Here is a 230686-nt window from a genome sequence, read left to right on the forward strand (position 1 = left end):
CCGCTGCCCGCCGACCCTGGCCTGGTCCTGACCCTCTACAGCGTCGAACCCGGCAGCCCGTCCGCCGACGCCATGACGCTGCTCGCCAACTGGGCGGCCACCAACCTCGCCGCCACAGCTGCAGCCGACCAGCCGACACACAGCACCAGCGAATAGCGGTGCAGCGACTCCTTCTGTCGAAGTGACGCACATGCCGGCCAATCGGCAAACCTGCAGAAACGCGGCGACTCAGGAGTCGCACCACGTCACTCATGGTCTGTGCGGGGTGACTATTGTAAGGAAACATTTACGCAGCGTCCCTGGCAAAACACCAGCTGAAGACACTTTTTGCTCTGTAAAATGCAGTCTGAGCACCTTGGCCAAGGATTTCGTGCAGGTTCGGGCGGAATATGCCGTGGCGAGCCGGCCCAGGCGGCACTCGGGCGGGCACCGCGGTAACAGCACAGCTGGTGTCGCGAAGTTGATCTTGTGCGGACGCTGATACTGATCGGGACAGCCCTCGGACTCGGCGCGGGCCTGGTGTGTACCAGCCTGTTCGCCTGGTGGTTGTCGTACCCGGTGCGGTTCACCACGGGGTATGTCGGTGAACCATCCGCTTCCGGGCGTATGGAATCGGTGGACCCCATCCCGTTCCTGATCGCCGGCCTGATTGTCAGTGCGGGCCTCGGCGCGGCCGCCGGATACGCAGCCGCCCACCGCGGCTGGCGGCTGATACGACACGCCGCTCGACGGCATCGACCGCATCCTGCTCGATCAGCTCTCGCGCGATGCCCGCACGCCCAACACTGCGCTCGCAGCGCTGGCCGGTATCGCGCCGTCGACCTGCCTGGGACGGGTGCGGGCGCTCGTGGAACGCGGGGTGATCCGCGGGGTCCATGCCGACATCGACCCCATCGCGCTTGGCCGCGACCTGCAGGCCATGATCGCGGTCCGAGTGCAGGCGAACGGGAGGAAGCATCTGGGAAGGATCGGGTGGTGCCGTGCAGCCATCCGTGAACGATGGCGGTGTCGGGTGCTTCGGCAAGGTATGCAACGAGTTTCGTGCCGAGGAGTGCTCTCAGCTTGGTGATGAGGGTGCGCGCTGCCGTGTCGGATCCGGGGTTGGTGTTGACACGTTCGCATCTCCTCGGTCCTCTCCCGGGTGTGCTTTTCAGCTGGTCGCGGAAGTCGTGCGGGGATGGTCGGACTGGCAACGCGGCGTCCCGGGCTGCAGACGGACGTCGGCATCAGCTACAAGAGCGTCAACGACGCGCTGCGCCGGTTGATGAAGGCATACCCGCTCGCCGCGGTATCCGGAGTGGGACGAGTGCCGTTTCGCGCAGGCACTGCTCGATGCCTCGTTGTGGTGTTTCCCGCCGACCGGTGCCGGCGTCCTGGATTCGACCGACATCTCGACGTGGGGGCGGGTGCGGCACCGCAAACCGGTCGTCGACGCCGACCCCCGACTCGCCTCCGCCACCCGATCATCCGCTCGCCCCACTGGATCCGAACCATCCGCATGCCCGCCGCCGCGGCCATCACCTCCCGGATGCCCCGGTCGGCGCGGACGGCCGCGACATCTACACGATCGACATTGACGCCCGGATGGGATGGCGTAGTCCGGAGCTCGAGGAACGATGTTCTTCTGCGGGTCCGATCTCCATGTCGTCACCGATGTTGTGTCGGCGCCCGGCCAACTACCGGTGGTGCACGTCGCGCGGTCGATGAACCTTTCGCCGGCTGGGTCGAACAAGGGATTCAGCGGCATGCCCGCTGTTGAGGCGCTCGGCGACCGCATCGGCAAGCCGCGCCATCTCATCGCCGACCGCGCCTACAACTTCGTCACCGACGACAAGTTCGCGATCCCGGTCTGGCGGCTGGGCTACACCACCATCTACGACCTGCACCCGAACCAGCGCGGGACGCACCCGGGACGCGACGGTACACACACGATATGGATCGACGGCACCCTGTACTCGGCGAGCCTGCCGGCGGGACTCGAGGATCTCGACCCGATCGACGTCGACATGAAGGACGAGGTCCGTGCCCGAACCGAGCGACGTCACCAGGCGCGCCAGGCCTACGCCTTCGTCCCGCACGGGGCCCGCCAACCTGACGGGGCGCGCCGCTACCGCGGGCCCGCCGTCCCACCGGCGCGGGTCCGCTGCCCGAACAACCCGACCTCGATGCGCGCACCGCACAGCGTGCCGACGACCTCCTGCACACCCGGCACGGAATGCGGGTGCGGGCGCACCCTCACCCTCAACGACACGGACTACCCGGATATGCGGATGCCGTTCCAGCACGGCACCCTCGCCTGGGAAGCGTCCTGTCACCGCAGGGTCGGCATCGAGAGCGTCTTCGACCGACCTGAAGCAGAACCGGATGACAATGCATCGTGGGTTCTTCCGCGGCTTCGGAATCCGTCGCTACACCCTGCTCGCGGGGTTCGCCCTCGCTGCGTTGAACCTGCTGATCCTGCACGACGCGGCCGCCCGCCCGCGGAACGCTCGACTGTTGGGGCCGGTTCCTCGGGGAACCGGAACCCGAGCGCACACCGCGCCGGCGGCCTCGCATCAATCGAGCCACCACGTGTCACACGGAGTTGTCGCCTGCCACCCGTCCCGGCAGATAGCTACCCCGCCCGGCAACGGAATCCACGGATCCCGGTAGCCGACCTCGCCTGTCCGTCGAAAATGACCCACTATCAGGCACGGTTCGCCAGAAACACGGCTCCCACCGCGCCGAACGGGTCGCACACCGACCGAAGAAGCGGGCGTAACCGCGTCGAAAGCGCAGAAATAAGGGTCCGAATCCGATCCCGGGCCTAATAGGTGAACCCAACACGGCCTATTGGGTGAACACCCCACGGAGCCGATGACGGGAATCGAACCCGCGTATTCAGCTTGGGAAGCTGATGTTCTGCCATTGAACTACATCGGCGCGCACGATATTGGGCGCCCGTAGGCAGGCCCAACACCCTGCGGCGGAAACATTATCAGATGGTGATCCGGACTACCCGAGCACACTCGCGGTGTGTCATACGAGAGGTTTGCCGGCCTTCATTCGGCGTCGCAGATCGAACATGAGCACGTTGTACGGGAACTCCCGGATGCGGACGGGGATGCGCCTGCTGATGGCGCCGATGGTGCGGAGGGTCCGGTCGAAGCGCTTCTGATCCTTGTCGGTCCATGTCAGGTGCATTTCGTCGCGGAACTGCTGGGGCAGGAAGCCGTTGGTGAAGAACATGTTGAGCCGGCCGAACAGGCGGGAGACGATGGCGGGCAGGAATTCGAGGCGTGCGATGGAGAGGACGTGTTCGCGGATGGTGTCGTCGATCGACACCTTGTCGAGGGCCTTGTTCCAGTACTCGTCGAACGCGATGCGGTCTTCGGGCCACATCTCCGGGGGCACCTGAAGGGTGGTGCCGAACGTGGCGCCTTCCTTGTAGAAGAACTCGGCGGCTGCGGGGGAGAGGTCGCCGTGCAGGGCGCGGTTGACGTCCTCGAATCCGCGGTAGATGCAGGCGGCCACCCATAGCTGCAGTTCGGGATCGAATGCGTTGTACTGCACGGGGCTGTCGGGGGTGGAGCGCACCTTGGCGTGGGCGCGGTTGACGCCCTTGCGGAACGCCGCCTTCTCCTCGTCGGTGCCGCGGGCCGCCACCACGAGGTAGGTCAGCGTGGTGCGGGTCCGTTTGATCGGATGCCTGAACAGCTGGCCGCTCTCGACCTTGCTCTCGTATACGCCGTACCCGACCCCGGGGTGGGCGAGCTGCATGATGATGTTCGCGGCGCCTGCCAGTAGTCCGGCGCCGTCCATGACCTGATCGAGACGGTCCGGTACTTCGAGTGACGTCGACATTTTTGTTCCCTCTCCCCACCACGGATTCGCTATCTGAACACGACCGTACTCACATATATGTTCGCCGTCCAGAGTCCGGTGGAAAGATGGTGCGCATGGCTACCGCACCGGTGAACGCGAACGTCGGACACTCGACGGGCGACGGTGGACGCGTCTACGGCGGCCAGGAGCGCGATCAGCGCACATCGGAACGGCGTGGCCAGCTCATCGAGGCCGGACTCGACCTGCTGGGCAGCGCGGACGGCGACCACGCCCTGACCGTGCGCGGAGTCTGCAAGCAGGCCGGACTCGCCAGCCGCTACTTCTACGAGAGCTTCACCGACCGCGACGCGCTCACCGTCGCCGTCTACGACCACGTCGTGGACCGGATCGCCACCAGCACCCTGGACGCCGTGTCGAACGCCGGGCCGGGTGAACGCGACATCGTGCGCGCCGGCGTCCGCAACATCGTGCGGGAGGTCGCCGAGGATCCGCGTCAGGGCCGTCTCATGTTCTCGGTGGCGCAGTCGAGCGCGGTGCTGGCGCAGCGCCGCCTCGACAGTTCGCGGCTGTTCGCGGGCCTGGTCACGAAGCAGACGGTCGGGTACTACGAGGTGGCCGAGAGCCCGCGCCTCGACTTGGCCGCGCACTTCATGGTCGGCGGCCTGGCGCAGACCCTGACGGCGTGGTTGAACGGCACGGTGACCCTCCCCGAGGAGGAACTCGTGGACACCTGCACCGAACTGCTGCTCTCGATGGCCATCCACACCCGTTAACCTCTACCTGTGCTTCTCTCCGATCGCGATCTCCGTGCCGAAATTTCCGCTGGACGTCTGGGCATCGACCCGTTCGACGATTCGATGGTCCAGCCCTCGAGCGTGGATGTGCGCCTCGACAGCCTGTTCCGGGTGTTCAACAACACCCGGTACACGCACATCGACCCAGCTCAGCGGCAGGACGAGCTGACGACGCTGGTCGAGCCGGCCGAGGGGGAGCCGTTCGTCCTGCACCCGGGTGAGTTCGTTCTCGGCTCCACGCTGGAGGTGTGTTCGCTGCCCGACGACCTGGCGGGACGCCTCGAGGGCAAGTCCTCGCTCGGCCGCCTCGGACTGTTGACGCACTCCACGGCCGGGTTCATCGACCCCGGCTTCAACGGGCACATCACGCTGGAACTCTCCAACGTCGCGAACCTGCCCATCACCCTGTGGCCGGGCATGAAGATCGGCCAGCTGTGCCTGCTGCGGCTGTCGAGCGCGGCGGAACACCCGTACGGCAGCTCCGCCGTCGGCTCCAAGTACCAGGGCCAGCGCGGCCCGACGCCGTCGAAGGCCTACCTCAACTTCGCGCAGAGCTGAGCCCCGCGACCCGACGAAAATATTGCAAACCGAGTGGTCCGCTACTCGTGTGTATTGCGGCGGGTGAGAGAAGACTGGGATTCGAAGCCGCCCTCTCCTGGGCGTTCGATCCCGGAGGCCGCCATGAAAGACGTAGTCGTGTTGTTGCCCGGCATCGGCGGGTCGGTCCTCGCCCGTGACGGCAAGGACGTATGGGCGCCGACACCGGGCGTCGCGCTGGCGGGCGTGCTGTCGCTGGGCGGGAACATCAAACGCCTGAAGCTGGACGGCGACGACCCGGACGTCGACGACCTCGGTGACGGCGTCGTGGCCACCCGTCTGGTCCCGGACTTCCACTTCGTTCCCGGGCTGGACTGGAAGATCGACGGGTACACGAAATTCCGTGACGACGTCGTCCGCCGATTCGGGGTGGTTCCCGGCGACAACTATTTCGAGTTCCCGTACGACTGGCGGCGCGACAACCGGGTGGCGGCCCGCGCCCTGGCCCGACGGACCCACGAGTGGCTGACGCGGTGGCGAGAGAAGTCGGGCAACGCGGACGCGAAGCTCGTGCTGGTGTGCCATTCCATGGGCGGAATCGTCGCTCGGCTGTTCCTCGAATTCCTGGACGGGTGGCGTGACACCCGCACCCTCGTCACGTTCGGCACCCCGTACTCGGGCTCGGTCAATGCGCTCGACTTCCTCGTCAACGGTTTCCGCAAGGGCTGGGGCCCGTTCACCGTCGACCTCAGTGCGCTGATCAGGTCGTTCACGTCCGCCTACCAGTTGCTGCCGTCGTATCGGTGCATGGCGGGCGACGACGGGTCGTGGCTCGCGCTCGACGACAAGGCGCTCGACTGGTCGGGGACGGGTCTCGACACCGGCCGGATGGGTGCGGCGGTGCGCCTGCACCGAGCGCTTCGCGACGCCGTCACCGCACGGCTGGATTCGGGACACGACGGCTACGACATCCGTCCGGTCATCGGCGACTTCCAGCCCACCAAGTGGGCCGCCCGGCTCGCCGGAACGAAGGTCGAGACGATGACCGTCCGCGGACCCGGCGAGAGCGGCGGCGACGGCACCGTGCCGAAATTGTCGTCCACCCCGCACGAACTCATGGCGGGATGGAAGAACGCGGCCTTCTTCAGCCAGCGGCACGGCTCCCTCCAGAACGACGACCCGGTGCTCGACCATGTGGGCGGAATCCTGAACACCGCGACACTCGCGCCTCCGAACGTGTTTCCGGCGGTGAACGAATCGGTCGCGCTGGAAGTCGACGACGTCACGACCGCCGAGCCGCTGGTGATCCGGGCACGCACCGGAGCCGGGGGCGCTCGGCTTCTCGCGACGGTCGAGCCCATGGCCGGCGGTCCGAGTCGGGAACACCCGTTGGCGTCGACCGTCGACGGCTGGCAGCAGACGAGCCTCGACGGGCTGGCCGCCCAGGACTACCGGATCACCGTCCGCGCTCCCGGGGTGCATCCGGTCACCGACGTCGCGAGTGTGGTCGACCTCGACGAGATCGCCCGGTCCGTGGACGTCTAGGAGCGCGGACGCATGGGACCGACACCCGGTTTCGAGGCACTGGAGATCAGCGTTCTCCGGGCCGGCGACCACGTCTGGCTCTCGGCGCAGTCGCGGATGGGTTCGGTGTTCGCGGTGCGGCGACCGGTCCCGGAATGGAAGCTGCCGGACGACGTCACCGGGAAGACGATCGACACACCGTCCGACTGGTTGACCGACACCGTCCGGCACGCGCGCACCGACGCCGCAACCCATGCGCTCGATGTCGGGAAGGTGTTGACGGATCTGGTGTTCGGGGTCCCGGACATCGTCACGCTGCTGCAGCAGAGCCGGGGGTTGGCCCGGACCACGGGAACTCAGCTCCTCGTGCGCGTCCTCGCCGCACCGCAGGAAGTGTGCGCCTGGCCGTGGGAGTTGCTGCTGGATCCGCAACGACCCGGCCAGTTCCTCGCCATGGCGCGTGACGTCCACGTGGTGCGGTCGGGACGGTCGCGCACCTACCCGTTGCGGCAGACGCCGATCGAGCCGCCGCTCAACCTCCTGCTGGTGATGTCGAGCCCCCTGCGGTCGGGTCCCGAGGATTCCGAGGCCCCGTTCGACCTGTATGCCGAGAAACGCAGCCTGCTGTCGGAATTGCGGCCACTGGTCGACCGGGGTCTGCTCCGCGTGGTGGTCGAGGACCGCCCGTCCGTCGAACGGCTCCGCAGTCGAATGGGCATGCAGAGACGCGGGTTTCACCTCTTCCACTACCTCGGGCATGCCAATCCCGACGGACTGAAGGTGGAGCAGGGCAACGGTCGCGGGATGCTTCTGCCGAGCCAAGAGTTCGCGTTGCTGCTACAGCAGCTGCCGGACCTCCGGCTGGCCGTGTTCGCGGGCTGCGAGACGGCCCGGGCGCCGGACGGTGCCACCGACGACGACCCGTGGCCCGGGCCGCTGTCGTCCGCCGACATCTGCGTGCGTGATGCGTGCCCGATGGTGATCGGGATGCAGGCGGTGCTGCCCTTCCGGACGGAGCGACTGCTGACTCGTTTCTTCTACCAGGCACTGACCGCCGGCCAGCCCGTCGCCGAGGCGTTGCGGCTGGCGCGGCTCGCGATCAACGGCGACGAGAACAGCGGTGACCCCCTACTCGACTGGGCGGTGCCGTGTCTGTTCGTCGGTGGCAGCGAGCCCGGCGCGATCATCGACCCGGAGGCGAAAGCGCGGCCCGAGCCCTCGCCGCGGCGGATCGCGCGGCGAATCGGGATCCGTCAGGGCGAACTCCGCTTCATCTCCCGCCTCGCGGAGCTGCGCGAGGGGGTGGACGTGTTGTCCGGGCAGACGACCGCTCGATTGCTGCACGTCGTCGGCATGCCCTCCACGGGAAAGACCGCTCTTCTGGACCGGGTGCTCGAGGAGCTCGACCCGAAGATCGCCCATCTGTTCGTCAGCACGAAACGCCTGCTCGCGAAACCCGACCCGCTTCACGAACTGTGCCGGCTCGTCGCCGATCTGTTGCGGGACGCCGGGGCGTGCACCGTGCGGCCGGGCAGTCTCAGTGCCGGCGAGTGGTGGGAGCGACTGCTCGACGACCTCACCGAAGTCCCCATTGCGATCGTGATCGACGACGGTGACCTGCTGCTCGGCGACGAACCCGGTGCCTCGGACCTTCTCGCCGCGCTCGTCCTGCTGACCCAGCGGCGCGTCGACGCGCGGCTCGGCGTGGCGGCCACCGGGGAACTCGTCGGACTGACGGAGTCGCTTCGCGCCTCGGAAGTGCGCACGATCCGTCTCGACGCCCTGTCGTGGCCCGAAGTGTGGCAATGGATTCGGCGGAATCTGCCGACCCTGACCCGCTATCCGGAGGAGGACCTCTCCCGGCTCTACACCGACGTGCGGCACCTGGAACTGTGGGAGCAGTTGGCCGATCTCGCCGCCCGGAACGGGACCTTCGAGCCGCGGGACCTGCCGATCCTGGTCCGACAGCTCGGCGTGGGCGCCGTCAAGCCGGCGGCCCAGGTGTCCAACGGGTCCGACTTCTTCGGCGCGGAATCCCGTGTGCCCGAGGTCGACGCGACGGCCGCGGCACCGGTGCGTCGTGCGTTGCGGTTGGCGGTGGCGGGCCCGTTCACTGCCGGCCGTCGTGAGGAGATCGCCGTCGCCGTCACTCAGTGCGCCATCCGGCACGGGGTTCCGGGGCGAGTGGTGGCCGGTGAGACGGGGCAGGGCGAATCGGCGCTGGCCGAACTCCTTCCTCAGGAGCTGGCGTTCGCGCACGGTGTCCCGTCCGAGCGCGACGTCTGCCGGTGGATGGAGGACGCAGCCCTGGCCGATGCGGACATCCTGGTATTCGACTACGGCAACGCGGTGCCGACGGATGCGCAGAATGCGGTGATTGCGCGCCTGGTGAGCGAGGGAAGGCTCGTGATCGCCTCGGGCGACCACGCGGACGAGCCGGCGTATCCCGCGTGGAGTGCGGATGCGTTCGCCGTCGGAGCCGTTGAGGACGACGGCACCCTCACTCACGAAACCCCGTACTTCCCCGACGCGGGAAAACCCGACATCTATGCGCCGCGGACGATCACCGGAACGGCGTGCGAGCGGGTCGTCGACAGACCGGAGATGGACGGCACGACGTTCGCCGCGCTGTACGTGGCCGTCGCGGCGATGCTGGTCTGGGCGACCGACCGCGATCTGACGGCGCAGGACGTCCGAGCGCTGCTGGTCGAGACGGCGACACCGATACCTGCGGCGCGGGGTGACACCGCGAAGCAGCTCGAGGTGGACGCGGCACTGGACTGCGCGCGGCGGAAGGTCATCGTCGGGGCGCTCGGGTCGGAGGCACTCGAACTCGGGCAACTCCTCGCGGAAACCCCCATCCGGCCGGAAGTGGCGGTTCCGCTGCTCGACGACCTCGTGGCCGACGGCGACCGCATCCGACGGGTCGTCCGGAACGGCGTCGAACAGTACGAACGCGCCGACACCGTGGTCGGACCGAGAAACGAGTAGCCCACTACGCATGACCGACGTGCCCGCGACGGGAAGGCTCGCAATCACAGGACGAGCCGCCCGACCTACGTGAGGACCGAGTCATGACCATCGTCGACAACATCGGAGACGGACAGTCGCAGCGCACGATGCCTGGGGGAACGTTCGAGGCGGAACGGCAGCGACAGCGCGATGCGGCGGAACTGCGTGCCCGCGAACGGGCCCCGCAGCGGGGCGAGCACGTGGACGCACTCAACGGCCCCGGAGGCCTCGCCGCCGCGGATACTCGCGAACGGATCGCGAAGCGCGTGGACCGGCTCGGTCGCTACTACGCGGCAGGGGATCGGGAGTCGGACACCCTCCCGGATCAGTTACTCGAGAAAATAATCAACACAGCCGATTTCGTCGGCGTCCGATACCTCGATGCCGGTGCCGCCGCCGCCCGGTCGATCGGACGCGTCAACATCCGGGACGTACGAGGAACCCTGCAGGGCTACGGCACGGGCTTCCTCGTCTCACCCACTCTGCTGCTGACCAACCATCACGTGCTGCCGAATTCGGACACGGCACGCAGCAGCGTGATCGAGTTCGACTACCAGGACGGCATCGACGGAAGACCGCGTCCCGTGCAGATGTTTCCGCTGGACCCGGGTCGGTTCTATCTCGCCGACCGGGAACGCGACTTCGCGCTCGTCGCGGTCGGGGCCGAACCCGGAAAGCTTGCCGAATTCGGTTTCAACCCGCTGATCCAGGCGGAGGGCAAGGCTGTCATCGGTGAATTCGTGACCATCGTGCAGCACCCTCGCGGCGAGAAGAAGCAGATTGCCCTGCGGGAGAACCGTATCGTCGACATTCCCGAGCGGTTCTTGCACTACTCGGCAGACACGGAACCCGGATCCTCGGGTTCCCCGGTCTTCAACGACCAGTGGGAGGTGGTCGCGTTGCATCACGCGAGTGTGCGGGCGCCGCAGCACACCGAGTTCGGTGGTGTCCTCAACGAGGGGGTGCGCATCAGCCGCATCCTCGAGTACGTGCGGGCGCAGAACCTGCCCCCGCAGTCGCGTGACCTCGTCGACGAGATCGTCCGCGCGGAGCGGACGGCACCGACGGTCCCCGCGGCTGTCGAACACGAACAGGAAGTCACCGTCCGAGTTCCCCTGGAGATCACCGTCCGTCTCGGATCTGTCGCGTCGCCCGCCGCCGGGCGACCCGCTGCGCCCGAGGCGATCTCGATCGATCCGGACTACAGCACGCGCGGCGGGTACGACGCGACCTTCCTGCGTGCGCCGCTACCCCTTCCGCGGCCCGGGACGCCGTCGGTCGCGTCACCGGAGTTGAAGTATCACCACTTCAGCGTCGTGATGCACCGCGAGCGGGCACTCGCGCTGTTCACCGCCGTGAACATCGACGGAACGCAATCGCAGAGTCCACGGCGCGACAGCGACCGTTGGATACACGACCCGCGACTTCCGGCCGATCAGCAGACGGGGGAGGACGTGTATCGCGAAAATCCGCTCGACCGCGGTCACCTCGTGCGCCGACTCGACCCGGCGTGGGGACATCTCGCGAAGGCGGCGAACGACGACACGTTCCACTTCACGAATTGCACTCCGCAACATCACAGTTTCAACGCCGGGCAGACGCTGTGGCTAGGCCTCGAGGACTACGTCCTGAAGAACGCGGACAACGCCGATCTCGCCGTCAGCGTCGTCACCGGACCCGTTCTCGCGCCCGACGACCCCGAATATCGGGGGGTGGCGCTGCCGCGTCAGTTCTGGAAGATGGTGGCCATGGTCAAGCAGGACGGCGGTCTCTCGGTCACCGGATACCTGCTCAGCCAGGCCGCCCTGCTGGACGAGTTCGCCGAGGGGGAGGAGGCGTTCTCCTACGGCGCATACCGCACGTTCCAGGTACCCGTGCGCCGGATCGCGCAGTTGACCGGTCTGGTCCTCGAGCCCTACATCGCGGCCGATCCGCTCGAGCGGATCGAGGCGAGCGCCCTGCCTCGCGAACTGATCCGTCCCCAGGACCTGATTCTCTGAAACCGAAAGGGAACCCGACGCCATGAGCACCAACGAATCAGATGTCGATCTGCCCACGCAGCGCACCTGCGGGGCGATGGATGTGCACCGGCGGCTGTTGACCGAGTCGGAGTCGTATCGCATCGCCCGATCGGAGATCGAGAACCAGACCATCGACCTGGAAGCGCTGCAGTCGATCGCCGCCCGCGGCGTCGCACGGATTCCGGTCGTCGTTCACGTCGTGTGGAAGACTGCGGCGCAGAACATCTCCGACGCGCAGATCGAGAGCCAGATCGCGGTGCTCGACAAGGACTTCCGGGCCACCAACGACGACGTGGACACCGTCCCGTCCGTGTTCGAGGATCTGGTCGGCGACGCGGGAATCGAGTTCTACCTTGCCGACACGGATCCGGACGGACGGGCGACGAACGGAATCACCCGAACTGCAACCGAAGTCGATGCGTTCGATCAGAACGACGGCGTCAAGTCCGCGGAGACCGGCGGTGCCGATCCGTGGCCGACACAGCGATACCTGAACATCTGGGTCTGCGCGCTCGGTGGTGGTCTGCTCGGCTACGCGCAGTTCCCCGGCGGTCCGGTCGCCACAGACGGCGTCGTCATCACGTACACCGCGTTCGGGACGACGGGCACCGCACGTGCCCCGTTCAACCTCGGGCGCACCGCGACCCACGAGATCGGGCACTACTTCAACCTCTACCACATCTGGGGCGACGACGGCACCGGATGCCGGGGCTCCGACGAGGTCGGCGACACCCCCAATCAGGGCGGGCAGAACGTCGGGATGCCACGATTCCCGCACATCAGTTGCGGGAACGGCCCCCACGGCGACCTGTTCATGGATTACATGGACTACACGGACGACGCCGGGATGGTGATGTTCACCAAGGGGCAGGGCGCACGGATGGGAGCGTGCCTGGACGGCGTCCGGAAGCAGTTGTGGACGGGGCGGCCCGGGGGAACGGAGTCCGCCGCGTCCGCGCTGGTCGCCCGGAGTGCCGCGGGGCGCTGGGGGCATTCCTTCGAGGAGGACCACGACGGTGTCCGCGTGTACCGGCCCGCCGAATTCGACTTCCCGCGCGCGAGGGGGCGTGGCGGTATCGAATTCCGGCCGGACGGTTCGTTCGTCGACTGGGCGATCGGCCGGGGAGACGCCAACGAGGCACGAGAGGGGACGTGGGTGCCCGCCGACGACGGGCGGCTCGAGGTGACCACGGCGGCGGGCGACTCACGCACCGTCCGGGTGGTCCGGCTCGAGCACGACCGACTCGAATTGGACCTCGGGGACGCCTCCGGATGACCCCGCGACCAGACCTGCTCGGGTGGTCGCGGGGTTCGGCGGCACTACGGTGTGACGATCGCGAAGTCCGGGTCGGGGGCGTCGAGGTAGCCGATCAACTCCGTCAACGCGGCGGAATTGCCGTCCACTTCGACGCTGCCACCCGAGATCATCTCGCCCAGGTCCTCACCCCCGAGCAATCCGGCGAGTAGGTCCTGCCGGGTCAGGGTGAACGCCGCACCGGGTGCGGGCATCTCCCCGTCGACGTCGAAATGCACCAGCACCCCGTTGTGTAGCTGAGTTCGGTGCACGACACCCTCGTCCTTGATGTTCCAGTCGATGGTGAGGTCTGCCGACCAGGCGCGGGGCCCGTCGACCCGCAGCGCGATCGCGTCGAAGGCCTGCTCCACCGTCAGTGCCGCCGAAATATCCGGGGAGGCAGTGACGATCGGCGTACCGACCGACCCGTTGCGGAGTTCGTACGCGCCCATGAGGAAGAAGTTCCGCCAGGTGCCGTTCTCCGATCCGTACCCGAGCTGTTCGAGCGTGTCGGCCTGCAACGCCTTCGCCTCGGCGTTGTCGGGCTCGGCGAAGATCACGTAGTTCAGCACCTGCGCGACCCACCGGAAGTCGCCCGCGGCATAGGATTCACGGGCCTTGCGCAGTACCTCGTTTGCGCCACCCATGAATTCGACGTGCCGCCTGGCGGATTCGACGGGTGGGTGCTCCCACAGCTTCGCGGGATTGCCGTCGAACCAGCCCATGTAGCGCTGGTAGATGGCCTTGACGTTGTGGCTGATCGAACCGTAGTAGCCGTGTGTGTGCCACGCCTGCGCCACTTTCGGCGGCAGTTCGATCGACTCGGCGATCTCGATTCCGGTGGCGCCCTTGTTGAGCGCCCTCAGGGTCTGATCGTGGAGATACCCGTAGAGGTCGCGCTGGACGGACAGGAATTCGGTGAGCCGCTCGGTTCCCCACGTGGGCCAGTGATGGGACGCGAACAGCACGTCGGTGCGGGCGGCGTACCGGTTGATCGACTCGGTCAAGTATTTCGCCCAGACATGGGGATCGCGAACCAGCGCGCCCCGCAACGTCAGCAGGTTGTGCAAGGTATGAGTGGCGTTCTCGGCCATGCAGAGCGCTCGCCGGTCGGGGAAGTAGAAGTTCATCTCCGACGGCGCCTCGGTGCCCGGGGTGAGCTGGAACTCGATCCGAACCCCGTCGACGGTCTCGGTCTGGCCGGTGTGATCGATGTCGACGGTGGGCGTGATGAGGGTGGGGGTTCCCGTCGAGGTGGTCGGGCCGAGCCCGGCGCCCACGGCCCCTTGCGGCCCGCGCGGCAGCGCAGCCCCGTACATGTATGCGGACCGTCGTGCCATCGCGGCGCCGGCATACACGTTCTCCGCGACGGAGTGCTCGACGAAACCCGCCGGTGCGAGAATCGGGCAACGCCCTGCCGCGACGTCGTCTTCGGTGGTGACCCCCTTGACGCCACCGAAGTGATCGATGTGGCAGTGCGAGAAGATCACCCCGGTCACCGGACGATCACCGCGCTGCGCGCGATACAGCGACAGTCCCGCGGCCGCGGTCTCCGCGGAGATCAGCGGATCGATGACGATCACGCCGGTGTCGCCCTCGACCAGGGTCATGTTCGACAGATCGAGGCCACGGATCTGGTAGATACCGTCGGTGACCTCGAACAGGCCTTGACGTGCGCACAGCCGCGACTGCCGCCACAGACTCGGATGCACCGTGGGCGGGCAATCCTGCTCGAGGAACGCGAACGCGTCGCTGTCCCACACCACGTTTCCGTCGGTCCCTGTCACGACACCGGGCTCGAGGGCTGCGACGAAGCCCCGCTCGACATCGGCCAGATCCTGCTCGTCTCCGAACGGCAGCTGCTGCAACGCGTCCTCGTTCGCGGCCTGCACGCTCGCCGTGGCATCTGTCTGACTGGACATGGAACCCCTTCCCACATGCCACGCCGGACGCCGCCGGCCGCAACTGTCCGCGGGCGTCGACCTCGTGGTCATTTCACATGGCGCGCGGCCGGCGACCTTCCTCCGGCGCGGCGCCCGGACTCACCTTGCAGAGTGTCACCGCGGTCACGACGTGACCTCACCCGAGAGAGGTGAAACCACGCGAACCGCCCGTTCCCTTTCACCCGCGAAGGATGACAAATCAGCATTCCGAACGGCCTACCGTGGCTGGAAACCCCCTCCGCCCGACATTCGGAAGGAGCCATTCGATGAACCAGATCCAGCCCGGGAGACCGGCCGCTCCCACCGTCGACGCGAAACGACTGTGGGCCGGAGGTGCCGCTACCGCGATCGTTGCGGCCCTGGCCGCGGTCGTCGGGCTGTTGATCGTTCGCGGGCTGCTCGATATCCCGGTGATCACCCCGGCGACCACCGTGGGAAACTCCCAGGCGAGCACCCTCGCAGTGGGGGCCGCCGTCGCGGCCTTGATCGCCACCGCACTCCTGCACGTGCTCCTGGTCTCGACGCCACGCGCGGCGACATTCTTCGGCTGGATCTGCATACTCGCCACCCTCGTCGCGGCGCTGTGGCCGTTCACCGTCGACGCCACCACCGCGTCGCGGATCGGCAGCGCGGCGATCTACTTCACCGTCGGCATCGCGATCGTCTCGCTGCTCTCCGGCGTCGCGGGATCGGCGCAGACCGCGCGCCCGGACACATGGTGACCAGTCGCCTCGGGATCATTCCCGACAGACAACGTCGCACGCTGACCGAACTGGGCGAACGCCTCGATCTCTCGGTCGGCGACCGGGACGCCAAGCGTTCCGCATTCTGGGTGATGTTGACGCTGTCGGCCGTGATCGCGGTGGCGGGTGTGGTGGGTGATTCCACCGCCACCGTGATCGGTGCGATGATCGTCGCGCCGCTGTCGACGCCCATTCTCGGGGTGGGGTTGGGCATCACCACCGGCAACGGACGCCTGATCGGGCACAGCATGTTCTACGTCCTCGCCGGCATCGCCCTCGTCGTCGTGTTGGGGATGGTGTTCGCGCAGGTGTTGCCGAATCCGACGAATGTACTGACCAATTCGCAAGTAACCGGCCGTACGTCACCGACCCTGATGGACCTGGCCGCCGCGCTGGCCACCGGCCTGGTCGGTGCCGTCGCCGTCGCGAGGAAGGACGTCGGTGACGTACTTCCCGGCGTCGCCATCGCCATCTCCCTGGTCCCTCCCCTCGCGGTGGTGGGGGTGTGCCTGGGATCGGGGGCACCGTCGCTGGCTGTGGGAGCGTTCGTGCTGTTCGCGTCCAATGTCGTGGCGATGGTCATCACCGCGACGGCTGTGCTCGTTGCCGCGGGATACGCCCGGGAAGTCGGGAGCGCCACCGGCGCGCACCGGCGACGCGCGTATACCGTCCTGGCGCTGGTCCTGGTCGCGGTCGCGATCCCCATGGTAGTCAATTCGCTGTCCTCGCTGTGGGCGCGGCAGATCTCCACCGCAGCGGAGAATTGGCTCGCCGGCACTCCCGGCGCCGAGGTCACCGATGTCACGTGGCAGGGCGGCACCGCCACCGTCGCGGTACTCGGTCCGGAGACACTTCCGCCGGTCGACGAGCTCGAGAAATCCGTCGATGCGCTGGTTCCGTGGAACCCCGATGTGCAGGTCGTGCACACCGTCGGGGCTCGACTCGTGGCGGAGTGACCGGTGGTCCGCCGACCTCCAAACGGCTCCGAATTTGCAGGCCGTCCGGTATCATTTTTCGTTAACCAATCCCGACCTGTACACGCCGCGCGTCCGCCGATGCAAAGGGTGAATCCATGCGGATATTGATTCTCGGAGGAGACGGATTCTGCGGTTGGCCGAGCGCACTTCACCTTTCGGCGCACGGGCATCAGGTCACGATCGTCGACAGTCTCGTGCGACGCCGGATCGACGACGAACTCGGGGTGCAATCACTCACCCCGATCACACCACTGTCCGAGCGAGTGCAGGCGTGGCGCGAGGTCACCGGGAACGAGATCGGCGTCGTCGAACTCGACCTCGCCCACGATTACGACGCGTTGACGGAATTGCTGGCGGCCGAGAACCCGGACGCCATCGTGCACTTCGCCGAGCAACGGGCCGCGCCCTACTCGATGAAGTCACCGGCCCTCAAGCGCTACACCGTCGACAACAACCTCAACGCCACCCATAATCTGCTGGCCGCCGTGGTTCAGGTGGGTGTCGATGCCCACGTCGTTCATCTCGGAACGATGGGCGTCTACGGCTACGAGTCGGTGCCGGTAGATCTGCCGGAGGGGTATCTCACCGTCAGCTATCCCGATCGTGACGGGCGTCCGCACACCCGGGACATCCTGTATCCCACCCAGCCGGGCAGCGTGTACCACCTCACCAAGTCGCTGGACCAGTTGCTGTTCCAGTTCTACGCGCGCAACGACGGCGTGCGCATCACCGATCTGCACCAGGGCATCGTCTGGGGCACGCAAACCGACGAAACCGTCCTCGATCCGCGCCTGATCAACCGTTTCGATTACGACGGCGACTTCGGGACGGTGCTCAATCGCTTTCTGGTGCAGGCGGCCGTCGGGTACCCACTCACCGTGCACGGGACGGGAGGACAGACCCGAGCGTTCATCAACATCAGGGACACGGTGCGGTGTATCCGACTCGCGGCCGAATCCGGAGCGGATCTCGGCAGCCGGGTGCGAGTGATGAACCAGGTGACCGAAACCCACCGGGTGTCCGACCTGGCGCACCTCGTCGCGGATACGGTCGGAGCGCCCGTCGCGGCGGTCCCCAACCCGCGGGCGGAAGCCGACGAAAACCAGCTCAGTGCGCGCAACGACCACCTGCTCGGGCTCGGTCTCGAACCGACCAGATTGGCCACGGGCCTGCTGAAGGAGTCCGTCGAGATCGCCCAGAAATACGCCGACCGCGTCGACGTGAGCCGGATTCCGTGTACCTCGTACTGGAACAGGGACCGGAGATCGGTGGCCGCGGAGCAGAGCCGGTGAACGACACGCCTCCGGACGACAGCGCAGATCCGGAGAACTCACAAGGTGACGAGCGGCCTGAAGATCGCGCGCCGTCCGAATCCGGATACTTCCGCGGAGAACGGGGGCGCACCGTCCCGCGTTCCGCCTGGTGGATCCTGGCGGCCGCGCTGGTGCTCCTTCTCGTCTTCGTGCTCGTACGACCGGTGTGGTTCACCCGCGACGTCGACGACACGAGTCTCGACGTTCCCGCTGACCGCCACTACACCAAATCGTTGTCGGGGGCGGGCTACGACGACGGTGTCTGGCTCACCGACGATTCACCGTCGACGACATTCGCCGTCACCTTCCCCGCCGACTCCGCGCGCGAGCAGACCCGGCTGCGGCTGACCGGGACGACACAGGTGGCCCAGGACAGCGTCGTGTTCTTGACCGTCAGGATGGATGGGCAACAGGTGTACAAGAGCGAACTGGCACGCGGGGACGCCAACGAACTGAACCTGATGGTCGACGTTCCGGAGCAACTGTCGAGCGACGGGCAGGTCCGGGTTCAGGTCCAGGTCCAGGGAACGCTGGACAACCGGACGTGCACACCCGATCACGCGGCGGGCATGCAGGTTCACCTCGACCCCGCGAGCGTGGTCGAGGCGGCCCTGTCCGAACGTGTGCACACCGTGCGCGATGCGGTCGTGTCCTGGGATCGTCGCCTCACCCTGGTGCTCGCCGACCAGAGTGACGAGTGGCGCGGGGCGGCAGCACAAATGGGGATCGCGCTGACCGGTGCCGGTTACGAGGTGACGTATTCGGAGACGATGCCCGGTTCCGGTGTGCAGAATGCGGTGGCGCTCGGCTCCGCCGAAAGGCTGGCAGGCCTCGGCTGGTCCGCCTCGGAGGGAACAGACGGGGGCATCGTTCTCGGCACGGTCGACGACACACCGGTCGTGGGCGTGCTGGCGCCGAACGGCGACCTGATCTCGCAGTTTCTGACCGACCCGCTGGCTGCCACTGCCGATTCCGACCGGAGCGATCCGCAGGCGCTCGCCACCACACCGCTCGGTGGGAACGAGGTGAGCCTGGATGCGCTCGGCGCCGACACCTCCGTGGTGCAGATCGCCGAGGATCACCGCTGGCGGATCGGGTACTCACTCGCCGACCTGCCCGGCGGTCGCCTGCCGCAGTCGGTTCGGGTGGCGATGGCGCTACCCGCGTCGCCGGACGACCTCACCTGGATTCTCAACGTCCAACTCAACGGACAGCTCGTCGAGAGCCGCAGACTCGACGAGACGTCGGCGCAGGCCGTGATCGAGTTGCCCGCCTCGGCGCAACTGCTGGAGAACACTCTGACTCTGACGGTCCAGCGCGACCGCGACCTCGGTGGCTGCGACGTGCGGGTCACCACGTACCCGATGCAGCTCGAGGCCGCGTCTGCACTCGTTCTCGGCGACGACCCGGGCGCGGGATTCACGGCGCTGCCCCGGACGCTGGCCCCCGGTTTTGCCGTCTACTGGCCGGGGGCCGCGAAGTCGAGTGCCGTCGACGAGCTCAACGCGACCGTGCCCGTGCTGACGACATTCATTCCGACACACTATGATCCTGTGTTCGAGTGGAACTCCCAGCCGGCCCCGGGCAGGCCGTTCGTGCTGATCGGGCAAAGTCCGGACGTGAATCCGCCCGTGCGTATCCAGGATGGCCGCATCGTGGCGGGGTCCGAGACGCCTGCCCTGAACATCTCGTCGTTCGACGACGGACTGGTCGTCGAAACCGCCACCAGCACGACTGGCGCCGGCGGACTCGTGATCCAGTACGTCGGGGCGCCCGGGACGATCCCCCTACCGGACTTCGGCAGCGAATCGGCCCGAGTGGTCACGGCACAGGGCAGTGTCATCGTCGAGGGCGACGGCACCACTGCCTCCAGCGCTCCCGTACGTGTGAACGCACCCCGATGACCGGGACGTCCCGATGACCGACGTCGAGCATGCACCACCCGGGCCCGCGGCGGTCACCGACTTCTTTCGGTCGGTCGACAGCGCGCCTGCGGACTACGCCGTCGACCGGCCGCAGAGTGGGACCAACGGTTTCCTGGTCACGTTCGTCGGGTTGTCGATCATCGCCATGTGCATCCGAACATTGCTGGTGCATACGGACTTCGCCGAGATGCCCCGCGATCTGGTCATCCTGTCCGAGGGGCGCGGCCAGGTCGTGTTTCCGCTGAGGCTGTTCCTCGTCATGTTCTTCCTGACCTACGCGATCCACGCCTATTCGAACATCTGGCGCCGGGTCTTCATCGGAGTATCACTGCTGGGCAAGTACGCCCTGTTCTGTCTCGTCATCGACGTCCTCGCCTGGCTACTCCACAGCGCCGGGATCATCTCGATCTCGGTGTTCGGCGCGCAGATGATCTCAGGGCTGATCGCACTGGGCATCTTTCCGCACACCATTCTCCGGCAGGCTCAACTTCCTCCCCAGGGTCCGCTGCCGCTCGACCCGCGAATACCTCCGAGCGCCTTCTTCAAGCTGGCGGGGTGCCTGGTGTTCGCAATCGCGGGGGCGGCTGTTGCACTGCACGTCCTCTACGACCTCGTCGAAGTTCTCAAGAGCTGGGCCATACTGGGCGGCATCGGCGCCGGTGTCTTCCTGATGCAGCAACTGCTGGCCGTCTCGACCGCGTTGCTGGGTGTGCGCGCGCTGAAGAAGTCACGCCGCCACGAGTTCTCCCCGCCCACAGCAATTCTCGTTCCCGCCCACAACGAGGCGCACGACATCGGGGACACCATCGCCGCCGTCGACCGGGCCGCGCAGACCTATGCCGGTCGTATCCACCTCTACGTCGTCGACAACGCCTCGACAGACGCCACACACGATGTGGCCGAACAGGTCATCCGCGAGTGCGCCAACATCGCCGGCACTGTGCTCGACTGCCCGACACCGGGCAAGGCCGTCGCCCTGAACATGGGTCTCGAACACATCGAGGAAGAGTTCGTCGTGCGCATCGACGCCGACACGGTGATCGGGCCGGGCTGCCTGGAGACTGCGATGCGACACTTCGCCGATCCCCGGGTCGGCTGCGTCGGTGGTATTCCGATGCCCCGCGACGAGAAAACGTGGATCGGCAAGTGCCGTCTGGTCGAGGTGTACATGCGGCACGGCTTCTTCCAGGTGTCCCTCGACGGCTACCAGGGCGTCATGGGCATCCCGGGTATGTTCGCCATCTACCGCCGGAGCCAGGTGCTCGAGGTCGGCGGCATGGTGCAGGGAATGAACGGCGAAGACACCGACATCTGCATGCGCCTGACCGCCGCCGGCTACCACAGCGTGGCCGATCCGAAGGCCGTGTACTACAGCGAGACCCCCGCGTCCTACGCCCACCTTCGCGAACAGCGAACCCGATGGTTCCGCAGCATCTACCACCTCTCCGCCCGCAATCGGGCGATCCTGCTGGATCGGCAAACCATGATCGGCACCTTCGTGCTGCCGTTCAACCTGGTCAACGCCGCCCGCAGGGCCATGCTGGCACCACTTCTCCTCTTCGCGGTCATCGCCGGATTCGTGTTTCAATCGACGTTCACCACGCTGCAATGGCAACCCGTCGTCGCCACCATGTTGGGCATGTCCATGATCATGACCGTCGTCGTCTGTTTGATCTGGCGGCCGAGTTCGGTGAAGTACATTCCCGCCTACCTCTGTTTCCGCCTGCTGCGCAGCTACTTCACCCTGGCATCCACCCTCAGCCTCATCTACCCGCCGATGCACCCGCGGATCCCAACCCGGCTGCGGCGCTACACGACGGCATTCGGCCCACGAGTGGGTCGTTCACCCTAGCGGTGGGACCTACCTGCGGAGATATAATTCACTGACCTGGTATTCACACTCAGTGACGCGGTTCCGCCGTACTCGGGGAGACGGATTGGCGCGCCCCGAAAGGAATTCCGATGTCTACTCGACAAATGGTGGGCCGGTTGGGTGCAGTGATCGCCGCCGCCGGCGCACTGTCTTTCGCAGTGCCCGCGGCCGCCTCGGCGGTGCCCTTCGTTCCCGGCTCGATGTCGACGTGCGCCCCCGGCGCGTGGCTGACGTTCAACGCGGAGCGGGTCGCGCCCGACCGGATCCGGTACACCACCGCCGCGCCGCTCGCGCAGTGGAACGGTGCCGTGGTGCAGTTCACCAACCTCACCACCGGATTCCGGGGTGTCGCGTTCGTCAACGACCCGGTGCCCGCAGCCGTGGGATTCGGCCCCGTGCTGAGCGAGATCGCCGGATTGCTGCCGTGCTTCGTCAGCGCGGGCGTCACCATGTCCTGACCCCTCAGCTGGGGTCGGAGCCGCGGACGGCCGCCAACCACACCGCGACAGCCGCAGCCACACAGGTCGCGCCGGCGAACGCCGGAAGCCCACCGCCCGCGACGTACACCCACAGTGCCCCGACGAACGGTGCCGCCACCGCGAACTGGGCGTCGAGGACGATCCGGCGCGCCGGTCGAGCGGCTGCCCTGGCACGCACCGGGCCGTCCGGATCCGGGCGCGACGGGTTGTCGATCAACCGCCCGGCCGGCTCCGAATGACGCGCTCGCCCGGACGGGAGGAGTCGACGGCCTTCCCAGACCACGACACGGCGACGCCCCGCGTCGTGCACCGTCGCCGCGGTCGGGGTTGGCATCGTGATCAGCGCGGGATCGAAGAACACCGGAATCCACAGTGAACCCGGTTCCTGACGAACCTCGATCCAGGACCTGCTGGTCAGCCGATGCTGCTGGCGGACCCGGTGCACCGTGGCACGGCGACCCGGCTCCGACCCCGAACGGGTGGCAGCGAACCACGTGTAGCCGGTGACACCGAGCACCGTCGCCGCCACCACGACCAGTGCGCTGAGCTGATCGGCGTCGGCGACCACGGCGAACCCGCCGCACACCACCAGCGCGCACGCGCCGACGGCAACGGGGTAGCGGGCGGCCGCGCTAATTCAGGAAGCCGATCGTGGTGTAGTCGTAGGACGCGAGGCCGGCGGCGCCGAAGTTCGCCAGGTTGTCGCGCACCGCGACGTTGCCCGGCGCCTGCACCAGCGGCAGGGAGAACCCCTCCTCGAACACCGCGGTGTCCACTTCGTTGGCCAGTTCGATCGCCTTCTGCGGGTCGAGTTCCGAGATCGTCCGCTCGATCAGCGCGTTCAGTTCGGGCGAACCGATCCGGCCGTAGTTGCCTTGCAGGTCGTCAGGGTTGTACGCGTAGATCTGCGGCAGGCCGCTGAGCGGGAACGGATCACCCACCCAGGAGAATTGGGCGATGTCGAAGTCGCCGGGCTGGATGACATCGGTGAAGAACCCGGTGCCGCCACGGGTGTCGATGTTCAGCTTGACGCCGATCTGCGCGAGGTTCTGCTGAAGGATCTGGGCGATCTGGACCCAGGTGGTCGACTGGTACATCACGTCGCGGATCTCGAGCCTGCGCCCGTCCTTCTCCCGGAACTCGCCGTTGAGTTTCCAGCCGAGTTCGTCGAGCCGCCTCGCGGCCTCCTCGGGGTCGTAGGAGACGGCTGCGCTGTTGTCCTGGTAGCCCTCCTGGCCGTTGAGGTAGACGTGATTGTTCAGCGGCTGGGGATCGTCGACCAGACCGTTCTGGATCGCGGTCGCGATGCCCTGCCGGTCGATGCCCTTGGACAGCGCCACCCGCAATTCCGGATCGGCGAGGATCGACCCCTCCGCGCCGTTGAACGTGATGTGCGAGAACTGGTTTCCCGGTGCCTGGCGGATCGCGATGCCTGCCGAACTCTGCGCGGTCTTCACCTCGTCGATGGTGCCCAGACCGGACGCGTCGATCTCGTTGTTCTGCAGCGCGGGAATTCGCGCCGAGTCGTCGAGCACGCTGTAGGTGATGGTGTCGAGTTTCGGAGTGTTGCCCCACCATGCGGGGTTGCGGCCCAGTGTGATTCGGTTCTGCGCCCTGTCGATCGACGCGATCCGGAACGGTCCCGACGTCAGCGTGACCCCGTCGCGCAGACTCTCGTTGAACGCCTCGGGGGTCGCGGTGACCGACTTCGGGTAGAGCATCGAATTGCCCGCGAACTGGCCCTTCCATTCGGCGTACGGCTCGGCGAACGTGATCACCGCCTGACGGTCGTCGACGCCGCGCTCGACCCTGTCCACGCGCTCGAACCCGGACGTGTTCGCGATCAGGAATTCCTTGTCCTTCCCGCTGAGCGCCGCGGCCTGGGACTGGATGTCCGCCCACGTGATCGGGGTGCCGTCGGACCACACTGCCTTCGGGTCGATCGTGTACGTGACCTGCTGGGGGTCGGTGCCGGTGAGCGCGACGTCGGTGAAGTAGTCGTGGTTCACCGACAGCGCTCCCGAGGCGTCGGTGCTGAACGCGCGGGGCATCATCGGCTTCAGCATGGCGCCGATCTCGGTGTCGTTGCCGTCGTTGGACAGGGTGTTGAAGTTCGGGGGGAAACCCGATAAAGCCAACCGCAGGTTTCCGCCGTCGCGCAGTTCGCTGGGGTCGTGCGGGTTGATGTCGTTGGTGGTGCCGATCGACCCGGACCCGGCCTCGACACCACCGGTGTCCGAACCCCCGCAGCCACCGAGAAACAGTCCGACGGCCAGGACCGATACCGCGAGGCGGGTGCGCGCCGAACGAATCCTCATGGGGTGCCCTTCCTCGAAGTTCGCTGAGGCTAGTGTGCCAAAAACGTCGGATCCGGAACGGGAATTGCCTCGAGGAGCGCGCGGGTGTACTCGTGCTGCGGATCCTCGAAAATCGTCTGCGCGGCGCCCGACTCGACGATCCTGCCCCGGTACATCACCGCGACGTCGTGCGCGATGTTGCGGACCACCGACAGGTCGTGGGAGACGAACAGGTACGACATGCCCCGCTGCTCCTGGAGATCGCGCAGGAGGTTGAGCACCCCGGCCTGGATCGAGACGTCGAGCGACGAGACCGGCTCGTCCAGGATCAGCAGTTCCGGATCGAGGGCGAGCGCCCGGGCGATGCTGATCCGCTGCTTCTGGCCGCCCGAGAAATCGGCCGGATAGCGATCGGCGTGCTCGCGTCGCAACCCGACGAGGTCGAGCAACTCCGGTACCCGGCGGCCGACCTCCTCACGCCTGCGGCCGTCCAGTCGGAGTGGCTCGGCGAGAACGTCGAACACCGGCAGCCGGGGATCCAGGGACGCCGTCGGATCCTGGAAGACGACCGCCATCTTGCGCCGGATCGCACGCTTCTCGTGTGGCCCCAGCGCCGCGACGTCGGCGCCCAGCACCGCGATCGAACCGGATTCCGGCGCGGCCAGGTCGAGAATCTGCGTCAACGTGGTCGATTTTCCGGAGCCGGATTCACCCACCAGCGCCAGCGTGCGGCCGGCGCGGATGTCGAAGCTGATGCCGTCGACCGCCCGGATCTCACCCCGCTTGCGGCGGAACACCAGACCGCTGGTGATCGGATACGTCTTCACGAGATCGGCCACCTGCAACACCACGCGGTGCTCGGGTGCCGTCTCGGCGGTGGGGGCGGGGACCGGTTGGTCCCGCCGATACGCCGTGAACAGGTCTCGGGTGCGCGTCTCGTCGACGCGGATGCACGCCGCCTGATGACCGCGTCCGGTGGAGACGAGTTCCGGCTCGGCGAGCAGGCAGGCGTCGACCGCGAGCGGGCAGCGCGGTGCGAACGTGCAGCCGGGTGGCAGCGAATGCAGCGCGGGCGGGGCACCGGCGATCGAGACCAGGCGGCTCCGGATCGGCGCATCCATCCGCGGCACGGACACGAGTAGCCCTGCGGTGTAGGGCATCCGGGGTTCGGCGAACAGTTCGCGCACCGACGCCGACTCCACCACCCGGCCCGCGTACATCACCACCACGCGGTCGGCCAGCGTCGCGGCGATGCCCATGTCGTGGGTGATCATCACGACGCCGGCGCCGGTGAGGTCGCGGGCCTTGCGCAGCAGGTTCAGGATCTGCGCCTGCACGGTCACGTCGAGGGCGGTGGTCGGTTCGTCGCAGATGATCAGCGCGGGGTCGTTGGCGATGGCGATGGCGATCACGACGCGCTGGCGCATGCCGCCGGAGAACTCGTGGGGAAAGGCCTTGGCGCGCACCGCCGGATCGGGTATCCCGACCAGGTCGAGCAGGTCGATAGCCCGCTGCGTGGCATCCTTCTTGCTGCTCGCCCGGCCATGAACGAGCAGCGCCTCGGCGATCTGGTCACCGACCCGGTACACCGGTGTCAAGGCGGACAGCGGGTCCTGGAACACCATGCTGACCGTCTTCCCGCGCAGCGCCGACAGCTCCTTGTCGCCCATGCCCAGCAGCTCGCGGCCCTGCACGCGGATGGAGCCGGTGACGCGCGCGTGCTCGGGCAGCAGACCCATCACGGCGAGGGACGCCACCGACTTACCCGAACCCGACTCACCCACGATGGCCAGCACCTCGCCGTCGGAGACGCCGTAGCTGACACCACGAACCGCCTCGATGCGGCCCTCCTCGCTGGGAAAGCTGACCCGCAGGTTCTCGATCTCGAGCAGCGGTTGCCCGGTCACCGCTTCGCCTTCGTCTTCCGCTTGCGTGACCGGGCGCGCGTCGAGCTGGGGTCGACCGCGTCGCGCAGACCGTCGCCCACCAGGTTCGCGGACAGCACGGTGATCACCAGCAGTCCGCCCGCGAACAGGAACAGCCACGGGTAGGTGAGCGCGGATTCGGTGCCGTCGGCAATCAGCGACCCGAGGGAGATGTCCGGCTTCTGGACGCCGAACCCGAGGAAACTGAGCCCGGTCTCGGCGAGGATCGCGGCACCGACGTTCAGGGTCGCGTCGATGATCAGAATCGACGCGATGTTCGGAACGATGTGGCTGGTGATGATCTTGTGGGTGGGGGCACCCATGTACCGGGCCGCTTGGACGAATTCCCGCTCGCGCAGGCTGAGCGTCATCCCCCGGACCATCCGGGCGGTGATCATCCAGCCGAACACCGCCAGCAGCAGGATCAGCAGGGCGATCGAGCTCGAGGACTTCAGCCGCGGAGTGAACACGGCGATGATGATGAAGCTGGGAACGACGAGCAGCAGATCGACCAGCCACATGATCACCCGATCGGGCCAGCCGCCGACGTACCCTGCCAGCGCACCGACGAGCGCCGCGATGGCGGTGGAGAAGATCGCGACGCAGATTCCGATGATCAGCGACTTCTGCAGCCCGCGCAACGTCTGGGCGAGAACGTCCTGGCCGATCTGGTTGGTGCCGAACGGATGTTCGGCGCTCGGCGGCTGCAGCAGCGCGGTGTAGTCGAGTTGCTGATAGTCGTAGGGGAGCAGGTACGGCCCGACGAAACTGCCCACGAACAACAGCACCAGGACGCACACCCCGGCGATGGCGGGCTTGTTCCGGAGAAACCGCCGCCACAGCAGGGTCCGGCGACCGACGGCCGACACCGCCGCATCGGTGGACGCGATCTGGATCTCGGTCACCCGACACGCACCCTCGGGTCGAGCGCCGCGTACACCACGTCCGACAGCAGGCCCGACAACAGCACGATCAGCCCGGTGAACGATGTGATCGCCACGACGATGTTGGTGTCCTGATTGTCGATGCCGATCACGATCCACTCGCCGATACCGTGCCAGCCGAAGATCGTCTCGGTGAACGTGGCGCCGACGACCAGCGCCCCGAATCCGTAGGCGAACAGCGTCGCCATCGGGATCAGCGCCGTCCGGAGACCGTGCTTGAGCAGTGCCGCCCGCCGGGTCAGTCCCTTCGCCCGCGCGGTCCGGATGAAGTCGCTGCCCAGAACGTCGAGCATCGCGTTGCGCTGGTACCGGCTGTAGCCGGCGATGCTGCCCAACGCCAGCGCGATGGTCGGCAGCACCAGATGCTGCACCCGGTCGACGAACTGCGGCCAGAACCCGGTGATCGTGCTGGCCGAGGATTCGCCGGTGTACAGGAAGATCTGGCTTCCGGTGGCCGAGTTGATCTGGAGAGCACCGTATTTCAGCAGGGTCGCGACGAGGAACACGGGCGCGCTGAGGATCAGCAGCGACAGGACGGTGGTGAAATAGTCGCTGAACTTGTACTGCCGAATTGCACCGGCGGCGCCGATCAGCACACCCAGCACCGCTCCGATCACGGAACCGAGGATCAGCAACCGCATGCTCACCAGGATCCGGCGACCCAGCTCGTCCGACACCGGCTGACCCGTGATGGTGGTGCCGAAGTCGCCGTGGACCACGCCGCCCAACCAGTTCGCGTACCGCACCGGGATCGGGTCGTCCAGATGCAGTTCGGCGGCCTTCGCGTCGATCACCGATTGGGGTGGCCGGGGGTTGCGCTGCTCCAGGCTGTCGAGCGGACGGAATGTGAGCGAGGCGAGACTGAACGTCAGGAACGAAGCCAGCAGCAACAGCACCACGTAATTGAGCGCTCGTCGTAGCAGGAAGCCGGCCATCCGTCCCCCTCGCAACTAGGGCTCAGGCTTGAAATTATAGGAGCGTGGCGTCGGACGTCAGCTCGACTCGGCGAAACCGGCGCCGGGTCGGAGATCGCCGCCAGGCACGTCGCGTCCCCGCTTGTTAGCGTGGCGGGGTGATACTTCGTGCCGGGTCCGCCGAACCGCTGACGAGGCGCACGGCACACCTCACGACGTACGAGGAGCACGCGGTGACCGTCCCGCGCTCCGGCGATCGGGCGCTGGTCGCGGTGCCGCGCGGGGTGACGCCGTCCGCGGTCGCGTGCTACCTGCACGGGCGTACGGGTGACGAGAGGTCGATCGACGATCGCGCGGCCCTGCGGGACGGCCTGCTGGACGCCGGTTACCTGGTCGCCAGCCCGTACCTGCACGGCGACCAGTGGGGAAACCGGCTGGCGCAGGACGCCGTGGTCGCACTGGACGAGTGGGTGTCCCGTCGGTGGCCGGTAACAGCCCGATTCCTCATCGGCGAATCGATGGGCGGCAACGCCGCCGCCAACGCCGTTCGCCTGCGGGAGGTCGCGTGGGACGGCGCGGTGTTCATCGCTCCGTCCCTGTCGCTCCGCGCGGTGTGGGACCGGGGCGAACGCGGACGCGACACCGTGCGGGACGCCTTCCACGTGTCCGCGGACGGGCACGACCTCGAACCGAAGACGGAGCACTGGGACGCTGTCCGGCACGAGCCGGGAGACTATGTCGGAGTGCCGATTCGGGTGTACGCGTCGCGAGAGGACGAGGTGGCGAACATTGCCGGCGTCACGGGACCGTGGGTCGAGATGCTCCGCCGCGGCTCGGACGCCGTCGAGTTCGTCGAGGTGAGCGGACCGCACGTCTCGGAAGACCACTTCCGCACCGCGGAGGTCGTGCAGTTCTTCGAGACGATCCGGTGAACACGGGGAGGCCTTCTCGGCGAAGGCCTCCCCACGTGTTCAGGCCTCGGTGCGGTGCGTGGTGTCCAGGTGGAAGATGTTGGTGAAGAAGTCCTTGACGGCCTGGATCTTCTCGTTGGTCAGCTCGATGGCGTGGCGACGCGATTCTTCGAGCGCGGTGGACATGGCGGCTTCCTTTCGTCGAGGGGGCACAGCATGGCGATCGACAGTCTGCCTCACGATGCTGACGTCCGCATGACGAACAGGTGTCCTCCGTGCAACTCGAACAGCAAGCGGGGGAGCACCTTCGGCTAACCTGGCACGATGACGACGAGCAGCGCAGACGGCCGGGTCGCGATCACCTACTGCACCCAGTGCCAGTGGCTGTTGCGGGCAGCGTGGATGGCGCAGGAACTACTCGGCACGTTCGGGCAGGACCTCGGCGAGGTCGCGCTCGTCCCCGGCACCGGCGGGATCTTCCGCATCACCGTCGACGACGAACTGATCTGGGACCGCAAGGAGCAGGGCGGCTTCCCCGACATCACCGTGCTCAAGCAATTGGTCCGGGACCGGGTGGCGCCCGACCGCCACCTCGGGCACAGCGACCGCAAGAGTCCCTAGGTCAGATTCCGACCGCGCGCTCGAGGGCGCGCAGTTCGTGCCCCAGCCGGGCGGGGATCGACTTCAGGTCGGGCACCGCGCTGCGGCAGCCGGTGACCCCGAACGAGATGATGTCGTCGTTGCTGGTGCAGGTGATGTTCAGGCCCTGGCCGTCGACGGGTACCGACAGCGGGTAGATGGCATCGAGCCGCGCCCCGTTCCAGTACAGCGGCGAGCTGGGACCCGGAACGTTGGAGATGATGAGGTTGAACGGCGGGCGCACCCGCGAGTTGTGCCCGAACAGCATGCTCGCGCCGATCGGTGCCGCGCCGAGAGCGCTCATCGCGAGGATCTGCGTCGCACTCATCGTCTCGTACGCCTCCTTGCCCTCGCGCATCGACGTCCGGATGGTGTCGAGGCGATCCGCCGGGTCGGGGAGGTGGGTGCCGAGGTTGCACATGAGCACCCCGATGTTGTTGCCGTTCGACGCCTCGCGCTGACTCTTCAGCGACACCGGCACCATCGCGATCAGCGGCTCGGCGGGCAGGGCGTTCTGATCCTCGAGATAGCTGCGGAGTGCTCCCGAGGACATCGCGAGCACGACGTCGTTGATGGTGGTGTCGGACAGCTTGGCGACGAGCCGGAGACGTTCGAGCGGCCACGACTGCGCCGCGAACTGGCGGGCACCGGTGATCGGCACGTTGAACGGGGTCTTGGGTGCGGACAGGGCGAGCGGGCCGCCCTGGTCGCGGAAGGCGCGGGACACGGTGCCGGCGAGCGCGGGCACGAGCCCGGCGACCTCACCGACGGTGTCGCGGGCGGCGCGGAACGTGGAACCGGCCAGTCCCGACAGGCTGAACGCCTTCGACGGCGTCCGCTGCGGCCGCGGTCCCCGCGGCTGCCACGGGGCCGGCACGTCCCGGTCCTCGGAGTTCTCGCTGAGCGCGTTGCGCAGCATCTTCATCGCGGTGACGCCGTCGGCGACCGCGTGGTGGATCTTGGTGTAGACGGCGAACCGTCCGTCGCTCAGTCCCTCGATCAGGTGCATCTCCCACAGCGGGCGGCTGCGGTCGAGCAGCGATCCGTGCAGCCGTGAGCACAGTGCCATCAGCTCGGCCTCGCCCCCGGGGGCGGGCAGCGCGTCGTGCCGGATGTGGTGACCGAGGTCGATGTCGTCGACGGTCTCCCAGCTCCACTGACCGAGCGTCGAGAAGGACCGGTGGGCTCGCTTGGCGAGCCGGGGCGTGACGATCCCGTCGCCGTCGGCGAGCGCGCGGTCGAGCATCGCGCGCATGTCGTAGGTGTCGGCGCCTTCCGGGAGCTGGAAGATCTCTACGCCGCCGACATGCATCGGGTGCTCACGGGACTCTCCGAGAAGGAACATCGAGTCGAGAGGGGACATGGGGAGCGGCATCTAGGGCCCTTTCCATCCCGTAGACGACTTCCCGGATCGCGGGAGGGCTCGTCTGTGGTCTGAGGTAACGGGAGATGGTGACGTTCCGTTTGTCAGGGACCACCACCGGATAACTAATTGATATGGGACGGGTCACGAAAGAGTGACGCTCGTATTTCTACAGGTTTCGCGTGAGCCATGCCACTAGACAAGCGTCCAGTTTGGATGGTGTCATTCGGGTGGAGTACACCGAACGTGAACTCCGTGTGAACATCCGAATTTTGTGCACTCAGTGCGGAATTCGCGAATCCGGGCCTGCATAGGGTCGAAAGTCCCTACTCGGTAAGAATTGTGGCATGAACAAGCCATGGGCGGTTGTCAAGCACGTGCCGTTCGAAGGGCCGGCACTCGTCGGTACTTTGCTGGCGGAGCGGGGAATTCGGTACACCGAGTACCCCATGTACCGGGCGTCGGAGCTCCCGGCCGTTCACGACGTCGGCGGCCTCGTAGTGATGGGCGGTCCGATGGGCGCACTCGATGACGTTACCCACCCGCAACTTCCGCGAGAGCGAAACTTCATCAAAGAAATTGTGGACGCCGGACTTCCAATGCTGGGAATCTGCCTCGGCGCGCAGCTTCTCGCCGCCTCGTTCGGCGGCGCGATCCGCCGGGGGCCGACCCCGGAGAACGGTGCCGGGACGGTCACGGTGTCCGAGGACGGGACGCGCGATCCCGTCTTCGGTTCGGCCGGCGCCGAGGTGCCCGTCGTCCACTGGCACGGCGACACCTTCGACCTCCCCGCCGGCGCGGTCGGGTTGGCGAGCAGTCACCTCTACGAGAATCAGGCGTTCGCGATCGGCCGCCGGGCGTACGGGTTGCAGTTCCACGTCGAACTGACCCGCGCGCAGCTGCCGGTGATGCACGCCCACATGCCGCCGGGCACCGCGCCGTCGGGGGAACACCTGGACGACGTGGAAGCGGCCGGACGGATCATGATCGGCTCGTTCCTCGACCTCGCCGACAGCTGAGAGGATCGGGCAAGCGGTCGCCGATGAGTTTTGCGCACCGCCGCGGTCTGTACCGATGATCTTCCGCACTGGGCGGAAGACGAGAAGGAGAATCACATGTCCCGGATGCTCTTCGTGAACCTGCCGATCAAGAACCTCGACGCGACCAAGACGTTCTTCGCCGGACTCGGCTTCGAGTTCAACTCAACGTTCAGCGACGACTCCTGCACCGCCATGGTGATCAACGAGCACACGTCCGTGATGCTCCTCGTCGAGTCCCGGTTCAAGGACTTCATCGAGGGCGGCATCTGCGACACCTCCAAGTCCGTCGAGGCCCTCATGTGTATCTCCGCCGACAGCCGCGAAGAGGTCGACAGCGTCGTCGACAAGGCCGTCGCCTCCGGCGGGACGTCGTGGGGCAAGCTCCAGGACGAAGGCTTCATGTACGGACGCGCGTTCCGCGACCTGGACGGTCACGTCTGGGAGGTCATGTGGATGGATCCGGCCGCCGTGCCGGCGTAGGGGTCAGGCGGGCGGGGTCTCCGGTAGTCCGAACTTCTCGAACAGATCGACGTCGAAGAAGCAGACGACATGGGAGACCCCGTCAGCCGTGACGTCCAGGACGTGGAGCTGGAACGGGCGGTGGACGCCGTCCTCCCCGCGCATGTACAGGCCGAGGGCCGGCTGTCCGTTGGCCGCCGTGGGCACCAGGCGCATGTCGCCCGGCCCCTTGGCCGGACAGTTTCCGCTGATCAGGGTGCCGATCGAGGCGCCCCCGCGATACCAGCCGTCGAACGGGGGCATTTCCCAGACGGCGTCCTTGGTGAACAGTTCGACGATCGCGTCGATGTCGTAGTCCTCGAACGCGGCGACGTAGCGGTCGAGGAGGTCGCGCTCCTCGGGTGATTCCGGTTCCACGAGAGTGTCGGCCGTCGGCGTGGCCAGTTCGAGTTGCGCACGTGCACGCTGCAGCAGGCTGTTGACCGCCGTCGTGGTGGTACCGAGAGCCGCCGCGACCTCCGACGCCTTCCACTGCAACACGTCGCGGAGGACGAGAACCGCACGCTGACGTGCAGGAAGATGCTGAAGGGCGGCGATAAACGCCAGCCGCACTGACTCGCGCGACGTCACGACGGTGGCGGGATCGTTCGCGTCGTCGTCGATGAGGCGGTTGGGGAGCGGTCCGAGCCACGGCACCTCGTGTCGTTCGACGAGGTCGGCGGTCGGGTCGGAGTCGGGCGCGCCCAGCCCACTCGGCAGCGGACGCTTGGATTTACTCTGCAGGGCCGTCAGGCACGTGTTGGTGGCGATCTTGTACAGCCACGTCCGCAGCGACGCCTGCTGCTGGTAGCCGTCGTACCCCCGCCAGGCCCGGATGAAGGTCTCCTGCATCTGGTCTTCGGCGTCGTGAAGTGAGCCCATCATGCGATAACAATGGGCGAGCAACTCGCGCCGGTAAGGGTCGGCGAGTGCGAGGAAATCCCCGTCGAGCGACTGCGCAGCCGTCATGGTTGGAGCTTACTGCGGCCGTCCGACAGATGTCGGGCCCTCGCGCCCGCCGACCCGCGGGTCAGCCCCAGTTCACCATCGGCTGCCCCGTCTCGAGCAGGGTCTTCATTCCGCTCAGCACCTCGTTCCAACCGCCGCCCGCACCCTCGGACTCGCGCCTGCCCGCAACCATCTCGGCCAGGCCCGGTGCGTTGGTGAGGTCGTGTGTGACAGTCAGTTTCGCGACCCCGGGGCGGCTCGACTGCACGATCTCGTAGGTCAGGGTGGTGAAACCCTCCACGTTGTCGGCGTCCATCAGCATCCGCCACGTCTGCACCAGCTTCTTCGGCGGATCGGATTCGATCACCTCGCCGTCGACGATCACGTCGGGCACGCCCGGGTATTCCTTCATCGCGTCGTCCGCGCGCGATCGGAACGCACCGCCCGCGCGGAGGTCGTAGTCGACCAGACCGCCGTAACCGTACTGCTGCGACCACTCGGGTTTGGTGATGGCGTCCCAGATGGCCTCCGGCGTCGCCTTGATGTAGACGGCGTAGATCTGGAATGCGTCGGCGGTAGTCATTTCTCTTCCTCCAGTTCGGCTTTCAGCTGAGCGAGCGCACTGGTGTGACGCTCGGTGTATTTGTCGATCCACCGGTTGTGGATCAGCTGTATCGGCACAGGATTGAGGTAGTGAAGTTTTTCCCGGCCGGCGCGGCGCGTGACGACGAGTCCCGCGTCTTCGAGTACGCGCAGATGCTTCATGACCCCGAATCGCGTCATCTCGACCTGCGACTCGAGTTCGGTGAGCGTCTGACCATCCTGGGCGAACAATCGGTCGAGTATCAGGCGGCGGGTCGAATCGGCCAGCGCCTTGAAGACGTGATCGTCGTCCATGAATCGACAATAGGTGACTATTTAGTCACATGTCAACGCCCGTGAGTACTTGTTAACCGCCGGCGGTTAACAAGTACTCACAGGGGAAGTTCTCGCCCGGTTCACGCGCCCGCCACGGTGCGTCCACGAACCAAGGCAGTCCGGTCCCTACCGTCCGAGGGTCCCGGTTCGTCACCATGGAGGTTTCAGACAGTGTCCACTGCACCACTCAACCGCCGCGGGTTTCTCGGTCGCACCGCGCTCACCGGCCTCGGTATGGCACTCGCCGGAAGCGTCGACGCCCTCGTCCGGCCGGCGTTCGCGTCCGCGGCGCCGGGACAGGCGATCGGCTACGGACCGCTCGTACCCGACCCGAACCGCATTCTCTCGCTCCCGGTGGGTTTTTCGTACACCGTCGTCTCCCGTTCGGGTGAGACGCAGTTGGACGGTGGCGTACCGGTGCCGAGCGATCCTGACGCCATCGGGGTGTTCGCGCGACCCGGCGGTTCCACACTCGTCACCAATCACGAGATCGGCAGCGACGAACCGTTCGGCGTGCCCGCTCTCGACGGACTGACGTACGACACGGGCGCGCGCGGCGGCACGACCACGACCGCGGTCGGCGTCGACGGCGCACGGCAGGGCCAGTACGTCAGCGTCGCGGGCACCGTGAACAACTGCGCGGGCGGCATCACCCCGTGGGGAACGTGGTTGACCTGCGAGGAGACGGAGGCGCGGGCGGGGGAGGACGGGTTCCTGCTCGACCACGGTTACGTCTTCGAGGTGGACCCGGCGAGTCAGGAGGCGAACAAGGGTAAAAGTCCTGTGCCGCTGAAGTTCCTGGGCCGGTACGCGCACGAGGCCGTGGCGGTGGATCCGGCGTCGAGCACCATCTACCTCACGGAGGATGCGTCCGGGCCGAACGGACTGTACTACCGGTGGACGCCGCCGCAGGGTTTCCGGGGCGGGCCGAACGCGCTGCGCGAACTCGCGCAGTCTCCGGGCGGCGACGCCGCGGGCGCTCTCCAGGCGATGGCGTGCTTCCAGGGCGGAACGCACGTCCCCGACCTGTCGCAGGCCACCGAGCCGGGAACCGTGTACGCCGTGCAGTGGGTAGGTGTGCCGGACCGTGACGCGACGAGCACGCCGGTGCGCGAGCAGTTCGGGAACGACGTCGTCACCCGGAGCCGCAAGCTGGAGGGACAGTGGTGGGGCGACGGCGGCGCCTACTTCGTCGCCAGCTACGCGCGGACCAGCGACGGCAGCGTCGCCGAGCACGACGGCCAGGTGTGGTTCTACGACCCGGCGAAGCAGACCGTCACGCTGAAGACCCTGTTCGGCGTCAATCCCGATCCCTCTGTCGACACCGGAAACTACGACGGGCCCGACAACATCACCGTCTCACCGTACGGCGGCGTGATCCTCGCGGAGGACGGCGAGGGAATCAGCCACCTCGTGGGCGTCACGGCGGAGGGCGAGCCGTTCGCGATGGCTCGGAACGAGTTGAACGACAGCGAGTTCTGCGGTCCGGCATTCAGTGCGGACGGGCGGACCCTGTTCGCGAACATCCAGTCGCCGGGCCTGACGCTGGCGATCACGGGTCCGTGGCACCGTCCCCTGCCGTGAGTACTTGTTAACTACGGGCGGTTAACAAGTACTCACGGGCCGGAGGCATAGACCCACCCGCGGAGCGCGAGGAACCGCAGCCCGCCGACGACGGCGCTGACGGCGATGACGAGCGCGACCTGCGCCGGGCCGTCGGCGCCGGGGAAGAGCATGTGCAGGAGTGCGAGCGCGAGTGAGCTGACGGCCAGGCCGATCAGCGCGAGGGTCCCGCCCTCCCACTGTGCGACGAACCAGCGGACGCGGTCCACGGCACGGAAGGTGAGCCGCCGGTGGAGTTCGTTGGCCAACATCGAACTGGTCACCACGCCGACCAGGTTGGCGACGAACGACCCGTACATGTCGAGGGTGAAGAACGCGAGAGCGTAGAGCACATTGCTCGACGTGCCCACCAGCGTGAACCGGGTCAATTGAGCGAATACGCCGCCGGCCCGCCCACGTAGAGGGGGATACGGGGGCGGGCCGACGGCGTCGTGGAACTGAACGATCATCTCATTCAGCGGATGAGGGCACCGTTGCCGGTGTCCGTCACGTGGCCGCCGCCGAGGACTCCGGCCACTTGCTCTTCGCTCAGTCCCAGCTCGCGCAGGCGATCCCAGACCTCGTCGAATTCGACGAGCTTGGCGTTGAGATCGTTACGCAGGCGGTTGACCTCGTCGCGGATCTTCTCCGCTTCGTCGATCGCTTCCAGCGTCCGCTCCGGCTGGGGCAGCAGCATGGACAGGAGACGGTCCCGGGCGTCGGCGCTCAACCCCGCGAAGGGCTGCCGCTGATCGGCGGGGGCCTCGTGCCTGCCGGCGCGGACGTCGGGCGACTGGATCGGTGCCGTGTCGGGCTCGAGCGCGTACTCCGGAACGGGGGCGTACTCGGGTTCCTGGACGGGCTCCTGCTCGCTCGACAGGTCGATGGTGCGACGCAGCGGGCGGTTGGGCAGCAGGATGACGGCGATCAGGGTGATGACGGCGACGGCGGCGGCGATGAGGAAGATCCGGCCGGTCGCGTCTCCGTATGCGGCGCGGATGACACCCTGCACGGGAGCGGGCATGGACGTCAGGTCCAGGCTTCCGCCGCCGCTGCTCGACCCGGTGGGGATGCCGAGCTTCGCGAAACCGTCGGCCGACAGGTCGGCGACGCGGGTGGCCAGCACCGATCCGAGAACCGAGACGCCGATCGCGCCACCGAAGGTCCGGAAGAAGGCGACCGAGCTGGATGCCGCACCGATGTTCTGGACGCTGACGGTGTTCTGCACCGCGAGGACCAGGTTCTGCATCAGCATGCCCATGCCGAGACCGATGATCGCGATGTACGCGCCGACCAGGGTCAGGCTGGTTTCGTGATCGATGGTGCCGAGCAATCCGAAGCCGACGATCATCAGGACGGCGCCGCCGACGACGAACGGCTTCCACTTACCGAAGCGAGTGATGAGCTGTCCGGATCCGACCGTGCCGAGGAGCATGCCGGCGACCATCGGGATGGTGAGCACTCCGGCCATGGTCGGGGTGTAGCCACGCGAGGTCTGGAAGTACTGGCCGAGGAACGTGGTGGAACCGAACATTCCGACACCGACCGCGACGGACGCGATGATGGCGAGTCCGGTGGTCTTCTCCGTGACGATCTTGAGCGGGATGATCGGTGACTTGGCCTTGGCTTCGACGAGGATCGTCGCGGCCAGCAGGAGTACACCCGATCCGACGTACATGACCGTCTCACGGGAGAACCACTCGTAGTAGCCCGCCTTGCCGGCGAACGAGACCCAGATCAGCAGGATGGACACACCGGCGGTCAGCAGCAGGGCGCCGAGCCAGTCGATGGAGACGTCGTCCTTCTTCTCGGTCGCGAGGTGCAGCGTGCGCTGCAGCAGGAACAGTGCGATGACGGCGAGCGGCACGCACACGAAGAAGCACCAGCGCCAGCCGAGGGGGCTGTCGACGATGACGCCGCCGAGGATCGGACCACCCGACATCGACACGGCCATGACGGCACCCATGTAACCGGAGTAGCGGCCGCGCTCACGGGGAGCGACGATGGTGCCGATGATGGCGACGACGAGGGCCGTCAGGCCACCCATGCCGATGCCCTGGATGACGCGCGCGGTCAGCAGGATCGGCACGTTGTGCGCGAAGCCTGCGATCACCGAACCGATGACGAAGATGACGATCGCACTCTGGACGAGAACCTTCTTGTTGAACAGGTCCGCGAGCTTGCCCCAGATGGGTGTCGAGGCGGCATTGGCGAGCAACGCGCTGGTGATGACCCAGGCGTACGCGGTCTGCGTGCCCTTCAGGTCACCGATGATCGTCGGGAGGGCGGTGGCGACGATCGTGCTGCTCAGCAGCGCGGTGAACAGTGCCGCGAGCAGGCCCGTGAGGGCTTCGAGGATTTGGCGGTGCGTCATGGCCGTCGTTTCTTCAACCGGCGGCCGAGTCTGTGTTTCGGTCATACGCTTTGTGTTCCAATCGGGTTCGAGCTCGTGACGATCCGGTGTTCTGGATCGAAGAGTGTTTCCTTCAGGTGTCGGATGGACTCGAGGGCAATCGTTGCCTCGGTCTCGTTCCATCCGGTCATCAACTTCTGCATTCGTGCGGCTCGCTGTGTTCTCACGTGCTTGACGTACGCCATTCCCTCCGGCGACACGCGTATTCGGAATGCGCGTCCGTCGGCGGGATCCGAGTGCCGGGTGACGTAGCCGACGTCCACCAGATCGGTGATCTGGCGACTGAGTGAGGACTGGCTGACACACAGCTCGGTGGCGAGTTCGTTCTGCCGGCATTCCCCCCGAGCCGCGAGAACGAGGAGGACCCCCGTCAACGCGCGCGGGATGTGACCGTCGCCTTCCGACACCAGGGCGTCGCGAAGCACGCGGCCGAAGAGGAAGACCTCGTCGATGAGCGCTTCGGCGGTGCCGAGAGATACGGACGACACGGTAGGCACTGACGAGACGGACATGGCAACCCCTGAAGGACGACTTACTTGATGCAAGCAACTATATACATCGTTAGCGCAAGCAAGTAAGTCAATTCGGTGTCTGATGCATCACAAAACGAAGTGAACTATTATCTGCGTATGAATGCAGATATGCGCTCTTGCCGGCGTCGGCTCGACGAAGACCAGGTCGGGCTGGTAGTCGAGGTCTTCCGCATGCTCGCCGACGCGACCCGGGTGCAGGTGCTCTGGCAACTCGTGGGAGGCGAGCTGTCGGTGAAGGAGCTGGCCGAACGGGTGGGAAAGCCGGCACCGTCCGTCTCGCAGCACCTCGCGAAGCTCCGGATGGCACGGCTCGTGCACACACGGAGGGAGGGAACGTCCATCTACTACAGCGTCGCCAACGAGCACGTCCAGCAGCTGGTCACCGACGCCGTGTTCAATGCCGAGCACGCGGGCCCCGGCATCCCGGGACATCACCGTGCCACCGGCGACCTGCAGGTCATCCATGAGGACGCGGACCTCGCCGCGGAGGGAGGCGGGTCGTGAACGGCCACGGACATTCCCATGGGCACGGCCACGGACACGGACATTCGGGTGGCGTCCGCGGGACGATCCGCGAGATCTTCGCCCCGCACAGCCACGACTCGGCGGACAGCGTCGACGACGCACTCGAGGCGAGCGAGATCGGGATCCGGGCGGTGAAGATCAGCCTGGTGGTGCTGGGCGTCACCGCCCTGGCGCAGGTGATCGTGGTGGCGCTGTCCGGTTCCGTCGCGCTCGCCGCCGACACCGTGCACAACTTCTCCGACGCGCTGACAGCGGTCCCGCTGTGGATCGCGTTCGCCCTCGGACGGCGGGCAGCCACCCGGCGATTCACGTACGGATACGGCCGGGCCGAAGACCTCGCCGGCCTGTTCGTCGTGGCGATGATCGCGTTGTCCGCGGTCGTCGCGGGTGTCGAGGCGACCCGCCGCCTCCTCGATCCCGTGCCGATCCACCACCTCGGGTGGGTGGCCCTCGCCGGTGTCATCGGTTTCGCCGGCAACGAATGGGTGGCGCTGTACCGCATCCGGGTCGGCAGACGGATCGGCTCCGCCGCGCTCGTCGCCGACGGTCTGCACGCACGGACCGACGGATTCACCTCCCTCGCCGTGGTGTTGGGCGCCGGCGGTGTCGCGGTCGGGATTCCGCTCGCCGACCCGGTGGTGGGCCTGGTCATCACGGCCGCGATCCTGCTCGTGTTACGGACCGCCGCACGCGACGTGTTCCGGCGGCTGATGGACGGCGTCGACCCGGAACTCGTCGACGCCGCCGAACGGGCCCTCGCCGCCGAACCGGGGGTGGTCGGGGTACGCAGCGTGAAGATGCGGTGGATCGGGCACCACCTGCATGCCGACGCCGAACTCGACGTAGACCCTTCGACCAGCCTGCGCGACGCGCACCGCGTCGCGCACACCGCGGAACACACACTCACGTACGCCGTTCCGAAGCTGAGTACCGCCCTCATCCACGCCTACCCGGCGCACGACGCGGAGACGGCCGGTCAGACGGCGTGACTCGCCGTCACCGCGGGTCGGGGCCGGTGGCGACCGGGCGGCCGGGATCGGACGACCACTGCGACCAGGACCCCGGATACAGGGCGGCGTCGACGCCGGCGAGCGCGAGTGCCGCAACCTGGTGGGCTGCCGTCACACCCGATCCGCAGTAGACGCCGACGGGACGTCCGGGTTTTGCGCCGACCGCGGCGAACCGTTCGCGCAGTGCCTCGGCAGGCGCGAACCGTCCGTCGGGCCCGAGATTCTCGGACGTGGGGGCACTGCGGGCACCGGGAATGTGCCCGGCGCGGGGATCGACGGGTTCGGTCTCGCCCGAGTACCGCTCGGCGGCACGGGCATCGAGAAGGCGACCGTGGGCGGCGAGTTCGGCGGCCTCGTCCGCGGTCAGCGTCGGCAGGTGGCCCGCGGTGAGCACGACGTCACCGGGCAGTCGTGGGTGCTCGTCTCCGGATCGGACGGGGTGGCCCGCCGACGTCCACGCGCCGAGGCCACCGTCGAGCATCGTCACGTCGGCAACTCCGGCCCAGCGCAGCAGCCACCACGCCCGCGCGGCGGCAAGGTTCCCCGTGGCGTCGTAGACTACGACCGGGCTGCCGGCCCGGACACCCCACCGGCGCGCGGCGTCCTGGAGGTCCGTCACCGTCGGCAGCGGATGCCGGCCCAGCTCCGGGGATCCCGGGGCGGCCAGTTCGGTGTCCAGATCGACGAACACGGCACCGGGAATGTGCGCGTCGAGATAGTGCTGCTTGCCTTCGGTGTCGCCCAGCGCCCACCGCACGTCGAGAAGGACAGGCGGAGCGTCGCTGTTCAGCGATTCCGCCAACTCGTCGATCGTCACCACAGGGCTCATCGCACCACTGTCGCACAACGAAGGTTCGGTGTGCCGCGCACACGAGAACCTGCACTCTGACACTGATGACGGGACGGCGGACGACGGCGCTGCTGCTTGCGGCCGCGGTGTTCGGGTTGGCCGACTCCTCGAGCCCAGAGCTGCGGCGCGTCGATCGAGTTCTCGAAACGGCACAAATGGGACGGTCGTGCCTGACGCAACAAGGGAACACGGCCACACGTGTGGCGAACGGAAATTGGTCAACGATGACGAAATTCGCGCGGGGAAGTGGATTGGTACGCAGCGATATCGCGGACGACGGTACCGAAATGATCCGAAAACTGGATGTGGAACCGGTTTCTCGTGGATGTTCGGAGCGTGAGGTCGGCTCATTCGCTGATTCACCGTGAGGTGGCTGGCGGATCAGAAGTTGTTGCTACTCGCGGGTATTCGCGCGGACGTGGTGAAGATCGCCACAGAGTGAGCATGAGACTGGCCGGTCTGCAATCATCATCACGGCAACAACACCACATGAACACCACATGCAAGTTCCGAATCCCGAGAGCTTGATCCGGAGGCGAAGCAAAGATGGCGTCCAGTTCGACCGTTCGTAGCGCGGTGGACGCACAGGCCTCGAACCCGGTTCCCCACGTGGTCGGAGACGCACACGGCGTCGTTCGCCGTCGCTGGCAGACCGCCTATATCCGGCGCCTTGCGGTTACCGACGCGCTGGTCGTGACGGCCGCGGTCGCCACGGCACAGTGGTGGAGATTCGGGGGCTCCGATGCCCAGGTGCACTCGCAGTCCCTCGACAACGTCAGCTACACACTCATTTCCATAGCCCTGATCGCCATGTGGCTGGGAATGCTCACCGTGTTTCACGCCCGCTCACCACGGGTCATCGGCAGCGGACCGGAGGAGTACCGGCGGATCGCGACAGCCACGATGCGCCTGTTCGGGATCATTGCCATCGCAGCGCTACTCGCTCGTCTCGATCTCGCCCGCCTCTACCTTGCGATCGCGCTTCCCACAGGGTTGGTCGGACTGCTGGTCAGCCGGTGGATGTGGCGTCGGGTGGTGTCGCACAAGAGGGCGCACGGACACTTCCGGACGTCCGTTCTCGCTGTCGGTGCCCACCATTCGGTGCGCAGCCTCGCCGAGTCCTTCGATCGCGGAACGGCGGACGGCTTTCTCGTGGTGGGAGCATGTATTCCGGGTCATCCCCGTCGATTCGACGAGCACATCACGGTGAGCGGCCGGGCCATCCCGGTGCTGGGTAGTGAAAACGATGTGGTGGAAGCGTTGCGCGAATCCGGCGCAGACACCGTGGCGGTCACGGCCACCGAGCATCTGGGACATCACGGGTTGCGGCAGATGGTGTGGGATCTCGAGAACCACGAGGTCGATCTGGTCGTCGCGCCGGGAATGATGGATGTCTCGGGGCCACGCCTGGAAATTCGGCCGGTGGCCGGTCTGCCGCTGATCCACGTCGAGAAGCCGAGCTACCACGGCGCGAGCAAGTTCGGGAAGACGTCGTTCGACATCGCTTTCGCCCTGTTCGCGCTCGTCCTGGTCACTCCGGTGATGCTCGCTGCAGCGGTGGCGGTCAAGCTGACCAGCAGGGGGCCGGTGTTCTACCGGTCCGAACGGATGGGCCTCGATGGGAAGCCGTTCCAGATGTTGAAGTTTCGCTCGATGGTGCAGAACGCCGACACGCAGGTGGCGTCGCTCATGGACCGCAACGAGGGTGCCGGGGTGCTGTTCAAACTGCGTGAGGATCCCCGTGTGACGCGGGTCGGACGAGTACTCCGCCGGTTCAGCATCGATGAACTGCCGCAGTTCATCAACGTGCTGCGACGGGAGATGAGTATCGTCGGTCCGCGTCCCCCGCTGCACCGGGAAGTGGAGGCGTACGACGGCGACGTTCACCGTCGGCTTCTGGTCAAACCGGGTGTCACCGGCCTGTGGCAGGTGAGTGGCCGTTCGGACCTGTCATGGGAGGAATCGGTGCGGCTCGACTTGTCGTACGTGGAGAATTGGTCGATGGTGGGCGACATGCTGATCATTGCGAAGACCCTGAGGGCTGTGGTGGCGAGTGACGGCGCGTACTGACATGCGGGTGTTGCTCGACGGGTACTGGTGGGTCGACGGACCGCCCTCCGGCCGACTTGTTCTGCGGGAGGCCATCGGTCAGTGGGCGCAGTCCTATCCGGGAGACGAGCTGTTTCTCGCAGTCCCCGCCGGCCGGGTCGACTCGGCGAGAGCGACTGTCCCGGACGGAGTCCGCGTCGTACCCACTCGCTCGCGAGTGCATCCCCTGATCAACAGCGTGGAACTGCCATTCGTCGCGCGCAAGATCGGCAACGTCGATGCGGTGCTGGCGCAGAACTTCTCCCCGGTGGGCTCGCCGTCCGTCGTGTACGTCCACGACGTGTTGTTCCAGTCCAATCCGGAATGGTTCACGCGAGTCGAACGCGCATACCTCTCCCTCATTCCGAGGCTCGCGCGTCGCGCGGGTTCGGTCGTCACGTCCTCCGGGGCGGAACGGGTGCGGATCCGTTCCCACAACCCGGAAATCGGGCGGGTCGCGACCTCCGGACTCGGCGTGGGACGGGGACTGCTCTCCGCCGAGCCGGTGCGACCGCCCGTTGTCTCGACCGTCGCCGAATTCGTTCTCACGGTGGGACGACTCAATGTACGCAAGAACGTCCAGCGCATCATCGACGCGGGTGTGGGCTCGGGGCTGATCACCCCGGAGTACCCCCTGGTCGTGGTCGGTGAAGCCTCCGGAAAGAACGCACCGATTCCACCGTCCACTCGCGCCGCTGTCGAGGACGGCAGCGTGATATTCACCGGGCGCCTGTCCGACGGCGAACTACGCTGGCTCTACGAGAATTGCGACTACTTCTGCTGCCTGTCGCTGGGCGAAGGGTTCGGGCTCCCGCCCGTGGAGGCGCGTGCCTTCGGTGCCCGTGTGCTCGTCAGCGACCTGGACGTGTTCCGCGAAACACTCGGAGCACACGCCGCTTACGTCGACCCACTCGACGTGGAGCGAATCGCGGCTGCCATGGCGGCGCTCGCGAAGGCCGGACCGGAGCATCCGCGACCGAGGGGTCCCCGGGAAGCGGCAGACAACGACTGGCCGGAAGTGATTCGAGTGCTGCGTGAAGAACTGCGTCATGTCTCCCACTCGATCGACGGTGCGACACGGTGACGGTGAACCTGCTCGGCAACGCGTATCTGCACCTGCGCGGCCGGGAACTTCCGGCGGACGTACCCGCGAAGGTCGTCGCGGGATTCGCGCTGCGCAAGGGAATCGAGGCGGCGCGCGGTCTGGTGCTGGGCGCACGTTATGCGGGCGCGTCCACCCTGCACTTCCGTGGACGGCGCGTGACGGTGACGGGTGCAGCGTTCCTGCGGGTAGGCAAGGGTGTCTGCCTCGGTGACGATGTCCGGGTCGAGGCATTCTCCCGGAACGGAATCGAACTCGGCGACAATGTCACCGTGGGCCGAGGCGCGACCATCGCGGCATCAGGGGTGATCGCGAATCCCGGGACCGGGGTCGTGATCGGCGCCGGGACTGCTGTGGGCATGTACAACACCGTCTGGGGTCAGGGCGGCGTCGTGATCGGACGCGACTGCCTTCTGGGGCCGAACGTGGTGATCGTCAGCGAGAACCACGTGTATTCCGACGAGGACATGCCCATCCGGTTTCAAGGCGAACAGAGACTGCCCGTGGCCGTCGGCGACGACTGCTGGCTCGGAGCAGGCGTGGTCGTCGTCGCCGGGGTCACCATCGGCGACGGTTCGGTTGTCGGCGCTGGGTCCGTGGTGACCGGCGACCTCCCCCCGGGAAGTGTGGCCGTCGGTTCACCTGCCCGGATAGTCGGGAGTAGGCGCGAAACGGGCGGGAAGACGGCATGAGTGAGGAACGCAGAGTTCGCGTCTCGGTGCTGGTGATCACGTACAACAGTGCTGCTGTGATCGGCCGGTGCCTCCAACCGCTGGCCGACGAACCCGATATCGAGATCGTCGTCCTCGACAACAACTCCTACGACGCCACCCTCGACACGGTGGACCGCGTCGCGCCCCGCGCGCGGGTCGTCCGTAGTTCCGAAAATCTGGGGTTCGCGCGCGGAGTGAACGCGGCCGCGGCGCAGGCGTGCGGTGAGCATCTACTGCTGCTCAATCCCGATGCCCGCATCGACCCTGCCGACGTGCGCGCGCTCAGCCGGGTCCTCGACGACGGAGCAGGCATCGCCGCCCCCGTCCTGGAGAAGCCGGGCGATCGTCTCACCATCCGGGAGGGCGGTCGCCGTCCGGACCTGTGGCGCGTCTTCTGTCACTACTACGGCTTGTCGCGACTGTCCTCGACGTCGGGGGCTGTGGAAGGTCTCTACCTTCTGAAGCGGAATTCGTTCGTCAGCAGGGACGTCGACTGGGTTTCCGGGGCCTGTCTGATGACACACGCCGAGCTGTGGCGCGAACTGGGCGGGCTGACCACTCGCTGGTTCATGTATGCGGAGGATCTCGAATACTGCCTCCGTGTCCAGGATGCGGGCCACCGGATCGTCATGTCCGCCGAGGCGTCGGGTGTGCACACGATCGGCGAGAGCTCGGCGCCGTCGGGGGACCGCAGGCCGAACTCGGCATGGGTGGTCAATCTGTACGACCTGTACAAGTGGAGGATCTCTCGCTCGCGCATCCAGAATCTGTCGTGGAAGTTCGCGGTGAGTGGGGGATTGCTCGCTCGGTCGGCTGCGTATCGCGTACGCGCCGTGCAGGACCGGCCCCGGCGGCGGTCCTGGCTGGAAGAGTCCCGAAAGTTCTCCTGGTATGCGCGGGACCTCCTGCGGGTGCCGTCCAGCCCGCCGAAGGACGCCGAGCCCGGGGAGGTGATCGATCGTGAGCACGCCCGTACGTGACGCGGTGAACCGGTTGTCGCCGTCCGCCTGCCTCGTCCCCGGTGTTCTCGTCCTCGCGGTGATCCTCCCGTCCCTGGTGGGAGTCACCGTCACGCTCGCGGTGCTCGCCGGCATCGCGATCTCGGTTCTGTGCAGCCGTCATCCGAGGATCGCGCTGACGCTGTGGCTCCTTGTCGTGTGCTTCGTCCCGTTCTGGTTCGGCGCCACCGATCCCTTCTACCTGTCTCCGACCGCTCTCATGTCGCTGCTGGTCCTCGGGGCGATGCTGCTCTTCAACCGGTGGGAGCCCAACAAGATCGACGTGTGCATCCTCGTCTTCTTCGCGTGCTGTGCGATTCTCGTCGTCGTCGGCTGGGCTCGTCCCGGCGACGTGACGAGCGCGTTGTCGCAGTGGTTGCTGTCGTTCCTGGTGGGGCGGCTGCTGGTTCAGCGTGTGGGCACCGAGTTCACGTATCGCGCCGTCGCGGTTCTCTTCACCGTCGTCGCGGTCTGTGCGGTGGCCGAATTCGTTCTGCGCTGGAACCCGTACTACGACCTGACGAATGCGACTGTGCAGTACCGGCTGTGGGGACATTCCCAGCTGCGCGGAGGAATCATCCGCTCGGAGTGGGCGTTCGGGCATTCCATCGCACTCGCCAATTCGGTCGCACTCGTGATCCCGATCGTGTTCGCCACGACCTTCCGGACGCGCGTCAAGGTCGTGTGTATCGCGCTGATGCTGGCAGCAGCTGTGGTGTCGTTCAGCCGCTCGGGCATGATCAGCGCCGCTTTCGCCGTGTTCCTGACACTGTTCTTCATGAAGGGCAGAAGCGATTCGCGGAGCGGGATGCTCGTTCTCGCGGGCGGTGTGGTCGGTGCGGCGCTGGCGAGTCCCTGGATCGTCGGCATCTTCGAACAGGCGGGTTCGGAAGCGGAGGACAGTGCCCAGTACCGCTCGAAACTGAACGGCCTGATCCCGACGATGAATCCGATGGGAATCGCGAACGGATACGTCGAATCGGACGGAGTTCCCTACTTCAGCGGGTTCAAATCGATCGACAGCACGTTCGTGCTGCTGGGTCTGAGCTTCGGCCTCTTCATCGCAGCGGCGGCGATCCTCGGAACGGTGTGGCTTGCAGTCCGTGTGATCAGCCGGACCGCGACGCCGCCGATGATCGGCGTGGCAGCCGTCGTGCCTGCCCTCTTCACGGTCGCACTGATCACCCAATTCGGCGCGCTCCTGTGGTTCTTCATCGGGATGGTCTCTCTCACCGGTGCGAGACGGCCGGAATCGGAACCGCGCCGCATCCGCCACGATCGACAATCGCAACTGACAGGGGCGGCCGCATGACGAAGGTACTCGTATTGTGGGCCGACACCAGATCGGCCAATTTCGGAGTGCAGGTGCTGGCTCGAGGCCTCGCCGAACTCGCGACCCGGGCATGGGGCCCCGAGACCGTCGTCGAGTTCCAGAACTACATGCCCGGCGACTCTCCCGTCTCGTTCACCACCCGATCGATCGCGCGAGATTTCGGCAGACGGAACGGTCCGATCAAGACGAAACTCCGCGAATACGACGTCATCCTCGATTCGGGTGCAGGAGACAGCTTCACCGACATCTACGGCCTGAAGCGCCACGCGTTCATGGTGTATGCCAGCAGGTCGGCCGCGAGACTGGGGATACCCCTCGCGATGGGGCCGCAGACGATAGGTCCGTTCACCACGGCAGCAGGACGGCGTGGCGGGAAATACTGCCTCGACAGAGCTTCGGTCGTGCAATCCCGCGACGACGTCAGTGCCGAGTACTCGGCGACGCTGGGCCGGCCCGTCGATGCGCGCGCGACGGACGTCGTATTCGCACTGCCGCGCGCCGAGGTCCCGAAGTCGCGGGACGTGGTGGTCAACGTGTCGGGTCTGCTGTGGTTCTCGGATCGGCACGGCGACTCCGCCGGTTACCGCAACTCCGTCCGCTCCCTGCTCGGCGAGTTGCGCTCGGCAGGACGTCAGGTCAGCCTGCTCGCACACGTCGTGGACGCGGTCAGCGTCGATGACGACGTGGCGGCCGTCCGGGAACTCGAAGCCGAGTTCCGCTCCGCATTGGAGGTCGTCGTTCCGCGCACGCTCGACGAAGTCAGGAGCACGGTGGGTTCGGCGGAGTGGGTGGTCGGCGCGCGGATGCACGCGTGCCTGAATGCGCTGTCGATGGGCACACCGGCCATTCCGTGGGCGTACTCGCGCAAATTCGCACCCCTGATGTCCGACCTCGGCTGGGATCTGAGTGTCGACCTCGCGCAGGAGCAGAACCCGGGCGAGACGACGGCCCAGGTCATCACGACGCGGAAGGGTTCCGACGTCGGCGACCAGTTGAAGGGCGTCCACGACCTCGCCGAGGAACGCCTGGAGGCCGCGGTCGCATCTCTGCAGTCGGTGGGGGCGCCGTGACCCGCACCCTCGAAGACGCCGTCCGACGCGTGGTCGTCAACGGAAACTGCACCGGCTGCGGTGGATGCGCACTCGTGTCCGCCCGCATCGAAATGCATCTGGACACGGAGGGGTACATGCGCCCGTCCTTCACCACGGCCGAGGGCGAACCCGACTCCGATCGCGAAGAACGCGCACTGTTCGAGGCCACCTGTCCTGGCAGGCGGGTTCGCGCACCCGAACTGTCCGGCGCCACCGCACATGCCGTCTTCGGCAGCTACGTCTCGGTGTGGAAGTCGTGGGCCATCGACGACGATGTCCGTGAATCAGGTAGCAGCGGAGGGGTTCTCACAGCCCTCGCTGCGTGGCTGGTGGAGACGGGACGGACGCGATCGGTCATCGGCAGCAGCCCCGGGGCGAGTCCGACTCGCAGTGTGCCGATCCAGATCGTCTCCAAGGATCAGGCACTGCGTGCGGCGGGATCCCGCTACGCACCGGTCAGCAACCTCCCGCTCCTGGCATCCGCGGCAGCCGACAACGCACTCATCGGCAAACCCTGCGAGGCGACAGCCGCGCGACAATACTTCGACGCGATCGGCTCGCCGCAGGCTGACCACCCGATCCTTCTCTCGTTCTTCTGCGCCGGCACCCCCAGCCAGCAGGCGACCGACACCCTGGTCGAGGAACTGGGATTCACCACCGACGGGGTCACCGCGCTGCGTTACCGCGGCAACGGCTGGCCGGGAACGTTCGCGGTCCGCTCGGAATCGGATGTACGGGAACTGTCGTACGACGAGTCGTGGGGGCAGCATCTGGGACGCCGGCTCCAATGGCGGTGCAAACTCTGTGTCGACGGAACCGGGGGGCACGCCGACATCGCCGTCGGCGACTACTGGCGGTGCGACGAGCGCGGCTATCCGGTCTTCGACGACGCGGACGGCGTGTCCGTCGCGATTGCCCGAACCCGGCGCGGTCACGAGTTGCTGCTCGAGGCCGAGCGCTGCGGGATACTGCACCTCGAGGAGATCGACATCGACAGTGTCCTGCCGGTGCAACCACTACAGGTCGGACGCAAACAGACCCTGGCGGGCAGGTTGCTCGGCAGGATGGCGGGTGGAAGGCGAGTTCCCCGGTACGCGGGATACGGTCTGCTCGTACTCGCGGCGCGTACCCCGGTCGCGGCGCTGCGCTCGGCGGCCGGCACGTTCGTCCGCACCATTTCGGGTTGAGCGGGACAGGGGTTCGAGTAGATGGGTGGATCGACGGTGCCGACGGAGATGCAGCAGAGCCGGTGTGGCCGGCTCGTGGCCCGACACTTCGCGACGCTACCCCTGAAGCGACGGTTTCTCGCATTCGTCGCGCGTAGTGAAGGCGGACAGTTCACTTCACTCTCCCTCCGCGCAATCCTCGACCGGCATTACGGCGTGCGCGTGGGAAACTATTCCTACGGGTCTCTGCTCGAACCCGGAATGGCAGACAGAGACACCGTCATCGGGTCGTATGTGTCCATCGGCCCGAACGTTCGCAGGCTCGGCGCCGCGCACCCCGTCGACTCCCTGAGCATGCACCCGTTCTGGTACAACCCTGCACTCGGACTGGTGCCACCCGAGGCCGACGTCGAGCGGACCGGGTGCGAGATCGGGCACGAATCATGGATCGGCGCCAACGTGACCATTCTGCCGGGATGCCGGCGAATCGGGGTCGGAGCCGTGGTCGGTGCGGGTGCCGTGGTCACGAGGGATGTGCCCGACTTCGCCGTAGTGGTAGGCACTCCCGCGCGGCAGATCGCCGAGCGGCTGACGGACGATCAGCGTCGGAGACTGCTCGATTCCCGTCCGTGGGTACTCGGGCCGGTAGAGTGCCGCGCGGCCCTGGACCGCCTCGGCGGCGGCGTCCGATGACGGCGTCCGCCCGGCTCCGCACCCTCGTGGTCGCGGATTCCCCGGCGCAACTGGTGGTCGGGAACCTCGGGGCGGCCGCGCTCTCACTCCTCAGCGCACCGATCGTCGCGCGTGCGATCGGGCCGGACGGCAGAGGTGAGACGGCGGCGGCGATCGCCCTTTTCTTCATCGTGCCCATCGTCCTTGCCTTCGGAATGCCACTCGAGGTGCGGAGAGTGGCGGCGACGACGGACGGCAAGGCGGCATTGCGCAGCGCCCGAGTCTTCTGCGCTCTCAGCGTGTTCCTGTCGGTGCCCGTCGCGATCGTCGCCTGGCTGACCCTGTTCGCCGATTTCGAGGACTCGGCGCGGATCGTGGCCGCAGTGGGTCTTGCCCTCAGCCCTCTGGCCATGAGCTGGATGTGCGACAGCAGCGTCCTGATCGCGCACCTTCGCTACCGGGCTGTGCTCGTCGTGAGAATTGCCTACCCGGCAATCTACGTCTCGCTCGTGCTGGTGTGGTGGATCCTCGGACTCGCCACGACGGCGACCGTTCTGGCAGCAAACATCGCGGGAACGGCGGGGACCTTCGTCGTGGCCCTGGTGCTGACGAGGACGTCTGTCCGGGGTGCGTATCGCCCGCTGGGCTCGCTGAGCAGAGGGGCTGTGCGATACGCAGGCAGCGCCGTCGCCGAATCCGCGTCGAGCCGGCTCGACCAGGTGCTCGTTCTGCCCCTGCTCGGCGCCGCGCAGGCCGGCATGTATTCCGTCGCGGTGACCGTGGCGGCCGTCCCGCTCGCCCTGGGACAGGCGCTGGGGGCATCGTTCTTTCCGCTCGTCGCCCGCACCGGGGGAGCGGAGCGTGCGAAGCTGAAGGCGGAGGCCGCGAGGGTCGGTGTCGCGCTTGCCTTACTGAGCACCCCCGTTCTCGCGGCCGCGTCCTACGTCGGGATCCCGATCGTGTTCGGCGAGGCCTTCGAGCCGGCGGTTCGAGTGGCCGTGGTGAGCGTGATCGGTGGCGGTGCCATGCTGGCTGCTTACGTGTGCTCCATGGCCCTCGCCGCCGAAGGAAGAGGCGTGCGCATGACGATCGCGCAGATCATTGCTCTGGTCGCGGGTATCGGACTTCTGTACCTGCTGGGACCCCCGTTCGGCGCGGTGGGCGCCGCGGCGGCATCGTCGGTGTCCTATCTGCTCCTGCTCGCATTCCTTCTGGTGTCGCTGAACGTGCCGCTCGGGGATCTGAGGGTGCGGACTTCGGATTTCACGGAGTCGGTGGCGCGCCTGCTGCGCCGAGCCTGACCGACTCGCCCCCTCACCGTGCGATGTCGAGCAAGGCTTCGTGATATGCCGAGCACACCCCTTCCCAGGTGTAGTCGGTGGCCTGTCGCGCGAGCGTTCCGGAGCTCAGCGTGTTCTGCAGTTCACGATCAGAGAGCACTTCCGCCATCCCCCGGGCGATGGAGTCGCTGTCCGGCTCGACGAATCGCGCGGCGGTGCCGAGCACTTCGCGGTTGAAGACTGTGTCGCGGGCCACGGTGGGGGTCCCGCAGGCCATTGCCTGGACCAGTGCGGGATTGGTACCGCCCACACTGTGGCCGTGGAAGTAGGCTCCCGCGTGCTGCCACAGGGCGAACAACTTGTCGTCGTCACTCACGTGACCCAGCCAGTGAATGCGTTCGGACTCCGCGGCGAGTTGTGCTGCCCTGGCATCGAACTCACCTCCGTATCCCGAGGATCCGACGATGACGACGTCCCATTCGTCGCTCAAACGCTCGGCGGCGGAGAAGAACTCCCCGACCGTGTTCTCCGGAACGAAGCGAGCGACCATCAGCGCGTACGACCGGGAGCCGAAACCCTCGACCGGATCGAGTTCCGGCGGAACCGTGCCGCCGTAGGGGATGAACAGCCCGTCGCGCCGGAACTCCTCGGACCACCGGCGTTCGAGTTCCTTCGAGTCGTAGACGAGCCTGTCACCCAGCCTGGCGGTGAGATGGGCGCCGCCCTTGAACACCGACTTCGCCAGCCCGCCCCACTTGGCGCGTTCCCATTCGATGCCGTCCACGTTGATCAGGGTGGGGATCCCCCGCGCCTTCAGGAGTGGGAGCCAGTACCCGTTGGCCACGTTCATGATCAACGCGACGTCGGGTCGGCGCCGCGACGCGTGCGCCGCCGCGCTGAGGCCGTAGGAGAGCGTACTGAGTGACTTCGACTCGACGCCACGTGTGACCACGGTGCCGATCCGCGGATCGGCACCAGGGTCGTCCGTGCGGGTGGAGTCCGCTCTGCCGTAGACGGTCACGGACCACCCGTGCTCGGCGAGATACGGCGCCAACTGGCGGACGAGTGTCTCGAAACCGCCGTAGTAGCTGGGGTAACCGCGGGTTCCGAGAATGGCAACCGACTTCTTCATGAATCCTCTTCGACAGGTGGAGGTGGGGACGGCAGTACGACGATCAGTCGCCGCAGGCAGGGACGTTCACGGTGACTTTCGGATCGTCCACGAGCGGTTGGACGGGTACCCGCGCCGCACCGGGCACGGCAGGCTCAGTCAAGGCGTAGCGCAGTTCCACGGTCTCGCCCCGGGGCACGGTGGTGGGAATGCTGAACACGGGGTGCCCCAGTTCGTTGCCGTTGACGGTGAATGCGGGCCTGCCGTTGACGGTGGCCTTGTCCAGTTTCGCTCCGCGTGTGGCGACCAGGGAGATCATCGCGACGTTGGTACCGGGCGGGACCTGACGATTGTTGTAGGTGCCCGCGACGTATCGCGGGTAGTCGCCTGCCGGGAGATTGTTGGTGAGGCGCACCGTCACTTCGGAGGTCCGGGTGTCGCCGGTGCAGGTCTCCGCCGTGTAGTCGATTTCCCGGGTCAGGTAGTAATCGAGTTTGTTGCCGGCGTTGTTGTTGACGACGACGCTCGCGTACGGTGCATCGTCCTCGGGCACCGTGTGCCCCAATGGGGTGCCGGCCAGGACGGCCTGTTCCTCGGGATGGGCACTCCACACCGCGATCCTGCGCTCGCTCACCGCTTTGCCGATGGCGTCGAGAAGTAGTTGTGGCGACGCGATGTTGCCGGTCATCTTCTCGACCACCTTCGCGGCGATCGTCTGGAGGTACGTCTTGCGGGCGACGTTGTTGGCGACGATCTCGGTGTCGCTGATACCCGCGTATCGGATGTATGCGGTGGACTCGGTGAGTTCGACGACGTTCCCGGCGTCGACCACTTCACCGTCCGGCATGGTGACAGGCCCCACAGCGCCGAGCACGTAACTCAGTGCCACCGGATCTGTCGCTATCGCACCGTCGACCTGTTCCCCGGATTCCTGCGCCCACAGTGATTGCCAAATCTGTCCGGCGTAAGGAAAGTGGGTACTGAGATTGCTGTTTCGGATGTCGGTTGACGGGTTGTAGCTCCCGTAAAGTCCGTTGAAATCAGACCCTAGGTCCAGTGGTTGATGCTCATAGGAAACCTCGGTGTTTTTTCCGAGTGTATCAACCTGTGCCTCACCATCGTTCGCCCGAATGATGCCGTATCCACCGACAAGACCGCCGGTTCCACGCGCCTCGGCGTTGGTTTGGAACGCCATGAAGTAGTTCCGCGGTCCGTCCGCGCCCATCATTGCGGGGAGAATGTCGGCCCCGATTGCCGTGTTCTCCAACAGTTTCGCCACATCGTCGGTCTGATTCTGCAGCTCCGAACGCACGTCGTCGACGGGCCCGAGATAGCCCGCACCCGGCACCTGGTGGGCCTGATCGGCGAGAGCGCGTGCGGCGAGGGAGGTCTGTTTCAGAGCCGGAGCGGCCTCCCGAAGTGGTTGCAGTTTCACCTTCCCGCCGTCCGAGATCAGGTCTCTCGGAGACAGGGCGGTTCCGGTCTCCACCGCCGGAGCGAGGACGTCCCGGGTGAGTCCGACGACGACGTCCGACATCCTCTGGATCGACTCGAAAGGTGCGCCGACCCCCGGTATTCCCGCGAGCTGTCGCCACGGTGCAGAATGTAGGCTGACCTGCGCATTCTCGGCCTGAATCACGGCTTCGGCGGCCGCGTTCCGGGCGCCTTCGGTGTCGCCTCCCAGTAGCGAATTCTTGGCGAGTTGGGCGTTGTCCCTGGCCCCGGTGAGGTCGTGCTGAACGTCCCAGGCCGAGTAGCCGAACCAGCCGACGACGGCCAGTGCGAGGGCGCCTGTACCCGCGAGTACGTATCGCCGACGGCGTCGCGCGGGCCTGGGAACAGCATCACCGGACGGTGAATCTTCCACGTGCGAAACGCTCTTGTCGTTCGTGCCCATGCAGTGCGACTCCTATTCTGTCTGTGCGAAAGGATATCTGTGACATAGGTCGCGGCGCGCACCGAACGAATTGAACGAGGGCGGTATCCGAGTATGGTTTCCGATACGGACTCTTCGACACCCATAGGTGTAGTGCCGCTCGGATCGGGTATTTCAAAACTGTGGCTGGGGGGGAATGTAGTGCGCATGCGTGACGATGGCGGTGAGCGCGACGCGCGAGCCTTCCCGCTCTCCCATGCGCAGAAGGGGCTGTGGTTCGCGCAGCAACTCGACCCGACGGTGCCGATCCTGGTGGCCCAATACGTCGAACTGCGGGGTCACGTCGACGTCGGCGCACTCAAGTGGGCGTCCGAGCAGGGATCGTTCGATATCGAGTCGCCCGGAATCCGCCTCGTCGAATACGCGGGCGAGCCATTTCAGTTGGCGGACGAGACGATCGAGGACGAACTGGGGTATGTCGATCTACGACTGCACCAGGATCCGGTCGCGGAGGCCCATCGGAGGATGGACGAACGACGGCGCAGGCCTCTGGACGTCTACCGTGACAGGTTGATCTCGGCGGAACTTCTGCACGTAGGCCACGACCACTACTTCCTGACGACGTTCGCGCATCATCTGATTCTCGACGGCTACGGCGCAATGGTTTTGATGAACCGTGTCGCAGAGCTGTACACGCACGCCGTCCAACGCACCGAAGCGCCGCCGTCGAAGGCGCTTCACCTGCGTCAACTCTACGAAGCGGAGGACGAGTACCCCGCCACCCACAGATTCCAGCTCGACCGCGAGTACTGGGCCGAACGGACCGCTGGTCTCCCCGAACCGGCCCGGCTGACCGATCGGAAGGCCTATCCCGCGGCAGTGTCACTCCTCGAGAGCGGGGTGATGAAAACTGAACTGGCCGACAGTATCGGCGCACTCGCCAGGCGCTGGCACTCGTCGGAGGTGCCGGTCGTGGTGGCGGCCTTCGCCGCGTATCTCGCGCGAATGACGGGAAGTGCCGACATCGTCCTGAGTCTGCCGGTCTCGGCGCGGACGACGGCGTCGGCGCGACGGTCGGGCGGCAGCGTGGCGAACGTGGTGCCGCTTCGGATCCGTATCGATCCGCACAGCAGCATCGAGGACGTCGTCCGCCGCGTCCAGCTGGAACTGACCGGGGCCCTCCGACATCAGCGATACCGCTACGAGGACATCCTTCACGACATGCGGGTGAACTCGGACGGTCGCAGCAGTTTCGGTCCGATGGTGAACATCATGATGTTTCACCAGGAGACCTGGTGGGGTGATGTTCTCGGTGAGTTCACCGTCCTCACTGCAGGACCCGTGGACGACCTCACTCTCGCGATCTACCCGGCGGTAACCGGGCACAGCATTCGTGTCGACTTCGAGGCCAATCCGGCTCTGTACGAGCAGGCCGAGCTCGCGCGTCATCACGCGCGTTTCATGTCGTTCCTGACCGAGTTCGTCGGCGCAGCGCCCGCGGGCGAGGTCGGCGACGCGGCAGTGCTGACCAGTGGTGAACACGACTCGCTCGTCCCCGCGAGTGGACCTGCGCCGGCCGCCGCGGTGACTCTGCCGGAGTTGCTCGACGTGACCGGCGACTCGAGCGGCGTGGCCGTTCGAGCCGCGGGAGTCGACACGAGTTACCCCGAACTACACGATCGGTCCAACAGGCTCGCCCGCCGACTGATCGAGCGTGGGATCGGCCCGGAAGACGCCGTCGCGGTCATCGTGCCCGCCTCGCTGGAACAGGTGGTCGCCGTGTGGGCCGTGGCGCGATGCGGGGCCGCCGCCGTTCCGCTGGACCCTCACGTCGACGGCGAACGGATCGAAGATCTGCTCACGGATTCCGGTGCCGTGGCCGTGCTCGCCGTGGACGAGTCCGTCGTGCCTGCCGGCATCGACTGGATCGACGTGGCGGATCGGCCGGGAGATTCGACACCGATCACCGAATCCGACCTCGTTCGACCGCTGTCGCTCGATCACACGGCCTGCGTGGTCCACGGCTCCGCGGACAGAGCCCGTGGGGTGACGATCAGCCACCGGGCTCTGGCCGCGCGCGCAGCCGCGCTCGTTCGCGTCTATCGTGCGGACGACAACTCCCGCATCCTGATGGCAGGGCATCGGTCGTGCGGGCAGTCCCTGCACGCACTCGTCGCCGCGGTGTGCGGCGGGACACTGGTGATCGCACCCTGCGAACTCCGCGGCGGAGAAGAGCTGTCCCGCTTTCTGCGCCGCGAACGTGTGACGCACTGGGCCTCGGGGCCCGCGGCTCCGGCCGCGACCAACCCGACCGGCCTCGAGAGACTCCAGGTGCTCGCTCTCACGGGTCGCGGATACCCGGCCGAACTGGTGTCGCGCTGGGGTTCGGGCCGGACCGTGCTCAATCTGTACGGGCCGGGAGACTCGGGGGTGTGGGCCGCAGCCACGGATGAACGAACGCCCGCGTCGCCCGTGACTCTCGGACGACCGATCGCGGGAGTGTCGGCGGTGGTACTGGACCGGGCTCTGAAGCCGGTGCCGGTCGGCGTCGTCGGCGACCTGTACCTGTCCGGGGCCGGCCTCGGGCGCGGCTACGCGAGCCGACCGGCAGACACGGCGGCCCGATTCGTGGCCAACCCGTTCGATCCCGAATACGCGCGTATGTATCGGACGGGTGATCTTGCCAGGTGGACGGACGACCACCTGCTCGAATACGTCGAGCCGGCCGAGAACTCGGCGCTGCACGACGGTATCGCGTGGTGGGCGGAGGCGTTGCGCGGTGTGGGTTCCGCAGCGCCCCTGCAGACCGACCACGCCGGACGCGACAACGGCAACTCGACCGTGCACGAATTCTCGGTCCCGGCCGAGACCTGGAACGGCTGCGTCGAGTTGGCCCGGCACCGCGGGACTTCGCTGTTCGAAGTTCTCCACGGGGCGCTGGCGGTGCTGCTCGGGTCCTTCGGCGGCCACAGCGACATCGTCGTCGGTGGACGGGTGAATCAGGTCGGGTACGGGCACGTCCTTCCCCTGCGCACGTCCGTCGACCGGGACCTGTCCTTCGCGACGCTGCTCGAACAGGTTCACGAGTTCGACTCCGCAGCGTTCGAGTACGCCGACGCCCCGTTCGACCCCGACGACGAACTCTTCGGCGGTCGCAGGCCGCAGGTGATCCTGTCCCTTCGCTGCGGTGACGACACAGTCGACCGGACAATTCCGTCCGACCTCGAGTTCGCATTCGTCGCTGCCGGGGGACGCGGCGCACCGGCAACGCTGGGTGCGACGGTCACATACTCGCAGTCTCTCTTCGACGCCGGGACGGTACGGTCGCTCACCGAGGCGTTCGTCCCGTTGCTGGTGGCCGTCGTCAGTGACCCGGACGCCGTGATCGGTGAGATCCCACTGCCGGCAGCTGCCGCCATCGAGGGTGAAAGGGCGCCGAACGCAAGGACTCTCGCCGGCATCCTGACCGCCACCGCGCGCGCACATCCCGACGCGCCTGCCCTGACGGACGGCGTCGTGACACTCTCGTACCGGGAGCTCGCGCAGAGGTCCGATGCCCTTGCACACGAACTGGCTGTGCGCGGCGCGAGGCCCGGAACCGTTGTCGCGCTGGCACTACCACGATCCGTCGTCTTCGTGATCGCGCTGTGGGCGGTCGCGAAGACGGGTGCCGCCTTCCTCCCGGTCGATCCGACGCACCCCGCGGAGCGACTCTCGACGGTCCTGCGCGAGGCTGCCGTGCAGGTGGGAATCGGCAGGGATACCGCCGAATCCGAATCGGTCGCGCCGGCCATCTCGTGGCTGACTGTCGCCGACGCAGTGCTCTCCTCGCCCCGCCCGGCGACGGTACCGGTGTGCCCGGACGACCTCGCGTACGTCATCTATACGTCCGGTTCGACCGGCGCCCCGAAGGGTGTGATGGTCACGCACCGCGGATTGTCCTCGCTGGTCGACGAGGCGGTGCGCAGGTATGACGTGAGCGCGGATTCCCGTGTCCTGCAGGGGTACAACCCCACGTTCGATGCGGCGATGCTGGAGATCCTCTTGGCGTTCGGCTCGGGGGCCTGCCTGGTCGTGGCTCCGGCCGACGTGTACGCCGGACCCGACCTGCAGCACGTCCTGACCGATCTCCGCGTCACGCACTACCTGTCGACGCCGGCCGTGCTCGGGTCGCTGGAGTCCTCGAAACTCGACGCTCTCCGGGTCGTCGCAGTCGGAGGCGAGGCGCTGACGGCCGAACTCGCCGCCGAGTGGAGTCGCGGACGGAAGATGCTCAACGCGTACGGGCCGACCGAGTCCACAGTGGTCGCAACCCTCGCCGAGGTCGACGAGCAGGTGACCATCGGTGCCCCCGTTCCCGGCACCACCGCTGTCGTCCTCGACGCACGTCTGCGGCCGGTCCCGGTAGGCGGCGTCGGAGAGTTGTATCTGCGCGGCGCGGGTCTTGCGCGGGGATACGTGGGGGCGTCGCAGCGTACCGCGTCCCGGTTCGTGGCTTCCGGCAACGGTTCTCGCATGTACAGGACGGGGGACCTGGTGCATCGGCGCGCCGACGGGCGACTGTCCTTCGTCGCGCGCGTCGACAGGCAGGTCAAGATTCGCGGGGTCCGGATAGAGCCGAGTGAGATCGACGTCGCGATCGCTCGCGTCGCGGACGTCGAGAGCGCGGTGACGGTGTCGCGTCCCAACGCGATCGGCGTCGACGCCCTCGTCTCGTACGTGGTGCCGCGCGGTCCCCTCGACGTCGAGGAGGTCCGTGAATCACTCGCACAGGTCCTGCCGTCCTACCTGGTTCCCACCACGATTGTGGTTCTCGACGCGTTCCCCCTCACCGCTTCGGGGAAGACCGATCTGGATGCGCTCCCGGTGCCGGTGCTGGAATCCCACGAGTTCCGGGCACCGAACTCGGTGGTGGAACAGGTGGTGGCCGGAGTCTTCGCGGAGGTGCTCGGCCTCGAGTCCGTGGGTCTGGGCGACGACTTCTTCGCGCTCGGCGGCAATTCGCTGATCGCAGCGCAAGTGGCGGCCAGGCTGGGCGCGGCCGTCGATGCGCACATTCCGGTGCGGATGCTGTTCGAGTCACCGCGGGTGGAGGCCTTGGCGACGAGAGTCGAAGCCGAGGCCGGAACCGGCCACAGGGTTCCCCTCGTCGCACGTGACCGGCCGGACCGGATTCCGTTGTCACCAGCGCAACAGAGACTCTGGTTCCTCAATCGGGTGGATCCGGAGTCGCCCGTCTACAACCTCCCGCTTGCAGTGCGATTGACCGGCGGACTGGACGTCGACGCGCTCGGGCACGCGGCGCGTGACCTGCTCGGCCGCCACGAATCGCTGCGCACCGTCTTCCCCGCCGTCGACGGGATTCCCGCTCAGGTGGTCCTGCCCGTCGACGACGTGCATCTCGATCTCACGCCCGTGGAGGTCTCGCAACGTTCCGTGGACGGAGAGGTGCTTTCGTTCCTGTCGGCAGGCTTCGATGTGACCGTCGACGCTCCGGTTCGTGGACGGCTCCTGAAGGTGGGCGAGCACGAACACGTTCTCGTGATGGCGGTTCATCACATCAGCGCCGACGGCTTCTCTCTCGCGCCCCTGGCGCGTGATGTCGCCACAGCCTACGACGCGCGCGCTCGTGGAGCCGCACCGACGTGGACCGCGCTCCCCGTCCAGTACGCGGATTTCGCTCTGTGGCAGCGTGAGACACTCGGTTCCGGCGACGATCCCCATTCCCGGGCGGCATGGCAGCTGGACTATTGGACGCGTACCCTCGCCGGGGTTCCGGACGTGATCGACCTGCCCACCGACCGGCCCCGCCCGCCCGTGGCCTCGTACCGGGGTGCGACTGTGCGCCTGAACGTCAGCGCAAGGACCCATCGAAGGCTCACTCTGGTTGCGCAGCAGCACAATGCGACGCTCTTCATGGTCGTCCATTCCGCTCTGGCGGTTCTGCTGGCCCGCCTGACGGGGTCCTCGGATGTCGCGCTGGGCACGGCGGTTGCCGGTCGAGGGGAGCGGGAACTCGACGAACTCGTCGGGATGTTCGTCAACACTCTCGTTCTGCGCACCGGGATCGATCTCGACGAGACACTGTCCGACGTGCTCGAACGCGTCCGGGAGACAGACCTCGCTGCACTGGCACATTCCGAGGTGCCGTTCGAGCAACTCGTCGAACGGATGAACCCCCCTCGTTCACAATCCTTTTCGCCGCTGTTTCAAGTAATGCTCGCATTTCAGAACCAGGTGGAGGCCACCTGGCAGTTGCCCGGACTGACGCTGTCTCCGATGGACTTCGACGCAGCCGTCACCAAGTTCGATCTCGACTTCTCCCTGGCCGATCGATACGACGGAGAGGGGCGGGGCGCCGGATTGTCCGGTCGGCTCACCTACGCGACGGATCTGTTCGACGCGACGACAGCCGAGCGAGTGGCTCGGCTGTTCGAGCACTTCCTCGACGTCTTCGCTGCCGACCCCACAAGCAATGTGGGTGATATCCGCCTCCTCACGGAAACGGAGACGTCCGACATCCTCGTGAAGCCGAACTGCACGGCGGTGGAGATCCGGCCCGAGACGGTGGTCGACCTGTTCGACGTCCAGGTTCGGCGTGCACCCGACGCGATCGCTCTGGTCTTCGAGGGCCAGGTCATGACTTACGCCGAGCTGGACGAGCGCGCGAACCGGTGTGCCCGACTTCTCATCGGCCACGGAATACGGCCCGACACGTTGGCGGCGCTGGCCGTCGAGCGTTCCCTCGAACTGGTCGTGGCGACACTCGCGATCCTGAAGGCCGGTGCCGGATACGTACCGGTGGACCCGGAGCATCCCGCCGAACGCATCGCCGCCGTGATCGAGGCGTCGGCGCCGAGGCTGATGGTGACCACGTCGACAGTCGGGTTGCCGTCGATGCCCGGTGTCCCCCACGTCGAGATCGACACTGCCGACCTCTCCGGATACAGCCCGAACCGGATCTCCGACGCGGACCGGTTGGCGCCACTGCACCCGGACAACGTCGCGTACACGATGTTCACGTCCGGCTCGACGGGCACACCCAAGGGCGTGACGGTGAGTCACCGCGCCATCGTGAACCAGCTGCACTGGCTCCGGAACGAGTATCACGTCACCGCTGACGATCGAGGCATTCTGCGGGCACCGTCCACATTCGACGTGTCCGTCTGGGAGTGCCTGCTGCCGCTGTGCGTGGGTGCACAGCTCGTGGTGACGCGTCCCGGGGGGCACCGCGACGTCGACTATCTCGCCTCGGTGATCCGTAATCGTCGAATCACCATGGTGCACTTCGTTCCCTCGGTCCTGGCGGCCTTCCTCGCGGATGGACACGGGGACTGCCTCACGTCCGTGCGCCACGTCTTCGCCGGTGGCGAGGAACTGGCTCCCGCGCTCGCAGCGAATGTCCTGGCGTTCGCGCCCGGTGCGTTCCACAACACGTACGGTCCCACCGAGGCTGCGGTGACGACCACGGCATGTGAGATCGTCGGCAGGCCGGAAGCTCAGGTGCCGATCGGGGGCCCGGTCTGGAACACACAGGTCTTCGTGCTCGACACGCGTCTTCGGCCCGTCCCGGCAGGTGTTGCGGGCGAGCTGTTCCTCGCGGGCGCCCAGCTCGCCCGAGGGTACGTCGGCCGAAGCGACCTCACGGCGGGCCGGTTCGTCGCCAATCCCTTCGGGCCCGACGGAAGCAGGATGTACCGCACCGGCGACCTCGTGAAGTGGGACGGATCCGGACGACTGGTGCACGTGGGACGCACGGACTTCCAGGTGAAGCTGCGAGGCCTGAGGATCGAGCTCGGTGAGATCGAGACGGTGCTGGAACGCGGGGAAGGGGTGTCCCGAGCAGCGGTAGCCCTCGTCGACGATGCGCGCGCGGGGGAGCACCTCGTCGGTTACGTGCGGGCCGACGGGGAACGAGTGCTGGATCCCGAGCTGATCAAGGCGACGGCGAGGCGTACCCTGCCGTCATACATGGTGCCTACTCGAATCGTCGTGCTCGAGGAGTTTCCACTGGGCCCCAATGGAAAGCTCGACCGCAGGGCGTTGCCGTCGCCGCAGTTCGAGGCCCATGCGTACCGAGCCCCGGAGACCGCCTCCGAGGTCGCCGTTGCGACGGCGTTCGGCGACGTGCTCGGTATCGACAGGGTCGGTGCCGACGACAACTTCTTCGAGCTGGGTGGCAACTCCCTCCTCGCAGTGCGGGTGCTGAACCGGCTGGGATCCGAGACCGGGGTGGAGGTTCCGCTGCGCACGCTGATGTCCGATCCGACGCCACATTCGATCGGACAGCGCATGGACTCGGGCGAATCCGACGTGGACGAGGCACTCGGCGTCATCCTCCCGATTCGTACGGTCGGCACGCGCCCACCCCTGTTCTGCGTCCATCCCATCGTGGGCTTGTCCTGGTGCTATTCGGGTCTGGCCTCGCATCTGCATCCGGAGCACCCGATCTACGGGATTCAGTCGCCCGCCGTCACCGCTTCCGGACCGCCGCCCTCGTCACTCGACGAACTCGCGGCCGGGTATGTCGAGGAGATCCGCCGCATCCAGCCGGAGGGGCCGTATCACCTGCTGGGCTGGTCCCTCGGCGGAGTGCTGGCGCATGCGATGGCCGTCCAACTCCAATCGGTCGGTGAAGAAGTCGCGACTCTGGTCATGCTCGACAGCCGGACGGAGCACTCCGCGTCCGAAGCTCTCCCGGTCGGTGCCGAGGACTTGCTCGCCGGACTGGGTTTCGAGGACTCGCTACCGTTCCCCGTCGCGGATCTCACGACCGAAGCCGCGGTGAACCTCCTGGGCAGGCTGGGTGGGCCGCTGTCGGCGATCACCCCGGCCCATCTCCACAGAATGATCGGCGGAGCCGGACGACACCACGAGTTGACGAGGAGTCACGTACCCCGCGTCTTCCACGGCGACGTCCTGTTCTTCGCGGCGGGGCAGGAAGATTCGGGTGCTACTCGCGCGGTGACGGGCTGGGAGCCCTACGTTGTAGGGAGCATCAGTGAGCACGTCGTCGACAGCGGGCACTGGCACATGACGTCCCAGGCGGCGTTGAAAGTGGTCGGAGCGGTACTGCGTGAACGTGAAGTGAAACGGAAAGAGAGGGTGTAAGTGGACATCCAGGACTATGTGCGCATCGTCAAGGAGCGCTGGAAGATCGTTGCGGTCACCGCGGTGGTGGTGACGCTGGGCGCGTTCATTCCGACGCTGTTCACGAAGCCTGTGTATCAGACCTCGACGCTGCTGTACGTCTCGTCCACCCAGCCCCGCCTCGCCACGTACGCCGAGTTGCTGACCGGGAAGAAGCTGGCGCAACGGACGATCGACGAACTCGATCTCGACATGACGCCTGCCCAACTCGTCGCGAACGTGAAAGCGACGCCGGTGCCCGAACTGCTGCTGCACGTGAAGGTTCAGGACACCTCGCCGGAACGGGCACGCGACATCGCCGACACGCTGTCGGAGCAGTTCGTGTCGATGATGGACGAACTGGCGACGACCGATATCGAGGCCGCGGCCGCCAACAAGGAGGCCCAGCCGCCGCAGGTCCTGGCCAGCCCCGATACCGCGGAGTCTGGGTACTCGATCACCATGGAGGATCCCGACCCGAAGCCGGCGCGGGTGTCCATCGAGCAGAACGCGACGGTGCCCACCGAGGCGCTGCCCACGTCGGAGAACCGGAATGTGGTGCTCGGCCTCGCCGTCGGCCTCCTGCTCGGCATCGCGCTCGCGGTGATCCGCGACTGGCTCGACGCGACGGTGAAGGACCGGCGAGCGGTCGAGGGGCAGATCGGTGCTCCGCTGATCGGAACCATTCCGGACGGTGCAGGATCGTCCGGTGGCGTCGTGGATCTGTCGGATGCGACGTCTCCGGTGGGAGCGGCTCACCGGCAGCTGCGCACCAATCTGCAGTTCGCCGATGCGGCGAACCCTCCGCACGTCATCGTCGTTGCCAGTCCGTCACCGGGCGAGGATTCGGACGTGACTGCGCTCAATCTCGGTGTCGCCCTGGCGGCAGCGGGCCAGACCGTGTGCATCGTGGAGGCGGACCTCCGGAAACCGCTGGTAGCGTCGACGCTGGGAATCCACGGTGCATCCGGTGCAGGACTGAGTTCGGTGCTGCGCGGCGAAGCCGACCTGACGGAGGCAATTCGTACCACGACGTACGAGCATCTGTCCCTGCTTCCGTCGGGGCCGCTGCCGGCGAATCCCAGCGAGCTTCTCGGCTCCGCTGCTGCGAGATCCGTCGTGGCTACCCTGCGAGACCGGTTCGACTACGTGGTGTTCGCGGGCGCCCCGCTGCTCCCGGTCACCGATTCCGCGGCCCTGTCCGCGATCTCGGACGGTGCGCTGATCGTGGCCCGATACGGCAAGACGAAGCGTCAGCACCTTGCCGAGGCCGCCGACAACCTGCGCGGCGTCGGCGCGACAATCCTCGGTGGAGTGCTGGTGGGTGCGCGTGAGGGAACCCGCGGTCACGACGCCTACCGGGACTACCTGGAACCGCACCAGGCCGCGACGGTGTAGTCGAGTTCAGGCTCAGCCGCCACGACGCGCGGGTGCCCGGCCGTACGGTTGCCGTACGGCCGGGGTGCTCGGCAGTTCGGGGATCGGCCGCGTGACCGGGAAGGAGTCGAGTGTGAACGAGTTGCCGTGATGGGCAAGCTGAACCGGTTCGCCGGACAGCAGGCGGTAGGTAGCGGTCTTGGCGCGGACGTCCACGTGGATCTGGCTGCCCCGCACCGTCATCCGGAACGACAGATTGACAAGCTGTGGTGGTATCCGCGGCGCGAAGGAGATGTTGCCGCCGTGATCGCGCATTCCACCGAATCCCGCGACACACGCCATCCACGTTCCGGCGAGTGAGGCGATGTGCAATCCGTTCTCCACGTTGGCGTGGAGGTCGTGGAGATCGGTCAGAGCGGCCTCGGCGAGGTAGTCGTAGGCGAGTTGAAGTTGCCCGACCTCGGCGGCCATCACGGACTGCACGCACGCCGACAGGGAAGAGTCCCGAACCGTCAGTGCCTCGTAATAGGCGAAATTGGCGATCTTCTGTTCGTGGGTGAAGGCGTCGCCCCGAAGATACATCGCCAGCACCAGGTCGGCCTGCTTCACCACCTGCTTGCGGTAGAGATCGAAGTACGGGTAGTGGAGCAGCAGCGGATAGTGCTCGGGTGGTGTGCCTTCGAAGTCCCACTCGGCGTGGTGCGTGAAGGCGTCGGATTGCTGGTGGACGCCGAGAGCGTCATCGAACGGGATGCGCATGTGCTCGGCGGCATCTCGCCAGAGCGCAGCTTCCTCGTCGTCCACACCGAGCTCGCGCGCCAGGCCGGGGCGTCTCTCGCAGGCGGCCGCCGCGTCGCGCAGATTCTTCTGCGCCATGAGATTGGTGAACACGTTGTTGTCGGCGACGGCGGTGTATTCGTCCGGTCCGGTGACACCGTCGAGTCGGAACTCGCCCTGCGCATTGTGATGGCCGAGCGACGTCCACAGCCGGGCGGTCTCCACGAGCAGTTCGACACCGCATTCGGCTTCGAACTCCTCGTCCCCGGTCGCGGCCAGGTACCGGGACGTCGCCGCGGCGACATCGGCACCCACGTGGAAGGCCGCGGTTCCCGCGGGCCAATAGCCCGAGCATTCTTCGCCGTCGATCGAGCGCCACGGGAACACGGCGCCTGCCTGCCCCAGCTGTACGGCGCGGTTCTTCGCCTTGTCGAGCGTGGAGTGCCGCCAGCGCAGCGCGTCGCGGGCCGAGTCCGGCACCGTGTACGTGAGCAGCGGGAGGACGAACGTCTCGGTATCCCAGAACGCATGCCCGTCGTATCCGGGCCCGGTCAGGCCCTTCGCGGGGATCGCGCGTGACTCACCGCGAGCACCCGCCTGCAGCACGTGGAACAGCGCAAACCGCACCGCCTGCTGAAGTTCCGCGTCGCCGTCGATCTCGACGTCCGCCGTCTCCCAGAATGCGTCGAGATACTCGCGCTGCCGTTTCAGCAGGGTTTCCCAGCCGGTTTCGAGTGCGCCGGCGAGCGCCCCCTCCACCTGGCCGCGCAGAGCCGGAGTCGACCGCCGCGCCGACCACCCGTACGCCAGGTATTTGGTCACCCTCAGGCGTTCACCCTGCGGGATGTCGACGGCGACGGTGAGCCGTGCCAGATCCTCCTCGGTCTCGATGCTGCACCGCCCGTTGGCGGGGTAGTCGATCTCGTGGTCCATCCCCGCGGCCATCCGCAGTCCCGACGCCCTCGTGTGATGGGCGAGCACAGCCTTGAAGTCGTGGGCGGCAGCGAAATCGGAGACTAGCGGACTGTCCAGGGCGGCAGCCACTCTCGGGTCGTCCGTGCGGGCCGGGATGTGTTCGTTGGCGAGCAGATCCGACTGCAGGACGAGTTCGATGTCGCCGTCGAGCGGCTCGACCTCGTAGTGGATGGCGGCGACCGCGCGCGAGGTGAACGAGACGAGTCGTTCCGAGTGGATACGCACCCGGCGTCCGGTCGGTGACGTCCACTCGGTGGTGCGGCGCAGGGTGCCCGAGCGGAAGTCGAGGACGCGCTCGTGCGCCGGTGCACTCCCGTACCGCATGTCCATGGGCTCGTCCTCGACGAGCAGGCGGATGATGCTGCCGTCGGTCACGTTCACGACGGTCTGCCCGTCCTCGGGGTATCCGTAGCCCGCCTCCGCGTACGGCAGGGGACGTTGCTCGTAGAACCCGTTGAGGTAGGTGCCGGGGAGACCGCGCGGTTCACCCTCCTCGAACGTGCCACGAATCCCGATGTGCCCGTTGGACAGTGCGAAGGTGGATTCGGTGGCGTGCAGCGCCTCCAGATCCAGTCCGCGCCAGCGCAGCTGCCACGGCGAGATCTCGTAGCCCTTGTCGTCCATGCTCACCTTTCCAGGAGTTCGGCCAGGTCGTTCACCACCACGTCGGCGCCGTGCTCGCGTAGCGCCTCGGCCTGATCGTTGCGATTCACCCCGACGACGTAACCGAATTCGCCCGCCCGCCCCGATTCCACTCCGGACAGGGCGTCCTCGAACACGGCCGCCTGATCGGGATGCACGTTGAGGGCGCGAGCGGCTGCGAGGAACGAATCCGGCGCGGGTTTCCCGCGGAGACCCTGCTCGCTGATCACCACCCCGTCGATGCGAACGTGGACGTAGCGGCTGAGATCGGCCGCGTCGAGGACGGCCTTGCCGTTCGCGGACGACGTGACCACGGCGATCTTCAGACCGGCGTCGTACGCCGCGCTGATGTAGCGGACCGAACCGGGGTAGGGGCTGACGCCTTCCTCCTCGATGACTTTCAGCAGCAGCCGGTTCTTGCTGTTCCCGACACCGTTCACGGTCTCGGCGCCGGGCGGATCGTCCGGCGACCCCTCCTGCAATGTGATGCTGCGGGACGTGAGAAAGGTCCGGACCCCGTCGGCGCGGGGGCGTCCGTCGACGTAGTCGTAATAGTCCTGGTCGGTGAACGGCCGGAAGTTGGCGCCCTCGCGATGCTTCAGGAACTCGTCGAACGTGCGTTTCCACGCCTTCCGGTGCAGCACCGCCGTTGCCGTGAGCACACCATCGAGATCGAACAAGCAGGCCGAGATCGCATCAGGCAGTCCCATCACCTCCCCGACGGTACCGCCGTCGACGGCGGTTTCGCTGAGGCGCGCGCAAATCCCGCACCCGATCGGACTGGCTCAGGTCGTTGACTTCCAGTCGGCGGCGGTCGAATACTGAGAGTTCCCACCGACTGTTGCGGAGTGCACCGTGAACGTGGACGAACCGGCCCCGTCGGAGCAAGTGAAATCCCTCGCCGTTCGCGCGATGGAGATCATGGCGAACGGAAGCCGCGCCGATTTCGATTCCGTCGTCCACTCGGGCGCATTCAATCGGGAGAGCGCGACGGAACCCCCGCGGACACGAGGGCGCGGGCCCGACGCGTTCTACGCTTCCGCCGTGTGGCTGCGGTCCGCCTTCACCGAGCTGCGGTTCGATGTCGAGCATGTCGTGGTCGAGGGCGACCTCGCCGTCGTCCACACGATCATGAAGGGCAGGCACGTCGGACCCTTCGTCGTCTACGACGAGCCGGGATCGATCGACCAGGTGTTCGCGCCCACGGGGCGATCGTTCGCGGTCGAGCAGTCGCACTGGTTGCGCGTCGAAGACGGTCGCGTCATCGAGCACTGGGCCACCCGGGACGATCTCGGTCAGGCGGTCCAGCTGGGCTGGGTGCCGCCGACGCCGCTGTCGATGGTCCGCAATGCCTGGGCCAAGCGTGCGGCGCGCAGGAACGCGCAGAGCTGAGCCGCAGTTCGTGTCGGAAGGGTGACGATTCCACGCAAAGGCGCCAAAACGTACCAAACGGACCGTATGTTCCGTTCGATCGATAGATACTCGAACGAAGGAGACGGTCTTGAAACGCTCGGTGGTTATCGCGGCAAGTTGTGCACTCCTGACGCTGTCGGCCTGCGGGTCCGACAGCGAACCGACGCCGACATCCGAAACGGCCGGCTCGACCACAAGGGCGACGCCCGCCGCCGCCACGACCACTCCGCCGACATCGGAGCTCGCACCGCCGGCTGTCGTACCCGAGTCGAACGGAGGCGGCGGCGGTTCGTCGGGGACCGGGCAGGGCGTTTCCGGCGGGGGTGGGCAGGCTCCGGTCGCAGGTCAGCAGCAGGCGCCGGTGGTATCGCCGCCTGCAGTGGTTCCGCCGGCGGTCGAGCAGCCCGCCGCATCCTCGCAGCCACCTGTTGTCGAGGAGGAACCGCCGGTAGCTGAGGAGGAGCCCACGGTCGACGAGAACGAGCCGCCGGCCGAGGGTGAGGATCCGGAGGCCGAGGGCGAGGAGCCGCCGGGAGACGAGGAACCGGCACCCGAGAATCCCTGAACTCACCCAGCCTGCGCGGGCACTGGTCATTCGCTCAGTTCGTTGACGCGATCCGCGAGCAGCGCGCAGTAGGTTCTCTCGGTGCCCGGGGCGAGCCGCACCCCGTAACTGGTGTGGTCGCCCCGGAACAGGTAACCGTTCACGTCGTCGATGGCCTCGGAGTATTGCTGCCACACCGTCCACGGTCGCCACCAGTTCAGGATCACCGCCTGCCACCGGCGGGTGCGGAGCCGGTCGAGGAGGTCCGCCACCCACGCCGCCGGGTCGGCGAGGGAGAAGGCCGCCGACTGGTCCGCGAACGTGCGCAGCGGCGAGTTGCCCGGACAGCAGCAGATGACGTCCAACGGGTCGGCGATCTGCCACACGGGCATCCCCGTGATCGGGCGTTGCCCCGCGATTCCCCAGCCCGGCAGGTCCGGAGATGCCGGCCGCAGCGGATCGGCGATCAGACCGGCCCCGCGAACGTCCAGCGAGGGATGCTGCCCCCGTCCCACCTCGGCCGCCACGTTGCCGGCGAGCGCAGCGCCTCCCGAGTAGCCGAGCAGAACAACGGGATTCGGATCTTCCGCGATCATCCGCAACAGAAGCGTGCGTCCTTCGGACAGCGCCTTGTCGAACGCCGATCCACCCGGATCGGGCACCGGTCCGTAACTTGCCTCCCACGGAACCTGCTTGACGACGAACCGTGCGGGATCCAGCAGTTGTGTGGTGTTGGTGAGCATGTTGACGCCCCGATCCTCACCGATGCCGCGGCAGCACAGAGCAGTGATCATGCAACCTCCCAGGTGAGTGCCGATGCGCACCCGAGCACACTGTGCCACTCACGTGCGGGGGTGTCCCCTGATCGGGGGAGTCGAGATTCATCCGATGCACCGCCAGATCGGGGGACAGACGTCGGCGCTGCGCCGGGAGAGGGTTGTCCCGTACCGGGATCAGCCGTTCACGTGGACAGGAACCTTTGTCATGTCACCCATCTCCAGCATCGAGGTCGCCCGAGCCCGTCGGTCTCGCCGTGTATTGTTCGTCGGCAATCCCACCCGCTACAACGACGTGTCGCAGTGGGCGATGGTCCGGCAATGGGTGGCGCTCCACGGGCTGGAACCGATCCGTGAACTCGAGGGAGACGTGCTCTGCGTCATCGTCACCGAGGACATTCTGGACGGGCGTTGTTCGCCGAAGGAATCGGCCGCCGTTCAGCACGCCCGTGCGCTCGGCGTGCCGTGCATCAGCGTCCACGACACAACTTTGATCTGGCAGGTCACCGCTCGCGTGCGGTCACGGATACGCGAGTCGGCGGTCGTACCTGCGGGAGTGCATCGCGACGGCGCGTGAGCCGAGAGCAGCGTAGTCGCGGGTGAAGTGGTGGTTCAGAGCCGCTTGCGGAGGAGGCGTCGAGGGCGCTTCGGCCTCGGGTCCCACGATCCAGCTTGGCGGAACCCCCAGATCGCGATTCCGAGTGCGACCGCCGACAGCAGGTCGGACACGGTCAAACCGTGTGGAGAGTTGAGTGCCCAGAGGACTTGACCCTCGAGCGGTCCGTTGCCGAATAGCCACAGAACGGCGGCAGCGACGGTGGCTGCGGCGGTCAGGCGGGAGGGTCGTGCAAGGCACAGTGTGGTCGCCGCGAACAACAGGTTCATGAACACGAGTGGATAGAAGGGCAGCGCCATCCCGCTATCCTTCCAAGCTGCGCCGGGACTGCGCGCGCTGGGGCGCGGTCACGCAACCGTTCGGTCGGGCGGGTCGTTCTTTCTTGTCGCGTCCTCCCTGGCGGGCAGTTCGCGCAGGTCTTTCTGTCGAATCGCTCTCCCGATGAGGATCGCGAGCGGCACCGACAGTGCTACCCACACCAACGCGACCCAGGCAATCCACCACACAATTCGAGTATGCCCGCCCCTGGACGCTTGCCCAAGGGCGCCGCGATCCGTGGGGACTGGTCGGTAGCACAAACTCGCCAAAATTACCTGGTTATCGCTGGTTTGCCGTGCAAAGTTCGGGGCACCCCCTTCTGTAGGGATTGGTTCTCATTTCAAGGAGGTGGGTGATGACGACACCAGGTATGTCGATCGAGAGACACCCTGATATCGCCGAGTTGCGGGCTCGCTACGACCGAGTCTCGGAACAGCCGATGACGCAGGTCACCGAGGGCTTGATGTTCATGGCGGGCCTCTACATGGCGGCGTCGCCGTGGATTGTCGGGTTCGCGAGCCAGTCGGGCCTGGCGATGTGCAACCTGTTGTCGGGTGTTGCGGTGGCACTGCTTGCCGTCGGCTTCACGTCGGCCTACTCACGCACGCACGGCATGGCGTTCGTCGCGCCGCTGCTGGGTCTGTGGATGATCGTCAGCCCGTGGCTGGTCGTCGGAGTAACCACCACGGCAGGAATGATCTGGTCGAACGTGGTCTGCGGCATCATCGTCTGTCTGCTGGGCCTGGGCATCACCGCCATGGGAATGGCGGACGGCGGAATGCGGATGAGGAGGAGGTAGTCGCGGCGCGTGCCTTCATGGGGATGGGGCACGAGTCACAGAAGCGCCCGCCGATTCGGTGGGCGCTTCGTTGTTCTCCTAATTCTGTTTGAGGAACGCGTCGTGCTCCTGGTGGGAGCGTTTGATGAGGTCCATGAGTGCGGTTTCCTCGCGGACCATCTTCTTGAACTTCGGGTCGAGCTTCTTGAGCTGTTCCTCCTCGCCCCGCAACTTGTCGTACATGCGTTCGCGCTCGGCTAGGTCGGCGGTGTAGTCGAGGTCGAGGTAGTTGATCGCGTGCCGCCGGGCACCGGCGATGGCGGATTGTGCCCGGCCCCGCTTGCTGGTGAGCGACGCGATCACGGTGATGACGAGGATGCCGATGATGACGGCCAGCGACGCGAACGTGCTGATCTCGATGACGTTCACCGGTTCGCCGTCGTTGACGAACGGCAGGTTGTTCTCGTGCAGCGCATGCAGGATCAGCTTGACCCCGATGAACGCGAGGATCGCGGACAGTCCGAACGACAGGTAGATGAGGCGGTCGAGGAGTCCGTCGAGCAGGAAGTACAGCTGCCGAAGACCCATCAGCGAGAACACGGTGGCCGTGAACACGACGAAGACGTTCTGCGTCAGCCCGAAGATCGCGGGAATGGAATCGAGCGCGAACAGGATGTCGGTGCCACCGATCGCGACCATCACCAGCAGCATCGGCGTCATCGCCCGCTTGCCGTTCTCGATGGTGAAGAGTTTGTCACCGTCGTAGTGCTCGGTGGTGTGCATGAACTTCTTCGCGATCCGGATGATGAAGTTGTCGGCCGAGTGCGAATCCTCGGTCTCGGGTCGCAGCATGTTGCCGGCGGTGATCAGCAGGATCAGGCCGAAGAAGTAGAAAACCCACGCGAACGAGTTGATGAGCGCGGCGCCGAGGAAGATGAACGCGGTCCGGGCGAAGATCGAGAACACGATGCCGAACAGCAGGACCTTCTGCTGGTCTTCGCGCGGGACCCGGAAGCTGGACATGATGATGAGGAAGACGAAGAGGTTGTCGACGGACAGCGCCTTCTCCGTGACGTAGCCGGCGAAGTACTCCGAGCCCATGTCGACGCCACCGAAGATCAGGACCGCGACTCCGAAGAGCAACGCGAGTCCGACGTAGATCGACGACCAGATCGCCGCTTCCCTCAGCGTCGGGATGTGCGCGTGGCGGACGTGGAAGAAGTAGTCGAACGCGAGCAGCGCGACGATCACGATGATCGTCACAATCCAGGCGAACGGGGTCACATGCATCGTCTCTGCCTTTCAGCTGAAGCGAACGCGCCTGTTCGTCAGCGTAGTCGCGCGCGGGGCGCGACTTGGCAGAACCGCCGCTGTCGCCGGGACGGCACACGAGCTGCCGTCCCGGCGACCGGGCTCATCGTCGGTCGCCGAACACCGTCCGGTGCCAGTCCTTCCTGGCGGTTCCGGTGATGTCGGACATGACGTGCTTGACGTTGGTGTACTCGTCGAGCGAATACGTCGACATGTCCTTGCCATAACCGGACGCCTTGTACCCGCCGTGGGGCATCTCGCTGATGATCGGGATGTGGTCGTTGATCCACACACAGCCCGCGGCGATGTCGCGGGAGGCGGTCTGGGCCCGGTACAGGTCCCGCGTCCAGGCGGACGCCGCCAGCCCGAAGTCGGTGTCGTTGGCGAGTGCGATTCCGTCCGAATCGTTTTCGAACGGCAGGACGACGAGAACCGGGCCGAAGATCTCCCGCTGCACGATCTCACTCGACTGCTCGGCACCCACGACGAGCGTCGGCTCGTAGTAGAAGCCGGATGCGAGGTCGCCCCCGGGGACGGATCCGCCGCGGACGATCTTCGCCCCGGTGTCGCGCGCGCGATCGATGAACCCGGCGACGTGCTGCTGCTGTCGCCGCGACACCAACGGACCCATGTCGGTCCCGGGATCGGACGGGTCGCCCAGTCGGACGGTATCCATGAGCGAGGCCACCCCGGCGACGAAGTCGTCGTACAGCGGACGCTGCACGTAGGCGCGGGTGGCCGCGGTGCAGTCCTGGCCCGAGTTGATGAGGGCACCGGCGACGGCTCCGTTGATCGCGGCCTCGAGATCGGCGTCGTCGAACACCACGAAGGGGGCCTTCCCACCCAGTTCCAGATGGAGTCGCTTGCCCGCCGCGGCGGCCGCGATCTGCCGTCCCACGGGCGTTGATCCGGTGAAACTCACCATGCTCACGTCCCGATGCGACACCAGCGACGACCCGGTCGTCACGCCGCGGCCGGTGATCACGTTGACGACGCCGTCCGGCATTCCGGCTCGGGACGCGGCCTCCGCGAACAGCAGCGACGTGAGGGGAGTGATCTCCGCCGGTTTGAGCACGATGGTGTTGCCCGCGGCGACCGCGGGCAGGACCTTCCACGCGGCCATCTGCAGCGGATAGTTCCACGGCGCGATCGAGCCGATGACCCCGATCGGTTCGCGGCGGATGCTGGACGTGTGGTCGGGGGAGTACTCGCCCGACGCCTTGCCCTCCAGGTTGCGGGCCGCGCCGGCGAAGAACGACACGTTGTCGATCGACCCGGGAACGTCGAACTCGGTCGACAATTTGAGGGGCTTGCCCGTCTGCCGGGTTTCGGTGCGTGCGATGTCGTCGGACATGTCCGTGAGCTCGGCGGCCCATCGAATCAGGACGGCGGAACGCTCGCCCGGGCTCGTCGTCGACCAGTCCGCGTAGGCGGTCTTCGCTGTGGCGACCGCGTCGTCGACGTCGTCCACCGACGCTTCGGTGCGGGAGGAGATCACCTCACCGGTGGCCGGATCGAGCACCTCGTACCGCTCGGCTGCCCGCCCGTCCCGGTAGCGGCCGCCGACGTATAGCCCCGGAAGGTCCTGGTGGTTCACAGCAGGGTCCAGGCTTCGGTGAGGACGCTGCGGAGGATGTTTTCGATTTCGTCGAATTCGGTCTGTCCGCAGATCAGGGGCGGGGCGAGTTGGATGACCGGGTCGCCGCGGTCGTCGGCCCGGCAGTACAGGCCGGCGTCGAACAGGGCGGTGGAGAGGAACCCGTGCAGGATCCGTTCGGCTTCGTCGTCGGTGAACGACTCCTTGGTGGTCTTGTCCTTGACCAGTTCGATGCCGTAGAAGAAGCCCTCCCCGCGCACGTCGCCGACCATCGGCAGGTCGGTGAGCTTGTCGAGTGTGGCCCGGAACGCCGGCGCCTGCTCGGCGACGTGGGCGTTGAGGCCCTCGCGTTCGAAGATGTCCAGGTTCGCCAGCGCCACCGCCGCCGAGACGGGGTGCCCGCCGAAGGTGTAGCCGTGCGCGAACATCGACGTCCCGTCGGCGAACGGTTCGAACAACCGGTCCGAGGCGATCATCGCTCCGATCGGCGAGTACCCGGACGTGAGACCCTTGGCGCAGGTGATGATGTCGGGGACGTACCCGAAGTCGTCGCACGCGAACATCGACCCGATCCGGCCGAACGCGCAGATCACCTCGTCCGAGACCAGCAGCACGTCGTACTCGTCGCAGATCTGCCTGACCCGCTCGAAGTAGCCGGGCGGGGGCGGGAAGCAGCCGCCGGCGTTTTGCACCGGTTCGAGGAAGACGGCGGCGACGGTGTCCGGGCCCTCGAATTCGATGGCCTCGGCGATCCGGTCGGCGGCCCAGATCCCGAACGCCTTCGGGTCCGAGCCGAGCGGTTCGGGGGCCCGGTAGATGTTGGTGTTGGGGACCCGGAACGCGCCGGGGGTGAGCGGTTCGAACGGGGCCTTCAGCGCGGGGATGCCGGTGATGGCGAGGGCGCCCTGCGGGGTGCCGTGGTAGGCGATGGAGCGGGAAATCACCTTGTGCTTGCCGGGTTTGCCGACCTTCTTGAAGTACTGCTTGGCCAGTTTCCAGGCGCTTTCGACGGCCTCGCCGCCGCCGGTGGTGAAGAAGACCCGGTTCAGGTCGCCGGGGGCGTAGCCGGCGAGGCGTTCGGCGAGTTCGATCGCCGGTGGGGTGGCGTAGGACCAGAGCGGGAAGAACGCGAGCTGTTCGGCCTGCCTGGCGGCGGCCTCGGCGAGCTCGGTGCGGCCGTGCCCGGCCTGGACGACGAACAACCCGGACAGCCCGTCGAGGTAGCTCTTGCCGGCCGCGTCCCAGATCCGGGCGCCCTCACCGCGGGTGATGATCGGCGGGGTGATGTTCTCCCCGTGCCGGGAGAAATGCCCCCAGAGGTGGCGGCGGGCTGCTGCTTCGAGTTGCGGCGTCGTGGGCGAAGAGGTGGTAACCGTGGTCATCGGGTTCCCCAATCATATTGCTGTTTGACAAGTTTCAGGTACACCATCGTCTCGGTGCCGAGCACACCGGGAATAGTGCGAATTTCTTTGTTGAGCACGGTCAGGAGGTGGTCGTCGTTCTCGCACACGATCTCGGCCAGAATGTCGTAGGCGCCTGCCGTCAACACGACGTAGTCGATGGCGTCGACGTCGGCGAGTCTCGCGGCGATTTCGGTGACGTCCCCCGAGCAGCGGATTCCGACCATGGCCTGACGTGAGAATCCCACTTGAACGGGGTCGGTGACCGCGACGATCTGCGTGACGCCGGTGTCGATCAGCTTCTGCACGCGTTGGCGTACAGCCGCTTCCGACAATCCGACGACCTTGCCGATGGCCGAGTACGACCGCCGTCCATCCTCCTGAAGTTGCTCGATGATCTGCTTGGACACGGGATCGAGAGAGGCAGGCTGCTCAGACATGGTCGAATCCTCCCTTGCTCGTCGTGTCGAAGACAATCGGCTCGGACATTTCGGAGACTATCGCCTCTTCCCGATAACGTCGGCACTCACGACTCGGGCACCTTCACTTCCGTGTCGGCGGTGAGGGTGCGTCCGCGGAAGAAGTCCCGGGAGCCGGTCGCGAAACACAGCAACATCAGAGGGATTCCGACCACCAGCATTCCGACGCCGAGAACGAACACGCCCCCGAACGGACCGAACGCGGTGAATCCGTAGTCGGGACGCAGCATGTCGACGGCGCTCTGAACGAAAGCCCACGTCATGCAGAGGGCACCGAGCAACGGAAAGATGCCGCGCATGAACAGATTACGTGCCGAATCGAGGAGTGTCCGACGGAAGTACCAGACACACGCGTAGGCGGTGATGCCGTAGTAGAAGGCGACCGCGAGTCCGAGCGACGCCACCGAATCCTGCAGGGCGTTGGCGCTCGCGAACGACAGGACCAGGTAGAACAGGAGCGCCGACGCTCCCATGACCAGGGTTCCGAAGCCGGGGGTCATGTATCGGGGGTGCACGGTGGAGAATTTTCGCGGCAGTGCTTCGTAGACCGCCATCGACAATGTTCCGCGGGCCGTCGGCAGGATGGTGGTCTGGGTCGAGGAGAGTGCGGAGATCGAGACCGTCAGCAGCAGTAACGACGCTGCCACCGGTCCGGCGACCGGCCCGCCCAGAGTGGTCAGCACGTCGTCGACGTTTTCGGGATTGTTCAGGCCGATGCCGGTGTCGCCGAACCCGGCGAACGACTGGACCGCGTATCCGACCAGGACGTACGTGGCGACGAGAATGACCGTGGTCAAGACCGCGGCGCGGCCGGGAGTCCGCTCGGAATCCTTTGTTTCCTCACCGACTGCCAGGCAGGCATCCCACCCCCAGTAGATGAAGATGCACAGGATGATGGCCTGTGCGGCACTGGACATCGAGACGCCGGTGGGAATGATCCAGTCGAGTTTCGGGGTGATCGCCTGCGGGCCGGCGGTGCCGCCGAACACCTTCGACAGTGCGATGACGCTGACACCGATGAGGACGGTGAACTGCACCGCGATCAGGACATTCTGTAGCCGTTCGCTGATGAGGATGCCGCGAAAGCTGACGTACGTCATGGCCGCGATGAAGAAGCACCCCAGCAGCACCTTCGCGGCGAGCGACTCGGCTGCCGCGTACAACCCGAGAACCTCGAACAGGTAGATCGCCGCAATCTCCGCGGTGTTGGCGAGGACGATGATTGCGGACACGGCGAGTCCCCACCCCGCCATCCAGCCGATCCACGGACCGAACGCCTTGGTGCCCCAGGTGAACGAGGTCCCGCAGTCCGGGGTGTCGCGATTGAGCTCGCGGTAGGCGAACGCCGTGAGCAACATCGGGATGAACGCGACGAGGAACATCGACGGTGCCTTGTCGCCGACTGCCAGAACGACGTATCCCAGCGTCGCGGCGAGGCTGTAGGCGGGCGCGACCGAGGACAGCCCGATCACCGTGTTGCCGATCAATCCCAGTGCGCCGCTGTTGAGACCCTTCGCGGTGCCGAGCGGGTTCTGGGTCTTCGAGGGCTGGGTCTTCAAGGGTGGAGGTTCGGCAATGCTCATCAAGTCTCCCTCGAGGTGTGCGGGTGCGGGCAGACGTGCCCGTGCAGGTGTAGTACAGGGGTGCAGTGGTTTTCGCGGTTACGCTTCCGGTGCGGCGATGAAGATCTTCCGTAGCGCGTCGCGCACGATCCAGCGGGTCTTCTGGCCGGACCGCACGTGGACGACACTTCCGGGACCGAGCTCGAGATCCGGGGTGTCGTCGTCGAACTGCACTGTCGCGTCGCCGCTGAGCACGACGAACACCTCGTCGATCTCGACGTCGCACGAGGTGCTGGGCTCGATCTCCCACACGCCGACGGTGACACCGGCGAAGTCGCCGAGCACTCGTTCGCCGACCTTCGGCACGCTGTCGCCGATGACCTGCTTTTCGGGCAGGCGGTGGTACTCGAGATCGGTGGTTCGAGCATCGGTATGCGGTCCGGATTCCCAGGCGACGACCCCGGTCGCGGGGTCGCTCACGAGTCGAATCCCAATCCCACCGCGTCGAGAGCCTTGAGGAAGAGGTTCCGTCGGCCCTCCGTGTGATCGGCGCGATCGAGGGACCATCGGGTGGCATTGATACCGGCCGCCGCCAACGGTTCGGGCGGGAAGGGGAGGGGCATGGACTTCACCAGGTCCAACTCCGTCAACGCCGTCGTCTCGCCGGACACCTTGTCGAGCATGACGTTCGCCGCGAAGCGGGAGGCGCCGACACCGAGACCGGTGAAGCCGGCCGCGTACGCGATCCGCCCCTTCGCCGCGGAACCGAAGAACGAGCAGAAGCGTGTCGACGTATCGATGACGCCGCCCCACTTGTGGGTGAACTCGAGGCCCTCGAGCTGCGGGAACGTCGTGAAGAAGTGGCTCGCGAGCCTCGCGTGGGACTCGGGGCGGTCTTCGAGGTCGTGGTGCATTCCCCGCCCGAAATGGTAGATCGCGTCGTATCCGCCCCAGAGGATTCGGTTGTCGCGGGTGAGCCGGTAGTAGTGGAATTGGTTGGACATGTCGGCGACGCCCTGCCGCGCAGACCATCCCACCTCCGTGAGCTGTGCGTCGGACAGCGGTTCGGTCATGAGCACGTAGTCGTACACCGGAACCGTGTGCAGCCGATACCTCTTCAGCAGGGACGGAAAGGCATTGGTTGCCAGGATCACTCGGCCGGCCGACAGGGTCGCGGACGCCGTCCGAACGCCGACCCGGGACGACGATCGGGAGCGGACGAGATCGAGGACCTTGGTGTGCTCGAACATCTCGACACCGTGCTCCGCGCAGGCGCGGCCGAGTTCGGTGGCGAGCTTGGCCGGATGCACCAGCGCAGTGGACTGCTTGTCCCACACACCGGCCAGATACGTGGGCGAGTTCACCTGCGCCCGCATCGCGGGCCCGTCGAGCACCGTGGTGGTAGCGCTCGGCGGCGTGTCGAACACGTCCTTTGCCTGGTAATCGGCGATCGCGACCGAGATCGCGCCGTTCCGTTCGAAATCGCAGTCCAACCCCAGAGTGTGGACGGTCTTCTCGATGGCGTCGAGGTTCTCGAGCCCGAGCGCTTCGAGGGCGTCGATCTCCCCCGGCCAGCGTCGTCGTCCGTTCTCGCTGCCGTGGGTCAGGCTGGCTTCGACGAACCCGCCGTTGCGACCGGAGGCGGCCCAACCGATGGTCTCGCCCTCCACGAGCGCGACGGACAGTTCGGGGTGGCGCTGTTTCGCGAGCAGAGCACTCCAGAGTCCGGTGTATCCGCCGCCGACGACCACCAGGTCGTACGCGGCGTCGGCCGAGGCGGCCGGGTAGGTGGGTGTGTCGGCGACGTCCTCGATCCAGAACGGTGCCAACCGGGTGCGCCGGAGCGCATGGTCGACGACCTTCGCGTTCGGTTGATTCTTCTCGAACACTGTCTGCAGCATGGAGCACCTTTGTTGGTGGAATGACCGAAAGGTGACGTGTGAGGCACGTCACCGTGGCTCCCATCCTGACCTACGCCTGCCACTATTTCAATAGCAATAGGCGAGAAATGTTGCGGATTCAGTTGTAGAAGTAAGAATCGGAAACCGAATCGGTTGTCTCCTGTCGGCTGGCCTCGTCAGCGCGCGACCGTGCCGAGGTGCAGCGACACCGAGCGGACCGGGCTGATCCTGGCCTCGTCGCCGGACTTCACGGCGTGAACGGTGCCGAACTCGACGGTCTCGTCGGGGTAGGTGCCCGCGAACGCGTAGGCGTAGTAAGTGCCGGCGACCGCATCTCCCGGGACCGTGTAGGCGATGGCCTCCTCGAGCACCTCGCCGGGTTGCAGGTCGACGTCGATCGGCCCGAAGAACGGATCGCTGGTCCGGCCGTCCGGGGAGACTGCGCTGACCCATACCTGCCCTGCATAGGGACGGTCGTCGGGCGCCTCGACGAGCATGGTCGTGTCGACGGTGCCGCCGCCCGCGGGCAGCGTGGTGTCGGAATCCGCGCGCAGCGTGACCCGCACCGGCAGGTCCGTGTCGGGGTTCGCCGGCCCCGTCGACGCGGGGGAACCGTCACCGACCTCGGGCCAGCCGTTCGCCCACACGATCCGGTCGATCATCCCTTCGCGCCGGCGGGCTCCGCTGGGCAGGTCCCGGTTGTCGCGCGGAATGGCGTGGTACACGATCCAATCCGAGCCCGCGTCGTCGGAGACCACCGTGTTGTGTCCCGGTCCGGCCCACGGTTCGCTGCCGGCGAGGATGAGGGCCCCGCCGCCGTCGTTCAGGTCCTGACCCTTCCGGTCGAGATACGGCCCTGTGAGCGACTCCGACCGGCCGACGAGGACCCGGTAGGCCGTGTCGGCGCCGTTGCAGCAGTTACCGGCGGAGAGGAACAGGTAGTAGTAGCCGTCGTGGAATTCGACGTAGGGGCCCTCGAAGCGCTCGTCCGCGACCCGGACGGGTTCGCCGGCCGCCGCGGTCCCGTCCGGGCTGAGCGGGATGGCGTGGATGCCCTGGAAGTTGCCGACGAACATCGTCTTCGTCGTGCCGTCGTCCCACACGAACGGGTCGATGGTGCCGCCGACGCCGACGTCGTGGGCGCAGAACACGGGGCGGCCCAGATCGGTCCACGGTCCGGTGGGCCTGTCGGCGGTGGCGAGACCGATGCACGGGTTCGACTCGTCGTAGAGCGAGTAGTACAGGCTGTACTGGCCGTCGGACTCGAGGACGTTCGGTGCCCACGCGAGCTTGCCGTCCGGATGCCACGCGGGCCGGTCGGGGAAGACGTCGCCGAGGTACATCCAGTCCATGAGGTCGGCGGATTTGAAGATCGACATGTTGTGCATGCCCTGGCCGTCGCCCCAGTCGTCGGCGGTCGTGTACATGTAGAACATGCCGTCGGACGCGCGGACGACGCTCGGGTCTGCGGCCACCGGTTGCACGATCGCTTCGGCCGTCGCAGACGGGGCAGGCGCACCAATGAAGACGAGCAGCATCAGCGTCGTCACGATCCACCCGCGCCGCGGACGGTGTCGGGTGCCGGACTTGTGCAGCGCAGCATCGTCAGTGTCCACGTCACTCCCAACCTCGCCCGCCCGGAATCCGCAAATCTATAAGGGTGAGGTCGAGGTTAAGGGTGGAACCGGCTCACTGCGCCGGACTGCAACCGAACCGTGTTCTGCCGGCGGTGACCGGCGTCAGGTCGTGGGGTCGAGCAGAACCAGAGGGATCTCGCGGTCCGTTTTCTTCTGGTACCCTGCGTATCCCTTGTAGGCGGCGGTCACCTTGGGCCACAGACGGGCCCGCTCCTCGGGGGTTGCCATGTGGGCACGCATGGACTGCGCGGGGTTTCCCTGGAGCGACAGTTGGACCACCGGGTTGGCCTGCAGGTTCAGGAACCACGCGGGGTTGCGGTCGTCGCCACCACGTGACGCCACCACGACGAGGGTGTCACCTTCCCGCACCGGCACGGTCAGCATGACGCTGTGCACCTTCCCGGTCTTGCGGCCGACGGTGGTCAGCTCCACCGCCGGCATCTTGCCGAAACTCCGCCCCACCCGCCCGCCGGTAACGCGCAGCAGGGCGCGGTGGGCGGCGTTCATGAACTTGAGTCCGCGGTCCGTCGGCATGGTTTTCAGCGTAACGGTTTCAGTGTCCGGGGGAGGTTGCCTCCGCCGTTGACGGATGGTCGTGGACGAGTTCGCTCGGGCCGATTCCGGCCTCGCCGGCGATTCCGGCGAGTTCCGCGCCGACCGACTCGTGCGGCTCGTCCGCCGTCGCCTTCTTCTGCGGGCCGGTGAGCAGCGAGGCGATTCCGCCGATCACGCACGCGACGATCGCGAAAGCGAACGCCATGGCGAGGCCGTCGGCGAACGGACCCGAGATCAGCTGGGGGAAGAAGTCCAGGCCGGTCAGGTGCGCCTGTTGCTGCTCGGTGAGCGAGGACAGTTGCGGTCCGAGCAGTTCCTGGATCGGGTTGACGCCGAGGAACGCCGCGAACAGCACAGCCACGGCGGGGAGATTCGCGATCTGGGTGGCCTGCGCCGCGGGAACCCCGTTCGCCATCAGTCCGTCGCTCATCGCGGCCGGAAGGTGGGAGCTGAGTCCGGCGATCATCAGACTGAAGAAGAATCCGATCGACAGCACCATCGCCGCGTTCTGGAACGTCGTCATCATGCCCGCGCCGACGCCGCGCGCGTCGGCGGGAAGGCTGTTCATCACCTCCGCCCGGTTCGGCGCGGAGAACATCCCCATTCCGACGCCGTTGATCAACAGCGTCACGGCAAATGCCCAATAGTCGAAGTCGACCGGCAGGGCGATCAGCAGACCGAACGTGCCCGCGGTGATGAACATGCCAGTGCTGGTGAACCACTTGGTGCCGAACCGGTCGGAGATGACCCCGGATACCGGTGCCGACAGCAGGAATCCGATGGTCATCGGCAGCATGTAGATGCCCGCCCACAGTGGGGTGCGACTGTAGTCGTAGCCGTGCTGCGGCAGCCAGATGCCCTGGAGCCAGATGATCAGGATGAACTGCAGTCCGCCGCGGCCCAGTGACGCGACCAGATTGGCGATGTTGCCCCAGGTGAACGACTTGATCTGGAACAGATGCAGGTTGAAGAGGGGATTCGCGACCTTGGTCTCGATGACGCAGAAGATCGCGAGGACTGCGAGACCGCCGACGAGGCACCAGAGCACCAGCGGGCTGCCCCAGCCCATCGATGACGAGCCGTACGGCTGGATGCCGTACGTGATGCCGACCAGCACGGCGATCAGTCCGACGGCGAACGTGATGTTGCCCCACCAGTCGATGTCGGCATGCCGGCGGACGCCGGTGTCGCGGAGTTTGAGGTAGGCCCAGATCGTTCCGACCACGCCGAACGGAACCGAGACGAGGAAGATCAGATTCCAGTGGATCGGCGCGAGGATGCCGCCGATGAGCAGGCCGAGGAAGGATCCGGCGATCGCGGCGACACCGTTGATCCCGAGCGCCAGCCCACGCTGATCAGCGGGGAAGGCGTCGGTGAGGATCGCCGACGAGTTCGCCATCAGGAACGCTCCACCCACGCCCTGGACGACGCGCCACCCGATGAGCCACAGTGCCGCCTCGGTCCCGTCGAACCACGTCACTGCCAGGAAGATCGAGGCGATCGTGAACACCGCGAAGCCCATGTTGTACATCCGGGCGCGACCGAACATGTCGCCGAGCCGTCCGAAACTCACGACCAGGACTGCGGTGACGACGAGGAAGCCCATCATCATCCAGAGCAGGTAGCTCGTGTTGCCGGGTTCGAGTGGGTTGAGGTGGATGCCCTTGAAGATGTCGGGGAGCGCGATCAGCACGATCGACGAGTTGATCGTTGCCACCAACATGCCGAGCGTGGTGTTCGACAACGCAATCCACTTGTAGTGCGGGCCGAGCACTTCGAGTGTCCGGGTGTCGTCACCGTTCGAAACGGCGGATTCCTGCGTGTGCGAGACCAAGGAATTTCACCTCTCAAGTTTTCATAGTTTCCAAAAGTAAGTAATCGAAAAGCAAGTGTTCTGTTGTTGCATGTTCTGTGTGGTGGGGCGTTCGGCCGACCGTGGCATCCCCTGAATGGATATGCCCGGTATGTCCGGTATGTCGCTGTCGCTCAATCGGTTCCGTCGAGACGGTCGATCAGGTTTGTGATGATACGACGTCTCGTTCCACCCCGCACCCCAGGCGCTGTGGCCCGATCGGGGGACAGTCGAATCATCCCATTCAAGGCACGATCGGGGGACAGTCGCGGCGCCCGATTCGCGACAGGATGACTCTCATGCGAGTCGGACGCAGGAACAGGACGAGGTAGATGTCGACGATTGCGAGCACCACGTTGGCGGAGGTGGCATCCGAGTGGTGCACCGAGGCGGAGATTCAGGTGCAGCCGTCGGCTGTCGCGGGCGGGCGGAATGTCACGCGCAGCGTGCTGTTCATCGGTAACCCGTCCACCGTCACCGAAGTGACGCACTGGGCCGCCGTGCGGCACTGGACGGTGGAGCAGGGACTGAAACCCGTACGCGAACTCCAGGGTGACGTGCTGTGCGCGATCGTCACCGAGGCCGTTGCCGACGGGACCTGTGCGTCGGCGGATGCGGCGGTCGTGCAGCGCGTGCGCGCCCGTGGCTTGGACTGCATCCCCGTCTACGACATCGAGCCGTGGGGGACAGCCCGGTTGCCCGGTGCGCTTCCGCCTACGTCGGCTCCGTGAGCGCGCGTTGGGCCGCGGGCCAGAATTCGAAACCTGCGGTCATCAGTCCGCCGAGCCCGATGATGATCACCGCGGCGTCGACGCTGGTCCGCCCCTCCTTCGCCCAGTAGACGTCTTCCAGATCCAGCAGCAACGCCAACTCGTCGACGATGAGCGCGGTGCCGACGCCGTACGAGATCGGCACCGTCGGATGGCGGCGTTGCTTCTCGGAGCCACGTACCGCCACCGCCCCGACCCCGGCCAGCGCGGCTATGCCGAGGTTGTAATGGTGGAAATGGCGGCCGTGGAGACTCAACCCGCCCCCGGCCGGGCCGTGCCCACGCCTGATCCAATGAGTCAACGCCCGCACCCCCGCGAACGTCAGCGTGAACGCACCCCACGACACCACCGCCGACTGCTCACTCGGATCGAGCTTCCTGCGCCACGCAGCGCGCAGGCGGCGCCAGCGGCTGCGGTGGGGTTCGGTCGCTGGATGCGGGGTTGTCACACCGTCAAGCGTGCCACCCGTCCGCGTACTTCGCATGTCGTTCCGGGACTTCCTCGGTGGGGCTACCCGAAGGTCGCGGCTGCCACGAAACCATTGACTCGAACAAAGGTTCGAACTAGGATTCGAACATGGGGCTCGGGGGAGATATCCAGGGGGCGTTGTCGGACGAGATTCTGGCGACCGTGGTCGGTGACGCGTGGCGTTTGGCCGAGGCGGAGTTGCTCGAATCGGTTGTTCGTATCTCGGAGGAGATTCAGCGACTCGAAGCCCTGCGGGTCAAGCTCGTCGGTGCCGTCGACCACCGCTGCAAGGTCGATGTGCTGGGGTTTCCGAACGCCAAGATGTGGCTGGCCTCCAAGACGTTGCTCGAGGTGGGGGCGGCGGGGCGAATCGTGCTGTTGGGCCGAGGCTTGCGTCTCCAACCTGAAATCGCGGACGAGTACTTCGACACCAACATTTCGGCGGAGCATGCTGCGCTCATCATGAAGTTCTGCGAACGGCCACCCAAGGGCATGCCGCTCGAAGCGATGGACGACTGCCGAAATGCGTTGCTGTTCGCGGCAACCGGTCCCACCGCGAACACGGACGCAGTGCGCGCCGTGATCGCCAGGCTGGAACGCGCCTTCGAGTCCGACGATCCGCCGCCCAGTGAAGACACCGACCTCAACGAGTTCCACGCCTCCAAGACGCTCAACGGGCGCGTCGCCGTCAAAGGCGACCTGGATGCCGTCACCGGCGAAATGCTGCTCTCGGCGCTCTCCGGACTGTCCAAGCCGCGACCGGCGCAGGACGGAACCAAAGACAGCCGCACCCCCGGACAGCGACGGGCAGGCGGGTTCACCGAACTCCTGCGTCGCTATCTCGACTCCGGGATCGCCGGCGAAGAAGGTGGAGAACGGCCACACGTCTCCCTCCACGTCAGCGTTCGAGATCTAACCGACCACACCGACTGCAGTGCACGAGCACAGCAGGATGCCGCCGCCTCGCCGGACGACTCACTCTTTGCCATCGATGGGGTGGCGTGGACCGAGTGGATGGGGCCGCTGAGTCTCAGGGCAGCCCGGCTTCTCAGCTGCGATTCGATCTATACGCCGATCGTGCTCGACGACAACGGAGCGCCGCTCGACCTCGGCATCTCCACCCGGACAGTCACCAAGAGACAGCGAAAAGCGTTGGTGGCGAGGGATCGGGGATGCGCGTTCCCCGGGTGTGGTGCGCCGCCGTCCTGGTGTGAAGGTCACCACATCGTCCACTGGTCCGCAGGCGGGCCGTCCGACATGGGCAACCTGGTGCTGCTCTGCGGATTCCACCACCGGCTGCTGCACCACAGCGACTGGGAGATGGAGATGGGAGGCGACCGGCACCCCACGTTCATCCCACCCCAGCAGGTCGACTGGGAACGAAAGCCGATACCGGCGCACAACCGGGCCCGAGCATCCTGACCATGCGACACAGCGCATCACGCCGACTCGGCAACAGGACACTGCCGAGCCGACATGCCGTCGTGCCCGGAGTCCGGTCGGTGTCACCGAACCGTCGTGCCCATCGCCTGCGCAAGACCGTTGCGATCGGCGACGTCGAGTTTTATACACGCACGGTAGATATGACCCTCCACCGTCCGCACCGAGACGAACAACCGATCGGCGATCTGGCGGTTCGACAAACCCGCCGCAACCATCGACCCCACCTCACGCTCACGACTCGTCAAGGGGAGCGGATGGGCCGCCTCCACCAGCGCGGGGGACGACATGTGATCGCATCGGGCCGACAGGGCTTCGGCCGCCGCAGCGCACTCGATCGAACGCCGCTTATCGGTGGCATGCGTGAACGCGATCGCCGCCCGAGCGTAGGCATCGGCGGCATCCGGCAGGGCCCCGATCTTTTCGAATTCGGCTGCTGCCGATGCCACACCGCATCCGTTTCCTGCCGCGACTGCCGCCGCATGCCGGGCAACGATGTCGACGAGTTGGCCGTCGCAGATGTCCGCCAACTCGGCGAGACGCGTGGCGGTAGTCGTGTCACCGAACCGGGTGGCAAGGTGAAGCGCGGCCGCCTCGATGCCGAATTGTCCTGATTTACAAGCGGACTCTGCCGACGACCGCGATAGATCGACGGCCCGCGACGTTTCACCTCGCGCTGCGGCGAGCCACGCCTGCGACATCATGAGTTGGGGCCCGAACACGGCCACGTGCCGACCGTTCCGGGCCTGCGCTGCTGTGATGATCCCGTCCGCCTCGTGAATGCGACCGAGTTCCGCATACGCCTGACCGAGCGCGATGTAGGCGGGGAAACTCCACGAGATCGCATCGGCAGTATCGCCGACGTTGAGGGCCGCGATCGCCTGCTCGAGGCGACCCGCGGCGTCGGTGAACCGGCCGCGGGCAAGTTCCACCGTCCCGACCAGGATGTTCGCAAGCCCCCACGCTACGTATCGGCCGCTGGATGCCAACGAGAGGTATTCCTCGGCCCGGTGCTGCGCCGCGCCGAACTGTCCGGTCAGGGTCAGCGCGAGGATCTCACCGTGCGCGGCAGGGAACCTCAGCAACCCGTCTATCTGATCGGCCACCGCAGCGCTGCGCGCTGCCAGTTCCGGCACTTGGCCACCGCGTCCCATCAGTGCCAGGGACAACCCGCCACCGAAGTACGCCCACTCGATCGCCCATGGCAGAACTCGGTCGGCGGCCAGAATCGCCTTCGCTGCCGCTGCGGCCTCCTCGGGCCGATTCTCGAACACAGCGCACACCGAGCCGATGCCCTCGATGATCGGCACGAGACTGGGATGCGTGACCTTCTCGCGGAGAACCGCGAGGACCTCGTCGGCCTTCTCCGACTCGCCGCTTGCCCAGAACAGGTTTGCGATCCGCGACGTACCCCAGCGCACCAGCTGCACCTGGTCAAGACCGTCGGGCGAAAAGGACAGCAGCAACGATTCGGCCTCCGTGGCGTGCCCCTGCCACAGCAGAGCCCGGGCAAGAAGGTCGGCTGCTTCGAAGCTGCCGGTCTGGTCGAATGCCGCGCGCGCGAGCCGTTCCCCCAGAGGAACATTCGCCAAACCGATTGCGTCCTCGGCGGCGTTGACCAACAGATCCGGTTCGACCGACCGATCGCTGTCGAGCGCCAACTCTGCCAGGCGAATTCGATTGGAGGACCCGACCACAGCGCGACTGCTCAGAGCCTCGACGAGCTGTCCCCGGAGCCTCCGGCCTGCCGCGCGCCCCAACCGTCGTCGAATCACCTCACCGAACAGTGGATGCGTGTAGCGGACGTCGAGCCTATGTCCGTCCTCGACGATTCTGACGAGGCCGCGGCGCTCGGCCTCCTCCACCGCATCGTCACCCGCCAGCTGACCGAGGATATCCAGATCGAGCGGCTCGCAGAAAGTGAGAAGCTGCAACGCCCGCAACACGTCGTGGGGAATCTGATCGATCCGGTGCTCCAGCAGGGAAGCGAGCTCGGACGTGATGGCGGCACGTCCCCGCAACTGCCAGACCCCGCCGGATCGGCGCAGCGTCCCCGCTTCGAGAGCGCCCTCCACCAGATGTCGGACGAACAACGCGTTCCCGCCGGACGCCTCCCAGATCATGTCCGCACTCAGCCCCTCGAGTGGGCCGTCCAGCACGGACTCGATCAACTCGATGCTCTGATCCCGGCTGAACGGCGCCAGTTCGAGCCGCAGAAGGTGACCGTCCTTCCACAACGACGTGATCGCGTCGGGCACGGTCTCACCGTTGCGAACGGTCGCGACGATGTGGACCGCCCTGTCGAGCGCAAGTTGATGGAGGAACGTCGCCGAGAGCTGATCGAGTAGGTGTGCGTCGTCCACGCCGACCACCACGTCACGACTGCGACCGTCATCGAGGAGCGCCTGCCGCGCCGCCGACAGAAAGGCGACCGGATCCCGGGAGGTGGATGCCCCGACCAGATGCGCGAACACACCCAGCGGGATGCTCCGCGCCGATTCGGTGCCCGCCACCCATTTCACCTCACGTGGCAACGACTCGGTGGCGAACCGCGCGAGGGTGGTCTTGCCGACGCCGGGATCGCCCGTGAGGACGACACCGCATCCCCCGGACCGAGTCGTGAGCGACGCGGTGATCGCGTCGAACTCGACTTGCCGCTGAATCAGAGGCCACGTCGGACCCATGGTCCGATTCTAGTTCTCCAGGTGGCGGAATCAGTATCTCTCGCCCGACATCGAGCATGAGTTGTGCAGCGAAGCAGGGTAATCCGTGCTTCGAGTCGCTTTGAGTCGCGATACCCGGTGGTGTAGAAGGCTTGGGCCTCGAAAGGCGGTCACAGGTTCGGTTTTTCGAGCGCCCGGTGTCTCGTATCGAACGGTCGAGTACTCGCCTACTCGCGAGAATAGCCGACATCTCAGTCAGGCTGGGTTCATCCCCACAGGTACAGCGTCGAGGTACAGGAGAAGGTCATGATCGCGCTGCCGGAGCCATTCTTCAGTTGGACGGCCAGGCGGATCGACCTCGCGGGAATCCGTGAACGCGAGTTCGCCGACCTGGTGTTGGACGAACGTGTGCCGCTGGGGCGGAACACGGCGCGACTGATCGCCACCCGCGACGAGGGCGCCGATATCGACTACCTTGCTCTGATCGTCGGCGACGTCGCAGATGGACATGACATCGCAGTCCGCGGCGTCGACGAGGAAGCGCTACTCGTCGAGGGCAGTCGAACCGAATCCTCTCCGGAGATCCTGATCGGGTTGCGGGCCGCACAGAGCATCTGTGGTTGCTCCGATGCTCGGCACGTCGACAGCCAGTTGCGTCTCGACGGTCCGATCCGGACGATGATCGCATCGATCGGCGTGAAATCCGTCGTCGTGGATTGGTACCACGTGATCTCTGCGGTCGCGTGAACCGAACTACTCACCCCGACAGCTCGGCCCGCCACAGATTCGGGTAGCGCGCCACTCTCGGAATTCGAGAGCCCACGCCGGAGAGTGGGGAGTCCCACAAGCGTCACCCACGAGCGAAAGCTGAAGGCAAGTAGACACATTGGCGCGACGACGAGTGCGCCGCGATCCAGAGCAAAGGACGAAACAGTGATGTTTCCACAAGATTCCGACCGAGACGGCGACGGGCCCGTTGCCGATTCGCGGGCCGAGACGACGGGCCGTCAGGTCGTGGTGTTCACGGACGGCGGGGGACGAGCGGGTCCGACGGCACTCCTGCGGTCCCTCACCGGGGTCTCGACTGTGACGAGAAGTAGCGAGTTCGATTCTTCGGCAATGGATCTCGAACTGGCGGAAGCGGCTGACGCGGTTCTGTTCGACGAACTCGGAATTGCGGTGGTGGCCGCGGACCCCGACCAGTTGGCCGCACTCCGCACCGCAGCCGCCTCACCCGACGTGGCGGTCCTCTCGGTCGAACCCGAGTTGGTCCACCATGCGCTGGACAGTGAAGACACCGTCGCAGAGATCGCACGGCCTGAGAACGGTGCAGCTGCGCCAGTAGACACCGAACACTTCCTGGATACGCCGGAGTTCACCTGGGGACTGCAGGCGACCCGCACCACGACGTCGGCGTGCAGCGGGCGCGGAGTCCGGATCGCCGTCCTCGACACCGGACTCGACCTCACCCACCCGGATTTCCACGGTCGTACCATCACGGCCCAATCGTTCGTTCCGGGCGCAGAACCCCAGGACGGGCATGGACACGGCACGCATTGCGTCGGAACGGCCTGCGGTCCGGCAGCGGCCGGCACGCGCCGATACGGAGTGGCTCACGAGGCCGACATCTTCGTCGGGAAGGTTCTGTCGGATCAGGGGCGTGGTGTGGACGGTGGGATCCTCGCAGGCATCGAGTGGGCCATCGCCAACGGTTGCCAGATCGTCTCGATGTCGCTCGGTGCCGACGTCGCGTCGGTGTCCGTCGCTTACGAGACGGTGGGGCAGCGTGCGCTGGCGGCCGGAGCGCTGATCGTGGCCGCGGCCGGCAACAACGCGAACAGAGCCGCCGGGCGCCCGGGACTGGTGGGCGTACCCGCCAACAGTCCGTCGATCATGGCCGTCGCTGCAGTCGACCCCGCTCTCGGGCTGGCCAATTTCTCTGCCGCCAGCAACCCCGTCGCCGGTGGTCAGATCGACGTGGCAGGACCTGGCGTGCGGGTGTTCTCGTCGGTGCCGATGCCCGTGCGCTACGGCTCGAAGAACGGAACGAGTATGGCCACCCCGCACGTCGCGGGCATCGCTGCACTGTGGTGCGAGAAGACCGGGCGCACCGGCCGCGATCTGTGGTCCCTGCTCACCCAGCATTCCCGGCGGCTCGCGTTGCCGTCACTCGATGTCGGTGCCGGGCTGATCCAGGCATCCGGGTAGAAGGCTCGACGTATCGTGCCGGGCATGGTCGGAATCAGTGTCACGGTGGACGCCGACCACGTCGAGGACATCGACGTGGTCGGCGTCGCGCTGGCCGAGGAGGGCATGCGGATCGACGCCATGCACCGCACGATCGGAATCATCTACGGTTCCGTCCCCGCGGGCCGACTCGCAGCCCTCGAGGCAGTCCCGGGCGTCCTGGCCGTCGAACTGGAGCAGCACGTCGACATCCGCCGCAGCGGCCCTGAACCGTGGTAGGCGACGTCAGACGCGGATGCTCCGCGCGACCACACCCAGGAGTTCGGCGATCTCGGACCCGACATTCAGGAATGTCTCCTCGTCCTTGCCGATCGGATCGGAAATGTCCTCCGGCGTCCCGTCCGACTTGTGCTGAGGACGGGCCGACGCCAGGTCGGCGACGGTCTTTGCGTCCGACGCCTCGGCCAGTCGGGCGGCCTCCTTCAGGGTGAATGTCTTCTTCAGCTGCTCGGGAGCCAAGGCCAGGACCTTGTCACGGTGGCTCTCGGTCATCGTCAACACCAGATCGGCATCCGCCGCCAGATCGGCGGTGAGCATCCGCGCGGTGAAATCGCTCGGATCACCGCCGAGCCCTTCGAGGACTTGCGCGGCCGTCGGTTCCATCGGGCGTCCGACCGCGGCGCGGGTACCTGCACTTTCGGCAGTCAGATCGGTGATCCCGAGCTCCTCGGCGTATGCCACTGCGAGGCGCTCAGCCGTTGGGGAGCGACAGACGTTTCCGGTGCAGACGAAGAGAACATGCATGGGCGAAGCATAGGGTCTCGCCTCGCACCGTTCGTACACGCACTGTTGGCTTCGAACATCAGTCGGGTAAATATCGCGCTCACCTGCACTGGTTATCAAGGGTGCATGCGCTGCACCGTGTTTGGAACCGGATACCTGGGAGCCACCCACGCCGCCTGTATGGCGGAACTGGGCCACGACGTCCTGGGCGTCGACATCGATCCCGGAAAAGTGGCGAAGCTCTCCTCCGGGGAGGTCCCGTTCTACGAGCCCGGGCTGGGGGAGGTTCTGCGCCGGAACATCGACGCCGGCCGACTGCACTTCACCACGTCGTACAGCGAGGCCGCCGAGTTCGCCGACCTCCACTTTCTCGGTGTCGGCACCCCGCAGAAGAAGGGGGAGTACGCGGCGGATCTGCGGCACGTGCACTCGGTGATCGACACTCTCGCGCCGCTGCTCGATCGCCCTGCCGTCATCGTCGGCAAGTCGACAGTTCCCGTCGGGACGGCGGCGGATCTGGGTGCGCGGGCCCGGGCGCTCGCCCCGGCGGGGGACGCCGTGGAAGTGGCGTGGAATCCGGAGTTCCTGCGGGAGGGCTTCGCCGTCGAGGACACCCTGCACCCCGACCGGATGGTGCTGGGAGTGGACCGCCAGCGCCCCGGACGCGCGGAGACCGAGTTACGCGAGCTGTATGCCCGCCTGCTCGGCGAGGACATTCCGTTCCTGGTCACCGACCTCGCCACCGCGGAACTGGTGAAGGTCTCGGCCAACGCGTTCCTCGCCACCAAGATCTCCTTCATCAACGCCATCTCCGAGGTCTGCGAGGCCACCGGCGCCGACGTCACCCAACTCGCCGACGCCCTCGGATACGACGCGCGGATCGGCCGGCGCTTCCTCAACGCCGGTCTCGGCTTCGGCGGCGGCTGCCTGCCCAAGGACATCCGCGCCTTCATGGCGCGGGCGGGTGAGCTGGGCGCGAACCAGGCGCTGCACTTCCTCCGGGAGGTCGACAGCATCAACATGCGGCGTCGCACCCGGATGGTGGAGTTGGCGGCGCAGGTGTGCGGAGGTTCGCTGCTCGGCGCCAACGTCGCCGTGCTCGGCGCGGCGTTCAAGCCCGAATCCGACGACGTCCGTGATTCGCCGGCACTCAACGTCGCGGGAATGATGCAGTTGCACGGGGCAGTGGTCAGCGTCTACGACCCGAAAGCCCTGGACAACTCACGCAGACTGTTCCCGACGCTGAACTACGCGACATCGGCGGTCGAGGCGTGCGACAACGCCGACGCCGTGCTTCTGCTCACGGAGTGGGCGGAGTTCGCGGCCCTGAAACCGGAGGATCTGAACGACGTGGTGCGGGCCCGGGTGATGGTCGACGGCCGCAACTGTCTCGACGCCGCGGACTGGCGCACCGCAGGGTGGGTCTATCGAGGTCTCGGGAGGGGATAGCGCGCGCAGATAACGGTTTGTGACCTCACGGTTCCCCGCGATAACGGGTTGACGATCTCCGCTCCCGCGGCATCGGCGGGCGGTAGCGTCAGCCTCAATCGCAACGGAGGGCTGGCGATGTCGAAGGCACGTCACGGATCCCGACTCGCACTCCTCGCTGCCGTTGCCTGTATCTGTGCGCTCGGTGTCGCCCCCGCTCAGGCGGCGGAGGTCCCGACCCTGCCGGGGCCGGCGCAATCCGACGCCGGCGCGGCCATCTCGTACGCGAAGCAGCATCCGCATTCTGCGCCGCCCGGGACCAACGATTTCTCGTGCCGCCCCGGTCCGGCGCACCCCCACCCGGTGATCCTCGTGCACGGGAGCGACGGCAGTGCCTATTCCAACTGGGCCGGGTTGAGTCCGACATTGAAGGACGCCGGCTACTGCGTGTTCGCCCTGAACTACGGGCGGAAACCGGGCACCGAACACTTCGGGATGCAGACGATGACCGAGGGAGCGGCCGAACTCGAGGTGTTCGTCGACGATGTCCTGGCCGTAACCGGTGCGGACGAGGTCGACCTGATCGGTCACTCGCAGGGCGCGACGGTGGCCCGGTACTACATCAACAGGCTCGGCGGGGCCTCGAAGGTGAACCGCTGGATCGGTCTCGCGTCGCCGTCCTACGGTGGAACGTTCTTCGGGATCGCGACAGCTCTGCAGACGCTGCCCGGCGGCAACGAGTTGATAGTGGGGATCGGTTCGGAGGCCCTCGCCGAGCAGGTGCAGGGATCGCCGTTCCTCACCGCCCTCAACGCCGGCGGTGACACCGTCCCCGGCGTCGAATACACCACGATCGGGACGCGGTACGACGAGGTGATCCAGCCGTACACCAACGTCGCGCTACACGACCCCGGTGCGACCAACATCCTCGTCCAGGACCTGTGCCCGCTGGATCAGACCGGCCATTTCAACCTGCCTTACGACCCGTTCTCCCAGCAATTGGTTCTCAACACGCTCGATCCTGAACACACGATCGTGCCGCCCTGCAGGTTCGTGCCGCTGGGCACGGGCATCGCGGGAGTGATCATCGCGAGCAACTTCTGAGTTGCCTCTCGCCGAACGGTTGCTCGGTTGCCCAGTCGGACCGCTTCGCTAGACTGCGGGCCATGGAGTGGGGGGATTCCGGATCGAACCCGTGCACAGTCGAGTTAGGCGGCCCATGAGTTCGGTTCTAGGTGTGTCGGTCGGTGCGAGCGCTGTGCGCTTGGCACGACCCGACTCCGTGAACCGTGACGACGCCGGGAGCAGGCACATTCCCGATTTCCGGGCCCAGGTCGTCGCCGCCGGGCGGGACCTGCCGGAGGAACTCGCTGCCGAATCGATCGGCGTCGTCCTCGCCGGTGCACCCGACGCCGGGCCGGTCCGAGCCACCGGGGTCGCCTACCGCGACGAAGCCCAGGCAGGCGCCGTCCAGGCGGCGATGGCCCGGCAGCAACTCGCCAACTACCAGCTCGTCACCGAAGCCTCGGCGGCGCTGAAGTTCCTCGACGTCTCGGGCGCCCTCGGCGACCATGCGACGCTCCTGTTCTACGACCTGGGCAGCTCCGGGCTCACCGTGAGCGTCGTCGACCGGGCGACGGGGGAGGCGGTGGAGACGGCCCGCACCGACGCGGTGAGCGGAGACGTCTTCGACCGGCTGATCCGCGACAACCAGTTGGAGAACAAGCGGATCGAGGAGCCCGCCGACGCGGCCGCCGTCCTCGCGCTCGACCTCCGCTGTCGTGAGGCCAAAGAGCGGCTGTCCACCGGCGGCGCCGTCGCGGTGCCCGGTGACGGCGGGCTGCTGTTGCTGTCCCGCGACGTCTTCGACGCGCTGATCGGTGTCACCGTCGAATCCTCGGCGCGCCTCGCCCGCGACGTGATCGCGAAGTCGGGACGAACTCCCGACGCCGTGGTGCTCATCGGCGGCGGTGCACGCATCCCGCTGGTGCGGTCGGTGCTGCAGTCGTGGCTCGGGTTGCCGGTCGTCGTTCCCGACCACCCCGAACTCGTTGCGGCACAGGGTGCTGCGCTGCTCGCCCAGCAGGTGGTGCCGCCACCCGCCGAGGTCGCCAGGGTCCTCCCGCCGCCGCACACGCCGCAGTCCGCACCGGACGCAGTCGTATCCACCAACCAGGCGCCGAGCGCGACCGTCGCACGCACCGGTGCGCCGTCGAGTACTCCGTCCTGGCTGAGCGCCGCGGCGCCGCCGCCGAGTCAGCAGGTGGCCAAGCCCCAGATCCGGGGGGCCGCGCTGGCGGGCAGCGCGCTCGCCGTGGTGGCGGTGATCGGTCTCGGACTCGGGTACGGCAAGAACCTGTTGGCACGCAGCGAGGGCTCGTCGCAGCCGGTGACCACACAACTCACCACCGAGTCGCCGGTCATGACCGAGGTGGCCACGCCGTCGCCGACGACGCTCCCGCCGCCTCCGACGTCCGAAGCCGTCGAAGCGCCGATCCAGACGGCGTCGCAAATCCGGATTCCGGAGCCGGAGCCCGCCCCGCCGCCCCCACCGCCCGTGCCGGTGTTCCCCGGTCTGCCGCAGATCCAATTGCCGCCGTTCCAATTGCCCGAACTTCCCAGGTTCCCCGGAACGTAGTCGCCGCCGTTCTCCAGGCCTACGATGGGAATGGTTCCGGCGTAGAGAGGATGTGTGCAGTGACTGCAAATCCAGCGGAGTTCCACAGCACTCCCAACGTTCCCAGGCCTTCGGCGGCCGCGCCGGCAGAAACGCGCCGGCTCGTCGCATATTCCAAGCCGATCCTGAAGATGTTCCCGCCCACCAGCGAGCATGCGGCCAAAGTGACGATGCTGACCGTCTACGCGCTGATGGTCATCGCCATCATCTTCATCGTCCTGCGGGAGTTCGGCGTATTCAGCTAGCGGTCGCCGCGCTACTTGGAATGGCGGCCACCCCGTGACGGCTTGACCGCGGGCGCGCTGCCGGAGGGATCCGCGCCGATCGGCCGCGCCAACATCACCGCGATCGCGGTGGTCAGTGGAACCGACAGTGCCAGGGCGATGCCACCGACCGCCGAACGCACGATCTCGATGGCCACGGCATCGCTGAGCAGCACGTCCTGGATCGACCGCCCCGCCACACTGAACAGCAACAGCAGCGGCAACGCCCCGCCGGCATACGCGAGGACGAGCGTGTAGACGGTGCTGGCGATGTGATCGCGTCCGACGCGCATCGCCGAACCGAAGATCTGACGCCGGGAGGCGTCGGGGTCCAGCGACGCCAGTTCGAACGCGGACGCCGCCTGCGTGATGGTGACATCGTTGAGCACACCCAGCGAGCCGATGATGAAGCCGGCGAGCAGGAGTCCGGTGATGCTGACGTGCTGTATGTACGTCTGGACGTTGGTGTTCTGTTCCTCGGAAAGCCCTGTCAGACGAGTCATTTCGATGGTGGCGTAGGAGAGGATCGCCGCCACCAGCATCGACGCGAGAGTGCCCAGCAACGCCGAACTCGTTCGCAGGGAGACACCGTGGGCGAGATACAGGACGGCATACAGGATCACGGCGCCGGAGACGAGGGCCACCGGGATCGCGGGTTGTCCGTCCAGCAGGGCCGGGAGCGTGAACAGGACGAGCACGCCGAACGAGACGACGATGCCGACGAGTGCCCGGAATCCACGCCACCGCGCGACCGCGATCACGACGGCGGCGAACGCGAGCGCGATGAGGGTGACGGGCACGCCGCGGGCATAGTCCTCGAACGAATACTCCGTCGTGCCGTTCACGTCCGTCTGACGGGACAGCCGGATTTTCTCGCCCACCCGGAGGTCGGGCTGTCCGGGCCCGGGAATGATTTCGAGCAGCGTCTGGGTACCGGTATTGGGACCGGACTCGATGTCGACGATGCTGCGCTGGCACTCGTACGCGCCGGCGGGCGGCGGCAACGGGGTGCCGGTGAAGACGCGCCCGGCCGACGGACTTCCACAGTCGCCGATGTTCTGCATCGTGACCGTGCCCGACTCCGTGACGACCGCACCGCCCTGGGCGCTCTGGAAGGGCTGTTCGACGTCGACGCTCGGCTTGCCGGGCCACAACGCGATGGCGCCGAGGAGCACCGCGACGCCGATGGCGACGAGGAGTCCGACGACCACCTTGGCGGCCACGGGTCCCATCGGGGCCGGTCCGTCGCTGTGGCCGTGGCCATGTCCGTGTCCGTGTCCGTGGAATTCGCTCATCGGCCGCGTCGCGTCGGCTGCTGGGGGGATTGTCTCGGCACGCACGACAGGGTAGTCGGACGGCGACCGGCGACGCTGTGACGGAAGTGGCGTGCGGTGCCAGTGTTGCCAAGCTGTCAGGCTCGTATTGCTCTTGTGTCGCTTATATGTCGCCGGTGTGATTAGATATCGAAGCATGGCACGCAGCAGCTAATCTGCAGCGAACGCCGAACTCCACGCAAGGGTGGTCCGGAACTCCGAACGAGGGGTGTGTTCCGCGGACGCCGAGCCGCTGCGTGGAGAGATTTGCCGAGCTGGGTGGCGGGGTACAGGGGGGGTTGACCCCGCCACCGACCTGGCGCCCACAGGGGGGGAGGGGCGACAGGTGCTCGAGGCACTCGAGGTGCCGGTAGCCAATCTACCGACACGGTAGGGGTATTCGTCAACCGGGTAGGTGAAATCGCCCACATGTCGTGACCTCGTACCCCGACGGCCTAGGATTATGGCCGTTCGGAGGTGTTCCAGTGCGAATCTCGCGGCAGTCGCGATCCAGCAACCATCTTCGCCGGATCGTGGCGGAGATGGCTATTCCCGTGCCCTGGAACAGGGATCAGCTCGTCGCCGGCGTCGCAGCTCGTCGTGGCCGTCCGATTCACCTGGTCCCGGTCTCGCAGGCCTTGGTCCAGGGCGGTCATTCCGGACTCTGGCTCGCACGGGCCGACGACGACGTGATCCTGTACGCAGCAGGGACGTCGGACGTGCACGCCACCCACATCATCTGCCACGAACTGGCGCACATGGAACTCGGCCACGACCGCGACACGATCGGGGACACCTCCGTCGACTCGACGGTGCTGTCGGTGGCCGCGCCGTCGGTCGACACGGCGCGCGTGGTCAAAATGCTCGGCCGGTCCAACTACTCGAACGACCAGGAATACGAGGCGGAACTTCTCGCCACCCTGATCATGGCGGGGCGTCGAGCGGGGACGAGCGACGACACCGTCGGTGACGCACGGGTGTCGCGGATGCTCGGAACGTTCTGACGCCGTGTACGAACCGCCCACCTATGTGAGCTGGCCGCTCCTCGCCGTCGTCTGGGGGACGACGCTCCTGCGCCTGGCCCTCGTCCGGTCGACGGTCGCCGAACGCCGGATGAACGCCGCCCTCGTCTTCGCTTCCTTCTCCCTGGTCCTCCAGCGATCGCTGGCACAGATCTGGCTCGACCGCTGGTTCGGGTACGGGTTCGCGAACACTCTGAGCAACGTCTGCATCATCCTCACCGCGGCGTCGCTCATCAGTCTCTTCTCCGCGTGGGCGCTTGGCCCGGCGCGCCTTCCCCGCATCCACGTCGTCTCGCTGTCGATGTGTGCCGTCGCGGGGGCGATCCTCATCGGCCTGAGCGCGCCGGCGCGATCGCGGGGGGTCGCCATCGCCGACGAGGGTGGCTGGCCTTTCGCGGCGTACTGCATCACGTACGCGGTTCCGATCCTGTCCGTCGCCCTGCTCAACCTGTGGATCTCGCTGAAGGCCGTGCGCAGCGCGACACCGGGACGCGAGCGCCGGGTGTTTCTCGCAGTCATCGCCCTGTCGTTGTTCGAGGTGTTCGACATGGGGGTCGTCGTGACGACCGGCGTGGTCAACGCGGTCAGCGAAGACAACGCCCTGACCGAATCGCACAGCGACTCGGGTGCGTTCATCCGCCTGCTCGTCGTGTCGGCGGGCGCGATCATCTCGGTGGGGCCGGTGGTACGGGTGCTCGGTCACCGGCGGCGGTCGCGGCGGGTCACCCGGCGTCTGCAGCCGATGTGGCTGACCCTGACCGGCGCGGTGCCCGAAGTGGTCCTGGAACTGCGACCGGCGGATCGCCGGGCACTGTCGGCCCGGAGCCGCCTCGACCGCATGAGCGTCGAGATCCGCGACGCGATCATGATCCTCGACCGGCACGTCGTGTTCGAACTCGGAGGGCATACCGGCACCGCACCGCCCGTGGTCACCGCGACGCGGCTGCACCTCGCGTGCCTGGCCCGCCGGGCCGGTCACCGGGCGCACGGCACGGGCGGGACGGCGCACCTGTTCACGACCGACGTCGGCGGCGAACCGTGGGAGCTGGCCCGGCTCGCCGATCACTGGCGGGACGCCGAGCAGGTGGCGGCCGAACTGTGGGCGCGTCGCCTACCGCAGTTCGGCGGCCCCGCGGACCCGTCGGCGCGCGTCCCCGCTCAGGTCTGACGAGGGTCCGGGGCCGCGACCGGCACCGGTCCGTGACTCCGCCGCAGATTCTCCAGAAGGGGAATCAGCGATTCCATCTCCGCGGTGGTCGGCTCCGCGGATGCGTCGAGCGACCGCATCGACAAGTGCCGGACACCGGCCTCGCGAACCGCGATCTTGAAGCGGACCAGCGTGTCGTAGTCGTGGTAGCCATCGGCGGCGAGGTACTGCTCGGGGGCGTGGAAGTGCTGCGCGACCGCCCGCAGGACGTCGGGCTCGGGCGCGTGGTGATCGTTCCTGCGCAGGGACTCGATCTCGGACGGCTCGACGGGCCAGCCGAGTATCCGCGACACACCCGCGGCGACGGTGTCTTCGCCCGGTTCGGGACCGTCGAGGTCGTGGGCCAGCGAGAAGAGGCGGTTGACCCGCACCGACAGTGGCACGCCGTTCATGCGTTCACCTCCGCGTCTCCGCTGCGTTCGGGATCCTCGGTGGCCACGAGTTTCACCGCGTCCTCCCATCGACGCCAGAAACGCTCCCGGGTGGCCGCGTCGAGGCCGTCTCCCCGGCCGTAGAGGAAGCGGCGATACCGTGCTTCCTCCAGTTCACGCGGGTCGGTGACCGTGGACGGTTCCTCCAGCAGGTGGCCGAATGCGAATTCGACCAGCGGCTGGCGCGGCCCGGCGGGGCCTCCGTTGACTTCCAGCAACCGCGTCACGTACGCGCCGGTGATCTTCGAGACCACCCGGCTCAGTTCGCCCGCCGCTTCGGCCAGCCCGGGAACCTCGGGGTGCGCCGCGCTCAGCTTGGTGATCTGGGTGTGCGGCCCCAGGATCTCGATGATCGTGTCCAGATCCAGCGGAATCTCCGACGGCCCGAGCGTCAGCGGGCGCGAGGTCGGTGACCGGTCCTCCCCGTCGAGCGCCTCGAGAGGAGTGGGATGACCACCATCGAGGGTGCGAGCCGCGCTGCCCGGAGCCCAGCGGAGCGCGACGTCCAGTTTGCGGAGGGTCTCGATGCTCGGATCCGGGCCGGTCCCGTTCTCGGCGCGCGTCTGAGCTGCGTCGGACGGGCCACCCGCGGCCGTGACCTCGTCCTGTGTGAGGTTCAGCAAACGCCGTCGTCTGTGGACGAATTGTCCGAAACGCGCGCGGGTGCTGGTGACCATTCTTTTCCCCCAGGAGACACGCAAGCGACGCGCGTGTCGCTTGCTGTGTCTCGATCCTACTGCTTGTAGCTGGTGAGGAAATTTCCGAACCGCTCGATGGCGACAGCGAGATCACGCGCCCACGGCAACGTCACGATGCGGAGGTGGTCGTGGTCCGGCCAGTTGAATCCGGTGCCCTGCACCATCAGGATCTTCTCCTGCAGCAGAAGGTCCTGGACCAGCTTCTCGTCGTCGTATATCTCGTACACGTTCGGGTCGAGGCGGGGGAATGCGTACAACGCGCCCTTCGGCTTCACGCAGGAGACACCGGGAATCATGTTGAGGCGTTCCCAGGCCACATCACGCTGCTCGAGCAGTCGACCACCCGGCAGGATCAGGTCTTCGATGCTCTGGTGCCCACCGAGCGCCACCTGGATGGCGTGCTGACCGGGCACGTTCGGGCACAGACGCGTCGACGCCAGCAGGTCGAGTCCCTCGAGGAAACCCGCGGCGTGTTCCTTCGGTCCCGTGATGGCGACCCAGCCGGACCGGTAGCCGGCGACGCGGTACGCCTTCGACAGGCCGTTGAACGTCAGGCACAGCAGGTCCGGGGCCAGCGTCGCCAGTGAGATGTGCTTGGCGTCGTCGTAGAGGATCTTGTCGTAGATCTCGTCCGCGAGAAGCAGCAGCTGATGCTTGCGCGCCAGGTCGACGAGCTGCTGCAGCACCTCCATCGAGTACACGGCACCCGTCGGATTGTTCGGGTTGATGACCAGCAGCGCCTTGGTCTTGTCGGTGATCTTCGACTCGATGTCCGCGATGTCGGGGTTCCAGTCGTTGCCCTCGTCGCACAGGTAGTGCACCGGGGTTCCGCCGGCGAGGCTCGTCATCGCCGTCCACAGCGGGTAGTCCGGTGCCGGGATCAGCACCTCGTCGCCGTTGTCGAGGAGCGCCTGCATCGTCATCGTGATGAGCTCGGACACACCGTTGCCCAGATAGATGTCGTCGACGTCGAGTTCGGGGAACCCGGCGACCAGCTCGTAGCGGGTGACGATCGCGCGCCGCGCCGACAGGATGCCCTTGGACTCGGAGTAACCCTGCGCGTACGGGAGCGCGGCGATCATGTCGCGCATGATCACGTCCGGCGCGTCGAAACCGAACGGTGCGGGGTTGCCGATGTTGAGCTTGAGGATCCGGTGGCCTTCCGCCTCCAGCCGGGCGGCGTGGGCATGTACCGGTCCACGAATCTCGTAGAGCACGTTCTGAAGCTTGGTGGACTGCTCCAGCTTGCGGTGCGGCATGCGGTGATGGCCGTGGTCTGGGTTGCTCACGAGCGTCATTCTCCCACTCCCGGGCAACCCGATTTCTACTGGTGGGTATCAGACCGCCGTCGCGTCGTGGAAACACCCCGCCCGCGCAGGTGCTCGTCGTACCCTCGAGAGGGGGTCGGATCCGTCTCGCATTCACCGCGCCCGGAGGGAATGACGCACATGTCAGCACCGGTATCCCGTCGCCCCTGACCCGTCGACATCGCGCACCACAGTCATCTCGTCGGGGTGTTCGCGCCGCAACGGGAGGAGGTGGACGTCCGGGATCTCGAGGTGATCGGCGAACTACCCGCCGATCTTCACGGCGGCTATCTGCGCAACGGGCCCAACCCCCGGTTCGATCCGATCGGGACGTACGTCTACCCGCTCGACGGCGACGGCATGGTCCACCGAATCGAAGTCGCCGACGGTGCCGCCCGGTACACCAACCGCTTCGTCCGAACCCCGATGGTGCAGGCGGAGGAGAAGGCCGGGCACGTCATCTGGCCCGGGGTCACCGACCTCTACACGCCGACGGAGGACGAAGTAGGGCCCGACCTCGCGGGCACGTCGCGCGAGCTGCCCGACATCAACATCGTCCGGCACGGTGGGCGACTGCTCGCGATGGCCGAGACCACGCTGCCGTTCCGCCTCGACCCCGCCGACCTGAGCACGCTGGGGCGGGAGAACTGCGACGGCGCCATGGGTGTGGGGAGCACCGCGCACCCCAAGATCGACCCGGTCACCGGACAGATGGTGCTGTTCAACTGAGCTATCAGCGTCAACTGAGCTATCAGCGGAATCTTCGCCGTTCCGGGCTGGGGAGAAGCTGATCTGTCGTTTCGGGTGGATGTTGGTGTGGTTGGCGGGTCGGGTCCGTTTCTGGTTGCCGATGTACGCGGCGGTGATTGACAGCGGCGTTCGCCTGCGGACGCGCCGGCAGTGAGAGGGCGACTAGAAGTGGTTGCCCCCAGACATTTGTGTATGTGTTCGGGACTCCTGCCGCAGCGCGCGTGACGGTGTCGCCGTCGAATTTGTGAGTGTTGGCCCGGACTTGTCGGACCCCTCTGTCATGATCTGTTCACACATCGGGTCGGTGAAGGCTAGTCGACTAGGGGAGGCGGTGGGTGCGTGGTTAAACGGATTGTCGTGGTCAAACTCGAACCCACTGCTGATCAGTTTGCGGCGCTGGAGTCGACATTGGTGTCGTGCAATGAGGTTGCCAACGAGGTTTCCGGGTGGGCTCAGTCGATGCGACTACGATCGCGGCGGTCGTTGCAGGTCGCGCTGTATCCGATGGTGAAGACGCGGGGCCTCTCCGCGCAGCCGGCGTTGCATGTTCTGCGGAAAGTTGCCGACGCGTACACCACCAGACAGGCGAACCTGACCAACGGAAACTACGGTCGACCGGGGTCGAAACGGTATACGGCGGTGGCCGGTACCGCGGTCGAATTCCGGCCACGTGCTGCCCAACCGTTCGACGACAGGTGCCTGTCGTGGCAACTGGATTTGTCGACCGTGTCGATCTGGACCACCGCGGGCCGGATGCGGGGTGTGCGGTTCGTGTGCGCGCCGTGGCAACACAAGCTTCTCGCTTCCCGCAAGGGTGAATCCGACCTCGTCTACCGCGACGGGCACTTCTACCTGTACGCCACCGTCGACGAGCCCTCACCGGAACCGGCCCCGCCGCCGGACACCGCCGAAGGCTGGCTGGGAGTGGATCTGGGGATCGTGAACCTCGCCGTCACCACCGACGACGATCCGGCCACCCTCGACGTGCGGTGGTCCGCAGGGGCGGTGACCGCGCGTAGGAAGAAGTACGCCACACTGCGCGCGACGTTGCAACGGGTCGGCACGAAATCGGCGAAACGTAAATTGAAGGCACGGCGACGAAAGGAACAGCGGTTCGCCACCGATATCAACCATCAACTGTCGAAAACCATTGTTGCCAAGGCACAACGCACCGGTCGTGGAATCGCGGTGGAAGACCTGTCGGGTATCCGCGATCGGGTACGGCTAGCACGAGGGCAGCGGACCCAACTCCACGCCTGGGGATACGCCCAGCTACGAGCGCAGATCACCTACAAGGCCGAGATGGCTGGGGTGCCCGTCGCCGTCGTCGACCCCCGGAACACCTCGCGGACCTGCTCACACTGCGGGTACTGCGACAAGGCGAACCGGGTCTCCCAAGCAACATTCCGATGCCGGCACTGCCAGTGGGCCGGTCACGCCGACCACAACGCGGCCCGCAACATCGCCGCACTCGGACATCGCGCGTACAGGGCCGCCCAATCAACCGCGCCCATAGCAGCCACCCCTCCCGCAGCCAGTGGGAACGTGAGCAGCAAACCCGGCCCCTTCAGGGCCGAGTAGTTGATCTACATGCTTGAGGCCCCGTATTTGACGTGGTACCGATTCGGGTTCCGGCGGGCCTTCACGGCGCGTGGCTGCCTGCGGAGTAGAGGACGGCGGAATATCCTCGGCGGATGACCTCTGCGCCTTACGGTTCCTGGCCCTCTCCGATCGCGGCGGCGGATCTCGCCTCCAGCGGCCACCCCGTCGAGGGCGGCCGGTACGTGGGGGACGACGTGTGGTGGTCGGAACTGCGGCCCAGCGAAGGCGGGCGGGTCGCGGTGCGGCGCCTCGGCCTGGACGACGAACCGGAAGACGTCCTGCCCGCACCGTGGAACGCCCGCACCCGCGTTCACGAGTACGGCGGCGGCGCCTGGACCGTCACCGACGCCGGCCGCCTGGTGTTCGCCGAGTTCAGCGATCAGCGTCTGTACCTGCTCGAAGGCGGGACACCGGTGCCGCTGACGCCGGAGCCGCCGCAGCCCTGCTCACTGCGGTACGGCGACCTGTCGGTGATCGACGGCGAGGTGTGGGCCGTGCGCGAGATGCACGACACGGAGGGCGGCGTCTCCCGCGATATCTGCGTGATTCCGCTGGACGGGTCGGCGGCGAACGATCCGCACCGGGTGCGGTCCGTCGTCGCCGGTTCCGACTTCCTGGCCAATCCGCGGCTGTCCCCGGATCGCAGGCACCTCGCCTGGGTCGCGTGGGATCACCCGCAGATGCCGTGGGACGGCACCGAGCTCAGGGTCGTGGCGGTCGAGGGCGGCCGCGTGACAGGGAAGGTGCGGACACTTCTCGGCGGTCCCGAGGAATCGGTGCTGCAACCGGAATGGGTCGGTCCCACCGACCTGTACACGATCAGCGACCGCAGCGGCTGGTGGAATCTCTACCGCGTCGGCATCGGCGATGCCGACCCGGTCGCGTTGTGCCCGATGGACGCCGACTTCGGTGGCGCGCTGTGGATGCTCGGCGGCCGCTGGCACACCCGCCGCGACGACGGCACGCTCCTGACCGTGAGGACGTTCGGAACCGACACCCTCGCCGTTCTCGATCCCGCGACCGGTTCGCTCGTGGACATCCCGCTGGACGGGCTCACCAGCGTCGGCCTCGGGGACCGCAACGGCAACCGGATCCTGCTGCTCACCGGCGGCGCCCAGACCCCGTCGGGCCTGCGCGAACTCGACCTCGACACCGGTGCACTCCGCACCGTCCGGCTGTCGGTCACCGAACTTCCCGAGGCGGCATATCTGCCCGAGGCCCGGCAGCTGACGTTCCAGGGCGCCGAACGCGAAGTCCACGTGATCGCCTACCCGCCGCGTCACCCGCGGTACCGGGGCGAGGACGGGGAGTTGCCGCCGTATGTGGCGTTCGTGCACGGCGGACCGACGTCGCGGGTCGCGCCGTCGCTGAATCCGGTGTTCGCGTTCTTCACCAGCCGCGGCATCGGCGTCGTCGACGTGAACTACGGCGGCTCCACGGGATACGGGCGCGAGTACCGCAACCGGTTGCGGGGACAGTGGGGGGTCGTCGACGTCGAGGACGTGGTCACGGCGGTGACCGGCCTCGCCGAGGCGGGCATGGCGGACCCCGGCCGGCTCGCGATCGAGGGCGGATCCGCCGGCGGGTGGACCGTGCTCGCGGCGCTGACCACGTCGGACGTGTTCGCGTGCGGTGCGTCCTACTTCGGGGTGGCCGAACTCGACGGGTTCGTGAAGGAGACCCACGATTTCGAGTCCCGGTACATCGACGGGCTGATCGGCCCGCTGCCCGAGGCGGCCGACCTCTACGCCGAGCGTGCACCGCTGAACAACGTTGCCGGACTGAACTGCCCGGTTCTGCTCCTGCAGGGGCTCGACGATCCGATCGTGCCGCCGTCGCAGGCGGAACGGTTCCGGGATGCGCTCGTGGAGAAGGGCATCCCGCACGCCTACCTCGAGTACGAGGGGGAGTCGCACGGATTCCGGAAGCTGGCCACCCTGATCAGTTCCCGCAACGCCGAACTGTCCTTCTACGGCCAGGTACTGGGATTCGAGCCACCGGACATTCCGCGACTCGAACTCTGGCGGCCGCCCAACGGCTGACCGTCCACCCGGAATCCAAACGGTGTGATGCACAAAACAAACCATTTGTTGTGCTCTTCTCTGATCGCCGAGATTTAGAGACCGCGCGGTATCAACGGAGCGAGGTATCGCGTCGGCGGCTGGGCCGCGAGTAGCGTCGGAAAGAGGAGTCGATAACCGCAGCTGAGTGACATGGGTGTTCCCCTTCGCGCGCTTCAGTGTCGATATATGGATTGCCGAGGGCCGAGGGTGTCATCGCTGGACGATTTCGATACGACTTCGGTCCTTTCGGACACGGTGATGGCGAATGTTGCACGGCCCTCCGAGCTGTTCCCACTCTCCGCCGCTCAGCGTGGAATGTGGTTCGCCCAGCACCTGCTGGGCGACGTTCCGATCGTCATTGCTCAGTACGTAGAGGTCGGTATCGCTGATCTCGACATCGGCCTGCTCGCACGGATCGGACCCGCCGCACTCCGGGAACTCGGTACCGGACTGCTCCGAATCGTCGAGTGGGACGGTGAGCCGCTCCAGACGGTCGACGAGTCGCTCGGCTTCGAGATGACACATCTCGACTTCCGTTCCGACCCTGATCCGCGGGCTGCGGCTCTCGCGTGGATGCGCGCCGAATGCAGCAACCCGATCGATCTCCTCCATGATCGGCTGATCCGTTCGGCAATGTTGCGCGTCGCCGACGACTGCTACTTCTGGTACTCGCGAATTCACCACATCGCCCTCGACGGCTTCGGCGCCATGACGTTCATGAACCGTGCCGCGGAGCTGTACACCGCGGCGGTCGAGGGTCGCGCGCCCGCCGAGTTCACCGCCAGTGGATTGCGGGAGGTCGTCGAAGAAGAGGCCCGCTACCGCACCTCGAGCCGGTTCGAGACGGACCGCAAGTACTGGGCCGAACGCAGCCACAATCTTCCACCGACGATCAGCCTCGCCGGGCGAGCGGCCGAGATCGGCGCGCAGTCGCTGGTGAGCAGCGCACCGTTGTCCGCCGCTACGACAGCCGCACTGCAGAGTCTGACCGGCCGGGAACCCGGGGCGACGTTCGCGACAGCCGCGGTCGCTGCCGTCTCTGCATTCTTTTCCCACCTGACCGGCCAGGACGACGTGGTGTTGAGCCTGCCGGTCTCGGCACGCACCACCTCCCGGTTGCGCCGCTCGGGCGGCATGATCTCCAATGTCCTTCCGATCCGACTCTCGGTCGGGGACGAAACGACCTCCGTCGACTTGATGAGACGTACACAACTGGCGCTGACCGGAGCGCTACGTCACCAGAGATACCGGCACGAGGACATACGACGGGACGCGGGCGTCCTGGGTGGTCGTCGCGGGTTTTTCGGTCCGTCGATCAACATCATGATGTTCCACGCCGAGATTCGGCTCGGTCCCTCGATCGGCCGGCTCCACGTGCTGACCACCGGTCCGGTGGAGGACCTCGCAGTGAACATCTATCCCGGTGTCGCAGGCGACGTGGCGCAGGTCGACTTCGAGGCCAACCCGAATCTGTACACCGAACAGGAGCTGCGCGGTCACCATGCCCGGTTCCTCGAATTCTTTGCCGCCTTCGCCGCGTCAGCCGCCACCGACCGCATCGCCGCTCTCGACGTGCTGCACGCCGACGAACGCGCGGATCTTGTGCCATGTCGCGGTCCGCAGGCAGAGCCGGAGCGGCTCCTCCCCGACTTGCTGGCCGAGGGCGTTGCCGCCGGACCGGACGCAGTCGCGATTCGGGCGTCGGGACGGGAGGTCACCTACCACGAGCTCGACCAGCGATCCAATCAACTGGCGCGACTACTGATCGAATCGGGGGCCGGACCGGAAACCTTCGTCGTGCTGAGTCTTCCCAGGTCGGCGGAGTCACTCGTCGCGTTCTGGGCGGTCGCGAAGACCGGGGCCGCCTTCGTGCCTGTCGATCCGAACCTCCCACCCGAGCGAGTCGCGCACATGCTGTCCGATTCGGGGGCCCTGGTGGGGCTCACGTTTCACGAACTGCGTGCAACACTGCCCGACGGAATTCGCTGGCTGGTCCTCGACGACGACGAGTTGCGCGCACGCTGTGAACGACAGCGGAGCGCCACGATCAGCGACGTGGATCGCCGCGCCCCGCTGTCAATCCGTCACCCCGCGTACATGATCTACACATCGGGATCGACCGGGCTTCCGAAAGGGGTCGTCGTCACCCACAGCGGTCTGTCGAACTTCGCGGCCGGCGCCCGCCCGGAACTCGGCATTCACCACGAATCGCGGGTGTTACGGTTCTCGTCGGCCAGCTTCGATGCCTCGGTGTTCGAGATGATCCAGGCTTTCAGCGCCGGTGCCACGATGGTTGTCGCCCCGCCCGAGATGCCTGGTGGAAGCGACCTCGTCGAACTACTGAGCGAACAGGGCGTGACCCACATCATCACGGCTCCCACGGTGATGAACACCGTCGACCCGCGTGGGCTCGAACATCTCGAGGCGGTGGTGGTCGGCGGTGACGTGTGCACCCCCGACCTCGTGGAGCGGTTCGGGCAGGTGTGCCGCTTCACCAACAGTTACGGGCCGACCGAGACGACCATCATCATCACCGCAGGTGAGCCGCTGACGCCGGGCGAACCGATTACCATCGGCCGCCCGATCCAGGGTGCGAGCGTCGTGGTGCTCGACCGCAAGCTCCGCGCCGTGCCCGCCGGGGTGGTGGGTGAGCTCTACCTCGCCGGCCCCGGAATCGCACGCGGCTATCACCATCGGCACGGGCTGACGGCGAACCGATTCGTGGCCAACCCCTTCGGTGAGCCGGGGTCTCGGCTCTACCGCACCGGTGACGAGGTGCGCTGGGTGCGGTCGTCGCGAGGAACCGAGGTGGGGCACTGCACGCTCGAGTTCATCGGCCGGTCCGACACCCAGGTCAAGATCCGTGGTTTCCGCATCGAACTCGGCGAGATCGACTCGGCACTGCTCGCCCAGGACGGCGTCAACTTCGCCGCGACGGTGGTTCATCGCACGGCGGGCGGCACGACGGCGCTGGTCTCGTATGTGCGCCTCGACACCGGTTGTGAATTCGATCCGATCGCGATTGTCGAGGGCGTCGCCGAAATCGTGCCGTCCCACATGATCCCGTCGGCGGTGATGTGGCTCGAACACGTGCCGGTGACGGCCGCCGGCAAACTCGACCGAAGTGCACTGCCGCAACCACACTTCGGATCAGCCGAACACAAGTTCCGCGCCGCGTCGACACCGGCGGAGGAGCAGCTCTCGGGTCTCGTCGCCGAGGCACTCGGCCTCGACCGGGTGAGTGTGGACGACAGTCTCTTCGCGCTCGGCGGCGACAGCATCGTCGCGATGCAGATCGCCGCCCGAGCCAGGGAGTTCGGTCTCGCCTTCAGTGCGCGGGCCGTGTTCGAGCACAAGACGATCGCCGCAATCGCCGCGGTGGCGGTGCCGGTGGAGGCAGAATCGGCGGTCGTCCTCGAGGAACTCGATGGCGGCGGCGTCGGGCGTATCCCGCCGACACCGATCATGTGCTCGATGATCGAGCGGGGCCGCTTCGACGGCTTTTTCCAGGCGCTGTTGCTGACCTTGCCGTCTGATGTCGATCCGGATCGGTTGAGTGCGACGCTCGCGGCGGTGCTCGATCACCATGATGCTCTGCGTTCGAAGTTCGTCCCCGACGGCGACGGTGTGTGGGCATTCGAAACGACGGCCGTCGGTAGCGTGCCGGCCGGCGATCGGATTTCGAGGATCGTCACGGCGGCGGCACCCGGCAGCCGCGCGTTTGCCGACGTAGTGAGCGTCGAGTGTGCGGCTGCTGCGGCGCGCCTGGACCCGGAAAACGGGGTCATGCTTCAACTGGTGTGGTGTGTCTCCGAATCCGAGGGTGCACGAGGCCGACTGCTGGTTCTCGCGCATCACCTGGTGGTGGACGGTGTGTCGTGGCGCGTGTTGTTGCCGGACCTCGCGACGGCGTGGCTGCAGCTGGGCACTGGGCAGACGCCGACGCTGGCCCCGGTGGGCACGTCGTTCCGCCGCTGGGCATATGGACTGCAGGACGCGGCAGATCGAGGAGCGCACAGAGGCGAATTGCCCTATTGGCGAGAGGTTCTCAGCGGCCCTGACCCGCAGATCGGCACACGGCCGATCGCGCCCGCGATCGACACGATGCGCACGACCGAGCGGGTACACATCGACGTGAGTCCCGCCGTGACCGATGCCGTGCTCGCTCGACTTCCCGATGTGTTCGGATGCGGCGTCAACGACGGACTCCTGTCGGCGCTGGCGATGGCGGTCGTGCAGTGGCGACACTCGCACGGGATCGACGAGCGTTCGGTGTTACTGACGTTGGAAGGTCACGGGCGCGAGGAGGAGGCGGTGGCCGGCGCGGATCTTGCACGTACCGTCGGCTGGTTCACCAGCGCCTTCCCGGTCCGGCTCGAACTGCCGGCCGTCGAACTCGGCGGGGCCTTCGAGGGTGGACATGCTGCCGGTGTCGTGATCAAGACCGTCAAGGAACAGCTCGTCGCGGTGCCTGCCCGTGGCGTCGGATTCGGATTGCTCCGGCATCTCGACGAGAGCGCGAGGTCGATTCTCGGGGGTCTTCCCGAGCCGCAGATCAGTTTCAACTACCTGGGCCGCATGGGCGTGCAACACCTCGGCGACTTGCAGGATCTCGGCTGGCTGCCGGACCCCGAGGCACCGGACCTGATCACAGCGAGCGGATCCGGCATGGCCGTGGCTGCGGTGATCGACATCAACGCGATGGTGGTCGACAGCCCCGAGGGGCCCCGATTGACGGCATCGTTCGCGTATCCGACCGGGGTGATCCGCGACTCCGGAGTCGCGGCCCTTGCGGATCTGTGGCGAAACGCCCTCGACGGTCTTGCCGCGCACACGGTTCAGCCCGTCGCGGGTGGTCTGACACCGTCCGATTGCCAGCTGGTCACGGTGAGCCAGAGTCGGATCGAGCGTTGGGAACACACGTACCCGGGGCTACGAGAGATCTGGTCGCTGTCCCCGTTGCAGTCCGGTCTGCTGTTCCACTCGACGCTGGCCGCCGATTCGCTGGACATCTACACCGCGCAACTGCGCATCGACCTCGAGGGCGCGGTCGACTCCGCGCGGCTGCGCCGTGCCGCCGCAGGCCTGCTCGCACACCACGCAACTCTGCGTGCCGCATTCGAGTACGACGACGCCGGTATCCCGGCGCAGTTGGTTGTCGACAGGGTAGACGTGCCGTGGCGTGAGGTGGATCTGACCGGGTACGGGTCGGCGGCGGGAGTGGAACTCGAGCGTCTCCTCGACGACGACCGTATCGCCCGATTCGACCTCGCCCGTCCTCCGCTGTTGCGCCTGCTGTTGATCCGCACCGCACCCGAGCGTCACGTGCTGGCACTGACCAACCATCACATCATCCTCGACGGATGGTCGATGCCACTGCTGGTGCGCGAGTTGCTGGTTCGCTATGCCGCGGACGACGCTCCCGCCCTTCCGGAGCCGCGGCCGTACAGCACGTACCTGGAATGGGTGGCGACACTCGACCGGGACGCGTCCTTACGCGCCTGGGAACGTGCGCTGGCGGGGCTCGACGAGCCGACTCTGCTGGCGCCGCACGCGTCCTCGGAACAGCACGGCGTGCCGGGTGAGGTCGACATCGCACTGCCCGCGGCCCTGATCGGTGCGCTCGACACGGTGGTGTCGCGCCATGGAGTCACCATGAACACCGTCGTCCAGGCGGCGTGGGGAATACTGCTGTCCCGGTTGCTCTCCCGTCGTGATGTGGTGTTCGGTGCCACCGTGTCGGGTCGGCCGCCGCAGCTGTCCGGTGTCGAGAGCATGCTGGGGCTTTTCATCAACACCGTGCCCGTGCGGGTGCGGATGGACCCGGACGAGACGTGCGCGCAGCTACTCACCCGCCTCCAGGGTGAGCAAGTTTCCCTGCTCGATCACCATTACCTCGGACTGGGTGACATCCAGGCACGCATTGGTCTGGGCAACCTGTTCGACACGTTGTCGGTGTTCGAGTCGTACCCCGTCGACAAGTCCGGATTCGACGAGCACACCGACATCGCGGGAATGCGAGTGACCGCTCTCGATGCGCGTGACGCCACGCACTACCCGATCACCCTGCTGTCCATCCTCGAACCTCGACTGCGGCTGAGTCTGCGTTATCAGCACGGAATTTTCGATCGCGATACCGTCACGACACTCGCGGCGCGCGTGATCGGGATTCTCGAGACCATTGCGCGCGACACGGACACACCGGTCGGCGACGTCGACCTTTTCGTTCCGAAGGAACGGGAGCTGGTGGTCGACTCCTGGAATGCAACGGAACACCAGGTACCGCGCCTCACCCTCGCCGAGCTGTTCGACGCGCAGGTGGCCCACACGCCCGACGCCCCCGCCGTCGTGTTCGAGGGGACGGTGCTGACGTACACAGAGTTCGACGCCCGCGCGAATCAGCTGGCGCGGTTCCTGATCAGCGGCGGTGTGGGCCCCGAATCGCTCGTGGGTGTAGCGGTGCGACGCTCGGTGGATATGCTGGTGGGAATCTACGCCGTGATCAAGGCCGGCGGCGCGTACGTCCCGATAGACCCGGACCAGCCGGCCGAGCGGATCGCGTACGTCGTGGCAACCGCCGGTCCAGTCGTCGTTCTCACCACCACCGCGGATCGCGTCGCGCTGCCCGCCGAGGTGCCGGCCCTCGACCTCGACACCCTCGATGTATCGGCGCTGTCCGATGACCCCATCCGGAACCGGGACCGGTTGGGGCCGTTGCATACCCGAAACCCTGCGTATGTCATCTTCACCTCCGGCTCCACGGGCAGACCCAAGGGCGTGTCAGTGCCGCACGAGGGCATCGTCAACCGGCTGCTGTGGATGCAGCATCGGTACCCACTGAGCGACGACGACACGGTTCTCCAGAAGACCCCCGTGACGTTCGACGTGTCGGTGTGGGAGTTGTTCTGGCCGTTGCAGACCGGCGCGCGACTGGTGATCGCCGAGCCCGACGGGCACCGGGACCCCGCCTATCTCGAGCGGGTCATCCGCGCAGAATCTGTGACCACGGTGCATTTCGTGCCGTCGATGCTCGCCGTATTCCTGGTCGGAGCGCATGTCGATGGGTGCAATTCGCTGCGCCGGGTGTTCACCAGTGGTGAGGCATTGCCGCCTGTGACGGCGGCGAATCTGCACCGGGTGAGCGGGGCGGAGCTGCACAACCTGTACGGTCCCACCGAGGCAGCGGTGGACGTGACCTCCTACGAGACCGGGCCGGACGAGACCACCGTGCCGATCGGAGCACCGGTCTGGAACACCCATACGTATGTGCTCGACGGACGCCTGCGTCCCGTCCCCGTCGGGGTAGCGGGCGAGTTGTATCTCGGCGGTGTCCAGCTCGCGCGCGGATACCAGGCCCGGTCCGATCTGACGGCGGAGAGGTTCGTAGCGAACCCCCTCGCGGCCGCGGGAACCGTGCGAGACGGCTGTCGGCTGTACCGCACCGGTGACCTTGTTCGGTGGCTGCCGACCGGGCAGCTCGAATACTTGGGCCGCACGGACTTCCAGGTCAAGCTTCGCGGCCAGCGCATCGAACTCGGTGAGATCGAGGCGGCGCTGCACGGGCACGCAGATGTTGCACAGGCGGTGGCACTGGCCCGCAACGACGGGTCCACCGGCGACTATCTCGCCGGATACGTGGTACCTGCGCCCGGGAGGTCCCCGGACGTGCGCGCGCTCCTCGACGCTGCCGCAACGGTGCTTCCCCGGTACATGGTGCCGTCGGCGCTGGTCGTGCTCGCGGAACTGCCGTTGACTGCGAACGGCAAACTCGACCGCACGGCACTGCCGGTTCCCGAGTTCGCGAGTTCGGCGCAGTTCGTCCCGCCCGGCACCCCGACGGAGTACGTCCTCGCGGAGATTCTCGCGGACGTACTCGGCGCCTCGCGGATCGGTATGTCGGACAATTTCTTCGACCTCGGGGGTAACTCCCTCATCGCGACCCGTGTGGTCGCCCGGATCAACAATGAGCTCGGCACCGGGTTGACCGTGCGGTCGCTGTTCGAGTCGCCCACCGTCGGGGTTCTGGCCACCGCCGTCGACCGGATGCACGCCGGTGCAGGACCGCGCCCCGCGCTCGTGTCCGGCCCGAGGCCCGACAGGCTCCCCCTGTCCCTGGCTCAGACCCGAGTGTGGTTCCTCAATCGGTTCGACCCCACGTCGAGTGCCTACAACGTGGCGGCGGCACTGCGGCTGTCCGGCCCCCTCGACGTCGACGCACTCCGACGGGCCGCCGCGGACATCCTGGAACGGCACGAATCGCTGCGGACGATGTTTCCCGAATCCCCTGACGGCCCGTCTCAGCTCGTGCTGCCGGTCGATCACGCCGCGACCGGCGATCTGATCGACGTTGCGCCCGACGTCGTCCCGGCCGCTGCTCTGGATACACGGATCCGGGAGGCAATGGCACGCGGATTCGACGTGACCACGCAAATCCCGATCGCTCTGACATTGGTGCGGTGCGAGGCTCCTGACGAACACGTGTTGGTGATGGTCATGCACCACATCAGCATCGACGGCTGGTCGATCCAGGTACTCGCCCGCGATCTGGTGCACGCCTACTCCACGCGCACAGCCGGCGACGCGCCGTCGTGGACCCCGCTGCCGGTGCAGTATGCGGATTACACCCTGTGGCAACGAGGCCTTCTCGGCTCGGAGGACGATCCCACGTCGCTGATGTCGCAGGAGCTCGAGTACTGGGCGGATGCGCTCGCGGGTCTGCCGGACGTGCTGGCTCTGCCGCTCGACCGGCCACGTCCGGCGGTACGGTCGGGGGTGGGTGCGAGTGTCGATTTCGCGGTTCCGGTGGCGACGGTGGTGCGTCTCGCGGCGCTGGCCCGTGAGCAGGGTGCGACCCCGTTCATGGTTGTGCATGCGGCGTTGGCGGTGCTGTTGGCGAAGTTGAGTGGGACATCGGATATCGCGATCGGGTCGCCGGTGGCGGGTCGTGGTGATGCGGCGTTCGACGATCTGGTGGGCATGTTCGTCAATACAGTGGTATTGCGGGCCGATTGTGAGCCGAGTCAGTCGTTCACGGGGCTGGTGGGGCGGGTGCGCGATTCGGACCTCGAGGCGTTCGGCAGGGCTGATGTGCCGTTCGAGCGGTTGGTGGACAAGCTGAATCCAGTGCGGTCGCAGTCCTTCTCGCCGCTGTTTCAGGTGCTGTTGGCATTCCAGAATTTCGCGCCGTCGAGGGTGGAGCTTCCGGGTTTGACGGTGTCACCGGTGGAAGTGGAGTGGGAGGCCGCGCAGTTCGACCTCTCGATGGCTCTGAGTGAGGCGGCCGGGGGCGGGTATGCGGGGAGGCTGTCGTATGCGGCGGACATCTTCGATGCTCCGACGGTGTACGGGATCGCCGAGGGGTTCGTGCGGGTGCTCGACGCGGTCATCGAGAATCCGTCCGTCGCGGTGGGCGACGTCGACTTGCTGGGTCCGGCCGAGCGGCAAGGGGTGCTCGCGGCTGCGGCCCCTGAGCCACTGCCTGTTCAGGCACGGACGTTGCCGGAGATTCTGGCGGCCGGCGTCGCGTCGAACCCCGTGGGTGTTGCGTTGACCTGCGGTGGTGTGGAGATGTCGTATTCGGACCTCGACTCCCGATCGAACCGACTGGCCCGAGTGCTGATCTCTCGTGGTGTCGGTCCTGAAACATTTGTCGCGTTGGCCTTCGCTCGGTCCATCGAATCAGTGGTTGCGGTGTGGGCGGTCGCGAAGGCGGGCGGCGGGTTCGTGCCGGTCGATCCGAAACTGCCGGCCGAGCGGATCGAGTACATGTTGGCCGATTCAGGGGCCGTGATCGGTCTTACCAGCACCGAGACCACGTCGCTGCCGGGAAAGGTTGCCTGGCTGGTACCCGCCGCGGGTGAAGTGCAGGATCTGTGCGACGAGGTTTCGGCGGCACAGATCACAGACGGCGAGCGCGGTGCGCCGCTCGCGTTGTCCAATGCGGCCTACATGATCTACACGTCGGGTTCGACCGGGGTCCCGAAGGGTGTCGTTGTAACCCATGCCGGGCTGGCGTCGTTCTGTGCGGACGCCCGCCTCGAACTGGACTTGACCGGCGACTCGCGGGTGCTGAGATTCTCGTCGTCGAGCTTCGATGCGTCGGTATTCGAGATGATCGCGGGGTTCAGTGCCGGCGCCACCTTGGTTGTCGCTCCACCCGAGATCATCGGTGGCGGCGAGCTCGCGGAGTTGCTGCGCGTCGAGCGGGTCACCCACATCATCACAGCGCCGGCGGCGCTGGGGATCGTCGACCCGGACGGGCTCGACGAACTCCAGGCCGTGGTCGTCGGAGGAGACGTCTGCCCGCCGGAGTTGGTCGCGAAGTTCGCACCCGCCTGTCGTTTCTTCAACAGTTACGGTCCCACAGAGACCACCATCATCATCTCCATGACCGAGCCGCTCGTGCCGGAGGAACGAATCACGATCGGCACCCCGATCGAGGGCGCCGGAGCTGTTGTCCTCGATGCAAGGCTGCATCCCTCTCCGGTCGGCGTGATCGGCGAGCTGTATCTGTCGGGCAGTGGGCTCGCCCGCGGCTACCATGCCCGCGGTGCACTCACGGCAGCTCGATTCGTGGCCAATCCCTTCAGGGGTTCCGGCGAACTGATGTACCGCACGGGCGATCTGGTGCGGTGGACCAAAGACGGACGACTGGACTTCGTCGGGCGAATCGACTCACAGGTGCAATTGCGGGGTCTGCGGATCGAACTCGGTGAGATCGAGGCAGCGCTCAGCAGGTGCGAAGGAGTCGCACAGACCGTCGTGGTCTTGCGCCACGATCCCCACACCGGTGAACAACTGGTGGGATACGTCGTTCCCGATACCAAGGCTGCCCTGGACCCGGAGACCCTGCGCATCAGGGTGGGCGAGACTCTGCCGACCTATATGGTGCCGTCGCAGGTGATGGTCGTCGACGCGTTGCCGTTGAATCCCAGTGGGAAGCTCGACCGACGGGCGTTGCCTGCGCCGTCGTTCGTCGTCCGGGAGTTTCGGGCGCCGACTACGCCGGTCGAGGAGGTCGTGGCGGGTATTTTCGCGGAGGTGCTGGGGCTCGAGCGGGTCGGTCTGGACGACGATTTCTTTGCGTTGGGCGGTAATTCGTTGGTTGCGACGCAGGTGGTGTCCCGGTTGGGTGCGGCGTTGGACACCCGTGTGCCGGTTCGGGTGATCTTCGAGGCGTCGACGGTGGCGGCGCTGGCGGTGCGGGCCGAGCAGCATGCCGGTGAAGGTGGGCGGCCGGCGTTGACCCGTCGGGTGCGGCCGGCGCGGATTCCGTTGTCGTTGGCGCAGCAGCGGATGTGGTTCTTCAACCAGTTCGACCCGGAGTCGGCGGCCTTCAACATTCCTCTGGCAATTCGGCTTTCCGGTGATCTTGACATCGAATTGCTGCAGACAGCATTGGTCGACGTGATCGACCGGCACGAAGCCCTGCGCACCATGTTCCCGGACTCGGGCCACGGGCCGTCTCAGGTAATCGTCCCCACATCTGCGCTCCCGCTGAGTGTGGCGCCGGAGCGGGTAGCTCCGGAGGAGGCACATGCCCGCGTATTCGACTTCGTGGGGCGCGGGTTCGATGTGGCCCGGGAAGTTCCGTTGCGCGTGAGGCTGTTCCAGCTCGACGACCACGAGTTCGTGCTGGCGATGGTAGTGCATCACATTTCCAGCGACGGCGGCTCAGCAGCGCCGATGTCGCGCGACATCGTGGTGGCGTACGCCGCGCGGCGTGAGGGACGGGAGCCAGGCTGGTCGCCGCTCGAGGTGCAGTATGCGGACTACACTCTGTGGCAGCGGGAGATTCTCGGCGCGCAGGACGATCCGACGTCACTGATCTCGGAACAACTGCGGTACTGGACCGAGGTTCTGGCAGATCTGCCGGAGATGGTGGAGCTGCCGACGGATCATCCGCGTCCGGCAGTACAATCACCGCGCGGCGCAAAGGTCGGCTTCACTCTGAGTTCGAATCTGGCCGAGCGTATCGAGCAGCGTGCGCGAGAATATAACTCGACCTTCTTCATGGTCGTCCACGCGTCGCTGGCGGTGCTGATGGCCCACCTGAGCGGAACTGAGGACATCCCCATCGGCACACAGATCGCCGGACGCGGCGACCCGGCACTCGACGACCTCATCGGCATGTTCGGCAACACACTGGTGCTGCGCAGCCGCGTCGCCCCCGCAATGTCGTTCGCCGACATTCTGGCCGACGTCAGGGAAGTCGACCTCGCCGCATTCGGCAACCCCGACGTTCCGCTGGAACGCCTGGTGGAAGTCCTCAATCCCACGCGCTCCACGGCCCATTCAGCGCTGTTCCAGGTACTGCTGGTGGTTCACAATTTCGTCCGGTCCAGGGTAACTCTGCCGGGCCTGGAGATCGCCCCGCTGGAAACGGACATCGTCGGTGCGAAACTCGATCTCGAATTCCATTTCACCGACACCTCGGATTCCGAGGGGCATCGGACCGGAATCGAGGGATCAATCGTCTATGCGCTCGACCTGTTCCAGGAATCGACGGTCGCCCGATTCGCGACCCGACTCGTCACCATCCTCGAGGCGGTCACACGCGATGTGACCGTACCGGTCGGCGAGCTCGAGTTGCGAAGCGTCGACGAGCGTGCGGCGATGGATCGGTGGAATGCCACAGCTGTGGTTGTCGAGGGCGGGACCCTGGTGCATCTCTTCGACGAGCAGGTACGCCGGACGCCGGATGCGGTGGCGGTGGTGTTCGAGGAACAGTCGTTGACCTATGCCGAGTTCGATTCTCGCGCGAATCGGCTGGCCCGATACTTGATCTCACGAGAGGTAGGACCGGAGTCGCTGGTGGGGCTGGGCATGAGTCGCTCCCTCGCGATGATGGTGAGCATTTACGCTGTGCTCAAAGCCGGTGCCGGGTACCTGCCGCTGGATCCGGAGCATCCAGCAGACCGCACCGACTACGTGATTGCGACCGCGAAACCCGTCGTCGTGCTGACCACGTCCAGGGACCGCGGCGACCTGCCGGCGGCGCTGGACGCCGTCGAAGTCGACATGCTGGACCTGTCGGTCTTCGACGCGGAGGCGGTGACCGACGCGTCCAGGCTGGCTCCGCTGCGGCCCGAGAATCTCGCCTACGCGATCTTCACGTCCGGATCGACAGGGCGACCGAAAGGCGTCGCGGTCAGCCACCGCTCGGTGGTCAACCAGATTGCGTGGATGCGTAGCCGCTACGCGCTCGGCGATCGCGACACGGTGTTGCACAAGACGCCCATTACGTTCGACGCATCGGTGTGGGAGTTGTTCTATCCACTACAGGTCGGTGCCCGATTGGTGATTGCCGAGCCTGGGGGACATCGTGACCCCGAGTACCTGCTGCGGATGTCGGACCGGTGGCACGTCACGATCTTGGAATTCGTGCCGTCGATGCTCGCGTTGTTCCTCGCGGAGTCGTCGCTCGCGCTGCCGCGGTCGCTGCGGTACGTCTCGGTCGGCGGAGAAGCGCTGCCCTCGGAGTTGGCCGCTCGGTTCGCCGCGCGCACCGAGGCAGTGCTGGACAATACCTACGGTCCGACGGAAGCCACGGTGACCTCGACCGTGCATCGCTGCCTGCAGGGCGTGGCGGGTCCGATACCGATCGGGAGACCGATAAGGAACACCCGCACGTTCGTGCTGAACCGCCGGTTACACCGCGTGCCCGTAGGCGTGCCGGGGGAGTTGTATCTCGCCGGAATCCAGCTCGCCCGCGGCTATCACGCCCGCGGGGCGCTGACGGCAGAACGTTTCGTCGCCAATCCCTTCGCCGACTCCGGTGAGCGGCTGTACCGCACGGGTGATCTGGTGCGGTGGAATTCGAACGGTGACCTCGAATACCTGGGCCGCACCGATTTCCAGGTGAAGCTACGTGGCCTGCGGATCGAACTCGGGGAGATCGAGGCCGCGCTGACGGCAGACGAGTCGGTGGACCAGGCCGTTGTGGTCGTGCGCGACGGTGAATTCGGTCGGCAATTGGTCGGGTATGTGCTGCCGTCCCGCGGGCGGACCGTCGACGTCGAGGCGACACGCGAGGTGGTGAGCACATCGCTGCCGAAGTACATGGTGCCCGACGTGCTGGTCGTGCTCGACGCGTTGCCGTTGAATCCCAGTGGGAAGCTCGACCGACGGGCGTTGCCCGCGCCGTCGTTCGTCGTCCGGGAGTTTCGGGCGCCGACTACGCCGGTCGAGGAGGTCGTGGCGGGTATTTTCGCGGAGGTGCTGGGGCTCGAGCGGGTCGGTCTGGACGACGATTTCTTTGCGTTGGGCGGTAATTCGTTGGTTGCGACGCAGGTGGTGTCCCGGTTGGGTGCGGCGTTGGACACCCGTGTGCCGGTTCGGGTGATCTTCGAGGCGTCGACGGTGGCGGCGCTGGCGGTGCGGGCCGAGCAGCATGCCGGTGAAGGTGGGCGGCCGGCGTTGACCCGTCGGGTGCGGCCGGCGCGGATTCCGTTGTCGTTGGCGCAGCAGCGGATGTGGTTCCTCAACCAGTTCGACCCGGAGTCGGCGGCATACAACATTCCGCTTGTGGTCCGCCTGTCCGGTGAACTGGATGTGGCAGCGATACAGGCTTCGGTGCGCGACGTGTTCGCTCGGCACGAGGCCTTGCGGACGGTGTTCCCGGACTCGGTCCAGGGGCCGGCACAGCGCATCGTGCAGGCGTCGAGAGTGTCGATGGACCTGACGCCGATTCCGGTCGCGGACGAGGAAGAGCTGCGGATGCGGGTGGCCGCATTGCTCACGGCGGGCTTCGAGGTCACGGAATCGGTGCCGGTGCGCGGGGCGCTGTACCGGATGTCGAAGTCCGAGCACGTCTTGGCGGTGGTGGTGCACCATATCTGCGCGGACGGTTTCTCGACCGGGCCGATGGGCCGAGACGTGTTGGTGGCATATGCCGCCCGGCACGCAGGGCACGAGCCGTCCTGGACGCCGTTGCCGGTGCAGTATGCGGATTACGCGTTGTGGCAGCGGGAGGTGCTGGGTTCGGAGGACGATCCGGGATCGTTGATGTCGCAGCAGATCGCGTACTGGTTGGGTGCGTTGTCGGGGCTGCCGGATGCGCTGGCGTTACCTACCGACCGGCCACGCCCGGCGGTTCGGTCGGGCCTCGGTTCCAGCGTGGATTTCACCGTGCCGGCGGCAACGGTGGCGCGTCTCGTGTCGCTTGCGCGAGAGGCGGGTGCGACGCCGTTCATGGTGGTGCACGCGGCGCTAGCGGTGCTCTTGGCGAGGCTGAGTGGGGCCACCGATATCGCGATCGGGTCGCCGATCGCGGGCCGTGGTGATGCGGCGTTGGACGATCTGGTGGGCATGTTCGTCAATACGTTGGTGTTGCGGGCGCAGTACCAGCCGGACGAATCGTTCGCGGAGCTACTGGGGCGGATCCGCGATGCCGATCTCGAGGCGTTCTCTCGGGCGGATGTTCCGTTCGAACGATTGGTGGAAAGGCTGAATCCGATTCGGTCTCAGTCGTTCTCTCCGTTGTTCCAGGTGATGTTGGCGTTTCAGAACTTCAGTCGGCCGGCGGTGCAGCTTCCGGAATTGACGGTCTCGCCGGTGGAGGTCGATCGGCAAGCGGTGCAGTTCGACCTGTCGATGACTGTGGGTGAGTCGGCAGATGGCGGCGGTGGATTCGTGGGGAGGCTGTCCTACGCGACGGATGTGTTCGACGGCGCGACGGTGCGCGAGATCGCGCGCAGGTTCGTGCGAATTCTCGAAGCGGTGGTGGAGGATCCGATGATGCCGGTGGGCGACATCTCGATCGTCGAAGAGAACGAGCGGCGTCAGATGCTGCGCGAGTGGAACATCACGGGACACGACGTCCCGGATGGACTGTTGCTCGACGGATTCGATGCGCAGGTGGCCCGAACACCGGACGCGGTGGCAATCGTGTACGACAACGAGTCGCTGTCGTATGCCGAGTTCTCTGCTCGGGTGAACCGATTGGCTCGAAGATTGATCGACGAGGGTGTACGACCGGAGTCGTTGGTGGCATTGGGGATGCGCCGGTCGCTGGAGTTGGTGACAGGAATCTACGCGGTGCTCCGAACGGGTGCTGCATTCGTGCCGTTGGACCCTGATCAACCCCCGGCACGCAACGACTACATCCTGGAAACCACAGGACCCGTCTGCGTCCTGTCCACCTCCCGAGACGGATTCGACACGTCCCGGAATCGCGTGCTGAACGTTGACGCCCTCGATTTGTCGGTGTATTCGTCCGAGCCGGTTGGGGAGTCCGAAGTCGTGACGCCCGCACGGCCGGAAAATCTGGCGTACGTGATCTTTACATCTGGATCGACCGGGCGGCCCAAAGGGGTTTCGGTCAGCCACCGCGCGATTGTCAATCAAATGTCCTGGTTGGCAGCCGAATACGAGCTCGGCGACTCCGATGTCGTGGTGCAGAAGACGCCGGTGACGTTCGACGTGTCGATGTGGGAACTACTGGTTCCGCTGGCCGTCGGTGCCCGGATGATCGTCGCGCGTCCAGACGGTCATCGGGATCCGGACTATCTGCTGTCACTGATGCACGACTCCGGTGTTACCGTGGCCGCGTTCGTACCGTCGATGCTGGCGGCGCTCCTGGCCGATCCGGAGGCGTGTCTACCGGATTCGTTGCGGTGTGTTTTTGCCGGTGGGGAAGAATTGCCGGTGGAGTTGTCTGCGCGATGTGCGTCGCGGTCGAAGGCTCGTCTCGACAACAAGTACGGTCCCACGGAATATGCGGTCACCGCGACGTCCCACCGATGCGACGGACTCGAGCGGGAATCGGTCCCGATTGGTGAACCTGTTTGGAACACCACCGCACTGGTCTTGGATCGACGTCTCCACCCGGTGCCCATCGGGGTCGAAGGAGAGCTGTATCTGGCAGGAGTGCAGCTGTCTCGCGGCTATCATCGCCGCCAGGGGCTGACGGCGGAGCGATTCGTGGCCGATCCGTTCGGGGCAGCAGGGACGCGTCTCTATCGCACGGGGGACGTGGTCAAGTGGAACCCACGCGGACAGCTGATGTATCTGGGTCGGCTGGACTCTCAGGTGAAGGTGCGCGGGCTGCGTATCGAGCTCGGCGAGATCGAGACCGCGCTGGTGGCGCAGCAGACGATCGTGCAGGCCGTTGTGATCGTGCACGACGGCGAGTTCGGTCAGCAGCTGGTCGGGTACGTGGTCCCCGCAGGCGGTCGGTTGATCGACGTGGAATCGGTCCGTGCCACGGCCGGCAGGTCGCTGCCCCAGTACATGGTGCCGGATGTGCTGATGGTACTCGACGAATTGCCTCTGACCGCGAGCGGCAAGCTGGATCGGAACGCATTGCCTGCCCCGGCGTTCACGAAGCGGGAGTTCCGGGGGCCGACGACGCGCGTCGAGCGAATCGTGACCTCGGCGTTCACCGACATTCTCGGTGTCGAACAGGTGGGGCTGGATGACGACTTCTTCGCGTTGGGCGGCAATTCCCTGGTCGCGCCCAGGATCGTCGCCCGATTGAAGCAGGACCTGAGTGCGGCAGTTCCGTTGCAGTGGCTGTTCACGGATCCCGGCGTCGAAGGATTGGCCGCTCGGATCGAGAACGGAGCCACGGGTCCGGTGGAGGAAGGGTTCGGGCCGCTGCTTCGGATCCGAGCGGACGGTGAAGAGGGCACGCCGCTGTTCTGTATCCATCCCATCGTCGGACTGTCGTGGTGCTACTCGGGTCTACGTCAGTACCTCGACCCTGATCTGCCGATCTACGGCATCCAGAGTCCGTCGATTCTCGAGGACAGCTATCTTCCGGAGTCTCTCGATGAACTTGCGGACCGGTACGTCCGTGAGATCCGCCAGATCCGACCATCCGGTCCGTACCGATTGCTCGGCTGGTCACTCGGCGGTGTCATCGCGCATGCGATCGCGGTCCGGATTCAGGCAGCCGGCGAGGGTGTGGAATTGCTGGCCATGATGGACAGCTTCGCCGGTCCGACGGCGGTCGAGGAAGGGTCGCCCACGGAGGTCTCGGTGCGTGAGTTGCTGGGTGGGTTCGGTATCGAAGAGACAGCAGTCGACCGCATCTCCGACCCGAGCCTCGGTGGTGTCGCTGTCGCGCTGGCCGAAATGTCCGGGCACTCCGTAGAGCACACCGAAAAGGTCGTGAGGCGGCTCGTGTCGGCGGCGGACCGAAACTCGAGATTGATGTCGGAGTACCGGCCTGCATGCTTCGACGGAGACATTGTGTTCTTCACCGCGGCGGCCGACGATGCCACCGGCGGGAGGGCGGCCCGCGGATGGGAGAACGCGGTCACGGGGGTGGTGCACAACCACGCCGTGGCTGTCACGCATTGGCAGATGACGTCACCCGACGCTCTCGCCGTCGTCGGCCCGATCGTGAACCAGGCCCTGAGAGAGCAATCGACATCGTGAGCGAACAGGTCAGGCGAGTCGCCCGACGCTGAGCGTCAGCGCGCCGAGCATGGCCTCGCAGGACCGCGCCGCACACGCACACGCCTGAACCGTCGCGGTGTCGATGGCCGGGCGTCCCGCCTGGGACCGCCAGAACCGCAGGGCCGTCAGCGCGACGCGCGAGATCTGCTCCGGGGCGGCGTCGGCGGGCATGCCGAGGCGGATGTGCGGCGACATGCCCTCGCCGCCGAGCACCCGCTCGAGGAGCACGACATCCGCGTCCCGCAACTGCAGACCGCCGGTGCGCAGCCCCGACAACACCCGTAACTCACGGAACACATGGGTGTCCGCGAGCAGCCGATCGGCCGCTCTGCTCAGGCTGCGGCTCGCCGACGACGGTGTCCGGGCCAGCACGGCCTTCAGCGATCTGAGCGCCGAGTGTGCCTTCAGTTCGGTGCTGCGCTGACCGAACTGCAGATGCAGTGTGCGGCGAAGGTCCTCGAGACCACTGTGCGCCGTCAGCTCACGGGCCAGTGCCGGGGCGTCGGTCGCGCCCGCGCGAATCAGCCTGACCGCGAACCGGATACCGAACAGACCGAAACAGTCGAGAAGGTCGCGTCGTTGCCGGGGCGACAGCACGAGATCGGCGTCCTCGGCGGTGAACCGTCTGACCGAACGCAGCGCGGACTCGAGTGCGCTGTCCGGAACCGCAGCGAGGACGGCGAGGTCGTCGAACTCGGTCTGACGCAGCGTGCGGCCGCGGAGCGCGAGAAGACCCGACACGGGGAGCAGGCTCCGTTGCACCCGGCGACCCGCGTCGTCCGCGGCGGCCCGGGCCGCATCGAGGGTGCGTTCGCGACCGCCCTTCACCTCGTCGGCCCGCGACAGCACACCGACGATGCCGAGCGGACCGGCGGCCGTGCCGACCCGGGTCTGCAACTGGTCGAGCAACCGCACGTCCGCCCCGTCGGTACCTCGGGTCAGGTAGACGACGGCGTCGACGTCGCATGGCCTGTCCTCGGGAAGGAGCAGCGCCCTGGTGCGCGCCGACACGTCCCGCGAGTTCGACGACGTTCCGGGAGTGTCGACGAGCGTGAACTCGCCGAGCAGCGCCGACGGCCACCCCACCTGCAGCCGCTCCACCCGATCCGCGGTCACCGTCCCCAGATCCAGCGAGAGCCTGCCCTCGTCCCGGTGCACGGGCAGTCGCGTCCGGCGTCCGGCATCGTGGGTGAGATCGATCCGTGGCGTGGCGGACTGCTCGAACCACGTGACCACCCGGGTGCACTCGGTGGCGTCGGTGGGCGCGATCTCCTCACCGACGAGGGCGTTGAGCAGCGTCGACTTCCCGGCCTTCAGTGTGCCGGTGAGGGCCACGCGGAGCGGCTCCTCGAGGCGTGCGCTGCAGTGCCGGAGTTCCTCGACGGTGGCGGGGTCGCTGCGCAGTTCGTGCCGGGCGGCATCGATCAGCTGGCGGGTCTGCGAACCCAGGCGAGTGACGCTCATGCCGCCACCTGCCCCGCGAATCCGACGGCCTGCGTTCGGATCTGCCGCAGCGTGTCGAGCTCCGTGCGGATCTGCGACGACCGCGTCGCACGGTGGTCGTCGTGCATCTTCGACGTGTCCGTCGCCGCGCGGAGCGAATCGTCGACGGATCGGAGCATCTCGTTGGCGAGGTCGGTGAAATGGTCGCGCAGGACGCGCTGCACCTCGCGCAGCCGCTGCTTCGACTCCTTGCCCACCTGGAAGATCACGTCGTCCATCAACCTCGACACCGCCACCTTCGCCTCCGCCTGTCTGCGGGCGGTACGCGCCTTCCGATCCTCGCGATACGTGTTGGCGCCGAGCAGAACTCCCGCGCCGATCGAGAAGGGATTCACCAGTGCCAGGCCTGCGAGGCTCGTGACGAGGCCGACCATCAGCACGCCACCGTACGACCCGCGCATGCTGGAGAGGACGCGCTGTGTGAAACCCTGCGCGCTCTCGAGGGATTCGAGGGTGTTGACGGGTTCGAGCACATGATCTACGTTGTCGATGCGCAGCGCGGGAACCGGGACCTTGCCGTCCTCGGCGAAACGCTGTGCGACCGAGAGTGCGAGGGCCTGCGAACGGGTGTGGGCCATCACGAAGTTGTCCCGCACACACGTCGCGATCTCGCCGTCGAGCCAGGAACCGAACTCCTGCCATCGCGGTGCCGGGTCGGACTTGCCGATGTCCTCCTCCGCCGCGCGGATGACGGTGCGCAGACGATGACGCAGGTCGTGCTCGATGTCCGTCATCAACTCGATCGCGCCGTCGGCCAGCGTGTACTGCCAGTTCGCGGATCGCTGCCGGAGCTGATCGGCCGCCGCACGGGCTCGGGTCATCTGTTCGAGCAGTGTGGCGCCACGCTGAGGATCGCGCAGCGCATCCAGTTCGGCGCTCAGCGACAACGACAGATGGTCGGTGACGGTGCGAACATCGGCGATCACCGAATTGCGGAGCACGACATCCGCTTGTGCGACGACCTGATTGCGCAGATAGTCGACCAGCTGTGGGATGCCGGATTCGACGTCGAGTGCGTCGTCGCCGGCCTCGCGGGCGTCCGCGTGCATCAGTGCGGACACCGGCAGCAGCGGCAGAGGTAGGTCCGCATTCTGCAGGTGGGTGCGGTTGGCCTTCTGGATGTCTGCCCACTGCGGATAGAAATCGATCTTGTTGACGACGCAGATCACCACCGGGCACAGCTTGTGCACCTGCGTGAGCAGAGCGATCTCGGGTTCGGTGTATTCCTGGCTCGCATCGGAGACGAACAGCACCGCGTCGGCAGTGGGGACGAGTGCGAGGGTGTCTGCGGCACGGGCGGGGGCGTGACCGGAGAATCCGGGCGCGTCGACCAGCACCACCGGCCCGTACTCGACGACCACCGGCTCGTGCCGGGACTGCGCCGTCGCCGACACGTCCGCGTCGACGAGCGCACCTGCCACCGAACTGACACCCTTGTCGGTCAGGCCGAGCACCACGACCCGCGTCCGCGGATCCGCGAGACGAGCCTCGGTGTGCGACAGCCGGGTCAGGAGATCTCCGCGACCCGCAGTTCGGGTGAGTGCCGCGAGCCGCGCCAGCAGCGCCGCCATCGACGCGGTGGTCTCGGCAGGAAGATTCGGGCGCGAAGGGGTGGTGACGGCTGGGGATTCGGGGGTGGCGTTCATGATCTCCGCAAGAGTGGGTGACGGACGTTCGGGAGAGGGAAGTGGCGGGCCCGCGTGCAGGGGAGTCGGGCGGGCCCGCCACGTCGAGGTCAGAACACGTGCTGGTCGACGGTCGTCGCAGTCAGGCTCTGATCGTGGGTGTCGACAGTGGTACCGGAATCGGCCGTCAACCCCGACGAGTGGCTCGTCGCGCTCGTCGCGTCGAGTGACGTGCCGGTGTCGAGCGCGGTGCTCGAGTCGTACGCGGTGGCGGAGTCGTACGAGGTCGCCGTGTCGAAGGTCGGCGCGGCGTCGGTCGTACTCGTGAGGTCGGTCGTGGTGGTGTCCGTTGTCGTGGTGTCGTTGCCGAGACCCGTGTTCGAGGTCGTGTGATCCGCCGACGAAAGATCGCTGGTCGCCGCGGTGCTGGTGACGGCCGTGGACGGGGTGGTCTCCTGGGACTGGCCGTGGTCCGCGGCCGGCGCCGTTGCCGCCGTGGTGGTCGCCTCCGGTGTGTGGGTCGCGGTGGACGATGCTGTCGTCGTCTCGGATCGGCCGAGATCCGCGGTGGGCGCCGTCGCGTTCTGCGTGGCGGAGTCGGACGCAGTCGCCGCTTCTCGCGTGCCCTCGTCGGCAGAGATCGATGTGGCATCCGAATTCCGCGTATTCTGCTGATCCGCAACCTGATTCTGATTCTGCGCGGACGTCGCCGACACGGAAGTCGGTTCCGCGTTGGTCTGCCGAATCGTCGTGTCGAGGGGCTGCGACGTCACCCTCTCATCGGAGTGTGTCGACACCGGGGTCGTCGTGATCGGCTGCGTCGCGACCGGGCTGCTCTGAGTGAACGCGGGCTGGGTTGCGGAAGCGCCGGCCTGGTTCATCGGCGACTCGCCGCGGCCGCTGTTTCCGAATGAAGTCGACGGGCCGGCCTGTGCGGTCTCGTGGCCCGCTCCCGCGGCCCCAGCATTGTGGGCGTCGATGCGTCCGTCGTGGTCAGAGGCGGCGGTGCTGTTGAGGTGGGTTTGGTCGGCGGTGTCGTGGCCGGCGTTCTCGGACCCGCGATCGCTGTTGTCGCGGGGTGAATCGTGGCGGGACTCGTCGGCCGGCTGCGAATTCTGCTGCGGCGCACCATGCTGAGAAGATTCTCCGCCGGTGGGGCTCGCAGGGTGGAGGTCGCGCAGGAGCCCGTCGAGTCCGTTGCGCAGAAGGTCCGCCGCGTGGGGTGCGCCGCCCAGGTCGGGCTGCGGTGCCTGCACGTCGATTGTGGTGTGCGGGCCGGGGACGTCGTGATCGAGGACGGCCGATGGGTGGATTTCGCTTCTCGTCATGAGTGCTCCTTCATCTCGGGTTTGCCCCTTCGAGGCGACTGCCGACGACGTTATGGGCCGTTCCTGGGAAGACCATGGGAGGACGCTGCACCTTCCCTAGGGGCGCGCGAAGCCACGTACACAGGAACATCGCAGGAAGCACACAGCGGTCGGCACAGGAAGGCGGTCTAGCGTTTCGATCGGCGGGAAAGGCACCTGCTGTCACCACGGAACGGAGATCACGACATGCGGACATCGATGGGGATCAGTATGGGTTCCGACTCGTTCGTGTCCGCACAGATGCACGGTGAATGGCCGACGCACCAGGCGGACGACGGATTCACGGTGGTGCGGCACTCGGCCGAACTCGCGCTGTCGTCGAGCAGCGCACCCACCCTCGGCCCGCACCGCAGCGGACCGCTTCCGCAGGGCAGCATCGTGTTTCGTGACTTCATCGACAGGGTCGGCGATCCCGTTCCGGTGATCGGCGACGACGGGACCCGGACCCCGGCCGTGCAGCTGGTGACCACCGCGCTCGACTGCCTCATTCGTGGCCGCACCCCGGTGCCCGGCCATGTGGTGGTCGCGGCTCCCGCAGCCTGGTCGGGATACGCCGTCGAGGAACTCGAGGACGAGATCCGACGATGGGGCCTCTTGCGGAATCGCACCCTCACGGTGATCCCCGAAACCAGTGCGGCACTGACATGGATCTCCCGGGTCGAGAAACTCGACGAATTCTCGACACTGCTGCTGTGCGACGTCGGAGCCCATTCCCTCGACCTGACCCTGGCCACGAGGCGCGGCGCTGATTTCGGTGTGGTCCGATCGACGCGGAGCACCGACTTCAGCGGAGACCACGCAGACCGGCTGCTGATGGGACATGTGGTCGCGCTCGTCCAGAACGCGAACCCGGACTTCGACGTCGACGATCCTGCCCACCGCGGCGCGCTGACCGAACTCGCCGCCCGCTGCCGGAGTGCAAAAGAGCGGTTGTCGCAGGACACCTCTGCCGTGGTGACCGTCGCGCTTCCCGATATCCGACGTCAGATACGCGTCATGCGTTCCGAATTCGAGGATGTCATCCGCGGATCACTCACCCGGGCCGCGAACACGGTGGCACGTGAACTCGAACGCCTCGACGAGACCGGCACCCCAGTCGACGCCGTCGTCCTCCTCGGCGGCGGAGCGGCGGTCCCGCTCGTGACGGAGCTGCTCTCGACGGCCGTGAACGTCCCACTCGTCGTCTCATCCGAGCCGGCGACGGCGTCCGCCCGCGGCGCGGCGGTCATCGCCGAACGGGCATCGCTCGGACAATCGGGTTCCCGGGTGATGTCGGCACCGGGACCGTGGGTGAAACCACCGGCGGCGCCACGACCGATCGTGGCGGCAGCGTGGTCGCGCGTGCTGCCCCCGTCCGCATCGGCCGAGGCGCCGACCCGACGCGTCGCGCCGACCAGTGTGCCGGTGAGGAAGACACAGAAGTCCGGTATCCGGGGATGGATGGTTGCGGCAAGCGCCGCCGCGCTCGTCCTCCTCGGCGCGGGAGCGGCGGCAACCCAACTGGTCGGCCGGGACGACACGCCCTCGGCAACGACCACCACAACCTCGTCCGCCGACGAGACTGCGCAGGACGACACTTCACAGGACGGCACCGTGCAGGAGTACACCGTGCAGAACCCGGCACCCGCCCAGCCGATGGGCGGCGGAACGCCGGGCCGCGGCGGCGCCGGACCACGGTAGGTCAGACCTCGGTGAGAGCGCCAGCCGACAGTGAGGCGTAGATGAGCATGAACACGAACAACATCCAGCCCGCTCCCTGCCAGACCTGCCACCGGCCACCGGCCCGCCACACCCGGTAGGTCTGCACGAAAGCTCCGACCCCGCCCACGAGCAGCAACGCGGGTGGGCCGAAGACAAGGACGTACTTTTCTCCGCCGGCACACTCCATCATCGACTCGGCGCAGTCACCGGACCCGATCGACATCCACGCGACCGAGAGGAGCGCAACGACCACTGCACCGCCCATGACCGCCACCGTGTACATGGCGGCGCGGCGAAAAGTGAGATCGGCGCCCGAAGTCATCATGTCGGAGGTTACGCCGTGCGCAGCGCGGGCCGTCACGGAAAACAGCAGCGCCCCCACCGTGATCGGTGGGGGCGCTGCTGTTCACTGCTGTCGGCTAGCTCTTCCGGCCAGGTGCCTTCGCGCCTGCCTTGAAACCGAGTCCGCCAGGCTTGGCCGGCGGCGGAGCCTTCACCGTTTCCGGTGCCTTGCCGTTGGATCCGTCGCCGTTCGACTCCTCGACCTTCGGAGCCGCGGTCTCGGTTGCCTCGGCCTTCGGTGCTTCAGCTGCGGGAGCCTCGGCCGCGGGCGCTTCGGCCTTCGGAGCTGCGGCCTTGGGGGCCGCGGCCTTGCGGGCTCCGGGAGCCTTGGCGCCGCTCTTGAAACCGAGCCCACCGGCCTTCGCCACCGGGGGAGCCTTCGGCGCCTCGGCAGCGGGGGCCTCGGAAGCGGAGGACGTGTCGGCAACCTGCGGTTCGGCAGCCTGGGGTTCGGCGACTGCCGGCTCGGCGGGAGCGTCCGCGGGAGCGGCCTTCGCGCCGGGAGCCTTCGCCTTGCCCTTCATCTGCAGACCCTTGCCCGGTGCCTTGGCGCCGGACGCGAGTCCGAGTCCCTTCGGCTTCGCCGCGGGGGCGTCCTGAGCAGGGGTTTCCGCTGCGGGAGCCTCGGTCGCCGGTGCATCGGCAGCCGGAGCGGCGGCCTTCGCGCCGGGAGCCTTGGCGGCACCCTTCATCTGCAGACCCTTGCCGCCCGGTGCCTTCGCGCCGCCGGCGAGTCCGAGGCCCTTGGGCTTGGGTGCCTCCGCTGCAGGCGCCTCCGTACCGGCAGCCTCGGCCGGAGCGGGAGCAGCCTTCTTGGCGCCGGGTGCCTTCGCACCGCCTGCCATGCCGAGCCCCTTGCCGGGTGCCTTGGCGCCGGGAGCCTTCGCCCCGGGTGCCTTGGCCAGGCCCTTCATCGCCAGGCCCTTGCCTGCGGGAGCTTCCGTGGCGGCCGGCGTTGCGGCGGCCTCCTCGACCTCCTCGACGCGCTCCTTCTCCACCACCTCGGCCTTGGCCTCGGCTGCTGCGGGTGCGGCCGGCTCGGCCGGCTTCTCGCGGGGGATGACCTTGATGTTCTCGCTCAGCTTCTCGGGCTCGAGCCGCGTGATGGACGAGAGCATCAGCTGGGCGACGTCGACGACCTCGACACCCTCGCCCTGACCGGACTCCTGGCGAGCCGTGACACCGTCGGTGAGCATGACGCGGCAGAACGGGCAGCCGGTCGCGATCTTCTTCGGATCCGTGCTGAGCGCCTCGTCGACCCGGTCGATGTTGATGCGCTTGCCGATGTTCTCTTCCATCCACATGCGGGCACCACCGGCACCACAGCACATGGACCGTTCGCCGTGACGGGGCATTTCCTTCAGCTTCGCGCCGGAGGCTTCCATCAACTCGCGGGGTGCGTCGTAGACCTTGTTGTGGCGGCCGAGGAAGCAGGGGTCGTGGTAGGTGACGTCCTCACCGACGGACGCGACCGGAATCAGCTTCTTCTGGCGGACCAGGCGGTTGAGCAGCTGAGTGTGGTGAACCACCTCGTACTCGCCGCCGACCTCCGGGTACTCGTTGCCGAGCGCGTTGAAGCAGTGCGCGCAGGTGACGACGATCTTGCGCTTGCGCTGCTCGACGCCGTCGAAGACCGAGTTCAGCAACTCGATATTCTGCATGGCGAGCTGCTGGAACAGGAATTCGTTACCCGCGCGGCGAGCGGAGTCACCGGTACACGTCTCGTCGGCGCCGAGCACCATGAACTTCACGCCGGCGGTGGCGAGCAGCTCGGCGACGGCCTTGGTGGTCTTCTTGGCACGGTCCTCGTAGGCGCCGGCGCAGCCGACCCAGAAGAGGTACTCGTAGTCCTCGAAGCTGTCTGCATCCTGGCCGAACACCGGGATCTCGAAGTCCATCTCATTGATCCAGTTGAGACGGTCCTTGGAGTTCTGACCCCAGGGGTTGCCCTTGTTCTCGAGGTTCTTGAACAGGCCGGCCAGCTCGGAGGGGAACTCCGACTCGATCAGCACCTGGTAGCGGCGCATGTCGATGATGTGGTCGACGTGCTCGATGTCGACGGGGCACTGCTCGACACACGCGCCACAGTTGGTGCAGCTCCACAGCGTCTCGGCGTCGATGACCGGAGCCAGCTCGCCTTCGACGGTGTCGCCGACCAGCTTGCGCTCGGCCTCCTGGCGTGCAGCCTCGGGGATCGCGGCCAGCTTGGCCTCGTCCACGGCGCCGTCACCGTTCACCAGGCCTACCTCGTCGCCGCCCATGTCCTTGCGGCCACCGGCCAGCAGGTACGGGGCCTTCGCATATCCGTGGTCGCGCAGCGACGTGATCAGCAGCTTCGGCGACAGCGGCTTGCCGGTGTTCCACGCGGGGCACTGCGACTGGCAGCGACCGCACTCGGTGCAGGTGGTGAAGTCCAGCCAGCCCTTCCAGGAGAAGTCCTCGATGTTGCCGGCGCCGAACGTGTCGGTATCCGGATCGGCGTCCTCCATGTTGATGGGCTTGCCACCCGACATCATGGGCTTGGCCGCACCGAGGGCGACGTCGCCGTCGTCCTCACGCTTGAAGTAGATGTTCGCGAACGCCGCGAAGCGGTGCCAGGCGACACCCCAGGTGATGTTGCGGCCGACGACGTAGAGCCAGATCATGCCCGACATCAGCTTGACGAAGGCGAAGAACGCGACCATGTTCGGGCTCGCGGGCAGCAGTTTCGCAAGGTTCATCGTGAAGAAGTCGGTCCACGGGTTGGCGTGGCCGTAGGTGGCGATCTTGCCGGCCTTCACGAAGATCATGCCCAGGCCCTCGATGAGGACGACGGCCTCGACGAAGTACGCGGCCTTGAAGTCGGAACCACTGAAACGGGACAGCCGGGCGGGCACGCGGGGGTGGTTGAGCTGGCGGATCACGATCAGTGTGGTGATACCGATGACCGTGCCGAGACCCAGGATCTCGTCGATGAAGTGGTAGACGGCGGTGTTGCCGACCAGCGGCCAGTGGAACGCCGGGTCGAACGTCTGCCCGTACGCCTCGAACCACACGATGGCTCCGAGCATGAAGCCGACCATGACCAGCCAGTGAGCCCAGCCGACGGTGCGGAACTTGCTCATGCGGGTGTGCGCGATGAACTCGACGCACATCTGCTTGAAGCGCGGGAAGAAGGGGCGCCATCGGTCCGGGGCCGACTGGCCGATCCGGACGACGTTGACCATCTTCAATGCGCCAGTGATGAAGGAGAACCAACATACGAGGCTCAGCAGCACGCCGATGGTGCCCAACGTGATCGTCAGGGCATTCATGTCGCGGCCTTTCGTTTCAGGGCGGCAGGGCGGCCACCTCGGGACTGCTCGTGATCCTAACGCTTGCTAAGTTACCCGCTAGTAACTTATTTAGTCTACCTGCGGGTAACTTACCGGTGTTCGGCGGGATCTCTGCAGCTCGGGCGCCGATAGGGCATGTGGTGCATGCCACAATCGGACTTTCTGTTCGTCACGTTAAAGGGTCGAAATTGCGGCGCTCACCCAAGGTTGCCCTAACTTCGGCCGAAGGCCGCCGGAGGCCGTCCGAGCGGCTTCGTGAGAGGGCTTCAGGGGTCGTTTTCGTCACGAATTCGACGCGGTTGCATTGCGGCCGGATAACGATGGGCAAATATTCCGCGCACGCACGTCCGTCCTGTCGATAACCACGCCGAGTGACGTAATTCATCTCGTGTAATTCGCGCGAATTACACCCGTTCGATTTGCTACCGATCGGTAACTTGCGGGCGCGATGAATTTTTCGTCAATGAACATTTCGGCCGTGATTCCGCTGTTACTCTGAGCGTGTTTTCCGGCCCTGGCCAGCGGCCGCACGGGGGGGCCGTGCAGTGCACTTCGATCACACCAGTACTTCGTCGGGACGCTCCTGAAATGAGGCATCAATGATCGTGAGAAAAGCTGCAGTGACGGCAGGCATGGCGGTGGCCGCCATGGGTCTTGCTGCCGGAGTGTCGCATGCGGGGCCAGTGGCAGCACCCGCTCCTGCGGCGCCTGTTCCGGCAACGGCGGCGCCCGCGGTTCCTTCGCTGCCGTTCCACGACGTCGCGTCCCGCGAGGAGAATGACAGGGCGTTCGGCCAGTTCGGTGCGCAGGTCGGCATCGCCGTCACGGTCGGAAGCCTGGTCGGAACGATTGCGGGGGCCGGAATCGGCTGTATCGCAACACTTCCCGCTGGCTGCGTCGCCGGACTGGTGACTGGGGCCGGGATCGGCGGGGTCGTCGGAACCATCGTCGCCGGTGGTCCCACTCTCGGTGTCAGTGCGTACCAGTTGTGGGAGACGTACAACGCCGCTCCGGGGACGTCGATCTACGCGGACAGAGACGAGTAGAGAGCGCCTCGCCTCGGCGCCCGGCCCTGTCGTGTCCCGCACGGCGGGGCCGAGTCGTGCGTGGGGGCCGCCGGGAAGAAACCGACCGGTTCCCCGCTTTGTGTAGGAATAACTACATCCCTGGCTGGTGCCATTCTTGGAATTCGATCCCGCTGCCGTTCTGAGCGCAATTTTTCATAACCCTTCGCAGACTATTTCGCGAGCGCCTTTTCTCGAGGCGAGACTCAATTGGGATCTGTCACAGCCGCAAGTTACTGTTTAGCAACGGATGGGGTTGAAATCTTAAGGGGATGGAATGAAGTTGCGTCGTTTCGTTACGACTTCGGCACTTTTGGTGGGTGTGCTCGCGACCGGGTCCGGGGTGGCGGTCGCGGAACCCGTCGCCGAGCCCGGCACCGAAATCGGATACGAGTCCCACATCGAGGACCGCACGGTCGTGACCACGATCGACGCCGGCGCCTTCGCGCTCGCATCGGACGGGAAGTCCGTCGCGATCAAGGATGCGGGTGGGGCAACTGTCGTTTCCCTCCCGCTTGCGTACCGGTTCGACGGATTGCAGTTCCCGTTCGAGGAAGAGATCACCGAAGACGGAAAGACCCTGCGCCTGACGCCGAGCGTCGACAAGGCCGAGGCGACGCCGATCTCGCCCGAGGATCGGATCACGCCCATCGCGCTGCACGACGTGGCGTCGATCGACGAGAACACCAGGGCCCAGTCGGCGTTCCAGCAGCAGCTCGGCATCGCGATGACGGTCGGCAGTCTCGGCGGCACCATCGTGGGCGGAATCCTGGGATTCGCCGTCGGCTGCGTGGTCGGGACGCCGGTCGCGGTCTTCGGATGCCTGCCGTTCGGCGTGACGGGCGCGGGAATCGGTGCCCTTCTCGGCACGATCGTGGTGGGCGGCCCCACGCTTGCCATCGCCGGTATCGACCTGATCAACACGCTGAACGCACCGCCCGGCACCACGAAGTGGGTGAAGTAGCTGCACCCGGCAGTACCTCAGACGCCGCCCGCCTCCCTTCGGAGGCGGGCGGTTCGTCGTTGTGCGGCCTCGCGGAAGTGAACCTCGTCACACCCGCGGAGGCGACCTGCCTGGTTAGCCCATGCTTAGGCTAACCTTCGTCCGTCACAGCGCTGCTCTCGAAACGGATCTCGATGAACCTCCGACGGTTTACTGCCACCTCCATGCTCGTCGTCGCGGCGATGGGCGTCGGAGCGGCCACGTCATACGCGGATCCGGCCGCCGCACCCCAGCCGGGTGCGGAACAGGGCATCCCGAACATCAACTACCAGACCGCTCGCGACGGTGACGCCGCTGTGGCCACCCTCGACGCCGGCGCCTTCTCGATCAACGCCGCGAACGACACCGTCGACGTGGTCGACGACGGCGGCCGCGTCGTCGCCTCCATTCCCACGTTCTTCCGGGTCGACGACCTGCAGCATCCCTTCGCCGTGGCGGTCGACGAGTCCGCTCGCGTCCTGCGACTCGTCCCGAACATGGATCCGTCGGCCGCGACCCCCGTCCCCGTGTCGGAACGCCTCACCCTCGACGGCGTCGCCGCACCGCAGGACAAACAGGAACGCGACGACCGCGCACTCGACGACTTCCAGCAGCAACTCGGGATCACGAGCGCGATCACCGCGATCGTCGCTGCCATCATCGGCGGGGCGATCGGCTGCGCGATCGGCGTCATCCCCGGAACGGCTGCGCTGGTGATTCCGTTCCTGGGCCTCGCGGGGCCGGTGGCTGGGTGCATCGGAGGTGCGCTGATCGTCGCGCCCGTCGTCGCGCTCGCCGGCACCATTGTCGTCGGCGGCGGCGCCTTGGTCGTTCTGGGCATTCAGTACTTCAACACCATCAACAGCCCGTTCGTCGCACCGGAACCCACGGCATGAGCGGCCGGTTCGCGCGGAACCTGCGGGCCGTCACCGGAGCAGCGTTCCTCGTCGTCGCGGCCCTCGGGATCTCCGCCGGGACCGCACACACAGCTCCACTGACGCAGCAGGATTCGTCCGACATCGGCTACGAGGCGCACGCCGAGGGGGAGTCCGTCGTCACGTCGATCGACGCGGGCGCCTTCCGGATCACCGGCACCAGGGAAGCGATCGAGGTGGTGGACGACAGCGGCAAGGTGGTGGCCGCACTGCCGCTCACGATTCGGGTCGGCGACGCCGTCTATCCGATCGACGCCGACCTCGACGGGCCGACGGTGACGCTCACCCCGCAGGTTCCCGCCGACGTCGCGTCGTCCCTGAAATCGGTTGCGCAGGACGGATTCGACACTCAGGAAGAACGTGACGACTCGGCGCTCGCCGACTTCAACAGCTACCTCGGTTACGCGACTCTGATCGGCGGCCTGATCTTCGGTGTGATCTTCGGCGCCGTGGGTCTCGCGGTCGGGTGCGGCCTGTTCGCCGTGACCGTGATCGGCACGCCGGTCGGGTGCCTCGGCGGGCTGCTGGCGGGATTCGCCGCCGGCGGGCTGGCCGGAACCATCTTCGTGGGCGGCGCCGCACTGGTGATCCTCGGAATCCAGTACCTCGTCACCATCAACACGCCGTTCGTCCCGCCCGCGCCCGAGCCCACCGCCTGATCAGTTCCCGCGCCCACGGTAGCCGTCGAGGAAGGCCGCGACCCCGTCGGTGAGATGGCCGACACCTCGTCGGCGCCGAGGGGAATGGCGCCGTGGAACGTGCGTTCGGAGATCTCCGCCCCCACCAACAGTGCGAAATGGTGTGCGGCCCTGCGTGGATCGCCGACACGGAGAAGGCCGGAGGCGTCCAGTCGCGCGAACGCGTCCGCCAGTGCGTGCTGGACGCGGCGCGGTCCGGCCTCCTGCCAGGCGTCGAGCGCGGCCTGCGGGAAGTGGGCCGCCTCCGCGTTGATCTGCCGCACCATGGCGAAGTGGTCCGCGAAGTCCCGGGTCGGGATCGTGACCCACTCACGACCGAGTGCGACGAGGTCCGACTCGAGGTCGTTCACCTCGCCGAGGTGCCGGTCGATCATGTCCGTCTGACTGTCGGCCACCCGCGTCGCGCTGTCCTCGATCACGGCGAAGAACAGCTGTACCTTGCCGTCGAAGTGGTCCAAGCCCGTCGGCTTCGTGTCGTACGGCGGGATGGGCGTCGGACTCCGTGCGGTCGAACAGCTGCGGTTGGTGTTCGCGGAACTCCACGCGTTCACGGTCCGCGACAGTGTCAGCTTTCACGGTGCGTGGGCGGTGTTCGACGAGCACGGGGAGCCGCTCGACCCGGCAGTCAGGTCGAGTGCGGTCAAGAACATGCTCGACCAGATCGAATGGTGGGGCACCACCCTGCGGGATGCCCGGGCGGTCCGGCCCTACGCGGCCTGAATGCGCGACCGACGACAGCGGCCCGCATCCCGAAAGGGAAGCGGGCCGCTGTCGCAGGTGGAGTGCGTTACGAGGTGCGCACGCGCAGACCCGGGTTCTCGGCCAGCACCTCGTTGATCGGGGTGGCGAACAACTCGGGGCTCTCGCCGAGAACGAACGTGACGACGTCCGCGACCTGGCAGATCGGGTACTGCCCGACGTTGGAGGCGCTCGAAATTCCGAGTGCCAGCGTGCCGGTCACGATCGTGCCGCCGCTGTCGCCCTGCAGGGCGCACATGCTCGTCGAGAAGCTGTCGGCCAGCGTGCGTTCACCGACCGAGACGGTCTGCGCGACGGACGTGACGACACCGCAGGTGAAACCGGTGGTCAGACCCGACTTGCACACCGGGGCGCCGACAATCGGGTCGGCCGTACCGGTGATGGCGACCGGCGCTGCGCCGGGAACCCGGACGCCGTTGTTCTCGAACCGGTGCGCGGCGTTGTCGTCGGCCCGGATGATCGAGTAGTCGTGGATGTCCAGGCTGGTCTTGGCGAAGGTGCCGATCCGCGGACCGGTGCCACCCGGGACCAGGGAGAACGCCTCCGACGCCTCCGAGGTGCCGGCAGCGTCCCGGTTGGGGTCGCAGTGTCCTGCCGTGATGTTCACCGGACCGCCCGAGCTGTCGGTGCCGTTGAAACCGAGCGAGCAGCGCAGTCCGACTCCGCCGCCGAGCGAGCCGTACGCGTCGCCGCCCAGCAGGGCGTCGGCGGGGAGCGGTTCGGCGATGGGGGTGAGGTCGGTGGACGGCAGCGGAGCGGCCGTGGCAGGCGACTGCACGACGCGTGCGCCCTTCAGGAAGTCCGGAAGCTGCAACCCGCCCACGTTGTCCGCACGGAGCACGAGATCGTTGTTCACGATGTCGATTGCCACGCCGCGAACGAGATCCGCGACGGCAGGCGGCTGGGTGTCCAGCCACCCGTCGAGCGACTTCACCTGCGCCTGCAGGCTGCTCTCGCTCTGGGCCACATCCTTCACCTGGAAGCCGGCCTTCTCGGCCGCGGCGACGGCGGCGTCCTTGTCCGCACCGTCGGCCAGCCCGACGATCGGGGTGCCGGCATTGTCGAGCCACGTTCCGGCGAACGCATCCGGGAACTGGGTGCGGGCGATCTTCGCGAACTCGGCCAGCTTCTGGCCCAGCTCGGAGTGCTCCAGGTACTGGTCCGGGCTCAGCGACAGATCACGCTGGATAGCGTCGATCAGTTCCGCGGGAAGCTTGGCGGCCTGGTCGGACACTCCGGGCTCGACCGGATCGGCCTGAGCGGAGGCGGCGACCGGGCCGAGGAGCAGCAGCGCGGCGGAGCCGAACACGGCGGCACGACGTGCGATGGAGCTTCGCATGGGGGCCTTTCTGATGTTTGTTTGTTCGCAGTTGCCTCGCGGGCGCATACGAATACGACCCCCCGACAGGTAAGGCCGTACACAGTCGGAGTCGACTATATGGGTTCGCCCCGTCTATTCCCACCTGTAACACTCTCGGTGGACGACGCAGCAGGACAAAGCGGACACCACGCCGGAATACACCTGTGCCCGGTGTCCGAGAGCAACGGACACCGGGCACAGGGTGGAGCGGTGGAGAACTAGTCGGAGATGGTGCGCACGCGCATCCCGGATCCGATCGTGTCCACGATGTCCGCGACCGGGATACCCAGGCTGGCGGTGCCACCCTCCGGTGCCAGCACCAGATTCGCCTCCGTGCAGTTGGGGGCGCCACTGGCGTTGGAACCACTGGTGATACCCAGCGCGAGGGTTCCGGTGACGATGGCGCCGCCGCTGTCACCCGCGAGAGTGCAGGCCGTGCCGGCGAAACCGTTGACCACACGGCTCGAACCGTCGGCGACGAACAGCTGCGTCTCGACGTGATCGGCCGCCACCACGCCACACGTGAACGACGACGTCTGACCCGACTTGCAGATCGGGGCGCCGACGACGGGCCGGGCGGTGCCGGTGATCTCCAGCGTGGTGCCGTTCGCACCGCGAACCGCGGGACGGTCCAAACCGGCCTTGACGCCTGCCTCATTGAGCTTGATCACCGAGTAGTCCAGCTTGTCGGCCGGGTTGCCCACCGACGACTTCGAGAACGCGCCGATCTGCTGGCTGTCGTCGACGTTCTGGTGGTTGGGGAGGAACACCGGCGACGGCTGACCCTCGGCGGGGTTGCAGTGTCCGGCGCTGATGTTCACGGCCTGGCCGCTGTCGTCCACGGCGTTGAAACCCAGCGAGCAGACGGAGATCTCCGAGATCGGCGTCTTCGGCAGCTCACCCGCGGTGGTGATGTAGGTGTCACCGGCGAGGGGACCTCGCTCCACCGGACCGCCGCCGCCGGGGCTCAGCATGACCTTGACGTTGGCGAGCAGCGTCGGCAGGTTCAGCGCCTGGCCGATGGGGCTGTTGACGACGTCGATGACGACGCGGTTCTCGAGGACGTCGATCGACGCGGAGTTGACCTGGGAAGCCACGTCCTTCGGCAGTCCCGCGATCCAGCCGTTCACGTCGGAGAGGGTCTTCTCCAGGCCGTTCGCGGACACGGGCGCAATACGGGTGTCGTACCCGGCCTTGGCTGCGGCATCGGCGGCCTCGTCCGTGGTGACCGCGACGACGGGCTGACCGTCGAGACCGATCCAGGCCCCGGCGAAGTCGTCGGGATGCTGCTCCCGGAAGTCCTCGGCGTAACTGCCCAGCTCCTGTGCCTTCGCGGCGCGGTCGAGGTACTCCTGCGGGCTGATCTTCAGGTCGCGGGTGATGGCCTCGACGAGTTCGGCCGGCAACTTGTCGGCGCTCAGCTGAGTGGTGTCGGGCTGCGTAACAGGGTCGGCCTGGGCGGCAGTGGAAAACGGAAAGAGAAGAAGCATTGCCGAGGCGCCTACAACAGCGGCGCGGTGCGCCAGCACGTTACGCATGAAATCCCTTCTGCACGGAATCCGTTCACTGAGGATTCCTTCTGGGGTGGGTATCAGCGCCCCACCTTAAGCTACGGACGGGTCGGCCCGTCGGGGAGGTGTGACCGAAGCCTCACTGACCTGGACTTTTCAGAGCGGGCTTCGCGGGCGTGGTCGTGGTGGTGATCGCGGCCGCGGGTTCCTTCATCGTCGTCGTCGTCGTGGTGGTTGTTGTTGTCGTTGTGGTGGTGGTGGTGGTCTCCGGCGTCGTCGTGGTCGTCGCGGCGGTCGTGGTCGTAGTGGTCTTCGGGACCGTGGTGATCGAGGGGAGGGTGATGACCGGCGTCGTCGAGGGCGGAGGCGGCGGCACGAACACGGATGTCGTCTCCACCGGTGCAGGCGGGGGAGCGACCGGGACCGGGGCTTCAACCTCGGTCGTCACGGCCACCTCCTGCGTGCTCGCCGTCGGGAAGACCGCGGGTGGAGCCTGCGTGGGTCGTGCGCTGGACGTCGTCACCGACGCGGTCTGGGCGTCCTGGATCGTCGGGACCGCGGTGCTGCCGTCGCCGGTGAGCGCGAACGCGAGCGCCCCACCTGCCACCACCAGTGCGGCCGCGGCGACACCGGCGATGATCAGCGGCCGACGGTTCGTGCGCTTGGCGGGTGGCGTCGGTGTACTCGTGGGAGCGGACGCCTCGGTCTCGGCGGGCGGATACGCGTCGGCGGCAGCGGCCGCGGCCGCGGGCACCGCCGTCACGGCGGAGTACGCGGTGTGCATCGGGGCCTCGACGATCGGAATCGACTCGGTGTCGGCGCTCGTGTCCTCGTCGGTCAGTGCCAGCCCGGCCGCCAGCAGTGCCGCGCCGTGGGCCGGGGATTCCGGTGAGGCGGCGAGCGCCACCGACTCCGGGATGAGTGTCGCCTCGCCCAGACCCATGTAGTCGAGGGATTCGCGCAGCTTCGTGACGATCTCCGGCGCCCAGTCCGACGGATGGGTCGCGGTGACCTTCACCGTCCCCGACAGACCGTCTGCGGCCTCCCGGAACAGGCAGAACATCGCCGTCGCGACGAGGTCCTCGGCGCGGGTCAGCGAACCCGCGTACTCGATGCCCGCGGGCTCACCGACGCGGGTGAGGAAGTCGCGGACGGCGCCGGTCGATTCCGTGCCGGGGTCGCCGAGTTGAACCGTGCCGTCCGGGGCCGTGAACAGGACGGACGGGTGTTCGATCGTCCTCACATCGGTTCCGGAAGCGGTCACCACCGCTGTGGAAACCGAATCGCCGACGGTGAGTCCGACTCCGGTGGTCATGAAAGATCCTTACTGGCACAGTTCGAGGGAGTGCGTCATCGCACCATGCACAGTGTGTCGCCTGCCGCAGTCGAATGGTTACACGGGGCTGCTGCGCCTTCGGCGCCCGTGAGTACTTATCAACCACCCGCGGTTGATAAGTACTCACGGGTCAGGAGTCGGCGGAATACCCGTGGCCCATCGCACGCAGCATCGACAGCAGCTCCGACCGCGACCCGGCGCCCAGCCGCCGCCGGATCCGGGCCACATGGTGCTCGATCGTCTTGGCGGAGATGTAGAGGCGTGACCCGATCTCCCGGTACGTCAGCCCCTGGACGAGCAGTTCGGCCACCTCGGCCTCGCGGTCGGTGAGCGATCCCGGCGTGCTCGGGCTCGACACGACCGCGGAGTCGGTGCCGTTGCCCGCGGACGTCGGCTGTCGCAGGGCCCTCGCGACCTGCAGGAGCGTGGTCGCAACCTTCGTGTCGGACGCGCGCAGTGCTGCTTCACCCGCGAGGCGCGCGCCGTCCCACGGCAGGCCGATCCGGTCGAGGGTGCGGGCCGCGTCCTCGACGGATGCGGCGTCGATGTCGCCCTGCAGCACGCGTAGCCAGGCGCGACCGGCGGTAGCGAGCCCGGACGCGTACGTGCTGACCTTGGCGGCCTCGCCGAGCGCGCGGGCGTGGGGCATCAGGTCTGCGGGGCATTCGGCGAGGATCGAGGCCTGCACGCCGTACCAGTGCAGCGCCGATCCCCACATCGCCGGCTCGCCGAGCGTCCGCAGCAACGACTGCGCGTCCTCGACGAGGTGAGTGATCCGGGCGGGTTCGCCGACCCGGATCGACGTCAGCCACAGTTCGCCGAGCGGCAGCAGGCTCAGCAGGTCCACCGAGTACTCGGCGAGCACGCCCTGCGCGCCCGCCCAGGCCTGCAGCAGTGCCGCGTTGTCGCCGGTGCGCCGGGCCAGCCCGACCCGCAGGCCGTGGACGAACAGCAGATTGCGCTGCCGCATCGACGCGGCGTCGAGCACGTCGAGCCGGGACTGCGCCGCGGCGAGGTCGCCGCGGACCATGGACGTCCAAGCGGTGAGCAGCTGATGCCGGTTCGCGGTGACACAGCCGGGCCGTTCGGTTTCCCGTGCCCGGGCGAGGACGGCGTCCGCGTGGGCGAGTTCGCCGCAGTGGAGCGCGGCGAGGGCGGTGATCGCGGCGGGGGAGTCGGGAAGCACCCGTGGCCGGGACGCGCGACCGGGCAGCGACAGCGCACGCGTCAGTGAGTTCAGTGCCGCGTTGGCGGACGCGGTCACCGACTGGACGAGTCCGGTCGCGACGAGGGCGGCGCCGGCGGTGGCGGCGGTGGGGGGTGCGCCCGCGCTCGTGGCGAGGGCGGCTTCGGCGTCGTCGAGTCGCCCCGCGACCACCAGGACGGAGGCGGCGAGGGAGGCGTCGGCGCCGGCCCGGTCCGCCCCGAGCCAGGCGTACAGTTCGGCGCTGCGATCGATCATGCCGCAGAACGCGGCGCCGGCGGCCGAAATCCTGACCGCCGCAGCGAGTTCCGCATCGTCGACGGTGCCGGACCGTTCGAGGACCGAATCGGCCAGCCCGACCGCGGTATCGAGGTCGCCGTTCAGGGCGCAGGCCTCGGCGTATGCGACGACTGCGGTGTCGCCGAGCCTGCCGGCCCGGCCGGCTTCGGCGTACAGCGCGACGGCGGTGGCCGGTTCGGCGAGTTCGGCCTGGGCGCAGAGAAATTGGCTCAGTTCGTCGCTCGGTGTGCCGGTCGCGGCGACCGCGCGGGCGACGGGCAGCGTGAGTGTTCCGCCGTCGACGTGATGGGTGAGCAGGCGGCGAGCGAGCGTGGTCAGCCGGTTTTCACCGAGCGTTGTCGTGAGATGCGTGTGGTCTGCGAGAACCAGCGCGTCCCGTTCGTCGACCCAGCCGTCCGCGCGGAGCGCGTCGACAGCGGCGCGGGCACGGTCGGGTTCGATGTCGAGTACTCGGGCGACCACGGTTTCGTCGAGGTCGCTGCCGAGCAGAACCAGTGCGAGAGCGGACAGTTGCGGGCCGTCGAGCTCCGCGAGTTCCGTGGGAGGAAACGGTGAGGGCAGCGTGGACACCGGCGCCCTATCCGCCGTTGCCGAGGACGCCGGGCACCAGGCCGGTGACGCCGCCGACGACGCCGCCGACCGTGTCGCCCACTCCGTTGACGGTGTCACCCACCGCGCCGGCTCCGCCGACGATGGTGTTGGCGATCGCGGCGCCGCCGTCGGTCTGGGGAACGCTCGGGGCCGGAGCGGGGGCCGGTGCGGGTGCGGGAGCAGGGGCCGGTGCGGGTGCGGGTACTTCGGCCGCGGGAGCCGGTGCGGTACCGGGCGCTGCGGCAACCGGTGCGGCGACGGCCGGTGCCACGGTGCCGGGTGGGACGGTGCCGGGTGCGGCGACCGGGGTGGCGACGCCGGCGGCGGTGCCGGGGACACCGGTCGCGGCGGCGATGCCCGCCGCCTCGGTGCCGGGAGTGGTGGCGCCCGTCGCGGCGGCCTCGGCCGGAACACCGGACGTGGATGCCGCGCCCGCCGACGTGCTCGACGACTGCGAGGTGGTGGAACCCGAGCTGGACGACGACGGTGCGATGTCGAGGGCGGTGCCGAGCGACAGCCCACCCGCGGCGAGCAGGGCGATGGCCGCGGCGGAGGCGGTGATGATCCCGGCCTTCTTCTTCCGCGACATGCCGGCGGCGGGCTCGGTGAGGGTCGGTGCGGGGGTGCGGGTGGCGAGGACGACGGTCTCGGCGTCCGGCTCGACGGTCTCGGCGGCGGCGGGCGCTGCCGTCACCGGTGCCGCGGTGGGCACGACGACCGGCATCCGCGCGACGGTCGGGGCGGCGGCGCGTCCCGCCTCGTTGTCGGCGGCGAGGAGGGCTGCGCCCATGGCCGCGGTATGGCCCGGACGTTCGGCCGCGACGACGGGTACCCGCAGTTCCGCCGACAGGAGTTCGGCGACCAGCGGGATGGCGGCGCTGCCGCCGGTGAGCACCACCTGGGTGACGTCGCTGGATTCGAGGCCGGCGGCGTGGATGCTCTCGCGCACCAGCGTCACCGATTCCTGCAGGGACTCGCGGATCAGGTCTTCGAGTTCCGAGCGCACGAGCCGCACGTCGGTGGAGATGCCGGGCAGCTCGATGCCGATCGTGGCCTCGGTGTCGGAGGACAGGGCCTCCTTCGCCGCGGTGCAGCGGGTCCGCAGCCGGGTCAGGGCGGCGACCGTGTCGGGGGCGAACGGGTCGATGTCGCCGAACTCCTCGGCGACGTTGCCGAGGACGTACTGCATGGTGGCGTGGTCGAAGTGGGCGCCACCGAAGTCCTCGGACCGCACCGGCTTGCCGAGGACGCCGGTCTCCGTGCCGTGTGCGTCCGAACGGAAGAGGGTGATGTCGAGCGAGGTGCCGCCGAGGTCGTAGATGACGGTCAACGCGTCGCCGAGGGTGCCGCGGGTCCGTTCGAGCCACGTCATCACGGCTTGCGCCTCCGACACCAGGGTGGCGTCCGCGACGCCGGCCTGTTCGAGCGCGTCGGCGAGGACACCGACGGTGTACGGCGGCCAGACGGTCGGGTGGGCGACGACGGTGGTCGGGAGGCCGTGCCGACCCGACGCGGCCTGGTGCACGATGCAGCTCACGGCAGTGGCCACCAGGTCTTCACCGGAGTAGGTCGAACCGTCGTCGGTGAGGATCCCGACCGGGTCGCCCACGCGGTTCGCGAAGTCGGACACCGTTACCGCGTCCGGTTCGCTCGTGTCGTCGCCGAGGACGGGTGCGCGGTCGGGGGAGAGGTGGAGAACACTGGCGCGGGACAGGACGGTGAGGTCGGCGGCATCCGTCACGCTCGCCCCGTCCGTGTCGACGGCGGCCACCGTATTGACCGATCCGACACCGATGCCGAGCGCTGCAGCCATGTTCCACTCCTGTGGTCCGGGCGGGCGTCACGCCGCCTGCGTCAGGCGGACGGTGCCGCCGTCGTATGTAACGGCCGATGCCGTCGTGGTCACTCGAATTGTCGCGGGTGGCGGCCGTTTCGTTACGCGATGCCGCTGGTCGACGGCAGTTACGGGGCCGATCCCCTAATGGCCCCCTATCCCCTAACGGGGAGGACCCGACCCCCGATGGGAGATCCCCGATACCGGGGTCCCCGAGTAGGGGGCGCCGCCCCGTTGGGAAGGGGCCCGCCGATCCATAACGTGTATTTCACTCGCCGTCACAGCAGTTGTGGTGGCCACCCGAACTCCCCGAACCTCGACTACAGGAGAGCTGCCATGGCTACCAACGCCGTCCTCGACTTCATCCTCGGACTTCTTCGCGACGAGCAGGCTGCGGCGGCCTACTGCGCCAACCCGACCGAGGCGCTGTGCGCCGCCGGCTTGCAGGGTGTGAGCCACGCGGACATCGTCTCCGTCGCTCCGCTGGTCGCGGAGTCGGGACTGTTCGCAGGCGGCGGGGCCGACCTGGCCGCGATCGTCAATGCCGGTGCCGACGTCGCCGGTGACGTCGCGGGCGGTGTCGGCGCAGGTGTCGGTGGCGGCCTGGGCGGCGGCCTCGGTCTCGGCGGCGGTCTCGGCGGTGCGGTCGGTATCGGTGCCGGCGCAGGCCTCGGTCTCGGTGCCGGACTGGGCGGCGACTTCGACTTCGCCGCGGAACTGGCTGCCGGCCTGAGCGCAGCGCTCGGTGCGGCCCTGGAGATCGGCGGCGAGATCGGTGCGGAGCTCGGCGCCGCGCTGGGTGCGGCCCTCGACGCGGCACTCTCCCTCACCGGCGGCCTCGATCTCGGCGGCGCCCTCGACATCGGTGCCGCGATCAGCGGAGCCCTCGGAGGTGCCCTCGGACTGGGCGCCGACCTGACCGCGCAGCTCGCCACCACCCTCACCGCGGCGATCACGGCCCTGCCGGTGGTCGACGTGGCCGGTGGTCTCACCGGGATCCTCGCCCCCGCACTGTCGATCGGCGGCGACCTGGGCGCCGAGCTGGGTGCGGCTCTCGGTGCCGCCCTCGGAAGCGTCGTCGACCTCGGTGGCAGCCTGGACGGTGACATCCTCGCCGGACTCGGTGGCGGCCTCGACCTCGGTGCTGTGCTCGGAACGACCCTCGGCGGCGTGCTCGGTGTCGACGCCGGTCTCGGCGGCGCGCTGGGCGGTGCCCTCGACGCGGCGATCGGTGCCGGTGGCGGACTGGGCGCGACCCTCGAAGGCCTGCTCGGCGGTGAACTGCTCGGTGACGTTGCCGGCTCGCTCGGCGGAGTCCTCGGCACCGACCTCGGCGGAATCCTCGGTGGCGCTCTCGGCGGCGTCCTCGGTGCGGGCGGTGACCTCAGCGCAGACCTCGGTGGCGCACTCGGCGCGACCCTCGGTTCGATCGCGGACCTGGGCGGCGGACTGGACCTCGACGCGATCCTCGGTGCGGGCGGCAGCCTCGGCGGTGCGCTGAGCGGGCTGCTCGGCGGTGAACTCGGAGTCGGCGGCGACCTCACGGCGGGCCTGGGTACCGCGCTGGACGCCGTTCTCGGTGCCGGTGGGGGACTCGACCTCGGCGCCGTTCTCGGTGCCGACGGCGACCTCGGTGGCGCGCTGAGCGGCATCCTCGGCGGTGTCCTCGGCGCGGGCGGTGACGTCAGCGGCGATCTCGGTGGAGCCCTGGGTGGTCTGCTCGGCGGCGCCCTCGATCTGGAGGGTGGCCTCGGCGGCGCCCTGTCCGGCGCACTCGACAGCGGACTGGGACTGGACGCCGCACTCGGCACGGTCCTGGGCGGAGCCCTCGGCCTGGACGGCGGCCTGGCCGCGGAACTGGGCAGCACCCTCGACGCCGTGCTCGGCGCGGGCGGCGTGACGGACATCGACCTGGGTGGTCTGCTGGACGGCGGACTGGACCTCGGGCTGGGCGCCGACCTCGGTCTCGGCGGAGAACTGACGTCGGAGCTGACGACGGCGCTGAGCGGGGCCCTCGGGTTGGGCGGCGAGGCAGGCGCGAACCTGGGCACGGTCCTGGGTGGCGCTCTGGAGAGCGGCCTCGGGCTGGGCGGCGTCCTCGACACCGGTGCCGATCTGGGAACCACCATCAGCGGTGCGCTCGGCGGGGTGCTCGGAGTCGACGGTGACGCCACCGCCGGTCTGGGTGCGGCGCTCGACGCGGTGCTCGGCGCGGACGGCGGAGTCGACCTCGGCGGCGTGACCGACCTGGGCGGCCTGCTCGGCGGTGCGTTCGGTGTCGGTGGCGGTGCGGGCGCAGACCTCGGCGCGGCCCTCGGCGGAGTGCTCGGCGGTGCGCTGGAAACCGGCGGCGCCCTCGACCTGGACAGCGTTCTCGGCGCGGAGGGAAGCATCGGCAGCACGCTGGGCACCGCTCTCGGCGGCGTCCTCGGAGCCGACGGCGACCTCAGCGCGACCCTCGGTTCCGCACTGGAGACGGCTCTGGAGGCCGGTGGCGGGCTCGATCTCGACTCCGCTCTGGACGCCGACCTCGGACTCGGCGCCGCAGCCGGCGTGGGCGGCGCCCTGGAAGGCGCGCTCGACGCGGGCACCGATCTCGCGGGTGGCCTGACGGGCGGCATCGACGGCGCGCTCGGCGGACTGCTCGACGTGGGCAGTGACGTCACGGGCAACGTGGGCGGCGCGGTCGGCGGCGGCGTGGCGGGCGGCGCGGACGCGGCGGCCGGCATCGGTGCCGGTGTCGCGGCGGGTGTCGGTGCGGTTGCCGACGCCGGAGCGGACCTGGGCGGAAGCCTCGGAACCAACCTGGTCGGCGGACTGGACACGGCCGGTGGCCTGGGAGCCGGTCTGACCAGCGGCCTCACCGGTGGTCTGGGTGGAATCTTCGAAACCGGTGCGGGCCTCGGCTCGGCACTGACCGGCAGCGTCGGCGGTGCCGTCGACGCGGTGGGCGAGGCCGGCGCCTCGGTCGGCGCGGTCGCCGACGCCGGTGCGAGCGTGGACGCGAATCTCGGTGGCGCCCTGGACACGGCGGCCGACCTGGGCGGCACGGTCGGTGGCGCCCTCGACACGGCCGCGAACGTCGGCGGAAGCCTCGGCGGCACCGTGGATGCCGCTGCCGGAATCGGCGGCGACGTGGCCGGTGGAATCGAAGGCGGCCTGGACAGCGCGGTCGACGCCACTGCCGGTCTGACCGGTGGCCTGGATGCCACCACCGACGCGGTCGCCGACCTCGGCGCCGGATTGTCCGGTGGCGTGGGTGGCCTCGGATCGCTCGGCACCTCTGTCGGAGGCGCACTCGACGGTGCGGTCGGCGGAGCGGTCGACGGTGGAGCCGCAGTGGGCGGAGCCATCGACGGCGGAGCGTCGGCCGGCAGTTCCGCCGACGCGGACGCGACCACGGACGGTTCGGCCGACCTCGGTGCGGTCGGCGGGGTCGTGGCCGACACCACCGGTTCGATCGCAGGCGGCCTGGGGTCCACCCTGGGCGGTGCCGTCGACACCGGAGCCGACACCTGGTCGTCGATCGACGCGGACAACGCGTTCGGCGCCGACTCGGGCCTGCACGCGGACACCGACGGCTCGCTGTTCGGCGACACCGACTCCTCGGCGGCCACGACGCACGACGTCACGGACGTGGTCGATCACCTCGAGCCGTGATGAGACGGCGGTTCCGGCATCCCCCAGACGGGGCGGCCGGAACCGCCGTACGATGTAACGAAATCAGCCCCGGACGCGTTATGCGTGCGGGGCTGTTTCAGACAGTCGGGTGTCGGTGCACCGAACAGGTGTCCGCGCAGAGGTCGGAAGAATTGCGGGTCAACGAAGCTCATGGACAGTGCAGCCGCCGAGAAGAGCCCAGCCGGGTCCCAGTCGATGACGGCGTTGCTCGCGCAGGCCCTGGACGTGGCGAAGAGGTTCGGTCGCGGCGACCTGGCGCAGCGCCTCGACTCGGCCCGGACCCGGGTGCAGGACCCGCGGATGCGGATCGTGGTGGTCGGACCGCTCAAGCAGGGCAAGAGCCAGTTCGTGAACTCCCTCCTCAACCTCACCGTGTGCTCGGTGGGTGACGACGAGACCACCGCGATCCCCACCGTTGTCCAGAACGCCGAGACGGCGTCGGCGGAACTGATCCTCGCCGATCCGGGCGCCGACCCGATCCGGGTTCCCCTTCCGCTCGACGAGCTGAACGGCATCACGCCGGCCTCGCCCCGCGCCGAGGGCCGGGAGGTGCTGCGGGTGGAGGTCAACGTCCCGAGTCCGCTTCTCGCGGACGGTCTGGTCCTGGTCGACACCCCCGGCGTGGGCGGTGCCGGCAACCCGCACGCCGCGAGCACACTCGGGCTGATTCCGGCGTCGGACGCCGTGTTCGTTCTCTCCGACGCCAGCCAGGAATTCACCGAACCGGAGCTCGGTTTCATCCGTCAGGTCACCAGCCTGTGCCCGTCGGTGGCGTGCCTGATCAGCAAGACGGACCTGTACCCGCACTGGCGCGAGATCGTCGAGGCCGACCGCGGGCACCTCGCGCGCGCCGGTCTCGACGTTCCGCTGATCCCGATCTCCTCGGTGCTGCGTTCGCACGCGCTGCGACTGCAGGACGAGGAACTCAACACCGAATCCGGCTTCGTCGACCTGTACGCGTTCCTGCGCGAACGGGTGGTGGCGCGCGCGGAGGCGAACACGCGCCGGGCCGTGTCGCTGGACGTGTCCTCCGCGGCCGAGCACCTCACCCTGGGGATCGGCAGTGAGCTTGCCGCCCTGCGTGATCCGGCGAAGGGCGTCGCCGCGGTCGCCGAACTGCAGAAGGCGAAGGCCGCCGCCGAGGAGCTGCACAAGAAGACGTCGCTGTGGCAGCAGACGCTCGGCGACGGCATCGCCGACCTGGCCGCGGACATCGACCACGACCTCCGCGACCGGTTGCGCCGCGTCACCCGCGAGGCGGAGGAGACCGTCGACGAGGGCGACCCCGGCAAGGACTGGGACGCGCTCGGTCAGTGGCTCGAGCAGGAATTCGCCACCGCGATCGGCGACAACTTCGTCTGGGCCCACGACCGCGCGCTGTGGCTGGCCGAGGTGGTGGCGCAGCACTTCGCCGAGACGGGTGCCGTCGAACTGCCGCACCTGGACGTCGCGAACGTCGACGGTGTCCTCGAACCGGTGGCCTCGCTCGCGGACCTCGAGGCCGGACGCATCGGCATCACCCAGAAGGTTCTCGTCGGTATGCGTGGATCGTACGGCGGCGTCCTCATGTTCGGTCTGATCACCACGATGATGGGGATGGCCCTGGTCAATCCGATCTCGATCGGAGCCGGAGTCCTCCTCGGCACCAAGGCGTATCGGGAAGACAAGGAGAGCCGGATCCTGAAGCGGCGTGCGGAGGCAAAGGCCGCGATCCGCCGGTTCGCCGACGACGCGAGCTTCCAGGTGGGCAAGGAGTCGAAGGATCGGCTCCGGTCGATCCAGCGGTTGCTGCGCGATCATTTCAGCGCGATCGCCGAGCAGGCGCTGCGGTCGATCAACGACTCGCTGCGCGGCGCGCAGGAGGCGGCGAACCTCGAGTCCACCGAACGGACCCGCCGGATCGCGCAGCTCGAGAAGGATCTCCACGTCGCATCCGAACTGAAACAGCAAGCCGCGCAACTCGTCGCAGGCGACGCGGGAGCGGTCACGGCATGACGGCCGCTCCACTCCACGAAGCCCGGGCACTCATCGCGTCCGCCCGGCAGCTGTACGCGGGCAGACCGGAGATTCGGGATCAGCTGACCGAATGCGCCCGGCGACTGGAACAACCGCTGCGCGTGGCCCTGGCCGGTTCGCTGAAGGCAGGCAAGTCCACTCTGCTCAATTCCCTGGTGGGGCAGGACATCGCGCCCACCGACGCGACCGAGTGCACCCGCGTCGTCACCTGGTATCGGAGCGGGTCGACGCCCACCGTGACGGCGTGGTACCAGCCGGGCAACGGTAGCGGCGCTCAGCGTTCCGCCAACGTCCCGGTGCTGCGCCGCGACGGACATCTCACGTTCGACCTCGGCCACCTCACCGCCGACCAGGTGGACCGCCTCGACGTGGAGTGGCCGTCGTCCGCTCTGGCGCACACGACGATCATCGACACCCCGGGCACGTCCTCACTGTCGCGGGACGTCTCGGCCCGCACCCTCGAGATGCTCACACCCGACAACGAGGCGTCCGGCGCCGACGCCGTGGTCTACCTGCTGCGCACGCTCAACGCGACCGACGTCCAGTTCCTCGGTCAGATCGGCGACCACGTGGGCGACGAATCGGGACCGCTCGGGGTGGTCGGTGTCGTGTCGCGGGCCGACGAGGTGGGGGCGGGACGCCTGGACGCCATGATGTCCGCGAAGGAGGTGGCGTCCCGGTTCGCGGGCGAACTCGAGCGCACCGGGCTGTGCCAGGCCGTCGTCCCCGTCGCGGGTCTGCTGGCGCTCGGTGCCCGCACGATGCGTCAGGCGGAGTTCACGGCGTTCCAGCATCTGGCCGAGGTCCCGGTGGACGATCTGAACCTGGCGATGCTGTCGGCCGACCGGTTCGCGCGTGAGGACAGTCCGCTTCCCGTGGACGCCCGGATGCGGGCTCAGCTGGCAGACCGCTTCGGGCTCTTCGGGATCCGGATGGCCGTCACCCTGATCCGGTTGGGCACCAAGGACTCGCCCACGCTGGCCGCCGAACTGGTGGAACGCAGCGGCCTCGACGAATTGCGTCAGGTGATCGACATCCAATTCGGGCAGCGGGCCGACCAGTTGAAGACCCATTCGGCTCTCGTGGCACTCAAGCGGGTGCTCACGGCGCATCCGGTGCCGGGTGCGGGCGAGATCCTGATGTCGGCCGAACGGCTGCTCTCCGACGTGCACGGTTTCCAGGAACTGCGCCTGCTCGGGCGGCTGCGGTCCACCGAGGTGGGGCTGCCCGCCGACGACGTGGCCGAGTTGCAACGCCTGATCGGCGGATTCGGGATCCAGATCGCCGAACGGCTGGGCACCGACGGCGACGACTCCGTGGAACTGCAACGCATGCGGGCCCTCGCCGCGGTCCGGAAGTGGCGGGAACGGGCGAGGCACCCGTTGCTCGACCAGTTCACGGCGCGGGCCTGCACCGTGGCCGCCCGCAGCGCGGAAGGTGTCCTCGAGGACCTGAACACCGTCCGTCTGTAGGGCGTTGGGCGTCAGGTGGCGGACACGCCGGTGATCTCGCCCTCCCGGAACGCGTTCACGAACAGCTGGTGATCCTTGCGGCTCACCTCGGCGTATCGGATGCCGAATTCGACGATCTCGTCGACGAATTCGTCGAGCCTGCCGTCGAGGACGCTGCGGATGGCGTCCTCGGTCTGGAACGTGACCAGTGTCTGGTCGCTGTCCTCGTCGGAGACGCAGTGCACCTTCGCCGTCGCCCGGCCGAGGTCCTCGAGCACCGGCGCGATGTCCTCCGGTTCGGTGAGATCGGACCAGTCGAGGTCCAGTTCGTACGGCGACAGTTCGGCGACCACGAAACCGGTGTCGCCGATCTCCGTGTAGCCGAGCAGCGGATCGGTGTGGACCTGCAGGGCACGCTGACTCACCGCGGTGCGGTGACCTTCGTGCTCGAAGTAGCCGCGGACGGCGGTTTCGTCGACGATGCGGCTCGGGGCGGCGACGTTGCCCTGCTTGAGCGACAGCACGATGTCGTTCTCGAGCGCCTGCGTCGCCCCTTCGATGAGCACGTTGTACGCGGGCAGGCCGGCGCTGCCGATCCCGAAGCCCTTCCGTCCCACCACGTCCTTGATGCGGTAGAAGACCGGCCGTGCGGACCGCTTGCTGCGGGGAATTCTGTCGACGTACGTCTCGACCGCCTCGCTCACGGCGGTGCGTTCCGCATCGTCCAGTTCGCGGACGCCGCGGCCGGGCCGGAAGTGCCGGTCGTAGTCCTCGAGCACCGTGACGGACTCGAGCAGGCTCACCCGGGTGGCGAGGCGCGCACGCAGGAGGAGGTCGTGAATGGCGCCGCGAGAATTGTCCAGGCCCAGCGCGAAGTCCTCGTCCGCCTCCTGCCGCGCATAGTGCAGGACGTGGTCGACGTAGCTGCGCAGATACGTTCCGGCCAGTTCGCGGACGTCCTTCTCGGGGAGGGCCTTCTGCCAGCCCATCAGGGCCAGGCTCGCGACGAAGCGACGAAGATCCCAGGTGAAGTGCCCCACGTACGCCTCGTCGAAATCGTTGACGTCGAAGACGAGGGTGCCCTCCGAGTTCATGTACGTGCCGAAATTCTCCAGGTGCAGATCGCCGTGAATCCACACTCGGCCGGTGCGCTCGTCCGCCCACGGATCGTCGAAGTCACGCAGATCGTCGTAGAAGAGGCAGGCGCTGCCCCGGTAGAAGGCGAACGGATCGGCGGCCATCTTCCGGAACTTCGTGCGAAACGCGCTCGGGTCCGCCTCCATCAGATCGGCGAAGGCCTCGACGAGGACCTCCACGATCCGGCCCTGCCTCGTGGAATCGGCGACGTCCACACCAGCCTCCTTCTCGCGGTCCACGGGGCGCCGCGCGCCTCGTCACGACCGCACTGCACCACGGTAGCGTTCGCGCGCGCCCAGCGACTGCAGATACGTCCACGCATCGGCCACGATTTCTTCGAGGTCCATGTGTCTCGGCCGCCAGCCCAGTTCGGCCTGCACACGTGTGCCGGACGCGACGAGCACCGCCGGGTCGCCGGCGCGCCGCGGGGCGTCCCGGGTGGCGATGGTTCGGCCCGTCACGCGTGCGCAGGACGCGATCACCTCGCGCACACTGAACCCGGTGCCGGTGCCGAGGTTGTAGACGCGGTGCGTTCCTGGCCGGGCCGATTCGAGCGCGAGGATATGCGCCTCTGCCAGGTCTCGGATGTGGATGTAGTCGCGGACCGCGGTGCCGTCCGGGGTGGGCCAGTCGGTGCCGAACACCGAGATCTCGTCCCGTTGCCCGGCCGCGACCTGCAGCACCAGCGGAATCAGGTGTGTTTCCACGAGACGGTTCTCGCCGAGTCCGGCGTACGCGCCCGCGACGTTGAAGTAGCGCAGGCTGCACGCGGCCAGACCGTGCGCCACCGCGTACGACGTGATCGCGTGGTCGATCGCCAGTTTGGTGGCACCGTACGGGTTGGTCGGCCGGGTCGGTGCGTCCTCGGTGATCGGCACGGACTCCGGAGAGCCGTATGTCGCCGCGGTGGAGGAGAACACCAGTCGGCCGGTACCGGACGAGCGCATCGCCTCCAGCAGGGTCAGGGTCTTGACGACGTTGGCGTTCCAGTACGTCTCCGGCGTCAGCACCGACTCGCCGACGAGGGAGCGGGCGGCGAAATGCAGCACGCCGTCGAACTCCGCGCCGCCGAGGACCCGTTCGGCTGCGCTCGCGACGTCCTCCTCGACGAACTCGGCTCCTGCCGGCACCGCGTCGGCGTTGCCGGTCGACAGGTCGTCGACGATCACGACCGTGTGGCCGCACTCGAGCAGCCGCTGGGCGCAGACGCTGCCGACGTAACCGGCGCCGCCGGTGACGAGAAGTTTCACTGTTGCTCCTTCGGTTCGGCGGTGGGGGCTCGGTTCGCTCAGTCGCCGAGTCGCGCACCCGTCGTCGGGGAGAAGTAGTGCAGGCGGGCAGGGTCCGGTGCCAGCCGGATCACCTCGCCCTTGGCCGGGGAGGCAGAGTCGCTGACGCGCGCGACGATGTCGTGTCCGCCGAGCTCGCCGTCGCGGACGATGCGTCCGTAGATGTAGGCGTCCGCGCCGAGTTCCTCCACCACGTCGACCTTCACCGTGGTGCCCTGGTCGGACACGGTCCACGCCTCCGGCCGGACACCGACGACGACCCGGCCGGTGTCCAGGGCGCCCAGCACCGACCGCTCGATCGGCGTCGACAGCGAACCGATCCGGGCGTCGCCGCCCTCGACGTCGACCTCGAACAGGTTCATGGCCGGTGACCCGATGAACCCGGCGACGAAGCTGTTGACCGGCTTCTCGTACAGCGTCTTCGGGCTCGCGCACTGCTGCAGGATGCCCGACTTCATGACGGCCACACGGTCGCCCATGGTCATGGCCTCCACCTGGTCGTGGGTGACGTACACGGTGGTGGTTGCCAGCCGGCGCTGCAACAGTGAGATCTGGGTCCGGGTCTGCACGCGGAGTTTCGCGTCGAGGTTGCTCAGAGGTTCGTCCATGAGGAACACCTGCGGGTCGCGGACGATCGCCCGGCCCATCGCGACGCGCTGGCGCTGCCCACCGGAGAGGGCCTTCGGCTTGCGGTTCAGGTAGTCGCCGAGATCGAGGATCTTCGCGGCCTCCTCGACGCGGCGGCCGATCTCACTCTTGTCCATGCCGGCGATCTCGAGGGCGAACCCCATGTTCTTCGCCACCGTCATGTGGGGGTACAGCGCGTAGTTCTGGAACACCATCGCGATGTCCCGTTCCTTCGGTGCGAGGGCGGTGACGTCGCGTTCGCCGATGCGGATGGCACCGTAGTCGACGTCCTCGAGACCGGCAAGCATCCGCAGCGACGTCGACTTTCCGCACCCCGACGGGCCGACGAGGACGAGGAATTCGCCGTCCTCGATGTCGAGGTTCAGCGAATCGACGGCCGGCACATCGGAACCGGGGTACATCTTGGTGGCTGCGTCGTACGTGACTCGTGCCATGGTGTTCTCCTGGTCGTGGAAGGGGATCTCAGAGTCGGTGTGCCGAGCCCGACGGCTCGGCGTGCAGGAACTGGGGGACCGGCAGGCCGGCGGTGTCGGCGCGTCGGGCGACGTTCTCGACGACGGCGTCGACCTGGTCGGCGGGCGCGAGGGCGATCGCGGAGCCGCCGAAGCCGCCGCCGGTCATCCGCGCACCCCAGGCGCCGGCCTCGAGGGCGGCGTCGACGGCGGAGTCGAGTTCGACGGAGCTGACCTCGTAGTCGTCGCGCAACGAGGCGTGCGAGCGGTTCAGGGCGTCGCCGATGTCGGCGATCCGGCCGCGGTCGAGCAGGTCGGCGACCTCCCGGACGCGGCGTATTTCGCCGAGCACGTGCCGGACCCGCTGCGCGGCCGGGGAACTCAGCGCCGCGACGGCGGCGTCGGCGTCGGCGACGTCGCGCAGGGTGGCGACGCCGAGGTCGGCGCAGGCCTTCTCGACGGTGGCGCGCCGGTTGCCGTACTGGCCGTCGACCAGCCGGTGCGGCGCGTTCGTGTCGACGACGACCAGTCGGGCGCCTGCGGAGTCGAAGTCGAGCGGGACGTGCCGGGTCGCGCCGCCGCGGCAGTCGAGGAGCAGGGCGTGGCCGGGGCGGGCGAGCATCGCGACCGACTGGTCCATGCCGCCGGTGGACGCGCCCGCGATCTCGTTCTCGGCGAGGATGGACGCCGCGATCAGCGGTCGGCGGCCGGCGTCGTCCGTGGGCAGTCCGGCGAGGTCGGCGACGGCCAGCGCGAAGGCGCACTCGAGCGCGGCCGAACTCGACAGCCCGGAGCCGACGGGGACCGTCGAATGCACCGCCACGTCGAAACCGGTTCCCGCCGTGAGATGTCCGGACCGGCGCAGCGCCCACACCACCCCGGCGACGTACGCGGCCCAGCCGGCCGGGTGACCCGCGGCGACGCCGTCGAGCGGACCGCGCCAGGACTCGCCGGTGTGGGTGGACACGGCGTGCAGGATCCCGTCGCCGCGCACGCGGACGGCGACGACGGTCACGTAGGGGAGGGCGAACGGCAGCACCAGCCCGCCGGCGTAGTCGACGTGCTCACCGATCAGGTTGACCCGGCCGGGCGCCACCCAGACGCCGTCCGCGACGCCACCGAACGTGCTGCGGAACAACGCCTCCGCGGTACCTGCGACAGTGCCGACGTCGACGGGGTCGACCCACTGCGGCGCACTCACGACGCCACCTCCCGCAGCCGGTCGGCGATGCGCTCGGGGGTGGTGTCGTTGACCCACGCCCCCATCCCGGACTCGGATCCCGCCAGGTACTTCATCCGGCCCGGCGAGCGCATCATCGAGAACAGTTGCAGGTGCAGGCGTCCGAGCGGGCGGTCCTCGCCGACGGGCGCCTGATGCCACGCGGCGATGTAGGGCACGGCGTCGACACCGTCGAAGAACCGGTCGACCCGGCGCAGCAGTTCGAGATAGACGTGGGCGAGTTCGTCGCGCTCGTCGTCGGACAGTTCGGTGAGGTCACGGACGTCGCGGTGCGGTGCGAGGTGCACCTCCAGCGGCCAGCGCGAGGCGGCGGGAACGTATGCGGTCCAGTGTTCGGCGGCCAGGACCACGCGCCTGCCGGATCGTGTTTCGGCGTCGAGGACATCGGCGAGCAGTAGTCGCCCGGTGCTCTCGAAGTGCTCGCGGGAGCGCCGGATCAGCGCGTCCGTGCGGGGCGGAAGGTACGGGTAGGCGTAGATCTGCCCGTGCGGATGGGTCAGGGTGACGCCGATTTCCTTGCCCCGGTTCTCGAAGCAGAACACCTGCCGGACCCCCGGCAGCGCCGACAGGTCGGCGGTGCGGTCGGCCCAGACGTCGACGACGGTGCGGACCCGGTCGACGCTCAGGGTGGAGAACGCGGCATCCGGGTTGCTGGTGAAGCACACGACCTCACACCTGCCCGCGCCCGGTGCCAACGGCCACAACGCTTCTCCGTCGACGCAGTCCGGAAGGTCCTGCTCGGCGGCGGCCGTCGCCAGCGACGGGAAGCGGTTCTCGAACACCACCACGTCGTAGTCGTCGGCCGGAATCTCCGTGGGCGCCTTGCCCGGCATGCTCGGGGCGAGCGGCGACGCGTCCGGCGGCGGCAGGAACGTGCGGTCCATCCGCTGGGCGGCGATGACCACCCATTCCCCGGTGAGCACGTCGAAGCGCATCTGCGACTGCGACACCGCCGGCGGCAGCGGACGTGAATCCATCAGCTCGCGGGTGGCGCCGCCCGACACGTACGGCTCGGAGTCGTCGAAGTAGATCAGTTCGCGGCCGTCCGCGAGGGTTGTCCGGGTCTTGCGCATCCGGAGCCGTGTGCCGGTCTCCCGTGCCTCCTGTTCGTCACGCACGGTCATCGGTGGGTCCTTCCCGGTTCTCCCGTGTCACCACGAGATCGCCGACGTGGTCGGCAAGAGCTTCCTGGGCGGCGCGCTCGAGCCCGGCGTCGGTGATGAGGATGTCGACGTCGGACAGCGGGATCGTGTTCGCCAGCGCGGTCACACCCCACTTCGTGTGGTCGGCGAGCACCACGACCCGCCGCGACGACGCGACGAGCGCTTGATTGGTCTGTGCTTCCATCAAATTGGGGCAGGTGAGTCCCGAGTCGATCCCCATGCCGTGCGTCCCCAGGAACAGCATGTCCACGTGGATGCCGCGCAGGGCGGCGACGGTGAGCGGCCCGACCAGCGCGAACGACGGGGTGCGCTGACCACCGGTGAGGAGGATGGTCTGGTCGTCGCGGCCGCCCTCGTGGAACGCGTCGGCGACGGGCAGCGAATTGGTGACGACGGTGATGTCGGGGACGTCGAGGAGTTCGCGGGCGAGGGCGTGCGTGGTGGTGCCGCCGGAGATGCCCACCGACGTGCCGGGTCGAACCAGCCGGGCGGCGGCGCGGGCGATGGCGCGCTTGGCCTCGCGGTCGAGTTCGGATTTCGCCGAGAACCCCGGTTCGTGCACACTCGCCGACCGCGGCAGCGTGACCCCGCCGTGGACCCGCTCGACGAGACCCTGCTCGACGAGTTCATTGATGTCGCGCCGGATGGTCATGTCGGAGACCCCGAGCGTCGCGCCGAGGTCGACGACCTTCACCGCACCGTGCGCGGTGACCTCGTCGAGGATCACCTGCTGGCGCTGACGAGCGAGCATCATGCGTCCGCCTTTCGGGTCCGGGCGCCGGTGGCGGCGCTGTCTTCGCGAATCACAGCACAGCTGCCGGGTTCCAGCGTGAGCGGTCCGTCGACCACCCGTTCGGTGACGAGGTCGGTGCCGGACACCTCGACGGTCACCTTCTCGGTCGTGTGGTTGAGGACGAACAGCCACGACCCGTTCTCACCCTGCCTGCGCACGATCTCGACGTCGGCGTGCTGCCCCGCGTGGAGGTCGAGACCGGCTGCGGCGCAGATCGCCTCGGCGATCCTCGTCCAGCCCTGCGTGTCGGGGACGGTGGCGAGATACCAGGCGGCGCCGTCGCCGACCGGACGCCGGGTGAGGGCGGGCACGCCCTGCAGGTGCCCCTCGGTGTGGCGGGCGAGAACCTCCACGTCCTCGGACACCGTCAGGTACTCGGTCCAGATGCCGGCCGCGGTGCCGTCGTCGAGGGCGACGGTCTCGTCCGCGCCGAGCGGGAAGAACTCCTCGGTGCGGACACCCAGCAGGTCGCGGAACGCCCCGGGGTAGCCGCCGAGCCGGACGTGATCGTCGCGGTCCGCGATCCCGGAGAACGCGGTGACCAGCACCTGGGCGCCGGCGCGGGCCGCGGCCTCGATGCGCGCGGCGTCCTCGTCGCTGCACAGGTACACGGCCGGAACGACCACCACGGCGTACCCGCTCAGGTCGGCGTCCGCGGGGATCACGTCGCACGTGATGCCGGAGAAGGCGTGGTGGGCGCGTTCGGCGATCGCCATGGGCTGCATCAACCGGGACGGGTGCCCGTCCTGCTCGCACGCCCACTGCGACTCCCAGTCGAACAACACACCCACCGGGGCCTCGACGCGGCTGCCGGCCACCGGTTCGAGGCGCCGCAGCACGGCGCCGAGCTGGACGACTTCCCGCCATCGCGCGGAGTCGGTGCCCGCGTGCGGAACCAGGGCGGAATGGAACTTCTCCGCACCCGCGTCGGATGCGCGGAACTGGAAGAAGGCGATGCCGTCCGCTCCGCGGGCGACGTGGGCGAGGGAGTTGCGCAGCATCTCCCCGGGTGTCTTCGCCCGGTTGACCGGCTGCCAGTTGACGGCGCTCGTCGAATGTTCCATCAGCAGCCACGGCCGGGAGCCGGCTATACCGCGCGTCAGGTCGGCCGAGAACGACAGCCTGTGGTGGGCGGCGCCGTCGCCCGTCGCGGGCCCCACCAGGTAGTGGTCGGTGGACACCAGGTCCTGTTCGGGCGCCCACTGCGCGTAGTTCATGTCGCCGGCGAGCGACTGAGGTGAGCCCATGCCCACCATGAAGTTGGTGGTGACCGGGATGCCGGGGGTGATGCGCTGCAGTACCTCCCGCTCGGCGAGGTACTGGTCTAGGAGGGCGTCCGAGCAGAACCGGCGCCAGTCCAGTAGATGCGTGGGATTGCCGAACGTCGTGCTCGCGGCGGGCGGCACCACTTCGTTCCAGTCGCTGTAGTGCTGGCTCCAGAACGTCGTGCCCCATACCCGGTTGAGTTCGGTGAGGTCGCCGTAGCGACGCTGCAGCCACCGCCGGAACGCCCGCGCGCTGTCGGGGGAGTAGCAGCGTGAGTTGTGGCAGCCGAGTTCGTTCGACACGTGCCAGAGTGCGAGTGCGGGGTGGCCGCCGTATCGGGTGGCCATCTTCTCGACGAGGACGAGGGAGTGGTCGCGGTAGATCGGGGAACTCGGGCTCCACGTCTGCCTGCTGCCGATCTCGTACCGGTAGCCACGCTCGTCCACGGGCCGGACCTCGGGATGCGCGGTCGTGAGCCACGGCGGTGGGGACGCGGTCGCGGTGGCCAGGTCGACGCGGACGCCGCCGTCGTGCAGGAGATCGAGGACGCGGTCGAGCCAGCCGAAATCCCACGTGTCCGGGGTGGGCTGGAGCCGGGCCCAGGAGAAGACGCCGACGGTGGCGAAGTCGACGCACGCCTCGCGCATGAGTTCGACGTCGCGTTGCCAGACCTCTTCCGGCCACTGCTCCGGGTTGTAGTCACCGCCGAAGGAAATGCCCCGGGTCGGCCACCGCAGGTGCCGCCCGCCGGAATCGCTCGCTGTGTGCATGCTCACAATCTGTCCGATCGTTGTTCAAAAGTCAACACGAATGAACATTTCTGCACTTACGCAGGTAAAAGCACTAACAACTGGTTGACAATGCGCGGTGCGGCGTGATTTTGTAACCTGCATCACGTAAGTGCGTGAGGCGACAGCACCGAAATGTGATCGAAGTTGTTCGATTTCGATCAGGTGGTGAGCGACTCCGACCACCCCGGTACTCAATCGAAAAGGGCACCATGAACCGAAACGAGCTGCCGCACCCGTGGCAACCCTCCCGGCGCACCTTTCTCCAGGCCGCGCTCGGCGCCGCGGGCGCCCTGTCGACGGCGGGTCTGCTGTCCGGGTGCACGAGCGGTGTCGACCCCCACGTGATCACCCTCGGATCGCGGCTGTCGGACAAGAACGCCAAACTCGGCGTCCAGGACGTCGTCGGGATGTTCCAGCAGCAGACCGGCGGCGCCGTGCGGATCAACTCCGTCGACTCCACCTCGTTCCAGGAGAACGTCAACAACTACCTGCAGGGCACCCCGGACGACGTCTTCACCTGGATGTCGGGGTACCGCATGAAGTACTTCGCCGACAAGGGCCTCGTCGACGACGTCAGTTCGGTGTGGCAAGCGCACGGCAGCGGCTTCAGCGACAGTTTCCGCGAGGCGTCCACCGGAACCGACGGCCGGCAGTACCTGATCCCGTTCTTCTACTACCCGTGGGCCGTGTTCTACCGTCCCAGCCTCTGGCAGCAGCGCGGCTACGCGCCGCCGAAGACGTTCGACGACTGGGTGACCCTGTCCAAGCGCATGCAGGCCGACGGACTCACCCCGATCGGATTCGGCGTCCGCGACGGCTGGCCGCCGTTCGGCACGTTCGACTACCTCGACCTGCGCCTCAACGGCGTCGACTTCCACCGTTCCCTCCTCGCGGGCGACGTGAGCTGGACCGACAACCGCGTCCGGTCGGTGTTCGACACCTGGCGCGAGATCCTCCCGTTCCACCAGCCGCAACCGCTGGGCCGCAAGATGTCCGAGGCGCAGCAGGCACTCCTCAACAAGGAGGTCGGAATGCTGGTGGCCGGCATGTTCGTCGCGCAGAGCTTCCCCGCGGGGCCCGACCGCGAGGATCTGGACTTCTTCGCGTTCCCCGAACTCGACTCCGCCGTCGGCACTTCGGCGGTGGAGGCGCCCATGGACGGATTCATGATGCGCAAGGACCCGCGCAACCTCGGCGGGGCGCAGCAGTTCCTGTCCTTCCTCACGAGCGCCGACGCCGCGGTCGCGTACGCGAAGCAGGACCCCCAGGCGATACCCGCGCACCGTGACGCCGATCTGTCGAGTTTCCCTCCGCTCGTGCAGAAGTCGGCCGCCCTCGTCCAGGGCGCGGGGTCCATCACCCAATTCCTCGACCGGGACACCCGCCCCGACTTCGCGTCCGTCGTGATGATCCCGGCGATGCAGCAGTTCCTGGGCAACCCGAACGACGTCGACGGCCTGGTCCGCAGCATCGAGCGTCAGAAGGCGGCGGTGTTCGGGCAATGAGCGCACACGAGAAGACAACCACCACCATCGCCGTCCCGACAGGTCAGGTGAATTCATGACCAGCACAGTTCCTCCCCAGGCCGGAACCGAACCCAGGATCCCGGCGCCGAAGATCCGGCGCAGCCGGGGTGACCGGTGGACCATCGCCGTCATGCTCGGGCTGCCCGCCGCGATCGTGATCGGGCTGGTGTGGATTCCCACCGTGTTCACGGTGATCCTGTCGTTCGCGCGCTGGGACGGCATCGGCGGCACGTCCACCATCGAGTGGATCGGCCCGCAGAACTACGTCGACGCCGTCCAGGCGTACCCACCGTTCCAGCAGGCGCTCCACAACAACGTCCTCTGGCTGGCGTTCCTCTTCGTCTTCCCGACGATCCTCGGCATCTTCCTCGCCGTCCTGCTCGACCGGGGCCTGAAGGGAAGCCGGCTGTACCAGAGCATCTTCTACATCCCCGTGGTGTTGTCGATGGCACTGGTCGGATTCGTGTGGCAGCTGATCTACTCCACCGACGGTGGTGTGCTCAACACCATCCTGGGTACGGACGTCGACTGGCTCGGCAACCCCGACGTCAACATCTGGGCCGTCATGGTCGCCGCGAGCTGGCGGCACACCGGCTACATCATGTTGCTGTACTTGGCGGGTCTCAAAGCCATCGACCCGTCGGTGCGCGAAGCGGCCCTCATGGACGGCGCCGGCCCGATCCGCACGTTCTTCCGGATCGTGTTCCCCCTGATGAAGCCCACCAACCTGCTGATCATCGTCATCACCGTCATCGAGGCTCTGCGTGCCTTCGACCTCGTGTGGGTGATCAACAAGGGCCGCAACGGACTCGAACTCATCTCCGCCCTCGTCACGGCCAACGTCGTGGGCGAAGCGGGCCGGGTCGGATTCGGTTCGGCTCTGGCGACGATCATGCTCGTGATCTCGCTGGTGTTCATTGCCCTCTATCTCTGGATCGTGATGCGGAGCGACGACTGATGACCATGACGACACCCCTCGCCGACCACAGTGCGCCCGTCGACCGGACCGGGCCCCGCAACAAGGCCGCGGTGGCCAACCGGCGCCGGCTGAGTACCGCGCACGCGGCGATATACGTCCTTCTCACGGCCCTGGCGTTGCTGTGGATCTTCCCGCTCCTGTGGGCGCTCTACAACTCGTTCCGCGACTACGACTACGTCCTCACCCACGGCTACCTGTCGGTCGGCGGTTTCACGCTCAGCAATTACACCGAGTCGTGGGAGGTCGGCGGAATCCCGCACTACTTCCTCAACTCGATGCTGATCACTATCCCGGCGGTGCTGCTGATCCTGTTCATCGGGTCGATGGCGGCGTTCGTGCTCGCCCGGTTCCCGTGGAAATTCAACGTGATCATGCTGGCGGTGTTCATCGCGGGGAATCTGTTGCCGCAGCAGACGCTTCTGACCCCGTTGTTCCGGCTGTACAACGCGATTCCGTTGCCCTACTGGATGAGTTCGTCGGGCTCGCTCTACGACAGTTACTGGGGGCTGATCCTGGTGCACGTCGCGTTCCAGACCGGGTTCTGCGTGTTCGTGCTGAGCAACTACATGAAGACGGTCCCGCCGGAACTGCTCGAGGCGGCGACGGTGGACGGCGCCGGGCTGTTCCGCCAGTACTGGCAGGTGGTCCTCCCGCTGTGCCGTCCTGCTCTGGCCGCGCTCGCGACGCTCATGATCACCTGGATTTACAATGATTTCTTCTGGGCACTGGCGCTGATGGTCAGCGGCGACAAGCTGCCGGTCACCACCGCGCTGCAGAATCTGCAGGGCAGCTTCTTCACCGACACCAACCTGCTCGCCGCCGGATCGGTGCTCGTCGCATTGCCGACGGTGCTCGTATTCGTCGCGCTGCAGCGGCATTTCGTTTCCGGACTGACGATGGGAGCCAACAAGTGAGTGCGACTCCACCGCACGCGTACGTCCACCTCACCGCAGGCGGCGTGTCCGTCGTGCTCGACCTCACCGGGGGACGGTTGCCGGCGATCGTGCACTGGGGAGCGGCGCTCGGCGACCTCACCCTCGCCGACGTCGAAGCCCTGGCGCAGGCGAACATCGAGCCCCCGGCGGGCAACGTGGTCGATCTCCCGGTGCGGCTGTCGATACTCCCCGAACACCACACCGGGTGGGTGGGGAAGCCCGGGATCGCCGGGCACCGGGACGGCGCCGACTGGTCGCCGCTGTTCACGACCACCACGCTCACGGTCGACGGAGTCGAGCACCGGTCGGGACTCGTCTCGGTAGGTGCGGGCGCTGTCCGGGTCGCCGCGCAGGACACGGTGGCCGATCTCGGTCTGGTCCTCGACATCGAACTGCTGCCGAGCGGCCTCCTGAGGGCGCGCGCCGAGGTCACCAACGAGGGCGACTCCTTCTACGTTCTCGACGACCTCCAGCTCGCGTTCCCGGTGCCGCCGCAGGCCCGCGAGATCCTCGACTTCGCGGGAAGGTGGGGGAAGGAACGGATCCCGCAGCGCCGTGAACTCACCGTCGGCATCCACGAACGCGAAGGACGGAAGGGACGCACCGGCCCGGACGCCGCGACGGTGCTCTCCGTCGGCGTGCCCGGATTCGGGTTCGGCCGCGGGGAGGTGTGGGGCACCCACGTCGCGTTCAGCGGCAACCACCGCCATTACGCCGAACGTCTCTTCACCGGTTTCCAGGTGGTCGGCGGCGGAGAATTACTCCTGCCGGGCGAGGTGCGGCTGGCGGACGGCGAGAGCTACGAAACGCCCTGGGTCTACGGCGCCTACGGTGACGGACTCGATGCCCAGGCACATCGCTTCCACGACTACCTCCGGTCCCGCCCCACGCACCCGCGGCGCGCGCGCCCGGTCACGATCAACGTGTGGGAGGCGGTCTACTTCGACCACGACCTGGCCCGGTTGACGGACCTGGCGGATCGCGCGGCGAAGCTCGGCGTCGAACGTTACGTGCTCGACGACGGCTGGTTCAGGTACCGGCGCAACGATCTGGCGGGCCTCGGGGACTGGCACGTCGACGATACGGTGTGGCCGAACGGTCTGCATCCGCTCGTCGATCACGTGCGTTCCCTCGGCATGGAGTTCGGCCTGTGGTTCGAACCGGAGATGATCAACCTCGATTCCGACCTCGCGCGGGAGCATCCCGAGTGGGTCATGGCGACCGGCGGGCGCACGCCCGTGCCGTCGCGGAACCAGCAGGTGCTCAATCTGGGGATCCCCGAGGCGTACGACCACATCCTCGAGCGGATGTCCGCGATCCTCGCCGAGTACGACATCGCCTACATCAAGTGGGACCACAACCGCGACCTGATCGACGCCGGCACCGCACCGCACGGCCGCGCCGGCGTCCACGACCAGACCCTCGCGACCTACCGGCTGATGGACGAACTGAAGCGCCGCTTCCCCGGACTGGAGATCGAATCCTGCTCGTCGGGCGGAGCGCGGGTGGACCTCGGCATCCTCGAGCGCACCGACCGCGTCTGGGTCTCGGACTGCATCGATCCGCTCGAGCGTCAGCAGATGAACCGGTGGACGATGCAGCTGCTTCCCCCCGAGCTGCTCGGCTCGCACATCGCGTCCGGAATCTCGCACACGACGGGCCGGTACCACCGTCTGTCGTTCCGGGCGGGGACGGCGCTGTACGGGCACCTCGGGATCGAGTGGGATCTCGCGACCGCCACGGACGACGAGAACGCACAGCTCGCCGTGTGGATCGACCTGTACAAGCGGCACCGGGAACTCCTGCACACGGGAACGATGGTGCGGGCCGACGAGATCGACCCGACCCTCCTGGTCTACGGTGCGGTCGCGGCGGACCGGGCGGAGGCGCTGTTCTTCCTCGCGTACGTGGGGCGCTCCGAGGTGTCACCGCGGGGCAGGTTCACGCTGCCCGGGCTCGACCCCGACCGGCGCTATCGGGTGCGTCCCGTCTTCGCCGGTGCACCGGACGAGGGCCTGAAACCGCCCGCGTGGTTCGACGTACAGCCACCGGGTGGACGAGCCGACGGACTGTCCGCGGGGAGCGGGGTTCCCGGCGTCTCGATGACGGGCCGGGCCCTCGCGGTCGTGGGATTGCAGACACCCGCGTCCTTCCCCGACGACGTGGTCGTGCTCTCCGTCACCGCGGAGGCGTAGCCGCAACACCAGGTGGGCAGGATTCACCCTGGGGTAGGTAGCCGGTGCCCCCACCGCGGGGCACCATGGTCTTCACCAGTCGGGCGAAAAGTTGAACCGCAGGAGGTAAGTCAACACTCGAAAACGCCACACGCTGAGAAGAGAACACCTCACCGGAACCTGAACCCGGTGAGGTGTTTTCGTCTGTTCTACCGGGCGGGTCAGAACTCCATGCCCGCGTCGGCGCCCATCTGCATGGTGGTGTTTCCGCCGTCGAGGGATTCCCGGATGATGTCGGCGTGACCGGAATGGTGGCCGGTCTCCCGGATGATGTGGAGCAGGGTGCGGCGGATCGTCCACCACTGCCGCTCGGGTGCCCAGGGTGCGGTGGGCAGTGGGATCAGGACGTCCAGGTCGTCGAGGCCGGCCACGGCGGCCTCCGTCGCGCGGGCCACCTCGGTGTACTCGGCCAGCAGTCCCTCGAGGGTTTCGTCGTCGCGCATGTAGTACTTCTCCATCGCCCACTCCATGTCGAACTCCGCGTTCTCGTCGGGTGCGAGAATGGTTTCTACCCAATGCTTTTCCGTGTGCAGAACGTGCTTGATCAGTCCGCCGAGCGTGAGGTCGCTGACGGTCGAGCGCTGCCGTGCCTGGTCGTCGTCGATGCCGCGGACGGTGATCAACAGGGTGGCTCGCTGCTCCTGCAGGATCTGGAGGATGTCGGCGCGCTCACCGGTGGCCGGGGACTTCTGCGAAGTGGTCATGAGAAGAACGATAAGGGGAATTGAGGTCAGAAACGGTCCTCATTAGTGAGGCCTTCTCAGGGTTTTTCTCGGGGTCCAAGTTGGGTGCCTTCCTGGATGTGCGGAAAGCGCGCGCCGCGAAGGATTCTCGGTATGAACTTCGACTCTCCGGGGCCGGCACCCCGGCCCTCCCGCCGACGCGTATGGCTTCGCGTTCTCGGGGGCATGGTGTCGCCCGTCCTCGTCGCCGTCACGGTGGGAGTCGGCACGTTCGCGTACGCCTCGACCGCCGCCGAGAGCGACACCGGCGAGCAGATGGAATTCCGGCGAGCCCTGACGATTCCGCCGCTCGCGCCGGGTGTCGCGCGCCCCGATTTGGGTACCCCCACGGTGACGCGCCATCCCGACATCGCCGGGTCGAGCCGGATCGGCGCGGGCGAACCCGCGATGCCCCACCAGCCCGCACCCGGGTGACCCCGCTCGGTTCTCTCTTCTGGGTCCGCCCAGCCCACCGATGATCAGCCCACCGATGAAAGGAATCATCATGATCCGCACGACGATGACCGCACTGGCAGCCGTGGCTCTCGTGTTCGGCGCCGCGTCCGTGACCCAGACCGCTGCCGCCCACCCGGCCTGCAACTCCTCCTACGAGGGCACGACCAACGACGAGTACGACCCGGACCCCGACTTCACGGGGACGACCAACGACGAGTACGACCCCGATCCCGAGTATTCGGGTACGTCCAACCGCGAATACGACCCCGACCCGGAGTTCCACGGCAGCACCGATCCGTGCCAGGTGTGAGTCCGGTCAGCTTTTCCGGCGCAGCCACGGAGACACAGCGGGGGCGAACAGGGCGAGCACTCCCACCGCGACGAGGGCGCTGTAGGCGAGCGGCGCCCATTGCAGCACACCGGCGGTCGCGTCACCGGCGTCGGACAGCAGGGTCCACAGGCCCACCCCGCCGGCGGCGCTGAGGACGCCGACGACGGCGAGGGTGATCTGGCCCGCCGGTTTCCGGGCACGCAGGAGTTGTATCCCCAGCAGTCCGAGGAGGATCAGGACGACGGCGATGGCGCCGCTGCCGATCAGCGTCAGGTTCACCGTGTCGGTGATGTCCGTCGCGGAGTCCCCGGGATTGTCCGCGGCGACCGAGGCCTCGAGGGCGTCGCGGACCGCGCCGAGGTCGAGCGCGATGGCCCCGGCGATTCCGGCGAGAACGACGAACGATCCCACCCAGGCGGACAGCGACACCGCGACCGCCTTGGGGGTGGCATCGGTGGGGGTGGCGCGCAGCGGGGTGACCGCGAACTCCGGACGCGGCGGTACGGGTCGCGGCGGTTCCGGCCGGCGTGGCGGCTGCTCGGGTGTCGTCACGCAGCGATCCTATCGACCTGCAGTACCGTGGCGGGCCGACGCGCGGGTCCGTGTCGGCGGCCCCGAAGCACGCCGCCGAAACACGGCGCCCGAACAAAATGTGGGCATCCGGGAACAAATCTCCGCACCCCTCCGTTGAGCCTTACGACAACATGAGCGTGCAAGACTCAAGTTCGAATTGACTCCCGACGGTGTCGGAGTGCAAACTTGAGCGGAGGGCGCTCACTAAGCGCCAACATCGCAGTTCAGTAATGAAAAACCTGCCCACAGGACTGCAAAACGAAAGTGAGGAACACTATGGCTCGTGCCGTCGGTATCGACCTCGGTACAACGAACTCGGTCGTGTCTGTGCTGGAAGGCGGCGAGCCCGTAGTGGTCGCCAACGCCGAAGGTTCACGCACCACCCCGTCGATCGTCGCCTTCGCCAAGAACGGTGAGGTGCTGGTCGGCCAGCCCGCCAAGAACCAGGCCGTCACCAACGTCGATCGCACCATCCGCTCCGTCAAGCGCCACATCGGCACCGACTGGAACGTGGAGATCGACGGCAAGAAGTACACGCCCCAGGAGATCAGCGCGCGCACGCTCATGAAGCTGAAGCGCGACGCCGAGGCATACCTGGGTGAGGACATCACGGACGCCGTGATCACCGTCCCCGCGTACTTCGAGGACGCCCAGCGTCAGGCCACGAAGGAAGCCGGCCAGATCGCGGGCCTCAACGTCCTGCGCATCGTCAACGAGCCCACCGCGGCCGCACTGGCCTACGGCCTCGACAAGGGTGACAAGGAACAGACCATCCTGGTCTTCGACCTCGGTGGCGGCACCTTCGACGTCTCGCTGCTCGAAATCGGCGACGGCGTCGTCGAGGTTCGCGCCACCTCCGGCGACAACCACCTCGGTGGTGACGACTGGGACGAGCGCATCGTCACGTGGCTCGTCGACAAGTTCAAGGCTCAGAACGGCATCGATCTGACCAAGGACAAGATGGCCCTGCAGCGTCTCCGTGAGGCTGCCGAGAAGGCCAAGATCGAACTGAGTTCCTCGCAGAGCACGTCGATCAACCTGCCCTACATCACCGTCGACGCGGACAAGAACCCGCTGTTCCTCGACGAGCAGTTGTCCCGCAGCGAGTTCCAGAAGATCACGTCCGATCTCCTCGACCGCACCCGCGCGCCGTTCCAGGCCGTGATCAAGGACAGCGGCATCGCCGTCAAGGACATCGACCATGTCGTGCTCGTCGGTGGTTCCACCCGTATGCCCGCCGTCTCCGATCTGGTGCGCGAGCTGACCGGTGGCCGTGAGCCCAACAAGGGCGTCAACCCCGACGAGGTCGTCGCCGTCGGCGCCGCCTTGCAGGCCGGCGTCCTCAAGGGCGAGGTCAAGGACGTGCTGCTCCTCGACGTCACCCCGCTGTCCCTCGGCATCGAGACCAAGGGTGGCGTGATGACCAAGCTCATCGAGCGCAACACCACCATTCCGACCAAGCGTTCCGAGACCTTCACCACCGCTGACGACAACCAGCCCTCGGTGCAGATCCAGGTGTTCCAGGGTGAGCGCGAAATCGCCTCGCACAACAAGCTGCTCGGCTCGTTCGAACTGGCCGACCTGCCGCCCGCCCCGCGTGGCGTGCCACAGATCGAGGTCACCTTCGACATCGACGCCAACGGCATCGTGCACGTGACCGCGAAGGACAAGGGCACGGGCAAGGAGAACACGATCAAGATCCAGGACGGCTCCGGTCTGTCCAAGGAAGAGATCGAGCGGATGGTCAAGGACGCCGAGGCTCACGCCGAGGAGGACAAGGCCCGCCGCGAGGAGGCCGAGGTGCGCAACCAGGCCGAGTCGCTGGTGCACCAGACCGAGAAGTTCATCAAGGACAACGAGGACAAGGTGCCCGCCGACGTCAAGGAGAAGGTCGAGGCTGCCATCAAGGAAGCCAACGACGCTCTCGCAGGCACCGACATCGCGGCCGTCAAGACCGCGGTCGAGAAGCTGGCCACCGAGTCGCAGGCCCTCGGCCAGGCGATCTACGAGGCCAGCGCCGCCGAGGAAGCCGCCAACACCGACGGCTCCGGCGCGAATGGTGCCGACGACGTCGTCGACGCCGAGGTCGTGGACGAGCCGTCCGACTCGGAGAAGAAGTGACGTCCGACAACACCGAGCAGGAACCGGTCACTTTCGTGGACAAGCGGAAGATCGACCCCGAGACCGGTCGGACACGGGACGCGGAGCCGGTAGTGGAGCCCCTCGCGGGCACCGCTGCCGCCCCGCAGCCCGGCTCGGTGGACGAAGGGGCCCTGCCGGAGACGGCAGCTCCGGAGACGGACGAGTTGGCGGAGCGCACCGCCGACCTGCAGCGACTGCAGGCGGAGTACGCCAACTACCGCCGCCGCGTCCAGCGCGACAAGCAGGCCGACATCGCGAACGCCAAGGCGTCCGTCGTCGGTGAGCTCATCGCGGTGCTGGACGACCTCGACCGTGCACGCAGCCACGGCGACCTCGACTCGGGGCCGCTCAAGGGTGTGGCAGACAAGCTCACCGGCACCCTCACCTCGCTCGGCCTGAGCGAGTTCGGTGCCGAGGGCGACGCATTCGATCCGGCGCTGCACGAGGCAGTGCAGCACGAGGGCGAGGGTCACGACCCCGTTCTCGGCACGGTGATGCGAAAGGGCTACAAATTCGGTGATCGCGTCCTGCGGCATGCGATGGTAGCTGTGATCGATCGCGCAGGCGATGCCGGCGCGAACACCTCCGACGAGGCGGCGAAGCCCGCCGAGTCGGAACAAGAGTAAGAGCGAGAGGAGGAGACGCCCAGTGAGCCAACGGGAGTGGATCGAAAAGGACTTCTACAAGGAGCTGGGCGTCTCGTCCCACGCATCCGCGGACGAGATCAAGAAGGCGTACCGCAAGCTCGCCCGCGACCTTCACCCCGACGCGAACCCCGGCGACACGAAGGCCGAGGAGCGTTTCAAGTCCGTCAGCGAAGCACACGCCGTGCTCTCGGATCCTGCCAAGCGCAAGGAATACGACGAGGCCCGGCGACTGTTCGCGAGCGGCGGTTTCGGGCAGGGCGGCGGCGGATTCAATCCCGGAGCCGGCGGTTTCGGTCAGGGCGGATTCGACATCAACGATCTGTTCGGTGGCGGCGGCGCGGCCGCCGGTGACGGCGGTCTCGGCGACATCTTCGGTGGCCTGTTCAATCGCGGAGCCGGTGGTGGCGGCGCGACCCGCACGACCAACCGTCCCCGTCGTGGCAGCGACGTCGAGACGGAGACGACCCTCGAATTCCGTGAAGCCACGCTGGGCGTCACGGTCCCGCTGCGGCTGACCAGCCCGTCGCCGTGCACCACCTGCCACGGCAGCGGTGCCAAGCCGGGAACCAGCCCGCGAGTCTGCCCGCGCTGCAACGGGACCGGAATCGTGAGTCGCAACCAGGGCGCGTTCGGGTTCAGCGAGCCGTGCGACGACTGCCGCGGTACCGGCTCGATCATCGATTCGCCGTGCGAGGTGTGCCACGGCAACGGCGTCACCAACCGGACCCGCACCATCACCGTCCGCGTTCCCGCGGGTGTCAGCGACGGACAGAAGATCCGGCTGGCAGGCCAGGGGGAGGCGGGCCTGCGCGGCGCGCCGTCCGGCGACCTGTTCGTCACGGTCCGGGTGCGTCCCGACAAGGTGTTCGGCCGCAACGGCGACGACCTCACCCTCGTCGTCCCCGTCAGCTACGGTGAGCTCGTGCTCGGAACCACCGTCTCCGTCCCCACGTTGGAGGGGCGCGTCGGTGTGAAGATTCCGGCAGGCACAGCCGACGGCCGGGTTCTGCGGGTACGCGGCCGAGGCGTTCCCAAGCGTGCGGGTGGCGCCGGTGACCTGCTGGTCACGGTCAAGGTCGCCGTTCCGCAGAAGCTCGACGACCCCGCCACCGAAGCACTGAAGACCTATCTGGAAGCAGAGAAGGCCAGCGGATTCGATCCCAGGGCCGGGTGGGCAGGTGCCTGATGAGCGATACGACCCAGGATCCACGCGAGACCGCCGTTGATCCGGACGCCCAGATCTTCGTGATCTCGGTGGCCGCGGAACTCGCCGGCATGCATGCCCAGACGTTGCGCAACTACGACCGGCTCGGTCTCGTCACCCCGCACCGCACGTCCGGTGGCGGGCGACGGTACTCGCCGCGGGATGTGGCGCTGCTCCGTGAGGTGCAGCGCCTCTCGCAGGACGAGGGTGTCAACCTCGCCGGGATCAAGCGGATCATCGAACTCACCAACCAGGTGGAGGCTCTGCAGCACCGGGTTCGCGAGCTGGCCGAGGAGATCGCGAAGATTCACGCCGGCTACCGGCGCGACCTCGTGCCGATCCCACGGAGCAATGCGCTCGTCGTGTGGAAGCCGCGACACCAGCGCTGACCCGGCGATCTCTCGGGTGAACCGAACCGATGTCGCACTGGTCCCGTCGGAGTGAACCAGTGCGACATCGGGCCCCAACCCCCGGCTTATCGGTCGCGGTTGCCCCAGCGGGGCCCGCGGCGGGTGCGTGATCGCGGAATGTTCATCTCCTCGAGACGTGCCTTGATCTCCTCGGTGGTCCACATCGTGCGGGAGACGGTGGGGGTGGGGGTCTCGGTGACGTGCATGATCATGTTCTCCGGCTTTCGTCGAGTGTTCGGTGGATGGTCGGGATCGTCTGTCAGGGGTGTCCGTACAGGTGGTAGCCGGCGTTCATGTTCGGGTAGCCCGAGTCGATCCAGCTGCTGATGCCGTAGGCGTGGCCGTAGTTGGCGTCGACGCGGGTGCCGTCCACGTCGGTCGTGTTGCTGTAGTTGTCGGCGCGGAACACGGCCTGGGCACCACCGGGAAGCGAGTAGGTGGCATCCACCTCGACGCCGTTCGGGTCGGTGGAGAATGCCTTCACGATCTGGCTGCTGTGCGGGGCGAGGTAGTCCGACGGCGCCTGAATCCACTGCCCGTAGGGGTTCGACGAGCCCGCGAGGACCATCGGCAGGTCGGTGTCGTTGCTGATCGTCATCGCGATCGTGGGTCCCGATGTCGGCATCGTGCCCGCCGTGGCAACACCGGCTGCGGCGATGGCGAATCCGGTGACGGCCACTGCGGTGGCGGGCAGTGCGATGAAGAGGGCGACGCGGTGGCGGGCGGTGGTTCGCATGATGGCTTCTCCTGAGTTCTGACGCTTCGGGGGAACGTTTGGGGCCGTGGGGGTTTCGGTTTCCGATCTCCCCGTTTCCGGTGTGCACCAACTATGTCGCGAAAACGCGCCGTCGTCTGTCCACCGACAGGACCGAGGGTGGGATGAATCCGGTGTCCACCGATCGGGGGACACCGGCGCCGCGAAGTGCTCCGCGCGGGCGTGCTCTCGTGAGAAAGTGAGCAATGGACTTCGCCGGAGTCGCTTCGCATCGGGCCGCGCCGTGAGCGCCGTGCGGGTCGTGGTGGGCGACGACCACCCGATCTTTCGGGACGGTGTCGTCCGTGCGCTCCTCGCGAGCGGCGACATCGAGGTGGTCGGCGAGGCGGACGACGGTGCGGCGGCGCTCGCCCTGATCCGTGAACTCGCCCCCGACGTCGCACTGCTCGACTATCGGATGCCGGAGCTGGACGGTTCCCAGGTGGCGGCGGCCGTGCGACGAGCCGAACTCGCCACGCGGGTGTTGCTGCTGTCGGCGCACGACGAGTCCGCGATCGTCTACCACGCGTTGCAGGAGGGGGCGGCGGGGTTCCTGCCGAAGGAGTCGACCCGGGCGGAGATCGTGAAAGCCGTCCTGGACTGCGCTCAGGGCCGTGACGTCCTCCCCGCCTCCCTCGCGGTCGGACTGGCCGGCGAGGTGCGGCGTCGCAGTGAACCGGTCGGGCCTGCGCTGAGCGGTCGGGAGAAGGAAGTGCTGGCGCTCATTGCGCGCGGCCAGAGCATTCCCACGATCGCCGGTGAGCTGTATCTGGCGCCGTCGACGGTCAAGACCCATGTCCAGCGTCTCTACGAGAAGCTCGGGGTGAGCGACCGCGCGGCCGCGGTGGCCGAGGCGATGCGACGCGGCTTGCTGGAGTGACGTGCCGCTTCCGTCCCAGAGTCGCGTAGTCCGTCGCTACAGCACCGAGGCCGTCCGGGTGACCGCCATACTCCGGTTACCGCTGATCGGGTTGATGGCGCTGCTCGGGCCGGTGATCCGCGTGGTGCACTGGAAACCCGACGTCTTCGCGGCGCTGCTGATCGGGTACGCGGCTCTCGCGCTCGGCTGGCTGATCTTCGTCCTGGTGCGCGATGTCGGACCGTGGGCGGGCTGGATGTCCACCGCGGCGGATGTCACCGCGGTCGTGGCGTTGTGCATCGCCTCCGGCGGCGCGACGTCGGTGCTGCTGCCGGTGTTCTTCCTGCTGCCGATCTCGGTGGCGTTCCAGTACCGGCCGCGTCTGACGGCGATCGTCGGGGTCTGCACTGCCGTCGGGTACCAGGTGGTGTGGATCATCTACTCCAAGCGCGACGACGCAGTCGGTTTCCCCGACGAGGTGTACCTCTACTTCGGTTTCCTGTTGTGGCTCGCGGCCGCGACGACGGCGTTGTCGTACGTGCTGGTCCGGCGCTCTGCGACGGTGATCTCGCTGATGGATGTACGCAGGCAGCTGATCGCCGAGTCGATGGACGCCGAGGAACGCGAGCGACGGCAACTGGCTGAGGACCTCCACGACGGGCCCCTGCAGAATGTCCTGGCCGCCCGCCTGGACGTGGAGGAAGCCCTGGAGCGAAACCCGGACGACATGCTCGTCGCCGCGGAGTCCGCTCTCCGCGAGACCGCGGCGCAACTGCGGTCCACGGTCACCACACTGCATCCGCAGGTCCTCGCGCAGCTTGGCCTCACCGCGGCGCTGCGCGAGCTCGCGGATCTCTACGCCCGGCGGGGGTTCGAGATGTCGGTGAGCGTCGACGACGTCGGTCACCCCGACTGCCAGGAGTTGCTCTACCGGGTGGCGCGGGAACTGCTCACCAACGTGACCAGACATGCCCGTGCCACGACGATCGAATTCACACTCACCCGCGCCGACGGGCGGACCACGCTGACGGTCGCCGACGACGGCGCCGGTTTCGATCCGGCCGTCGTCCCGGAACGGGTCGCGCAGGGGCACATCGGGCTGGCGTCGCACATCGTGCGGGTCGAAAGCGTCGGCGGCACCTTCGACGTCACGTCCACACCCGGGTCGGGCACCCGCGTGGTGGTGACGGTGCCGGACTCCGGCTGATCCAGGCCCGACGAGGTCACTGCGGGTGGCGGCCCTCGGCGAATTCCTCGACGATCTTCGCGCAGAACGCGGGCAGGTCGTCGGGGTTGCGGCTCGACACCAATCCGTTGTCGACCACTACTTCCTCGTCGACCACGGTTCCGCCGGCGTTGCGGATGTCGGTGCGCACGCTGGGATACGACGTGAGGGTGCGGCCGCGGACGACGTCGGCCTCGACCAACGTCCACGGTCCGTGGCAGATCACGCCCACTGGTTTGCCCGAATCGACGAAGTCGCGGACGAAGGCGACGGCCGACTCGTCCATCCGGAGGTGGTCGGGGTTCGTGGTGCCGCCGGGCAGGATGAGTGCGTCGAAGTCGGCGACCGACACCTCGCCGACGACCGCGTCGACGGCGTAGGTGCCTGCCGCGTTCACATCCGAGCTCATGGCCTGGATCTTGCCGGGGGACAACGAGATCAGCCGAACTTCCGCGCCGGCGTCCTCGACGGCTTTCCGGGGTTCGACGAGTTCGACTTCCTCGACGCCGTCGGTGGCCAGGATCGCGACCTTCCGGCCGCGCAGTGTCTCTGCCGATGTCATGGGCAATTCCTTCCTCTGGTGAACACAAGCGACGGGTACCCGATCGGCCCGAGGCCAATCGGGTGGGAATCAGAGTCGTCGGAGATCGGTGGTTGCGGGGCCCTCGAGAAGTGTTCCGCCGGCAGTGAATCGGGACCCGTGCAGCGGGCAGTCCCACGAAGCCTCCGCATCGTTCCAGCGGAGCACACCACCGAGGTGCGGGCAGACGGCGCAGACGCGCTGGGTGTGACCGTCCGAGGTGTACTCGCCGACGGGGAGCAGTCCCTCCCGCACGATGCGAGCCCGGCCTTTCCCTCGTTGTCGCCCCACGAGCGCGTCGCCCCAGCCCGCGACCATCTCCACCGCCACCTCGCCGTTCGCTTTCACTGCCGCGGGAAGGTCGAAAAGCTGCGTCGGCGAATAGCTCTGGAATGCCTCGGCCCACCGCATGTGGCCACCCAGAATGCGTCCGGCGAGCACGAGGCCGGCGGCGACGCCGTTCGAGAGTCCCCACTTGCCGTAGCCGGTGGCGACGAGAATGCCGTCACTGCCGGGAACCAGTGGGCCGACGTAGGGGAGCGCGTTCAGCGAGGAGTAGTCCTGCGCCGACCAGCGGTGGGTCGGCGTCGCCCCGGGAAAGTGACGGCCGGTCCAGGCCAGCAGATCGTCGACCGCGGCCTGCGGTGACGTGCTGCGGCCGACGTCGTGACCGTTGCCGCCGACGACCAGAACACGACCGTCGTCGGCCGGGCGCAGCGACCGCGTGGGCTGATCGGCGGTCAGGTACATGCCTCCGGGTGCACCGCCCGGCATCCGGAACGCCGCCGCGTACGATCGCTCCGCCTTCAGCCGGGCGAAGAATCCTCCGCGATCGAGGATCGGAGTTCCCGTCGCGAGAACCACGCGGCGGGCTTCGATGTCGCCGTCCGGCGTCGACAGGACGTGGAATCGCACCAGCGTCCGGACCGACGTCACGCGACGGTGCTCGAACACGTCGGCGCCGTGGGTGATCAGGTCGCGGGCCACTGCATGGAGGACGGGCATCGGGTCCAGGAACGCCTGGTCGTCGAGCGTGACGGCGTCGACGTGGGGCACCGGGATCTCGAGTTCGGGTACGAGTCGCACGGGCAGGCCCGCCGATCGGGCGGCCGTGTACTGGGCGCGCACCGCGTCGACACCGGACTCGGTCTGCGCGTACGTGAAATCCGGTGCCGTGCCGACGGGAATCTCGCGGTCGCGGCAGTACCGGAGCAGCCACTGCTGGCCTTCCAGGTTTCCCTCGACATACGAGCGCAGGATGTGCGACGCGTGGCGTCGGCCGATCTCGGCGAGCCGGGTACCTTGCAGCACACTGACCTTGCCCGTGGTGTTCCCTGTCGTGACGGCCCCGATGGTCCGCGCTTCGACGACGGCGACGTGCTGTCCCGCACGGGCGAGCAGTAGCCCGGTGATCAGGCCGGTCACCCCCGCGCCCACCACCACGGTGTCGTACCGTCCGCGTTCGTCCCACGATCGCCCCGTCACCGCGCCGCGGTGACCGGCGACGTGATCGAGCCAGAGGGAAGGCATTACGGCTTCAGGAGAATCTTCACAGCGCCGTCTTCCTTCTTCTGGAAGATCTCGTACGCGTGCGGCGCGTGGTCCAGTGGCAGTTCGTGAGTGGCGAACGTGTCGACGCCCAGGGGGTCGGCGTCGGTGAGCAACGGCAGGATGTCCGGGACCCACCGCTTGACGTTGGCCTGCCCCATCCGCAGCTGAATCTGCTTGTCGAACAGGGTGAGCATCGGTATCGGGTCCGCCATTCCTCCGTACACCCCGATGAGCGAGAGGGTGCCGCCGCGCCGCACGATGTCGATGGCCGAGTACAGCGCGTGCAGCCGGTCGATTCCTGCCGTCGACATCAGTGGGGCCGCGATGGCATCGGGCAGGTACGACGTGACCTGCTGCAGTAGTTTCGCGCCGGGGGAGCCGTGCGCTTCCATGCCGACTGCATCGATGACGGAATCGGGGCCGCGGCCGTCGGTCATCTCCCGGATCACGTCGCCGAGTTCGCCCTCGGCGTCGTTGAGGTCGACCGTCTCGATCCGTCGCGCCCGCGCACGGGCGAGACGCTCGGGCACGAGATCGACGCCGATGACCCGAAAACCCTTGTGCGCGGCGATGCGTGCCGCCATGTCGCCGATGGGTCCGAGCCCGAGAACGACGACGGAACCGCCGTCGGGTATCTCCGCGTACTCGACGGCCTGCCATGCCGTCGGCAGCACGTCGGACAGATACACGAAACGTGAATCCGGTGGACCCTCCGGAACCTTGATGTGGGTGTTCTTCACGTGCGGCACCCGCAGATACTCGGCCTGGCCGCCGGGAACGCTCCCGTACAGTTTCGAATACCCGAACAGCGCCGCACCCATACCCTCGTCCCGGATCTGGGTGATCTCGCACTGGGTGAACAGTTTCCGATCGCACATGTGGCAACTGCCGCAGGATATCTGGAACGGGATGACCACCCGGTCGCCGACCTTCACGTCGGTCACCTCCGACCCCACCTCGCGGACGATGCCCATCGGTTCGTGACCGAGGATGTCGCCCTCGTTCATGAACGCGCCGAGCACCTCGTACAGGTGCAGGTCGGAGCCGCAGATGTTGGTGGTGGTGATCTCGACGATCGCGTCGGTCTTCTGTTCGATCACCGGGTCGGGGACGGTGTCGACGCTGACCTTCCGTTTGCCCTGCCACGTCACGGCTCTCATCGGGCTCTCCGGTTCGCCTTCTCGATCGCGTCGACGAGTTCGTCCTTGGTCATGGTCGACCGGCCGTGTATGTCGAGCCGCTGCGCGATGTGCATGAGGTGGTCCTTGCTCGCGTTGGCGTCGACGCCCTCGGCCGTCTCACCGGACGCGTTCGGGCCGCCGCTCTTCGCGCGCTCGTCCGAGGGGCCCTTCTCGTCCTTGGCCTCCCAGTGGTCCCCGACCTTCTCGTAGCTGTGTTTGAGGGCGTCGTACGCGACGCGATGCGCGCGTTCCTCGTCCCCGTACTGATCGATTGCGGAGTCGTACACCTTGGCGAACGTGCGCTGCGCCTTCTCGGACGACTTTTTCAGCGTCTCGGGAAGCTCGCTCTTCTTCGGCTTGCCGCTGTCGGTGGTCTTCGGCACGGAAATCCTCCTCGGGTGTAGAGGTGCCCGCTCGGATGATTACCCGACTCTCGGAGATTTACGCGAGTGGGGGAGGAACTCGACCCGGCACGGACGTCAGCGCCTGCTCGAGCAGTTCCAGGGCACGGTCGGTGGTGGCGGTCACGACGTCCTGAGGTTCACCGTCGAAGCGGTGCATCTCGGTGTCGATGCGGCCGTGGGTGAACAGTCCGAACCAGACGGTCCCCGGCGGCTGCCCGTCCTGGGGGTCGGGGCCGCCCGCACCGGTCACTGCGACGGCGACGTCGGCGCCGAGCAGTTCCGCGACCGCACCAGCCATCGCGCGGGCGCTGGCCTCACTGACGACGGGACCGTCCGGGACCTTCAGCACCCGGTGTTTCACTTCGCTGGAATACGCGACCACGCTGCCCCGGTACCAGTCGGAGGACGCGGGCGCCGCGCCGAGAATGCACGAGATCTGCCCGCCGGTGAGGGATTCCGCCGTCGCGAGGAAGACGTGCGCGCTCCGCGCCGCGGTCGAGATCCGTTCTGCGATTCGGTCCTGCGGACTCATGGACCTCACGTTATCGGACATGTCCGGCCAGGAGTTGCCGTCGGCACCCCGGAGGTGAGTGGAACAGGTTTCAGTTTTGCCGGTTTCCGGTTAGGGTGTCGGTGACCCAGGACACAGGAAATCCAGGCCGCCGGACCACGCGCCTCGGCGTCGCGGGAGTAGAAGGATTACAGATGACCGACGAGTTCGCAGATCTGCATCGACCCGCTTTCGCTGCAGACCTCCTCATCACTGCACTGGAACGCAACTCCGACAAGCCGGCGCTCTACCTCGGCGACGTCGTCCTCACCGGCGGTGAGATGCGCGATCAGATCAGTTGCTTTGCACAGGCACTGGCTTCGCTCGGAATCGGCAAAGGCACGAGCACCGCCATGCTGTCCAAGAACAGGCCCGAAGTGCTCATCAGCATGGGCGCCACCATGATCTCCGGATGCCGCGCCAGCGCGCTCAACCCGATGGGCTCGCTCGACGACCATCTGTACATCGTCGGCGACGCCGAGATCCAGACGCTGATCTTCGATCCCACCGCCTTCGAGGGGCGCGCCGCCGAACTGGTGGCGCAGTCGCCGTCGATCGAGAACGTGTTGTCGTTGGGGCCGTCCGAAGTAGGTACCGACATTCTCGCCCTCGCCGAGACGTTCACCCCGCAGCGCCTGCGGGCGGCGGACGTGGCCGCCGACGACAACAGCAGCATGGTGTACACCGGCGGCACGACCGGCAAGCCGAAGGGCGTCGTCGGCTCCTACCAGTCCGGCGCGACGCTCAACCAGATCCAGATGGCCGAATGGCAGTGGCCCGACGAACCACGTTTCCTCATCTGCACGCCGCTGTCGCACGCCGGCGCCGCGTTCTTCATCCCGACCCTGCTGCGTGGTGGCGCGCTGATCGTGCTGCCCGCGTTCGAGCCCGGTGCCGTTCTCGAGGCGATCGAGAAGCACAAGATCTCGGCCACGATGCTCGTCCCCACCATGATCTACCTGCTGATGGATCACCCCGACCTGCCCAACCGGGACGTGTCCAGCCTGCAGACACTCTTCTACGGCGCCTCGGCGATGTCGCCGGCCCGGTTGAAGGAGGGCATCGAGAAGTTCGGCCAGATCTTCTTCCAGTTCTACGGCCAGACCGAATGCGGAATGACCATCGCGGTGCTGCGGAAGGAAGAGCACCTGGCAGACGATCCCAGCCGGCTCGCGACGTGCGGGCGTCCCGTGCCCTGGCTGAACGTCGCCCTGCTCGACGACGACCTGAACGAGGTACCGCAGGGTGAGCTCGGCGAGATCTGCGTCCGCGGCCCGCTGGTCATGAAGGGGTACTGGAAGAAGCCCGACGAGACCGCCGAGGCGTTCCGCGGTGGTTGGCTGCACACGGGCGACGTCGCGCGCAGGGACAAAGACGGATTCATGACGATCGTCGACCGCAAGAAGGACATGATCGTCACCGGCGGATTCAACGTGTTCCCCCGGGAGATCGAGGACGTCATCTCGGCGCATCCGGCCGTCGGCTCGGTCGCGGTGGTCGGCATTCCGGACGAGAAGTGGGGCGAGGCCGTCAAGGCGTGCGTGGTGTTGCGGGCCGGGCAGGCGGTCGACGCCGCCGAACTCGTCGAACGGGTGCGGGCCGCGAAGGGATCGGTGCACGCGCCCAAATCGATCGACTTCGTCGACACGCTGCCGCTCACTCCACTCGGCAAACTGGACAAGAAGGCGCTGCGCTCCCGGTACTGGGAAAGTGCAGACCGAGCGGTCGGATAGCACGACCAGGGCGGAAAACAAGGGACCTGGTCTGCGGCGTGGCGCCCGCGCCTATAGTCTGCCCAAGTACTTCGCGGCGGGGCCGCGTTCAGTCGGTGACGAGGATGCGCGGTGGATTTACAGGCAATATCGCTGGTCCGGTCGAGTTTCAAGGCTATCGCGGCGGTGCCGGACGGGCCCCAGACTCTGTCGCGGTCCTTCTATGCCCTGTTGTTCGCGCGGTATCCCGACGCCCGGGATTTCTTCCCCGCGGCCATGGACGAGCAACGCGACCGGTTGATCTCGGCCGTCCAGTACGTGATCGAACGACTCGAGGAGGAATCCGGGCAGATCCTCGCCTACCTCGCCCAGCTCGGCCGCGACCACCGTAAGTACGGAATCGAGGACGCGCACTACGTCGCCGTCGGTAACTCCCTGATCGCCGCGGTGGAGCAGTTCCCCTCGACCGAGCCGTGGACCGACGAACTCGAGCAGGCGTGGCGCGACGTCCTCGCGGTCGTCGCCGCCACCATGATGGACGCGGCCAATGCAGAGAGCGGCCCGCCGGCGTGGGGCGCGACCGTGATCGAGCACCTCCAGGTCCGCAAGGACGTGTCGATCGTCCGCCTGCAACTCGACGAGCCGATGACTTACACCGCCGGCCAGTACGTGAGCGTGCAGGTGCCGTCGCGTCCCCGGATGTGGCGGTACCTGTCGCCGGCGAACCCCGCCAACGACCAGGGCATCATCGAGTTCCACGTCCGCCGGGTGTCGGGCGGCTGGGTCAGCCCCGCCATCGTCAGCCAGACCCTCGTGGGCGAGCGGTGGGTGATCGGGTCCCCGCTCGGCGACCTCGGAGTCCGGTACGACAACGGTCGCGACATCCTCATGATCGGATCGGGGACAGGAATCGCGCCGTTGCGCGCGCAGATCCTGCAGATGTCGCAGCGCGGCCAGGACCGCCGCGTCCACGTCTTCTTCGCCGGCCGGTACCCGTGCGACCTGTACGACCTGGGCACCCTGTGGGCGCTCGCGGAGCAGAATCCGTGGCTGACCGTCGTTCCGGTCACCGAGGAGGACGAGGACCCGTGGTGGTACACCGGCCCGAGCAGCGCCGCGCTGCCCGGCATGCACCGCCGACTGACCGGCAAGGTCGGGCAGGTCGTCGCCGACTTCGGGACGTGGGCCGAGCGCGACATCCAGCTCGTCGGCTCCGAGGCGATGATCAACACCACCAAGTTCCGGCTGCACGCGGCGGGCACTCCGCCGGAGAACATCCGGCACGACCCGTCCTACTGATCCGAACGGCTCAGTACGGGTCGAACTGAATGTTCTCCGTGGGGGTCCCGGTGTCCCGGAGGCGGTCGAGGGTGGCGCGGACCATCGCCGCCGAACCGCACACCAGCACCTGGTGCTCGGTGAACGCGCCGTAGGACGTCACGACGTCGGGCAGTGAGCCCTCGATGAGGTCGTCCTCGGTGAACCCCACGTCCACCCTGGTGCGTTCGTACCATTCGTCGGTCCACTCCGGATTCACGACGTTCTCCACCACCGGGATGACGGTGAGCCACGGCAGATCCTGCAGCAGCAGGTAGAGCATGTCGGACGCATAGAGATCGCGCGGCGTCCGATCGCCGGTGAACAGGAACACCCGCGGCGGATTCGGCTTGCGCGACAGGTCCAGCAGGATCGACCGAAACGGGGCCATGCCGGTGCCCCCGGCGATCATGATGACGTCCGGCCCGTCCTCGTCGACGGACATCGTGCCGCGCGGTTCGAGGATCTGCCACTGGTCGCCGGGCGAGGTCCCCGTGACGATGCCGCCGCTGACCCAGCCGCCGGGCACCGTCCGGACGTGGAATTCGAGCTTGCCGTCCAGTGACGGCGGCAGGGCAGGGGAGAGTCTGCGCAGCAGTCGCGGGTTCTGAGGCACGCTCACGTCCACGTATTGCCCCGGCACGAACGGGACGTAGTCACCGACGAGGCGGACCACCGCGAGGTCGTGCCGCAGGCGGTGATGTTCGACGACAGTGCTGGTCCAGGTGGTCTGCGTGGCTTGCATGGCGTGATGCTCTCCCGACGGTCGAACCGGATAGCGGATGGGCGGGGACGGGCTGCGCGACTAGATCAGGGGGTCGTGCCGGATCAGTTCGGGCGGTGTACCGCCGCCCTGCAACGCGTACACCGTGGTCTTGATCATCGCCGGAGAACCGGAGATCTGGATCTGCCGGTCCGCCCACGACCCGAACCGGGCGACGACGCGGCCGAGCTGCCCCTGGAGTCGTTGATGCAATCCCGGCGGCGCCTCCGGGGCGGGAATCGTGTGCCACCACGGGTCCTCGTCCTCCTCGGACACGGGAACCACGGTCAGCCACGGATTGCTCAGCGACAGGTGCCACAAGGTCTCGATGTCGTACAGATCGCACGGATACTTGCCGCCCACGAACATGTGGACCCGCGGATTGTTCGACCGCATCGCCATTTCCATCACCTGGGCGCGCAGCGGCGCGATGCCGGTCCCCGAACCGATCATCAGGACGTCCTGCCCGCTGTCGCGGTCGACCTCGAGACCACCGAGCGGGGAGCTGAGCAGCCAGCGGTCGCCCACCTGCGTCTCGTTCACGATGGCGGGGCTCACCCACCCACCCGACACGCGGCGCACGTGGAACTCGAGCTGGCCGTACGGGTTGGCGGGGATGGCAGCCGACAGGTACCGCCACATCCGGAGCCGCTGCGGGATCTGGACGCTGAGGTACTGGCCCGCACCGTAGGGGATGGGGGAGTCGGTCTCGAGACGGACGATCGCGAGGTCGTCGAGGCGACGTTCGTGATCGACCACGGTGGCGCCCCACGCGGCGGGCAGGTCGTCGGTGTCCGCGGCGTCGGCCATCGTGTGCAGGAGGAGGTCGAGCAGTTCCGTCCAGGCCGCGGTCAGCGAGGGCGTCCAGATGGCCTGGGTGAAGGAACTCTGCACGGCGACCAGCAGCGCATTGCCCGACGCGAAGTAGTGCCTGCCCTCGACGCCGTACTTGCGGTGGTCGCGGCCGAGCTGGCTGAGGAAACCGAGGACCCGGCCCTCGTCGTCGAGGTTGTCGATGACGAACTGCAGTGCTTGGAACAGGCGGTGACCCTGCTGATCCAGCGCAGCCGGGAAGAGGGAGCGGAATTCGGGGTGTTCGGCGAACAGGGTGGCGTAGAACGTGGTGGTGAGCCGGTTGCGTCCGTGTTCGGTGGACACGATCGACGAAAAGCTGGCGCGCAGACGCGAAATCACGAGCGGATCGAGGCAATCTCGTGTCAAGCCGTCCCCTGCCTCCGTGCCTGCTGATTCGAACACCCGCATTCTAGCCGTCCCGCGGGCGGACCCCGGGTTACGGCAACGGCCGGTTCGGCGTGTGCCCCCGGTATTTCGGTGGGTCGCTATTGAGCTGTGACCACCGGCAAGGCACGATGCATCCAGTTAACAGGCAGTGTTACCGAGGGGGGCCCATGAGAGTTGGCGGTGCGCGGGATCGGGGTCGGTTTCGTCCGGGGATGCCCAGTTCGGTCCGGGTCCGCCGGACTGCCGCTGTCGTGGCGGCCGTGACGCTGACGGTGATCAGCGGCGGAGGCGTCGTCTCCGCCGAACCCCGGACGACGATCGAGTCGATCTCCGCCGACGAGGCGCCCGACGGTTCGCGGTTGGTCGAGGTCACCACGGTGGGCGAATCGCAGATGAACTTCACCGTCCACTCGACCGCCATGGACAAGGACATCACCGTCCGGGTCATCCGGGCCGCGTCGGAGAAGCGTCCCACCGTCTACATGCTCGGCGGCGTCGAGGGGAACTCCGAGCAGTTCGGCTGGGAGCAGAAGGCGGACGTCGAGAAGTTCTTCTCCGACAAGGACGTCAACGTGGTCATCCCGTTCGGCGGCCAGTCCAGTTACTACGCGGACTGGAAGCAGGACGACCCCGAGCTCGGGCGGAACAAGTGGCAGACGTTCCTGACGAAGGAACTGCCACCGATCGTCGATTCCGCGCTCGAGACGACCGGGAAGAACGCCATCGCCGGGCTGTCCATGTCCGCGACCAGCGTCCTCAACCTCGCGATCTCCGAGCCGGGGCTGTATCAGAGCGTCGGGGCGTACAGCGGGTGCGCGATGACGAGCGACCCGGTGGCGCGGCGGTTCGTCGAGATCACGGTGTCGGACTTCGGCGGCAACCCCGAGAACATGTGGGGTGCGGCCAACGATCCGCTGTGGGCCGCGAACGATCCGTACGTCAACGCGGAGAAGCTCCGGGGGACCACCCTCTACATCTCCAATGGCAGCGGGTTGCCGGGACCGTACGACACCCTCGACGCCCGGACCGTCGGCGGCGACCGTCGCAACCTCGCGACGCAGGTCGTGGTGGGTGGTGTCATCGAGGCCGTCACCAACGACTGCACGATGCGGCTGGCGGAGAAACTCCGCGCCCTGGACATTCCGGCCACGGTCGACCTCCGGCCGGTCGGAACACACTCGTGGGGGTACTGGCGCGACGACCTGTCCGCCTCCTGGCCGACGATGGCGGCCGCGATCGGGGCCTGACATCTCGCCCCGCGAAGCGTCGCGGGGCGAGAGAATGGGTGAAGCGGAAAATTTTTCAAAGTTGAGCGGAACAGACTCAACCCTTCGCGCGTTAAGAAGATGACAGCGTCGCCACGTGCCACTCGGCCGCGGGCGGCGGACCGCTCTACAACGCCAGAAGAGGTGAACAGTGGACTCGTTCAATCCGACCACCAAGACCCAGGCCGCGATGACCGCTGCGCTCCAGTCGGCGTCGTCGGCCGGTAATCCCGACATCAGGCCCGCGCATCTGCTCGTGGCCCTGCTCGACCAGACCGACGGCATCGCCGCCCCGCTGCTCAAGGCGGTCGGCGTCGATCCCACCGTGGTCCATCGTGAAGGGCAGGATCTCGTCGACCGGCTGCCGAAGACGACGGGCGCCACGACCACACCGCAGCTCGGCCGCGAGGCCCTCGCCGCACTCACCGCAGCACAGCACCTCGCCACCGAACTCGACGACGAGTACGTGTCGACGGAACACCTGATGGTCGGACTCGCCTCGGGTGAGTCGGACGTGGCCGGACTGCTGAAGCGGCACGGCGCCACCCCCGAGGCGCTGCGTGACGCGTTCACCACCGTCCGCGGCAGTGCGCGCGTCACCAGCCCGGATCCGGAGGGGACGTACCAGGCGCTCGAGAAGTACTCCACCGACCTCACCGCGGCGGCCCGGAACGGCAAGCTCGACCCGGTGATCGGCCGCGACAACGAGATCCGCCGCGTCGTGCAGGTGCTCAGCCGCCGGACCAAGAACAACCCGGTGCTGATCGGTGAGCCCGGCGTCGGCAAGACCGCCATCGTCGAGGGGCTCGCCCAGCGCATCGTCGCCGGCGACGTTCCCGAATCGCTGCGCGGCAAGTCGGTGATCTCCCTCGACCTCGGATCGATGGTCGCGGGCGCCAAATACCGCGGCGAGTTCGAGGAGCGGCTCAAGGCCGTCCTCGACGACATCAAGAACTCGGCCGGTCAGGTCATCACGTTCATCGACGAGCTCCACACCATCGTCGGTGCGGGTGCCACCGGTGAGTCCGCGATGGACGCGGGCAACATGATCAAGCCGATGCTCGCCCGCGGTGAGCTGCGGCTCGTCGGCGCGACCACGCTAGACGAGTACCGCAAGTACATCGAGAAGGACGCGGCCCTCGAACGCCGCTTCCAGCAGGTGCTGGTGGGTGAACCATCCGTCGAGGACACCGTCGGCATCCTGCGCGGGCTCAAGGAGCGGTACGAGGTGCACCACGGCGTGCGCATCACCGATTCCGCGCTGGTCGCCGCCGCCACGCTCAGCGACCGGTACATCACGTCCCGGTTCCTCCCGGACAAGGCGATCGACCTCGTGGACGAGGCCGCTTCCCGGCTGCGGATGGAGATCGACTCGCGACCCGAGGAGATCGACTCCGTCGAACGCATCGTCCGCCGCCTCGAGATCGAGGAGATGGCGCTGCAGAAGGAATCCGACGCGGCGTCGAAGGACCGGCTCGAGAAGCTGCGTCAGGAACTGGCCGACGAACGGGAGAAGCTCAATCAGCTGACCACCCGCTGGCAGAACGAGAAGCAGGCCATCGACTCCGTGCGCGGGGTCAAGGAGCAGCTGGAGACGCTGCGCGGCGAGGAGGAACGCGCCGAACGCGACGGCGACCTCGGCCGGGCCGCGGAGCTGCGGTACGGCCGCATCCCGCAGCTCGAGAAGGAACTCGAGCAGGCGGCCCGCGAGTCGGGTGCCGCCGCCGACGGTGACGTCATGCTCAAGGAGGAAGTGGGTCCCGACGACGTCGCAGACGTGGTCGCGGCATGGACCGGCATCCCCGCCGGCCGCATGATGGAGGGCGAGACCGCCAAGCTGCTGCGGATGGAGTCCGAACTCGGCAAGCGGGTCGTCGGCCAGGAAGAGGCCGTCGTCGCCGTCTCGGATGCGGTTCGCCGCGCCCGCGCCGGAGTCGCCGACCCCAACCGGCCCACCGGGTCGTTCCTGTTCCTCGGACCGACCGGCGTCGGTAAGACGGAGCTCGCGAAGTCCCTCGCGGACTTCCTGTTCGACGACGAGCGCGCCATGGTCCGCATCGACATGTCCGAGTACAGCGAGAAGCATTCGGTGGCCCGGCTCGTCGGCGCCCCGCCCGGATACGTCGGGTACGAGGCGGGTGGCCAGCTCACCGAGGCCGTGCGGCGGCGTCCGTACACGGTCGTGCTGTTCGACGAGGTGGAGAAGGCGCACCCCGACGTGTTCGACATCCTGCTCGCCGTCCTCGACGAAGGCCGGCTGACGGACGGTCAGGGACGCACGGTCGACTTCCGCAACACCATCCTGATCCTCACGTCCAACCTCGGTGCGGGTGGATCACGGGAGCAGGTGATGGATGCGGTCCGGCACGCGTTCAAGCCGGAGTTCATCAACCGGCTCGACGACGTCGTGATCTTCGACCCGCTCACGGAAGAGCAGCTCGAGTCCATCGTCAACATCCAGCTCGACCAGCTGTCCCGCCGGCTCGCGGCGCGGCGACTGACGCTGGACGTGTCCGACTCGGCCCGCTTCTGGCTGGCCGTCCGCGGCTACGATCCCATGTACGGGGCCAGGCCGCTGCGCCGGCTGATCCAGCAGGCCATCGGCGACCAGCTCGCGAAGCTGCTGCTCGCCGGTGACGTCAAGGACGGTGACACCGTCCCCGTGAAGGTGTCCGAGACCGGGGACGCGCTCGTCCTCGGCTGATCCGTATGTGAGTGGCACGGTGTGCTCCCGCACGCCGTGCCACTCACCTGTGTTTTCACAGCGACGTCTTAAGTTTCGTCGTTACCCTGGACCGTCCGTAGCCGCACGACTCCGGCCGGACGAACCCGAGGGAGGGGCCGATCATGACGAACCCCGACGACCCGCGCACCCCGCAGGAACGCGCGTACGACGGAACGGAGTCGTGGACCACCGACGATTCCGCGTCGAGGGCTGGTGACGAGGACCCCACCCAGGCCTGGTCGCGGCGGGACCAGCCGACCGAGCATCTCGGATCGCCCGAGCAGCGCACCGAGCACATGGGCCCCGCAGGCACGCCGACCGAGCAGTTCTACACGTCCGATCCGACCGCGGCGTACGGGCGGAACCAGCCCAATCCGACGCAGGCCTACCCGACCTACGATCCGCGGTACGACCCGCAGGCTCCGCCGCCGAACGCCACGCAGGCGTATCCGCCGTACGACGCCCAGCAGTACCAGGGCGGTTATTCGACGGGGCAGTACCCGAACGCCCAGTACCCGCCGGGTCAGTACCCGGGCTCGCAGTACCAGGCGCCGGTCGCCGAGAGTCCCGAGGAGAAGAAACCCCGCCGGATAGCCACGTGGATCGCCGCGGCGGCGGCCGCGCTGCTGCTGATCGCCGTCATCGGCTTCGGTGTCGCCCTCTTCACGTCCGCGCCGAACAACTCCTCGAGCACCACGGCGGCGGGTCCGACCACGTCCCGTCCGCCCGCCACCACCGCGCCGCCGAAGACGACGACCCCGCCGCCGTCCACCACGTCGGAGTCGCCGCTCGATCAACTCCCCGGCGGAATCGGCGAGGCCATCGGCGCTGCCGGCGCCGCGTTCGGGACGATCAGCGCCAACGACGGCTCCACGCTGACCCTCGACGCCCTCGGCGGTTCCCAGTTGACGGTCCAGACCAACGCGCAGACCACTGTGATCGCACTCGACGGCACCACGGTCGCCGATCTGAAGCCCGGGTTCACCGTGATGGTGCAGGGAACGAAGGTCGAGAACGGCACGATGACGGCCGAGACGATCATCAGCACCGAGCTGCCGAAGCTCGGCGGTAACTGAGACGATGGGTCCGGGCAAAACCGACACGGGGTGTCCGGGTACCGCTTCGCCTCGTAACGGCGTCGACTCGCTAGGCTGATCACCGATGACGGGAATGTGGTTCGTACTGGCGTTGATCGCACTCGCAGGCGCGTGCGCGCTGCTCTATTTCGATCGCTCGCGTCGTGATCAGACGGGTCGTGTGCGGCAGATCTGGGCCAAGGCCCAGGGCTACACGTACGACAACGTCGAAGAGAAGCTACCCGGCCAGTTCCATCGGGCGGCGCTGGCCAAGCAGGAGTACCTCAGCGCCATCGATGTGGTGAAGGGCGAACGCCGGGGCGAGTCGTTCATCCTGTTCGACCTCGAGGAGACCGCGACCATCGTCGCAGTGCGCCGCCGGGTTGGCTCGGACGTCGACATCGACCTGCGCCTCAAGTCGACCCCGCCGCCCAAGGATTCGGATCTCGAACTCCTCGGTGCCATCGGACCGCGAGTTGTGTTCGCCACCGACCTCGAAATCGCCCGCAGGGTCTGCGATCAGCGCATGGTGGCGTTCACCGAGTCGGTGCCGCCGCATGTGAACATGCTGTGGAGCGAGGGCGAGTGGACCCTCGGTTCGCTGCCCATCGGCAGCAGCGGCCGTGAATGGGATTCGGCCATCGAGGCCGTCGCCCGGCTGTCCGGCATCCTGCACGTCCTGCCTCCGGTCACCGAACCGCGCGGACTCGACCGCGGCCACCACGACCCGAGCCGGCCGCGACTACGGGAAGGCGCTCCCGCCGAGGCGCGTCCCGCGCGTCCGGCGTCTCCCCGCCAGCCGGCCCCCGGCGCTCCCCGCCCGCAGGCCCCCGGCGCTCCCCGCCCGCAGGCCCCCGGCGCTCCCCGCCCGCAGGCCCCCGGCGCTTCCCGCCCGCCGACCCCGGACGCTCCGCGCCCGCAGACTCCCGGCGCTTCCCGCCCGCCGACCCCGGACGCTCCGCGCCCGTGAGTGCGTGACGAGTCCGCGGACTCGCTAACCGCGCACAGGCGCGCAGCGCCTTGCTACCGTCACCGGTATGTCGACGCCCTCCAGTTCCGCCCGACCCGTTGCCCTCGTCACCGGCCCGACGTCGGGGCTCGGTGCCGGTTTCGCGAGGAAGTTCGCGTCTCTCGGTTACGACCTCGTGCTCGTCGCGCGTGACGAGACCCGCCTGCACGCCCTCGCCGACGAGATGAAGGCGTTGTTCGACACCGAGTCCGAGATCCTGCAGGCCGATCTGGCCACGGCATCCGGGCGCGAGGAAGTGGCGCAGCGCCTCGGGAAGGGTGTCGAGGCGCTGGTCAACAACGCCGGATTCGGCACTTCGGGCGAATTCTGGACGGCGACGCCGGAGCTGTTGCAGTCCCAGCTGGACGTGAACGTCACCGCAGTCATGCAGCTGACCCGTGCGGCGTTGCCCACCATGATCGCGTCGGCGAACGGCACCGTCATCAACGTGGCGAGCGTCGCCGGCCTGCTGTCCGGCCGGGGATCGACCTATTCGGCGAGCAAGGCGTATGTGATCTCGTTCTCCGAGGGACTGGCGAACGGGCTGGGCGGTACGGGTGTGCGGATCCAGGCGCTGTGCCCGGGCTTCATCCGCACCGAGTTCCACGAGCGCGCGGGCATCGAGATGAGTTCGATTCCGAAGCCGATGTGGTTGAGCGTCGACCAGGTGGTCGCGGCGTCGCTGGCCGATCTCGAGGACGGCAAGGTCGTGAGCATTCCCGGCCTCCAGTACAAGGTGCTGACCACTGCCGGTCGCCTCGTCCCGAAGAGTCTGGTCCGGCGGCTGACCAACGTGTTCGGCCGGGGGCGTGCCCGCACGTAGAGGTGGGTAGTGTTTCGGGCATGAGTGATCGCGAGGATCTGGCCGCGTTGGTGCGTGAGCTGGCTGTTGTGCACGGCAAGGTGACGTTGTCTTCGGGCAAGGAAGCCGACTACTACGTGGACCTTCGCCGCGCCACGCTGCATCACGAGGCGGGCCCGCTGATCGGGAAGTTGCTGCGTGAACTGGTGGCGGACTGGGATTTCGACGCCGTCGGCGGACTGACGATGGGCGCCGACCCGGTGGCGATGGCGGTGATGCACGCCCCGGGCAGGCCGATCGATTCGTTCGTGGTGCGCAAGGCCGCGAAGGCGCACGGCATGCAGCGGCAGATCGAGGGACCGGACGTCGTCGGCAAGCGTGTCCTCGTCGTCGAGGACACCACCACCACGGGCAACTCTCCGCTCACCGCGGTGAAGGCGTTGCGCGATGTCGGGGCGATCGTCGTCGGTGTCGCGACCGTCGTCGACCGCGCGACCGGTGCCGACGAGGTGATCGCGGCCGAGGGTCTCGAGTACCGTTCGCTCCTCGGCCTCCCTGACCTGAACCTCTGACCGCACATGTGAGTGGCGAAGTGTGCCTCGGCACACTTCGCCACTCACATGGGGGTGTTCAGTCGGCGTCGGCGGCCGTGACGGCCAGTGCCTCCTCGACGCTGTGCGGTTCGGGATCGTGCTCGTCGACGTGGGCGAGGACCTGGCGTCCGGTCGCGAGCACGATGATCGCGGCGGCGGTGCACACGGCGCCGACCCAGAACGGCATGTGGATGTTGCTCTCACCGAGCTTGCCCGCGACCCACGGTGCTGCGGCGCCACCGACGAAGCGGACGAAGCTGTACGCCGCGGACGCCGTCGACCGCTCGACGGGCGCGGAGATCATCACGGTCTCGGTGATGAGCGTGTTGTTGACACCGAGGAAGAGTCCGGCGAGCACGACACCGACGACGAGTACGGTCTTGTTGTCGGTGAACGCGGCCATCATGGCGAGGTCGAGGGCGAACAGCGCGAGGGCCACCATCATCATCGGCAGGGTGCCGAAGCGCCGCTGCAGTCGCGGGGCGAGGAACACCGACGCGACGGCCAGCGCGAGACCCCACCCGAAGAAGATGAATCCGATCGAGTACGTGCCCATGTCGAGCGGGAACGGCGTGTACGCGAGCAGTGTGAAGAAGCCGTAGTTGTAGAGCAGCGCGGTGATCGCGACGGTGAGCAGGCCGCGGTGGCGCAGGGCGAGGAACGGTGCGGCGATCGACGTGCGGTGCTCCGGCTTGGGTGCGGACGGCAGCATCACGACGATGAGGATGAACGCGACGGCCATCAGGGCTGCGACGCCGAAGAACGGTGCGCGCCAGCTGATGTTGCCGAGGACGCCACCGACCAGCGGGCCGACGGCGATGCCGATGCCCAGCGCGGCCTCGTAGAGGATGATGGCCCGCGCGACGCCGCCGCTGGCCGCGCCGACGATGGCGGCGAGGGCGGTGGCGATGAACAGGGCGTTGCCCAGTCCCCAGCCGGCGCGGAAGCCGACGATCTGCCCGATGGTGCCGGAGCTGCCTGCCAGCGCCGCGAACACGATGATGACGGCGAGACCGGTGAGGAGGGTCTTCTTGGCGCCGATCCGGCTCGACACCACGCCGGTGATGAGCATCGCGACACCGGTGACCAGCATGTAACTGGTGAACAGCAGCGACACCTGGGACGGCGTCGCGTCCAGTTGTTCGCCGATCGGCTTGAGGATGGGGTCGACGAGCCCGATGCCCATGAACGCGATGACGCTGGCGAAGGCGACGGCCCACACCGACTTCGGCTGGTGGAGGAGGCTCGGTGGCGCCTCGCTGGATGTGCTGTTCGTGACGGTTGCGGTCGTGGTGCTCACGGCCACCTCCTTCGATGTACGTCGGGGTGTGGATGGGTTGTCAGGAGCGGTCCGACGACTTGACGATCGAACGCAGTTCCGACAGGCCCTGCGTCAGTCGTTCGAGTTGCTCGGGTTCGAGGTCCGCGAAGTGCGGGGCGAGTGCACCCGCGATCTCGTTGCGGGACAGGGTCAGCCATTCGCGGCCCAGGTCCGTGATGGACACCCGGACGGCCCGGGCGTCTTCCGGATCGGGTCGGCGGGCAACGTATCCGCGATCGGCCAGCTTCTGGAGCAGGGCGGTCGCGGACGGTGGGGAGCAGCGGTCGATGCGGGCGAACTCGCTGATGCGTAGCTCGCCGTGGTCGTCGAGCAGGGCGAGGGCACGTGTCCACGTCCGGGGGCGGTCCTCGGATCCGAAGGAGCTCGCGAGCCTGGTGAATCGGTGAGAATTCGTGACCAAGTCGACGAGCAGGCTCTGCAGCCGAGTGTCGTCGTCCATGCCAAACATATTACATAGGCTAACTAACTATGTAAACCCGACGAAGAGCTTCGCGGCCCGCATCCGCCCCGACGGGCGCGGGCCGCGAAGATCAGGACGAGTGCTTCGCGCTCTGCTCGACCTGGCGCCGCAGGATGGCGTCTGTGTGGCGGATCGCCTGCGCGACGAAGGGCTCGATGATCTTGCCGAGCGCCTTACCTGCGAGGCCGCCGGGCAGGTCGTAGCGGAAGTCGACCGTCATGCGGGTCTCGGTTTCGCCGGCCGCCTCGAACTGCCACCGCGAATGGGTGTACAGGCCGTCGATCGATTCCAGCTCGATCACCGAATTGCGTTCCCACCCGGTGACCTTCACCACGGAGTCGAGGGTCTTGGGGCCGACCTTCATCGCGGCGTCGTAGACCGCGCCGAGGCCCCGATCCTGGTCGCCGATCGGATCGAACTTCGTGATCCCGAACATCCAGGACGGGACGTGGCGGTAGTCGTCCACGTAGTCGAACGCAGCGGCGACCGGTGCGCCGGCGAGGGCAGTGTGATGGATCTCGATCATCGTGACTTTCCTGAGGGGTGGAGGGCGGGGGACTGCGCTGTCCGGTACGGCCGGATGGCGTAGTTCTCGAGGTCGAACCGGGCGAGGCGACGGCGCAGGGAGCCGGTGGACCAGGGCCACGCGGCGAAGTTCCTGCCGTCGGCGTCGAGGTAGTAGCTACTGCATCCGCCGTTGTTGAAGACGGTCGGCTCCAGACCCTTCTGCACCGCGTCGTTGAACCGGCGGAACGGCTGATCGCGTACCTCGAGCACTTCGATGCCCTGCCGCTCCGCCTTGGTGAGTCCGTCGATCACGTAGTCGAGCTGGGTCTCGGACAGTCCGAGAAACGAGTTGTACACCAGGATGTTCGGGCCGAGCATGATGTACGCGTTCGGTGCGCCGGGCGTCGTCGTGGCCAGGTAGGCCTCGGGGCTCTTCGACCACTTCTCCGACAGCAGTGTTCCGTCGCGTCCGCGGATCCGGCTCGCGATCGGCGGATGACTCACGTCGAAGCCGGTGCCGAAGATGATGACGTCGACCTCGCGGCGGATGCCGTCAGCACCGACGACCACGCGTCCGTCGACCTCGGCGAGGGCGTGCGGAATCAACTCGACGTTGCTCTTCGTCAGCGCCGGGAGATACGTGTTGGACAGCAGGAGGCGTTTGCATCCGAGCGTGAAGTTCGGTGTCAGGGCCGCGCGAAGTGCCGGGTCCGGCACCTGCCTGGCCAGCCAGCGGGTGCCGAGGGGATTGAGGAGCCGGGCGGTGCGTTCGCGGCGCATTGCCAAACTGAGCGTCCGCAGGACGACGTCGAGGAGTCGCCGGAACGCGCGCTGCACCGCGGGCACCCGCGCGAACACCGACTGGGCGATCCGGGGGAACGGAAAATCCAGGCGCGGCACCACCCAGGCCGGGGTGCGCTGAAAGACGTACAACTCCTCGACGTCCGGCTGGATCTCGGGGATGAACTGCACCGCGGACGCGCCGGTGCCCACGACCGCGACCCTCTTTCCGGTGAGGTCGACGTCGTGGTTCCAGCGGGCCGAGTGGAAGAGGTCGCCGTCGAAGCCGTCGATTCCGGGTACGGCAGGAGTGCTCGGTTCGGTGATGGGGCCTGCCGCGAAGATCACGTGCTGGGCGACGATCGTGCCGCGGCTTGTGTCGAGGATCCAGCGTCGACGCTCGTCGGACCAGGCGGCTTCGCGGAGTTCGGTCTGCATCGAGATTCTGGACTGCAGACCGAACGTGTCGACGGTGTCCTCGATGTAGGACAGCAGTTCCGGTTGCAGGGCGAAGTTGCTGCGCCACCGCGGATTGGGGTGGAAGGAGAACGAGTACACGGGGGCGGGGATGTCGACACCGCACCCGGGGTACGTGTTCTCGCGCCACACGCCCCCCACGCGATCGGACTTCTCCAGCACGACGAAGTCCGTGATGCCCGCGCGTTCGAGCTTGACCGCGGCGGCGATCCCGGACAGTCCGGCGCCGACCACGACGACGCGCAGGTGCCGCTCGTCTCCGCTGCCGTCGGGTGCGGCCGCGTGCTGGGTGGTTGTCGCTGTCATGGCTTCTTCCCTGCGCGGATGGGGAACCGTCGTCGCCGGTCCAGTTAACTGAGACGCAGTGTCACAGTAAAACGAGGAATGCGCATTGGCAAGCGATTGCATTCGCCGTACGCCGGTCGGTGGGCAGCCGGACGCTCGAGGCGGGCGAGGCCCGCACCGTGACGATCGGTCAGACCTACGACGCCACCGTCGAGGAGGTGTGGGAGGCCTGCACCACCGCCGAGCGAATCCCGCGGTGGTTCCTGCCGGTGACGGGTGACCTGCGCCTGCACGGTCGCTACCAGCTCGAAGGCAACGCCGGCGGCGAGATCCTCACCTGTGACCCGCCGAACGGATTCACCGCGACCTGGGAGTACGGCGGCAACGTCAGCTGGGAACTCGGGGTCATGGGGCTGTACCTGCACCTGAGGACGGGGGAGTCGATGGACCCGAAGGCGAGCGAGGCCTGGCGACGACCGATGAGGGCAAGGAGTTCATCACGGCGAGCAGTGAGAAATGGCGGGACGCGAGCATCGCGTTCGGGACGCCGGAGGGTGCGGCGACCGCGGCCGGCGACCGCACGACCGCGTTCTACACGGGAGCCGACACCGAGGCGGGCTGAACCGGGTCCTGGAAGAATGGCGTCCGTGACCGAGCGCAAACCTCCCGGGGTGAGCTTCGAGAGCTGGATCGACAAGCAGATCCGGCTGGCTCAGGAGCGCGGCGACTTCGACGATCTCCCCGGCTCGGGTAAACCGATTCCGGCAGGCGATGTCGACGACGAACTGTGGTGGGTGAAGAACTATCTCCGGCGCGAGAATCTGCCCACCGATTCGCTGCTCCCGACGCCGCTGCAGCTGCGGAAGGAGATCGAGCGGTTGCCCGACACTATCCGTGGGCTGCCGTCGGAGCAGTCGGTCCGGGACGTGGTGGCCCAGCTCAACCTGCAGATCGTCGCCTGGTTGCGGGCACCCTCCGGCCCACGGATCCCGGTCAGTCCGGTCGACGCGAACGAGGTCGTCGCGACCTGGCGGCAGCAGAACCGGCCGGCGCGGAAGCCGCCGGTGACGGCGACCCCGGAACCCGACGATCCGCCCCGGGCCGGCCGACGATGGTGGCGACGGAAACGGTGACGGATCATCCCTTCCGGAAATCACCCGATTCCATCACCCGGGACACGAGCAGTCCGGCGATCAGCCCCCAGAACGCAGCCCCGACGTTGAGGAACTGCACGTTCGACACGGTCACGAGGAAGGTCACGAGCGCGCCGAGCGTGTGCCGGGAGCTGAACGCGGCGACGAACGAACCCTGCAGCGCCCGGAGCATCGCGAGTCCGCCGAGCGTGGCGACGAACGCGACCGGGGTGGCCAGCATCAGCTGAACGAACAGCGGCGCGAACAGGCCGACGACCATGGCGAGCAGTCCGCAGACGACGGCCGCCGTGTACTGCCTGGTGCGCTGCCCCGACGCCACCAGCAGGGCGTTGGTCGGCCCCGTCAGGCACGTCGAGACGGCTCCGACCGCGGAGGTGGCGAGGGACCAGACCCCACACAGGACGGTGCCGACGTTCATCGGCGGCTTGTGGCCGGCGGACGTCAGCACGGCCGCGCCCTGACCGTTCTGCACGACGATGACCGTGATTGCGAGCGGCACGACCAGTTCGGCGATCGCCTGCCAGGTGAACTGCGGCGCCTGGAACATCGGTGCCGCGATCCACGATGTACTCGAACCGGTCGGGTGGAAGCGGCCCGTGACCGCGACCGCCGCCGCCCCGACGAGCAGTGCGCCGAGGATCGGTGGCATCCACCGACCGAACGCGGCGCGGGATGCCAGGACGACGAAGGCGACGACCATCGGAACGGCCACGGCCGCATCGGTTCCCACGGCGTGGACGAGGTCGGTGCCGAACTTCAGGAAGACGCCGGCGACCATGGCCATGACGATCGGCATCGGGAGCATCGCCATGACCTGGCGCACCCGCCCGGTCAGGCCGAGGCCGAGGATCAGGAGCCCGGTCACCAGAAACGCGCCGAGCACTTCCGGCCACGACAGGTGGGTGAGCGAGCCGCCGACGATGATCGTGCCGGGGATCGTCCAGAAGAACGCGAGCGGCCGGCGGTACAGCCAGCTGGCGAGGGCGGTCAGGATTCCGTTGAGGAAGAAGACACCGAAGATCCACGACGCCATCTGCTGGGGCGACAGTCCGCCCGCGGAGCCGGCGGCCAGGATCACGGCGACGGGACCCGTCGCGGAGAAGATCAGCCCGATCAGACCGTTGGCGGCGTAGGTCCCGCCGAGGTCGCCGATCAGGCGGCGCGGGCCCGCCGGCGGCCACGGCGGTCTCTCGAAGCGAGAGGGAAGGGTCTGCACGTCTTCGCTGCGGGCCGGTTCCTCGGTGGTCGTCATGAGGCCTTCCTGCTCGGGCGATGTTCACGATGTACGCAGAGCGGGCGTGAATCTCGCAATGCGTACATTCGGGTGTGGTCTGGATCATAACCACTCGCGTCCCCGGGCTGCACGGCGGGCCGTCGAACCCTGGGTGGGGTGCTTTCCATCCCTGGGGTGAACGACACTCGGGCGCCATCACGACAGACTCGAAGGCGTCGACCCGACACCACCCCGCACCGACGAACCATGCGAAGAAGGGCCACATGGCTGAACTCACCCGAATTCCCCGAGAGCGAGGCACCGTCTACGCGCGGCGCCCCACGGTGGCAGCGGAACGCGAACCGCGATCCGCCGTCGAACGGACGTCGACGTTCCTGGCCTACGGCCTGCTCGCGTTGTTCGGCGGACTCGGCATCTTCGGAACGATCTGCTCGGTCGATGCCATCCCGGACGGCGCGCGGATCGCCGTCGTCCAGACGGTGCCGACGCAGACGCAGCCGCTCGATCTGCCGCATCCGGCGCCGGACACTCCCGAGCCCACTCCCGGCGGCGTCTGATTCGTCAGGATGCGACGTCGTCGCGCAGTGCCGCGAGTTCGAGTAGCCGGGGCAACATGTCCGGCGACGCGATCGAGGGCAGGAGCAACGCCCACATGTCGGCCAGGCGCTCGTACAGGTCGGAACGTCCGGTCAGCGCCTCGGACACCAACTGCATGCCGGTGAACGAACTGACCAGGAACCGGGCGAGTGCCGCGGGGTCGACGGTCGCGCGCAGTTCGCCCGCCTCCCGCGCCTTGCCCGCGAGTGCGACGAGGGTGTCGGTCCAGTCGATGTAGGGGTCGGTGGCCGGGCCGCGGGACGTACCGAGTTCCAGGGTGAGTCGCACACCCGCTCGCACGATGGGCTCGGTCAGCAACTGGCGCGCCATCTCCTTGGCACACAACAGGATCGCTTCCATCGGTGACTGCGCCGTCGCGAGCACTCGCTGCGCCGCCAGCATCGCCATGGCGTGCTGTTCCTTGATCACCGCCCAGGCGAGCGCTTCCTTGGACTCGAAATGAAAGTACAAGGCGCCCTTCGTCACGTCGGCATAGGAGAGGATTCCGCTCAGGCTCGCGCCGCCGTACCCGAGCTTCTCGAAGCTCAGTGCCGCACCCTCGAGTACCTGATGGCGGGTGGCTGCCGCGCGCGCCTGTTTTGCCATCACCTGTGCCTCACAATCGCGGATTGTCCGTCGCGTCCACGCTCAAGTCAACCACTGTTCGGGCCGGTAACCTCGGCACGTCCGCAAGTGTGGGAGGAACACGTGAAGTCGAAGAACAACTGGGGTGTCGAGCACGCGGTGTTCGCCGGTGCGACGCTGGCCACCGTCGTCGGGGCCGTCACCGGGCGTGAACGGTTGCAGCAGGCCGCGAAACCACTGATCGCACCCGCGCTCGCCGCCCGTGTCCTGCGGCGGCGTGCAGACACGGATCCGGCCGACGTCGCGCTCCTCCTCGCCGGTCTCACGGCCGCGACCGTGGGTGACGTCTTCATGATCGATCCCGACGACGACGCCCGTCTCGTGCGCGGCGCGTCCTCGTTCGCCGTCATGCAGGTCGGCTATTCCGCGCTGCTGCTGCGGCGGGGCGCCCGGCCCACCGCGCCCGCAGTGCTTCCCCGGCTCGCCGGGTGGGCAGGCGCGGCGGCTTTGCTCCGCGGGCGGGCGAAGGAGGTCGCCGCGCCGTTGACCGCGTACGGGTCGCTGCTCGGCACCACGTCGACCCTGTCAGCCGATCCGTCTCTCGCACCCGGCGCGGACGTCGTCGCGAATGTGGCGGTGCCGGGAACCGACCGTCGCAGCTGGCTCGGTGCGGGCGGGATGCTGTTCACCGCGTCCGACGGTCTGATCGTGTTGCGGCGCTTGTTCATCCGGGGCGAGAAGGGGAGGGCTGTGGCGGAAGGAGTGGTCCTCGCCAGCTACGCGGCGGCCCAGTTGCTGCTCGTCGAGGGGATGCTCGCGCTCGGGCGTCGCCGGATCACGGGCAGAGCATGATGTGGTCCCGGTCCTTCGGGTCCACGAGGATGGTGATCGTCTCGCCGGGCAGGAAGCGTGTCGCGTTCTCCCGCCGCACCTCGTAGACGACACGTCCGGCGTAGCTCTCCGATCCGGGCACGGTCAGCCGGAGGTCCAGTTCGGTGAGTTCCCCGTTGTCGTGCGTGCGGCGCAGCGGAGTGACGTGCTCGATGCGGGCCCAGCCTTCGAGTCCGTGCCGTTCGAGTTGGCGGTCGGCGCGGCTGGGCCGTTCGGCCGCCATCATCCCGAATCCCAGCGCCGAACCGAAGGCGGCGACCAATCCCATGATCTGGTACGGGATGGTGGCCGGCGGGGTGTGCTCGATCAACCATCCCAGCCAGACGGCGAGGACGATGACGTAGCCGACCGTGACGAAGCAGACCGTCCGCACGATGCGCTGATGATTCATCGATTGCCTCCACCTCCAGATTAGCCCGTCCGGCCTCGCCGAAGCGGCCCCGCCGCCGCACTGCCGTTAGAGTGCAGTGTCGGCAGCAGATAAGCATGTGTGGAGGTGGCCGTATGGCGTGGCGTCGGGTGTCGTTGGTGTGTCTGAGCATTGGCTCGGCCGTGATGCTCGCAGGGTGTGGTGGATCGTCGGACGCGGTGGCTCCGCCGACGTCTACGACGACTGTCGCGGCTCCTGTGACCACAACCACGACCACGGTTCCGCCGACGACCACCACCACGACGATTGCGCCGCCGCCCACGACGACGGAAGCACCGACCACGACGCTCGTCGACGTCCCCTACGAGCACAACGAGTCGTACTTCTTCACGTCCCCGGACGGCGGGTTCCAGTGCGGCATCATCAAGCTGCCGAACCGTACCGAGGCCGGATGCCAGGGGTCGACGAGCCCGGTGCCGCCGCGCCCGGCCGACTGCATGGTCGACTGGGGACACGGCATTCGCGTCGAGAACGACGGCGAGGCGTCGTTCATGTGCGCCGGTGGCCTCGTCTACACGTCGGGCGGCGACGAACCGGACGCGGCCCTGCCCGCCGGGGCGAAGCTGGCGAAGCTCGGCTACACGTGCAGCACCACGGCCACGGCCGTCACGTGCACCAACGACGAGACGTCGCACGGTTTCACCGTCGCTCCCGATTCGAACAAGACGTTCTGACCTCGTGAGCGGAGTCGAGACCGACCGGGTCGAGGTCGCCGAGGCGGGGCCCACCGAATGGGGGGACAACCCGAACGGCGTCGGCCCGTGGACCGAGGAACACGACACCCCGGTCCCTGCCGACCCGCACTACGACCCCGAACTGCTGGCCGGCGGCGATCGCCGCAACGTGGTCGACGCCTACCGGTACTGGACGCGGGAAGCGATCGTCGCGGACATCGACAGCCGTCGCCACCCTCTCCACGTGGCCATCGAGAATTTCGGGCACGACGCCAACATCGGGACGGTGGTGCGCACCGCCAACGCGTTCGCCGCCGCCGAGGTCCACATCGTGGGACGTCGACGCTGGAACCGCCGCGGGGCCATGGTCACCGATCGGTACCAGCACGTCCTCCATCATTCGGACGTCGACGGCCTCGTCGAGTTCGCACGTGAGCGGGGTCTCACCATCGTGGCCGTCGACAACACACCCGGATCCGTCCCGCTCGAGACGGCGAGTCTGCCCCGCGACTGCGTGCTCCTGTTCGGCCAGGAGGGGCCGGGAGTCACGGACCAGGCGAAAGAGGTTGCGGCGATGACGGTGTCGATCGCCCAGTTCGGTTCCACCCGCAGCATCAACGCGGGCGTCGCCGCGGGAATCGCCATGCATGCGTGGGTGCGTCAGCACGCCGACCTCGACCGTGCCTGGTAGCGGAACCCCCGGCGAATAGGCAAGATCAACTCTTATGCAGGACTCGTGGTCGGCGCGCGCGGACGCCGCTGAAGAAGCGGTGGTGAGCAGGCACCTTCGCCGGCTGTGGGCGCTCCCGGGCACCGCCCTGGGCGTCGTCGCCTGGCCGCCGGTCCGGCGCGAGCGACTGTTCCTCAGCTGGCACTACTGGTGGCAGGCCCACCTGCTCGACTGCGCCGTGGACGCACTCGAACGGGACCCCACGCCGCGCCGTCGCCGTCGCATCGTGAAACTGGCGCGCAGCCACCGTCTGCGGAACCTGTCGGGCTGGACCAACAACTATTACGACGACATGGCCTGGCTGGGGATCGCCCTCGAGCGCGCCCAGCGAATGCACTTCATAGACAACAGAAGTGCGGTTCAGGCGCTCGAATCCCAGTTGTTCGACGCCTGGGCGCCCGAGGCCGGAGGCGGCATCCCGTGGCGGAAGGGCTCGAATTTCTACAACGCGCCCGCCAACGGGCCCGCCGGGATCATGCTGGCCCGCACCGGAAAGCTGTGGCGCGCCCAGGCCACGGCCGACTGGATCGACGACACGCTGCGGGACGTGCACACCAACCTGATCGTCGACGGCATCCACCCGGGCGGTGAAATCGAAAGGAACGTCTACTCGTACTGTCAGGGCGTCGTGCTCGGCCTCGAAACCGAACTCGCCGTGCGCCTCGGTTCGCCGCGGCACCGCAACCGGACCCATCGGCTGGTCGACGCCATCGACGAGCATCTCGCACCCCACGGCGTCATCGACGGCGGCGGTGGGGGAGACGGTGGCCTGTTCAACGGGATCCTCGCGCGGTATCTGGCGTTGACCGCGGTGATGCTGCCCTGGGAGTCGCCCGCCGACATCCGGGCCCGGGAGATCGCCGCCCAGCTCGTGCTGACCTCCGCCGAATCGGCCTGGGAGAACCGCCTGCAGATCGAGGGGCAGCCGCTGTTCGGCCACGACTGGACCAGGCAGGCGCAGCTGCCGGGAATGGGCGGGGGAATCGCCACGTTCACCGGCGGCACCGTCCGGTCGTCCGGCATCCCGGAACGCGACATGTCCGTCCAGCTCGGCGGCTGGATGCTGATGGAGGCCGCGCACATGGTCTCCGCGGCGGGGTATCCGCGGCGGTAGGGCATCGTTCGAATCACGCGAAACTTAACCGTGTCGCCCTCGATTCGGCGCTGTTAGACAGTTCGTTATGTCAGATCAACAGCGGCAGCTGAGTCTCAATGCGTTCATCTACCCGGCCGGGCACCACGAGTCGGCGTGGCGCCACCCGCTCACGACGCCCGAGCGGTTGTACGACGTCTCCTATTTCCAGGACATCGCGCGGACCGCGGAGGCGGCGAAGCTGGACGCGATCTTCTTTGCCGACGGCCCGGCCCTGCGCAGCGACGTCGAGCACGGCGCCGCCGGAGCACTCGAACCGATCACGCTGCTGACCGCCATCGCGACCGCCACCGAACGGATCGGCCTGATCGCGACCGCGTCCACGACGTACTTCGAGCCCTACAATCTGGCGCGGCTGTTCGCGTCCCTCGACCACATCTCCCGCGGCCGGGCCGGCTGGAACATCGTGACCACCGGAACCGACCTGGCGGCCGCCAACTTCGGGCTGGCCGGCCACCCCGACCACGCCGACCGCTATGCGCGGGCGCGGGAGTTCGTCGACGCGACCGTCAAGCTGTGGGACAGCTGGGAAGACGACGCCATCCTGATCGACAAGGCCGCAGGCATCTATGCGGACCCGTCGAAGATCCACGAGATCAACTACGTCGGCCGACACCTGCGGGTGCGCGGACCGTTCAACGCGCCACGCTCCCCGCAGGGCCATCCGGTGCTGGTGCAGGCGGGTGCGTCCAACGACGGTCGCGCGTTCGCGGGCCAGTACGCCGAGGCCATCTTCACCGCGCACCAGCGGCTGTCCGACGGGCAGGCGTTCTACGCGGACGTCAAGCAGCGCGCGACGCAGTACGGTCGCAACCCCGATCACGTCAAGGTCCTGCCCGGCATCAGCCCGTTCCTCGGCGACACCGAGGCCGAGGCCCGCGACCTGGAGCGGGAGTTCAACGAACTCACGTCGCCCGAGTACGGGCTCGCCCAGCTCGAGAGCCTCACGGGTTCGAGCGTGCGCCACCTCGATCTCGACGCCCCCGTGCCTGCCGGTCTGTTCGGGGACGCCGGTACGTCACGGACAACCAGCAGAGTCGCCTGCAGGTGATCGCCGGGATCGTCGAGCGGGAGAACCCGACCCTGCGCGGATTGCTGCACCGTCTCGCCGGTGCGCGCGGGCACCGGGTCGTCGTCGGGACGCCGGTGCAGGTGGCCGACACCATCGAGGAATGGTTCACGCAGGGCGCGGCGGACGGTTTCAACGTCATGCCGCCGTACTACCCGGGCGGTCTCGAGGTGTTCGCGGAGAAGGCGGTCCCGATCCTGCAGGAGCGCGGGCTGTTCCGCACCGAGTACTCGGGCACGACACTGCGCGACCACTTCGGTCTGCCCCGCCCCGAGAGCCAGTACGCGGACGTGTCCGGCGCCGTCGCGCTGTAGGACGCGCACGCAGGCGTCCGCTCGCGTCCGATGTCGCATCCGTTCCGTTCGAGTGGGCGGATGTGACATCGGGAGCCCGGGGCTTCCGGCTTAATGAAAACAGTTATCATCTCGGGATGACTGTCACCCGGCCGCTCCCCGTCACCGTCCTGTCCGGCTTCCTCGGCGCGGGCAAGACCACCCTGCTCAACCACCTCCTCGCGAACCGGGACGGCAGGCGCGTCGCCGTCATCGTCAACGACATGAGCGATGTGAATATTGACGCAGCCCTCGTCGCCGGGCAGGGGCACCTGGACCGGACGCAGGAGAAACTCGTCGAGCTCACCAACGGCTGCATCTGCTGCACCCTGCGGGAAGACCTCGTCGAGGCCGTCGCGCGGCTGGCGCAGGAGGGCCGGTTCGACCACCTCGTCATCGAATCCACCGGCATCTCCGAGCCGATGCCCGTCGCCGCCACATTCGACTGGGAGTTCGAGGACGGGTTCAGTCTCGGTTCGGTGGCCGCCCTCGACACGATGGTGACGGTCGTGGATGCATCGACGTTCCTCGGTGAGCTGGCCAAGGGCGAGCGGCTCGACGACCGGAACCTCGAAGCCGGGGAGGGCGACGAGCGCAGCATCTCCGACCTGCTCGTCGACCAGGTGGAGTTCGCCGACGTCATCCTGCTGAACAAGACGGATCTGGTGAGCGAGGGCGCCGCCGGTGCCGTCGAGGCCACCGTGCGCAGGCTCAACCCCACCGCGACACTGCGGCGCACCACGCGCGGCGTCGTGGATCCCGGCGAGGTTCTCGGGACCGGCCTGTACAACCCGGAGGTCGCGGCCGAGCTGCCCGGCTGGGCCGAGGAACTGGCCGGGGGCCACACCCCGGAGACCGAGGAATACGGCATCCGCAGCGTCACCTACCGGGCGACGCGGCCGTTCCACCCGGCCCGGCTCGAGCAGGCGCTGGGACGGTTTACCGGTCTGCTCCGGAGCAAGGGCTTCTGCTGGATCGCGAGCCGCCCCGACCTCGCCGCCGTGTGGTCGCAGGCCGGTCCGAACCTGGTGATCGAGCCGGCCCAGCTGTGGGCGTCCGCGCACGAGATACCGGGGCAGGAGATCGTGTTCATCGGTGTCCGCCTCGACCCCGACGGTCCGCGGCGGATCCTGGACCCGGCACTGCTCACCGACGACGAGCTGGCGTCAGGGCCGGCGGCCTGGGTTCGGTTCGACGACCCGCTGCCCGCGTGGGACGCGGTGCATCGGCACTAGTCCAGAACTTCTTCGACGGCCACTTCTTCGGGCGGCCGCGCCATCTCCTGCCGGTAGTGCCACACCCCGAGCACCGTGCCGATCACCAGCAGCGCGACCATCCCGGCGAGCACGGCCGGCATCAGCCACGACACCCGGTCCAGGAACGAGCCGAAGTAGAAGCCGATGAGCAGCAGGACGGGTGCCCAGAAGATGGCGCCGATGGTGCTGGCGATCGTGTACTTGGTGTGGTTCATCTTGGCCGCACCGGCGACCAGCGGGCACAGGGTGCGGACCCACGGAATCCAGCGGGCGATGAGTACCGCCCAGAAGCCGTGCTTCTCCAGCAGGACGTTGACCCTGTGCAGGTTGGTGTAGTTGAGATACTTCCCGCCCTTGCGGGCGAGGATGCGGTTGCCGGTGCGGTGACCGATGACGTACCCCACCTGGTTTCCGCAGATGGCGGCGATCATCGCGCCGACCGACAACGCCCACACGTGGCCGGCGCCCGACGCATGGTTGGCCAGCACGATTCCGGCGGTGATCAGCATCGAGTCGCCGGGCAGAAACAGGCCCAGGATCACCGCGCACTCGATGAACACGAACGCGAGGACGACGATCCAGACCAGCGCTGGGCCGGCCGAGACGAGAGGCCCGAAGGTGCCTGCTGCCGTGGTGACCATCGTCAGTGCGCTACTCGATCGGTTTCAGGAGGTCGGATCGGTGGGTGTGGTGACCGGCTGCGCGTCCTCGGTCGTGGCGCCCGCGCTCTGCCGCGACTTCACGACGCGCTTGCCCACCTCGAGGATGATCGGCAGGACGGACACGAAGACGATCAGCAGGAAGATGATGTCGACGTTGTCGCGGATGAACTCGATCTGACCGAGCAGGTAGCCGAGCAGCGTGACGCCGGCGCCCCACAGGATGCCGCCCACGATGTTGTACGTCAGGAACAGCGAGTACTTCATCCGCGACGCACCCGCGACGACCGGCGCGAACGTGCGCACGATCGGAACGAAGCGGGCCAGGATGATGGTGATCGGGCCGTGCTTCTCGAAGAAGGCGTGCGACTCGTCGATGTACTTCTTCTTGAAGAACCGCGCGTCGTCGTGCTTGAACAGGGCGGTACCGCCCTTGCTGCCGATGAAGAAGCCCACCTGGTCGCCGAGGATCGCGGCGATGGGGATCAGAATCAGTAGCGCCCAGATGGGGGCGAACGGTTCGATCTCCGTCGACTTCGACGCCGCGATGAGTCCCGCGGTGAAGAGAAGCGAGTCGCCGGGGAGCAGGGGGAACAGCAATCCCGACTCGATGAAGACGACCAGGAGAAGTCCGACGAGCACCCACGTGCCGAAGGAGTTGAGGAGGTTCACCGGGTCGAGGAATCCCGGCAACAACGCGAGGTTGGTCACGGAATCCGATGCTGCCTGCACAATCACGGCCCTCAGCGTACCGGCGTATTCCCCGACTGACGGAATACTGCAGGTCATGGAGTTTCGGCCGCGTCGTGGACCTGCCGAAACGGGGTGCCGCGACAGCCACCGGGCGACGTACGCTACCGGTATTGCCATACTGCTAGGACCACATCGCGCGCTGCGCTGATCGCGCGCGCCGAAATCGACTCTTATTGGAGGACTGCCGCCGTGCCAATCGCGACTCCCGAGGTCTATGCCGAGATGCTTGGTCGGGCCAAGGAGCACTCCTTTGCCTTCCCCGCCATCAACTGCACTTCTTCCGAAACCATCAACGCCGCCATCAAGGGCTTCGCGGACGCCGGCAGTGACGGCATCATCCAGTTCTCGACCGGTGGCGCCGAGTTCGGTTCGGGCCTGGGCGTCAAGGACATGGTGACCGGCGCGGTCGCACTCGCCGAGTTCGCGCACGTGATCGCCGCGAAGTACGACGTCACGATCGCCCTGCACACCGACCACTGCCCCAAGGACAAGCTCGACACGTTCGTCCGCCCGCTGCTCGAGATCTCGCGGCAGCGCGTCGAGGCGGGCCGCAACCCGCTGTTCCAGTCCCACATGTGGGACGGTTCGGCTGTCCCGATCGACGAGAACCTGGAGATCGCCAAGGAGCTCCTCGCGAAGGCGAAGGCCGCCAACATCATCCTCGAGGTCGAGATCGGCGTCGTCGGTGGCGAAGAGGACGGCGTGGAAGCCGAGATCAACGACAAGCTGTACACCTCGCCCGAGGACTTCGAGAAGACCGTCGACGCCCTCGGCACCGGCGAGAACGGCAAGTACCTGCTGGCCGCGACGTTCGGCAACGTGCACGGCGTCTACAAGCCGGGCAACGTGAAGCTGCGTCCCGAGGTGCTCGAGACCGGACAGAAGGTCGCCGCCGCCAAGCTGGGGCTGTCCGAGAGTTCGCAGCCGTTCGACTTCGTCTTCCACGGTGGATCGGGCTCGCTGAAGTCGGAGATCGAGGCTGCGCTGAACTACGGCGTCGTCAAGATGAACGTCGACACCGACACCCAGTACGCGTTCACCCGTCCGATCGTGGGTCACATGTTCAGCAACTACGACGGCGTGCTGAAGGTCGACGGCGAGGTCGGCAACAAGAAGGTCTACGACCCGCGCAGCTACCTGAAGAAGGCCGAGGCCGGCATGGTGGCCCGTGTCGTCGAGGCCTGCAACGACCTCAAGTCCGCGGGACGTTCCGTCTCGGGATAGGCGCTTCGCGCTCGTGCACCTTTCCGGTAGCCACCGCTACCGGAAAGGTGCACAGTCGTTTATCGGGGGTCGCAGATCTTCCAGGTGCCGTCGACCTTCTCGAGGTTGAACGTGCGCCACGACTGCTCGCCGGGGTTGGCGGCGGTGTGGGCCTTCACCTGGGCGATGGCGGTGTCGCCGGTGATCTGCACGGCGTCGACGCCGCCGACCACGGGAATGTTCTGCTGCGTGACGGCGACCTGGTGGACCTCGGCGAAATCCTGATCCGAGAGGCCCTGGTAGTACTCGGCGAGGCTGCCGCAGGTGCTGGTGCGCAGCGTCGCCAGGTCGCCCTGGGTGAGTGCCGCGACGAACGTGTCGATCGTTCCCTGCACCTGGGCCTCGGGGGAGTTCTCGGCCTGGTTGTTGTTGTAGACCACCACGCCGGCGACCGCGATGGCGGCGACGACGATGACGCCGGCGGCGATCGCGGCGAACAGCCACACCTTCCCGTGCTTCTTGGCGGGCTGCTGCGCCGCGGGGACGCGCTGCGGCGCGCTCTGCTGGGGCGGCAGCACCCGCTGCGGTGCGGCCTTCGGCGGGACGGGTGCCGGCCGAGGGGGAGCGGGCGGCGGGGGCACGGGCCGCGCGTTCTGAGGCTGGTTCGGCTGGGCGGCGGCAGGTCGGGGTGGCGGCGGCGTCGCCGGGACCGCAGGCTTCGTCACGGGCATCGCGACCGTCTCGTCGTCCGACGACGGTTTCGCCTGCCCCTGCACCTTCGCGTTCTGCGTGGTCGGTGCGCGGTGCATCTTCACGGTCGCGGCGTCGCCCGATGCCGGCATGCTCTTCTGCGTCGGGATCGCGGTGGTGGCCGCCTCGGATGCCTTGTCCGCGGGTTTCGCGGCAGAGTCCGGGCCGGCCTGAGGTGTCTCGGCTCGTGGGCGTGGTGCCGGAGGCTTGGGCAGTTCGGGCTGCGGCTCGTCGGCCTTCTTCTCTGCCGCCTTCTCGGGGGCCTTCTTCTGCGGGGGCTTCGGCTCGGGTGACTTCGGTGCGGCGGGCTCTGCATCCGCCGCAGGCTGCGCGGTCTTCGCAGGCTTCGCGGTCGCGTCGGCGCCGCCGGTGCCCTTGCCGGCGGTGGTGCCTGCCGCTGCCGGTCCGGACGGTGTGTCCGCGGCCGGCTTCTGAGTCGATTCGTCTTTCTTCGGGTCCTGCACGCGCTGCCCCTCGGTCTGCAGAGAAATGAACGTTGGGGGCAGCCTAACGACATCGTGCGTCATCGGAGACCGCGACAGGGCGCGTCGCGGACGCGGGCCGACGCAGTGACGGCACTGCGGCGGGGGCACAATAGGCGCATGACGTCTTTCGGTGACCTTCTCGGACCACAGCCCACGCTGCTCCCCGGGGACGACGAGGCCGAGTCGGCCCTGTTGAACCACGAGGATCCGGCTTCCGTCGCAGCCGCCCATCCCACCGCATCCATCGCATGGGCCTACCTGGCCGAGGCGGCCCTCCAGGCCGACGAGACCATCGCGGCGTACGCCTACGCGCGCACCGGGTACCACCGTGGACTGGACCAGTTGCGTCGCAACGGCTGGAAGGGTTTCGGCCCGGTTCCGTACAGCCACGAACCCAACCGTGGCTTCCTCCGGTGCGTCGCCGTGCTGGCGAAGGCGGCGAAGGCGATCGGCGAAACGGACGAGTACGCGCGGTGCCTCGATCTGCTCGAGGACTGCGATCCCCGAGCTGCCGAAGCGCTTGGCGTCGGTTAACGCCCTCAGCTCGGCGAAAGTCCGTGGCCGGGACGGGCTGAGGACTTCGGCCCAGCGACTGCGGGTGTCGGCACTGCCCATCCTGCAGTGCGCGATCGCTGCCGGCGCTGCCTGGTGGGTGGCGACGGTGGTGATCGGTCACCCGACGCCGTTCTTCGCGCCGATCGCCGCGGTGGTGTCGCTGGGGCTGTCTCTCGGCGCCCGACTGCGCCGTTCCGTCGAGTTGGTGGCCGGTGTCACGATCGGGATCGGGGTCGGCGACCTCATCGTCTCCATCATCGGGAGCGGTACCTGGCAGATCACTCTCGTCGTGATGCTGGCGATGTCCGCGGCCGTATTGCTGAACAGCGGACCGATCTTCTCCATGCAGGCGGGTAACTCCGCGGTGCTCGTAGCGACGTTGCTGCCACCCGGCGGCACCGCGGGTATCGACCGCATGGTGGACGCCTTGACCGGTGGCCTGGTGGGGATCGCCGTCGTCGCGCTGATTCCCACGCATCCCGTGGGGCGGGCGCGGAAGTACGCCGCGAACGTTCTCGGGACGGCGTCCGAAGTGATGCAGCTGGTGGCAGACGGTCTGGTGGCCAACGACGACAAGCCCATCGAGAAGGCCCTCCAAAAGGCGCGGGCAACGCAGGCGTCGATCGACACGCTGCGGACCCACCTCGCGGGCGGCCGTGAGATCAGCCGAATCTCGCCGCTGTACTGGAACACCCGCGGCCGGCTCGAACGACTCACCGCGGCCGCGGACCCACTCGACAACGCGTTGCGCAACATCCGGGTTCTCGCGCGGCGTTCGCTCACGCTGGTGCGTGACGACGAGATTCTCAACCCACGGCTCGTCGACCAGGTGGAGAAACTCGCCCACGCCTTGGAAACCCTCCGGCAGATGGCGCTCGCCGACCCCGGTCAGCAACCCGATCAGGCCGAGGCGGCACGGGTACTGCGTTCGGTGGCGTCCGGATTGAAACCGGAACTGGTGGAGAACGCGGGCCTGTCGGCCACGGTCGTCTTCGCGCAGATCCGGTCTCTGACCGTCGACCTTCTGCAGGTCGCAGGGCTCAAACGTATCTCGGCCATCGCCACCCTGCCGCCGACCGTGGAGAAGCCGGCCTATCGTCCCGAGCTCTGACCGCCCGAGCACGCTGTTGAACATATGCGCATGTACGCATATGATCGGCACAACTCGGGAGGAGGCTCACCCATGGGAGTCGGTCACGGCCATTCGCACGGCAACACACAAGGCGGCGGTGAGGTAGGCCCGTCCCGGGGGCGGATCCGCCGCATGGTGATCGCCCTCGTCATCCTCCTCGCGTTCCTGGTTCTCGAGGTCGTCGTCGGTCTGACCGTCAACTCGCTGTCGCTGCTCGCCGACGCCGGGCACATGCTGACCGACGTCGTCGGAATGTCGATGGGGCTCGTCGCACTTCTCCTGGCGCGCAAGGGCAGCACCACCGCCGCCCGGACCTTCGGCTGGCACCGCGCCGAAGTGCTCACGGCCATGGCCAACGCCGCGATGCTGCTCGCCGTCGCGGTCTGGGTGTTCTACGAGGCGATCTCCCGCATCGGCGACGCCCCCGAACTTCCCGGCATGGCGCTGATCCTCACCGCCTCCGTCGGTCTCGCCGCGAACCTCGTGGTGATGCTGATGCTGCGCGCCGATTCCAAGGACAGCCTGGCCGTCCGCGGCGCGTACCTCGAAGTGCTCGCGGACGCCGTCGGCAGCGTCGGCGTGCTCATCGCCGGCGGCGTCGTGCTGGTGTTCGACTGGACCTACGCCGACATCATCGTCGGTGTCCTCATCTCGCTGTGGGTGGTGCCGCGGGCGATGAAACTGGCCGCCGCGTCGCTGCGCATCCTCACGCAGGCGTCCCCCGAGGACGTCGATGTCGAATCGGTGCAGGCCGACCTCGAAGCGCTGCCCGGGGTCACCGGTGTCCACGACCTCCACGTGTGGACGCTCACGACGGGAATGGACGTGGCCACCGTGCACCTGACCACGGACGCCGACTCGTCCGTCGTCCTCGAATCGGCGCGGACCGTCCTCGAGAGCCACCTGCTCTCGCACGCCACGGTGCAGGTGGAATCCACCGCCAACGGACGCCACTGCGCCGAGAACGTCACCTGGTAGGGGCCCTGTCTGTTTCGTCCGGTATCGCGGCGGGAAACCGTTGTGGGACGACTCACGGAAGGGAACACCATGTCCACTCTCGCAGCGTTCGCACGACCCGTCGCCGTCGCCGCTCTCGGTGCGGCCGCCCTCTTCGCAGCACCCGCCGCCGCGTCGGCTGCGCCGTTCATGCCCGATCCGCTGGCGAACTGTAAGCCCGCCGCGACGCTCGATGTCGAAAAGGAAGGCAACCAGGTCGAGTGGGAGTTCGAGGGGCCGGAAAAGGCCACGACCGACGCCCAGGTGACGTACCTCAACATCGGCGGCCAGGCGCCGACGCTCGGCACGTCCGGGCCGTTGACGAACGGTGAGGGTGTCGAACGCGAACTGCCCGGCTTCACCGGACATTTGATTCCCGGCGGAACCTACGACCCCGACGGGCCGAACGGGCAGCTGGAGGCCTGCACTCTCGGCTTCGGATTCGCCGTCACACAGTGACCGTCACTTGGTGAACCGGGTGACCTCCGCCCCCGGCCGCCACAGGTCGACGTACAGGTGGTCGCCGTCGACGGTGGTGAGCACCACCTCGTCGAGGCCGAGTTCGAAGACGTCCGCCTCGGGGATTTCGTCGGGGTAGTGCTCGAGGATCTGCTGTTTCCGCTCTCCGAGGATCTCGTCTGCGCGGCCGCTGATCTTGGCGTCGCCGCCGTCCATCGTGTGGTGGCCGGGGTTGCTGTGGAGGGAGAATCGCGGATCGCGTTGCAGGTCCTGCACTTTGCGTGCACCGACCATCGAGCCGAGCAGTAACGCGCCCTCGTAGAACTCGACCTCGGTGCCGCTCACCCTCGGGGAACCGTCCTTGCGGAGCGTCGCCAGCACGTGGTGCTTGTGCGCCTCGAAGCGTGCGGCGACAGCCTTGGCGAGGTCGGGTGCTTCTGTCTCGAACTGCGTCCAGTTGGTCATGCCGACCAGTGTGCCCTCCTATCCCTGACATCCACTGTCAGGAATTTTCACTAGAATCGGGGAATGCGGTCGAGTCGGCTCGTCGAGTTGATGCTCCGTCTGGAGGGCAGTCGCGGGGCCACCGCGCAGCAACTGGCGGACGAACTCGGGGTTTCGGTCCGCACCGTGTATCGCGACGTCACGGCGTTGTCGGCGGCCGGTGTGCCGTTGTGGACGGAGAGCGGACCCGGCGGCGGAATCCGGTTGCTCGACGGCTGGCAGTCGAAACTCGGTGGCATGACGGGCGAGGAGACGTCCGCGTTGATGTTGCTCGGCGTCCCGTCGATCGCCGACGATCTCGGTCTCCGCGACGTCACCGCTGCGGCGCAGTCGAAGTTGTTGGGGGCGTTGCCGGTCCCGCTGCGCGCCGGCGCTCAGCTGTGGCGGGACCGGCTCTACGTCGACGCCCCCGGCTGGTTCGACGGGCCACGCGACAACGGTGACCTCCCGGTGGTGGCGTCCGCGGTGCTCGAGGGTCGGCGTCTCGGCATCCGCTACCGCAAGGGGAGCTGTTCCGCGGCACGAACTCTCGATCCCCTGGGGCTGGTGGCGAAGGCCGGTGTCTGGTATCTCGTTGCGCAGCATCGAGGACGGACGCTGTCCTATCGGGTGTCGCGGATCAGTGACGCGACCGTGCTGAAGCAGCCGGCGGTGCGTCCCGAGAATTTCGATCTGGGTGCGTGGTGGACGGCGTCGGTGGCCGAATTCGATCGTGCGCTTCTGCGATTCCGGTGCCGGGTGCGGCTCTCGCCCGCGTCGTGGCGCCGACTGCCCCGGGTGGTCGGTGTGGAAGCCGCTCGCGTCGAACCCGGCCCGCCGGACGACGCCGGCTGGGTGACCGTCGACCTGTCACTCGAGGCCGAGGACGTGGCACTCGACCAGTTGACCGTTCTCGGCGGGGGAGTCGAGGTGCTCCAGCCGCACTCGCTGCGCGAATCGCTGCGTGCGGTGGGAGACGCGATCGCCCGCCGGAACGGCTGAGATGGACTACCTCCGCGTCACCCGAGTCGTTCGAGCACCGTGGCATTGGCGAGTCCGCCCGCCTCGCACATGGTCTGCAGGCCGAACCGGGCCCCGCACTGGTCCATCGCGTTCACCAGCGTGGTCATGAGCCGGGCGCCGCTGGCCCCCAGCGGATGTCCGAGCGCGATCGCGCCGCCGTGCACGTTGACGCGGTCCAGATCGGCTCCGGTGTCTGCGGCCCAGGCCAGGACCACCGGCGCGAAGGCCTCGTTGACCTCGAACAGGTCGATGTCGGCGATGTCGAGGCCGCTGCGCTGCAGCACCTTGCGTGTCGCGGGGATGACTGCGGTGAGCATCATCAGCGGGTCGTCGCCGACGACGGAGAAGCTGTGGAGCCGGGCCAGCGGCCGCAGTCCCAGGCGTCCCGCGATCTCACTCGTGGTGATCATGAGCGCCGCACTTCCGTCCGACAGGGGACTGCTGTTGCCTGCGGTGATCGACCAGTCGATCTGCGGGAACCTCTCCTCGTAGAAGTCACTGCGGAAGGCGGGTCGGAGGCCGGCGAGGGCGTCCAGCGTCGTGTCCGGCCGAATGGCCTCGTCGACGCTCAGCTCCGGCAGGACGGCGAGTTCCTTCGCGAAGTTCCCGGCACTCGTTGCCGCCGCGGCCTTCTGATGGCTGCGCAGGGCGAACTCGTCCAGCTGGGTGCGCGAGAGTCCCCACCGGGCGGCGATGAGTTCGGCGCTGATGCCCTGCGGGACGAGGCCGTCGGGGTAGCGGCGCTCGAAACCGACACCCATCGATTCGCGTCCGATGCTGCTGGACCCCATGGGAACTCGGCCCATCGATTCGACCCCGGCGGCGACGACGATGTCGTAGGCGCCCGACATCACGCCCTGCGCGGCGAAGTGGACGGCCTGCTGGCTGCTGCCGCACTGCCGGTCGACGGTCGTGCCGGGCACGGATTCGGGGAATCCGGCGGCGAGAAGCGCACTGCGGGTGATGTTCTGGCTCTGGTCACCGACCTGGGTGACGGTGCCGCCGATGACGTCGTCGATCAGTGCGGGATCGATTCCCGTGCGTTCGACGAGGGTCGACAGGCTGTGGGCGAGAAGGTCGACGGGGTGCACTCCGTGCAGGGCGCCCGAGGGCTTGCCCTTGCCGATCGGCGTGCGGACGGCCTCGACGATGACGGCGTCTCTCATGATCGTTCCTTTCGGTGCTGTGAGTACTTGTCAACCGCGGGCGGTTGACAAGTACTCACGGGGTGGGTTCATCCGTGTGGCGGTGAGCGCGGCGACGACGGCCACCACAGCCACCGCCGACCAGGCGAGTTGGAACGCGGAGTGGGTGTCTTCGTCACCGGCGGTCGTACCGAGGAGGGCGACCAGCATGCTCACGCCCAGCACGGTTCCGACCTGTCGGCTCATGGTGACGACGGCACTACCGGTGGCCGAGCGCGACGGCGGTAGTCCGGCGGTGGCGGACGACAGGATCGTCGGCAACGCCAGGCCGACCCCGACACCGGCGATCATCCAGCCGGGCAGCAGTTCCGACGCGTACTGCGGTTCCATCCCGACGGACGAGAGAACGAGCACGGCGCCGGCCGCCCACAGGGCGCTGCCCGCCGCGGTGAGCGCTGCGGCCGAGAACCTGCGGGACAGAAACTGGCCGACCACGGCGAACACCGGCACCATCAACGGGCCCGGCGCGATCGCGAGACCCGTCAGCAGTGCGGAGTACCCCCACACCTGCTGCAGCCACAGAATGTTCGCGAGCAGGCCGGCCGCGAAGGCGGCACTGAACGCGAGCGCGGTCACGTTCGACCAGGCGAACGTCCGCACCTTCAGCATGGCGGGTTCGATGAGCGGCTCGCGCTGCCTGCTGCTTCTCCACCAGAACAGTGCGACGGACGCGGCAGCGACGGTGAACGCGAGCGCGATTCGGGGGTCGCTCCATCCCCAGTCGGGTCCCTGGACCAGTCCGAGTGCGAGGGCGCCGATGCCGACGGTCAACAGGGCGCCGCCGAACAGGTCGAGGTTTGTGTCGGGGGCGGTCGGGCGGAAGTCGGGGACCAACCGCACGGTGGCGATCAGGAAGGCGATACCGACGGGGACGTTGATCAGGAAGGCCCAGCGCCACGACGCCTCGACGAGCAGGCCACCCACCACGGGTCCGAAGGCCGCGGCCGCGGCCCCCGACGCGGCCCAGATCCGGACCGCGCCCGCACGTGTGGCTTCGGGGACCGTGCTGATGAGCAGTCCCAGGCTGGCGGGGGTCAGGGCGGCGGCACCGACGGCCTGGAGCAGTCGGAAGGCGACGAGCATCCACAGCGACGGGCTCAGCGCGCACGCCGCGCTCGCCGCGGTGAACAGCGCCAGCCCGAGAAGGAATCCGCGCCGGCGGCCGACACGGTCGGCCCAGCGTCCGAGCGGAACCAGGAGTGCGGCGAACACGATCGCATAGCAGCCCAGCACCCAGCTGAGGTCGCCGAGGCTGTAGCCGGGGTAGCTCGCCGCGATGTCGCCGAACGCGACGTTGACGACGAACAGATCGAGGCTGGCGACGAACGGTGCGCCGGAGAGGACGGTGAGGAGCGGGCCGAACCGCACTTCCTCACGCACCTGACTATTGATGGCCATAGTCAGCAATCTACACCTGACTATGGCTATGGCAAGTCAGGTGTGACGGACGCCTCGGATCGACGGTTTGCGCTGCAGAGATCCCGTGGCGGTCCTAACGTGAGGCATGGCTGTTCTGACCCCCGGATTCCACGGCAGACCTCGCAGCGAGCACTCTCTTCCGCCCGGGCAGTACGAGGTCGGCGATTTTCCGGTCCTCTCGGCGGGACCGACGCCCCGCGTCCCGACCGACACGTGGACGCTGACCGTGACCGACGAGACCGGCCGGCGCCACGAGTGGTCGTGGGCCGAATTCATGAAGCTCCCGCAGGAGCGACCGACGGTCGACCTCCACTGCGTCACACGTTGGTCGAAGTTCGGAACGTCGTGGAACGGGGTCTCGCTCGACACCCTGTTCGCGGACGTCGAGACGTCCGCGGGATTCGTCCTCGTCGGATGCGACGGCGGCTACACCACGAACCTCCCCGTCGCCGACATCCTCGGTGGCAAGGCGTGGATCGTGCACACCTACGAGGGGGCGCCCCTCGCGCCTGTGCACGGGGGTCCGGCCCGTCTGCTCGTGCCGCATCTCTACCTGTGGAAGTCCGCGAAGTGGGTTCGGTCGATTCAGCTCGTCACCCAGGACGTCCCGGGCTTCTGGGAGCAACTCGGATACCACGATCGCGGCGACCCGTGGCGGGAGCAGAGGTACCAGGGTGACCAGTGAACTTCTGGGCCGCGCCGTGCTCAGCTGGCGAGTGGCGGAACTCGTCGAGTCGTGGCCCGAGACGGCGAGTGCGCGGGCACTGGTCCTCGAGGTCCCGGACTGGCCGGGGCATCGCGCCGGGCAGCACGTCGATCTCCGCCTGACCGGTCCCGACGGATACACCACCGAACGGAGCTACTCGCTGGCGTCGCCGGCCGAGCGTTCACCGGGTGGGTGGCGATTGCAGTTGGTCGTCCAGCGGGTGGCGGACGGTGAGGTGTCTCCGTATCTGACCGACGTGTTCGCCGCGGGCAATCTGATCGAGGTGCGCGGACCGATCGGTGGCTGGTTCGTGTGGTCGCCGCGCGAGGGTGGCGGCGCGCCGGTGCTTCTCGTCGCGGGCGGGTCGGGGATCGTGCCGCTGATGTCGATGGTTCGCGAGCGCCGGTTCCGCCACGACCGCACGCCGTTCCGGCTCGTGTACTCCCTCCGGACGCGGGCCGACCAGTTGTTCGCGGACGAGCTGAACAGGCCCGGGAGCGGCGACGGGGGAGTCGAGACGTTCGTTCTCCACACTCGCGAGGACTCGCCGCGGCGCCCGGCGGGTCGGATCACTGCCGCCGATCTCGCGGCGTGGGGATGGCCGGCGGACTTCGCGCCGCGCTGCTTCGTGTGCGGGCCCACTGGATTCGTCGAGGAGGCGGCTCGCCTGCTGCTCTCGCTCGGGCACTCGCCGGACGACATCAAGACGGAGCGGTTCGGTCCCTCGGGGCCGTGACCGGAGGAAGGAATTGTCGATGAGTACGTTGCAGGGCAACGACTTCGAGGACGGGAACGTTCTCGGCGGGCCGTTCGCGGAGATCTTCGTTCACGACCTCACCGCGGCGACCGGACAGTGCCGGTTCTGCGGTCTCGACGGACCGATGGCGGCCGTGCACGTCTATACGCGCGCGCCCGGTGTCGTCGTGCGGTGCCCGGGATGTCAGGAGGTGCTGCTGCGGCTGGTGTCGACTCCGCGTGGGCTCGAACTCGACGCCAGCGGGCTTTCAACTGTTGCCGATATATCTAACACTAATTGATAGGTTCTTACACTGTCTTCCGGTGTGAATTGGTGAGGCCGCGGAATATTTGGGGATGTCGGTGGTTGGGTGTGCAAGGCGGCATGGGAGGGCCGGTTGCCTTCTCGGCGCACCGGTTCGGGTCACCGAATCTTTGACCGCGCGGACCTCGACTCCTATCGGGGGCAGGCCCGGATGGGACTGTGCGGGAGCGACGCCGGAGAGGGTGGAGGCAGTGTTATTCCGGGTGTGGGGCTCGAGAGGGCAAGAGGCGTCGCTGGCCAATCGGGACAAGATGTTGCGGGACAGCGCTACTGGTGAGGTGAATCGGGGGTCTGGAAGGATCGCGGTTCGGGTCGGCGGGGGCAGCGGGCGGGGTTGGGCCGGATGCTCGACGGCGCGGCCGAGGGTCGGTTCACGGTGGTGCGGGTGGTGTGGCGAGATCGATTGGCCCGGTTCGCCGGTGGGCTGGTTCGGGCGGTGCTTGTCGGAGGTCGGCGTTACAGTCGAGGTCTTACGAGACAGGGGTGTCACATTGCTGGTGGGAGGGTTGATGGATGACGTGAGGGCGGTGCCGGCATCGTTGTCCGGCCGGTTCTCTGGGCCGTGGTCGAAGGGCCGTGGTCGAAACAAAAATCAACGACGGGTCTCCACGACGCCGCGACACGGTTGGGAACGGGGTAACCGGTGAGCATCTGGGGCGTTCGCGGGTTCTTGTCACCGGCGGTGCCACCGATTCCGGCGGACGGCTGGTGCATCATGATCCGCGCGTGTCGGAACGCGAAGGTGCTGACCGATCGTGAATTGTGTCCAGTATGACCGGGCCGGGATCGACTGTGCCGCGGCAGTTCGCGTTCACCACCCGCGCATATATGGCGGTCGACGACGCGACCGGTGAGCCGATCGGCCTCGACGATGTCGATATCCGGGTGGGGTGGCTGCTGGACCTGGTCACCGCGGCCGGCGGCGAGTTGGTGTCGCGGCTGTGGCAGCCGGCAACGTTCGATGTGCTCGCCGCCGGTCGTGACCGGCAGGACCGCAGGCTGCCCGCACAGGGTCACGTCGCCGCGGCCCGCCTCGGGTGGAACCCGCACTACCCGGGCGGGGTCTACGTACCCTCACGGGTGAGCCGGGTGGTGACCGCACAGGTGATGGCCACCCTGCGGACCATGGCCTACCGGGATACCGCGATCACGGCGCTGTCGGCCCGCTTCGACCCGGCCACCGGGACTGTGGCGCCGCCGACCGAACCACGCGACTTTGTGTCGGCGGGTTTCGCTCGGGGCGTGCGACGTCAGCTCATCGCACACTCCCGCCGCGAAACCTCGGCACAGGCCGGCCGGTTGCGGATCACCGACCTGCAGGGACCGCCGCAGACGAGCGCGATGGCCCGACTGTCGGTCGCCGATCGGCAACTCGCACAGATCGCCGCGGCGGACGGTGGACTGGTGTTGACGGTGAAGCTGCCGACCAGCCCGACCCCGGCGGGGCGGGCGCAGTGGCGGCGGGTCCGGCTGACCGCCACCATCCCCGCGCACCTACACGGCCGAGCTGTCACCGACTGGCATCTACCGACCCTGATCCTCGACAGGAAAGGCCTGCTCTGGCGGTGCGCGGCGACCGAAGTCGTCCCCGCAGGCGACCCGAAAACGGCCATCGTCGCGGTCGGGGTCGACTGGTCACCGTCCGCCCTGGGTGCCGCCGCGCTCGCCGCCGACAGCGCGGAGGGGCTGTTGTCGGATTACCGGGGCTGGACCTACGACGACCGCGGCCTGGGGATCAAACTGGCGCGCCTGCAGGCCGAGGGCCAGCTGCTGCACCGCAAGGCGGCCCGGCTGACGCGACTGGCCGCCACCGCCCCACCGGAGGCCCGCGCCGAGCTGGAGGCGAAGATCGCCGTCCTCGATGAGCATCGCGAGGCGGTGGGTGTCAAGCGGGGAAAGATCAACCGGGAATTGGCGTTCCACTTCGGCCGCCAGGTCACCGACTACGCCGCCGACGCCCAGGCGCAGCTGATCGCGGTGGAAGATCTCACCACCCTCGAGACCCGTGGGCATGGGCGGGTCAACAACAATCGGGCCGCGCAGTCCGCTCGCCGCCGAGCCGTCGCAGCGCTCGCGCACACCGCCGCAGGTGTCGGGATCACGGTGGTTTCGGTACCGGCCCGGGGATCGTCCGCGTTGTGTCCGGGCTGCGACGGACCACTTGCGCGCCCCGGCGGCTACCACGACGCGTGGTGTTCACACTGCCGGGTCGGCGGCAACCGGGACCATGTCGCGGGGGTGAACCTGGCCAAACGCGCGTTGCTCGGCAGAAACAAGGTCACCCGCCGGCGTGGGCAGTTGCCCGCGATCCGGGTCGCCGAGCATGCGCCGGTCCGGCAATGCCGAGACAAACACGGTCCCACCCCGCGCCGGCCGCGGCATCGCCGGGTCCGCCGCAGCCTGCCCACCGTGACACCGCGGTTGGGGGTGACTCCGAAACAGTATGTTCCTGCATCACAAGCGTCGGTGTGGGACACGGTCAAACCCACACCACCGCACGGTGATGCGGGTAGCCGTGACACATGTCTATCTCAGGCGCCCGCCATACCAGTGGCAGATAGTATGAGATCTATGTAGACGCTGTCGCACCTGTCCTGGAATGACGCTGACTATGGAGTTTGCAAGTCAGCTATGCTGAGGTGCATGGACGCGGCACGGTTGGACGGCTTTCTCGCAGATCGCGACACCTGGCGGGCGACGCACTGCTCCATCGGCAAGGCGATGGACGTGATCGGCACGCGTTCGGCCGTCCTGATCCTGCGCGAGGCCTACTACGGCACCACGCGATTCGACGACTTCGCGAAACGGGTCGGCATCACCGAGGCCGTGGCGGCGTCCCGACTGCGTGAACTGACGGCCGAGGGCCTGTTCGAGCGGCAACCCTACAAGGAGCCCGGGCAGCGCACCCGCTACGAATACGTGCTCACCGAGAAGGGGCGCGACCTCCTACCTGCCGTGCTCGCGCTGATGCAGTGGGGCGACAAGTACCTCCAGGGCAAGCGCGGTGCGCCGATCGGGATGCGGGACGACGCGACCGGCGAAGCTGTGCGCGTCGAGGTCCGCAGCCCCGACCGCGAGGTGCCGTTGGCGGAACTGCGGCTGACCCCCAACTTCACCGAAGAGGATGCGTCCCGCCCGTGAGTACTTGTTAACCGCGGGCGGTTGACTAGTACTCACGGGTCAGAGCCAGAAGCGCATCAGACGGTTGCCGTACTGCGCGTAGATCTCCGGCACCCCGGACAGTTCGAACAGCCGGTAGATGACGTCGAAGAACACCACGTTGATCGACGGCACGAACAGCAGCGCCACGAGGATCAGCAGTCCGTACGGCTTGAACTGGTCGACAGACCTTCGGGTGCGGGGCGGCAGGAACGGCTCGAGCGCGGCGTACCCGTCGAGTCCGGGCACCGGCAGGAGATTGAGCACGGTGGCCATCACCTGCAGGAACGCGAGAAAACTCAGTCCCGTCCAGAACCCCAGGTGGTCGCCGCCCAGCCCGAACCAGCGGATCACGGCGAGCAGGACGATCGCGGACACCAGGTTCACGGCGGGTCCGGCGAGCGACACCCGCGCCTGCACCTTCGGCGGGAACAGTCCGGTCCGCAGGTACACGGCGCCGCCGGGCAACCCGATCCCACCGAGTGCGATGAACAGCACCGGCAGACCGATCGACAGCAGCGGGTGGCTGTACTTCACCGGGTTGAGCGTGAGGTAGCCGCGCACCTCGACGTCGGTGTCGCCGTGCCGCCACGCCGTGAACGCGTGCGCGAACTCGTGCAGGCAGAGCGTCACCACCCATCCCGCGACGACCAGCAGGAACACCCCGACGTGGCCGAGGACCGACTCCATGTCGGCGCGCCACGCGAGAACACCGCCGGCGACTGCGACGGCGACGACCAGAAGGAACACCGGACTGGGACGGACCGCGATGGTCCGGGCCCGGGGTAGGTTCATCGGACCAGCAACCACTCTTGATCGTGACGGTAGAACGTCGAACGCTTGACCTCGCGCGGGTTCGGCACACCGTCGCGGTTGAGCGCCGCGGCGGGGGACCCGAGCTGCACGGCGCGGCCCTCGACCCAGCGGCGGGGCAGCCAGCGCCTGCGAGGTTCGACCGACGCCCGCAGGCCGGGCATCCGGGGGGTCGGGGTGACGTTCATGCTCGTCGTCGTCCCCGAGAACAACCGGGTGTCGTCGACGTAGGCCTCGCCGACGAGCGGCCCCCCGTCCGGACCCGTGACGGTGGCGCACCCGACGAGCGCGATCCCCGCGTCGTCGCGGATGAGGGGGACCGGCTTGGCCGTCCCCTTCAGCGCGGTGCGGGCGCCGCGGGCGCCGGAGGCCAGGTGGTAGGCCTCCGTCGCCTCCGAACGATGCTCCGCGACGTACGCGAGCTCGATGTGCAGGCGTTCGGTGCGCATCAACCGGGTCAGCGTGGCCGCGAAGGCGGCGTCACTGCCCACCACGATCAGTCGCGGATCCACGACCACCTGAAGTTTGGAGAAGACCTCGTCGAAGTCGTCCTTGTCCGGGACGGCAGGTGCGCTCGAGGTCGAAATGGAGCCCAGAGGTAGGGGAAGCGGCACGTCGCCGCAAATGAGCACTACGGGGGTCAACGCCACTCCTCGCCCGGATGTCCCGCCGCGATTTACGCAGCCTTCCCTTTCGGATCATCCTAGTGGCACGCCCGAGATGGCCTCCCCAGCCGTACTGTGGGGTCTGTTCTCCGTGCCCTCGGCTAGACTGTTCCCCCGGCCACTGCCTACGAACGGCAGGACCACGCAGTCGGATACGACTGTACGTCGACCGTAGGAGACAACGTCATGCCGGCAATCGTCCTGATCGGCGCCCAGTGGGGCGACGAGGGCAAGGGCAAAGCTACCGATCTACTGGGCGGACGCCTGCAGTGGGTGGTGCGCTACCAGGGCGGTAACAACGCCGGACACACAGTGGTTCTTCCGAACGGCGACAAGTTCGCACTGCATCTGATCCCGTCCGGAATCCTCACTCCGGGCGTCACGAACGTCATCGGCAACGGTGTCGTAGTGGACCCGGGAGTGCTGCTCACCGAACTCGCCGGACTCGACGAGCGGGGCGTGGACACCAGCCGCCTGCTGCTCTCGGCCGATGCGCACCTGATCATGCCGTACCACGTTGCCATCGACAAGGTCACCGAACGCTTCCTCGGGGCCAAGAAGATCGGCACCACCGGCCGCGGCATCGGGCCCTGCTACCAGGACAAACTCGCGCGTGTCGGCGTCCGCGTGCAGGACGTGCTGGACGAGAAGATCCTCACCCAGAAGGTCGAGGCGGCACTCGAGTTCAAGAACCAGGTGCTCGTCAAGATCTACAACCGCAAGGCCCTCGACCCGCAACAGGTCGTCGACGAGGTGCTCGAGCAGGCCGACGGGTTCAAGCACCGCATCGCGGACACGCGCCTGCAGCTCAACGAGGCACTCGAGCGCGGCGAGACGGTGCTGCTGGAGGGTTCGCAGGGCACGCTCCTCGACGTCGACCACGGCACCTACCCCTACGTGACGTCGTCCAACCCGACGTCCGGTGGCGCAGCGGTCGGTTCGGGCATCGGACCCACCAAGATCACCACGGTACTGGGCATCCTCAAGGCGTACACCACCCGCGTCGGCTCGGGCCCGTTCCCGACCGAACTCTTCGACCAGAACGGCGAATACCTCGCCAAGACCGGCGGCGAGGTGGGTGTCACCACCGGCCGCGCTCGTCGCACCGGATGGTTCGACGCCGTGATCGCCCGCTACGCAACGCGTGTCAACGGCATCACCGACTACTTCCTCACCAAGCTCGACGTGCTCAGCAGCCTCGACACCATCCCGATCTGCGTCGGCTACGACGTCGACGGCGTGCGGTACGACGAGATGCCCATGTCGCAGACCGACGTTCATCACGCGAAGCCGATCTACGAGGAAATGCCCGGCTGGTGGGAAGACATCTCCCACGCCCGGACGTTCGAGGAACTCCCCAAGAAAGCGCAGAACTACGTCCTGCGCCTCGAGGAACTGTCGGGTGCGTACATCTCCTGCATCGGCGTCGGCCCCGGCCGCGACGAGACCATCGTCCGCCGCGACGTGGTGCGGTAGTCCGCTCGCCTGTCGCCGAATGTGACATCGGTTCAGTTGAATTGAACCGATGCGACATTCGGCGATCCGCGATACATTCGAGCCGATGATCAGGACTGTCGAAGCGAGTACCCGGACGCCGGCCGGGCGGTGGTACGACAGCTTCCACGCAGCGGCCGCCGTCCTGGAGGCATTCGGGCACGACACGTCGGACGCCGGCAGGTGCGTGGCGGTGGTGTCGACGGATTTGGGCGTCTGGGTGTTCGAAGGTGACCCGAGGTCGACGGTGGACGCGTTCGTCCACGCGGTGGAGCGGGCGATCGTCGCCGGCGGGCAGGCGTTCGCGCTGGGATGCGCCAGGGTGACCGGGGCGGATCAGCGTGTCGTCCGGACCCTCCGGATCCCCGACGGCGACAGGATGGCGGCGGCCGCGGCACTGGCGCGCGAACTCGTCGGCGACCCGCAGGCGCTGATCAGAACAGCACCGGGTCGTCGAAACCCGGAGTGTGTTCGAGGGCCAGCAGTTCGCGCTTGGTGAGGGTGCCGCCGCCGGCGGAGAAGCCACCCACCTGCCCGCCTGCGGCGAGGACGCGATGGCACGGGATCACGATCGGCAGCGGGTTGCGGCCGAGGGCCTGACCGACGGCCTGCGCGGCACCCGGCTTGCCGAGTTCCGCCGCGATGTCGCCGTAGGTGAGCGTGGTGCCCGGGTCGATTGCGCGGGTGATGTCGTATACGTTGCAGTCGAATTCGGGGACTCCCTCGAAGTCGAGGTCGATCCACCGCAGATCGTCGAGTGCGCCGCCCAGATGTTCGCGTATTCCGTCGACGGCCCGCTGGACCGGCGCCGGCGCCTGGTGCTCCACCGCATCCGGGAAGCAGTGTTCGAGACGCTGCCGGGTGGATTCGGGTGAACCTTCGGGCAATTGCACGCCCACGATCCCCGCGGCCCGCCACGCGATGGCGCAGGTGCCGAGGGCCGTGTCGAACAGGGCGATTCCTGTGGTCACCAATCCAGTATGCCTCCCACATCTGACGTTCACCTTCCGTTGACCGCGGTTGGACATCCTCGAAGCTCGCCGACCGAGGAGATGTTCCGTGTATCTGTCCCGCCGTGCCCTGCTCCGCTCCACCGCACTCGGGTTGCTGGCCGTGCCCGCCGCCGCGTGCTCCGATTCCGGCAGTGCGGGTCCGGCGCTGGTCCGTGAACGCCCCACCCTGACGCACGGTGTCGCGGCCGGGGACGTGCGAGCCGACGGTGCGCTCGTCTGGGCAAGGTCCGACCGTCCCGCCACGATGATCGTGGAGACCTCGGCCACCGAGTCCTTCACCGATCCGGTGCGATTCGAGGGTGGACTGCTCACCCCGGACACGGGCGGCGCCGGACGGCTGCGGCTGACCGGACTACCCGCAGGGCAGCAGGTGCACTACCGGGTGATTCTCGAAGGCGACGACGGCTCCACCTCGGAGGCGGTGACGGGTGTCTTCCGCACC

182 protein-coding genes, 1 tRNA gene and 7 pseudogenes (1 of these 190 cut by a window edge) are annotated in these 230686 nt (G+C 67.5%); 105 read left to right on the forward strand and 85 right to left on the reverse strand.

Annotated features, from left to right (window positions below):
• From CJ177_RS48040 to CJ177_RS47225, 3 genes and pseudogenes are all read left to right on the forward strand, one after another.
• Positions 1–156, forward strand: a pseudogene (locus CJ177_RS48040) (transcriptional regulator); the annotation flags it as partial.
• Positions 157–733: 577 nt separating this feature from the next.
• Positions 734–973, forward strand: a pseudogene (locus CJ177_RS00015) (Lrp/AsnC family transcriptional regulator); the annotation flags it as partial.
• Positions 974–1745: 772 nt separating this feature from the next.
• Positions 1746–2810 (forward strand): hypothetical protein, encoded by a 1065-nt coding sequence (locus CJ177_RS47225; protein WP_179443137.1) that lies wholly within the window; start codon positions 1746–1748, stop codon positions 2808–2810.
• 41 nt (positions 2811–2851) lie between these two features.
• On the opposite strand, the gene CJ177_RS00025 is transcribed toward CJ177_RS47225, so the two are convergent.
• Both CJ177_RS00025 and CJ177_RS00030 read right to left on the reverse strand, forming a co-directional pair.
• Positions 2852–2922: transfer RNA gene (locus CJ177_RS00025), tRNA-Gly, on the reverse strand.
• A 96-nt stretch (positions 2923–3018) separates the two neighbouring features.
• Positions 3019–3843: an oxygenase MpaB family protein gene (locus CJ177_RS00030; protein ID WP_061697992.1), complete on the reverse strand. Its 825-nt coding sequence runs from the start codon at positions 3841–3843 to the stop codon at positions 3019–3021.
• Positions 3844–3929: 86 nt separating this feature from the next.
• Between CJ177_RS00030 and CJ177_RS00035 the strand changes: the two genes are divergently transcribed.
• The 6 genes from CJ177_RS00035 (at position 3930) to CJ177_RS00060 (ending at position 12989) form a co-directional block, all read left to right on the forward strand.
• A complete protein-coding gene (locus CJ177_RS00035) occupies positions 3930–4598 on the forward strand; it encodes a TetR/AcrR family transcriptional regulator (protein ID WP_025432034.1) in 669 nt (222 codons plus the stop codon).
• 9 nt (positions 4599–4607) lie between these two features.
• Positions 4608–5177: a dCTP deaminase gene (dcd, locus tag CJ177_RS00040; protein WP_005238072.1), complete on the forward strand. Its 570-nt coding sequence runs from the start codon at positions 4608–4610 to the stop codon at positions 5175–5177.
• 123 nt (positions 5178–5300) lie between these two features.
• A complete protein-coding gene (locus CJ177_RS00045; protein ID WP_095867018.1) occupies positions 5301–6701 on the forward strand; it encodes a hypothetical protein in 1401 nt (466 codons plus the stop codon).
• Positions 6702–6713: 12 nt separating this feature from the next.
• A complete protein-coding gene (locus CJ177_RS00050) occupies positions 6714–9671 on the forward strand; it encodes a CHAT domain-containing protein (RefSeq protein ID WP_095867019.1) in 2958 nt (985 codons plus the stop codon).
• 83 nt (positions 9672–9754) lie between these two features.
• Positions 9755–11692: a DNA/RNA non-specific endonuclease gene (locus CJ177_RS00055; protein ID WP_095867020.1), complete on the forward strand. Its 1938-nt coding sequence runs from the start codon at positions 9755–9757 to the stop codon at positions 11690–11692.
• A 22-nt stretch (positions 11693–11714) separates the two neighbouring features.
• Positions 11715–12989 (forward strand): zinc metalloprotease, encoded by a 1275-nt coding sequence (locus tag CJ177_RS00060; protein ID WP_095867021.1) that lies wholly within the window; start codon positions 11715–11717, stop codon positions 12987–12989.
• A gap of 44 nt (positions 12990–13033) precedes the next feature.
• Here CJ177_RS00060 and CJ177_RS00065 read toward each other — a convergent pair whose 3' ends face one another.
• Complete coding sequence (locus CJ177_RS00065; RefSeq protein WP_095867022.1) at positions 13034–14929, reverse strand: alkyl/aryl-sulfatase; 1896 nt, start codon at positions 14927–14929, stop codon at positions 13034–13036.
• A gap of 287 nt (positions 14930–15216) precedes the next feature.
• On the opposite strand from CJ177_RS00065, the gene CJ177_RS00070 reads away from it, so the two are divergent.
• The 6 genes from CJ177_RS00070 (at position 15217) to CJ177_RS00095 (ending at position 22239) form a co-directional block, all read left to right on the forward strand.
• Positions 15217–15672 (forward strand): DUF6069 family protein, encoded by a 456-nt coding sequence (locus CJ177_RS00070; protein ID WP_061697998.1) that lies wholly within the window; start codon positions 15217–15219, stop codon positions 15670–15672.
• Positions 15666–16649, forward strand: a complete 984-nt coding sequence (locus CJ177_RS00075; protein WP_005238086.1) for a TIGR00341 family protein — start codon at positions 15666–15668, stop codon at positions 16647–16649. The genes CJ177_RS00070 and CJ177_RS00075 overlap by 7 nt, the downstream gene beginning before the upstream one ends.
• A gap of 116 nt (positions 16650–16765) precedes the next feature.
• A complete protein-coding gene (locus CJ177_RS00080; RefSeq protein ID WP_095867023.1) occupies positions 16766–17962 on the forward strand; it encodes an NAD-dependent epimerase/dehydratase family protein in 1197 nt (398 codons plus the stop codon).
• On the forward strand, positions 17959–19887 hold the full coding sequence (locus CJ177_RS00085; protein ID WP_095867429.1) for a cellulose biosynthesis cyclic di-GMP-binding regulatory protein BcsB: 1929 nt from the start codon (positions 17959–17961) through the stop codon (positions 19885–19887). Before CJ177_RS00080 ends, CJ177_RS00085 begins: the two co-directional genes overlap by 4 nt.
• 13 nt (positions 19888–19900) lie before the next feature.
• Complete coding sequence (locus tag CJ177_RS00090; RefSeq protein WP_095867024.1) at positions 19901–21760, forward strand: glycosyltransferase family 2 protein; 1860 nt, start codon at positions 19901–19903, stop codon at positions 21758–21760.
• Positions 21761–21870: 110 nt separating this feature from the next.
• Positions 21871–22239, forward strand: coding sequence for a hypothetical protein (locus CJ177_RS00095; protein WP_061698001.1), 369 nt, complete (start codon positions 21871–21873; stop codon positions 22237–22239).
• Positions 22240–22243: 4 nt separating this feature from the next.
• Here CJ177_RS00095 and CJ177_RS00100 read toward each other — a convergent pair whose 3' ends face one another.
• Genes CJ177_RS00100 through CJ177_RS00120 form a run of 5 tightly spaced genes read right to left on the reverse strand, consistent with a single transcriptional unit; the run spans position 22244 to position 28361 of the window.
• On the reverse strand, positions 22244–22849 hold the full coding sequence (locus tag CJ177_RS00100; RefSeq protein ID WP_095867025.1) for a hypothetical protein: 606 nt from the start codon (positions 22847–22849) through the stop codon (positions 22244–22246).
• Between the two features lie 43 nt (positions 22850–22892).
• Positions 22893–24578, reverse strand: coding sequence for an ABC transporter family substrate-binding protein (locus tag CJ177_RS00105; RefSeq protein WP_095867026.1), 1686 nt, complete (start codon positions 24576–24578; stop codon positions 22893–22895).
• A 29-nt stretch (positions 24579–24607) separates the two neighbouring features.
• Positions 24608–26464, reverse strand: a complete 1857-nt coding sequence (locus CJ177_RS00110; RefSeq protein ID WP_095867027.1) for an ABC transporter ATP-binding protein — start codon at positions 26462–26464, stop codon at positions 24608–24610.
• Positions 26461–27387 carry an ABC transporter permease gene (locus CJ177_RS00115; protein WP_005238098.1) on the reverse strand — a complete coding sequence of 309 codons (927 nt, stop codon included), beginning with the start codon at positions 27385–27387 and terminating at the stop codon, positions 26461–26463. The genes CJ177_RS00110 and CJ177_RS00115 overlap by 4 nt, the downstream gene beginning before the upstream one ends.
• Entirely contained in the window at positions 27384–28361 is a 978-nt protein-coding gene (locus CJ177_RS00120) for an ABC transporter permease (protein ID WP_007300648.1), read from the reverse strand. Before CJ177_RS00120 ends, CJ177_RS00115 begins: the two co-directional genes overlap by 4 nt.
• A gap of 137 nt (positions 28362–28498) precedes the next feature.
• On the opposite strand from CJ177_RS00120, the gene CJ177_RS00125 reads away from it, so the two are divergent.
• The gene (locus CJ177_RS00125) at positions 28499–29272 is read left to right on the forward strand and encodes a S9 family peptidase (RefSeq protein WP_095867028.1); all 774 of its coding nucleotides are present in this window, start codon (positions 28499–28501) and stop codon (positions 29270–29272) included.
• A gap of 39 nt (positions 29273–29311) precedes the next feature.
• Here CJ177_RS00125 and CJ177_RS48045 read toward each other — a convergent pair whose 3' ends face one another.
• A complete protein-coding gene (locus CJ177_RS48045; RefSeq protein WP_257014312.1) occupies positions 29312–29437 on the reverse strand; it encodes a hypothetical protein in 126 nt (41 codons plus the stop codon).
• A 138-nt stretch (positions 29438–29575) separates the two neighbouring features.
• On the opposite strand from CJ177_RS48045, the gene CJ177_RS00130 reads away from it, so the two are divergent.
• A complete protein-coding gene (locus tag CJ177_RS00130; RefSeq protein ID WP_005238102.1) occupies positions 29576–29872 on the forward strand; it encodes a SelT/SelW/SelH family protein in 297 nt (98 codons plus the stop codon).
• Position 29873: 1 nt separating this feature from the next.
• Here CJ177_RS00130 and CJ177_RS00135 read toward each other — a convergent pair whose 3' ends face one another.
• Positions 29874–31265 (reverse strand): wax ester/triacylglycerol synthase family O-acyltransferase, encoded by a 1392-nt coding sequence (locus CJ177_RS00135; RefSeq protein WP_005238103.1) that lies wholly within the window; start codon positions 31263–31265, stop codon positions 29874–29876.
• A 335-nt stretch (positions 31266–31600) separates the two neighbouring features.
• Here CJ177_RS00135 and CJ177_RS00140 point away from each other — a divergent pair, with 335 nt between their 5' ends.
• Both CJ177_RS00140 and CJ177_RS00145 read left to right on the forward strand, forming a co-directional pair.
• Entirely contained in the window at positions 31601–32272 is a 672-nt protein-coding gene (locus CJ177_RS00140) for a type 1 glutamine amidotransferase (protein ID WP_061043872.1), read from the forward strand.
• A gap of 96 nt (positions 32273–32368) precedes the next feature.
• Entirely contained in the window at positions 32369–32773 is a 405-nt protein-coding gene (locus CJ177_RS00145) for a VOC family protein (protein ID WP_095867430.1), read from the forward strand.
• Positions 32774–32776: 3 nt separating this feature from the next.
• Here the strand turns inward: CJ177_RS00145 and CJ177_RS00150 are convergent, their stop codons facing one another.
• From CJ177_RS00150 to CJ177_RS00160, 3 genes are all read right to left on the reverse strand, one after another.
• Positions 32777–33760 carry a sigma-70 family RNA polymerase sigma factor gene (locus CJ177_RS00150; RefSeq protein WP_095867029.1) on the reverse strand — a complete coding sequence of 328 codons (984 nt, stop codon included), beginning with the start codon at positions 33758–33760 and terminating at the stop codon, positions 32777–32779.
• Positions 33761–33821: 61 nt separating this feature from the next.
• On the reverse strand, positions 33822–34322 hold the full coding sequence (locus tag CJ177_RS00155) for an SRPBCC family protein (RefSeq protein WP_061043870.1): 501 nt from the start codon (positions 34320–34322) through the stop codon (positions 33822–33824).
• Positions 34319–34636: a helix-turn-helix transcriptional regulator gene (locus CJ177_RS00160; protein WP_095867030.1), complete on the reverse strand. Its 318-nt coding sequence runs from the start codon at positions 34634–34636 to the stop codon at positions 34319–34321. The genes CJ177_RS00155 and CJ177_RS00160 overlap by 4 nt, the downstream gene beginning before the upstream one ends.
• A gap of 192 nt (positions 34637–34828) precedes the next feature.
• Here CJ177_RS00160 and CJ177_RS00165 point away from each other — a divergent pair, with 192 nt between their 5' ends.
• On the forward strand, positions 34829–36241 hold the full coding sequence (locus CJ177_RS00165) for an alkaline phosphatase PhoX (RefSeq protein ID WP_095867031.1): 1413 nt from the start codon (positions 34829–34831) through the stop codon (positions 36239–36241).
• Positions 36242–36273: 32 nt separating this feature from the next.
• Here CJ177_RS00165 and CJ177_RS00170 read toward each other — a convergent pair whose 3' ends face one another.
• From CJ177_RS00170 to CJ177_RS00180, 3 genes are read right to left on the reverse strand one after another with little or no spacing between them, the layout of a single operon-like run.
• On the reverse strand, positions 36274–36729 hold the full coding sequence (locus CJ177_RS00170; protein WP_095867032.1) for a GtrA family protein: 456 nt from the start codon (positions 36727–36729) through the stop codon (positions 36274–36276).
• 5 nt (positions 36730–36734) lie between these two features.
• Positions 36735–38678 carry an MDR family MFS transporter gene (locus tag CJ177_RS00175; protein WP_095867033.1) on the reverse strand — a complete coding sequence of 648 codons (1944 nt, stop codon included), beginning with the start codon at positions 38676–38678 and terminating at the stop codon, positions 36735–36737.
• Positions 38675–39184 carry a MarR family winged helix-turn-helix transcriptional regulator gene (locus CJ177_RS00180; RefSeq protein WP_095867034.1) on the reverse strand — a complete coding sequence of 170 codons (510 nt, stop codon included), beginning with the start codon at positions 39182–39184 and terminating at the stop codon, positions 38675–38677. Before CJ177_RS00180 ends, CJ177_RS00175 begins: the two co-directional genes overlap by 4 nt.
• Before the next feature lie 117 nt (positions 39185–39301).
• Here CJ177_RS00180 and CJ177_RS00185 point away from each other — a divergent pair, with 117 nt between their 5' ends.
• Together CJ177_RS00185 and CJ177_RS00190 are read left to right on the forward strand one after the other, a co-directional pair.
• Positions 39302–39709, forward strand: coding sequence for a metalloregulator ArsR/SmtB family transcription factor (locus tag CJ177_RS00185; RefSeq protein ID WP_143548637.1), 408 nt, complete (start codon positions 39302–39304; stop codon positions 39707–39709).
• Complete coding sequence (locus CJ177_RS00190) at positions 39706–40719, forward strand: cation diffusion facilitator family transporter (protein WP_095867036.1); 1014 nt, start codon at positions 39706–39708, stop codon at positions 40717–40719. The genes CJ177_RS00185 and CJ177_RS00190 overlap by 4 nt, the downstream gene beginning before the upstream one ends.
• A gap of 7 nt (positions 40720–40726) precedes the next feature.
• On the opposite strand, the gene CJ177_RS00195 is transcribed toward CJ177_RS00190, so the two are convergent.
• Complete coding sequence (locus CJ177_RS00195; protein WP_095867037.1) at positions 40727–41560, reverse strand: sulfurtransferase; 834 nt, start codon at positions 41558–41560, stop codon at positions 40727–40729.
• A 576-nt stretch (positions 41561–42136) separates the two neighbouring features.
• Here CJ177_RS00195 and CJ177_RS00200 point away from each other — a divergent pair.
• From CJ177_RS00200 to CJ177_RS00240, 9 genes are read left to right on the forward strand one after another with little or no spacing between them, the layout of a single operon-like run.
• Positions 42137–43660 (forward strand): sugar transferase, encoded by a 1524-nt coding sequence (locus CJ177_RS00200; protein ID WP_005238139.1) that lies wholly within the window; start codon positions 42137–42139, stop codon positions 43658–43660.
• Entirely contained in the window at positions 43644–44762 is a 1119-nt protein-coding gene (locus CJ177_RS00205) for a glycosyltransferase family 1 protein (protein ID WP_143548638.1), read from the forward strand. The genes CJ177_RS00200 and CJ177_RS00205 overlap by 17 nt, the downstream gene beginning before the upstream one ends.
• Entirely contained in the window at positions 44759–45472 is a 714-nt protein-coding gene (locus CJ177_RS48050) for a DapH/DapD/GlmU-related protein (RefSeq protein ID WP_005238141.1), read from the forward strand. Before CJ177_RS00205 ends, CJ177_RS48050 begins: the two co-directional genes overlap by 4 nt.
• Complete coding sequence (locus CJ177_RS00215; RefSeq protein ID WP_025432043.1) at positions 45469–46473, forward strand: glycosyltransferase family 2 protein; 1005 nt, start codon at positions 45469–45471, stop codon at positions 46471–46473. The genes CJ177_RS48050 and CJ177_RS00215 overlap by 4 nt, the downstream gene beginning before the upstream one ends.
• Entirely contained in the window at positions 46454–47803 is a 1350-nt protein-coding gene (locus CJ177_RS00220) for a hypothetical protein (protein ID WP_095867038.1), read from the forward strand. Before CJ177_RS00215 ends, CJ177_RS00220 begins: the two co-directional genes overlap by 20 nt.
• A complete protein-coding gene (locus CJ177_RS00225; RefSeq protein ID WP_061698014.1) occupies positions 47800–48894 on the forward strand; it encodes a polysaccharide pyruvyl transferase family protein in 1095 nt (364 codons plus the stop codon). The genes CJ177_RS00220 and CJ177_RS00225 overlap by 4 nt, the downstream gene beginning before the upstream one ends.
• Positions 48891–50102 (forward strand): Coenzyme F420 hydrogenase/dehydrogenase, beta subunit C-terminal domain, encoded by a 1212-nt coding sequence (locus CJ177_RS00230; protein WP_005238148.1) that lies wholly within the window; start codon positions 48891–48893, stop codon positions 50100–50102. The genes CJ177_RS00225 and CJ177_RS00230 overlap by 4 nt, the downstream gene beginning before the upstream one ends.
• Before the next feature lie 21 nt (positions 50103–50123).
• Positions 50124–50774 carry an antibiotic acetyltransferase gene (locus CJ177_RS00235; protein WP_257014315.1) on the forward strand — a complete coding sequence of 217 codons (651 nt, stop codon included), beginning with the start codon at positions 50124–50126 and terminating at the stop codon, positions 50772–50774.
• Positions 50771–52054, forward strand: coding sequence for an oligosaccharide flippase family protein (locus CJ177_RS00240; RefSeq protein ID WP_095867039.1), 1284 nt, complete (start codon positions 50771–50773; stop codon positions 52052–52054). Before CJ177_RS00235 ends, CJ177_RS00240 begins: the two co-directional genes overlap by 4 nt.
• 13 nt (positions 52055–52067) lie before the next feature.
• On the opposite strand, the gene CJ177_RS00245 is transcribed toward CJ177_RS00240, so the two are convergent.
• Together CJ177_RS00245 and CJ177_RS00250 are read right to left on the reverse strand one after the other, a co-directional pair.
• The gene (locus CJ177_RS00245) at positions 52068–53165 is read right to left on the reverse strand and encodes a glycosyltransferase (protein ID WP_061043859.1); all 1098 of its coding nucleotides are present in this window, start codon (positions 53163–53165) and stop codon (positions 52068–52070) included.
• 43 nt (positions 53166–53208) lie between these two features.
• On the reverse strand, positions 53209–55041 hold the full coding sequence (locus CJ177_RS00250) for a DUF4012 domain-containing protein (protein ID WP_061698017.1): 1833 nt from the start codon (positions 55039–55041) through the stop codon (positions 53209–53211).
• A gap of 186 nt (positions 55042–55227) precedes the next feature.
• Between CJ177_RS00250 and CJ177_RS00255 the strand changes: the two genes are divergently transcribed.
• Together CJ177_RS00255 and CJ177_RS00260 are read left to right on the forward strand one after the other, a co-directional pair.
• The gene (locus CJ177_RS00255; RefSeq protein ID WP_095867040.1) at positions 55228–64131 is read left to right on the forward strand and encodes a non-ribosomal peptide synthetase; all 8904 of its coding nucleotides are present in this window, start codon (positions 55228–55230) and stop codon (positions 64129–64131) included.
• Positions 64132–65547 (forward strand): polysaccharide biosynthesis tyrosine autokinase, encoded by a 1416-nt coding sequence (locus CJ177_RS00260; RefSeq protein ID WP_005238162.1) that lies wholly within the window; start codon positions 64132–64134, stop codon positions 65545–65547.
• A gap of 12 nt (positions 65548–65559) precedes the next feature.
• Here the strand turns inward: CJ177_RS00260 and CJ177_RS00265 are convergent, their stop codons facing one another.
• Both CJ177_RS00265 and CJ177_RS00270 read right to left on the reverse strand, forming a co-directional pair.
• Positions 65560–67902 carry a glycoside hydrolase family 65 protein gene (locus CJ177_RS00265; RefSeq protein ID WP_095867041.1) on the reverse strand — a complete coding sequence of 781 codons (2343 nt, stop codon included), beginning with the start codon at positions 67900–67902 and terminating at the stop codon, positions 65560–65562.
• A gap of 2 nt (positions 67903–67904) precedes the next feature.
• On the reverse strand, positions 67905–68630 hold the full coding sequence (locus tag CJ177_RS00270; protein ID WP_095867042.1) for an HAD family phosphatase: 726 nt from the start codon (positions 68628–68630) through the stop codon (positions 67905–67907).
• Positions 68631–68832: 202 nt separating this feature from the next.
• On the opposite strand from CJ177_RS00270, the gene CJ177_RS00275 reads away from it, so the two are divergent.
• Both CJ177_RS00275 and CJ177_RS00280 read left to right on the forward strand, forming a co-directional pair.
• Positions 68833–69312: an ester cyclase gene (locus tag CJ177_RS00275; RefSeq protein WP_373560035.1), complete on the forward strand. Its 480-nt coding sequence runs from the start codon at positions 68833–68835 to the stop codon at positions 69310–69312.
• A gap of 109 nt (positions 69313–69421) precedes the next feature.
• The gene (locus CJ177_RS00280) at positions 69422–69898 is read left to right on the forward strand and encodes a chromosome condensation regulator RCC1 (RefSeq protein WP_095867044.1); all 477 of its coding nucleotides are present in this window, start codon (positions 69422–69424) and stop codon (positions 69896–69898) included.
• Positions 69899–69924: 26 nt separating this feature from the next.
• Here CJ177_RS00280 and CJ177_RS00285 read toward each other — a convergent pair whose 3' ends face one another.
• Complete coding sequence (locus CJ177_RS00285) at positions 69925–70671, reverse strand: alpha/beta fold hydrolase (RefSeq protein WP_061043851.1); 747 nt, start codon at positions 70669–70671, stop codon at positions 69925–69927.
• 190 nt (positions 70672–70861) lie between these two features.
• Between CJ177_RS00285 and CJ177_RS00290 the strand changes: the two genes are divergently transcribed.
• Positions 70862–71230: a hypothetical protein gene (locus CJ177_RS00290; RefSeq protein WP_061043939.1), complete on the forward strand. Its 369-nt coding sequence runs from the start codon at positions 70862–70864 to the stop codon at positions 71228–71230.
• 35 nt (positions 71231–71265) lie between these two features.
• Here the strand turns inward: CJ177_RS00290 and CJ177_RS00295 are convergent, their stop codons facing one another.
• A complete protein-coding gene (locus CJ177_RS00295; RefSeq protein WP_005238176.1) occupies positions 71266–71568 on the reverse strand; it encodes a hypothetical protein in 303 nt (100 codons plus the stop codon).
• A 374-nt stretch (positions 71569–71942) separates the two neighbouring features.
• Between CJ177_RS00295 and CJ177_RS00300 the strand changes: the two genes are divergently transcribed.
• The gene (locus tag CJ177_RS00300; RefSeq protein WP_095867045.1) at positions 71943–72386 is read left to right on the forward strand and encodes an SPW repeat protein; all 444 of its coding nucleotides are present in this window, start codon (positions 71943–71945) and stop codon (positions 72384–72386) included.
• Positions 72387–72464: 78 nt separating this feature from the next.
• Here the strand turns inward: CJ177_RS00300 and CJ177_RS00305 are convergent, their stop codons facing one another.
• From CJ177_RS00305 to CJ177_RS00350, 10 genes are all read right to left on the reverse strand, one after another.
• Positions 72465–73655, reverse strand: coding sequence for a TerC family protein (locus CJ177_RS00305; RefSeq protein ID WP_095867046.1), 1191 nt, complete (start codon positions 73653–73655; stop codon positions 72465–72467).
• A 124-nt stretch (positions 73656–73779) separates the two neighbouring features.
• The gene (locus tag CJ177_RS00310; protein ID WP_095867047.1) at positions 73780–75273 is read right to left on the reverse strand and encodes a gamma-aminobutyraldehyde dehydrogenase; all 1494 of its coding nucleotides are present in this window, start codon (positions 75271–75273) and stop codon (positions 73780–73782) included.
• The gene (locus CJ177_RS00315) at positions 75270–76655 is read right to left on the reverse strand and encodes an aspartate aminotransferase family protein (protein ID WP_095867048.1); all 1386 of its coding nucleotides are present in this window, start codon (positions 76653–76655) and stop codon (positions 75270–75272) included. Before CJ177_RS00315 ends, CJ177_RS00310 begins: the two co-directional genes overlap by 4 nt.
• The gene (locus tag CJ177_RS00320; RefSeq protein WP_009478710.1) at positions 76652–77113 is read right to left on the reverse strand and encodes an Lrp/AsnC family transcriptional regulator; all 462 of its coding nucleotides are present in this window, start codon (positions 77111–77113) and stop codon (positions 76652–76654) included. Before CJ177_RS00320 ends, CJ177_RS00315 begins: the two co-directional genes overlap by 4 nt.
• 86 nt (positions 77114–77199) lie before the next feature.
• On the reverse strand, positions 77200–78735 hold the full coding sequence (locus CJ177_RS00325) for an APC family permease (protein WP_095867049.1): 1536 nt from the start codon (positions 78733–78735) through the stop codon (positions 77200–77202).
• Positions 78736–78813: 78 nt separating this feature from the next.
• On the reverse strand, positions 78814–79194 hold the full coding sequence (locus CJ177_RS00330) for a cupin domain-containing protein (protein WP_095867050.1): 381 nt from the start codon (positions 79192–79194) through the stop codon (positions 78814–78816).
• A complete protein-coding gene (locus tag CJ177_RS00335) occupies positions 79191–80615 on the reverse strand; it encodes an FAD-binding oxidoreductase (RefSeq protein ID WP_095867051.1) in 1425 nt (474 codons plus the stop codon). Before CJ177_RS00335 ends, CJ177_RS00330 begins: the two co-directional genes overlap by 4 nt.
• Before the next feature lie 176 nt (positions 80616–80791).
• The gene (locus tag CJ177_RS00340) at positions 80792–82231 is read right to left on the reverse strand and encodes a family 43 glycosylhydrolase (RefSeq protein WP_095867052.1); all 1440 of its coding nucleotides are present in this window, start codon (positions 82229–82231) and stop codon (positions 80792–80794) included.
• A gap of 123 nt (positions 82232–82354) precedes the next feature.
• Positions 82355–82786: a nitroreductase/quinone reductase family protein gene (locus CJ177_RS00345; RefSeq protein ID WP_061698025.1), complete on the reverse strand. Its 432-nt coding sequence runs from the start codon at positions 82784–82786 to the stop codon at positions 82355–82357.
• Positions 82787–82805: 19 nt separating this feature from the next.
• Positions 82806–84641, reverse strand: coding sequence for an MFS transporter (locus CJ177_RS00350; RefSeq protein ID WP_179443138.1), 1836 nt, complete (start codon positions 84639–84641; stop codon positions 82806–82808).
• A gap of 350 nt (positions 84642–84991) precedes the next feature.
• On the opposite strand from CJ177_RS00350, the gene CJ177_RS00355 reads away from it, so the two are divergent.
• Positions 84992–85390 carry a hypothetical protein gene (locus CJ177_RS00355; protein ID WP_095867053.1) on the forward strand — a complete coding sequence of 133 codons (399 nt, stop codon included), beginning with the start codon at positions 84992–84994 and terminating at the stop codon, positions 85388–85390.
• Here the strand turns inward: CJ177_RS00355 and CJ177_RS00360 are convergent.
• Complete coding sequence (locus CJ177_RS00360; protein ID WP_095867433.1) at positions 85374–85877, reverse strand: hypothetical protein; 504 nt, start codon at positions 85875–85877, stop codon at positions 85374–85376. The two genes, CJ177_RS00355 and CJ177_RS00360, sit on opposite strands and share 17 nt — an antisense overlap.
• Positions 85878–86005: 128 nt before the next feature.
• Between CJ177_RS00360 and CJ177_RS00365 the strand changes: the two genes are divergently transcribed.
• On the forward strand, positions 86006–87319 hold the full coding sequence (locus tag CJ177_RS00365) for an HNH endonuclease signature motif containing protein (protein ID WP_095867054.1): 1314 nt from the start codon (positions 86006–86008) through the stop codon (positions 87317–87319).
• 83 nt (positions 87320–87402) lie between these two features.
• On the opposite strand, the gene CJ177_RS00370 is transcribed toward CJ177_RS00365, so the two are convergent.
• The gene (locus CJ177_RS00370) at positions 87403–90021 is read right to left on the reverse strand and encodes a LuxR family transcriptional regulator (RefSeq protein ID WP_005238230.1); all 2619 of its coding nucleotides are present in this window, start codon (positions 90019–90021) and stop codon (positions 87403–87405) included.
• 285 nt (positions 90022–90306) lie between these two features.
• Between CJ177_RS00370 and CJ177_RS00375 the strand changes: the two genes are divergently transcribed.
• From CJ177_RS00375 to CJ177_RS00385, 3 genes are all read left to right on the forward strand, one after another.
• The gene (locus CJ177_RS00375) at positions 90307–90747 is read left to right on the forward strand and encodes a hypothetical protein (RefSeq protein ID WP_005238231.1); all 441 of its coding nucleotides are present in this window, start codon (positions 90307–90309) and stop codon (positions 90745–90747) included.
• A 189-nt stretch (positions 90748–90936) separates the two neighbouring features.
• On the forward strand, positions 90937–92208 hold the full coding sequence (locus tag CJ177_RS00380; RefSeq protein WP_095867055.1) for a S8 family serine peptidase: 1272 nt from the start codon (positions 90937–90939) through the stop codon (positions 92206–92208).
• A 15-nt stretch (positions 92209–92223) separates the two neighbouring features.
• A complete protein-coding gene (locus tag CJ177_RS00385) occupies positions 92224–92466 on the forward strand; it encodes a hypothetical protein (protein WP_061698352.1) in 243 nt (80 codons plus the stop codon).
• 6 nt (positions 92467–92472) lie between these two features.
• Here CJ177_RS00385 and CJ177_RS00390 read toward each other — a convergent pair whose 3' ends face one another.
• Positions 92473–92991, reverse strand: coding sequence for a protein tyrosine phosphatase (locus CJ177_RS00390; RefSeq protein WP_095867056.1), 519 nt, complete (start codon positions 92989–92991; stop codon positions 92473–92475).
• A gap of 105 nt (positions 92992–93096) precedes the next feature.
• Between CJ177_RS00390 and CJ177_RS00395 the strand changes: the two genes are divergently transcribed.
• The 4 genes from CJ177_RS00395 to CJ177_RS00410 all read left to right on the forward strand — a co-directional run bounded on the left by CJ177_RS00395 (position 93097) and on the right by CJ177_RS00410 (position 97320).
• Entirely contained in the window at positions 93097–94419 is a 1323-nt protein-coding gene (locus tag CJ177_RS00395; protein ID WP_005238244.1) for a UDP-glucose/GDP-mannose dehydrogenase family protein, read from the forward strand.
• Between the two features lie 117 nt (positions 94420–94536).
• Positions 94537–95502, forward strand: a complete 966-nt coding sequence (locus tag CJ177_RS00400; RefSeq protein ID WP_095867057.1) for a triacylglycerol lipase — start codon at positions 94537–94539, stop codon at positions 95500–95502.
• Between the two features lie 115 nt (positions 95503–95617).
• Positions 95618–97036, forward strand: a complete 1419-nt coding sequence (locus CJ177_RS00405) for an Hsp70 family protein (protein WP_179443140.1) — start codon at positions 95618–95620, stop codon at positions 97034–97036.
• Between the two features lie 50 nt (positions 97037–97086).
• Positions 97087–97320: a hypothetical protein gene (locus CJ177_RS00410; protein ID WP_206033988.1), complete on the forward strand. Its 234-nt coding sequence runs from the start codon at positions 97087–97089 to the stop codon at positions 97318–97320.
• 11 nt (positions 97321–97331) lie between these two features.
• Here the strand turns inward: CJ177_RS00410 and CJ177_RS00415 are convergent, their stop codons facing one another.
• Complete coding sequence (locus tag CJ177_RS00415) at positions 97332–98633, reverse strand: YibE/F family protein (RefSeq protein ID WP_095867058.1); 1302 nt, start codon at positions 98631–98633, stop codon at positions 97332–97334.
• A 560-nt stretch (positions 98634–99193) separates the two neighbouring features.
• On the opposite strand from CJ177_RS00415, the gene CJ177_RS00420 reads away from it, so the two are divergent.
• Entirely contained in the window at positions 99194–99655 is a 462-nt protein-coding gene (locus tag CJ177_RS00420; RefSeq protein WP_257014319.1) for a hypothetical protein, read from the forward strand.
• A gap of 4 nt (positions 99656–99659) precedes the next feature.
• On the forward strand, positions 99660–100841 hold the full coding sequence (locus CJ177_RS00425) for an MAB_1171c family putative transporter (RefSeq protein ID WP_095867060.1): 1182 nt from the start codon (positions 99660–99662) through the stop codon (positions 100839–100841).
• On the opposite strand, the gene CJ177_RS00430 is transcribed toward CJ177_RS00425, so the two are convergent.
• From CJ177_RS00430 to CJ177_RS00440, 3 genes are read right to left on the reverse strand one after another with little or no spacing between them, the layout of a single operon-like run.
• Positions 100832–101272: a hypothetical protein gene (locus tag CJ177_RS00430; protein ID WP_095867061.1), complete on the reverse strand. Its 441-nt coding sequence runs from the start codon at positions 101270–101272 to the stop codon at positions 100832–100834. The two genes, CJ177_RS00425 and CJ177_RS00430, sit on opposite strands and share 10 nt — an antisense overlap.
• Positions 101269–101988 carry a helix-turn-helix domain-containing protein gene (locus tag CJ177_RS00435; protein WP_005238256.1) on the reverse strand — a complete coding sequence of 240 codons (720 nt, stop codon included), beginning with the start codon at positions 101986–101988 and terminating at the stop codon, positions 101269–101271. Before CJ177_RS00435 ends, CJ177_RS00430 begins: the two co-directional genes overlap by 4 nt.
• Positions 101989–102044: 56 nt before the next feature.
• A complete protein-coding gene (locus CJ177_RS00440) occupies positions 102045–103307 on the reverse strand; it encodes a pyridoxal phosphate-dependent aminotransferase (RefSeq protein WP_005238257.1) in 1263 nt (420 codons plus the stop codon).
• A gap of 189 nt (positions 103308–103496) precedes the next feature.
• Between CJ177_RS00440 and CJ177_RS00445 the strand changes: the two are divergent.
• The 4 genes and pseudogenes from CJ177_RS00445 to CJ177_RS00460 all read left to right on the forward strand — a co-directional run.
• Positions 103497–104042, forward strand: a pseudogene (locus tag CJ177_RS00445) (carotenoid oxygenase family protein); the annotation flags it as partial.
• 363 nt (positions 104043–104405) lie between these two features.
• Complete coding sequence (locus tag CJ177_RS00450) at positions 104406–105647, forward strand: RNA-guided endonuclease TnpB family protein (protein ID WP_005238262.1); 1242 nt, start codon at positions 104406–104408, stop codon at positions 105645–105647.
• Positions 105648–105760: 113 nt separating this feature from the next.
• On the forward strand, positions 105761–107710 hold the full coding sequence (locus CJ177_RS00455; protein WP_095867062.1) for a prolyl oligopeptidase family serine peptidase: 1950 nt from the start codon (positions 105761–105763) through the stop codon (positions 107708–107710).
• A 207-nt stretch (positions 107711–107917) separates the two neighbouring features.
• Positions 107918–126115: a non-ribosomal peptide synthase/polyketide synthase gene (locus tag CJ177_RS00460; protein WP_373560028.1), complete on the forward strand. Its 18198-nt coding sequence runs from the start codon at positions 107918–107920 to the stop codon at positions 126113–126115.
• 9 nt (positions 126116–126124) lie between these two features.
• Here CJ177_RS00460 and CJ177_RS00465 read toward each other — a convergent pair whose 3' ends face one another.
• The 3 genes from CJ177_RS00465 to CJ177_RS00475 form a co-directional block, all read right to left on the reverse strand.
• A complete protein-coding gene (locus CJ177_RS00465) occupies positions 126125–127600 on the reverse strand; it encodes a dynamin family protein (protein WP_095867064.1) in 1476 nt (491 codons plus the stop codon).
• On the reverse strand, positions 127597–129285 hold the full coding sequence (locus tag CJ177_RS00470; protein ID WP_095867065.1) for an Isoniazid-inducible protein iniA: 1689 nt from the start codon (positions 129283–129285) through the stop codon (positions 127597–127599). Before CJ177_RS00470 ends, CJ177_RS00465 begins: the two co-directional genes overlap by 4 nt.
• An 89-nt stretch (positions 129286–129374) precedes the next feature.
• A complete protein-coding gene (locus CJ177_RS00475) occupies positions 129375–130592 on the reverse strand; it encodes a hypothetical protein (RefSeq protein ID WP_095867066.1) in 1218 nt (405 codons plus the stop codon).
• Between the two features lie 249 nt (positions 130593–130841).
• Here CJ177_RS00475 and CJ177_RS00480 point away from each other — a divergent pair, with 249 nt between their 5' ends.
• Positions 130842–132311: an Hsp70 family protein gene (locus tag CJ177_RS00480; RefSeq protein WP_095867067.1), complete on the forward strand. Its 1470-nt coding sequence runs from the start codon at positions 130842–130844 to the stop codon at positions 132309–132311.
• 1 nt (position 132312) lies between these two features.
• On the opposite strand, the gene CJ177_RS00485 is transcribed toward CJ177_RS00480, so the two are convergent.
• Both CJ177_RS00485 and CJ177_RS00490 read right to left on the reverse strand, forming a co-directional pair.
• Entirely contained in the window at positions 132313–132657 is a 345-nt protein-coding gene (locus CJ177_RS00485) for a hypothetical protein (protein ID WP_257014321.1), read from the reverse strand.
• A gap of 94 nt (positions 132658–132751) precedes the next feature.
• Positions 132752–135967 (reverse strand): (Fe-S)-binding protein, encoded by a 3216-nt coding sequence (locus CJ177_RS00490; RefSeq protein ID WP_095867069.1) that lies wholly within the window; start codon positions 135965–135967, stop codon positions 132752–132754.
• 620 nt (positions 135968–136587) lie between these two features.
• Between CJ177_RS00490 and CJ177_RS00495 the strand changes: the two genes are divergently transcribed.
• The 4 genes from CJ177_RS00495 (at position 136588) to CJ177_RS48055 (ending at position 139628) form a co-directional block, all read left to right on the forward strand.
• A complete protein-coding gene (locus CJ177_RS00495) occupies positions 136588–137034 on the forward strand; it encodes a hypothetical protein (protein ID WP_043794138.1) in 447 nt (148 codons plus the stop codon).
• A gap of 295 nt (positions 137035–137329) precedes the next feature.
• Positions 137330–138016, forward strand: coding sequence for a hypothetical protein (locus CJ177_RS00500; RefSeq protein ID WP_005238282.1), 687 nt, complete (start codon positions 137330–137332; stop codon positions 138014–138016).
• Positions 138017–138189: 173 nt separating this feature from the next.
• Positions 138190–138930: a hypothetical protein gene (locus CJ177_RS00505; protein ID WP_061045340.1), complete on the forward strand. Its 741-nt coding sequence runs from the start codon at positions 138190–138192 to the stop codon at positions 138928–138930.
• Positions 138927–139628 (forward strand): hypothetical protein, encoded by a 702-nt coding sequence (locus CJ177_RS48055; RefSeq protein ID WP_095867070.1) that lies wholly within the window; start codon positions 138927–138929, stop codon positions 139626–139628. Before CJ177_RS00505 ends, CJ177_RS48055 begins: the two co-directional genes overlap by 4 nt.
• Before the next feature lie 101 nt (positions 139629–139729).
• Here the strand turns inward: CJ177_RS48055 and CJ177_RS49300 are convergent.
• Positions 139730–140041: pseudogene (locus CJ177_RS49300) on the reverse strand (TetR/AcrR family transcriptional regulator C-terminal domain-containing protein); the annotation flags it as partial.
• Positions 140042–140111: 70 nt separating this feature from the next.
• Here CJ177_RS49300 and CJ177_RS00515 point away from each other — a divergent pair.
• A pseudogene (locus CJ177_RS00515) lies at positions 140112–140387 on the forward strand (NADPH-dependent FMN reductase); the annotation flags it as partial.
• A gap of 67 nt (positions 140388–140454) precedes the next feature.
• Here CJ177_RS00515 and CJ177_RS00520 read toward each other — a convergent pair.
• The 5 genes from CJ177_RS00520 to CJ177_RS00540 form a co-directional block, all read right to left on the reverse strand.
• On the reverse strand, positions 140455–141765 hold the full coding sequence (locus CJ177_RS00520; RefSeq protein ID WP_025432061.1) for a S1 family peptidase: 1311 nt from the start codon (positions 141763–141765) through the stop codon (positions 140455–140457).
• Positions 141766–142004: 239 nt separating this feature from the next.
• Positions 142005–143324, reverse strand: a complete 1320-nt coding sequence (locus CJ177_RS00525; RefSeq protein ID WP_005238294.1) for a S1 family peptidase — start codon at positions 143322–143324, stop codon at positions 142005–142007.
• Positions 143325–143436: 112 nt separating this feature from the next.
• Positions 143437–144612, reverse strand: a complete 1176-nt coding sequence (locus CJ177_RS00530) for a hypothetical protein (RefSeq protein WP_095867071.1) — start codon at positions 144610–144612, stop codon at positions 143437–143439.
• 151 nt (positions 144613–144763) lie between these two features.
• Complete coding sequence (locus tag CJ177_RS00535) at positions 144764–146707, reverse strand: LuxR C-terminal-related transcriptional regulator (protein ID WP_095867072.1); 1944 nt, start codon at positions 146705–146707, stop codon at positions 144764–144766.
• A 7-nt stretch (positions 146708–146714) separates the two neighbouring features.
• A complete protein-coding gene (locus tag CJ177_RS00540) occupies positions 146715–148541 on the reverse strand; it encodes an Hsp70 family protein (RefSeq protein ID WP_095867073.1) in 1827 nt (608 codons plus the stop codon).
• Between the two features lie 357 nt (positions 148542–148898).
• Between CJ177_RS00540 and CJ177_RS00545 the strand changes: the two genes are divergently transcribed.
• From CJ177_RS00545 to CJ177_RS00555, 3 genes are all read left to right on the forward strand, one after another.
• Complete coding sequence (locus tag CJ177_RS00545; RefSeq protein WP_095867074.1) at positions 148899–152222, forward strand: IniB N-terminal domain-containing protein; 3324 nt, start codon at positions 148899–148901, stop codon at positions 152220–152222.
• Positions 152223–152393: 171 nt separating this feature from the next.
• Entirely contained in the window at positions 152394–154238 is a 1845-nt protein-coding gene (locus tag CJ177_RS00550; protein WP_061045334.1) for a dynamin family protein, read from the forward strand.
• Positions 154235–155731 carry a dynamin family protein gene (locus CJ177_RS00555; protein ID WP_061700168.1) on the forward strand — a complete coding sequence of 499 codons (1497 nt, stop codon included), beginning with the start codon at positions 154235–154237 and terminating at the stop codon, positions 155729–155731. The genes CJ177_RS00550 and CJ177_RS00555 overlap by 4 nt, the downstream gene beginning before the upstream one ends.
• Positions 155732–155742: 11 nt before the next feature.
• Here CJ177_RS00555 and CJ177_RS00560 read toward each other — a convergent pair whose 3' ends face one another.
• Genes CJ177_RS00560 through CJ177_RS00590 form a run of 7 tightly spaced genes read right to left on the reverse strand, consistent with a single transcriptional unit; the run spans position 155743 to position 164468 of the window.
• Positions 155743–157062, reverse strand: coding sequence for a DUF2252 domain-containing protein (locus tag CJ177_RS00560; RefSeq protein ID WP_061700174.1), 1320 nt, complete (start codon positions 157060–157062; stop codon positions 155743–155745).
• A gap of 42 nt (positions 157063–157104) precedes the next feature.
• Positions 157105–158097, reverse strand: coding sequence for a UDP-glucose 4-epimerase GalE (gene galE / locus CJ177_RS00565; protein WP_061700169.1), 993 nt, complete (start codon positions 158095–158097; stop codon positions 157105–157107).
• Positions 158098–158135: 38 nt separating this feature from the next.
• Entirely contained in the window at positions 158136–159218 is a 1083-nt protein-coding gene (locus tag CJ177_RS00570) for an ABC transporter ATP-binding protein (RefSeq protein ID WP_005238320.1), read from the reverse strand.
• A gap of 28 nt (positions 159219–159246) precedes the next feature.
• Positions 159247–160437, reverse strand: coding sequence for a galactokinase (gene galK / locus CJ177_RS00575; protein WP_061700170.1), 1191 nt, complete (start codon positions 160435–160437; stop codon positions 159247–159249).
• The gene (gene galT, locus CJ177_RS00580) at positions 160434–161600 is read right to left on the reverse strand and encodes a galactose-1-phosphate uridylyltransferase (protein WP_061045331.1); all 1167 of its coding nucleotides are present in this window, start codon (positions 161598–161600) and stop codon (positions 160434–160436) included. The genes galK and galT overlap by 4 nt, the downstream gene beginning before the upstream one ends.
• On the reverse strand, positions 161587–162393 hold the full coding sequence (locus CJ177_RS00585) for a DeoR/GlpR family DNA-binding transcription regulator (protein ID WP_082833537.1): 807 nt from the start codon (positions 162391–162393) through the stop codon (positions 161587–161589). Before CJ177_RS00585 ends, galT begins: the two co-directional genes overlap by 14 nt.
• The gene (locus CJ177_RS00590; RefSeq protein WP_095867075.1) at positions 162390–164468 is read right to left on the reverse strand and encodes a beta-galactosidase; all 2079 of its coding nucleotides are present in this window, start codon (positions 164466–164468) and stop codon (positions 162390–162392) included. Before CJ177_RS00590 ends, CJ177_RS00585 begins: the two co-directional genes overlap by 4 nt.
• Before the next feature lie 230 nt (positions 164469–164698).
• On the opposite strand from CJ177_RS00590, the gene CJ177_RS00595 reads away from it, so the two are divergent.
• From CJ177_RS00595 to CJ177_RS00610, 4 genes are read left to right on the forward strand one after another with little or no spacing between them, the layout of a single operon-like run.
• Positions 164699–165994 carry an ABC transporter substrate-binding protein gene (locus CJ177_RS00595; RefSeq protein ID WP_095867076.1) on the forward strand — a complete coding sequence of 432 codons (1296 nt, stop codon included), beginning with the start codon at positions 164699–164701 and terminating at the stop codon, positions 165992–165994.
• A gap of 55 nt (positions 165995–166049) precedes the next feature.
• Positions 166050–166973 (forward strand): carbohydrate ABC transporter permease, encoded by a 924-nt coding sequence (locus tag CJ177_RS00600; RefSeq protein WP_005238326.1) that lies wholly within the window; start codon positions 166050–166052, stop codon positions 166971–166973.
• On the forward strand, positions 166973–167908 hold the full coding sequence (locus CJ177_RS00605; protein ID WP_061700173.1) for a carbohydrate ABC transporter permease: 936 nt from the start codon (positions 166973–166975) through the stop codon (positions 167906–167908). Before CJ177_RS00600 ends, CJ177_RS00605 begins: the two co-directional genes overlap by 1 nt.
• The gene (locus CJ177_RS00610; protein ID WP_095867077.1) at positions 167905–170124 is read left to right on the forward strand and encodes an alpha-galactosidase; all 2220 of its coding nucleotides are present in this window, start codon (positions 167905–167907) and stop codon (positions 170122–170124) included. Before CJ177_RS00605 ends, CJ177_RS00610 begins: the two co-directional genes overlap by 4 nt.
• 200 nt (positions 170125–170324) lie before the next feature.
• On the opposite strand, the gene CJ177_RS00615 is transcribed toward CJ177_RS00610, so the two are convergent.
• Complete coding sequence (locus tag CJ177_RS00615; RefSeq protein ID WP_005238331.1) at positions 170325–170867, reverse strand: DinB family protein; 543 nt, start codon at positions 170865–170867, stop codon at positions 170325–170327.
• Positions 170868–170999: 132 nt separating this feature from the next.
• Here CJ177_RS00615 and CJ177_RS00620 point away from each other — a divergent pair, with 132 nt between their 5' ends.
• Both CJ177_RS00620 and CJ177_RS00625 read left to right on the forward strand, forming a co-directional pair.
• Positions 171000–171320: a hypothetical protein gene (locus CJ177_RS00620; RefSeq protein WP_226955700.1), complete on the forward strand. Its 321-nt coding sequence runs from the start codon at positions 171000–171002 to the stop codon at positions 171318–171320.
• Positions 171321–171390: 70 nt separating this feature from the next.
• Positions 171391–171651: a hypothetical protein gene (locus CJ177_RS00625; RefSeq protein WP_005238337.1), complete on the forward strand. Its 261-nt coding sequence runs from the start codon at positions 171391–171393 to the stop codon at positions 171649–171651.
• 6 nt (positions 171652–171657) lie between these two features.
• On the opposite strand, the gene CJ177_RS00630 is transcribed toward CJ177_RS00625, so the two are convergent.
• Entirely contained in the window at positions 171658–172224 is a 567-nt protein-coding gene (locus CJ177_RS00630) for a hypothetical protein (protein WP_005238339.1), read from the reverse strand.
• Between the two features lie 297 nt (positions 172225–172521).
• On the opposite strand from CJ177_RS00630, the gene dnaK reads away from it, so the two are divergent.
• The 4 genes from dnaK to CJ177_RS00650 are packed head-to-tail and all read left to right on the forward strand — an operon-like array spanning position 172522 to position 176627.
• Positions 172522–174366, forward strand: coding sequence for a molecular chaperone DnaK (gene dnaK, locus CJ177_RS00635; protein ID WP_009478758.1), 1845 nt, complete (start codon positions 172522–172524; stop codon positions 174364–174366).
• On the forward strand, positions 174363–175013 hold the full coding sequence (gene grpE, locus CJ177_RS00640) for a nucleotide exchange factor GrpE (RefSeq protein ID WP_009478759.1): 651 nt from the start codon (positions 174363–174365) through the stop codon (positions 175011–175013). Before dnaK ends, grpE begins: the two co-directional genes overlap by 4 nt.
• Positions 175014–175035: 22 nt before the next feature.
• The gene (dnaJ, locus tag CJ177_RS00645) at positions 175036–176220 is read left to right on the forward strand and encodes a molecular chaperone DnaJ (protein WP_005238348.1); all 1185 of its coding nucleotides are present in this window, start codon (positions 175036–175038) and stop codon (positions 176218–176220) included.
• Positions 176220–176627, forward strand: a complete 408-nt coding sequence (locus tag CJ177_RS00650; RefSeq protein ID WP_005238357.1) for a heat shock protein transcriptional repressor HspR — start codon at positions 176220–176222, stop codon at positions 176625–176627. Before dnaJ ends, CJ177_RS00650 begins: the two co-directional genes overlap by 1 nt.
• Positions 176628–176713: 86 nt before the next feature.
• Here CJ177_RS00650 and CJ177_RS47235 read toward each other — a convergent pair whose 3' ends face one another.
• Together CJ177_RS47235 and CJ177_RS00655 are read right to left on the reverse strand one after the other, a co-directional pair.
• Complete coding sequence (locus CJ177_RS47235) at positions 176714–176854, reverse strand: hypothetical protein (RefSeq protein ID WP_162130654.1); 141 nt, start codon at positions 176852–176854, stop codon at positions 176714–176716.
• A gap of 53 nt (positions 176855–176907) precedes the next feature.
• On the reverse strand, positions 176908–177384 hold the full coding sequence (locus CJ177_RS00655) for a hypothetical protein (RefSeq protein ID WP_005238358.1): 477 nt from the start codon (positions 177382–177384) through the stop codon (positions 176908–176910).
• Positions 177385–177655: 271 nt separating this feature from the next.
• On the opposite strand from CJ177_RS00655, the gene CJ177_RS00660 reads away from it, so the two are divergent.
• Both CJ177_RS00660 and CJ177_RS00665 read left to right on the forward strand, forming a co-directional pair.
• Entirely contained in the window at positions 177656–178282 is a 627-nt protein-coding gene (locus CJ177_RS00660; protein WP_025432069.1) for a response regulator transcription factor, read from the forward strand.
• Position 178283: 1 nt separating this feature from the next.
• Positions 178284–179468 (forward strand): sensor histidine kinase, encoded by a 1185-nt coding sequence (locus CJ177_RS00665; RefSeq protein ID WP_095867078.1) that lies wholly within the window; start codon positions 178284–178286, stop codon positions 179466–179468.
• Positions 179469–179484: 16 nt separating this feature from the next.
• Here the strand turns inward: CJ177_RS00665 and CJ177_RS00670 are convergent, their stop codons facing one another.
• The 5 genes from CJ177_RS00670 to CJ177_RS00690 form a co-directional block, all read right to left on the reverse strand.
• Positions 179485–180048: a type 1 glutamine amidotransferase domain-containing protein gene (locus tag CJ177_RS00670; protein WP_095867079.1), complete on the reverse strand. Its 564-nt coding sequence runs from the start codon at positions 180046–180048 to the stop codon at positions 179485–179487.
• A 69-nt stretch (positions 180049–180117) separates the two neighbouring features.
• On the reverse strand, positions 180118–181596 hold the full coding sequence (locus tag CJ177_RS00675; RefSeq protein ID WP_095867080.1) for an FAD-dependent oxidoreductase: 1479 nt from the start codon (positions 181594–181596) through the stop codon (positions 180118–180120).
• Positions 181596–182777 (reverse strand): zinc-dependent alcohol dehydrogenase, encoded by a 1182-nt coding sequence (locus CJ177_RS00680; protein ID WP_095867081.1) that lies wholly within the window; start codon positions 182775–182777, stop codon positions 181596–181598. Before CJ177_RS00680 ends, CJ177_RS00675 begins: the two co-directional genes overlap by 1 nt.
• Positions 182774–183181: a ChaB family protein gene (locus CJ177_RS00685; protein ID WP_005238369.1), complete on the reverse strand. Its 408-nt coding sequence runs from the start codon at positions 183179–183181 to the stop codon at positions 182774–182776. Before CJ177_RS00685 ends, CJ177_RS00680 begins: the two co-directional genes overlap by 4 nt.
• A 58-nt stretch (positions 183182–183239) precedes the next feature.
• A complete protein-coding gene (locus tag CJ177_RS00690; RefSeq protein WP_061040622.1) occupies positions 183240–183734 on the reverse strand; it encodes a CinA family protein in 495 nt (164 codons plus the stop codon).
• 173 nt (positions 183735–183907) lie between these two features.
• Between CJ177_RS00690 and CJ177_RS00695 the strand changes: the two genes are divergently transcribed.
• Together CJ177_RS00695 and CJ177_RS00700 are read left to right on the forward strand one after the other, a co-directional pair.
• The gene (locus tag CJ177_RS00695; protein ID WP_095867082.1) at positions 183908–185485 is read left to right on the forward strand and encodes an AMP-binding protein; all 1578 of its coding nucleotides are present in this window, start codon (positions 183908–183910) and stop codon (positions 185483–185485) included.
• 111 nt (positions 185486–185596) lie between these two features.
• Positions 185597–186763, forward strand: coding sequence for an FAD-binding oxidoreductase (locus CJ177_RS00700; RefSeq protein WP_005238376.1), 1167 nt, complete (start codon positions 185597–185599; stop codon positions 186761–186763).
• A gap of 10 nt (positions 186764–186773) precedes the next feature.
• Here the strand turns inward: CJ177_RS00700 and CJ177_RS00705 are convergent, their stop codons facing one another.
• Together CJ177_RS00705 and CJ177_RS00710 are read right to left on the reverse strand one after the other, a co-directional pair.
• A complete protein-coding gene (locus CJ177_RS00705) occupies positions 186774–187526 on the reverse strand; it encodes an FAD-binding oxidoreductase (protein WP_095867083.1) in 753 nt (250 codons plus the stop codon).
• Positions 187527–187586: 60 nt separating this feature from the next.
• A complete protein-coding gene (locus CJ177_RS00710) occupies positions 187587–188807 on the reverse strand; it encodes a globin domain-containing protein (RefSeq protein ID WP_095867084.1) in 1221 nt (406 codons plus the stop codon).
• Positions 188808–188998: 191 nt separating this feature from the next.
• On the opposite strand from CJ177_RS00710, the gene CJ177_RS00715 reads away from it, so the two are divergent.
• The 6 genes from CJ177_RS00715 to pyrE all read left to right on the forward strand — a co-directional run bounded on the left by CJ177_RS00715 (position 188999) and on the right by pyrE (position 196235).
• Positions 188999–190033, forward strand: coding sequence for an alpha/beta hydrolase family protein (locus CJ177_RS00715; RefSeq protein ID WP_025432072.1), 1035 nt, complete (start codon positions 188999–189001; stop codon positions 190031–190033).
• 169 nt (positions 190034–190202) lie between these two features.
• Positions 190203–192755 carry an ATP-dependent chaperone ClpB gene (clpB, locus tag CJ177_RS00720; RefSeq protein ID WP_061700223.1) on the forward strand — a complete coding sequence of 851 codons (2553 nt, stop codon included), beginning with the start codon at positions 190203–190205 and terminating at the stop codon, positions 192753–192755.
• A gap of 143 nt (positions 192756–192898) precedes the next feature.
• Positions 192899–193852 carry a DUF5666 domain-containing protein gene (locus CJ177_RS00725; protein WP_095867085.1) on the forward strand — a complete coding sequence of 318 codons (954 nt, stop codon included), beginning with the start codon at positions 192899–192901 and terminating at the stop codon, positions 193850–193852.
• A 94-nt stretch (positions 193853–193946) separates the two neighbouring features.
• Positions 193947–194822: a hypothetical protein gene (locus tag CJ177_RS00730; protein ID WP_257014393.1), complete on the forward strand. Its 876-nt coding sequence runs from the start codon at positions 193947–193949 to the stop codon at positions 194820–194822.
• Between the two features lie 67 nt (positions 194823–194889).
• Positions 194890–195684 carry an SDR family oxidoreductase gene (locus tag CJ177_RS00735; RefSeq protein ID WP_095867086.1) on the forward strand — a complete coding sequence of 265 codons (795 nt, stop codon included), beginning with the start codon at positions 194890–194892 and terminating at the stop codon, positions 195682–195684.
• Positions 195685–195704: 20 nt separating this feature from the next.
• Complete coding sequence (gene pyrE, locus CJ177_RS00740; RefSeq protein ID WP_005238397.1) at positions 195705–196235, forward strand: orotate phosphoribosyltransferase; 531 nt, start codon at positions 195705–195707, stop codon at positions 196233–196235.
• Between the two features lie 58 nt (positions 196236–196293).
• On the opposite strand, the gene CJ177_RS00745 is transcribed toward pyrE, so the two are convergent.
• From CJ177_RS00745 to CJ177_RS00760, 4 genes are all read right to left on the reverse strand, one after another.
• Positions 196294–197562: an MFS transporter gene (locus CJ177_RS00745; RefSeq protein WP_061045734.1), complete on the reverse strand. Its 1269-nt coding sequence runs from the start codon at positions 197560–197562 to the stop codon at positions 196294–196296.
• A gap of 34 nt (positions 197563–197596) precedes the next feature.
• Positions 197597–198037 carry a MarR family winged helix-turn-helix transcriptional regulator gene (locus CJ177_RS00750; protein WP_061045733.1) on the reverse strand — a complete coding sequence of 147 codons (441 nt, stop codon included), beginning with the start codon at positions 198035–198037 and terminating at the stop codon, positions 197597–197599.
• A gap of 91 nt (positions 198038–198128) precedes the next feature.
• Positions 198129–198584: an SRPBCC family protein gene (locus tag CJ177_RS00755; protein ID WP_095867087.1), complete on the reverse strand. Its 456-nt coding sequence runs from the start codon at positions 198582–198584 to the stop codon at positions 198129–198131.
• Positions 198581–200128 (reverse strand): NAD(P)/FAD-dependent oxidoreductase, encoded by a 1548-nt coding sequence (locus CJ177_RS00760; RefSeq protein WP_095867088.1) that lies wholly within the window; start codon positions 200126–200128, stop codon positions 198581–198583. Before CJ177_RS00760 ends, CJ177_RS00755 begins: the two co-directional genes overlap by 4 nt.
• A 95-nt stretch (positions 200129–200223) precedes the next feature.
• Here CJ177_RS00760 and CJ177_RS49305 point away from each other — a divergent pair.
• Positions 200224–200729, forward strand: a pseudogene (locus CJ177_RS49305) (SRPBCC domain-containing protein).
• A gap of 16 nt (positions 200730–200745) precedes the next feature.
• Positions 200746–201240: a DUF1992 domain-containing protein gene (locus CJ177_RS00770; RefSeq protein ID WP_005571728.1), complete on the forward strand. Its 495-nt coding sequence runs from the start codon at positions 200746–200748 to the stop codon at positions 201238–201240.
• A gap of 4 nt (positions 201241–201244) precedes the next feature.
• Here the strand turns inward: CJ177_RS00770 and CJ177_RS00775 are convergent, their stop codons facing one another.
• Positions 201245–202513 (reverse strand): benzoate/H(+) symporter BenE family transporter, encoded by a 1269-nt coding sequence (locus tag CJ177_RS00775; RefSeq protein ID WP_095867089.1) that lies wholly within the window; start codon positions 202511–202513, stop codon positions 201245–201247.
• A 245-nt stretch (positions 202514–202758) separates the two neighbouring features.
• Here CJ177_RS00775 and CJ177_RS00780 point away from each other — a divergent pair, with 245 nt between their 5' ends.
• Complete coding sequence (locus CJ177_RS00780; RefSeq protein WP_025432075.1) at positions 202759–203052, forward strand: hypothetical protein; 294 nt, start codon at positions 202759–202761, stop codon at positions 203050–203052.
• 4 nt (positions 203053–203056) lie between these two features.
• Here CJ177_RS00780 and CJ177_RS00785 read toward each other — a convergent pair whose 3' ends face one another.
• The gene (locus CJ177_RS00785; RefSeq protein ID WP_005571731.1) at positions 203057–203698 is read right to left on the reverse strand and encodes a ScbR family autoregulator-binding transcription factor; all 642 of its coding nucleotides are present in this window, start codon (positions 203696–203698) and stop codon (positions 203057–203059) included.
• Positions 203699–203800: 102 nt separating this feature from the next.
• On the opposite strand from CJ177_RS00785, the gene CJ177_RS00790 reads away from it, so the two are divergent.
• Positions 203801–204529, forward strand: coding sequence for a lysoplasmalogenase family protein (locus tag CJ177_RS00790; protein ID WP_095867090.1), 729 nt, complete (start codon positions 203801–203803; stop codon positions 204527–204529).
• Here CJ177_RS00790 and CJ177_RS00795 read toward each other — a convergent pair.
• On the reverse strand, positions 204513–204959 hold the full coding sequence (locus tag CJ177_RS00795) for a hypothetical protein (RefSeq protein ID WP_095867091.1): 447 nt from the start codon (positions 204957–204959) through the stop codon (positions 204513–204515). The two genes, CJ177_RS00790 and CJ177_RS00795, sit on opposite strands and share 17 nt — an antisense overlap.
• Positions 204960–205072: 113 nt before the next feature.
• Here CJ177_RS00795 and CJ177_RS00800 point away from each other — a divergent pair, with 113 nt between their 5' ends.
• From CJ177_RS00800 to CJ177_RS00820, 5 genes and pseudogenes are all read left to right on the forward strand, one after another.
• Positions 205073–205672 (forward strand): hypothetical protein, encoded by a 600-nt coding sequence (locus tag CJ177_RS00800; protein ID WP_005238419.1) that lies wholly within the window; start codon positions 205073–205075, stop codon positions 205670–205672.
• 4 nt (positions 205673–205676) lie between these two features.
• On the forward strand, positions 205677–206363 hold the full coding sequence (locus CJ177_RS00805; RefSeq protein ID WP_095867092.1) for an RNA methyltransferase: 687 nt from the start codon (positions 205677–205679) through the stop codon (positions 206361–206363).
• Between the two features lie 34 nt (positions 206364–206397).
• Positions 206398–207516 carry a glycoside hydrolase family 76 protein gene (locus CJ177_RS00810; protein ID WP_095867093.1) on the forward strand — a complete coding sequence of 373 codons (1119 nt, stop codon included), beginning with the start codon at positions 206398–206400 and terminating at the stop codon, positions 207514–207516.
• A gap of 67 nt (positions 207517–207583) precedes the next feature.
• Positions 207584–208938 (forward strand): annotated as a pseudogene (locus CJ177_RS00815) (LLM class flavin-dependent oxidoreductase).
• Between the two features lie 116 nt (positions 208939–209054).
• Positions 209055–210191 (forward strand): GTP-binding protein, encoded by a 1137-nt coding sequence (locus tag CJ177_RS00820; protein ID WP_095867094.1) that lies wholly within the window; start codon positions 209055–209057, stop codon positions 210189–210191.
• Here the strand turns inward: CJ177_RS00820 and CJ177_RS00825 are convergent.
• Positions 210188–210853, reverse strand: a complete 666-nt coding sequence (locus CJ177_RS00825) for a DedA family protein (protein ID WP_025432077.1) — start codon at positions 210851–210853, stop codon at positions 210188–210190. The genes CJ177_RS00820 and CJ177_RS00825 overlap by 4 nt on opposite strands.
• Positions 210854–210877: 24 nt before the next feature.
• On the reverse strand, positions 210878–211609 hold the full coding sequence (locus tag CJ177_RS00830; RefSeq protein ID WP_306453373.1) for a VTT domain-containing protein: 732 nt from the start codon (positions 211607–211609) through the stop codon (positions 210878–210880).
• 204 nt (positions 211610–211813) lie between these two features.
• Between CJ177_RS00830 and fbaA the strand changes: the two genes are divergently transcribed.
• Positions 211814–212848: a class II fructose-bisphosphate aldolase gene (gene fbaA, locus CJ177_RS00835; protein WP_095867096.1), complete on the forward strand. Its 1035-nt coding sequence runs from the start codon at positions 211814–211816 to the stop codon at positions 212846–212848.
• Positions 212849–212907: 59 nt separating this feature from the next.
• On the opposite strand, the gene CJ177_RS00840 is transcribed toward fbaA, so the two are convergent.
• On the reverse strand, positions 212908–214041 hold the full coding sequence (locus tag CJ177_RS00840) for a hypothetical protein (RefSeq protein WP_061045721.1): 1134 nt from the start codon (positions 214039–214041) through the stop codon (positions 212908–212910).
• Between the two features lie 138 nt (positions 214042–214179).
• Between CJ177_RS00840 and CJ177_RS00845 the strand changes: the two genes are divergently transcribed.
• The 4 genes from CJ177_RS00845 (at position 214180) to CJ177_RS00860 (ending at position 217204) form a co-directional block, all read left to right on the forward strand.
• Positions 214180–214596 carry a DUF3151 domain-containing protein gene (locus tag CJ177_RS00845; protein WP_005260038.1) on the forward strand — a complete coding sequence of 139 codons (417 nt, stop codon included), beginning with the start codon at positions 214180–214182 and terminating at the stop codon, positions 214594–214596.
• A gap of 64 nt (positions 214597–214660) precedes the next feature.
• Positions 214661–215728, forward strand: coding sequence for an aromatic acid exporter family protein (locus CJ177_RS00850; protein ID WP_005238441.1), 1068 nt, complete (start codon positions 214661–214663; stop codon positions 215726–215728).
• Positions 215729–215800: 72 nt separating this feature from the next.
• Positions 215801–216727: a cation diffusion facilitator family transporter gene (locus CJ177_RS00855; protein ID WP_061700212.1), complete on the forward strand. Its 927-nt coding sequence runs from the start codon at positions 215801–215803 to the stop codon at positions 216725–216727.
• Positions 216728–216796: 69 nt separating this feature from the next.
• Entirely contained in the window at positions 216797–217204 is a 408-nt protein-coding gene (locus CJ177_RS00860) for a hypothetical protein (protein WP_095867097.1), read from the forward strand.
• A 3-nt stretch (positions 217205–217207) separates the two neighbouring features.
• Here the strand turns inward: CJ177_RS00860 and CJ177_RS00865 are convergent, their stop codons facing one another.
• Positions 217208–217669, reverse strand: a complete 462-nt coding sequence (locus tag CJ177_RS00865) for a pyridoxamine 5'-phosphate oxidase family protein (RefSeq protein ID WP_025432080.1) — start codon at positions 217667–217669, stop codon at positions 217208–217210.
• Between the two features lie 63 nt (positions 217670–217732).
• Between CJ177_RS00865 and CJ177_RS00870 the strand changes: the two genes are divergently transcribed.
• A complete protein-coding gene (locus CJ177_RS00870) occupies positions 217733–218689 on the forward strand; it encodes a YafY family protein (RefSeq protein WP_095867098.1) in 957 nt (318 codons plus the stop codon).
• A gap of 17 nt (positions 218690–218706) precedes the next feature.
• Here CJ177_RS00870 and CJ177_RS00875 read toward each other — a convergent pair whose 3' ends face one another.
• Together CJ177_RS00875 and CJ177_RS00880 are read right to left on the reverse strand one after the other, a co-directional pair.
• On the reverse strand, positions 218707–219876 hold the full coding sequence (locus CJ177_RS00875; RefSeq protein ID WP_095867099.1) for a thiolase family protein: 1170 nt from the start codon (positions 219874–219876) through the stop codon (positions 218707–218709).
• Between the two features lie 30 nt (positions 219877–219906).
• The gene (locus tag CJ177_RS00880) at positions 219907–221313 is read right to left on the reverse strand and encodes an MFS transporter (RefSeq protein ID WP_095867100.1); all 1407 of its coding nucleotides are present in this window, start codon (positions 221311–221313) and stop codon (positions 219907–219909) included.
• Between the two features lie 106 nt (positions 221314–221419).
• Here CJ177_RS00880 and CJ177_RS00885 point away from each other — a divergent pair, with 106 nt between their 5' ends.
• From CJ177_RS00885 to CJ177_RS00910, 6 genes are all read left to right on the forward strand, one after another.
• Positions 221420–222019 (forward strand): sulfite oxidase-like oxidoreductase, encoded by a 600-nt coding sequence (locus CJ177_RS00885; RefSeq protein WP_061700209.1) that lies wholly within the window; start codon positions 221420–221422, stop codon positions 222017–222019.
• Positions 222009–222776, forward strand: coding sequence for a ferredoxin reductase (locus CJ177_RS00890; RefSeq protein ID WP_095867101.1), 768 nt, complete (start codon positions 222009–222011; stop codon positions 222774–222776). The genes CJ177_RS00885 and CJ177_RS00890 overlap by 11 nt, the downstream gene beginning before the upstream one ends.
• A 19-nt stretch (positions 222777–222795) precedes the next feature.
• The gene (locus CJ177_RS00895) at positions 222796–223077 is read left to right on the forward strand and encodes a DUF6510 family protein (protein WP_095867102.1); all 282 of its coding nucleotides are present in this window, start codon (positions 222796–222798) and stop codon (positions 223075–223077) included.
• 366 nt (positions 223078–223443) lie between these two features.
• Positions 223444–223617, forward strand: coding sequence for a hypothetical protein (locus tag CJ177_RS46635; protein WP_257014327.1), 174 nt, complete (start codon positions 223444–223446; stop codon positions 223615–223617).
• Positions 223618–223871: 254 nt separating this feature from the next.
• Complete coding sequence (locus CJ177_RS00905) at positions 223872–225677, forward strand: zinc ribbon domain-containing protein (protein ID WP_095867103.1); 1806 nt, start codon at positions 223872–223874, stop codon at positions 225675–225677.
• A gap of 66 nt (positions 225678–225743) precedes the next feature.
• Entirely contained in the window at positions 225744–226241 is a 498-nt protein-coding gene (locus CJ177_RS00910) for a helix-turn-helix domain-containing protein (protein WP_095867104.1), read from the forward strand.
• Positions 226242–226280: 39 nt separating this feature from the next.
• On the opposite strand, the gene CJ177_RS00915 is transcribed toward CJ177_RS00910, so the two are convergent.
• Positions 226281–227054, reverse strand: coding sequence for a site-2 protease family protein (locus CJ177_RS00915; protein WP_095867105.1), 774 nt, complete (start codon positions 227052–227054; stop codon positions 226281–226283).
• On the reverse strand, positions 227051–227704 hold the full coding sequence (locus CJ177_RS00920) for a hypothetical protein (RefSeq protein ID WP_025432081.1): 654 nt from the start codon (positions 227702–227704) through the stop codon (positions 227051–227053). Before CJ177_RS00920 ends, CJ177_RS00915 begins: the two co-directional genes overlap by 4 nt.
• A gap of 219 nt (positions 227705–227923) precedes the next feature.
• Between CJ177_RS00920 and CJ177_RS00925 the strand changes: the two genes are divergently transcribed.
• The gene (locus CJ177_RS00925; RefSeq protein ID WP_095867106.1) at positions 227924–229213 is read left to right on the forward strand and encodes an adenylosuccinate synthase; all 1290 of its coding nucleotides are present in this window, start codon (positions 227924–227926) and stop codon (positions 229211–229213) included.
• An 85-nt stretch (positions 229214–229298) separates the two neighbouring features.
• Positions 229299–229730 carry a racemase gene (locus tag CJ177_RS00930; protein ID WP_082833541.1) on the forward strand — a complete coding sequence of 144 codons (432 nt, stop codon included), beginning with the start codon at positions 229299–229301 and terminating at the stop codon, positions 229728–229730.
• Here CJ177_RS00930 and CJ177_RS00935 read toward each other — a convergent pair.
• A complete protein-coding gene (locus CJ177_RS00935; protein ID WP_373560029.1) occupies positions 229666–230259 on the reverse strand; it encodes a methylated-DNA--[protein]-cysteine S-methyltransferase in 594 nt (197 codons plus the stop codon). The two genes, CJ177_RS00930 and CJ177_RS00935, sit on opposite strands and share 65 nt — an antisense overlap.
• Before the next feature lie 31 nt (positions 230260–230290).
• Here CJ177_RS00935 and CJ177_RS00940 point away from each other — a divergent pair, with 31 nt between their 5' ends.
• On the forward strand, positions 230291–230686 hold the 5' end (the start) of the coding sequence (locus CJ177_RS00940; RefSeq protein ID WP_095867108.1) for an alkaline phosphatase. 1143 nt of this gene lie beyond the right edge of the window; the window shows 396 of its 1539 coding nt (coding positions 1–396); its start codon is at positions 230291–230293; its stop codon lies beyond the right edge, outside the window.

The organism is Rhodococcus sp. ACPA1, assembly GCF_002300195.1.
GTDB classification, from domain to species: Bacteria; Actinomycetota; Actinomycetes; order Mycobacteriales; family Mycobacteriaceae; genus Rhodococcus_F; species Rhodococcus_F opacus.

What these genes read in the sequence shown, in the direction of transcription:
- CJ177_RS00895 (WP_095867102.1), top strand. Translation starts at nt 222,796, where the DNA reads ATGAGTACGTTGCAGGGCAACGACTTCGAGGACGGGAACGTTCTCGGC.
- CJ177_RS00305 (WP_095867046.1), bottom strand. Translation starts at nt 73,655, where the DNA reads ATGCATGTGACCCCGTTCGCCTGGATTGTGACGATCATCGTGATCGTC.
- CJ177_RS00825 (WP_025432077.1), bottom strand. Translation starts at nt 210,853, where the DNA reads ATGGTCACCACGGCAGCAGGCACCTTCGGGCCTCTCGTCTCGGCCGGC.
- CJ177_RS00615 (WP_005238331.1), bottom strand. Translation starts at nt 170,867, where the DNA reads ATGACCACTTCGCAGAAGTCCCCGGCCACCGGTGAGCGCGCCGACATC.
- CJ177_RS00590 (WP_095867075.1), bottom strand. Translation starts at nt 164,468, where the DNA reads ATGCACACAGCGAGCGATTCCGGCGGGCGGCACCTGCGGTGGCCGACC.
- CJ177_RS00485 (WP_257014321.1), bottom strand. Translation starts at nt 132,657, where the DNA reads ATGATGACTTCGGGCGCCGATCTCACTTTTCGCCGCGCCGCCATGTAC.
- CJ177_RS00870 (WP_095867098.1), top strand. Translation starts at nt 217,733, where the DNA reads ATGCGGTCGAGTCGGCTCGTCGAGTTGATGCTCCGTCTGGAGGGCAGT.
- CJ177_RS00585 (WP_082833537.1), bottom strand. Translation starts at nt 162,393, where the DNA reads ATGATGCTCGCTCGTCAGCGCCAGCAGGTGATCCTCGACGAGGTCACC.
- CJ177_RS00160 (WP_095867030.1), bottom strand. Translation starts at nt 34,636, where the DNA reads ATGGACGACGATCACGTCTTCAAGGCGCTGGCCGATTCGACCCGCCGC.
- CJ177_RS00690 (WP_061040622.1), bottom strand. Translation starts at nt 183,734, where the DNA reads ATGAGTCCGCAGGACCGAATCGCAGAACGGATCTCGACCGCGGCGCGG.
- CJ177_RS00465 (WP_095867064.1), bottom strand. Translation starts at nt 127,600, where the DNA reads ATGAGCGTCACTCGCCTGGGTTCGCAGACCCGCCAGCTGATCGATGCC.
- CJ177_RS00705 (WP_095867083.1), bottom strand. Translation starts at nt 187,526, where the DNA reads ATGCAAGCCACGCAGACCACCTGGACCAGCACTGTCGTCGAACATCAC.
- CJ177_RS00490 (WP_095867069.1), bottom strand. Translation starts at nt 135,967, where the DNA reads ATGAATGCCCTGACGATCACGTTGGGCACCATCGGCGTGCTGCTGAGC.
- CJ177_RS00525 (WP_005238294.1), bottom strand. Translation starts at nt 143,324, where the DNA reads ATGCGTAACGTGCTGGCGCACCGCGCCGCTGTTGTAGGCGCCTCGGCA.
- CJ177_RS00215 (WP_025432043.1), top strand. Translation starts at nt 45,469, where the DNA reads ATGAGTGAGGAACGCAGAGTTCGCGTCTCGGTGCTGGTGATCACGTAC.
- CJ177_RS00670 (WP_095867079.1), bottom strand. Translation starts at nt 180,048, where the DNA reads ATGACATCGGCAGAGACACTGCGCGGCCGGAAGGTCGCGATCCTGGCC.
- CJ177_RS00480 (WP_095867067.1), top strand. Translation starts at nt 130,842, where the DNA reads ATGGGTTCCGACTCGTTCGTGTCCGCACAGATGCACGGTGAATGGCCG.
- CJ177_RS00795 (WP_095867091.1), bottom strand. Translation starts at nt 204,959, where the DNA reads ATGAATCATCAGCGCATCGTGCGGACGGTCTGCTTCGTCACGGTCGGC.
- CJ177_RS00050 (WP_095867019.1), top strand. Translation starts at nt 6,714, where the DNA reads ATGGGACCGACACCCGGTTTCGAGGCACTGGAGATCAGCGTTCTCCGG.
- CJ177_RS00875 (WP_095867099.1), bottom strand. Translation starts at nt 219,876, where the DNA reads ATGAGAGACGCCGTCATCGTCGAGGCCGTCCGCACGCCGATCGGCAAG.
- galT (WP_061045331.1), bottom strand. Translation starts at nt 161,600, where the DNA reads ATGACCGTGCGTGACGAACAGGAGGCACGGGAGACCGGCACACGGCTC.
- CJ177_RS00390 (WP_095867056.1), bottom strand. Translation starts at nt 92,991, where the DNA reads ATGCATGTTCTCTTCGTCTGCACCGGAAACGTCTGTCGCTCCCCAACG.
- CJ177_RS00545 (WP_095867074.1), top strand. Translation starts at nt 148,899, where the DNA reads ATGGCTACCAACGCCGTCCTCGACTTCATCCTCGGACTTCTTCGCGAC.
- CJ177_RS00200 (WP_005238139.1), top strand. Translation starts at nt 42,137, where the DNA reads ATGGCGTCCAGTTCGACCGTTCGTAGCGCGGTGGACGCACAGGCCTCG.
- CJ177_RS00735 (WP_095867086.1), top strand. Translation starts at nt 194,890, where the DNA reads ATGTCGACGCCCTCCAGTTCCGCCCGACCCGTTGCCCTCGTCACCGGC.
- CJ177_RS00600 (WP_005238326.1), top strand. Translation starts at nt 166,050, where the DNA reads ATGACCAGCACAGTTCCTCCCCAGGCCGGAACCGAACCCAGGATCCCG.
- CJ177_RS00345 (WP_061698025.1), bottom strand. Translation starts at nt 82,786, where the DNA reads ATGCCGACGGACCGCGGACTCAAGTTCATGAACGCCGCCCACCGCGCC.
- CJ177_RS00315 (WP_095867048.1), bottom strand. Translation starts at nt 76,655, where the DNA reads ATGACCACGGTTACCACCTCTTCGCCCACGACGCCGCAACTCGAAGCA.
- CJ177_RS00440 (WP_005238257.1), bottom strand. Translation starts at nt 103,307, where the DNA reads ATGACGCTCGTGAGCAACCCAGACCACGGCCATCACCGCATGCCGCAC.
- CJ177_RS00540 (WP_095867073.1), bottom strand. Translation starts at nt 148,541, where the DNA reads ATGGCTGCAGCGCTCGGCATCGGTGTCGGATCGGTCAATACGGTGGCC.
- CJ177_RS00760 (WP_095867088.1), bottom strand. Translation starts at nt 200,128, where the DNA reads ATGACAGCGACAACCACCCAGCACGCGGCCGCACCCGACGGCAGCGGA.
- CJ177_RS00060 (WP_095867021.1), top strand. Translation starts at nt 11,715, where the DNA reads ATGAGCACCAACGAATCAGATGTCGATCTGCCCACGCAGCGCACCTGC.
- CJ177_RS00145 (WP_095867430.1), top strand. Translation starts at nt 32,369, where the DNA reads ATGTCCCGGATGCTCTTCGTGAACCTGCCGATCAAGAACCTCGACGCG.
- CJ177_RS48055 (WP_095867070.1), top strand. Translation starts at nt 138,927, where the DNA reads ATGAGCGGCCGGTTCGCGCGGAACCTGCGGGCCGTCACCGGAGCAGCG.
- CJ177_RS00855 (WP_061700212.1), top strand. Translation starts at nt 215,801, where the DNA reads ATGGGAGTCGGTCACGGCCATTCGCACGGCAACACACAAGGCGGCGGT.
- CJ177_RS00275 (WP_373560035.1), top strand. Translation starts at nt 68,833, where the DNA reads ATGGAGATCATGGCGAACGGAAGCCGCGCCGATTTCGATTCCGTCGTC.
- CJ177_RS00410 (WP_206033988.1), top strand. Translation starts at nt 97,087, where the DNA reads ATGTGTGCAGTGACTGCAAATCCAGCGGAGTTCCACAGCACTCCCAAC.
- CJ177_RS00135 (WP_005238103.1), bottom strand. Translation starts at nt 31,265, where the DNA reads ATGCCGCTCCCCATGTCCCCTCTCGACTCGATGTTCCTTCTCGGAGAG.
- CJ177_RS00140 (WP_061043872.1), top strand. Translation starts at nt 31,601, where the DNA reads ATGAACAAGCCATGGGCGGTTGTCAAGCACGTGCCGTTCGAAGGGCCG.
- CJ177_RS00150 (WP_095867029.1), bottom strand. Translation starts at nt 33,760, where the DNA reads ATGACGGCTGCGCAGTCGCTCGACGGGGATTTCCTCGCACTCGCCGAC.
- CJ177_RS00325 (WP_095867049.1), bottom strand. Translation starts at nt 78,735, where the DNA reads ATGAGCATTGCCGAACCTCCACCCTTGAAGACCCAGCCCTCGAAGACC.
- CJ177_RS00715 (WP_025432072.1), top strand. Translation starts at nt 188,999, where the DNA reads ATGCCCAGTTCGGTCCGGGTCCGCCGGACTGCCGCTGTCGTGGCGGCC.
- CJ177_RS00925 (WP_095867106.1), top strand. Translation starts at nt 227,924, where the DNA reads ATGCCGGCAATCGTCCTGATCGGCGCCCAGTGGGGCGACGAGGGCAAG.
- CJ177_RS00105 (WP_095867026.1), bottom strand. Translation starts at nt 24,578, where the DNA reads ATGAGGATTCGTTCGGCGCGCACCCGCCTCGCGGTATCGGTCCTGGCC.
- CJ177_RS00710 (WP_095867084.1), bottom strand. Translation starts at nt 188,807, where the DNA reads ATGCGGGTGTTCGAATCAGCAGGCACGGAGGCAGGGGACGGCTTGACA.
- CJ177_RS00520 (WP_025432061.1), bottom strand. Translation starts at nt 141,765, where the DNA reads ATGCGAAGCTCCATCGCACGTCGTGCCGCCGTGTTCGGCTCCGCCGCG.
- CJ177_RS00065 (WP_095867022.1), bottom strand. Translation starts at nt 14,929, where the DNA reads ATGTCCAGTCAGACAGATGCCACGGCGAGCGTGCAGGCCGCGAACGAG.
- CJ177_RS00355 (WP_095867053.1), top strand. Translation starts at nt 84,992, where the DNA reads ATGTCGACGATTGCGAGCACCACGTTGGCGGAGGTGGCATCCGAGTGG.
- CJ177_RS00380 (WP_095867055.1), top strand. Translation starts at nt 90,937, where the DNA reads ATGTTTCCACAAGATTCCGACCGAGACGGCGACGGGCCCGTTGCCGAT.
- CJ177_RS00335 (WP_095867051.1), bottom strand. Translation starts at nt 80,615, where the DNA reads ATGCTGCAGACAGTGTTCGAGAAGAATCAACCGAACGCGAAGGTCGTC.
- CJ177_RS00675 (WP_095867080.1), bottom strand. Translation starts at nt 181,596, where the DNA reads ATGCCTTCCCTCTGGCTCGATCACGTCGCCGGTCACCGCGGCGCGGTG.
- CJ177_RS00400 (WP_095867057.1), top strand. Translation starts at nt 94,537, where the DNA reads ATGTCGAAGGCACGTCACGGATCCCGACTCGCACTCCTCGCTGCCGTT.
- CJ177_RS00910 (WP_095867104.1), top strand. Translation starts at nt 225,744, where the DNA reads ATGGACGCGGCACGGTTGGACGGCTTTCTCGCAGATCGCGACACCTGG.
- CJ177_RS00365 (WP_095867054.1), top strand. Translation starts at nt 86,006, where the DNA reads ATGGGGCTCGGGGGAGATATCCAGGGGGCGTTGTCGGACGAGATTCTG.
- CJ177_RS00505 (WP_061045340.1), top strand. Translation starts at nt 138,190, where the DNA reads ATGAACCTCCGACGGTTTACTGCCACCTCCATGCTCGTCGTCGCGGCG.
- CJ177_RS00570 (WP_005238320.1), bottom strand. Translation starts at nt 159,218, where the DNA reads ATGGCACGAGTCACGTACGACGCAGCCACCAAGATGTACCCCGGTTCC.
- CJ177_RS48045 (WP_257014312.1), bottom strand. Translation starts at nt 29,437, where the DNA reads ATGTCCACCGCGCTCGAAGAATCGCGTCGCCACGCCATCGAGCTGACC.
- CJ177_RS00375 (WP_005238231.1), top strand. Translation starts at nt 90,307, where the DNA reads ATGATCGCGCTGCCGGAGCCATTCTTCAGTTGGACGGCCAGGCGGATC.
- CJ177_RS00420 (WP_257014319.1), top strand. Translation starts at nt 99,194, where the DNA reads ATGGCTATTCCCGTGCCCTGGAACAGGGATCAGCTCGTCGCCGGCGTC.
- CJ177_RS00785 (WP_005571731.1), bottom strand. Translation starts at nt 203,698, where the DNA reads ATGGCAAAACAGGCGCGCGCGGCAGCCACCCGCCATCAGGTACTCGAG.
- CJ177_RS00250 (WP_061698017.1), bottom strand. Translation starts at nt 55,041, where the DNA reads ATGGGCACGAACGACAAGAGCGTTTCGCACGTGGAAGATTCACCGTCC.
- dnaK (WP_009478758.1), top strand. Translation starts at nt 172,522, where the DNA reads ATGGCTCGTGCCGTCGGTATCGACCTCGGTACAACGAACTCGGTCGTG.
- CJ177_RS00240 (WP_095867039.1), top strand. Translation starts at nt 50,771, where the DNA reads ATGACGGCGTCCGCCCGGCTCCGCACCCTCGTGGTCGCGGATTCCCCG.
- CJ177_RS00225 (WP_061698014.1), top strand. Translation starts at nt 47,800, where the DNA reads ATGACGAAGGTACTCGTATTGTGGGCCGACACCAGATCGGCCAATTTC.
- CJ177_RS00245 (WP_061043859.1), bottom strand. Translation starts at nt 53,165, where the DNA reads ATGAAGAAGTCGGTTGCCATTCTCGGAACCCGCGGTTACCCCAGCTAC.
- CJ177_RS00935 (WP_373560029.1), bottom strand. Translation starts at nt 230,259, where the DNA reads ATGTCCAACCGCGGTCAACGGAAGGTGAACGTCAGATGTGGGAGGCAT.
- CJ177_RS00625 (WP_005238337.1), top strand. Translation starts at nt 171,391, where the DNA reads ATGATCCGCACGACGATGACCGCACTGGCAGCCGTGGCTCTCGTGTTC.
- CJ177_RS00080 (WP_095867023.1), top strand. Translation starts at nt 16,766, where the DNA reads ATGCGGATATTGATTCTCGGAGGAGACGGATTCTGCGGTTGGCCGAGC.
- CJ177_RS00605 (WP_061700173.1), top strand. Translation starts at nt 166,973, where the DNA reads ATGACCATGACGACACCCCTCGCCGACCACAGTGCGCCCGTCGACCGG.
- CJ177_RS00270 (WP_095867042.1), bottom strand. Translation starts at nt 68,630, where the DNA reads ATGGGACTGCCTGATGCGATCTCGGCCTGCTTGTTCGATCTCGATGGT.
- CJ177_RS00120 (WP_007300648.1), bottom strand. Translation starts at nt 28,361, where the DNA reads ATGGCCGGCTTCCTGCTACGACGAGCGCTCAATTACGTGGTGCTGTTG.
- CJ177_RS00045 (WP_095867018.1), top strand. Translation starts at nt 5,301, where the DNA reads ATGAAAGACGTAGTCGTGTTGTTGCCCGGCATCGGCGGGTCGGTCCTC.
- CJ177_RS00530 (WP_095867071.1), bottom strand. Translation starts at nt 144,612, where the DNA reads ATGACCACCGGAGTCGGACTCACCGTCGGCGATTCGGTTTCCACAGCG.
- CJ177_RS00235 (WP_257014315.1), top strand. Translation starts at nt 50,124, where the DNA reads ATGGGTGGATCGACGGTGCCGACGGAGATGCAGCAGAGCCGGTGTGGC.
- CJ177_RS00320 (WP_009478710.1), bottom strand. Translation starts at nt 77,113, where the DNA reads ATGTCTGAGCAGCCTGCCTCTCTCGATCCCGTGTCCAAGCAGATCATC.
- CJ177_RS00800 (WP_005238419.1), top strand. Translation starts at nt 205,073, where the DNA reads ATGGCGTGGCGTCGGGTGTCGTTGGTGTGTCTGAGCATTGGCTCGGCC.
- CJ177_RS00455 (WP_095867062.1), top strand. Translation starts at nt 105,761, where the DNA reads ATGACCTCTGCGCCTTACGGTTCCTGGCCCTCTCCGATCGCGGCGGCG.
- CJ177_RS00415 (WP_095867058.1), bottom strand. Translation starts at nt 98,633, where the DNA reads ATGAGCGAATTCCACGGACACGGACACGGACATGGCCACGGCCACAGC.
- CJ177_RS00620 (WP_226955700.1), top strand. Translation starts at nt 171,000, where the DNA reads ATGAACTTCGACTCTCCGGGGCCGGCACCCCGGCCCTCCCGCCGACGC.
- CJ177_RS00395 (WP_005238244.1), top strand. Translation starts at nt 93,097, where the DNA reads ATGCGCTGCACCGTGTTTGGAACCGGATACCTGGGAGCCACCCACGCC.
- CJ177_RS00865 (WP_025432080.1), bottom strand. Translation starts at nt 217,669, where the DNA reads ATGACCAACTGGACGCAGTTCGAGACAGAAGCACCCGACCTCGCCAAG.
- CJ177_RS00185 (WP_143548637.1), top strand. Translation starts at nt 39,302, where the DNA reads ATGAATGCAGATATGCGCTCTTGCCGGCGTCGGCTCGACGAAGACCAG.
- CJ177_RS00555 (WP_061700168.1), top strand. Translation starts at nt 154,235, where the DNA reads ATGACGGCCGCTCCACTCCACGAAGCCCGGGCACTCATCGCGTCCGCC.
- CJ177_RS00090 (WP_095867024.1), top strand. Translation starts at nt 19,901, where the DNA reads ATGACCGACGTCGAGCATGCACCACCCGGGCCCGCGGCGGTCACCGAC.
- CJ177_RS00595 (WP_095867076.1), top strand. Translation starts at nt 164,699, where the DNA reads ATGAACCGAAACGAGCTGCCGCACCCGTGGCAACCCTCCCGGCGCACC.
- CJ177_RS00930 (WP_082833541.1), top strand. Translation starts at nt 229,299, where the DNA reads ATGATCAGGACTGTCGAAGCGAGTACCCGGACGCCGGCCGGGCGGTGG.
- CJ177_RS00810 (WP_095867093.1), top strand. Translation starts at nt 206,398, where the DNA reads ATGCAGGACTCGTGGTCGGCGCGCGCGGACGCCGCTGAAGAAGCGGTG.
- CJ177_RS00550 (WP_061045334.1), top strand. Translation starts at nt 152,394, where the DNA reads ATGGACAGTGCAGCCGCCGAGAAGAGCCCAGCCGGGTCCCAGTCGATG.
- CJ177_RS47235 (WP_162130654.1), bottom strand. Translation starts at nt 176,854, where the DNA reads ATGCACGTCACCGAGACCCCCACCCCCACCGTCTCCCGCACGATGTGG.
- CJ177_RS00500 (WP_005238282.1), top strand. Translation starts at nt 137,330, where the DNA reads ATGAAGTTGCGTCGTTTCGTTACGACTTCGGCACTTTTGGTGGGTGTG.
- CJ177_RS00495 (WP_043794138.1), top strand. Translation starts at nt 136,588, where the DNA reads ATGATCGTGAGAAAAGCTGCAGTGACGGCAGGCATGGCGGTGGCCGCC.
- CJ177_RS00470 (WP_095867065.1), bottom strand. Translation starts at nt 129,285, where the DNA reads ATGAACGCCACCCCCGAATCCCCAGCCGTCACCACCCCTTCGCGCCCG.
- CJ177_RS00155 (WP_061043870.1), bottom strand. Translation starts at nt 34,322, where the DNA reads ATGACTACCGCCGACGCATTCCAGATCTACGCCGTCTACATCAAGGCG.
- CJ177_RS00845 (WP_005260038.1), top strand. Translation starts at nt 214,180, where the DNA reads ATGACGTCTTTCGGTGACCTTCTCGGACCACAGCCCACGCTGCTCCCC.
- CJ177_RS00730 (WP_257014393.1), top strand. Translation starts at nt 193,947, where the DNA reads ATGTGGTTCGTACTGGCGTTGATCGCACTCGCAGGCGCGTGCGCGCTG.
- CJ177_RS00435 (WP_005238256.1), bottom strand. Translation starts at nt 101,988, where the DNA reads ATGGTCACCAGCACCCGCGCGCGTTTCGGACAATTCGTCCACAGACGA.
- CJ177_RS00475 (WP_095867066.1), bottom strand. Translation starts at nt 130,592, where the DNA reads ATGACGAGAAGCGAAATCCACCCATCGGCCGTCCTCGATCACGACGTC.
- CJ177_RS00430 (WP_095867061.1), bottom strand. Translation starts at nt 101,272, where the DNA reads ATGAACGGCGTGCCACTGTCGGTGCGGGTCAACCGCCTCTTCTCGCTG.
- CJ177_RS00175 (WP_095867033.1), bottom strand. Translation starts at nt 38,678, where the DNA reads ATGACCGAAACACAGACTCGGCCGCCGGTTGAAGAAACGACGGCCATG.
- CJ177_RS00055 (WP_095867020.1), top strand. Translation starts at nt 9,755, where the DNA reads ATGACCATCGTCGACAACATCGGAGACGGACAGTCGCAGCGCACGATG.
- CJ177_RS00905 (WP_095867103.1), top strand. Translation starts at nt 223,872, where the DNA reads ATGACCGGGCCGGGATCGACTGTGCCGCGGCAGTTCGCGTTCACCACC.
- CJ177_RS00775 (WP_095867089.1), bottom strand. Translation starts at nt 202,513, where the DNA reads ATGACGACCACCGAGGAACCGGCCCGCAGCGAAGACGTGCAGACCCTT.
- CJ177_RS00780 (WP_025432075.1), top strand. Translation starts at nt 202,759, where the DNA reads ATGGCTGAACTCACCCGAATTCCCCGAGAGCGAGGCACCGTCTACGCG.
- CJ177_RS00650 (WP_005238357.1), top strand. Translation starts at nt 176,220, where the DNA reads ATGAGCGATACGACCCAGGATCCACGCGAGACCGCCGTTGATCCGGAC.
- CJ177_RS00295 (WP_005238176.1), bottom strand. Translation starts at nt 71,568, where the DNA reads ATGGCGCTGCCCTTCTATCCACTCGTGTTCATGAACCTGTTGTTCGCG.
- CJ177_RS00680 (WP_095867081.1), bottom strand. Translation starts at nt 182,777, where the DNA reads ATGAGAGCCGTGACGTGGCAGGGCAAACGGAAGGTCAGCGTCGACACC.
- CJ177_RS00880 (WP_095867100.1), bottom strand. Translation starts at nt 221,313, where the DNA reads ATGGCCATCAATAGTCAGGTGCGTGAGGAAGTGCGGTTCGGCCCGCTC.
- CJ177_RS00035 (WP_025432034.1), top strand. Translation starts at nt 3,930, where the DNA reads ATGGTGCGCATGGCTACCGCACCGGTGAACGCGAACGTCGGACACTCG.
- CJ177_RS00095 (WP_061698001.1), top strand. Translation starts at nt 21,871, where the DNA reads ATGTCTACTCGACAAATGGTGGGCCGGTTGGGTGCAGTGATCGCCGCC.
- CJ177_RS00885 (WP_061700209.1), top strand. Translation starts at nt 221,420, where the DNA reads ATGGCTGTTCTGACCCCCGGATTCCACGGCAGACCTCGCAGCGAGCAC.
- pyrE (WP_005238397.1), top strand. Translation starts at nt 195,705, where the DNA reads ATGAGTGATCGCGAGGATCTGGCCGCGTTGGTGCGTGAGCTGGCTGTT.
- CJ177_RS00655 (WP_005238358.1), bottom strand. Translation starts at nt 177,384, where the DNA reads ATGCGAACCACCGCCCGCCACCGCGTCGCCCTCTTCATCGCACTGCCC.
- CJ177_RS00170 (WP_095867032.1), bottom strand. Translation starts at nt 36,729, where the DNA reads ATGATCGTTCAGTTCCACGACGCCGTCGGCCCGCCCCCGTATCCCCCT.
- CJ177_RS00860 (WP_095867097.1), top strand. Translation starts at nt 216,797, where the DNA reads ATGTCCACTCTCGCAGCGTTCGCACGACCCGTCGCCGTCGCCGCTCTC.
- CJ177_RS00755 (WP_095867087.1), bottom strand. Translation starts at nt 198,584, where the DNA reads ATGATCGAGATCCATCACACTGCCCTCGCCGGCGCACCGGTCGCCGCT.
- CJ177_RS00770 (WP_005571728.1), top strand. Translation starts at nt 200,746, where the DNA reads ATGGCGTCCGTGACCGAGCGCAAACCTCCCGGGGTGAGCTTCGAGAGC.
- CJ177_RS00405 (WP_179443140.1), top strand. Translation starts at nt 95,618, where the DNA reads ATGAGTTCGGTTCTAGGTGTGTCGGTCGGTGCGAGCGCTGTGCGCTTG.
- CJ177_RS00820 (WP_095867094.1), top strand. Translation starts at nt 209,055, where the DNA reads ATGACTGTCACCCGGCCGCTCCCCGTCACCGTCCTGTCCGGCTTCCTC.
- CJ177_RS00265 (WP_095867041.1), bottom strand. Translation starts at nt 67,902, where the DNA reads ATGGACGACAAGGGCTACGAGATCTCGCCGTGGCAGCTGCGCTGGCGC.
- CJ177_RS00255 (WP_095867040.1), top strand. Translation starts at nt 55,228, where the DNA reads ATGCGTGACGATGGCGGTGAGCGCGACGCGCGAGCCTTCCCGCTCTCC.
- CJ177_RS00180 (WP_095867034.1), bottom strand. Translation starts at nt 39,184, where the DNA reads ATGTCCGTCTCGTCAGTGCCTACCGTGTCGTCCGTATCTCTCGGCACC.
- CJ177_RS46635 (WP_257014327.1), top strand. Translation starts at nt 223,444, where the DNA reads ATGCTCGACGGCGCGGCCGAGGGTCGGTTCACGGTGGTGCGGGTGGTG.
- CJ177_RS00075 (WP_005238086.1), top strand. Translation starts at nt 15,666, where the DNA reads ATGGTGACCAGTCGCCTCGGGATCATTCCCGACAGACAACGTCGCACG.
- CJ177_RS00460 (WP_373560028.1), top strand. Translation starts at nt 107,918, where the DNA reads ATGGATTGCCGAGGGCCGAGGGTGTCATCGCTGGACGATTTCGATACG.
- CJ177_RS00285 (WP_061043851.1), bottom strand. Translation starts at nt 70,671, where the DNA reads ATGATCACTGCTCTGTGCTGCCGCGGCATCGGTGAGGATCGGGGCGTC.
- CJ177_RS00030 (WP_061697992.1), bottom strand. Translation starts at nt 3,843, where the DNA reads ATGTCGACGTCACTCGAAGTACCGGACCGTCTCGATCAGGTCATGGAC.
- CJ177_RS00750 (WP_061045733.1), bottom strand. Translation starts at nt 198,037, where the DNA reads ATGGACGACGACACTCGGCTGCAGAGCCTGCTCGTCGACTTGGTCACG.
- CJ177_RS00290 (WP_061043939.1), top strand. Translation starts at nt 70,862, where the DNA reads ATGTCACCCATCTCCAGCATCGAGGTCGCCCGAGCCCGTCGGTCTCGC.
- CJ177_RS00915 (WP_095867105.1), bottom strand. Translation starts at nt 227,054, where the DNA reads ATGAACCTACCCCGGGCCCGGACCATCGCGGTCCGTCCCAGTCCGGTG.
- CJ177_RS00725 (WP_095867085.1), top strand. Translation starts at nt 192,899, where the DNA reads ATGACGAACCCCGACGACCCGCGCACCCCGCAGGAACGCGCGTACGAC.
- CJ177_RS00370 (WP_005238230.1), bottom strand. Translation starts at nt 90,021, where the DNA reads ATGGGTCCGACGTGGCCTCTGATTCAGCGGCAAGTCGAGTTCGACGCG.
- CJ177_RS00130 (WP_005238102.1), top strand. Translation starts at nt 29,576, where the DNA reads ATGACGACGAGCAGCGCAGACGGCCGGGTCGCGATCACCTACTGCACC.
- CJ177_RS00300 (WP_095867045.1), top strand. Translation starts at nt 71,943, where the DNA reads ATGACGACACCAGGTATGTCGATCGAGAGACACCCTGATATCGCCGAG.
- CJ177_RS00070 (WP_061697998.1), top strand. Translation starts at nt 15,217, where the DNA reads ATGAACCAGATCCAGCCCGGGAGACCGGCCGCTCCCACCGTCGACGCG.
- CJ177_RS00695 (WP_095867082.1), top strand. Translation starts at nt 183,908, where the DNA reads ATGACCGACGAGTTCGCAGATCTGCATCGACCCGCTTTCGCTGCAGAC.
- CJ177_RS47225 (WP_179443137.1), top strand. Translation starts at nt 1,746, where the DNA reads ATGCCCGCTGTTGAGGCGCTCGGCGACCGCATCGGCAAGCCGCGCCAT.